This window comes from Caenibius sp. WL (assembly GCF_019803445.1).
GTDB lineage: Bacteria > Pseudomonadota > Alphaproteobacteria > Sphingomonadales > Sphingomonadaceae > Caenibius.
In genome coordinates, this window is the sequence record NZ_CP081844.1 from 1 (window position 1) to 222,293 (window position 222,293).

Here is a 222,293-nt window from a genome sequence, read left to right on the forward strand (position 1 = left end):
ATGGGTGACAATCTGACTGACGATCTCGAAGCGGTGAATCTGGCGGCGGACTGGGCTGATATCAGCCAGGGTCTGCGCAAGGATCTCGGCCAGCAACTCCACAGCCAGTGGATCAAGCCCATCCAGGTGGGCAACTTCTGCGAAGAGACGGGCACGCTCGATCTCTTCCTGCCAACGGAATTTTCGGCCAACTGGGTGGCGGATCGGTTTGCCGATCGCCTCTCGCTGGCCTGGAAGATCGCCCGGTCCGAAGTGAAGCATGTGCGCATCGCCGTGCATCCGGGCCGCAAGCAGCTGCCCGAATTGCGCCTGGGCGAAAGCGCCGGCCAATCTTTCGGCGCGTTCCCCGCCAACGATGGCGGCGAGATGGGCGGCATGGCGCTCTCGGCCGATACGCTCGGCTCGCAGGGCTTCACTTCCTCCATCGGGCTCGATCCCTCGCTGACGTTCGCGGCTTTCGTCACCGGCAAATCGAACATCCTCGCGTTCAACGCGGCGGAACGGATGGCCAAAGTGGAAACGCCGCAGTTCTCGCCGCTCTATCTCAAGGCGGCGACCGGGCAGGGCAAGACGCATCTGCTGCATGCCATCGGCCATGCCTATCTGGCGACGCATCCGCGCGCCCGCATTTTCTACTGCTCGGCCGAACGGTTCATGGTCGAATTCGTCCAGGCGCTCCGCCAGAACGAGATGATCGAGTTCAAGGCCCGCCTGCGCGCTTTCGATCTGCTGCTGGTGGACGATATCCAGTTCATCATCGGCAAGGCCGCCGCGCAGGAAGAACTGCTTTACACCATCGATGCGCTGCTGGCTGAAGGCAAGCGGCTGGTCTTCGCCGCCGACCGCGCGCCGCAGGCGCTGGACGGGGTGGAGCAGCGCCTGCTGTCGCGCCTGTCGATGGGTCTCGTCGCGGATATCCAGCCCGCCGACATCGAGCTGCGCCGTTCGATTCTCGAAAGCAAGCTGAGCCGGTTCGCCCCGCTCGAAGTGCCGGGCGACGTGATTGAATTCCTCGCCCGCACGATCAACCGCAACGTGCGCGAACTGGTGGGCGGCCTCAACAAGCTGATCGCCTATGCCCAGCTCACCGGCCAGGAAGTCTCGCTGCAACTGGCGGAAGAGCAGTTGACCGATATCCTTTCGGCCAACCGCAAGCGCATCACCATTGATGAGATTCAGCGCACGGTGTGCCAGTTCTACCGCGTCGACCGGGCGGAAATGTCGAGCAAGCGCCGCGCCCGCGCGGTGGTCCGGCCGCGCCAGGTGGCGATGTACCTCGCCAAAGTGCTGACCCCGCGTTCCTATCCCGAAATCGGGCGCAAGTTCGGCGGGCGCGACCATTCGACCGTAATCCACGCGGTGCGCCTGATCGAAGACCTGCGCCAGCGCGACGCTGATATGGATGGCGACGTGCGCAGCCTGCTGCGTCAGCTCGAAAGCTGAGACGGAGGGGGCGCCGGGCGGGGTGAGCATGCTTTTCCCCCGCCCGGCCACCACCTTTCCCCGTAATTCCCCGCTTATCCGGCGCTTATCGACAAGCTTGTCGACAGGCCTGCGTTCGCGCGCCTAGAGCATAGGCATGTCTCTTTCGCCCGACCGTCTCGAACGCTTTGCCCGCCACATCGTCCTGCCCGAAGTGGGCGGCGCGGGGCAGGCCGCGCTGGCCCGGGCACATGTCGCGCTGATCGGCGTGGGCGGGATCGGTTCGCCCGCGCTGCAATACCTTGCCGCTGCCGGGATCGGGCGGCTGACATTGATCGACGATGATCGGGTCGATGCCAGCAATCTCCAGCGCCAGACGATTTTCACACCCGCCGATATCGGCACGCCCAAGGCCGAGGCAGCGGCATCATGGGTCCGGCGGTTCGATGCCGCGCTGGATGTTATGCCGGTCATGCAGCGGATCGCCGCGGACAATGCCGCCGCGCTGATCGGCGGGGCCGATGTCGTGCTGGACGGGTGCGACAACTTCGCCACCCGGCTCGCCGTTTCCGATGCCTGCGTCGCGGTGGGCGTTCCGCTCGTCAGCGCGGCGGTGGGGCGCTTTCAGGGGCAGGTCGCGGCCTTTGCCGGCCATCTGCCGGGGCACAGCTGCTATCGCTGTTTCGTCGGCGATGCGTTCGATGCCGAAGACTGCGACACCTGCGCCGCCGATGGCATGCTGGGGGCGATGGCGGGCTGGACCGCCACTTTCGCCGCCATGCACACCATCCGCGTCGTCCTTCAGGGCATCAGCACCTTGGGCGATCCGCAATGGGGCACGCTCCATCTGCTCGACGGGATGGCTCCTGCCATGCGATCGATGCGGATCGTCGAGGACCCGGCGTGCCGCGCCTGCGCAGCCGCGTAGACTGTCTGTTCGCCGCGATTTCCGAGCCAGCAGGTGCGATCACCTGCTTCGCAATCCCTCCAGCATTTCCTCGACCCATTCCGGCACGATCGCGCTCGCCGGGCCAAGCCGCGATTCGTGGAACCAGCCCGAACCCTGGCTGCGTTCGAGATTGAGCTCCAGCGCTTCGGCCCCGCATTCGCGCGCCTGCTGGACGAACCCGGCGGCGGGATAGACCGCGCCCGAAGTGCCGATGGAAACGAACAGGTCCGCCTCGCGCAGCGCGGCGAAGATTTCATCCATGCGATAGGGCATTTCCCCGAACCACACGATATCGGGCCGCAAAGCGTGGGCATGGCAGATCGGACACGGCGGATCGTCGCGCAGCGTGCCGGTCCACGGCATCCGCGAATCGCACGCGGTGCACCACGCGGCCAGCCCTTCCCCATGCATGTGCAGCACCCGCCGCGCCCCTGCCCGCTCGTGCAGATCGTCGATGTTCTGGGTGACGATCAGCAGTTCGCCCGGCCATTGCGCATCCAGCCGGGCCAGCGCCGCATGCGCCGGGTTGGGCTGTGCAGCCAGGATTCCTTCACGCCGCATGTCGTAGAACGCCTGCACCAGATCGGGATCGCGGGCGAAAGCCTCGGGCGTGGCGACATCCTCCACCCGGTGATCTTCCCACAATCCGTCGGCGGCACGAAAAGTCTGCAAGCCGCTTTCGGCGCTGATTCCCGCCCCTGTCAGAATCACGATATTGCGGATTGGCTGCATATACCCTTTCCTTGCCGTCACCCCGAACTTGTTTCAGGGCCCATTTCGCGCCATGCGAGCCTGTCTGGGGCACCATGGAAGCCGAGACAAGTTCGGCATGACGAATCTGGATTGGAGAGCACGTGGCACGTATCGGCATTATCGGCAGCGCAGGGCGCATGGGGCAGGCGATCGCCCGGGTGGTCGAAACGTCCGGGCATGACCTTGCGGGCGGGATCGACCAGGGGGACGATCCGGCGGCGCTGGCCGCGAAGGCCGACGTGCTGGTGGACTTCTCCTCCCCCCGCGCGCTGGCGGCCAATCTCGCCGCCGCACAGGGGGCGGGCATTCCCATCGTCATCGGCACCACCGGTCTGGAAGCCGAACACCATGGCCTGATCGATGCGGCGGCGGCGCACATTGCCGTGCTCCAGACCGGCAACACCTCGCTGGGCGTCACGCTGCTGGCCCATCTGGTGCGCGAAGCGGCGGCGCGGCTGGGGGACGACTGGGATATCGAAATCGTCGAAATGCACCACCGTATGAAAGTCGATGCCCCTTCCGGCACCGCTCTCCTGCTCGGCGAAGCGGCGGCGGCGGGGCGCGGCATCGCGCTTGCCGGCAACACCGAAAGCGGCCGCCACGGGATGACCGGCGCCCGGGCGAAGGGTGCCATCGGCTTTGCCGCGCTGCGTGGCGGCACCGTGACGGGCGAACATGCGGTGATCCTGGCCGGTGACGAGGAGCGGCTGACTCTGTCCCACAGCGCGGAGAACCGCACCATCTTCGCGCGCGGTGCGGTCAGGGCGGCCGAATGGCTGCTGGGCAGGCCCACGGGCCGCTACACCATGCCCGAGGTGCTGGGCCTTTGAAGAAGGACACCATTTTCGAATTCTTCCGCATTCTGGCGGAACACAATCCCGCGCCCGAAACGGAGCTGGAATTCACCAACACCTATCAGTTGCTGGTGGCGGTCGTGCTGTCCGCGCAGGCCACCGATGTCGGGGTCAACAAGGCCACGCGCAAGCTGTTCGAAGAGGTCAAGACTCCGGCGCAGATGGTCGCGCTGGGCGAAGAAGGGCTGAAACAGCACATCAAGACCATCGGCCTGTTCAATTCCAAGGCCAAGAACGTGATCGCGCTGTCCGAAATCCTCGACCGCGATTTCGGCGGCGAGGTTCCGCAGGATCGCGACACGCTGACCACGCTGCCCGGCGTCGGCCGCAAGACCGCCAATGTGGTGATGAACTGCGCGTTCGGCGCGGAAACCTTCGCGGTCGATACCCATGTCTTCCGTGTCAGCAACCGCACCGGCCTCGCCAAGGGCAAGACGGTGGAGAAAGTCGAGGCCCTGCTCGAAAAGCGCGTGCCCCAGCCTTTCCGCCGCGATGCGCATCACTGGCTGATTCTGCTGGGCCGGTACACCTGCAAGGCAAGGGTCCCGGAATGCTGGCGCTGCCTGGTGGTGGAACAGTGCGAGTTTCGCCACAAGGTATTGGAACCAAAGCCCGCCGCGCGTATTACCAAGGCACGGGGACGCGCGGCCCCGGCCTGATTATCCGCGCACGAACAGGAGGATGCGATGAAAGCTGTAATCCTGCTGGGCGCCGGTGCGCTGGCGCTGTCGGCCTGTTCCGCGAAAATGGACGATCAGACGCGCCCTTCCAAGGCGCCCGCCGCCCGCGTGGTGGGCGAAGCGCGCAGTTGCCTGCCGATCAACCAGGTCTCGCAAAGCCGCGTCTACGATGACCGGACGATCGATTTCCGCGTCGGCAGCCGCACCTACCGCAACACGCTGCCGCAAAGCTGCCCTTCGCTCGGCTTCGAGAAGGCGTTCACTTACGAAACCTCGCTCTCCCAGCTCTGCAACACGGATATCATCTATGTCCTGCGGACGACGGCGGGCCGCCCCGAACGCGGCGGGGCCTGCGGCCTGGGCAGTTTCGTCCCGGTGGAACTGGAAAAGCGCTGACCCCCGCCCCTGTGGCGGCGCGGGCATGACCGGCTAGGACGCGGGCTGTTCGCCGCCCATCTTGGTGATAACCGTCGCCGCCACCAGATCGCCGACCACATTGACCGTGGTGCGGCACATATCGAGGAAGCGATCCACCCCGAGGATCAGGCCGATCCCTTCCGGCGGCACCCCCAGACTGCCGAGAATGAGCGCGATGACGGGCAATGTGCCCGCAGGCACCCCCGCCGTTCCCACCCCGGCCAGCACGCAGACGAGCATGACGAAGAACTGCTGCGACAGGTCCAGATCGACGCCGAAAAACTGGGCGAGGAACAGCACCGTCACCCCTTCGAACATCGCCGAGCCGTTCTGGTTCGCCGTGGCCCCGATCGTCAGCACGAACCGGGCGACATGCGGCGGCAGTTTCAGTTCGCTGTCGGCAACGCGCAGGGCGGTGGGCAGCGTGGCGTTGGAACTGGCGGTGGAAAAGGCCATCAGCATCGCCGCGCGGATTTCGCGGAAGAACGCGACCGGGTTCTTTTTCGCGAGGAACCGCAGCAGCAGCGAAAACACGCCGAACATCTGCAAGCCGAGCGCCAGCAGCACCACCCCGACATAGGCGGCCAGCTTGATCAGCAGATCCCAGCCGAACTGCGCGGCGAGGTTGAACATGAAACAGAAGATCGCGATGGGCGCCAGCTGGATGACCAGCCCGATCAGCCGCATCGACACTTCGAACACGCCTTCGATCGCATCCTTCAGCGTCGCGGTGCGTTGTGTCTGGACCAGCAGCAGGCCGATGCCGAAGAACAGCGCGAAGAACATCACCGCCAGAATGTCGTTGTTGCTCATCGCCGCGACGACATTGGACGGCACGAGGCTGAGCAGCGCATCCATGCCCATCGGCGCTTTCCCGGCCGAGCTTTCGATGATCCCCGCCGCCCCTTGCCGACCCTGCGCCAGCAGTTCGCGCGCCGCCACCGGATCGACGCCTTTGCCCGGCTGCAACAGATTGACGAGGAACAGGCTGAGCGCCACGGCGATCCCCGATACGATCACCGTATAGATCAGCGTGGTGATGCCGACCCGTTTCAACGCCCGGATTTCGCCCATTTCGGCGATGCCGATCACCAGCGCGGAAAACAGCAGCGGCAGCACCAGCATGAACAGCAGGCGCAGGAAAATCTGCCCGATGGGGCCGGTGACATAGGCGATCACGGTATCGACCCACACCGTATCCCGCGCGAAGCTGTACACCAGCAGGCCCAGCACCAGCCCGGCGATGAAGCCGATCAACAGGCGCCATTGTAATCTGCCATGGCTGGCCGGGGCATCGGCTACGGCTTCGGTCATGGCAACTCCCGGACGGTTCTTTTCTGACGGCACGCACGGCCGCAGCCGGAAACGCGCCGCCAACTTGCCAGTGTCAGCCCCGAATTCAACCCTTCAATGCGGCCAGCGCGATCCGCGCATAGATTCGGGCCAGCGTATCGAGATCGGCCACGGCCACCGCCTCGTCGCGCTTGTGCATCGTCGCGTTGCACAGGCCGAATTCGATCACCGGGCAGAAATCCTTGAGAAACCGGGCATCGGATGTCCCGCCGGTGGTCGATGCTTCGGGCACCACACCGGTTTCCGCCTCCACCGCTTCGGCCACCAGGGTCGAAAACGGGCCGGGCTCGGTCAGGAACGGTTCGCCCGAAATCACGCAGCGGGCCGTGCCGCCGTGGCGGGCGGCGATTTTCGCGATCCGGGCGGACAGGCTCGCCCCGCTGTGGAGATTGTTGAACCGGATCGAAATCCGCGCCTTGGCCAGCGGCGGAATGATATTGGTGGTGGGATTGCCGACTTCGAGATCGGTGATTTCGAGATTGGAAGGCTGGAACCAGTCCGTCCCCCGGTCGAGTTCCCAGGCTTCGAATTCGCCCAGCATGGCGACGAGCCGGGGCACCGGATTGTCCGCCAGATGCGGATAGGCGACATGCCCCTGCACCCCGGCCACTTCGAGCCAGGCGTTGAGCGATCCGCGCCGTCCGATCTTCATCATGTCGCCCAGCCGGTTGACGCTGGTCGGCTCTCCGACAAGGCACAGGTCGGGGATCGCATCCAGTTCGCGCATCCGGTCCATCAGCGCCAGAGTGCCGAAGCGCGCCGCGCCTTCCTCATCCCCCGTAATCACGAAACTGAGCGTGCCGGCGTCTTGCGGCACAGCGCGCACGGCCGCCACCATGGCGGCAATCGCCCCTTTCATATCCACCGCACCGCGCCCGTAGAGCAACTCTCCACGCCGTTCGGGGGCAAACGGGGCGCTCGTCCACCCGTCGCCCGGCGGAACCACGTCCAGATGGCCGGCAAAGGCAAAATGGCGGCTACTGGCCGGGCCCTGCCGGATGGCGAACAGGTTTTCGACCGGGCCATCGGGCGCTTCGCCGGTGATCCGGCGGTCTATCCGGAACCCCAATGGCGCCAGCATCGCTTCCAGCGTGTCGAACACCGACCCTACGGCGGGGGTCACACTGGGGCACGCCATCAGCGCTTCGGCGAGGTCTGCGGGGGTCATCTCGTTCATGTCAGTTCCCTCGCATATGGATAATGACACACATGCACAACCTTGTCCGTATGCGACGAGCCCGCAAGGCTGCGGGTGTGCCAGCCGGTTCAGGTCTGGGGAACGGGATCGCCTTCGTACTGGGCGATAAACCATTCCTCGTCCGCCGCCGCGGCGACCCATTGCTGCACCCAGTCGTGTTCCCATATCGCCTGCATATAGGCCTGGGCGAAGCCGGGCACCGGCACGCCATAAGTCAGGAACCGGCTAACGATGGGGGCATAGAAGATATCCGCCGCGCCGAACGTGCCGAACAGGAACGGCCCGCCGTGCCCATAGCGCGCCCGCGCTTCGGCCCAGAGGCCGAGGATACGCACGATATCCTCGCGCACTTCGGCATCGATCGTCGCGCCCTGCACCTGCTTGCGGATGTTCATCGGCAACCCCCGCCGCAGCGGCAGATAGGAACTGTGCATTTCCGCCACCATCGAACGAGCCATGCCGCGCGCGGCATCGTCCTTGGGCCAGAAGCGTTCGCGCCCCACCCGGTCGACCAGATATTCGAGAATGGCGAGACTGTCCCAGATCACCACGTCGCCGTCCCACAGGATCGGCACTTTGCCGGATGACGGCTGAATCTCGCCCCATTCGCGCTTGGCCTGTTCCCAGTCGTCGCCCGAAATGTTGACCTTGATCTCTTCGAAAGAGAGCCCGGATTGCTTGCACGCCAGCCAGCCGCGCAGGCTCCAGCTCGAATAGTTCTTGTTGCCGATAATCAGTTTCATGCAGGCCCAGACCTAACCGCTTGGCCGCGCGGTGTCGAGGACCTGCGCCGGAAAGCCGGGCATGGAAGCCCGGCATGGGCCGGGTCGCCGGTCATTCGGTGAAGACAGGAATCGGCTCTTTCAACAGAATCGCGATCAGCGGGATCACCCGCCGGGTCGCGGCGCGATACTGCGCATAATAAGGGCTGAGCGCGTCCATATAAGCCCACAGCGCCGCCAGTTCCTCCCCCTGGGGTTCGCGCCAGCCGGCGGTGTAGGCCTGCGTCGCCACCTGCACCGCCAGTTCGCCATTGGCCGTGAGATTCCGATACCAGGAAGGGTGCACGTCCGCCCCGCCGAACGAGGCCGCCACCAGCAATTCGCCGCCATAGCTGCCGTACATCAGCGGAGTGACGAAGGCTTGCCCGCTTGTGCGGCCGATGGTGCGCAGCAAGAGCATGGGATTGAAACGCCGCCCATCGCGCAGCGGCTCCCCCGCCAGCAAATGCCCCTCGCGGCCGCCGGAGCGGAGATAGGCCTGTTTGTGCCCTGCCAGCGGATGGCTGGCCGCCGCCGCATCCCCCTTCGCCATGCCTTATCCTCCATCTGCGCCCGTCGTGCCCAAGCGTGGCACACTATCACGGCGGCAGGCAACGGTTCCTGCGGCGCGCCATGAAAACAGGGCGGTTGTATGGTGGGCTTATAGGAAAGGGGCCTGGTACAATTTCCGCTCAGGCTAGCGGATAAAGTGCTGGCAAACCGCCGCCGCGATCAGATTTCCGAATCGGCCAGCACGGCGGCGCGCAGTTCGTCGATCCCCATCTTCTTTTCAGAGGAGGTCACGTGGATCACGGGAAACGCGGCCGGGTGCTTGCGCGCTTCCTGCGCGGTGGCTTCCACCACTTTGGCCAGTTCGCTCGCCTTGATCTTGTCCGCCTTGGTCAGGACGATGCGATAGCCGACGGCCGCTTCATCCAGCATCCGCATCATCTCGCGGTCCACGTCCTTGATCCCGTGACGCGAATCGACCAGCAGCAGCGTCCGCTTGAGCGGAACCCGCCCGCGCAGGAATTCGCGCACCAGAGCGCGCCATTTCTCCACCACTTTGGGCGGCGCCTTGGCAAAGCCGTAGCCAGGCATATCGACGAGGCGGAACACCGTCGGTTCGCCCACTTCGAAGAAGTTGAGTTCCTGCGTGCGGCCCGGCGTCACCGAAGTGCGCGCAATCGCCCGCCGCCCCGTCAAAGCGTTGAGCAGCGAGCTTTTGCCGACATTGGACCGCCCGCAAAAGGCGATTTCCGGATGCTCCGGATCGGGCAGGAAATGCAGCGCCGGGGCCGATTTCAGGAATTCGACCCGCCCTGAAAACAGACGGCCCGCGCGGTCCGCCAGTTCCTGTTCCCGTTCATCCATCGCGTATGCCGCGGGCAGCAGGCCGCAGCCTACTTGCCCGCCTCCTTGCTTGCGGCCTTCTCGGCCTTTTCACGCGCGGTCTTCGCCGCCATGTCGGCCTTGTCCCTGGCCGCCTGTTCCTTGAGCTGCGGATGGCGGCTGTAGAGATAGGTCTGCTGCGCAATGGTCAGCACGTTGGACGTGATCCAGTACAACAGCAGCCCGGCCGCGAACGGGGCCATGACGAACATCATCACCCACGGCATCAGCGCGAACATCTGCTGCTGGATCGGGTCCATCGCCGCCGGGTTGAGCCTGAACTGCAGCCACATCGTGACACCGAGCAACAGCGCCAGCGGGCCGATGGCGAGGAAGCCGGGCACGTCATAAGGCAGCGCGCCGAACAGGTTCAGGATATGCAGCGGATCGGGGGCCGAAAGGTCCTTGATCCACAGCACGAAGGGCTGATGGCGCATTTCGATCGTCAGGATCAGCACTTTGTAGAGCGCGAAGAAGATCGGAATCTGGATCAGGATCGGCAGGCAGCCCGCCAGCGGATTGACGCCCTCTTTCTTGTAGAGCGCCATGATTTCCTGCTGCTGCTTGGCCTTGTCGTCCTTGTAGCGTTCCTGCAGCGCTTTCATCTTGGGCTGGATCGCGCGCATGCCCGCCATGCTGGAGAACTGCTTCTGCGCGATCGGGAACATGATCCCGCGAATGATCACAGTCAGCAGGATGATCGCCACGCCGAAATTGCCGACAAGACCGAACAGCTTGTCGAGCAGGAGGAAGATCGGCCGTTCGAACCAGCGGAACCAGCCCCAGTCGATCGCGAGGCCGAAATTGGAAATGCCCTCAGCCTCGTACCTGTCGAGAACCGCGCTTTCCTTTGCCCCGGCGAAAAGACGGGTGGTGCGGGTGATCTGCTTGCCCGCGGGCACGGTGTCCGGTTGATAGATCAGGTCGGCGCGGTACAGGCCGTTGCCGAGCGAGCGGAAATCGCTGTCGGGCTTGCCGCGCGCATCGGGCACCAGCGCGGACAGCCAGTAGATATCGGTGAACCCGATCCAGTCGGCCCGTCCGCTGGGCGAAATCGTGCCCGTCTTGGCCACGTCCTTGTAGTTGTTGCCAAAGTCCACCGACCCGTCGAACGCGCCGATCGGGCCGGAGTGGACGTTCCACGTATCGGCGCTGGCGGTGCGGTCGGTGCGGTTGATCAGCGCGAACGGCTTGGCGATGATCGGCCCCGCGCCGGTGTTGGCCACAGTCTGCGTGGCGGTAATCAGATAGTCGTCGTCAATGGCGAAGCGGATCGCGAAGGTCTGCCCCTGCCCGTTGGCCCAGCGCAGCGTGACCGGGGTCTTGGGCGTCAGCACGGTGCCGTCGGCCTGCCACAGCGTGTCGGCGTTGGGCATCTGGCCCGCTGCGCCCGGCGCCCAGCCGAACTGGGCGAAATGCTGCGCCGGCGTCCGCAGCGGGGAGAACATGCGGACCGGGCCGCTGTCCTTGTCCACCGTCTGCCGGAAATCGTTGAGCGTCAGATCGTCGATCAGCGCGCCATGGAGATTGATCGAACCGGTCAGGCTGGGGGCCTGAATCTTGACACGGGCGGGAGATTTGAGATCGGCGGCCAGTTCGCGCTGTTCCACCGCGATATCCCCGGCATCCTGCAACCCGCCTTCGCGTGTGCGCTTGGCCACGGTCGGGTCTGCCCCCTTGGCGGGCGCGGCGGCCTGTTCGGCAACCGGCTTGTTCCGCTCCGGGTAAACCCAGTTCATCGCATATTCCCAACCGAGCAACAGCAGCATGGAAAGCGCCACGGCCACGACGATGTTACGCTGGTTGCTCACGTGTGATCCCTGTATCCGTATTCAAAAATGCGCCCGCAGGCGGCCGTTTTCCTGGCTCAGGGCACCGGATCGTATCCGTGCCCGCCCCAAGGGTGGCAGCGCAATAGACGCTTAAGCGCAAGCCATCCACCCTTGATTGCACCGTATTTCGTCAGAGCCTGAATGGCATAGGCGCTGCACGACGGGGCATAGCGGCAGGTGGGCGGCAAAATGCGCGACGGGCCAAGCTGCCAGGCCCGCGCGATCAGGATGAAAAGGTGCTTCATCGCCGGCTGTCCCTAGCGCTTGGCAGGCTTGCCGCGCGGGCGGCGGGGCGGATCGCCCTTGCCTGCGGTCGCGCGCGCCAGCGCCGCGCCCAGTTCATCGCGCAGCAGCGCGAAATCGCGCTCCACCCCGCCATCGCGCCCGATCAGGACATGATCGTGATCGGGCAGGCCCTGAGCGGGCAGCATTTCGCGGATCAAGGCGCGAAACCGGCGCTTCATCCGGTTGCGCACCACGGCATTGCCGATCTTCTTCGTCACCGTGATGCCGAAGCGCTTGCCGAGGCCGCCGTTGGGCCGGGCCAGCAGGACGAAACCGGGCCGCGCGACGCGCAGCCCCTTGTTGGCGGCAAGGAAGTCCGCCCGGCGGGTCAGAACGGCGAGATCGGGCTGCATCGAGCGGCGATAGCGCAAAACGGCGCGGCAGGCGATGGGCGGACACCCAGCCCGAAACGCCGCCAGCCCGCTCCTCCGCCCGGCCGCGGCATGAAACCGCATAGCCGGGTGGAGAAGCGGGCTGGAACCTGCGCGGACCGGGCGAGGCCCGATCCGGCCTGGGCCAGAATCAGGCGCTCAGCTTGGCGCGGCCGCGGGCGCGGCGCGCACGCAGGACCTTGCGGCCACCGACAGTCGCCTTGCGCGCACGGAAACCGTGGCGGCGCTTGCGCACGAGATTGCTGGGCTGGAAAGTGCGCTTCATGATGAAACCCTCGATATATTCCAAATGGCGCCGCTGATGCGGCACGAACAAAAACGGCCACCCGCAAGTGGCGGCCTCTTCATGGAGCGGGCGGTTAGTTGAGCCCGGCCTCCAAGTCAAGATAGGCCAGCACCGCATTGCCGCCAAAGATCGACGGACGCGACGGGGCGGCCGGTGCCCCCTGCCCCAGCCAGTGGCGCATTTCCGCAGAGCCGAACCAGCGCGCGCTGCCGAAAGGCACGGCATTGGTCATGGCATAGAATTTGCGGGCCGTGACCGCATCCATGCCCATTTCCTGATAATAAACCAGATACTTGCGGCTTTCAGGCGCGTTCTCGGCGTAGTCGTTCGCCTGCAATCCGTCTTCATCCACCCAGGAATGAACGGCGAATTCCGCGCCTTCATCCACCAGCCGCTCCGCCCCGGCCAGAAACAGTTCCACCGCGCCCGAACGGACCGAGCCACCGCGCGGGACGTGAGTCACGAGGCCCGCTGCGCGAATCATCCGGCCAAGCCGCAGATTCGCCCGATCCTCGTATGTGCCGGGGCATTCGACCAGTTCGAGCCGCGCAATCAGCGGATAGTCCCGCATCATCGCGGCGAACTGGGCGGGGGTGTACTCATCCGTCGCCGCAACCAGTGCCGCGCTGCGCCCGTCGATCACCCGGAACGGGCCGTAGCGGGCGATACCCGCCGGAATCGGCGCCGGTGCGGAATGGACAAACGGTTGCGCGGCGAACGCCAGATCGCTCACGCCCTCCCCGCCAGCGGCGCTTTGCGCCTGCGACGACAAAGGCGCCGCGCCGATGGCGGCCAGAACCAGCAGGAAGGAAAGCGAACGGCGCATGCCCGCCATCGTGCCCCGCCGCCCCCTATCACTTTCTCAAAAGGTAAGGTTTACGCATCGTTCACCATCATCACCGTTCCGCTCGACAGCGCGGCGCGGGGCGCTATCCTCAACCGCCTGGGGATGTGGGGGAAAATCAGGCAGTGGTGGCACTTATCTCGACCGTGGCCTATCTCGGGCTCGAAGCGCGCGCCGTGGAAGTGCAGTGCCAGCTTGCCGCGGGTCTGCCGCGATTCGCCATTGTCGGCCTGCCCGACAAGGCGGTGGGCGAAAGCCGGGAACGGGTGCAGGCCGCATTGGCCGCCATGGGTCTGTCGCTGCCGCCCAAGCGGATCACGATCAACCTTTCCCCCGCCGATCTGCCCAAGGAAGGATCGCATTACGATCTGCCGATCGCGCTGGCGCTGCTTGCGGCGATGGGCGTGACCGATGCCGAACAGCTTACCGACTGGATCGCGGTGGGCGAACTGGCGCTGGACGGGCGGATCGTCCCTTCCCCCGGCGTGCTGCTGGCTGCGCTCCACGCCAGCGAGCATGACAAGGGCCTGATCTGCCCCTCCGCGCAGGGGGCCGAAGCCCGCTGGGCCAACGGCATCCCCGTCTGCGCCGCGCCCGATCTGGTCAGCCTGCTCAATCATCTCAAAGGCACGCAGCGCCTGCCCGAACCGGAGCCCGGCATGGCGGAGACCGCGCCGCTAGGCCCCGACCTGCGCCAGGTCAAAGGGCAGGAAAGCGCCAAGCGGGCGCTGGAAATCGCGGCGGCGGGCGGGCACAACCTGCTGATGATCGGGCCGCCGGGTGCGGGCAAGAGCCTGATGGCCGCCTGCCTGCCAGGCATTCTGCCCGCGCTGAGCCCGGCCGAAGCGCTCGAAGTGTCGATGATCGCCTCTGTCGCCGGAACGCTGGAAGGCGGGCGAATCAGCCGCAGCCGCCCGTTCCGCGCACCGCATCATTCGGCTTCCATGGCCGCGCTGACCGGCGGCGGGCTGCGCGTGCGCCCGGGCGAAGTGTCCATGGCGCATCTCGGCGTGCTGTTTCTGGACGAACTGCCCGAATTCCAGCGCGCCGTGCTCGATTCGCTGCGCCAGCCGCTCGAAAGCGGCAAAGTCGATGTCGCGCGCGCCAATGCCCACGTATCCTATCCCGCGCGGGTGCAACTGGTGGCCGCGATGAACCCATGCCGCTGCGGCCATCTGGGCGATCCGGCCTTGGCCTGCAGCCGCGCGCCGCGCTGCGCCGCCGATTACCAGTCCAAAGTGTCCGGTCCGCTGCTCGACCGGATCGATCTCCATGTCGAAGTCGATCCGGTAAGCGCGATGGACCTCGCTCTGCCCGCCCCGCGCGAAGGCTCCGCCGAAATCGCCGCGCGGGTGGCCGCGGCCCGCGCGATCCAGACCGCACGCCTTGAAGGCAGCACGATGCGCACCAATGCCGAACTCGACGGAGATATGCTGAGCGAGCACGCAACGCCCGATGCCGATGGGCAGACGCTGCTGATGCAGGCGGCCGAAGCCATGCGGCTGTCGGCGCGTGGCTATACCCGCATGCTGCGCGTGGCGCGGACCATTGCCGATCTTGCCGGGGCCGGGCAGATCGGCCGCATCCATGTGGCCGAAGCGTTGAGCTACCGGCGGCAACCGCCCCGCGCCTGACTCTGCGCGGCCAACAGGCGCAGTTTTCAGCTCAGCAGGCCGCGTTCGCGCAGATCCGCCTCCAGCGCGGCGGCGCCGGTAAAGTGATGCACCTGCCAGCCCAGCACACTGGCCGCATCGATATTGGCGCGGTTGTCGTCGATGAACAGCATGGCCCTCGCGGGATAGCCGAAGCGATGTTCGGCCAGGCGGTAGATCGCCGGATCGGGCTTGGCGATCCGTTCCACCCCTGAGACAACAATATCGCGGAATTGGTCGAACAGCGGCTGACGCGCGCGATATTCGGCCCAGAACGGCGCTGCGAAATTGGTGATCGCGAACAACGGCACGCCCCGCCCGGCAAGCCGTTCGAGCAAAGCGGGCGTGCCCGGCACCATCCCCGGTATCGTTTCGCCGAAGCGCGTGGCGTATGCACGAATCGCCGCCGCGTGATCGGGAAATTCGGCGATCCGCTGCGCCACCATGTCGGCCAGATCGCGGCCCGCGTCATGTTGTGCGTGCCAGTTCTCACTCACCACATGGGCATGGACCCAATCGGCTTCACATTCATCGGCATAGAGCTTGCGCAGCAGCAGGCGCATATCCCATTCGATCAGAACCTTGCCGATATCGAAGACGACGGCTGCGACGCGCCCGCGCACGGCTGTCATCCGGCACGGCGGTGCATCGGCGCAGCCTCAGCCCTGCTGCCAGGCGATGAATCTGTTGCCCGCGACATGATTGCGCCCCGCCGCCATATCCGGCAGAATTTCCAGCACGCATTTGCCGTTCATCCCGCCCATTGACACACCGGCCTTGAGCACGGTGACAGTGCCCGGCGCAAGATCGAGATCGAGCGCGACGGCGGAACCTTTCCCGCCCTTGGCGAGCTGCGCGGTCACGTGATGGCGGCCCGGTGCGAGATCGGCGAACAGCACCCGGCCCGATTTGAACTGCCCAGCGTGGGTATCGTCGATCGTGATATCCATGCCCTGCATGCTGGCGACGAAGCCGTGCCGGGCGATATAGAGGCGCGCCTTGTCAGCCGGGGCCTGCATCGCCAGCCCATCGGCCGCCGCCGCGCTGTCCAGCACGGTTTCCTTCCTGTTTCCCGAAAGGAAGAAGACAATCAACGCAACGACCGCGAGAAGACCCAGCAGCGCAACCGGCCACGGCGCATGGCGGCCGATCGTCAGGCCGATCCACAGGCAGACCAGGAAAATGACGGCGTAAAGGACGATCTTGAGCGGCGAAGTATTGGAATTTCCCATCATTTCCCCCTTTGCCGGGAATCCGGCCCAATCGATTGAGCGCAAGCAACGCCCGAAAAGAAGATTGTTCCAGCAATTGAGAATTTAATGTCGCGAAGCAAGATCTATGCGGCGAATGCCTGCGCCGGACGCACGAAAAACGGCCAGTGGAAACCACTGGCCGCTTGTCCTACCGCAATCGGCGGAGGGCTGGTTAGCCCTGACGCGCCTTGAAGCGGCGGTTGGTCTTGTTGATCACATAAGTGCGGCCACGACGACGGATCACGCGATTGTCACGGTGGCGGCCCTTGAGCGACTTGAGGCTGTTGCGAATCTTCATGTCTAGTCTCGTCTGGCGGGCGTCGAACGATTCCACGGCCGCGGAAATTGAAGCCGCGCCGTTAAGGGCCACGGGCGCGGAAGTCAACCTTGCGCGCGGATTTCGGTGAGCTTTCTTTCCCACGCCATCGCATGGCCGATGATCGTATCGAGATCGGCGTAGCGCGGCTGCCAGGGCAGCGTTTCCCTGATCAGCCCGTTGTCGGAAATCAGCGAATCGGGGTCCCCCGCCCGGCGGGGGCCCATGATCCGGGTGATCGTCCGGTTGGTGACGCGATCCACCGCGTCGAGCACTTCGAGCACGGAGAACCCCCGGCCATAGCCGCAATTCATCGTCAGGCTGCGATCCGGCGCGACGATCAGCGCCTCCAGCGCCAGCACATGCGCGGCGGCGAGATCGGAAACGTGGATATAATCACGCACGCCGGTACCATCGGGCGTGCCGTAATCGGTGCCGAAGACCGACACGGTCTCCCGCTTGCCCAGCGCCGTTTCGACCGCGACCTTGATCAGGTGAGTCGCCCCATCGGTGGACTGCCCGCTGCGCGCCTGCGGATCGGCGCCCGCGACGTTGAAATAGCGCAAGGCACAGTAATTGAGCGGATGGGCCCGGGCCGTGTCCGCCAGCATGATCTCCGTCATCAGCTTGGACATGCCATAGGGATTGATCGGCCGTTGCGGGCAATCCTCGCGCACCGGGGAAACCTCGGGCACGCCGTATGTCGCGGCGGTCGAGCTGAAGATCATGTGGCGCACGCCGCCCTGCACCGCCGCTTCGATCAGAGCGCGGCTCTTGGCGGTGTTGTTGTTGTAGTATTTGAGCGGATTTTCGACCGATTCCGGCACGATGATCGACCCGGCGAAATGCATGATCGCCCCGATCCCCTGTTCGGCGAAAATCCGCGCCAGCTGCGCGCCATCCGCGATATCGCCCTGATAGAACGGCACACCATCGGGAATCGCGAACCGAAAACCGGTGCTGAGATTGTCGATCACCGCAACCGGCCAGCCGCCATCGAGAAGGGCGAGCACCGCATGGCTGCCGATATAACCGGCACCGCCGGTGACGAGGACGGGAAGTTTCTGATTCATCATGCGCCTGTAAGCAATGGAACGATTTTTGTGCCTTCTAGGCCGATAGCACAATGAAATGATTAACGGGGCGCACACGATTAGCGGTGGGGTCGCCTCGTTCATCCCACGGCAAACCGCCAAGGCCTAGCCCCGAAGCGGAAGGACGCAGCCCTTCCAAGGACGCATGCCATGTCAATTTTCCCTCCGCCCGCTTTCCCGTCGCATCGCCTGACGCGCGCAGCCATCGCCTGTGGCGCGGCGGCCGCCGTTCTCGTCTCTATGGCGGGCCCTGCCCTCGCCCAGTATAGCCCCGGCACCATAGGGCCGGTGTGGCATGGCGGGGCAATGCCCGGCCGCGATCTGTCCCGAAACCGGGCGAAGGATGCCGATCCCGGCGGCAAAGTCGATGCCGCCCGCTTCGTCGCTCCCGGCCTGCCCGCTGGAACGCTGGGCCATGGGCCGATCACGGTCAGGCCGGTGCTCGGTGCATTGGACGATCCGCAAGCGCTGGCGCCCTATGAAGCGGCGGTGGTCGACCGTCTGATCGGCGCCGGCTACGATACCGCCGTGCCCGACGACAAAGGCGGCCAGGTGATCGAACTGCGTCTGATCCGCCGCGAAGTGCGCCCGAAGGAACCGCCGCGCAAGCCGGTGAGCGGCGCCATGGCGGTGGGGGTGAGCAATCGCGGCACGATGACCGGCATGGCGGTGAATGTCGATCTCAGCAAACCCAGGGGCGCGCTGGTTTCCACCCGGCTCGAAGCGCGCATCCGCGACCGCGCGAACGATACGCTGCTGTGGGAAGGGCGCGCCGAAATGGCCACCCGCGACGGCGATTCGCGCTGGGATCAGCAAGCCATCGCCGCCAGACTGGCCGAAGCCCTGTTCGACGGCTTTCCCACCCGCAACGACGGGGCATGACTTTGACTTGATTATGGCGCCGGTCCGTTCCAGTTTCGTGGCGAACACGCGCTGCAAAGGGGATCGCGCATGAAGACTGCGACCAGGGCCGCCATTCTGCTGCTGGCCACGGCTGCGCTGGGCGGATGCGTGGCGCCGGTGGGCCCGGTGGAAGTGACCCGCTTCCACGATGCAACGCTGCTCGAACGCGCCGGGCGCGGCACGATCGCGGTGGAGGCGGCACCCGGCATGGATGCCGGATCGCTCGAACTGCGCAGCTATCAGGCGGCGGTTATCCGGCAATTGACCATGCTCGGCTATCATGAAGCCCGGGCCGGCACTTCCGCGGCGCAGGTGGCGCTGGTGCGGCTCGAACGCCGCGCTTTCCGCCCCGGCCGGGGCAAGGGGCAGGTCAGCGTCGGTGTCGGCGGCGGCACGGGCAGCTATGGCTCGGGTGTCGGCATGGGCATCGGGCTCGACCTTTCGGGTCCGCCGCCCGAACAGGTGACGACCGAACTCGGCGTGCAGATCCGCGACCGCGCCAGCAGCAAGACGGTCTGGGAAGGCCGGGCCAGCTTCACAGTGCGCGCCTCTTCCCCGCTGGCCAACACCGAACTGGGCGCGGCCAAGATGACGGAAGCGCTGTTCGCCGGATTTCCCGGCAATTCGGGTGAGACGATCGAAGTCAAATGAGCGATATCCAGATCACCGCCGCATGCGACAGCGGCAATATCGAAGTGCTTTCCATCAATGGCGCCACGGCGGATCTCGCGATCCGCAAGGACAACCAGTCCGATTTCTTCCAGTGGTTCCATTTCCGCGTATCCGGCGCGGAAGGGCGGGAGCTGACGCTGCGGCTCACCGGGCTGGCCGCGTCCGCCTATCCCGCGGGCTGGCCCGATTATCGCGCCTGCGTTTCGGAAGACCGCGACAGTTGGGGCCGCGCCGAAACGAGCTGGAACGAAAGCGAACAGGGCGGGACTTTGACCATCCGTTATCGCCCGCAAGGCAGCATTGCCTGGTTCGCCTATTTCGCGCCTTATCCGATGGACCGGCATCACGATCTGGTGGCGCAGAGCGCGGCCTGCCCGGGAGTGAGCCATCGCACGCTCGGCTGGAGCATCGACGGCCAGCCGATCGATTGCCTCGAAATGGGCGAAGGCCCGGTGCAGGTGTGGCTCTATGCCCGCCAGCATCCCGGCGAAACCATGGCCGAATGGTGGATGGAAGGCGCGCTCGAATGCCTGACCGACGCCGCCGATCCGGTCGCACGGGCCCTGCTGCGGAAATGCCGCCTGCATCTGGTGCCCAACTGCAATCCCGATGGCTCCGCGCGCGGCCATCTGCGCACCAATGCCAAAGGCGTCAATCTCAACCGCGAATGGCACGCGCCGAGCGCCGACCTTTCCCCCGAAGTGCTGGCGATCCGCGACGCGATGGACGAAACCGGGGTCGATTTCGCGATCGACGTGCATGGCGACGAAGCGATCCCGGCGGTGTTCCTCGCCGGGTTCGAAGGCATCCCGTCATGGAACACGGCGCAGGGCGAAAGTTATTATCGGTATCAGGCGATTCTGGCGCGGCGCACGCCCGATTTCCAGACCAGGCTGGGCTATCCCAAGGCAGCGGCGGGCAAGGCCAATCTCACCATGTCGACCAACCAGCTGGCCGAACGCTTCGGCGCCTGCGCGATGACGCTGGAAATGCCGTTCAAGGACAACCGCGACCTGCCCGATCCGGCGCAGGGCTGGAGCCCGGAACGCAGCAAGCTGCTGGGCCGCGAATGTCTGGCCGCGCTGGCCGAATGGCTGGAGGAAGGCTGACCCACAGGGGCCAGAGACCGGTCAATCGCGTTGCAGGCTTTCGGGGCCGAACGGTTGCGGCAACAGGGCGGACAGGCGCGTGGCCACGGCATCGCTCTCGTTGGCGCACCACACCAGCGGATCGCTCGCCCCCAGCGCGGCAAGTTCGTGCAGGATCTGCCGGCACCGCCCGCAGGGCATGACGGGGGGCGTGTCGGCAGCCGCACCCGCAACGAACACCGCCACCGCTTCCAGCCCGCCGCGCCGCCCATCGGCCATGGCCTTGGCCACCGCCACCGTTTCGGCGCACAGCGTCAGCCCGTAGCTGGCGTTTTCGACATTGGCCCCGCTCACCACCGTGCCATCGGCAAAAGCCAGCGCGGCCCCGATCTTCAGCCCCGAATAAGGGGCATAGGCAAAGTCCGCCGCCCGCCGCGCCGCCACGATCAGCGCATCCCGATCGGAATCATCGCTCATCCGCCCGATCCTTTCCTGCCCGCGCGGGTCACGGCTGCACCACCACCCAGCGCACTTCGCCGTCGCCCGCTTCGGTGCGCAGCATCGTATTGGCGGTCCACAATGTCCATGGCCGCCCGGCATAATCGGGATGGAAATAGGTCCGGGTGAGCCAGAGATTGCGTTTCAGCCGCGCGGCGAGGCGATAGGTGCTTTCGAACCGGGGGGACACTTTCAGCAGCGCCGCCTTGCCCACGTGCCCTTCCACCTGATTGAGGAAGGTCATCAGTTCGCTTTCGACCATCGCCTCGCTCACCCGGCGGGGGCATTTCTCCGCCGTCCGTTCCAGCGCGATGGCCGGCGGCAGCAGCGCCGGATCGCGCGCCACCACGGTGACGAAATTGCCCGATTGCGGATCGGCGGTGATGCACGGATCGTAATCGTGCACCGCCCCCACCTGCAGCCCGGCGGCGCGCGCGGCGGCGAACATGCGGACGAAATCGGGATTGCGCGCGTCGCCGCCCTCGCTCGCTTCGATATAGGCGAAATCGGCGCCGATCGCGCGCAGGGCGCGGAAGTCGACGGCGGTATCCCCCACTTCGACCAGCACCCCCTGTTTGGGGAACGATTCGCGCGACGGGGTCCAGTGGATCAGTTGCCACCAGCCGAAACCGCCCGCGATCAGCGCGATCAGCAACAGGGCGGCGGGCCAGCGCAAGCGCGCGGCAAGACTGCGTTTTCTGCTCATGATGCCCCTGCCCCCTGCCTCAGCCCTTGATATGCAGCACGCAGATCAGAGTGAAGAGCCGCCGCGCGGTGGAAAAATCGGTTTCCACTTTGCCTTCCAGCCGTTCCAGCAACAACCGTGCCGCATCGTTGTGGATCGCGCGCCGGGCCATGTCGATGGTTTCGATTTCCTGCGCGGTGGCCTTGCGGATCGCCTGGAAATAGCTGTCGCAGATGGCGAAATATTCGCGCACCGGGCGGCGGAAGCGGGCGAGGCCCAGCCCCAGCGTTTCCATCGCCATATCCTCCTGATTGCGGATTTCCATCAGGAGCCGCCCATCGGCCACCGACAGGCGCACCCGCCATGGCCCATCGTGCCCGGCTTCGGCCAGGCGCAACGGCATGAAGCGGTTTTCCTCGATCAGATCGAAAATCGCGATGCGCCGTTCCTGCTCGATATCGGCGCTGCGCCAGATGATGGTCGCATCGTCGAGTTCGATGTGGGAGATTCGGTGGTCGGCCATAGCGCAGCGCGCTCTTTCGCAGATGCGGGCAAGGGGGGGCAAGAGAAGATCGTCCATCCCCGATATCCACAAGCCCCGGCCCCCTCGCGCACCTTGCCTTTCCCCCGTGAGGAGGGGCATGGGTCGCACATGCCCCAGGAAGACCTTCTCACCCGCCCCGGCGACGCGCCCGCCATCCGCACGCTGCCCGCCAATATCGAAGCGGAAGCCGCTTTCCTCGGCGCGGTGCTGATCGACAACCGGGTGATCGAGGACCTCCAGACGCCGCTACGGGCCGACCATTTCTACGAACCGGTGCATCGCCGCATCTACGAACGCATCCTCACTTTGGTGGACCGGCAGGCGCGCGTGACCCCGGTCACGCTCAAGCCCTATTTCGAAAGCGACGAAGCGCTGCGCGAACTGGGCGGGATCACCTACCTCGCCCGGTTGACCGCCGATGGCCAGGGTTTGCTGACCGTGCGCGAACTGGCCGAACAGATTTACGATCTGGCGCTGCTGCGCGAACTGGTCAGCGTCGGCCGCGATCTGGTGGACGGCGCGCTCGACACCTCGCAGGAAGTCGCGCCGATGGAGCAGATCCAGAAAGCGGAAGCCGCGCTCTATTCGGTGGCGGAAGGGGCTTCCAGCGGGAACGAAGCGCAAAGCTTCGGCGCGGCGACGTACAAGGCGCTGGGGATGATCGAAACCGCGATCAATTCCGGCGGCCACGTTTCCGGCACCACCACCGGCCTGACCAGCGTCAACGAAAAAGTCGGCGGGCTGCACAATTCCGACCTTATCATCCTCGCCGGGCGGCCGGGCATGGGCAAGACCTCGCTGGCCACCAATATCGCCTTCAACGCCGCCGACCGCCTGCTGCGCGACCGGCAGGACGGTATCCCCGATGCCGAATCGATCGGCGCCGCAACCGCGTTCTTCAGCCTGGAAATGAGCGCCGACCAGCTTGCCACGCGTATCCTGGCGGAACAGGCCGGGATCAGCGGCGAAGCGCTGCGCATGGGCAAGATCAGCCGCGACGATTTCCAGCAGCTTTCCTACGCCAGCCAGCGGCTGGCCGAACTGCCGCTCTATATCGACGATACGCCCGCGCTCACGATCGCCGCGATGCGCGCCCGCGCCCGGCGGTTGAAACGGCGGCACAATATCGGCCTGATCATCGTCGACTATCTCCAGCTTCTGCAAGGCAGCGGGCGGGCGACGGACAACCGCGTGAACGAAATTTCCGAAATCAGCCGCGGGCTCAAGACGCTGGCCAAGGAACTGGAAGTGCCGGTAATCGCGCTGTCGCAGCTTTCGCGTGCGGTCGAACAGCGTGACGACAAGCGTCCGCAGCTATCCGACCTGCGCGAATCGGGCTCGATCGAACAGGACGCCGATATGGTGTGGTTCGTGTTCCGCGAGGATTACTACGTCGCGGCCAAGGAACCCAAAGTCCCGCAGAACGACGACGATGCCCGCGCGCACGAAGCCCATGCCTCGTGGGCGGCGGAAATGGAGCGGGTGCACGGCCTGGCCGAACTGATCGTGGCCAAGCAGCGCCACGGTTCGACCGGCAAAGTCCGTCTGCGCTTCGAATCGAAAATCACCCGCTTCAGCGATCTGGCCGACGACGCGCTGGCTTCGCACTCCTATGAGTGATCGCTTTCCTCCTCATCCCCGGTTTCGATGCCGTCTTCGAACTCTTCCTCCCGCACATAGACGGCCCCCAGGCCGAGATTGAGGCGGCGGGTGATCGAATAGTCGACCACCGTCACCAGGAACCAGCTCAGGCCCCAGCGGATGCGGTTGAACAGGCTGCGCCGCGAACGGTCGACCGCCACGGTGATCCTCTGCGACGCGCCCAGTTGTTGCCCGACAAAGGCCCGCATCCGTTGGGCCAGCGCGGCATCCTCGATCCGGAACATCAGTTCGAGATTGAGGTAGAGGCTGCGGACATCGAAATTGCCGCTGCCGATATAGACCACGTCATCGACCACGATCAGCTTGCTGTGCAGCATGGCGGGCAGGAATTCCCAGATCTTGACCCCGTTGCGCAGCAGCCGTTTGTAAAGCAGGCGCGAAGCGCCGACCGTGGCCCCGTTGTCCGACCGGCTCGGCAGCAACAGGCGCGCCCTGCCCCCGCGGCCGATCCGCGCGATCTTGCGCAGCATCAGCGGGGCGGGCGTGAAATAGGCCATCACCATGTCCAGCCGGCGCGCCTGCGACAGGTCCCTGCTGACGCAGCGGGCCCAGTTGCTGAGGAATTTCGTCGGCCCGCCGACGAGAATCCGCATCGGCCCCTCGCCCGTGTCCCAGTCGCGCACCAGCTTGCGGATCGCCAGCAATTGCGCATCGCTGTCCGCCGTCCAGCGCGACAGGTGATCGAACCAGGTTTCCAGCCGGGCGACGCTGGGCCCGGTCAGGGCCATGCCCAGATCGCACCATACCGTGGGGGCAGGAGGGGCGAAATAATCGTCGGCCACGTTGAACCCGCCGATCATCGCCGTCTGGCTGTCGGCGATCACCATTTTCTGATGGTTGCGGATCAGATAGCGGCGCGACAGGCGCGGGCTGAAGAACAGGCAGGTCCCGCCCGCCTGCTCCAGCGGCGCGAAGAAGGCGGCGCTGGCGCTGCAACCGAAGCGGTCGACGATCAGCGTCACCGCCACCCCGCGTTCGGCGGCGACCACCAGCGCATCGCGCACCAGCCGCCCGCTCCGGTCTTCCGCGAAGATATAGAAACACAGCTTGAGCGTGCACCGCGCGCCGCCGATCATCGCCAGCAAGGCGTCCAGCCGGTCCGGCCCGCCGGGGTAGAAAGTCAGGTCATGACCGTGAACGGCAACGGAAAAAGGCGGGGGATCGTAATAGGGACCATCCATGGTCGAACCGTCTGCGCCTCCTCCACCGATGCGGGAACCCCGTATCTCCCCTGCGATGCAGGCCCGTTGCCGCCGCATCGCCGATGCACCGGCTGCTCTAGCGGGGTCCACCCACGCTGAAAACCTTGACTTTGCGCCGGGTTCCCGATAGGGGACCCTCTTTCCCGCAAGGTCCAACTTTTCCTGGAGTGCCCATGGCGCGCGTTACCGTCGAAGATTGCGTCGACAAGATTCCCAATCGTTTCGATCTCGTTCTGCTGTCCGCCCAGCGCGCCCGGGAGATTTCCGGCGGTGCGGAACTGACGGTCGACCGCGACCGCGACAAGAACCCGGTCGTGGCTCTGCGCGAAATCGCCGAACAGACGGTTCGCCCCAAGAATCTTCAGGAAGCGCTGACCCAGTCGCTGCAACGCGTCCTGCCCGACGATGAAGACGAAGCCGATGAAATCGGTTCGCTGAGCCAGTCGGCCGAAGCGCTGCGGATCACCGCCTCGGCACCGGTCCGCAACACCTCCATCGGCGGCGATTACGAAGGCTGACATCACGGCCTGATCCTTCCCCACCCGGCGCCGAATCGCCGGGGCGCCGAAATCGCGCGATTTCGGCCGGTGGGGAGCGATAGTCTCCCATAGTATCGGAGAGCGTCGGCAAGCGGCGCTTCTCAACGGCCTGTCATCCGGGCCGCCCGCCATGCCCCTCAGCGGCAGGCCCTTCCCATTTCTGCGGATAGAGATCGGCCACCGCCTTGCGCGGCGTGCTCCATGCACGTCCGGCGGCGCGATCCCTCTCGATCCGGTTCTTCCCGCATGGTACGGCCACCGCTCGTTCGGCCCCCGCACCCATCCGCTCCTGAACCTGTCGGCATAGGCGCGGTGCCTGCTGTCGTTTAAGCCCCAAAGAAAACACCGGGGCGGCAACGGGGCTGGATCGCGCCTTCCGTTGCCGCCCCGGTGCTTACCGGTTCAACGTTTTGCTGGTTCAGACGCCTTGCGGAGCCGTCCCGCCGCCGAAGCGCTTGCCGCCCGCCTTGGGAATGGCCGAACCGTGGACCGGGCGAATGCTCGTCGGGCCCTTGGGCTCTTCCGGCCGGTCGATTTTGCCGGTCTTCATCAGCTCGTCGATTTCCTCGCCGTTCAGCGTTTCGTATTCGAGCAGGGCCTGCGCCAGAAGGTGCAGCTTGTCTTCCTGCGTCTTGAGGATTTCCGTCGCACGGGCATGCGCGTTTTCGACCAGCCCGCGGATTTCGGAATCGATCAGCTTGTTCGTCTCGCTCGAAGACATCAGCCGCTGCGCGCCGCCCATGCCGAGATAGCCTTCCTGCTGCTCCTCATATTGCAGCGGACCGAGCTTGTCCGACATACCCCACTTGGTGACCATGTTGCGCGCCAGGCTGGTGGCATACTGGATATCCGACGAAGCGCCCGAGGACACCTTGTCATGGCCGAAGATGATTTCTTCCGCCACCCGGCCACCCATGCTGACCGCCAGATTCGCGTGCATCTTGTCACGATGATAAGAGTAATTGTCCCGTTCCGGCAGGCGCATGACCATGCCCAGCGCGCGGCCGCGCGGAATGATCGTCGCCTTGTGGATCGGGTCCGATGCCGCCTCGTTGATAGAGACGAGCGCATGGCCCGCCTCGTGATAGGCGGTCATCTTCTTCTCGTCCTCGGTCATCACCATGGAGCGGCGTTCGGCCCCCATCATGACCTTGTCCTTGGCGTCTTCGAATTCCTGCATCGCCACCAGGCGCTTGTTGCGCCGGGCCGCCAGCAGCGCCGCCTCGTTGACGAGATTGGCCAGATCCGCGCCCGAGAAGCCCGGCGTGCCGCGCGCGATGGTGCGCGGATTGACGTCGGGGGCGAGCGGAACCTTCTTCATGTGGACGGACAGGATCTGTTCGCGCCCTTCGATATCGGGGATCGGCACGACCACCTGGCGATCGAACCGGCCCGGGCGCAGCAGAGCGGGATCGAGCACATCGGGGCGGTTGGTCGCCGCAATGATGATAATCCCCTCGTTCGCTTCGAACCCGTCCATTTCGACCAGAAGCTGGTTCAGCGTCTGTTCGCGTTCGTCGTTCGAATTGCCGAGACCGTGGCCACGATGGCGGCCGACCGCGTCGATTTCGTCGATGAAGACGATGCACGGCGCGTTCTTCTTCGCCTGCTCGAACATGTCGCGCACGCGGCTGGCGCCGACGCCGACAAACATTTCGACGAAGTCAGAGCCGGAAATGGTGAAGAACGGCACGCCCGCTTCGCCCGCGATGGCGCGGGCGAGCAGCGTCTTGCCGGTGCCGGGCGAACCGACCAGCAGCGCGCCCTTGGGAATCTGGCCGCCCAGCTTGGAGAAACGGTGCGGATCGCGCAGGAACTCGACGATTTCCTGCAATTCTTCCCGTGCTTCATCGATCCCGGCGACATCGGCGAATGTCACCCGGCCATGGCGTTCGGTCAGCAGCTTGGCCTTGGATTTGCCGAAGCCCATCGCGCCCGAACCGCCGCCCTTCTGCACATGGCGCAGAGCGAAGAAAGCGACGCCCAGAATCAACAGGAACGGCAGCGACTGGATCAGGATATAGAGCAGGACATTGGGTTCTTCCGCGGCCTTGCCTTCGAACTGGACATCGTTCTGTTCGAGCAGTTGCGGCAGAGTGGTATCACCCGGCACCGGCACCGTGGAGAACGGTTGATCGTTCTTCAGCACGCCGGTGATCCGGTCCTTGCCGATTTCGACGCGCGCCACGCTGCCTTCAGCGACCTTGTCGCGGAATTGCGAATAGGGGATCGGCGCGCCGCCGGGCTGAGTCCCGGCACTGAACATCGACACCATCAGCAAGAGGGCGAGGAAAATCCCCCCCCACACCATCAGGCTTTTCGCCCAGGGGTTCGGGTTGCCGTTCGGTTCTTGCTTGTCGCTCATCCACGCAGTCCTGATTTCGAATGCCCCCAATGTAGGGGGCCCGGCATGAATGACAAGTTGAGCGATAGGCCGTTTTCCGCCTCTGCCCCGTGGACAGCACGGGGATCGGGCCATATCACCCGCACCACGCTATCGCGATGCACGCAGGCGAACGGGAGAAGGACGTGGACAGGCTCGACAAGCTGGAAGCGATCGAAGCAATCAAGGCATTGAAAGCACGGTATTTCCGCACGATGGATACGAAGGACTGGGCCGGGCTCGAAGCCGTCTTCGCGCCCGATCTGATCGCCGATTTCCGGCTGGCGACGGGCCAGTTCGACGAAACCCAGCTCACACATGGCGCGGCGCCCTATGTCGCGAAAATGGCGCCGATGCTGCAGGACGTGTCGACCGTCCACCATGGCCATATGGCGGAAATCGCAATCCTCGCGCCCGATTCGGCCACCGGTATCTGGGCGATGGAAGACAAGCTGTGGCCGCAGGCCGGTTCGCAACTGCCGTTTCGCATGCTCCACGGCTATGGCCATTATCACGAACGCTATGTCCGCCTCGACGGTGAATGGCGCATTGCGGAAATCAAGCTGACCCGGCTGCGGGTCGACGTGCAATAGGGTTCCGGCAACACGGTTTTGGGAGATACGACAATGTTCAAATGCATGGCCCTGCTGCGCAAGCGCGCGGATATCAGCCGCGAACAGTTCATCGATTATTATCAGAACAACCATTCGGTGCTGATTCGCAGCCTGCTGCCGGGAATTATCGATTACCGCAGCAATTTCCTCGACATGGAAGGCGCATTCCTGTTCCCGGATGCGGCCCCCATCGATTTCGACGTGATCACCGAAATCTGGCTGGAAGACCGCGCCACCTATGACCGGTTCATCGCCGCGTCGGCCGATCCGGAGATCGCCCGCCAGATCGCGGAGGACGAGGAACACCTGTTCGAACGCGGCGCCTCGCGTATGGTCGTGGTCGAAGAACGCCAATGGACCGGGCCCGCCGCCTGATCCGCCGGGCGAGGGAAAACCGCCGGGGAGAAACGCCATGATCAAATGCATCGCGCTGCTCAGGAAACGCGCCGACCTCTCGCGGGAGGATTTCATCGCCTATTACGAAACCAGGCATGCGCCGCTGGTGCTCTCGCTTCTACCGGGCATTGTCGAATACCGGCGCAGCTTCGTGCAGCCGGGCGGCGCATTCCCCGCGGCCGACGGCAGCCCGATCGATTTCGATGTCATCACCGAAATCTGGCTGCCCGATCATGAGGCGCACCAGCGTTTCCTCGCCCGCGCGACGGACTCCGAAATCGCCAGACGCCTTGCCGAAGACGAAGCGATGATGTGCGATGGCGCGGCCACGCGCATGGTCGTGGTCGAAGAACACACCAGCCCGATGGGAGCAATACTATGAATGACGCCCTCCAAGCCCTGCTCGACGAGCGGGAAATCACCCGCGGGCTGTCCCGCTTCGCCCGGATTCTCGACACCAAGAGCTGGGACGAACTGGGCGATGTCTTCGCCGACGATCTCAGCTTCGATTACGGCACCGGCGTGGAACAGCGCGGCATGGCCGAACTGCGCACCAACATGACCCGCTTCCTCGACAAATGCGGCGGCACGCAGCACCTGATCGGCAGCATCCTGGTCGATGTCGACGGCGACCGCGCCACCAGCCGCGCCTATGTCCAGGCCCGCCACCAGCGGACCGGCGATCACGCGGGCCCGGTGTTCGATTCCAACGGCGAATACATCGACCAGTGGGAACGGCGCGCAGCAGGCTGGCGGATCGTCCGCCGCGATGCCCGCTGGGCCAGCCAGACCGGCGATCCCGCGATCATCGGGGCGGGCACCAGCGAACTGGGATAACCGCCACGCGCCACTGGGGTCGTGCCGTCAATAATAATGGCTAACCCTATCAAAGAGCGCATAATTTCGAGGTAGCGGGAACCGCAAAATAGGATAGAAGCCCAGAAACTTCGCCATTCTGGGATATCCTCTATCGCAGGATACCCCCAATCCTACCCCCAAACGCTCTTGATGGCGATTGATTATGGCGGATGGAGCCGCCTGTCGTGGGCACGTACGCTGCGTGCTGGGTGGCGCGATAACCGCCTCAAGCATCCCGCCACAACGGGACCACATACGCTCCAATGTCTCAAGAGCTGGAGCCTTCGGCAACGCCGGAGCGGCAACGAGGGTTGGGCAACCTTTTCCCAAAATGAGCGTTTCGGCCTCGGCATCAAGCCTAAGGATCGATTCTCTATGAACAGGAAGTACCTTGCCACAACAGGCCTGATCGGTGCCCTTCTGGCCACAACTGCGTGTGCAGTCATTCCTCGCCCTGGCCCTGTTGGCAACCACGCGGTTCCTGAACCCGTCAAACGGGTCGATGTTAATAAGTACATGGGACGCTGGTACGAGCAATTCCGTTACGAAGCATCGTTCCAGAAAGACATGGACGCGGTCACTGCCGACTACTCCCTGAACGATGACGGCACCGTGAAGGTGGTAAACCGGGGGCAAAAGCCAAACGGTAAATTCAAGCAATCGACGGGCAAGGCGAAGATCGTTGATCCCACGACCAACGCGAAGCTCAAAGTATCGTTTTTCGGCCCGTTTTATGGCGACTATTGGGTCTTGGATCACGGAGAGAACTACGAATGGTCCCTCGTCGGTGAACCATCCGGTCGGTATCTGTGGGCGCTCACTCGCACAGCCCGGCCAGCGCCGGAGATGATGGCAATGCTTGAAAACAGGGCGAAGGAATTGGGATACGACTGGTCCCTGGTTCGCGTGACCAAGCAGCCGAACTGATCAGCTAACGTCGTCCCGCGTAGATACTCGCGATGCGTGGCGGCCCTCTTGAGTGCTGCCGGGCAGTTGGGACCTATCCTATGTCACGGTTAAGGCAGGGATGGCGGTGGAGGAGGTATGGAACGGATCAGAACTGAGCACGCCAACTACGGCTACTTTTTTGATACGCTCCAGATGCCTGGGCCCTGCGTCGCAATGAACAGAAAAACGAAGCAGTAAAGCGCGATTGTCTCGCCGCCGTTGGTGATTGGATATATCCCCTTGGTCGCGTGCGTCAGCCAGTAGCCAACAGCCGCCATACCACTGGCGATGAAGGCAGCAGGCCGTGTGGCAAAACCGATCATAATCAGTGTCCCAGCCACCAGCTCGATGATGCCGGCGGAAGTGAGCAAGGGGTTCAACTTCATCGGAAATGGTGCCGGAAAATTGAAGAATTTCTGAACACCGTGCGAGAGAAACAGCAGGCCGCTGACGATGCGCAGCAATGCGTAGGCGGGACCGTTCAAGCCAATCAAGAACTTCATACCATCTCCGTCGCATGATGGACGATTAAGCCGAGAACAATTCACAGGGAGCGCCGTCGGTAGCGAAGGCAGACATCACAGGCGCTGCCGCCAAAGATCCCGGACGACACGCAAATCGTGAAGACCTGTCTACTGTGCCGCTCGGCAAGCCGTCAACGTTTCTCGACGAACACGGTGCAGCGGCATGGGAAGGGTTCAAGCGAGAACTGCCCTGAAGGGGCGGAGTTAGGGGGCCTTAAAATACCGCCACAACACCCCATCTCTGGCATGGTCGTGACGGTATCTCCCCCTCATGAAACCGTCACGGCCACGGTTCGGCGAGCGGAACAAGCACTTCATCGACGATCGGGCGGATCAGCACGATGAGCCGACCCGATATCAAGGGTCAACTGTGGTATGTTCCCTGTGAACGGGGAGCAAGGAAACAGCCATGGTTACCTACTCCCTTGTGTTCCTGCGTGATGGCATTGGCAAGGCACAGCGGGTCGAGTGTGAAGCACCCGATGTTTCCGCCGCTCTCAACCCTCCGATCTACACCACCCCCGGACGCGTTGCCGAGCTATGGGACGGTGACAGGAAGATCGCGTACCTGAAAAGCTGGGAGGAAGGCCTACGGGAGATTGATGGCTCGTGAAAACCCCGCCGGAGCGGGGTTAGTTAAGCTGCATCGGCTTTGTTCGTTTCGTAAGGTACGCCAAGTTGGATCGACATGGTGCTCCGCGACACCTCAAAGTGTCGCGCTAATTCAGCGACGGTCGAAAGACCGTTATCCGTAGCTTCGCGGATCAAATGCCACGGCATGAGTATGTCAGCCGCCATGCGGTTGGCCTGCGTCTCTATCGTACCGCTCAACTTCGAACGGTACAGTCCGTCATCGGTGATCCCGTCACCGATGAGCGATTTATGTAATGCGAAGTGCGCGATCTCGTGGGCAGTTGTGAACCGACGGCGAACCTTAGGATGGTTCCCGTTGACGAAAATCGCGTATCCGCTCGGTCCGCCAAGCTTGTCGTCCTTACGGATCAGACCGGAAATATCGTCATCCCAATCCTTGACGTGATAGACCTTCAATCCAAGGGCCGCGGCGATATCGAGAGTTTGGACGGGTGCGCGTTGTTGGTGCGCACGAATGATGCGTTCAGCTTCAAGAATTCCGCTCATCTCCGTCCTCCTTTCGTTCCACCTCTATAACACTGGCTAGATCGAATGTCGCTGGCTGATTGACACCGCTCAACCCTTCATCGCCATCCTTCTTCGCATTGATCGCAGCCATGGCATTAGTCGCCACCTCGTCGGCTTTCGATATCGCCGCCGACTTGATGGACTGATATCCGATGAAGCCAGCCAGGCCGAGCCCAATGCTGGCCACCGCAATAATCAAGCTCAAAATATCGAGTTGGATGGCTATAATATCAAGACCATCCGGCAGCGCTTGACCCTTGGCAACTGGCTCGACCTTCACAGCCCTTAGGCTGGCCCACGCTTCAGCTAACTTGACTACCATCGTTATCGCACCGAGCACCCCGAGCGCCCGCCAGAACCACTTCCACTTTAACTCCATGCGATCCCCCAACGCATAAAATCCCCCTGTCCCATCGCCACAGTCTTTACTCACACACCCTCATTGCTGGCGGGTGTTGCAGTTTTACCAGGTGGATTTCGGTAGCGTACTACGCTGCCGTATGTTCCTTCTACGGGCTTACCGTTTACCATTTCCGGTTTGAATTTTGCCCTCCTCATTATCAGGGTGCACGTTACGCTAGCAAACTTCGGATCGCCGATAATCTTGATGACTTCGCACGATTTGGGCAGTCCATCGACGCCCACCTTTACAGAAAATGATACCACAGCAGCGTCAGTGTGCTCAGGTGCTTCCTGCGCGGGATTGGTGGGGCTGGACTCTTCCTGCGTATGAGCCTGTGATGCAGTGGAAAGCGTCACAGCGAGTGCGAATATTGTCCAACGCATATGCCTAAACGTTTTTCGTTGTGGTGCAGATCGACATCCTTGAGTTGCTCCTATCCCGCATGAAGTAGCGCAATTCCGCCAAAATTCGCACTTCCTCTCACAAGGTAAAACGGCATACTCGCTTTCAGTTCTTTCACTTTACCCAAGTGGACATCGAAGAAACTGTTGGCTCAATCAGCAGCGTGAGCTCCCATGAAATACGGATCGAGCATCATGCCTTCGGGTGGCGTGAACCAAGTGCGAATGTAAGCCACTTTGCCGGCCTCATCGATCGTGTAGACCTCGATCCCTTCGATCACGATCTTCTCGCCATTGATCATGCCCGTACTGCGAACATGGCAGGCGGCCTGATCGGAGCAAATCTGCATAAGCACGGGTTCGATGTGCCAGATTTGCCCATCCTTGAACGAGTTGTCCCAGCTTAGCTTGACGGCTTCAAGCCCGATCTTTGTCGGTCCGCCGACGGGATCTTCAAACACGATATCGGGCGCGAAGTTGGCCTCCCACCGCGAACGGTCCTTCGCATTCCATGCATCGAAGTGCGTATGCATGGCCTGTTCGATTTGCTGGCGTGTGGGCATTGCTCTCTCCTTTAACTCCGCTCCTCTTGGGGAGCTGGTCCAGGGACTTCTTAAGGTGCCGAAGCCGATGCGGGAACTACGCCTGCCGCCGCGGGTGTAGCTGGCGTCACCGGGACCTCAAGCACCTGCGGTTGCACGGCAACGGGCCGAAAAGCGATGTCTTCGTCGAGAAAACCTTTCACACCCGCCCCGCTTGCAATCATCGCACTGGTGCCAGTGGTGAAGAAGCCTGCAATCGGGATCAGCGCGATAGATGCGACAACTCCTCCGGTGCCGGTCACGCCCTTGTCATCGAACGTCCCTGTCAGTCGAATATGACGATCACCAAGCCGCAGAGACACGATACGCGCTCCGATATATCCCGACTTGCCCCACATGCCCTTGTTACGGACTTCGGTGATTTCTCCGATAGCCGGAGTACCCGCCGGGATAACCGTGACCCCGTTCATGGTCACATTCGATGCGACTTCCATCTGGAAACGCTGCCCGACCCTAAGCTTCTTCTTTTTAGTCGTGAGCTCTTCCCGCATGATAAGAGGGATCTCGGCGCCCGCCCTGAGAATATTGGGCTGGGCAACCGGCTCGAGGACCGCAACAGTTTGGCTTGCCGGCGCAGCAGCAACTACTGCTTGCATGGAAGCATCTCCAACCTGGCCCCAAGCAGGTACAGTCATCACGATCGCAGCCGAACATGCGGCCCAGTATACAACTTTCATGAACATCCCCCCGGATACGGCTGTCCCCCTGACGGCCATCGCTAACGTGCTCCCATGCCCAAACCGGAGTCAACGCGGTAATTGATCTCCGCCAGGGGTTTTCGGTTGGCAAGAGGGGGGCGGACGGAAGCGACCGGCAGAAATTTGCGGGTCCTACCGGAGCGTTTTGAAAGGGGTAAGCGCTCAGGGACCGCTTTTTCGAACCCAGACACCGCTCGCACCCTCAGTTTCTGTTTGAAGTTTCAGTTAGTTATCTGGATTTCCAGACACGTCTGTGCCTACGCGGAAAATTCGACACTATCGCTCTAGGTGTAACGGTTATTTGTGTCGCTATCAGACTGCTCATTCCATGCTCTGGAAACGTGACCCGCCAACTCAAGCCAGAATGCCGCGTCGGCTGTTCTATTTCTTTCGGGCGCGATCAATCGGATAGATTGCTTCGATTAGGTGTGAAAGAATGCGGCCATGAGGGAGAAGATCAAACAGAATTGGATGCGTTTGTGGGCATGGACGGTTCCACACCTAGCCAAGGCTATTTATGGCGTTCGGTCCTTTGGGCGCAAGCGTGCCGCGCGGATTGAAATCGCCATCTGGCTTATTTCAGCAGTGGTTGCCGCAACGTCATGCAGGTATCTTCAGTCGTGGTTATCGCCCCATATCAGCGCTCCTGTTGTCGCCAGCCTGCAAACGCTGACCGTAACCATCGGCAGCGCGATTATCGGGGCGACTGCCATTGCTTCCTCGTTTGTGCTGTTTGCCATTCAGGTGAATGTCGAGCGTTTGCCCTACGGGCTATTCCAGCGATTTAGCTCTGACTGGAAGTTAATGACGGCTTTCGCGCTCTCGTTTTTTGTAGCGATCGGTGGGGCGTCCTTGTCACTGATATCCAAAGCCAATTGGGTGGCGGCGATCGTCATGCTCGAAGTGGGGGCGGTCGTCGCCGTGCTTCGCTTGCTTCTTTTTGCCTACCGCCGCTCGCTACATCTTGTGAATCCGTTTCAGCAATTGGGCCTGATGTATCGACGCGCCGACCGGCAGTTGGAAAGCATAGACCGTCACATTCGCTGGACGACTGCGCATCTGACCCAGTCGGTAGGGCAGGAGCTAGATGTCAACCGGCGCGTAATTCTGGATGCAAGCCCGAACTGGGACCGTGTTTTGAGGGACACGATCGAACAAGCCGTCGCGTTTGCTCGCAGGGCTGGCGAACAGGGTGATCTGGAGATATCCGCCGCCGCTTTGAAAACCGTGGTAAGCTTGAACCAGCGCTACATCTATATCAAAGGCCGGACATTCTTCGCCAATAATCTGTTGATCGATAATCCCCTCGTCACGGATGCTATTATCAATTCAACCTTGGAAGCGCTACGCCGTCTCAAGAATATCCGCTGGCTCGATATCCGTGATAGGCATCTGGCCGACGGAGCCTCTAAGCAGGCCCAGCAGGTACTCGCTGCGGCTGGCCGTGGCAGGAGCCCAGCCCTTCTCGCCATCGCGCTTGCGCTTCTCGCAATACTCCACAGCGATCATATTGAAGGTGTTTGCCGCTTCCGTCCGCGCTCGGGCCTTATCGCGCTGTTTCTCCCGCGAGGGATCCTTGCCCGCCGCGATCAGTTCGCGGGCTTCGTCCCCGACGCCTGCGGGCTTCGCTCAGACTAACGTCTGGGTATGCCCCCATGGCCAACAACTTCTCACGGCCATCGATCCGGTACTTGAGCCGCCACAGCTTACCCCCGGCAGGTGTGACCAGGAGGAACATCCCAGCACCGTCCGTCATCTTGACGGCCTTGGCTCCCGGCTTTGCTTTCCTGATGGCCACATCTGTAAGCGCCATGTGCTTTCCCAACCCTCCGGGACCTGTACCCCCGAGATACCCCAACAAAGGGGGTATCGCATTGGCCATTTGCAGAAAGCCCCCAAGAACTACCCCCACAGAGTGGCGGCTTTCAGCGGAAGAAGGCGAACGCTAGCGGCCTAACGAGAGGTAAAATACCTAGGATTCTTGGGGTTTGTCCAGACGAATACGAACGTCAGCGGTCTGGAAATTGGAGCGGGTAGCGGGAATCGAACCCGCCTAACTAGCTTGGAAGGCTAGGGCTTTACCACTAAGCTATACCCGCTCAGCCGCGGCCCGCTTGCCATCATTCGACCGGCTTCGTCAACCGCCATTCACACAATGGGGCGCTGTCCGTCATACGATCTTCGCTTCGGGCAAGCGGCAGGCGGCGATCACATCCGGGCGTCGTCCTCGCCACAGGCGATGCGCCAGCCGAGCGCGGCGATCTGCGCCGCTTTCGCGCCGTGCAGTGCGGCGGCCTCGCTCGACGCGTTACCTTCCAGCGCGCGCTTGTAAACGCCCTGCCGGATGCCGGCGTTGCGGAACAACGCGAAAGCCAGCGCATAGCGCCAGTGCGCAGGATCGATCGGCCCCGCCCCCGTCTGTTCCTGATAGCGCGCGAGATAGGCCTGTTCCGACGGGATGCCGAGCGCGGGCAGATCGGAATCCGAGAGCCCCCGGAACCCTTCGGCATTCACCCGCCAGGCCATGACATGCTGGGCTAGGTCGGCGAGCGGATGGCCGAGCGTGGAGAGTTCCCAATCGAGCACCGCGATCACTTCGGGCCGTTCGGGATGGAAGATCAGATTGTCGTTGCGATAATCGCCATGGACCACGCGGCTTTCTTCCAGCCCCGGATCGTTGGCCGGCAGCCATTCGATCAGCCGGTCCATCGCTTCGATGGTCTGCGTTTCGGTCGCCCGGTACTGTCTGGTCCAGCGGCCGACCTGCCGCGCGAAGTAATTGCCGGGCTTGCCGAAATCGGCCAGCCCCACGGCCACCGGATCGACCGCGTGGAGCCGCGCCAGCACGGTGATCATCGCGTCATAAATCGCCGCACGCTCCGCCGGTTGCATATCGGGCAGGCGCGCATCCCAGAAATTGCGGCCCGAAGCATGCTCCATCACGAAGAACGGCGTGCCGACCACTTCCGGGTCCTCGCACAGCGCCAGCGGGCGGGCAACGGGCACACCCGTGCCAGCCAGCGCCGCCGTGACCTTGTATTCCCGCTCCACCGCATGGGCGGACGGCAACAGCACGCCGGGCGGCTTCTTGCGCAGGACCATGCGCGGCTGGCCATCGACGAGGATCGCATAAGTCGGGTTCGATTGCCCGCCCGCGAACTTCTTCGCCGAGATTGCGCCGGTCAGTTCCGGGAACCGTTCGCGCAGCCACGGATCGAGCCGCGCGAGGTCCAGCCGGAAACGGTCGGAAGTATCGTCCGCCATCGGTCCGCTCACCCGTGCTTGACGAGTTCGAGCCGGCCGATCTGGTGGCGGTGCACTTCGTCCGGCCCGTCGGCAAAACGGATCTTGCGGGCATGGGCGTAGTATTCGGCGAGGAAGAAATCCTGGCTCAGCCCAGCCGCGCCATGCGCCTGGATCGCCCAGTCGATCACCTGGCAGGCCATGTTGGGCGCAGCCACCTTGATCATGCCGATTTCGGCCTTGGCCGCCTTGTTGCCCACCGTGTCCATCTTGTGCGCGGCGTGCAGCGTTAGCAGGCGCGCCTGATCGATCAGGATGCGCGAATTGGCGATCCGTTCGATAATGACGCCCTGTTCCGCCAGCGGCTTGCCAAATGCCACCCGGCTTTTGACCCGCTTGCACATCGCCTCCAGCGCGCGTTCGGCCATGCCGATCTGGCGCATGCAGTGGTGGATGCGGCCCGGCCCGAGGCGGGCCTGCGCGATTTCGAACCCGCGCCCTTCGCCCAGCAGCATGTTCGATGCCGGAACACGGACGTTGTCGAAAATCATTTCCATGTGCCCGTGCGGCGCATCGTCATAGCCGAACAGCGTCATCGGGCGGACGACGGTGATCCCCGGCGTATCGCGCGGGATCAGGATCATCGATTGCTGCTTGTGCTTTTCAGCGGTGGGATCGGTCTTGCCCATGAAGATCAGGATCTGGCAATCGCGTTCCCCGATCCCGGAAATCCACCACTTGCGCCCGTTGATGACATATTCATCGCCATCGCGCACGATCGAGCTTTCGATATTGGTGGCGTCCGACGAGGCCACGCCCGGCTCCGTCATCACGAAGGACGAACGCATCCTGCCGTCCAGCATCGGTTCGAGCCAGCGCTGCTTGTGCTCCTCCGTCCCGAAGCGTTCCAGCGTTTCCATGTTGCCGGTGTCGGGCGCCTGGCAGTTGAACACCTGCGGTGAGAAATGGACGCGGCCCATTTCCTCGCACAGCGGAGCGTATTCGAGATTGGTCAGCCCCGCGCCGTGCCGGGATTCGGGGAGGAACAGGTTCCACAGCCCTTCCGCCTTGGCCTTGGCCTTCAACTCGTCGATCAGCGGCACGGGGGCCCAGCGGTCCCCTTCGGCCTTCTGCTGATAATAGAGCTTTTCGTTGGGGTAGATATGTTCCGCCATGAACGCGCGCAGGCGCGCCAGCAGGTCGGCGGTCTTCGCGTTGTGTTCGAAACCGATGGTCATGCGTAGAACCCCTTGCCTTCGCGCACGCGCTCGACGAGCAGCGGCGCGGGCGTCCAGTATTCGTCGCCATGCTGGCTGCGGAATTCCTCGATCCGAGCAAGAACCTTGTCGAGCCCGATCTGGTCGGCCCAGAACATCGGCCCGCCGGTATAGGCCGGGAAACCGAGGCCGTTGATCATCGCCACATCGATATCCTGCGGACGGGCAGCCACGCCTTCGCCGAGGATTTTCGCGCCTTCGTTGACCATGGCATAGACGAGGCGTTCGATCGTTTCCTGCTCGCCGATTTCGCGCAGGGCCAGGCCGTGCTTTTCGGCATGGGCGGCGATCATGGCGTCGGTGGCCGGGTTATGGCTTGCCTTGCGGTTTTCGTCATAGGTGTACCAGCCCGAGCCGGTCTTCTGGCCAAGGTTGCCCTGCGCCACCATCTGTTCGACGAAATCGGCGCGCAGTTCGCGCGGGGAGGCGCTGGCCGCCCGCGATTTGCGCGCGGCGGCCTGCACGTCGAGGCCCGCCAGATCGCCCAGCGCGAACGGCCCCATCGGGAACCCGAAGCCCTGCACCGCCTTGTCCACCACTGCGGGGGCGGCGCCTTCTTCCACCAGGAAGAAGCCTTCGCGCGACCGCTTGGACAGCATGCGGTTGACGATGAACCCGTCGCACACGCCTGACAGGACGGAGAGCTTGCCGATCCGCTTGCCGAAATCCATGATCGTGGCGACCACGGCCGGATCGGTGCGTTCCGCCCGGACATTTTCGAGCAGGCGCATGACATTGGCCGGGTTGAAGAAGTGCATCCCGCACACGTCTTCCGCGCGGCCCGAGGCATCGGCCAGTTTCTCGATATTGAGGAACGAGGTGTTGCTGGCCAGAATCGTGCCCGGTTTGGTGACCTTGCCCAGTTGGGCGAACACCGCTTCCTTGGTGGCGAGGTCTTCGGTCACCGCTTCGATCACCAGATCGACCGCGCCGAGATCGGCCGGATCGGTGCTGCGGGTGATAAGCGCCAGTTGCCGGTCCATCTGTTCCTGGCTCATCCGGCCCTTCTTGACCGTGGAGCCCCACATCTTCTCGATGGCGCCCACGGCCTTGGCCACGTGTTCGTCATCGAGGCCCACGGCGACCACCGGAATCCCGGCGGCGGCAACCGCCATCACGATGCCCCGACCCATCACGCCCAGCCCGATCACACCGACTGCGTTCACGTCGCGCGCAGTGACGTCGGCGGGCAGGCCCGGCACGCGGGCAACTTCGCGTTCGGCAACGAACACATGGCGCAGCGCCTTGGACTGCGGCCCGGCGATGGCTTCCTTGCACAGCGCATATTCGCGCTCCAGCGCTTCGGGGAAAGGATAGTCATAGCCGAGGCGAATGGCATCGAGCGCGAGCAGCGGCGCGGTCTGGCCGCGCATGGTGCGGGCGAGATTCTTGCGCGCCTCTTCGAACAACGCCGGATCGTCTTCCGGCATCGGCAGATTGCCCGCACTGCGCGGCCCCACGCCCGCAGCGACGAGTTCGGCGGCATAGGCATGCGCGGCTTCCGCCAGATCGCCTCCGGCGATCCGGTCGATCAGGCCGGATTCGAGCGCTTTCTTCGCATTGATCTGCTTGCCCGTAGTAACGAGATCGATCGTCGTGGCCAACCCCGCCAGGCGCGGTGTGCGCTGCGTGCCGCCAGCGCCCGGCAGCAGGCCGAGCTTCACTTCGGGGAAACCGAACCGCGTGGCCGGATCGGCAATGCGATAATGGCACGCCAGCGCCACTTCGAAGCCGCCGCCCAGCACGGTGCCGTGCACCGCCGCGACCACCGGCTTTTCGCAGGCGTCGAGCATGGCGATGGCTTCGGTCAGATTCGGGCCGACCATCGGCTTGCCGAATTCCTTGATATCCGCGCCCGCGATGAACGTGCGGCCCGCGCAGCGCACGATCAGGACCTTGAGTTCCGCATCGGCGTTGAACGCCTGCAACGCATCGACCAGCCCCTGCCGCACCCCGGCGGAGGTGGCATTGACGGGGGGATTGTCGACCAGCGCTTCGGCAATCGGGCCCCGTGTGCTGAATGTCACCATAGCGTTCATTGCGTGTCTCCTTCGGCGGTCATGGTCAGGATCACTTTGCCCTGCGCGCGCCGTTCCATTACGTGATTGATGGCTTCAACCGCCCGGTCGAGCGGGAAAATGGTATCCACCTCAGGCTTGATCTTGCCCGCCGCCAGCCAGTCGAGCAGCTGCGCGATATTGCCTGCGTGATGCACCGGATCGGCGCGCAGCGAATTGCCCCACAGCACGCCCACCGCCGATGCGCTCTTGAGCAGCAGCAGGTTGGCGGGAATTTGCGGAATCTGCCCGGCGGCGAAACCGACCACCAGCAGCCGCCCATACCAGGCGAGCGACTTGATCGCGGGCACGGTCAGATCGCCGCCGACCGGATCGTACACCACGTCCACGCCTTTGCCGCCGGTCAGTTCTTTGATCCGTTCGCGGAAATCCTCGGTCGTATAGTTGATCGTTTCGGCCGCGCCGTATTCGCGTGCCAGCGCCAGCTTCTCGTCGGTCGATGCCGCCGCGATCACCCGCGCGCCCATCAGCGCGCCCAGTTCCACCGCCGCCAGGCCGACCCCGCCCGCCGCGCCCAGCACCAGCAGGGTTTCACCGGGCTTGAGCGCCGCCCGGTCTTTCAGCGCGTGATAGGACGTGCCGTAAGTGATGAGCATGCCCGAGGCCACCACCAGGTCCGCTTCCGCCGGCACCGGGAACGCCTGCGGGGCGGGCACCACCGCCTGCTGCGCAAAGCCGCCGGTGCCGCTGAAGGCCACGATCCGGTCGCCCACGGCAAAACCGCTGACGCCTTCGCCCACCGCGCGCACGATCCCGCCCAGTTCGCTGCCCGGCACGAACGGCACGGGCGGCTTGGTCTGGTATTTTCCCTGCACCATCAGGCCATCGGGGAAATTCACCCCGGCGGCCCGCACATCGATCAGCAGCGCGCCCGGCGCCACGGCGGGCGCTGCGAAAGCGCCGATTTCCAGTGCGTCGACGGGGGCGAATTCCCGGCAGATTACAGCTTTCATTGACATTCCCAACGTTCGTATCAAACACTTGTTTGGACAAAGGGCGATTCGTGTCAACCACCGATTTTGCCGCCAGGGAGCGCCGATGACTGCTAGCAAGGCCACAATGGCCGGGAAAACAACGGAAAATCGCGCCGGGTATGCCAGCCCACGATGGCGCATCTTCCTTGCCGCAGAAGAGCTGGTGGCCGAACGCGGCTTCGAAGCGGTCTCCTCGCGCGACATCACGGCGCGCGCCGGGGTGAACCTCGGTGCGATCAATTACCACTACCGGTCCAAGCACGAACTGCTGATGGAAGTGTTCCGCACCCGCGCGGGCGAACTGAATCAGGAACGGCAGGCGATGCTGCGCGCGGCGCTGGCCGAAAAGCCGCCCAGCGCGCGCGGCATCCTGCGCGCCCTGATCGAACCGCCCACGCTGTGGAGCAGCGACGAGCGGCGCACCGCGCTCACTTATCTCAACCGCGCCCGGCGCGAAGGCCCCGCCGAAGTGCGCGAAATCATCCGCACCGACGTGCGCCATCTGCGCCGCTTCGCCGAAGCGCTGGCCGATGTCCTGCCCGACCTTGCCCGCGAGGATATCCTCTGGCGGCTGCATTTCGCCCTCGGCGTGCTGCACCACAACAGCGCCGCCGATTACGAACGGCTCGCCCTACTGTCCGACGGCAACTGCACCCCCGACGACCGCGATGCGCTGCTCGCCCGGCTGGTGGCGTTTATTTCCGCCGGTTTCGGGGTTTGACGGCCGTTACCTTCGGGTACGCGCGCTATTCTCCGGTTGTTGGCAGCGGTTCGAAGCCCAGGGATACGGCAAGATCACGCCAATCGGGGTTGCAGGTCTCTATCAGAGTCAGCTTCCAGGCGCGGTTCCATTTCTTGATCCGCTTTTCCCGCGTGATTGCCTGCTCCATTGTCGCATGCTGTTCGAACCAGACCAGCCGCTTCACTCCGTAATCACGGGTAAACCCCGCGGTCGAGGCTTCGCGATGTTGATGGACGCGCTGGATGAGATTGGACGTTACGCCAGTGTAGAGCGTGCCGTTGCGCCGTGACGCAAGAATATAGACGGTAGGGCCAAACTTCGGTGCCATGGCTATCTTTTCGTCATTCCCGCGCAGGCGGGAATCCAGCCGCAACGTTGAACTGGATTCCCGCCTGCGCGGGAATGACGAAGGGAAGCGATATCTCCGTCACAATGTGGCGAGGAAATCCAGCAATGCCCTGGTGGTCGCTTCGGGCTGTTCCATCTGGACGAAGTGGCCCGCCCCCTCGATCAGCACCGTGCCGCGCAGATCGGGCACGCGCTGTTTCTGGGTTTCGAGCGCATCGGGCGCGATCATCTGGAGGACGATATCCTGCGCCCCCGCGATGAACAGCGCGGGCACTTCGATATTGGCATCGGCCCAGGGTTCGCCCAGTTCCCAGTTGCGGTCCGCCATGCGGTAGGAATTGAGCCCGCCGATAAAGGCCAGATCGGGTTCGCTGCGCGAAAACTCGTCGGCATAATACTGCATGTCGGCTTCGCTCATCCACGGCCAGGGCAGCGCGGGCGCGGGGGCGAGAACATCGAGATAGCCGGTCCCTTCTGAGGGGTGGTTGACGTAATCCTTGTAATCGCCCTGCCCGCTCAGCGCCCAGAACAGCCGCTTGAGCACTTCGCCCGGCTGCGCGCCCAGTTCCTTTTCCGCCGGGCCGATCGCCTGAAAATAGTGGAGGTGGAGGAAATGCTTTTCCGCCGCCATGGCGAAAGCTTCGCTGGGGCGCATGCCCCCGCCCCATTCCATGCCGCGCTGCTGCTGCGTGGCCTTGCTGCCGTGCCCGGCCCGGCCCGCCAGGTCGAAATCGTAAGGGCAGGCCATGATGACCACGCCCGCCACCCGGTCCGGATGGCGCACCGCGAGATTGCAAACCTGCTGCGCCCCGAAATCGTGGCCGACGAACACCGCCTTGTCCGCGCCCAGCGCGTCGAGCAGGCCGAGCATATCGTCCATCACCTTGTCGGCATCGTATTCCAGCGGGTCCGCCGGCCGGTCGCTGCGGCCATAGCCGCGCTGATCCACCGCCACCGCGCGAAAACCGGCCTTGGCCACCGGTTCCATCTGGTTGCGCCAGCTATACCACAGGCCGGGGAAGCCATGGCAGAACACCACCGGCATACCTTCGCCCATCATCGCGACATGCAGGTTGATGCCGTTGGTTTCCACCATCCGGTGTTCGATAGTCATGCCCTTCTCTCCTTCCAATCCGTATCGATCCGCCGCAGGTTGGCGAGGAGATGGGCTTCCCCCGCCACGCTGTCCTGCGCGGTCAGCAATTCGACTTCCACCAGCCCGGCATAGCCGCGATCCGCAATCGCGCCGAAAATCGCCAGCCAGTCGAGCGTGCCCGCCCCCGGTTCCACCCGGCCCGGTACATCGGCGATCTGGATTCCGCCGATCACATCCCAATGCGCGGCGAGCGCATCCGCCACGTCTTCGCCCATCATCGCGAGATGGCCGGTATCGGCGAGCAAGCGCACTGCGGGGCTGCCCACCGCCTCCACGATGGCGACGCCGGTGGGCAGGCTGTCGACCAGCAGGCCGGGAATCCAGTCGGGCGCGACCGGTTCGATCAGCAGCGTCAGCCCCGCGTCTTCCACCAGCGGCGCCATGGCGCGCAGATTGGCGATCATCGCATCGAGCTGGCTGGCTTTCGAGCGTGCGGGATCGCTTCCCGTCACGCATACGGCGGCCCCGCCCCCGGCCCGCGCCGCCGCCGCGATGCTGGTTTCGACACTGGCGCGGATCAGCGCCTGCGCCGTAGCGTCACGCCTGCTCCACAAGGGTTGATCCCAGTGGGCGAGATCGTTGTTGAACGTCCCCATGGCAAGCCCGAGTTCCGCCATCCGCGCGCCCAGTGCCGCCTGCTCCTCCTCCGGCCGGAGCTTGAAGAACACGTCGAACACCCCGGCAAAGCCCTGCTCCGCCAGAAAATCGAGCTGATCCCTGGCCGCGGGCGAGCGGGCACTGTGCGCGAACAAGGGGCCATCGGGGCTGCGCAGCCCCAAATGCCCGGCCAGCCGCAGGCGATGATTGATCGGTTCCGCCATGTTCCCCCCAATGCCCTAGCGCGCCACGATGCTTTTGGTGATCCGGGCGAAGGAAACCTCCTTGCCGTCCACCCGTGCGACGACATCGGTCCACGCCATCGTCCGCCCGCGGCGCAGCACGCGCCCTTCCAGCACATAGTCCGCATCGCCCGGCATCGGCCGGACATGCTGGATGAAGATGTCGCTCGTCACCGGCAGTTCGCCTTCGGCCAGTTCCGTCACCAGCGCGACGAACGAGGGCAGTTCCACCAGGCTGTTCATCACCGAACCGTTGAGCGTGCCCCACGGGGTGAGCATTTCCGCGCGCGGGCGGAAGCGCATCACCGCATGGCTGCGCCGCACCGCTTCCAGCACCGGGTTGCACCACTTGCTGTATCCGCTGGTCAGAGCGGTATCGAGAAAGGCCCGCTGGCTTTCGGAAAGCTGGAAATCGCTGTCGGCCATCATGCCGTCTCCTGCCCCGGCCGGGGGGCGAATGCTTCCGCTTCCACTTCCATCAGCAGATCGGGCAGCAGCAATTCGGCCACGATCACGGCGGTGGAAGCGGGCGGGTTCTCGGCGAACAGCGCGTTCTTGACCGCCGCATAACCGCCATAGGCCGCCTTGTCGGTCAGATAGCAGCGCACGAGGACGATATCGGCCAGATCGGCCCCGGCGGCCTGCAATGCGGCCTCGATATTGGCGAAGCATTGCCGCGCCTGTTCCTGCGCATCGCCAATGCCGGCGACCTGCCCGTCCTTCAGCGCGACTTGCCCCGAAACCACGATCCTGTCGCCACAGCGCACCGCCTGGCTCATGCCGGGAAAGGCCATACCCGGCGGATTGCACCGCGCGATTGCCGCGCCTTTGCTGTGGCCTGCGCCCATTTACGATCCTCACCCATTGTATCGCCCGGCCGATTCCGCCCAGCGCTTTTACCGGCGCGCTTGTCCCGCGCTTTGCGTGGCGGCGCAACCGGATTCACGTGCTGCACAGTGTGTGGGCAAACCTGCACGGGTAGGCATACCCCGCCCCTGTCAGCCGGGCGCGGCATCCGCCAGAGGCAGCGGCTGCATGGGTGCCTCTTCCCGCATTCGCCACGCCCCGGGGGCATGGCCCGTCCACTGCCGGAACGCCCGGCTGAACGTGGTCGAATCGCTGAAACCCACGCGCTGCGCCACATCGCCGATGGCCAGCCCGCCATCGCCCAGCAGCGCCCGGGCCAGATCGACCCGGCAAGCGTTCTTGAGCGCGCCAAGCGTGAACCCTTCTTCCGCCAGCCGCCGCTTGAGCGTGGCCGGGCTGAGATGGAACTGGCGCGCGATGGCTTGCCCGGTGGGCAACGGTTCCCCGCGGGCCAGCGCGGAATGGAGCACCACCCGGACCTTTTCCGATAGCAGCGCCTCTTTCGAGATGATCTCCTCCAGATCGAAGGGGAAGCGTTCGAGCAGCCGTTCAAGCTCCGCCGGGGTGCGGATCACCGGCAGTTCGAGATAATGCGCGGGAAAGCGCAGGAAATTCTCCGCCGCGTTGTGGATCACCGGATGCAGCATCAGCACGGAGGCGCATGCACGGCTGACGAGTTGGGGATAGCGGAAGCCGACGGAAAGGATGCGGATATCCTCCCCGATCAGCCAGCCGAACAACCGGTGGTGGGTGGAAAGGCCGGTGAGATCGGAAACGTAGGCGCTGACATTGCGCCGGGTGCGGAACGTGGCCATGTGGAATTCGGCGACATCCCCCTTTTCCGCCAGTTCCAGCCGGCCCATGCGCGGGATCAGCATGGTCTGGAACGCGGTGGCGCGGGCGATCACGTCGCGCAGGGTGCGGCAGCTGATGAGGCACTGGCAGAACAGGTCGAATTCCTGCTTGGTCAGCGGCTCGCGCCCTTCCTGCCGCGCGGCATAGCCATCGAGCGCCCAGGCGGCTTCGGCATAGAGCGCGGAAAATTCCAGCCGCGACAGTTGCCCGGTCCAGCGCGGATCGAGCAAGGCCCGCGCCGGATGCGAGAGGCCCGCGCGCCGCACCAGCGCTTCCGCATCGCCGCCCGCCGCCACGACATAACCCAGCAGTTCACGCGCCACCGGGATGGAGGCCTGGCGCGGCGCAGGGATGGACAGGTGCTTCACCGTGTGATCTCGATTGCCATGGTCTTTGAGCTATCCTGCCATTCAAAGCGACCCCGCGCCAAGGAAAATTGGCGGCAGTACACGTTTGCGGACGGTTGATGCACAACCGCCCGCCGCTTTCACACATGGAGAGGGATTGATGAGCGCGAACGAAGACCTGTTACGGCGGATCGACCGGCTGGAATCGCTGGACGCGATCCGGCAGCTTGCCGCGAAATACTCGCTCGCGCTCGACATGCGCGATTCCGATGCCTGGGTGAACCTGTTCCCCGAGGATGTTCGCGTGGGCGGCGGCAAGAGCGGGCGCAAGGACCTGCGCGACTGGTTCGAGGAAACCCACTCGATGCAGTTCGACGGCACTTCGCACCACATCGGCGGACATATCATCGATTTCGACGACCCCGACCATGCGCAGGGCATCGTCTATTCGAAGAACGAGCATGAAACCGGCCCCGAATGGGTCATCATGCAGATGATGTACTTCGACAAATACGAACGGATCGACGGCCGCTGGTACTTCCGCCGCCGCCTGCCGCTCTACTGGTACGCGACCGATCTCAACAAGCCGCCGATCGGCGACCGCAAGATGCGCTGGCCGGGCGCGCAGCCCTATCACGGCAGTTTCCACGACCTGTTTCCGAGCTGGAAGGAATACTGGGAACGCGACAAGGCGGGGACCGGCAACGACAGCCCGGTGGCGGAGCCCGCTCCGCTCGAAAAGTTCATCGAGACGATGCGCCGCGGCCATCCGTTGCCCAAGCCGCGCGTCCGCACCTGAACCGTTACGAGGGGCAGGCGTCTGGCGGCGCCTGTCCCTGCCACCCAGCCCCGCCCGAACCTGCCGGAACCCCTTTGCATGAGCGATATCTTTTCCCCCGTCACGCTGGGCGATCTCCAGCTTGCCAACCGCATCATCATGGCCCCGATGACGCGCGACCGCGCCGGGCCGGGCGACGTGCCCACGCCGATCATGGCGGAATATTACCGCCAGCGCGCCGGCGCGGGTCTGATCGTCACCGAAGGCACCCAACCTTCACGCGCGGGCAAAGGCTATTGGCGCACCCCCGGCATCCATAGCGAGGAGCAGGTCGAAGGCTGGCGCGCGGTGGCCGATGCCGTCCACGGCGAAGGCGGCAAGATCGTGCTGCAGATCATGCATGTCGGCCGCGCCGCCGTGCAGGCCAACAAGGATGCCGATGCTGAGACCGTGGCGCCTTCGGCCATCCCCTGCCCAGATCCGATTCCCGGCCCGACCGGCGTTCCCGAAGCCACCGCCATGCCGCGCGCGCTGGAAACCGATGAAATTCCCGGCGTGATCGCCGAATATGTGCAAGCCGCCGAAAACGCGCGCCGCGCCGGGATCGACGGGGTCGAACTGCATTGCGCCAGCGGTTACCTTCCGATGCAGTTCCTGTCCTCCAACAGCAACCAGCGCACCGACCGGTATGGCGGCTCGGCTGAAAACCGCGTTCGCTTCGCGGTCGAAACGCTGAAAGCCATGGCCGATGCCATCGGTCCGGGCCGGGTCGGCTTCCGCATCTGCCCCGGCATCGGACTCAACGGCATGGCCGATGCCGACCCGGCGGAAACCTATGCCGCGCTGCTCAAGGCGGTCGATGGGCTGGGCCTGGCCTATGTCCACCTGATCCATATCCCGAACGAAGGGTTCGATTCGCTCGAACTGGTCCGCGCCAACTGGTCCGGGCCGGTGATCGAGAACAACGGGCTCACGCTGGACAAAGCGAAGGCGGTGCTGGCCGAAGGCAAGGCCGATGCGGTGTCGTTCGGTTACCTGTTCGTCGGCAATCCCGATCTGGTCGACCGCTTCCGCGACGGCGCGCCGCTCGCAAAGGCGGATCGCAAGGGGTTCTACACCGGCGAAGGCGACGACAATCGCGGTTACACCGATTATCCGAATTACAAGTAATATTCATTCAAATCAAAGAGGTGCTTGAAATGAGCAAGATTCTCGAAGGGCGCGCGGCGCTCGTCACCGGCGGCGGACAAGGCGTTGGCCAGGGCATCGCCCGGGCTCTCGCGGCGGCTGGCGCCAATGTCGTGATCGCCCAGCGCAGCGCGGAACAGGGCGAGGAAGAAGCCGCCTACCTGCGCGATACGCACGGGGTGGATGCCACGTTCATCCAGACCGACGTGACCAAACGCGAACAGGTCGATGCACTGGTGAACGCCACCATCGAACGCTTCGGCAAGCTGGAAGTGTTGGTCAACAACGCGGGCAGCAGCGTCGCCAAGCGGCTGGAAAACCATACCGACAAGGATATGGACCTCTATTTCAAGCTGAACTTCTACTCCGCGTTCTGGGCGATGCAGGCCGCATTCCCGACGATGAAAGCGCAGAAGTTCGGCCGTATCATCAATCTCGGTTCGCTGAACGGCGTCAATGCGCACATGTTCACCGTGGCCTACAATTCCAGCAAGGAAGCGGTCCGCGCGCTGACCCGCACCGCCGCGGTCGAATGGGGCGTGCATGGCATCACCTGCAACACCATCTGTCCTTCGGCTACCAGCCCGCTGGCGGAGGAATACTTCGCGGCCAACCCGGTGATGGCGGAAAACATCCTCAAGAACGTGCCCGTGGGCCGCTTCGGCAATGCCGAGCGCGACATCGGCCCGGTGGCCGTGTTCCTCGCCAGCGAAGGCAGCGGATACTACACCGGCAACACGCTGTTCGTTGACGGCGGCGGCCATATCAACGGCGTGCCGTGGCGTCCCGAAGTGGAAGATTGAGGAGCGAGCCCATGAAACGTCTCGAAGGATTGCGCGCAGCCGTCACCGGCGGCGCCCAGGGCATCGGCGCCGCCATCGCCCGCCGCCTGGCGGAAGAAGGCGCACGGGTGGCCGTGCTCGACATCAACGCGGAAGGGGCGGCCACCGTGCTGCCCGCGCCGCACATCGCCCTCGCCTGCGATGTCACCGACAGCGCCTCGGTCGACAGGGCCTTTGCCGAAATCCAGGCCGCGTTCGGCGGGCTGGATGTGCTGGTGAACAACGCCGGGGTCGGCTCCGCCCCGGGCGACGGGATGGACAAATACTATGCCGCGCAGGCCGAACAGGCCGAAGGCAAGCAGGTGTTCGCCGACCAGACGATCCATTGCGAGGATGCAGGCTGGCTGCGCGTGCTCGACATCACGCTGAACGGCGCATTCCGGTGCAGCCGCGCGGCGGTGCGCCTGATGGCGGAAGGCGGCAACGGCGGTTCGATCGTCAACATCGCATCCACCGCCGCCGAAAAGGGCAACGGGCCGGTGCCCTATTGCACCGCCAAGGCGGGCATTCTCGGCATGACCCGCGCCATGGCGCGCGAACTCGCTCCGCGCGGCATCCGCGTCAACGCGGTGCACCCGGGCGCGACCGAAACCCCGATCTACATCGGCCTGCCCGAAGAAGTGAAGCAGGCCGTCGCCGACGACAGCCTCCTGCGCCGCCTGGCGCAGCCGGAAGAAGTGGCGGGCGCGGTGGCTTTCCTCGCCGGTTCGGACGGCAGCTTCGCCACCGGCAGCACGCTTACGGTCAACGGCGGCGCATCGCTCACCTGAGCGGCGCCCCGCTTCCTTTCTGGAGAGGACACCAATGGATCTGAATGGAAAAGTCGCCATCGTCACCGGCGGCGCGCGCGGGATCGCCAAGGGCATCGCCACGGCTTTCGTCAAGGCCGGGGCCAGTGTGCTGATCGTCGACCGCGAAGAGGAACTGGGCAAGGAAACCGCCGCCGAACTGGGCCAGTATGGCAAAGTCGCCTTCATGGCGATGGACCTGTCGCAGCATGACCGGCTCCACCTGATCGTGGAAAAAGCCGTGGCCGAATTCGGCAAGCTCGATACGCTGGTCAACGCGGCGCAGGCGTCAGCACAGAAAATGTTCGCCCAGCAGACCCGCGAGGAAGCGAATGTCGCTTTCGACACCGGGTTCTGGCCGACTTATCACCTGATGCAGGCAGCCTATCCGCATCTCAAGGAAACCAAAGGCTCGATCATCAATTTCGGTAGCGGTTCCGGCCTTTCAGGCATGGTCACGCAGGCCAGCTATGCCGCCGCCAAGGAAGCGATCCGCGCGCTGTCCAAAGTCGCCACCAACGAATGGGGCAAGGACGGTATCCGCGTGAACGTGATCTGCCCCTATGCGATGACCCCGGGCGTCGAAGCCTGGTCGAAGGCCGCGCCGGAGCAATATGCCGCCAGTCTGGCGCAGGTTCCGCTGAAGCGGATCGGCGATCCCGAAGCCGATATCGGCGCCGCCGCCGTGTTCCTGGCGAGCGATGCCGCCAGCTACATCACCGGGCAGACGCTGATGGTCGACGGCGGGCAGACCCGCGCCAGCTAAGAGGCATCCACTTATCCAGCCGTCACCCTGAACTCGTTTCAGGGTCCATCTCTCCGGATCGGAAAACCGTGTGTGGGGAGAAATGGATGCTGAACCAAGTTCAGCATGACGAAGGTGGATGAAAGGGGGCGAGCAGGTTCAATCCTGTGCACGCCCCCTCGTCGGTCAGCCCACCACCCCGGCAGCGGCCAGCACGGCCAATTGCAGGATATCGGGCGCGATGGAGGTCATCGGAACGATCTGCACCGGCTTTTCCATGCCGATCAGCATCGGGCCGATGGTGGCGTTGCCGCCCAGTTCGCGCAGCAGCTTGGCCGAAACGTTGGCCGATTGCAGGCCCGGCATGATCAGCACATTGGCCCGCTGCGACAGGCGGCTGAACGGATAGTTCGCCATGACGCGCGGGTTGAGCGCGGCATCGGGGGCCATTTCGCCTTCGTATTCGAAGCCCGGATTTTCGGCATCGAGAATCGCCACCGCATCGCGGATCGGCTCCAGCCATTTGCCCGAAGGATTGCCGAAAGTGGAGAAGCTGAGAAAGGCCACACGCGGTTCGTGGCCCAGCCGGCGGGCCACAGCGGCGGTTTCCTTGGCGATATGCGCCAGTTCCTCTGCCGTCGGGCGTTCGTTGATCGTCGTATCGGCGAGGAATACGGTGTAGTCCTTGCCGATCATCAGATGGATGCCGAACGGCACCTGGCCCGGCTTGTGATCGAGCACCAGCTGCACTTCGCGCATGGTCTGGGCGAAGGGGCGCGTCAGCCCCGTGATCAGCGCATCCGCATGGCCCAGCGCGACCAGCAGAGCGCCGAAGACGTTGCGATCCTGATTGACCGTGCGACGCACGTCACGCTCGCGATAGCCCCGGCGCTGTAGCCGTTTGTAGAGATAATCGACCATTTCCGGCACGTGGATCGAATGGGCGGAATTCTCGATCTCGTAGCTCTGCGGATCGTCCACGCCCAGTTCGGCCAGTTTGTCGAGCACGGCCTGCGTGCGGCCGACCAGCACCGGCGTGCCATAGCCGAAATCACGGAACTGGATCGCCGCGCGCAGGACGATTTCCTCCTCCGCTTCGGCGAAGACCACCCGCTTCGGATTGCGTTTCAGTTCCTCGAACACCTGGGTCAGCACGCTCGTCGTCGGGTTGAGCCGTTCCTTGAGGGTCTGGCGATAGGCGTCGAAATCCTCGATTGGGCTCTGCGCCACGCCCGAATCCATCGCCGCCTTGGCCACGGCGGAAGAAACCCGTTCGATCAGACGCGGATCGAACGGCGCGGGAATGATGTATTCCACGCCAAACTGGTGGTTCCGGCCATAAGCGGCGGCCACTTCTTCCGGCACGCGTTCGCGCGCCAGCGCGGCAATCGCTTCGGCGGCGGCGATCTTCATTTCCTCGTTGATCGCGGTCGCCTGCACATCCAGCGCACCGCGGAAAATGAACGGGAAACCCAGCACGTTGTTCACCTGGTTCGGATAGTCCGAACGGCCGGTGGCGACGATAGCATCGGGGCGCACTTCCCGCGCTTCGGGCGGGGTGATTTCCGGATCGGGATTGGCCATGGCGAAAATGATCGGCCTGGGGGCCATGGTCTTGACCATCTCCTGCGTCACCGCGCCTTTCGCGGAGAGGCCGAGGAAGATATCGGCGCCTTTCAGCGCTTCGGCCAGCGTGCGGACATCGGTTTCGATCGCGTGGGCCGATTTGAACTGGTCGACATTCTCACGCCCGCGATAGATCACGCCCTTGGTGTCGCAGACGGTGACGTTCTCGTGGCGCACGCCCATCGACTTGATCAGCGCGGTGCAGGCGAGCGCCGAAGCGCCCGCGCCGTTGACCACGACTTTCACATCCTCGAACTTGCGGCCCGTCAGGTAGCAGGCGTTGATCAGGCCGGCGGCGGCAATGATGGCGGTGCCGTGTTGATCGTCATGCATGACGGGGATGTTCATCCGATCACGCAGGGCCTGCTCGATAATGAAGCATTCGGGCGCCTTGATATCTTCAAGGTTGATGCCACCGAAGCTCGGCTCCATCATCGCGATCGCTTCGATCAGCGCCTGCGGATCGGTGGAATCCAGCTCGATATCGATGGAATCGACATCGGCGAAACGCTTGAACAGGACTGCCTTGCCTTCCATCACCGGCTTCGACGCCAGCGCGCCCAGATTGCCGAGGCCGAGAATAGCCGTACCGTTGGAAATCACCGCCACGAGATTGCTGCGCGCGGTGTACTTGGCGGCCAGTGCCGGATCGCGGGCGATCGCTTCCACCGGTGCGGCGACGCCCGGCGAATAGGCCAGGCTCAGATCGCGCTGGGTGGCCATCGGCTTCGACGCCACGATCTCGATCTTACCGGGGCGGATGGTTTCGTGGTAGAAAAGCGCCTCGCGCTCAGAAAAACTCACTTTGTTCCCGTCACCGGACAAGGGCAGTCTCCTTTTCGTTACAGTCGCGATAACCGGTGAAGAGCAAAAGCGATAGGGGAAAGCTGCGTTCGGGCGCTTCCCGAATCGCATCGTGGCCCGCTACCGCATAATCATGGCCGCAACCGCTTCCCCGATGATGGCGCAATACCTCGTTCTGAAGGAACGGGCGGGCGATTGCCTGCTGTTCTACCGGATGGGCGACTTCTTCGAACTGTTCTTCGACGATGCCAAACTGGCTGCGCAAATCCTCGATATCGCGCTGACCAGCCGGGGCGAACACGATGGCAAGCCGATCCCGATGTGCGGGGTGCCGGTGCATGCGGCGGAAAACTACCTTGCCCGGCTGATAAAGGGCGGATGCCGCGTGGCCATCGCCGAACAGATCGAAACGCCCGAGGAAGCGAAGAAACGCGGCGGATCGAAAGCGCTGGTGGCGCGCGATATCGTGCGCTTCGTCACCGCCGGGACGCTGACGGAAGAAGCGCTGCTCGAACCGCGCCGGGCCAATGTCCTCGCCGCAACGTGCGAAGTGCGCGGAATGATCGGAATCGCCGCCTGCGACATCTCCACCGGGCGGATGGAACTGGAAGAATGCCCGCCCGAACGCAGGGGCGCCGCGCTCGCCCGGCTGGGCGCGAGCGAACTGGTCGGCCCGGATGGCTGGGAACAGGCGCCCGACGGGATCATTCCCCGCCCCCGCAGCCATTTTGCCAGCGACGAAGGCGATGCCCGGCTGAAAGCGATCCACGGCGTTGCCACGCTGGATGGGTTCGGCCAGTTTTCGCGGGCGATGCTGGCGGCGGCGGGCGGGCTGATCGCCTATCTCGATCATGTCGGCTGCGGCAAGCTGCCGCTGCTGCTGCCCCCCGTGGTGCGCGCGGGCGACGCGCGGCTGGCGATGGACGAAGCGACGCGCGGCAGCCTCGAAATCCTCGAAGCGCAGCAGGGTGGGCGCAAGGGCAGCCTGATCGCGGCGGTGGACCGCTGCGTGACCGGCGCGGGCGCGCGCCTGCTGGCGGACGATCTTGCCTCCCCGCTCACCGATGCCCGTGCGATCGAGGAACGGCTGGGCATGGTCCAGTGGCTGCATGACGATCCGCTGCTGCGCGGCGATCTGCGCGCCGTATTGCGCGCGCTGCCCGATGTCGGCCGGGCGCTGGGCCGTGTGGTCGCCGGGCGCGGCAGCCCCCGCGATCTGGGCCAGATCCGCGATGGCCTTGCCGAAGCCAGGCGTATCCGCGATCATCTCGACGGGCGCGAAGGCCTGCCCGCGCTGGCGGCCGCGCTACTGCCTGCTCTGGGCGGCCATGGGGCCCTGGTCGATCTCTATGCGCAGGCGCTGGTCCCCGCCCCGCCGACGGAACGCAATCAGGGCGGTTTCATCGCCGAAGGATACGATGCCTCGCTCGACGAGCTGCGCCGCGCCTCAGGCAATTCGCGCCGGGCGATTGCCGCGCTGGAAGCCAAATATCGCGACGAAACCGGCATTGCCGCGCTGAAAATCAAGCATAACGGCGTGCTCGGCTACTTCATCGAAGTGCCCGCCAAGCATGCCGATGCGCTGATGGCGCCCGACAGCGGCTTCACCCACCGGCAGACCATGGCGGGGGCGGTGCGGTTCAATTCGCTGGTGCTGCATGAGGAAGCGACCCGGATCGCCGAAGCGGGCGGCCGTGCGCTGGCGCTGGAGGAAGCGCATTTCGAACAGTTGATCGCCCGTGCAGTGGAGGATCGCCACGCCATCGCCGCCACCGCCGAAGCTCTCGCCCGGATCGATGTCGCCGCCGGACTGGCCGAACGCGCGGCGGAGGGCGGCTGGTGCCGCCCGGATATCGTGGAAGAGCGCAGCCTTGCCATCGAAGGCGGCCGCCATCCGGTGGTGGAAGATGCCTTGACGATCAGCGGCGAGCGCTTCGTCGCCAACGATTGCGTGCTCGCCCCGCAGGATCGGCTGTGGCTGATCGGCGGCCCGAACATGGGCGGTAAATCGACGTTCCTGCGCCAGAACGCATTGATCGTGCTGCTGGCGCAGGCTGGCAGCTACGTCCCCGCCACCCGCGCCACTATCGGTCTGGTCGACCGGCTGTTCAGCCGGGTCGGCGCGTCGGACAACCTCGCACGCGGGCGTTCCACCTTCATGGTCGAAATGGTCGAAACGGCGGCCATTCTGGCGCAGGCGACCGAACGCAGCTTCGTCATCCTCGATGAAGTGGGGCGTGGCACCTCCACGTATGACGGGCTGGCGCTCGCCTGGGCGGTGGTGGAAGCGGTGCACGAAACGACGCGCTGCCGCTGTCTCTTCGCCACGCATTACCACGAACTCGCGCGGCTGGCCGAAAGCTGCGACGCGCTTTCGCTCCACCATGTCCGTGCGCGCGAATGGAAAGGCGATCTGGTGCTGCTGCACGAGTTGGCAGAAGGCCCGGCAGACCGCTCCTACGGCCTCGCCGTGGCGCGGCTGGCGGGCATCCCCGCCCCGGTGATCGCCCGCGCCAAGACCGTGCTCGACCGGCTGGAAAAGGGGCGCGCGGAAACCGGCGGGCTGGCTGCGGGACTGGGCGAATTGCCGCTGTTCGCCGCTGCCGCGCAGGCACAAGCCGAACAGAGCGACACTTTGCGGGAAAAGCTGCAGGATCTCGATATCGACGCGCTATCCCCGCGCGAGGCGCTCGACCTGCTGTATGATCTCAAGCGCGAGGCCGGGGCCGGCGATATCTGACCCCGGCACCCACGCCTCCGCCGTTCCTCACATCGTGGGGACGGGTTCGCTCCCCGAATAATCATAGAAGCCGCGCCCGCTCTTGCGGCCGAGCCAGCCCGCTTCGACATATTTGCGCAGGATCGGCGCCGGGCGATACTTCGGATCGCCAGTGCTGTCCTGCAGGACCTTGACGATTTCGAGGCAGGTATCGAGCCCGATGAAATCGGCCAGTTCCAGCGGCCCCATCGGATGGCTGAGGCCGAGCTTGCACCCCTTGTCGATATCGGCGACGCCCGCCGTGCCGGTGCCCAGCACAAATGCCGCTTCGTTCAGCATCGGCACGAGAATGCGGTTGACGATGAAGCCGGGTTCATCCTGCGACTGGACCACCGTCTTGCCGATGGCCTGCGCGAATGCCCGCACTTTGTCGAGCGTTGCGGGCGCGGTGGCGAGGCCGGGAATGATTTCCACCAGTTGCATCACCGGCACCGGGTTGAAGAAGTGCACCCCGATGAACCGCGCCGGGTCCGGGCTGGCGGCGGCCATGCGGGTGATCGGGATCGAGCTGGTGTTGCTGGCGAGAATCGCCCCTTCGCCCAGCACTTCACCCACGGCGGCGAAAATCTTGCGCTTGATATCCTCCCGCTCGGTCGCCGCTTCGATAATCATGTCGGCAGCGGCCATCGGCGCATAGTCCGCGCTGGGGGTGATCCGCGCCAGCGCCGCGTCGGCATCGGCGGCGGTGATCTTTTCCTTGTCCACCTGGCGGGCAAGCTGCTTGGCGATGTTCGCCTTCGCCTTTTCGGCAATGGCGATATCGACATCGCACAGCACCACATCCAGCCCGGCCTGGGCGCATGTCTGGGCAATGCCCGTGCCCATCAGCCCCGCACCGATCACCCCGATTGTCTTCATCCGTCTCATCCCTCGCAAACGCAGTCCTATGCGTGCCTAGCGGGCATGGCAGGGGTTGGCTAGAGGATGATGGCGTGCGCCCGGGAGCGCCCCGAGCCGGTCAGCGGTTCGCGCCCGGCACCCACAGCACATCGCCCGTGGCCGCGGCGTTGATCGCGCGCGAAAGGACGAAGAGATAGTCCGACAGGCGATTGACGTAGGCCAGCGCCGCCGGATTGACCGGCTCCTGCGCCGCCAGTGCCGTCATGCAGCGTTCCGCCCGCCGCGCCACGGCGCGGGCGAGATGGATACGCGCCGCCGCTTCGCTGCCGCCGGGCAGAATGAAACTGCGCAGCGGTTCCAGATCCGCGTTTGCCGCGTCGATCGCCTGTTCGAGCCAGGCCACCTGTCCCGGCACGATGCGCAGCACCATTTCCGATGGGGTGAAGTCCTCCCCCGGCGTGGCGATATCGGCACCCAGATCGAACAGATCGTTCTGGATGCGGGTCAGCGTCGCGGCGTGGCCATCTGCGCCCAGCGCGCAGACGGCAAGGCCGATGGCGCTGTTCGCTTCATCCACGGTGCCGATCGCTTCCATCCGCGCGGCATGCTTCGCCACGCGCGAACCGTCGACCAGACCGGTCGTGCCCGCATCACCCGTGCGGGTGTAGATCTTGTTGAGCTTGACCACGGAAATCAGCGCGCGATGGCGAGGATCAGCGCCACAACGACAATCGCCAGCGCCTGATACTTCACGCGGGCGAACATCATCTGGTTTTGCCGCAACTGCATCGGCGAAGCTTCCGTGCTGTTCGGATCGCGGTCGACCTCTTCCCGGGCGCTTTGCAGGAAAGCCACGACACCGCGCACCAGCGACACCACGACCATGATCAGCAGGACGATCAGCAGCGGAATGAGGATATAGTTCATGACACAGAACTTACGCTTTCGCTGAGCGAAATACCAGCGGGGAAGTCATGCCCGCGCAAGGCCTCCGCCAGGGCAAGGCCATCCTCCCCCGCCCGCCGTCTGTCCGCCAGCGAGGGCGAGCCGCGCCGCTTGGCCAGCTTGCGGCCGTCTTCCTCCACCAGCAGCGGGTGATGGTGCCAGCGCGGCACCGGCAGATCGAGCAGGGCCTGCAACAGGCGGTGGATATGCGTGGCGGCGAACAGGTCCATGCCCCGCGTCACCAGCGCGATCCCGTCCGCCGCGTCGTCCAGCGTTGCCGCCAGATGATAGCTGGCGGGCGCTTCCTTGCGCAGGATCACCACATCGCCGAACAGATCGGGCCGGGCCATCTGCATACCTGCGCGCGCATCATCCCATGTCAGAGGCCCAGCCAGCGCCATCGCCCGGGCCATATCCAGCCGCCAGGCGATGTCCTCCGTAGCGGAATCGGGCGGATTGCGGCGGCAGGTGCCGGGATAGACCGGCCCATCCGGCCCCATCGCCGTGGCCGCAGCGGCGATTTCCGCCCGGGTACAGCGGCAGGGATAGAGCAGGCCCATGGCCCTGAGCCGATCGCCCGCCGCGGCATAGGCGACCAGGCGGTGCGACTGGGTGATGTCTTCATCCCAATCCAGCCCCAGCCAGCGCAAATCGGCGCGGAAGGCATCGGCCAGTTCGGGGCGGGAGCGGACCCCGTCGATATCTTCGATCCGCAGCAGGAACGCACCGCCGCCCGCCCGCGCCAGATCGTGCGCGACAATCGCCGCATAAGCATGGCCGAGATGGAGCGGCCCGTTGGGGCTGGGAGCAAAACGCGTGCGGATCATCCGCTTATCCGGTAAAATAGTCTGTGGATTGGCGGTGTGTCACAGACTTGACGCCTTTTGCTGCAAATGCTCCCTTCGACGGCATCGGGGAGGACATCCTATGTTCAAGGCCGAACTGATCGAGCGGGTTGCCCACTTCCGCAGCGCGGATGACGATCCCCTGCGCGATCCGGCCCATTGCCCCGCGCTCGTGCTCAATGCCGACTATACGCCGCTGTCCTACTACCCCCTCAGCCTGTGGCCGTGGCAGACGGCGGTGAAAGCGGTGTTTCTCGAACGCGTGGACATTGTCGCCAATTATGAGCGCGAGGTCCATTCCCCCTCCCTCGACATGAAGATCCCGTCGGTGATCGCGCTGCGGCAATTTGTCAAACCCAGCGAATTTCCCGCTTTTACCCGTTTCAATGTCTTCCTGCGCGACAAGTTTTCCTGCCAGTATTGCGGCACGCCCAAGCATCTGACTTTCGACCATGTGATCCCGCGCCGCCTGGGCGGGCGCACGACATGGGAAAACGTCGCCACGGCCTGTGCCCCCTGCAATCTGCGCAAGGGCGGACGGACGCCCGAACAGGCCAACATGCCGCTGCTGACTCTGCCGATCCGCCCGACAAGCTGGCACTTGCAGGAGCGCGGCCGCGCGTTTCCGCCCAATTATCTGCACGAAACCTGGCGCGACTGGTTGTACTGGGATGTCGAACTGGAAGCCTGACCCCGGCACCTATCCGGCATGCCACGGTTCAGCCGTCGATGATCTTGCTCGCCGGGTGGTGCTTGTCGAGATGTTTCCGGACGATCCGCAGATTGCGCGAATTGGAGCGAAACAGGAAGTCGAACACATCGCCCGCCACCGGAATGGCGCCCAGCGCGGTATCCACCGCGACATTGCCCGCCATGCGCCATAGCTGCCATTTCGACATGCCGAGATTGCGCGCTTCCCACACGATATAGGCGCCCATCGCCGCGGCAATGACATCGCCCGCCACCGGAACCAGCCCGATAATCGCGTCCAGTCCCACCGGGCGGTTGAGACCGGGCACGACGAAGCTGCGCTCCATCACTTTTTCCATCGCTTCCAGCCGCTGGCGAACGGCATCGGGATGGCTGCCGAGCGGAAGCCCGGCACCCGCCATGCGCGTGGGACGAACAGCACTGACAGCTTCGGGTTGCCGCATCGCGATCTCCTTCGCGCTTATCTGGGAACGAGCGCCAGCGCCGACAAGGGATGGACTCCCCAGATATTCGGTTCGAACCCTTCCACGTTCCCACGCACCAGCGACCAGCGCAAAGGCACGCCGAACGGAATATAGACGTTGGCCGCCATCAATTCGGCTTCCGCTTCGGCCAGCAGCGCCGAAACGCTGCCGACATCGGGCGCGGAAAGCGATTCCGCCACGCGTGCATCGGCCTCGGGCGAACACAGCCCCGTTTTCAGCCTGCAATTGAACTGGTTGAGATACCAGCTTGCCCCGGCATAGCGCGCTTCTTCATCGATCAGCACCAGATCGGCCTTGGCGGGCGCCCGCACCCGCCATGCAGTGATCCCGGCGGCGGCAAGATCGGCGCGCAGGCTTTCGAACACCGTATCCGCCCCCGGCCCCTCGGGAATGGCGATCGACAGCCGCGCCGGCTGATCGCCATTTTCGGCCCGCCACGCCCGCACTCTCCGCGCCGCTTCGGCCTGCCGCTGGTCCATGGACATAGTGGTCCAGCGTTCGCCGACAATACCCAGATCGCGCGGCGTGCCCGGCGCGACCATCCGCGTGGTCGCCTGCCAGCCGCTGACATTGAACGGAGCGATCAGCTTGTCACGGTCGATCGCCATGGCCAGCGCTTCCCGCCGCGACGGTTCGGCGAGAAACCCTTCGTCCGAAACGACCCGCAGGCCGAACAACCCGGCCACCCGGTCCATCCGCACCGTGCCGCGCGACAGCGGGCCGGTATCGACCAGGGGCAGATATTCGATCCGCCCGCCCAGCACCACGTCGACATCGCCATCGTTGAACAGGGCGATGGCCTTGCGGGCGGGAAAGGCCCGCACTTCAAGTTCGCGCACATTGTCCAGCCACCCTTCGATGGCGGGCAATCCGCGCCGTTCCGGCGGAACCGGGATAAGCCGGGCGATATCGCCCTTGCGTTCGACCCGCAGAAGCCCGCTGCCCTTGCCCCCTCGAATCAGGCCGAGTTCGGGCTGGGCCAGCAATTGCAGCAGATCGGGCATCGGGGAAGACAGGCGGATTTCGACCACTCTCCCAGCCATCGCGCGCACTTCGGAAATGCCCGCAAGATCGAGGCCCAGCGCGGTCCCGCGCAGTTCGCGCAGGGCCCGGCGCAAGGCATCGCGCACGCTTTCCCCGGTCAGTTCGGCGCCATCGGGCCACGTTCCTTCGCGCATGCGGAAAATGTAGCTTTTGCCGTCGTCGGTCACGATCCAGCGGTCGGCCAGCGCGGGCGCGACCTGCCCTGCCCCATCGAATCCGACCAGCCCGCCCGCCGTCGCGCTGCGCAGTTCCTGCGCCGCATCGGGCAACGGCAGAGCCTTGGCATACATGTCTTCCGGCGTGCCGATCAGCACCATGTCCAGCGTGCCGTCATCGCCGACCCAGCCGCACGCCGAAACGGTCAATGCCAGCCCGAAAACCAAGGAAAAATGGATGCGACGCAAGGCCATGCCTACGGTCTAGCAGCAAGCCGCAGCCCGGTCAGCGGCAAAGCGCGCTGCCGATCAAATTTTGCGAAGCGCGCCCGGGGATGTGCTGAAGACGCTCCGCGAATGCGCGCGGATATAGGCGGGTTCCGGATCGTCGCCCCGCCCCGCCACCGGCTGGCGCACCAGCTTGGGGTCCACTTCCTCGGCGAAAGCGATGCCGAAACGGTCGTCCTGCACCCAGGCCACCGTTCCCGGAACCCAGCCGACATTGCGCAATTCCACTTTGACCAGCGCCCCCCGGCGAACACGCACCGGCCCTTCGGCCATCATGCCCCCGGCGGAGAGATTGCGGACTTTGATCCGGTGTTGCTGCGCTTCGCCTTCAAGCTGCAGAAGAGCGAGAAGGAAAAGGCTGTCGCGAGGCGTTTGGCGGGTGTCGACGTTGCTCATCGGTCCTGTCAACGATCAAGGGTTGCATAGTCCGCCACTGACGCGGGCCGGTGAGCGGATACGACTAGATAACAGCAAACGAACATTCGACCGAGCGGTTTTGCGAAAGCGTCCCGAAATCGTTCAATCGTCGCGCGAAACCTTTTCCCGGCGCTCGTGCGCTTCCTGCGCTTCCACAGTCATCGTCGCGATCGGGCGCGCGGCCAAACGGCGGATGCCGATGGGGTCGCCGGTCACTTCGCAATAGCCGTATTCGCCCTCGTCAATCCGGCGCAGCGCCGAATCGATCTTGGCGATCAGCTTGCGCTGCCGGTCGCGCGTGCGCAGTTCGATGCCCCAGTCGGTTTCGCTCGACGCGCGATCGTTGAGATCGGGTTCGCGCAGCGGCCCATCCTGAAGCGATTGCAATGTACCGGCCGAGGCCGAGAGAATCAGCTTCTTCCATTCCAGCAGCAGGCGCTGGAAATAATCCTGCTGCGCTTCGGACATGTATTCTTCATCTTCGCCGGGGGTGTAATCCCCACCGATTGCACGCCGCGCCTTGGCCAGAATATCGATATCGTCACTCAGAACCGTCGCCATAGGACCTCCGCCCGTCATCAATGCTCATTTCCGACCTGCATGCCCCGGGTGTTCCCGGTGGCGCGACCTTTCGGTCGAGGGCGCCTATAAGGATGCGCCAAATCCTGCACAAGCACCATTCACCCACCCGCTTTATCCCACGCGGATTAAGCGCAGCCGAACGAGGCACCCTTTTCCCGCTCATGCGCCAAGCCTTTTTATGCTTAACGGTTTGTTGACCATCGCAAGGCATATTTCCCGGCGGCGAAAAGGAAAATTCGCCGCATTCGGGGGATTGATCGATGACAATGGCACACCACGCTTTCACCGCCGCGTCCGCGGGGACGATACGGCCCGACCTGCTGATCGCGGCGAGCCTCGCCATGGCGGAAAGCGGCGACGCGGCAGGATATTTCGATCTGGGCATGACTTTTTCGAGCGGCAGCCACGGCACGCCAGTCGATCTGATCGAAGCGCACAAATGGTTCAACATCGCCGCCGCGCGCGGGCATGAAGAAGCAGCCTGGTGCCGCGCCGATCTGGCCGAGGAGATGAGCCCGCGCGAAATCGCCGAAGCCCAGCGCCGCGCCCGTCATTGGCTGGCCACGCAACGCCGCGCAGCCTGAGCCCGATCTTGCCCGGCAGCGGCCTATCCCTTGCGAAACGGGGTATGCTGGCCGAGGTAAAGCTGGTCCTGCGCGATTCCTTCGCGTTCCCGCTCCAGGAAATCGGCCACCGCCTGGCGGAACCCGGCATTGGCGATCCAATGAGCGGACCATGTCCGCACCGGTTCGTAACCCCGGGCCAGCTTGTGCCCGCCCTGCGCGCCCGCTTCCACCCGGCCGAGACCCAGCCTGATCGCCGCGTCGATGGCCTGATAATAACACAGTTCGAAATGCAGGAACGGCTTGTCGCGCGTGCAGCCCCAATAGCGGCCGTATAGCGCATCCGGGCCGATGAAATTGAGCGCGCCAGCAATCGGTTCCGCGCCATCATAAGCCAGAACCAGCAGAATCCGGTCGGCCATGCGTTCCCCCAGCAGCGTGAACGCTTCCCGCGTCAGATAGGGCGTGCCCCATTTGCGCGCGCCGGTATCCTGATAGAATTCCCAGAACGCATCCCAATGCCGCGGTTCGATGGCATCGCCCTGCAACTGGCGGATCGTCACCCCTGCCTGGGCGGCGGCACGTTCCTTGCGCAGCGCCTTACGCTTACGCGAGGCGAGATCGTCGAGGAAATCGTCGAACCCGGCATAGCCGCGATTGGTCCAGTGAAACTGGATATCGCTGCGCGGCAACCACCCCGCCTGTTCGAACAGCGGCAGTTGCGCCGGTTCGATGAAGGTGGCGTGGGCGGAGGAGAAGCCCTGTTGCAGGCAGAGCGATTCCGCCGCGCGCAGCAGCGGCCGGGCGAGACTGCCGTCCGACAGCAGCAGGCGCGGGCCCGTGGCCGGGGTGAACGGCGCGGCGATCTGCAATTTGGGATAATAGTCGTGCCCGGTGCGATGCCAGGCATCGGCCCAGCTATGATCGAACACATATTCGCCCTGGCTGTGCCCCTTGAGATAGGCGGGCATCGCCGCCAGCAGGCGCCCGTCCAGGCTTTCGATCCCGATGGGCACCGGGGTCCAGCCCGTGCCCGGCCCGACGCTGCCCGAATCTTCCAGCGCGGTCAGGAAAGCATGGCTGATGAACGGATTGCCCGGCCCCGCCAGCGCATCCCAGCTGGCGGCGTCGATCGCCCCGACCGCCGCGAACACCCGAGCCGCCAGAGGATCGCTCTCGCTCACCCCAGACCGCCCCCTTCCGCGATCGGCGCATCGGCGTATTGTGCGGCGCGCGCGGCCAGTTCCGGGCTGCGCACCGTCCAGGTCAGCACCGGCAACCCGCGCTTGCGCTGCGCTTCGGGGAAGCTGCTGGGCAGATCGCGAATGTCATAGGCGAGGAAATCGGGCCGCGCATGCCACAGCGCCAGATAACGGCGGCCTCGCCCGCTCAGTGTGCGGGCGTTTTCCTCCGTCACCACCAGCCCGCGCACGGTGTGCGGCGAATATCTGGCGAACCAGCGCGAAACGCGCGGATCGAAGCTCATCACCGCATGCTGCCCGGTATAGCCTTCCAACGCACGCCGCACGGCAAGGCACAGGGCGAACACCCGCTTGTCCCGGCGCGATTTTACTTCGATCAGGATCGGCACCTGTCCGCGCACCTGCCGTAGCACCGCCGCGAGCGATGGGATCGTGTCTTCGCCGCCTTTGAGCCGGATCGCACCCAGTTGCGCGGCGGATCGTTCACTCACGGCGCCGCTGGCATCGGTCAACCGGTCCAGTTCCCAATCGTGGAACACCACCGCCTGCCCATCGCCGCTGCGCTGGACATCGCATTCTACCCCCAGCCCCCGGGCAATCGCCCCGGCAAAGGCGGTAGGCGAATTTTCGGGTACGCGATCGCCATGCAGGCCGCGATGGGCATAGCCCTGCTGTGTCAACCAGCGGACTTTTTCGGCAGACGGTGCCGGCGCCCGCCAGCGATCAATCGCCGCGAACAGCAACGATCGCGTCCACCTCGACCGCCGCGCCCAGCGGGAGAACCGGCACCCCCACCGCGCTGCGGGCGTGTTTCCCCGCATCGCCGAACACCTGCGCCATCAGTTCCGAGGCGCCGTTGGCGATTTTCGGCTGATCGGTGAAATCGCCGGTGGAGCTGACGAACGCGCCCAGTTTCACCACCCGTTCCACCCGGTCGAGCGAACCGAGCGCCGCCTTGAGCTGCGCCAGGATCATCAGACCGCAGGCCCGCGCGGCGGCCGCGCCCTGTTCGAGCGCGACATCCTCGCCCAGACGGCCGGTGACGAGTTGCCCGTCGATGAAAGGCAATTGCCCCGAAACGTGTGCCATGCCGCCATGGACAACCACGGGGACATAGGCCGCCACCGGCGCGGCGGGTTCGGGCAGGACGATGCCGAGTTCGGCGAGTTTGCTTTCGATGCTCATAGCGCCGGTCCATGCAATTTTTCGCGCAGCCATGGCAAGGCCTCATCCCACCGGTCGATCCGGGCATGGGCATGGCCCTGCTGGAAAGCGCAGGGCAGGTGCGGCGCCACCAGCGGTTCTCCGATCAGATGCAGGCGCGCCACATCCGGCACGATTTCCGCCGCCGATTCGATATGCTGGGCCAGATCGTCGATGAATACGGTGCGATTCGGGCGGTATTCCTCGATGATCGCGCGCAGTGCCGGGCCTTTCGGTCCCTGATTGGTGAACACGCGGATATCGAGACCCAACGTGGCCAACTGGCGCACACGCGCTTCGCGGCGGTGATCGGAAAGATTGGTCAAAATCACCACGTCAGCATCGGCCGCCAAGGCCTCCAGCGCTTCCAGAGCGCCGGGAATCGGTGTCTGGCGATGCATTTCGGTGTCGAAGAATCCGTCGAGCAGTTCCCACATCCGCGCGATTTCCACCTGGCCGCCATCGCGATAGCGCATGGCATGGTGGAAATCGCGGCCATCGAGATGGAACGCGATCTCGTGCGCTTCTTCCAGCCAGTCGCGGAAATGCACCATCATATGCAGCAGCACTTCATCGCAGTCGGAAATCAGCAGGGGGCGGCTCATCGTGACAACTCCATCGCGGCCCGGACAAGGCGTTCGGGCGGGATCTCCAGCGCATCGGCGGCGGCGACCAGATCGGGTTCGTGCGCGGCGAGATAATCCATCACCGCACCGAGCACCGCCGAATCGGTCAGCCCGGCGCGCAGGCCATCGGGCGTCAGCCCGGTCAGCGCAAGCAGGCGCATGGCGCGGTCCTCGTCCGCCAGTATCCAGCCGAGCGCGGCCAGCGCCAACGCCTGGGGATCGGCCTGAACACCCGAATGCGGGGGTTGATCACGGTAAATAATTTGTCACCGCCTTTCTCGGCTTCTAAGATCGGGGCGGATGTACCCGGTTCAAGACCGGATGAGAACCGATGAGCACAGGGGCTGAAGAATGAAGCGGATTCTGGTGGTCGAGGACAACGATCTCAACCGGAAGCTGTTTTGCGATGTCCTCGTCGCCAACGGCTTTTCGGTGGAACCGGTGGCCGATGGCGAAAACGCGCTGGGTCGCGCGGCGGATTTCGTGCCCAATCTCATCATCATGGACATCCAGTTGCCCAATATCTCCGGGCTCGATCTCATTTCCGATATCAAGCGCGATGCCAAGCTGCGCAACACCCCGGTTCTGGCCGTCACCGCCTATGCCGGGAAAGGGGATGAAGAACGCATCCGCGAAGCGGGCGCGGAAGGATATCTGGCCAAACCGGTCTCCATCGGGCCGTTCATGGCCGCGGTGCGCACCCTGCTGGAAGGGCGCCTGCAGGACGCCACCGCTTGACAATCGCCGCCCGCGCCCCTTTTGCGCCGCAATTGTCTGATTTCTAGCCAAGCCATCGTGCCGCCCTTTATCGTTCGTCGAAACCCGGCTGCGCCAGCGGGTACGATGCATCAGGAGTTTCCATATGGACCGTGCCCAAGTTGACGAACGTATCCGCGGCTTGATCGCCCCCTTCAACAAGAAGGGCGTAACTATCGCCGATGCCACCACTTTCGCGGGCGATCTCGAATTCGACAGCCTGACGGTGATGGATTTCGTCGCCGCGATCGAGGATGAATTCGACATCATCATCAGCATGAACCAGCAGGCCGAAATCGAGAATTACGGCCAGTTGGTCAATGCCGTGTGCAAGCTCAAGGGCGATTGAGAGCATGACCGACGCCGTCAGCAAGACCGACCTGTTCAGCAAGTTCGACCCGCTGATCCAGCAGCGTGAGGCGCTGCTCGCCAGCGGGCTCGAAGATCCGTTCAATCTGGTGATGGAGAAAGTGCTCTCCCCCACGCGGGCGATCTGCAACGGGCGCGATACGATCCTGCTCGGCACCTACAACTATATGGGCATGACGTTCGACCCCGACGTGATCCGCGCGGGCAAGGATGCGCTGGAGAATTTCGGCGCCGGCACCACCGGCAGCCGGGTGCTCAACGGCACCTATCAGGGCCACCGCGAGGTGGAGGAGGCGCTGAAGGATTTCTACGCCATGGATCATGCCATGGTGTTCTCCACCGGCTATCAGGCCAATCTCGGGATCATTTCCACCATCGCGGGCAAGGACGATTACATCGTCCTCGATATCGACAGCCACGCTTCGATCTGGGATGGCTGCGCGCTGGGCAATGCGCAGGTCGTGCCGTTCAAGCACAACGATATCGATGCGATGGAAAAGCGCCTGCGCCGCATTCCCGAAGGCGCGGGCAAGCTGGTCGTGCTCGAAGGGGTCTATTCGATGCTGGGCGATATCGCCCCGCTGAAGGAGATGATCGCCGTCGCCAAGAAGTACGATGCCATGGTGCTGGTCGACGAAGCGCACTCGATGGGCTTCATCGGGCCCAACGGGCGCGGCGTGGCCGAAGAACAGGGCGTGCTCGATCAGGTCGATTTCGTGATCGGCACCTTTTCGAAAAGCGTCGGCACGGTCGGCGGGTTCTGCGTCTCGAACCACCCGAAATTCGAAATCATGCGGCTGGTTTGCCGCCCTTACGTCTTCACCGCCAGCCTGCCGCCGAGCGTGGTCGCCACCGCCGCCACCTCGATCCGCAGCCTCATGCACGCCGGGAACAAGCGCGCCCACCTGTGGGAAAATTCGCGCACGCTGCACGCCGGGCTGAAAGCGCTGGGCTTCGAAATCGGCACCGAAGCGCCGCAAAGCGCGATCATCGCCGTTATCATGCCCGATCTCGAACGCGGCGCGGCGATGTGGGAAGCGCTGCTGCACGAAGGGCTCTACGTCAATCTGGCCCGCCCCCCGGCAACCCCCGCCAACATGACTCTGCTGCGCTGTTCGCTCTGTGCCGAACATTCGGCCGATCAGGTGCAGGCGATTCTCGGCATGTTCGAACGCGCGGGCAAAGCGGTGGGGATTATCTGATTCCGCGATAATGTCTCTCAGGCGGCCGCCGTTCCGGCCTGCCGCCTGAGGTCATGCCTCGATAATGGGATCGAGCGCCCGGGGCTTTCGCGCTGCGATGCACGCTTTAGGCTATGCGGCCGATAGGAGTGCATCCCGCGGCGACAGGCCCGCCCGCTGACGCAGATCGTTGGGCGTTGCGGGCGTGAAGCCGCGGCGAATGAGAAGATCGACGTAGTGATCGACCATCTGCGCATTGCCGCCCGGGAAAATGGCGGCATGGTCCCCCATTCCGACACGCATCGAAATGCCCCGGTCCAGCGTCGCTTCCTGGAAATACTCGTAGGTTTTCATGTCGGGCAGACCGGCGATGAACAGGTTGACTTCGGAATCCACATCCATGTGCCGCCATTGCCAGAGAAAGGCGTCCAGCCCTTCGATCGACGGCGTGGGGCCCCACATCAGATCACAGAAGAAATTGATCGAAACCAACACCGGCTTCGGGATCAGGCCTTCCCGCGCATAGGCACCCAGCAATCGCAAATCCGCCATGTTGAACACCCCGAAGAAGGGCGTGTACCCCCTGTCGAGCACTTCTTGGACGCATGACGGCAAACGGAACGGCAGGTCCGGCCGCAACGACTGGCTATCATCGATAGTAACCAGCCGGTTGCGATGCACATCGTAACCCGATTTCAGATGTTCGAACCGGAACGCGTCGATATTGACGATCTCAAGCCCGCCATGTTCCGGGGGCTGTTCGTCGAGAGCCCAGATATGCGGCAGGTCTGCCCGATCCGAAGGGCTGACCACGCCATACGGCATATTGGTCGGCTCCATGATGATGTTGCTCTGGCGGGCCGCGAGATCGAGCGCCCGGCGGTAAATGTTCGCCCCATTCCGGTCATCCTCCAGCGCTTGCCGGCCATCGTTCAGGCGCGAATGGAAATGCGCGATCGTGCCGCCCGATTTCCCGCACCGGATGGCGTCCTGCGCGATTTCCTCGGCGGTGTAGGGAACAGCCCCGTTTGTGGTCTTTTTCTGGAATTCGTTCATTCCGATCCGGACCATGACTTTGCCGTTATCTCCCAATGTCATGCTGTTCCTCCCGATTTCGCTCTTCCGATCGCCACACGCAGATGTGCCGCGCACGGCCACCATCACCCGCGTTCGGCACAGGTCCCCCTTGTATGGTGATTCCGATTTTCGCCCTTCATCCGATCGGATGAGCAGTTTGATTTCCCTCGCCGGGCGAGACGAGATCAGGTGCCGTCACGCGGCACGGCGCGCGCCGCAGGCGGATCGTTCCTCCATCCAAACTGCCTTGCGTATGCCCGAAGTGCCGCAGCCCGGGGCATTCCCCTGTTCAGCGTGCCCCGAACGCGGCGGCGAGCATGGCGGGTTCATCCTCGCAGACTTCGGCGAGAATCCACGCATCGAGAATGAAATTTTCCGATTCCGGCAACGCGGTGATCGCCGGGGCCTCGCCCTTCAGCCAGAGGCTGATGACCGCATCGTAGGGAAGCGAGGAATAGCCGACCGATTCCCCGTTCACCACGCCCACGGTCACCGTGCCGACCGTCGGCTCATCGGCAAGGGCAAGGCCATAGGCAGCCAGCGCGGCATCAAACGGGTCCGGGGCCACGCCGTCGGGCTTGCGGATCAGGAGAAGCTGGCGGCGCGCGCCCTTGGGGGCAATGTCCACCGCCGGGCCGCTAATGACCCGTTCGTCAATCGAGCCGGAACGCATGTCCTCCGGTGTCATGAAGGCATGCTCATCCTCGTCGAAGATGGCGCGGATCGCCGGATCGAAATTGACCGCGACGTGATCGAAATCGGGGGCCATCCTACATTGCATGAAAACGTCGAACCATATCCCCGGCGACGCTTCGATCACGTGATTGCGCAAGTATTTGCTGAACTTGAAATATTTCATGCCCAGGCGGGAATGCACGTTCTCGTAGTAGTCCTTGAACTGCTCACGGGAAAAATCGGACCGCTTCGGAATCAGAGATACGCCAATCATATGCCCATGCACCCTCGTTTCGATCGCAGACGGGTTGGCCCCGTTCGCCGATCTGCCGATGCCAGTTGATCGTCCGGCGCGGCGAAAGTCAATGCGGCGCACATCACCGGTCATCGCGCCACCCGTGGCGTTCGGCCCGCACATACAGACGCCGCAATCGCCGGGAACTTTCCGCTGCCTGAGGCATCGTTTCTCCATCAGGCAAGGAGGCCCCCATGGCGATTATCAAGACCGGCAGCGCGAAATACGAAGGATTGGGCAAGGACGGCGTGGGCCACGTGTCCACGGGGTCGGGCGCGCTCAGCGATCAGCCCTACGGATTCCAGACCCGGTTCGAGGATAAGCAGGGCACCAATCCCGAGGAACTGATCGCCGCGGCCCACGCAAGCTGCTTCACCATGGCGCTGTCTTTCGCGCTCAACCGCGCCGGGCACAGCGAAGGCACCCTGGAAACCGAGGCCAAAGTCACGCTCGACAAGGAGGGTGACGGGTTCACCATCACCCGCTCGGCGCTGACCCTCACCGCCCGCGTGCCGGGCATGGAACGCGCGCGGTTCGAGGCCATCGCCGCCGATGCCAAGGCCAATTGCCCGGTCTCCAAGCTGCTCAACGCCGAAATCTCGCTGGATATCGCCGATTTTCAGGGGTGAACGAAACCCGCCCCGGCTACGCCTGCACGCAATCCCGCCAGTAGCGGTGTAGCGCTGCGACACCGTCACCGGTCAGCAAGGGCAGGGCTTGGAGCAGGTGGTCTATCGGCCAGTCCCACCACGCCATTTCCAGCAATTGGGCAATCGCCGGTTCGTCGAAGCGCTTGCGCACCGGCTTGCCCGGATTGCCCACGACCACGGCATAGGGTTCGACATCGCGCGCCACCACCGCGCGCGTGCCGATCACCGCGCCATGGCCGATGGTGACGCCCGGCATCACCACGGCTTCGCTGCCGATCCACACATCGTGCCCGATCACGGTATCGCCCGCCGGGCGATAGCCGTTGGCCGCACCGGCGAATTCCGGCGCATCGGGATAGAAGAAGAACGGAAAGGTGCTGATCCAGTCGGCCCTGTGCCCCTGATTGCCCGCCATGATGAAACTGGCCCCGGAACCGATCGAGCAGAAACTGCCGACGATCAGCTTGTCGGCGTCCTCGCCGGGCAAGAGAAAGCGGGCGCAATCGTCGAAGCTGTGCCCATGGTAGTAGCCGGAATAGTAACTGTACCGGCCCACCGCGATATTGGGATGCGTCACCTGCCGGTCGAGCGGAATGCCCCGGAACGGGCTATCGAAGAAATTGTCCATGAAATCGCCTTTGCGAAGGCGGCGGGCGAAACGGGGCCCCTGCCGCCGGATATACGAATACCATCGCCGAACGGGCCATTGGCCGGTTCGGGCACGGTTCCTCACGTCAACGGCGCGGGAACCCGATGCAGGTGATACACGGGGCGGACTTCATAAGGACCATCCGTGCCCGAAGCCGCCGTGCGGGGCAAGCGGCAATGCGCCGGGGGCGTGGACGCGGAGCCCCAAATGCCCGCATGGACCGGCCATTGTCAGGCATGAAGCCGCTCTCTACAACCGCGCACCATGACCAATGTGTTCCGGCTTGTGGGCGGCATTTTCACGCTGGTGGGGGCGGCCATGCTGGCGATCTCGCTGTTCCTGCTGGCGCAGCGCAACGAGGCCAGCCGCGACGATCTGCGCGCAGCAGGGGTGGTGCATGCTCTGATGCCGGGCCGCGACGAAGATGGCGGAGTGACCTACACCGCCATCGTCCGCTTCGCCGACCGGCAGGGGCAGATGCACGAATTTGCCGATGGCATCGCATCGCGCCCGCCGCGCTTTTCGCGGGGGGAACGGGTGCCGGTGCTCTACGATCCGCAAACGCCGGAGCGGGCGGTGATCGACGATCTCTGGGGCCGGTTGGGCGCGCTGCTCATCATCGGGCCGCTGGGGCTGCTGTTCGCGATTCTCGGCGCCATGCTGCTGATCGTCGATCTGCGTGCCGGGCGGCGCAAGGCCCGGCTGCTGCGCGGCGGCCAGCCGATCCAGGCACGCTTCCTCCACGTGTTCCGCGACACCCGGATCGCGCGGAACGGCGACCACCCCTATCGCGTGGTGGCGCAAGGCCAGGATCCCCGGACCGGCGCCCTGCGGCGGTTCGAAAGCGAACCCGTGTGGGTCGATCCCACCGACCGCCTGCAGGGGCGCATGATCACCGTGCTGACCGATCCGCGGGACCCGGACACGCACCATATGGACCTTTCGCCCTTCGTCGACCGGGCCGCGCTCGGCTGAACGGACCTGGTGGGCGCCCGGGGGGCGACTTGCCCCGGTGGCGCCCTGCGGCTATGTTGCAGAGAGCAAGGACGGCCTTCCCTGTCATCGGCGGGAAAAAATGTCCGGGACGGCCCGGCAGCTTACTCGAAAGGAGGCTGTTGTGGCCTGGGCTTATCTTGTTGCGGCCGGTATTCTCGAAATCATCTGGGCCTATGCGATGAAGCAATCATACGGTTTCACCCGGCTCGTGCCGACATCCATCACCATCGTGACCATGATCGCCAGCTTCGCGCTGCTGGCGCTGGCGATGAAAAGTCTGCCGCTGGGCACGGCCTACACCATCTGGACCGGGATCGGCGCCGTCGGGGCGTTCGCCATCGGCGTGATCGTCCTCGGCGAACAGGCCAGCGCGATGCGCATGGGCGCGGCGGCGCTGATCGTCAGCGGGCTGGTGCTCATGAAACTGTCCTCGCCAGGTTGAGCGCATCGCGGGCGGCCACATCCGTCCACTAACGAGGCAACGTCCTCACCTGCACGGTGCAGGGTTCAAGTCCGGGACGGCCCGGCTCTCTTGGAAAAGGAGCATCCATGCCGTCCCCCCCGCCCCTCGCCGCCCTGCCCCTCGACAGCGGGGCAGCGTTCGCGCTCGGCGACTATTTGCCGATCCTGATTTTCCTCGGCATCGCACTGGCGCTGTCAGCGCTGTTCACGCTTTTCCCGATGGCGGTTTCCCGCATCACCGGCACGCACCGGCCCAACACCGAAAAACTGTCCGAATACGAATCCGGCTTTCCCGCGTTCACCACACCGCGCAGCCCGTTCAACGTGCGCTTCTACCTCGTCGCGATCCTGTTCCTGATCTTCGACCTTGAGGTTGCTTTCCTGTTTCCGTGGGCGGTGGTGGTTTTCGATCTTGGCTGGGAAGCCTGGATCGCGATGATGATCTTTCTCGGCATCCTGACCATCGGCTTTCTCTACGAATGGAAAAAGGGCGCGCTCGACTGGGAATAGGCGAGGAGGCGGTGCCGAACCGGCGCCATTATCAGGGGATCGCCCCGTGCAGGACAAAAAAAGGAAGGCCGTAGCGAACTACGGCCTTCCGCGGGGGGAGAAGTCATGCGTCAGCGGCTGGGAGGGGGGAGAAGCCGCATCAGCAAGGCCATGTCTAGCAGACCCCGCTGAATTGCATATGAACCTGCCGTTTAGGTTGGCTACAGGTTCCCTCTTCCCGTGTGGAAAGCCGATTTTCCGCCAGGTGGCGGCCTGTCCCGCCCGCCCGCGCGTTCGCCGCAAATACGGCTCGTGGTTCATTCTCCGCACAGATTCCGCCGCTCACGAAGGGCACTCCACCCCCTGACTTCGGAGAACCGCCATGAAACTTGTGAGCTTCGCCATCGCGCTTTCGCTTGCCCTGGGTGGCACGGCCGCCGCAGCCCATGATCGGTACGACCGGTACGATCGCCATCGCCACGAACAACGCTATGAGCGGCATCGCTACGAACCACGCTACGAACACCGCGAACGCTATCGCCATCACCAACCGCGCAGGACCTGGCGGCATGCGAACAGCCGCTGGGAACGGCACGTCTATGCCTGCCAGCGGCGCTACCGCCATTACAACCCGCGCACCGACCGCTATCTCACCCGCCATGGCCAGTGGAAGCGCTGCCGCCTGTGACCGGTGCGGCCGGGCTTTGCAGCCCGGCCCCGTGCCCCGCGATCAGTTCCCTGGATGGACTTCGGTCGCGTGGGCGCATTTTTCGGTGGTTTCCTGCCCTTCGCCCGACAGGAGCGTGATGGCGAGGAAGCCCGCGATGATCGCCGCGACGAAAGCGATCGTCACCAGCCCGAGGTACTTGTCGATGAAGCGCTTGATCGGGGTGCCGAACAGGCGGAACAACACACCCACGATCATGAAGCTGATCGAGCGCGAGACGAGGCTGGCCAGCGCGAATGTCAGCAGGTTCATGCCGATGAACCCGGCGGTGATCGTCAGCAGCTTGAACGGGATCGGCGTCGCCCCCTTGGCGACGAAGATCCAGAAACCGGTTTCGCGCAAGTAGCAGGCGGCGACCGGGAAGCTCTCGGTCAACCCGAGCAGAGCGAGCAACTGTTCGCCGACCACATCGTAAAGCCCCCAGCCGATAGCATAGCCGAGGAACCCGCCCGCCACCGAGGCGAGCGTGGCGATCGCGGCGAAGCGCACCGCTCTGCGCGGTTCGGCAAGACACATCAGGCCGAGCAGCGGGTGCGGCGGGATGGGGAAGAAGCTCGCTTCCACGAAGCAGAACAGCGCCAGCCACCATTCGGCATGGGGATGCGCCGCCTTGGCCATGGTCCAGTCGTACAATCGCCGCAGCATCGAAATCTCCAGAAAACCGCCAGAACCGGCCCGGGAACGGTATCGTGATCGGAGGCGGCCGGTGATCTGCCGCGGCTCCCGCATCCCGGACGGGCTGCGCGAAAGCCCGTGTAAATCACCCCTGCCCCGCCCGCAAGCGTTAGGAAATAACCTATTTGGTTATTTTCACTTGACATCGTGACGCTATACGGTTAGAGAAACGGAACATCGCGATAATACGAATCGGCGCTGCCGCCTTCCCCACAGTTCTACATCGTCACCCTGCACTTGATTTGTGCGAGCACGCCTTCGGCTCCAGGGTCCATGTCTCCACTCATACCGTCGCGCCGTAGGCGTGATGGATGCTGAAACAAGGTCAGCATGACGAAGTGAGCGCTGCGGTCGATAAAGCCGACCATAACCGCCAAAGGCGGGGTGGTAGCCAGGCGCGCCCAATAGGCCGCGCCAGTGCCTGAAGCCCTATTCAACCAACTCTCGCTCCGAAGAGGAATCATCATGCCACAGCTATCCGCGCTCGCCGAAGACCGCGAGCGGCTATGGGCGCAGCTTTCCGACGCCGATTTCCTCTCTGCCGATGAAAAGCGCGAACTGCTCGGCATCACCCCCGCAGCGGAACCTTCCAAAGGAGCCCCCTCATGAACAGCGAAGACATGCTGGCGCGGCTGGTCGCGCAGGCCAATGGCGAAGGGGGCGATCTCGTCACCCTGCGCGCGATTGTCGAGGAAGCGAGCGAGATCGGCGCCAACCGCACGCTCGCCCGGCTAGGCCTCGCCGATCCGGGAGCGGAAGACGATATCGGCGAGTTGCGCCAGCTTTTGCAGGCATGGCGCGATGCCAAGGCCAGCGTCTGGCGCGCGGCGATCGGCTGGGCGGTGCGCGGCCTGTTCGCGCTGCTGCTGATCGGCATCGCCTACCCCCGCGATGCGCTGGGAAACCATGCAGCCATCACTCACGCTTGCGGCGCAGACCATGCTCCAGCTTGCACAAGCCCATGCGGGCCAGCCGCTCTGGGTCCGCCAGATCGGGCGGTTCGCCCCATCCGACCCCCTTCTCCTCACCACTCTTGCCTGAGGCCCATCATGACCGATCCGATCCAGTTCGCATCCGCCACACCGCGCTATCGCCTGCCTCTGCTGTTCGCCGGGCAGGCGCAGAAGGAATTCACGGTCAACGAAGCCCATGCGCTAACCGATGCCCTGCTGCATCTCGCCGTGGAAGGAGAAGCGGCCAGCCCGCCGCCCGCCCCGGAAGAAGGCGATTGCTGGCTGGTGCATGCCGCCCCCACAGGCGATTGGGCGGGCCATGCCGGGCGCATCGCCTGCCGCCAGAGCGGAACATGGCTGTTCATCGCGCCGCGCGACGGAATGCGCGCATTCAACCGCGCGACCGGGCAAGACTGGCGCTTCGCCGGGGATTGGCAGGCGGCCAATGCGGTTACGGCACCGGCGGGCGGTGCGACGGTCGATGCCGAAGCCCGCGCCGCAATCGGCGCTTTGCTCGAAGCTCTGACCACGGCGGGCATTCTCCCGCCGGGCCCGGGCTGATCGCCCATCAGGAACGAGCGGCCAGCATGTCCATCAATTGCCGGATGGGAGCCACGTCATACCCGCCGCACGCCGCGGCGGTGGCGATATCGTCGACATTGCGTCCACGGCTTGCCTCCGCCAGCGACCACAGCAGCGTCGACCGCGTGCCCGAACGGCAATAGGCGAGCACCGGCCCCTGATTGCGCGCCAGTGCTTCGGCCATGGCTTTGACCTGGCCTTCGCTGAAGCCGGCATGCGTGACGGGGATATAGAGATAGTCCATCCCGGCAGCGCGCGCGGCGGCTTCGATGTCGGCCCCCGGGGTCTGATCGGGCGATTCGCCCTCCGGCCGGTTGTTGATCACCAGCGTCACCCCCAGTTCGCGGGCCTGGGCGATATCGCTCACCGCGATCTGCGGGCTGGCGAAGATACCCTCTTCCAGTTTGCGGAAATCGCTCATGATGCGGTGCCTTCCTCTGCCGCGGCGAGCCGCATCCTGCGGTTGCGGCCAATCATGTTGAGCAGTTCGACCGCGACCGAGAAGCCCATCGCCGCATAGACGTAGCCCTTGGGCACATGGAAGCCGAACCCGTCGGCGATCAGCACCAGCCCGATCATGACCAGGAAGGCTAGGGCCAGCATCACCAGCGTGGGATTCTTCTCGATGAACCGCGCCAGCGGATCGGCGGCCACGAGCATGATCGACACGGTGATGATCACCGCCGTCACCATGATCGGCACGTGATCGGTCATGCCCACGGCCGTCAGGATCGAATCGATCGAGAAAACCAGGTCGAGCGCGATGATCTGCGCGATGGCAGCGGAAAATGTCATCTGCACCGCCCCCTTTTTGGGATCGAGCAGATTACCGCTGGCAGGGGCAGGATCGATGTTGTGGTGAATTTCCTTGGTCGCTTTCCACAGCAGGAACAGGCCGCCCACCAACAGGATCAGATCCCGCCCGGAAAAGGCCGTTTCGAATGTGGGCATGCCATGGCCATCGCGCGCGCCCTCGATCCCCAGATCGAACAGTGGGGTCTGCAAGGTGACGATCCAGCCGATCACCATCAGCAAAGCGATTCGCATGATCAGCGCCAGGCTGAGGCCGATCTTGCGCGCGCGCGCCTGCTGCTCCGGCGGCAGTTTGTTCGACAGGATGGCGATAAACACCAGATTGTCGATGCCGAGTACGACTTCGAGCGCGATGAGAGTAATCAACGCCGCCCAGGCTGCCGGATCGGACAAAAGTGCGAGTATTTCCATAACGCGCCTCTCTGCCGAACCTGCGAATGCGAGGCAAGCGGGCCCGTGTTGCGGATGGCGATTCACGCATTTTTTTTCGAAAAGGGGCTTGATGTGGCGCGCAAACAACACAAGCGGCTTTGAAATCATTCGCACAGCCACCGATTCTGCGTTATGAACCCAAGCATAGTTGGGGAGTTTGCCGCAAATTTTGCGACTGCTGCCAGATTCGGGGCGATTCGTCCGCGTTACCGAATTGAGATTTTGGGCGAAACGAAGGTACGTTCAGCTTTATGGGTTTTGATAGAGGGCGTCGCGGTCGGGGACGCGACAAGCGTGACGGTTTTGGTGAAGAAGGCTTCGACCCCTTCATGGGCGGTGATCGCTTCGGTGGCGGCGACCGCTTCGGCGGTGGAGGTGACCGTTTCGGCGGCGGTGGCGGCCCTCGTGGCGGCGGCGATCGCTTCGGCGGTGGCGGTGACCGTTTCGGCGGCGGTGGCGACCGTTTCGGCGGCGGCGGCCCTCGTGGCGGTGGCGCCCCGCGCGGCATGCCCGCCCAGGTGGTCGGCACGGGCCGCGGTGCTGTAAAGTTCTTCAACGCCAACAAAGGCTTCGGCTTCATCCAGCGTGAAGACGGCGGAGAAGACGTGTTCGTGCACATCAGCGCCGTGGAACGCGCCGGGCTGGAAGGCCTGGCAGAAGGCCAGACGCTCGAATTCAACCTCGTCGATCGCGGCGGGAAGATTTCGGCCGCCGATCTTCAGGTCGTCGGCGATGTCATCCCCGTGCAGCAGCGCGCCGAAACGCCGCAGCGCCAGCTGACCGGCGAACGCGCAACGGGAACGGTCAAGTTCTTCAATGCGATGAAGGGCTTCGGTTTCATCACGCGCGATGACGGGCAGCCCGATGCCTTCGTTCACATCAGTGCGGTGGAACGGTCCGGCATGCGTGAACTCAACGAAGGGGATCGGCTCGAATTCGATCTCGAAGTTGATCGACGCGGCAAGCATTCGGCCGTGAACCTCGTTCTGCTGAACAGCTAAGCGCGAGGGCCACGGTCGGAATATTTGACCGGCGGCCCACAGCGTCATAAACCAACCTGTGTGGCGGCCCTTTCGGGGGCCGCCTTTCTCTTTTTACTGGTGCGGCCCTTTCCGATGCCGCTGCAATTCGAGGAGCCCGATCGATGGCGATCGAACCGCTGATGCCTGTCTACCCCCGGTGCGATGTGCGGCCGGTGCGTGGCGAACATTGCCACCTGATCAGCGAAGATGGCCGCCGATTCCTCGATTTCGCGGCCGGGATCGCCGTCAACATCCTCGGTCATTCCCATCCGGGCCTGATCGGCGCGATCCAGCAGCAGGCGGCCACGCTGATGCATGTGTCGAACCTGTACGGCAGCCCGCAGGGCGAACAGCTCGCCCGGCGGCTGGTCGATCTCACTTTCGCCGATACGGTGTTCTTCACCAATTCGGGCGCCGAAGCGGTCGAATGCGCGATCAAGACGGCGCGCGCCTATCACCAGCATGTGGGCAACGATCACAAGTATGAACTGATCACGTTCAACAACGCTTTCCACGGGCGGACACTGGGCACGATCAGCGCATCGAACCAGGACAAGATGCACAAGGGCTTTCTGCCCCTCCTGCCCGGCTTCAAATACGTCGAATTCGACGATCTGGAAGCGGCCAAGGCCGCCATCGGACCGAACACCGCCGGATTCCTGCTCGAACCGATTCAGGGCGAAGGCGGTATTCGCGTCGCTTCGGACGCATTCATGCACGGGTTGCGCGCTCTGGCCGACGAACATGATCTGATGCTCGTTCTCGACGAAGTGCAGACGGGCGTTGCCCGCACCGGCGCGTTCTATGCCTACGAACATTACGGCATCCAGCCCGATATCCTCGCCACCGCCAAAGGTCTCGGCGGCGGCTTCCCGCTCGGTGCCTGCCTGGCCACCGAAAAGGCGGCGCGCGGCATGGTCTTCGGCACCCACGGTTCGACTTATGGCGGCAACCCGCTGGCCATGGCGGCGGGCAACGCCGTGCTCGATGCCGTCGCCAACGAGGATTTCATCACCGAGGTGCAAGAAAAGGGCGAACGGATCAGGGGCCGGCTCGAACAGTTCATCGGCAACTATCCGGATCTGTTTGAACTGGTGCGGGGCAAGGGCCTGATGCTGGGCCTGAAAATGAAAGTCGAAACCCGCCCCTTCGTCACCCATCTGCGTGACAATCACGGGCTGCTGACCGTTTCGGCGGGCGACAACACACTTCGCCTGGTGCCGCCGCTGGTGATCGGCGACGCAGAAATCGACGAGTTCTTCGAACGCCTCTCCGCAGGCGCATCCAGCTATACCGTGCCGGAGACTGTCTGATGGCCCGCCACTTCCTCGATCTCAACGATGCGGGCGGCGATGCGCTCGCCGCGATGATCAATGACGCCATCGACCGCAAGGCGGCGCGCGCAGGCCGCCCCAAAGGCGCGGCGGATGACGATGCGCCGCTTGCCGGGCGCGTTCTGGCGATGATCTTCGAGAAGAATTCCACCCGCACCCGGGTCAGCTTCGACATGGCCATGCGCCAGCTCGGCGGCAGCGCGATCGTGATGGAATCGGGCAGCATGCAGCTTGGCCGCGGGGAATCGATCGCCGATACCGCCCGCGTGCTTTCGCGCATGGCCGATGCGATCATGATCCGCACCGACGATCACGCCAAGATCGAGGAAATGGCCCGCCATGCCACCGTGCCGGTGATCAACGGACTGACCGACCGTTCGCATCCCTGCCAGATCGTGGCCGATCTGCTGACCATCGTCGAACGCCGCAAGCCCCTGCCCGGGCTGGAAGTCGCCTGGCTGGGCGACGGCAACAACGTGCTGCATTCCATTCTCGAAGCGGCCGGGCTGATGAAGTTCAATGTCCGCGTGGGCACGCCCGCAGGCTACGAACCCGATCCCGAATTCATCGCTTTCGCCCGTGAAAACGGGGCCCAGGTCACGCTGACCAACGATCCCGCCACCGCCGCCGATGGCGCGGATGTGGTGGTCACGGATACCTGGGTTTCGATGGGGCAGGACCACGCCGATCAGAAGATCGCAGCGATGATGCCGTTTCAGGTGAACGACGCGCTGATGACACGGGCCAAACCGGATGCCATTTTCCTGCACTGCCTGCCTGCCCATATCGGTGAGGAAGTGACCGAAAGCGTGTTCGAAAGCCCGGCATCGGTGGTGTTCGATGAAGCCGAAAACCGCATTCACGGGCAGAAATCCGTGCTTTTGTGGTGCTTCGAAGCGATCTGAACCCGCCCTCGCCCTTTCTTTAACGGACTTGCGACCCCATATCCCGCGCGATGACGGATACACACGAAACCTACGCCGACCGATTGCTGACTTTCACACTGCCCCAGCGCCACGTCCGCGGCCGCATGGTGCGGTTGGACAGCGTGTTGAGCACGATCCTGTCGGCGCACGACTATCCCACGCCGATCCGCGATCTTCTGGCCGAGGCGCTGGTGCTTGCCGCGTTGAGCGGCGGTCTGCTTAAGGACGACGGCAGCCAGGTCACGATCCAGGCGCAGACCGACAGCGGTATCGTCGAACTGCTGGCCTGCGATTATCGCGGGGGCGAATTGCGCGGCTATGTCCAGTTCGATCCGGAACGGGTCGCGCAACTGGGTGCCGACGTTTCACTGGAAACGCTGTTCGGCAAAGGCTTCCTCGCGGTGACATTCGATCTCGCCACCAACGATCAGCGCTATCAGGGGATCGTCCCGCTCGAAGGCAATTCGATCACCGCGGCATTCGAAAACTATTTCGGCCAGTCCGAACAGGTGCCGACTCTGATTCGCGTCAGTGTCGATACCTCCACTGATCAGCCGGTGGCCTCGGGCATTCTTCTCCAGCACCTTGCCGATGGCGAGGAAGGGCGGGAACGGCTGCATGTGCGCATGGACCACCCCGAATGGGAGCATGTGGCCATTATCGGCGACACCATCCGCCCGGAAGAACTCATCGACGGCACCCTGTCGCTGGAAGCTCTGCTCTGGCGGCTGTTTCACGAAGAAGAGGAAATCCGCGTCACGCCGGGCCCATACCTCAGCCGGGGTTGCCGCTGCACCACGGTGCATTTCGAGAACGTGCTGGCGCGGTTCCCTTCGGAAGAGCGGGCCGCAATGCGCAACGACGACGGGATCATTATGGTCGATTGCGCGTTTTGTTCGCGCCTCTTCCCTATTCAGGATTAAGTCAGTTCGTCGCTTGTATGGTGCAACTTAACGCGCCATATGGAAGCGAATGGCCGATTTGGTCGGAGTTATGCCTATGCAGAAATCTGCGAAAATCCGTGGGGGTTTGCTGTCGCTGGCAGGCGTATCGATGCTTTGCGGCCCCGCAACCCCCGTTATCGCCCAGGGCAAGGCGCTGGAAGCATTAAGCAGTCTAGCCCCGGGAAGTTGGGAAATCCGCAATCGGTCCGACAACACCCGGCATCGCATTTGCGTGCGTGACGGGCGCGAATTCATCCAGTTGCGCCATCGGCATCCGGGCTGCCGCCGCTTCGTGATCGAAGACACGGACAATCGCGTGATCGTGCAGTACACCTGCCAGGGGCATGGTTATGGGCGGACTCAGATCCGCAAGGAAACCGCGCAGATCGCCCAGATCGAAAGCCAGGGCGTGGTCGATGGGCAACCGTTCCAGTTTTCCGCCGAGGCGCGCCGGATCGGTGCGTGCTGATCGGGATCGCCCTTGAAAGCGGGCCACGCGGGCAGTAGCGCGCTTTCCATGATCAAAACCGATACCACTTCGAAATCGGCGGTTGTGCTGCTGTCCGGCGGGCTGGACTCGATGGTGTCCGCCGCGCTGGCACAGGAACAGGGCTACAGCGTCAACGCCCTGACCATCGACTACAATCAACGCCATCGCCGCGAACTGGACGCGGCGCGGGATGTCGCGCACATGCTGGGCGTCACGCGCCATGTCATCCTGCCGCTCGATCTCAGCCTGTTCGGCGGATCGGCGCTGACCGACCGTGCGATCGACGTGCCCAAGGGTGAATCGGGGGCGGCAATTCCGGTCACATATGTCCCGGCTCGCAATCTCGTTTTCCTGTCACTGACGCTCGCCTGGGCAGAAACACTCGATGCCCATGACATTTTCATCGGGGTCAATTCGCTGGACTATTCCGGCTATCCCGATTGCCGCCCGGAATTTATCGCCAGTTTCACGGAAACCGCCCGCCTCGCCACCAAGGCCGGGGCGGAAGGCTCCCCCTTCACCATTCACACGCCGTTGCAGTACCTCGGCAAGGCGGAAATCGCCCAGGAAGCCGCACGGCTCGGCCTCGATCCCGGCCGAAGCTGGTCATGCTACGATCCGCAATCTGACGGTAGGGCCTGCGGCGTGTGTGACAGTTGCCGCCTGCGCCGCGATGGTTTCGCCCAGGCAGGGCTGGAAGACCCCACCCCTTACGCGGCCTGATCAGCCGCGCTGCAAGACACCGCACGCGATGCGCCCGCCGCTGTTGCCCGCCGGATCGGTCTTGTAGTCGTCCGGACCGGCATGGAGTACGATGGCCGTGCCATCGGCATCGAACACGTCGGACAGGATTTGTTCACGCGCGCCGTCCAGCGCCACCGTCAGCGATCCCGTTCCATCGGCAGCAATCTCGATGTTCGGCAGATCGCCCAGATGGCTCCCCATCGGATTGTCCGTGCCATGCTGCTTGCTACCCGGATTGAGGTGGCCGCCGGCCGTCGTGAATGCCGGCGCCTCACAACGTCCGACCGCATGCAAATGGATTCCGTGCGGCCCCGGCGTCACCCCGGCCAGCGCGATGACAAGCGACATTTTATTGCCCGCGCCAGTCAGTTCCGCAGTGCCAGCCGCCTGTCCATTGGCAAACACCAGCTTCGCGGATGCCAGCCTGTCGGCCTGGGCATCATCTCCCACCGATGCACAGGCCGCCAGCGCCATCGGTATGGTCAACATGAGCGCTTTGCGGATCATCTGTGTACTCCTCTTCGTTGTTGAACCCGATTATCTAACGCTGGCAAGGCCAGCTTGTGCCATTTTAGCCCGCCAATTTTTCAGGAGCGGCCCTCTTAAAACCAAGGCGGACAATAATTCGCGGGGCAGGTCAAGCCTTGTGCCCGCTGCACGAGGGCTGGACGCCCCCGTGGAACGGAGTAGATTCCGCCGAAGTGAGATGCGGAGGCCCGGATGTGCGATCAACATACCCATGACAATCTCGATGCCATGCTCGCCCGGCGCGGGCTGACGCGGCGGCAGTTCGCCGCCATGGGGGCCACCACCGCACTGGTAGCCTGCGCCCCTGCCGGAAAGGCCGCCGCCAGCGATCTCGACGAACGCGATGTCGCGATCACCACGGCGGACGGCACCGCCGACGGATTCTTTGTCGCACCCGCCAAGGGCCCATCACCCGGCGTCATCATGTGGCCTGACGTCGCCGGACTGCGCGATGCGTACAAAGTCATGGCCCGGCGGCTGGCCGGGGCCGGCTATGCCGTTCTCGTTCCCAACCCTTATTATCGCAGCGCCAAGGCACCGATCCTCAACAGCCTGTCCGAATGGTTCGAACCGGAAAAGCAGGCCCGGCTCAAGCCGATGATGGCGCTGGTCGACGGCGCAGCGACTGCCCGCGACGCCACGGCATTCGCCACCTGGCTGGATCAGCAGAGTGAAACGGACAGCAAGCGCGGCATAGGAGTGTGCGGCTATTGCATGGGCGGATCGCACGCCGTGCGCAGCGCCGCGGCAGTGCCGGAACGGATCAAGGCCGCCTGTTCCTTCCACGGCGCGCAACTCGTCACCGGCAAACCGGACAGCCCCAATCTGCTGATGGCCGGTACGAAGGCCCATTTCCTTTTTGCCATCGGCCGGGATGACGATGCCAAGATGCCTGAGGAAAAGGCAGTATTGCGTGCCGCCGCTGCCACAGACAGGCCGGTGGAAGCCGAAGTCTATCCGGCGGACCATGGATGGTGCACGCTGGACGCACCCAGTTATGACAAGCCGCAGGCCGAAAAGGCGTGGGGCCGGATGCTGGCGACGTTCGAAGCGGCGCTCTGATCCGGCCTCGCTTGCTCAGGCGTATTCTTCGGTAAAGACCAGTTGCCGCATGGCATCGCCATAGCGATGTCCGGCAATCGTGTCTTCGTTGATCAGCGCATCCGCGCGATCGAGCAGCGCCTGTTCCACCGCGATCTTGCCGGCGGCGAAATTGTCTTCCAGATGACGGAGACTGCGCGTGCCCGGAATGACGTGGACATGCCCCCCACGCGACAGGGCCCACGCCAGCGCCAGTTGTGCCGCCGTCATCCCCGCCTCCGCCGCCAGAGCGACCAGGGCATCGATCAAGGCGCGGTTCGCAGGCCAGTTTTCCGGCATGAAGCGCGGCATTGTGCGGCGCATGTCGCGCGCCGGCAAAGTGGCCGGATCGTCCAACTCGCCACACAATCCGCCTCTGCCCACTGGCGAGAACGCAACGAAAGCGATGCCCAGTTCACGCGTCGTCTCCAGCACTGCCAGTTCGACGTTGCGCGTCCACAGCGAATATTCGGTCTGGACGGCAGACATGGGATGCACGGCATGCGCCTCCCGGATTTGCGCCGCGCTCCATTCCGATACGCCATAGGCACCGATCTTGCCCACTTCGATCGCCCGCACCAGCGCGCCGACCGAATCCGCCACGGGCACGGTCGGATCGAAGCGGTGCAGATAGAGCAGATCGATATGATCGGTTTCAAGCCGTTCGAGGCTGGCATCGATCGAGGCCGTGATCGATTGCGGGCTGCAATCGACACCGCGCACCTCGTCCTGAATCACGATCCCGGTTTTCGACGCGAGGAAATACTCCTGCCGTTTTCCTTTCAGCGCTTCTGCAATCAGCTTTTCGCTTTGCCCGAGACCGTAGATATTGGCGGTATCGAGATGATCGTACCCCAGTTCCAGCGCCCGATGGAGAATGGCAATGGCTTCGGCATGCGTGGGCGGTTCGCCATAGGCCCAGCACAGGTTCATGCAGCCCAGCCCGACCGGATCGACCGGCCTCCCAGCGAGTGTGCGCTTCGTCATCTCGTTCCCATCGTTTCTGAATTGATCGTCGGCTGAGGCATATCAGCCCTGCTTTCGACTGCAACCGTGCATCCACGGCCCTATCCCGGACCGCATGGCGATTTTTCGCAATTGCGGTGGCGACTTCGGCAGACAGGCAGGCTAGAGCCCGCCCGGTTCATATCGCGAAACGGAATGCAGCAGGGAGATCCGGACGATGGCACAAGCCTATGTGATGACTTTGTCGTGCAAGGACCGGGTGGGCCTGGTTGCCGCAGTCACCACGCGGCTGGCCGAAATCGGCGGGAATATTCGCGAAGCACAGCAGTTCAACGCGCGCGACACCGGCATGTTCTTCATGCGGATCGTGTTCGATTGCCCGGGGCGCCCGCTGGACGATATCGCGCAGGAATTCGCGCCGGTGACAGAACGGTACGGCATGGAATGGACGCTGCGCGACACCACCACCCCGCGCAAAGTGCTGTTGATGGTCAGCAAGTTCGATCACTGTCTGGCCGACCTGCTCTATCGCAACCGGATCGGTGAAATGCCGATGGATATCGTGGGCATCGTCTCCAACCATCCGCGCGAAGCGCTCAACGTGCCGCTGGTGCGGGATATTCCCTTCCATCACCTGCCGATCACCAAGGACACCAAAGCCGAACAGGAAGCCCGGATCAGGGCCATCGTGGAGGAAACCGGCGCCGAACTGGTGGTGCTGGCCCGATATATGCAGATTCTTTCCGATGAAATGGCCGGCTATCTCACCGGGCGCTGCATCAATATCCACCACAGTTTCCTTCCCGGCTTCAAAGGCGCGAAACCCTATCATCAGGCGCATGCGCGCGGGGTGAAAATGATCGGGGCGACCGCGCACTACGTTACCGCCGATCTCGATGAAGGACCGATTATCCATCAGGACGTGGAAGCGATCAGCCATGCCGACACACCCGAAGATCTGGTCCGCAAGGGCCGCGATATCGAGCGCCGGGTGCTGGCCGCTGCCGTGCTTTATCACCTCGAAGATCGGGTCCTGATGGACGGGCACAAGACCATCGTCTTCAAGACCTGACGCCTTGAAGCGCTGACCAGGCGGCTACGCGCGGATAGTGCCGCGCCTCTTGGCCCGGAAGCGAAACCGGCCTAGCGCATAATCATGCCCGAGGCCCATCCCGCAGCCCAACCCGATCTCGACGTCCTGATCGTCGGCGCCGGTATCTCCGGCATCTCGATGGCGGCGCATCTTCACATGCGCTGCCCGGGCCTGCGTTATGCGCTTGTCGAACGGCGCGAACGGCTGGGCGGAACATGGGACCTGTTCCGCTACCCCGGCGTGCGTTCGGATAGCGACATGTACACGCTCGGCTTCGGCTTCGAACCGTGGACCGATGCCGATGCCATCGCGGATGGCGACAGCATTCTGGCCTATCTCGATCGCGTGGTCGGCAAATATGGCATCGCTCCGCACATGCGGCTGGCCACGCGCGTTCTGGCCGCCGATTTCAGCACAGCGCAGGGCCTGTGGCACGTCACGACAGAAGATCGCGATGGCCCGCGCGAGCTGACGGCGCGCTTCCTCTATCTCGCTTCGGGCTACTACGATTACGACAGCCCGCACGATCCCCCCTTCCCCGGGCGCGAAAATTTCGCCGGGCAGATCGTGCATCCGCAATTCTGGCCCGAGGATTGCGATTATACCGGCAAGCAGGTGGTGGTGATCGGCTCGGGCGCGACCGCCGTCACGCTCGTGCCCGCGATGGCGCAGCGTGCCGCGCATGTCACCATGCTCCAGCGCACGCCCACATGGATGAGCGCGCAACCCCGGCGGGACCGCATGGCGCGGATCGCTCAGGCGCTGCTCCCTGCGTCTCTTGCCCACCGGCTGATCCGCGCCAGGAATGTTCGCTTTCAGGACTGGGTGTTCAGGACCGCGCGCAAATCCCCCGCCCGCATCGCCGCCTTCCTGACGCGGGCCACGCGCAAGGCGCTGGGCCACCGCTATACCGAAACCGATTGGCAACCGCCCTATGGCCCGTGGGAACAGCGCCTGTGCCTGGTTCCCGATGGCGACCTGTTCGCCGCCATTCGTTCGGGTCGGGCCGATGTGGTGACCGATCGCATAGCCCGGTTCGACGCAAGCGGGATTATGCTGGAATCGGGCCGCCACCTCGATGCGGATATCATCGTCACCGCCACCGGCCTGCGGCTTGCCATGGCCGGGCAGATCAAGGTCACGCTGGACGGCGTGCGGGTAAACTGGCGCAAGCATTTCTACTATCGCTCGTGCATGTTCTCCAATGTGCCCAATCTGGCGGTTGCTTTCGGCTACCTCAATGCGGGCTGGACGTTGCGCGCCGATCTGACGGCCGCCTATGTCTGCGATGTGCTGAATGCGATGCAGGGCAAGGGGGCGGCCATCGTGCGCCCCGACCTGCCCGCCAATCATGGGCTGGAGGAGGATAACGTCTACCAGTTCTCCTCCGGCTATATTCAGCGCGCGCTGCCGCTGATGCCGAAAAGCGCCACGGCGCTGCCATGGCGGCTCAATCAGGATTACCTGGAGGACCTGCGCGATTATCGCCGCCGCCCGGTGGACGATGGCGTGCTACGGTTCGAAACCGTGGTGGCGGATAGGCAGAAAATCGCCTAACGCTGGCAGATATGAAAGAGACCCAGCGTATCTGGACGGCAGCGGCCGTCATCATCGGTGACGAAATTCTTTCGGGCCGCACGCATGACAAGAACATCGCCCAGATCGCCACCTGGCTGCAGGTGCAGGGCATCCGGCTGACCGAAGTGCGCGTGGTGGCGGACGATATGACCGCAATCGCCGAAGCGGTGAACGCGCTGCGGGTGAAGCACGATTATCTTTTCACCACCGGCGGTATCGGCCCTACGCACGATGACATAACCGTGGACGCCATTGCCGCGGCACTGGGCATCGAAGTGGTGATCCACCCCGAAGCCCGCGCCATGCTGGAAGACTATTACACCACGCGCGGCGGGCTGAATGAGGGCCGCCTGCGCATGGCCCGCGCGCCGGCAGGAGCCGATCTCATCCCCAATCACTATTCGGGCGCGCCGGGGATCAAGCTCGGCAATATCTACATGATGGCGGGTGTACCCCATATCACGGCGGGCATGCTCGACGGCCTCACCGGCACGCTGGAAGGCGGCGCACCGCTGCTGTCCGAAGTGATCGGATCGTGGGTGCCCGAAAGCGAAGTGGCCGTGCTGCTGCGTGACGTGGAACAAGCCCACGAAGGATGCCAGATCGGCAGCTATCCCTTCTTCCGCGAAGGGAAAAGCGGGGCAAATTTCGTGATCCGTTCGACCGATCCGGATGCGCTGAAAAGCTGCGTCGACACGCTGTGCGAAGGATTGGGCGAGCTGGGCTGGGATTTCACCCCCGGCGGGATCTGATCCCTCGGTTCTGCACTGCTTTACCCTTTTCCTGCTCTCCGGACACAAAAACGGGGGCGAACCGGTGGTTCGCCCCCGCGTTGTGTTGGCTTACGAAAGTCTTAGAACTTCGCGCCGATGGCGACCACGCCCTGGTGGCGCTCAACGCCCTGTTCGTAGTTCGAGTAGCGGTACTCGATCTTGCCGAACAGGTTCTGGCCGAAGTTGTGCTGGTAGCCCGCACCCAGACGGAAACCGTCAAGGTTCACGGCGTCATAGGTTTCGCCGGCGTAGGTCGCCTTAACGCGAGCATTGGTGTAACCGCCCAGAGCATAAAGCTTGGCGGCTTCGCTCAGGTTGGTGCCAAAACGCAGCGTGGCCGAAATGTCACGACCCGACTTGATGCAATCACGCTCACCGTCGATACGCACGCATTCCTTGGTGCTGCTATCCGACAGGCCAGCTTCCAAGGCAGCGAACAGGTTGTTGCCCAGCGGCACTTCGTAACCGGCGGAAACGCCGTAGAGAACGCCTTCGTCGTTGCCGAGGACCGAGGTGTCCACCGCGTCAAGACCGGTTTCGACCTGCACATAAGCCTGTGCGTGAGCGGCGGCGGGCAGAACAGCAGCAGCGGCTGCAAGAGCAGCAAGAGTGATCTTCTTCATAATTTCCTCAAATGTCTTCAAGTATTGCGAACATTTTATGGCCTTGTATTTTTGAGTGGCCATGGGCGGCCTGCTACGCCAGAGGCTCGGCGGGGTCAAAGCCTCGTAGCCCCTTCCGGCCAAGACAGATTCTTTTCGTTGCCATTCTGCAACACAGTGATGCACAGATGCATTGCAACGGAAATGGAAGTGCGGTTTTCAGCATAAAACGGAGCTTTGCCTCTCCAGCCGCTTTCCGGTAACTCCCCGCCATGGTTTCGTTCCGCAAAGGCAATAAAGGTCTGGTTGCCGCAAGCCTGTCTCTGGCTGCCTGCACCACGCCGCACCAGCTTCCGCTGGAGGATTTCGAGGCCACGCTCGATTCGCATGTCAGCGCAACGGAAGCGCTGACCGAATGGTGCAAGGCGCATAACATGGGCAATCCGCCTATCATCCGGGCCGTCCAGCTTCACGATGCGGTTTCGCAGCTTCCCCCCGATCTGCACGGCCTGCTCGCGGTCCCGACAGACAGCCCTCTGGGCTATCGCCATGTCCGGCTGGTTTGCGGCGATGTCGTCCTGTCGGAAGCGCACAACTGGTATGTGCCCGCGCGCCTGACCGAAAGCATGAACGCCACGCTCGAACAGACGGAAACGCCGTTCGGCAAAGCCGTCGCCGCACTGCATTTCACCCGGCGCAAGCTTGGGGGAGAGCGCGGCTCGGGGCCGGGTTGCCCGGCGGGGACAATCCTGACCCAGCGCGCGCTGCTCACTCGGCAGGATGGGCAGCCGATCAGCCTGGTGGTGGAATGCTACACCGCCGCCAATCTTACTCCCGGCTGGTAGCCCAAGCCGCTCTGCGCCAACGCCACCCTACAAACAAAAGGGGCCGGAGGTTTCCCTCCGGCCCCTTTTGTTTGGACTATCGCCCGGCGCTTATGCGCCAGCGACGTCCGCCGTATCGATCTTCAGGCCCGGGCCCATCGACGAGCTGAGCGAGACCTTGCGGACATACTTGCCCTTGGCGCCCGACGGCTTGGCCTTGACCACCGCATCGACCAGCGCGTTGAAATTCGCCTTGATCGCGTCGTCGCTGAACGACATCTTGCCGATCCCGGCATGGATGATGCCCAGCTTTTCCACGCGGAATTCGATCTGGCCGCTCTTGGCGTCCTTCACGGCCTGTTCCACGTTCGGCGTTACGGTGCCGAGCTTCGGGTTCGGCATCAGGCCCTTGGGACCCAGCACCTTACCGAGACGGCCAACCACGCCCATCATGTCCGGGGTGGCGATAACGCGGTCGTAGTTGAGATTGCCGGCCTGCATGTCTTCCATCAAGTCTTCCGCGCCGACCTTATCGGCACCGGCAGCAAGAGCCTTGTCGGCATTGTCGCCACGGGCGAACACGGCCACGCGCACATCCTTGCCCGTGCCCGACGGCAGCGAGACCATGCCACGCACCATCTGGTCGGCGTGACGCGGATCGACGCCGAGGTTCATCGCGACTTCGATGGTTTCGTCGAACTTCACCGTGGCGAGTTCGCGCAGCGTCTTGAGCGCGTTGTCGAACGTGTGCAGCGCCTGATTGTCACCGAGCTTTTCGGCGAGCATCTTCTGCTTCTTGGTCAGCTTGGCCATAATCTCAGCCCTCCACCACTTGCAGGCCCATCGAACGGGCCGAGCCTTCGATGATCTTCGTCGCCTGTTCGATATCGTTGGCGTTGAGATCCTTCATCTTCACTTCGGCGATCTCGGCGAGCTTGGAGCGCGCGATCGTTCCGGCCGAAACCTTGCCCGGTTCCTTCGAACCCGACTTGAGATTGGCGGCCTTCTTGATGAGGAAGGTAGCGGGCGGCGTCTTGGTGACGAACGTGAAGCTGCGATCCGCATAGACCGTGATGATGGTCGGGATCGGCATCGCCTTTTCAAGTTCCTGCGTGGCGGCATTGAACGCCTTGCAGAATTCCATGATGTTCACGCCGCGCTGACCCAGCGCGGGGCCGATCGGCGGCGACGGCGTGGCAGAGCCGGCAGGCACCTGCAGCTTGATATAACCTTCGATTTTCTTGGCCATGGGGCCACTCCTTTCACACTGTCGGATCACGCGCCGGGCAAGCCCGGCACCCCATCCTCATGTTTAGCGGTCTGACGGACGGACCGGCTGGCCGGCCCTGATCCTTCCGCATGAATCCCTTGCGGGAAGCGCGCGCCCTAGTCGAAAGGGCGCACAAAAGCAATGTCGCGATGCACAATCCGGCCCGCCGGCCGGAATGCGGCGTTACTTGACCAGTTCGACCTGTTCGAAATCGAGTTCGACCGGCGTGGCGCGGCCGAAGATCGAGACCGAAACCTTGACTTTCGACTTGTCGAAATCGAGCTCTTCCACCACGCCGTTGAAGCTGGCGAAGGGGCCATCAAGCACTTTGACCGAATCGCCGATTTCGTAATCGACGCTGACCTGGCGCTTGGGCTGCGCGGCGGCTTCTTCCGCCGCCCCGAAGTAGCGCGCGGCCTCTTTCTCGGAAATCGCCTGCGGCTTGCCGCTGGCGCCGAGGAAGCCGGTCACTTTGGGGGTGTTCTTGACGAGGTGATAGACATCGTCGTTCAGCTTGAGCTTGGCCAGAACGTAGCCGGGCATGAACTTGCGTTCGATCTGGACCTTCTTGCCCCGCTTCACTTCGGTCACGGTTTCGGTCGGCACTTCGACCTGTTCGACGCCTTCGGACAGGCCCAGACGTTCCGCCTCGGCCAGAATCGAATCGCGCACCTTGTTCTCAAAGCCCGAGTAGGCGTGGATGATGTACCAGCGTGCGGCCATAGTCCTGTAGTCCGTATCCCGTGTTGTAGATGTGTCAGGCGAGCGAAAGCAGCCAGCGCACGACCGCGCTGAACAGAGAATCGATACCCAGGAAGAACAGCGACAAGACCAGCATCAGGATACCCACGAAAATCGAGGTCCGGATGGTTTCTTCCCGCGTAGGCCACACCACCTTGGAGGCTTCGGTTTTGACCTGACGAAAAAATTCAAGGGGACTGGTCTTGGCCATGTGACGTTACGACTCTTGCCATTCAAACACTGACACCTTCCGCCTAGGGGCCATCGCCACCCCGGAACAGGTCCGGGAGGGGCAGATTGGCTCCGATGTCGGAATGCAGCGGGCATTTAGCCATGCATGACGCGTTATGCAAGGCTGACAGGCACAGACATGGTCATTCGGCCCCGCCAGACCGGTTGGATTTGGATGGATTGCAGCGCTCCGCCCGCCGCACGGCCCGAACGGTCAATGATAACCGAGCAGGCGCTCCCAAAATGTCGGCTGGTGCATGGGCTGGATCGGGCCATGCTTCTGATAGCGCAGGCTGGGATCGGAATGGGGGCGCGGCAGCGTCCACTGGTCGGGGCGACTGCTACGGAAAGTCAGGCTGCTCATTGGCCATACTCCTCGATGTAGATGCGTCCTACCGCACAAAACGCACAACTCGTCCCGAGGTTCCCGATTCGTCCGGAGTTTGCTCGCGGAATTTTTGCGCTTTCCCTGCGCCGCCGATCACCGTTAGGGGAAGGGCCGCAAGCGCTGTCAGGAGTTCGCTGCGGGCTTTCGCGAGATCATCCCACCGCCACCCGGCCCGCCGGCTTGAAGGCCGCGGCGAACTGTCCGTTCCCTGACGGGGTCAGAATACCGAAAAGCGACAACGTCCCATAGTCCAGCACGCGCCAGCCATGGGTTGTAGATCATGCCCTGCGTTTCCGGGAGAACCTCGGAGCCCGGCAAAGGCTGATTTTAGGGGAATTTGGCAGGAGTGGCAGGATTCGAACCCGCGGCCCTCGGTTTTGGAGACCGATGCTCTACCAACTGAGCTACACTCCTGTGGGTGGACGGGCCTGTAGTGCGAAGCGGAAGGCTTGGCAAGGCACGTTGCGCGAAAGCCGGAGGCGATCGGCGAAAACAGCGCATTTCCTGTTCCCGGCCCGTCTGCTAGGCTGATGAGGTGCATGCACCGGTGTCATCGATTATCCCGCCCGACCTGCTGCTGAAAGCGTATCGCAGCGGCATATTCCCGATGGCCGATTCCCGCGACGATCCCGAAATCTTCTGGATCGAACCCAAACGGCGGGCGATCCTGCCGCTTGATGGCTTTCATTGCTCACGCTCGCTGGCAAAAGCGCTCAGGAGCGAGCGGTTCACCGTCACCTGCAATGCCGCGTTCGACGATGTAATCGCCGCCTGCGCGGCTCCCCGGCCCGACCATCCGGATAGCTGGATCAGCGAACGGATCGCCGCCAGTTATCGCACTTTGCATGCCGCCGGCCATGCCCATTCGATCGAATGCTGGCAGGGCGGCAAGCTGGTCGGCGGCCTCTATGGCGTGGGCTTCGACCGGGTGTTCTGCGGAGAAAGCATGTTCAGCCGCGTCACCAACGCATCGAAAATCGCACTGGCATGGTTGGTGGCTGCGTTGCGCCATGCCGGGGTGGAACTGCTGGATTGCCAGTTCATCACCGGCCATCTCGCTTCGCTCGGCGCGATCGAGATCAGCCAGAACGCCTATCTCGACCGGCTGATGCAGGCCCAGGATCAGCGCGGCGCAGGCTGGCTGTCGTTGCCCGAAGGGTTCGCGGCGTTGCTGGCTGCCGCCGGGGCTGCTGTTTCGCCGGCAGGTGACGCCGGAACCGGGGGAGCGGCGGGCGCGACAGGAGATTTGGGCGCGGGTGTGGACGGCGTAGCACCGGAGGGTGCGTTATCGCCCGCTTCCTCACCGGGGAAGTTCATCGCGCAATCCTTGACCCACACATCGTAGATCGGATGTTCGACCACGTTCAGGGAAGGCGAGTTCTTGAACAGCCAGCCTGAAAAGATGCGCTGCCAGCGCAGCGGTTCATCGACCGTGGCCCGCTGCTGCACCATCACCTGAACGAAAGCCCCCGTTTCCGGCGGCTTTTCCCATGGTGCGGTGCGTTCGCATGCCTCCAGCTTGACGACGATATTGCCGATCCGCTGCGCTTCACCGGGTTTGAGCTTGAGATCCTGCGTCAGATTGTTGCGCTTGTTCAGCACACCGATCGTCGCCACCCGTTCGGCCATCGGCGTGCCGATTTCGGCCGCCGCAGGCTGCTGCGGCCTGGCGCCGAGTTGCCCGGCCAGTTCCTTGGGCAATTCTGTTTCAGGCTTGGCCGATTGCTCCGCAGGCTCCTGCGAACAGGCCGCCAGAAACATGGCTCCCACAGCCAGGGGCAGCATCACGGCCCGCATGGACGGCCTGAACCGCCGCATGGTCAGGAATCCGGCGCCCAGGCTTCGTAATCGCCCGTGGCGGCAGCACGCCTGCCTCCGCGCTCCAGAGCGCCCTGCGGACGATAGGCCTGCGCTGTCCCCGTGGCGTTGGGCGTGTATTCCACTTCCCAGATCTTCGGCGGCGGCAAACGGCTTTCGGGCACGTCGTCGAACGCGCCGTGCAGCCAGCCATGCCATTCTGAAGGCACGCGGCTGGCGTCGTTGGCGCCGTCATAGATCACCCAGCGGCGTTCCTGCCCCCGGGCGTTCGGCTTTTTCGAGCGATAGTAGCGATTGCCCTGCGAATCGGTGCCGACCTGCACGCCTGTCATCGCACTGTTGACCAGCGTGCCGATGGTGGCGCCGTCCCACCAGGTGAAGATCTTCGAGAGGATTCCCATGCTGCGCGCGTTAGCTTGTGTTCAGCCTCGCGGCAAGCACCTCACCACTTTACCTGTGCCCCGGGGCCGATCCCCAGCGCCGCCGCCCGGCCGCCGTTCAATTCCAGAACCGCTTTCACCATCCCGGCGGAACTGCGCGGTTCCAGCGAATAAGGCTCCGCATTGGCGTTGATGTTCAGCACCCGCCCGTCGGTGCCGATAAAAATGATATCCAGCGGGATTACGGTATTTTTCATCCAAAAGCTGGCATCGCGCGGCGGATCGAACGGAAACAGCATGCCTTCATCCGCCCCCATCGCGGTGCGGAACATCAGCCCCTTGGCCTGCTCCGCCCCCGTGCGCGCCAGTTCGACCCGGAAATGATGCGCCTTGCCGCCATGGCTGACAGTCAGCGGCACCACCTGCAGGCCCGATTCGGTGTGAATATCGGCCGCAGGGGTCGAGGTCGATCCGACCGGCGGCGCGGCCTGCGCGCTTTCCCCCGCGCCGGGCGAGCAAGCGGCCAGCAAAAGCAGTGCAACGGGCCAGATACGCATGCTATTCCTCCTGTGCCTCTTCCACCCAGCGTTCCGCCGCGTCGACACTTTCCGCATAGACCATCGCCGCGGCACAGCCCCGCTCATGGCCCGCCCGCACCATCGCCGCAATCTGCTTTTCGCGTCGGGCCGGATCAGGCGGTTCGGCACCGAACGGGCCGAAGCGGCGCTTGCGGGCGAGCGTGAACGCCGCGTGCCGCTGTTCGGCCACGCCCGGCAACACGCTGCCGTGCAGGTTTTCCGCAATGCCTGCCATGCCCAGCACCTCGCGCACGCGGCGCGGGCCATAGCCCCGCCGCAGCAGCCCGGCACTGCGCATGCGGGCGAAACTTTCATCATCGATATAGCCGCGCGCGGCGAAGCGGGCGACCAGTGCGGACAGATTGGGGGAGCCTTCGCCGGCCCATCCGCGTTCGCGCAGCTTGCGCGCCAGATAGTGTTCCAGCTTGCGCGCACTGGTGTCAAACCGCGCCACATAAGCCAGTGCCAGTTCCTCCAGACGCGCGTCATCCAGAGGACGAACCGCCTTCCCCGCGCCACGAGATGATGGGGATTCCTTAACCATTGGCCTTATTCGTGCCACAGTCCCGTAAGAATGGAAGAGCCCCGTAGCACGCCCATTTCATCGCGAGAGGGCCTGCCGCACACAATTTTGAGCGAAACTCGGCATAAATAATCGAGTTAGACCAACAGGTTGAGCAGAAATATGACCGATAGCGCCCTTCAACCGACGCCCAATCGCTGCGTTCTGCCGCGTCGTTTTTCGGATTTCGCCACATTCGGCGAAGCGCTCGACTATGCCGCGCAGGGCAGCCGCGGGCTGAATTTTCACGATCCGCGCGGCAATCTCGCCCGGGTTTATCCTTTTGCCGAACTGCGCGAGGATGCGCTGGGCATGGCCCATCGCCTGATCGCACGCGGGATCAGGCCGGGGGACCGGATCGCGCTGATCGCGGAAACCGGAGTCGATTTCGCCGCACTGTTCTGCGGCACGATCTATGCCGGGGCATGGCCGGTGCCCTTGCCCCTGCCGACCAGCTTCGGCGGCAAGGACAATTATATCGACCAACTGGCGGTGCAGCTGGCCAGTTCCGATCCCGAAATGCTGCTGTTCCCGGCGGAAATCGCGGAAATGGCGGGCGCCGCCGCCGCGCGCCAGGGCTGTGCCGGGGTCACTTACGAAGATTTCCGCGCGGGTGAGGCGGCCGAAGGCACCCTGCCCGAACAGAAGCCCGACGATATCTGCTATCTCCAGTATTCCAGCGGATCGACGCGCTTCCCCCATGGCGTCGCGGTGACGCATCAGGCGCTGCTCGACAATCTGGCCGGGCACGGCATCGGGATGAAGCTGGAACCGGACGATCGCTGCGTCTCCTGGCTTCCCTGGTATCATGACATGGGTCTGGTCGGCTGCCTGCTGTCGCCCATCGCCAACCAGGTTTCGACCGATTACCTCAAGACCGAGGATTTCGCCCGCCGCCCGCTGGCCTGGCTGGACATGATCAGCCGCAATCCCGGCACCACGCTCTCCTATTCGCCGACGTTTGGCTATGACATCTGCGCCCGCCGCATTTCGAGCCAGAGCCACGTGTCCGAACGCTTCGACCTGTCGCGCTGGCGCATCGCGGGCAACGGCGCGGACATGATCCGCCCCGACGTGATGCAGGGCTTTGTCAACGCCTTCGCCGAAGCCGGGTTCAAGGCATCTGCTTTCCTGCCCAGCTACGGCCTGGCCGAAGCGACGCTGGCCGTCACCATCATGCCGCCGGGCGAAGGCATCCGCGTGGAACTGGTGGAAGAAGAACGCCTTTCGGGCACTCCGCGCGATCTGTCGCGCCCGGCCCGCTACCGTGCAATCGTCAATTGCGGCAAGCCGGTGAAGGATATGCGGGTCGAAATCCGGGGCGAAAACGGCCAGCCCAAGGCCGAACGCCAGATCGGCAAAGTCTGGTGCAAAGGCTCCAGCGTGATGCATTCCTATTTCCGCGACCCCGCCGCGACCGAGGAATGCCTGGTCGATGGCTGGCTCGACACCGGTGACATGGGCTATATGGCTGATGGCTATCTGTTCATCGTTGGCCGGGCCAAGGACATGATTATCATCAACGGCAAGAACCACTGGCCTCAGGATATCGAATGGGCGGTGGAACAACTTCCCGGCTTCAATCACGGCGATATCGCCGCTTTCTCGGTCGAGACGGAAAACGGGGAGGAAGCGCCCGCCGTGCTCGTCCATTGTCGCGTGTCCGACCCGGACAAGCGGGTGGAACTGCGCGAACAGATCCGCGACAAGGTCCGTTCGATCACCGGCATGAACTGCGTGGTCGAACTGGTTCCGCCGCGCACTTTGCCGCGCACCAGTTCCGGCAAGCTGAGCCGGGCCAAGGCCAAGAAGCTCTACCTTTCGGGCGAGATCGAACCTTACAAGCTGCTCGAAGCGGCCTGAGACCTGTGCATCATCGCCAACCGCCCGGCCTCATCCGCCGGGCGGTTTGCCTTTGCGCCGAACCGCCGTATTCCCCCGCGCAAAAAGCGCTTTCCGCCGTGCGGCGAGCCTGCCATTCTCCGCCCGTTACATATCCAGCAGGAAGGATTACCCTTACATGCGCGTCACCGTGCCCCACGAACTGACCCGGGAAGAAGTCCGCAAGCGGCTGCACGAACGTGCGCAAGATCTGGCGGGGAACGTGCCCGGCGGCATGGCAGAGGTGACCACCAACTGGGTGAGCGACGATCAGGTGGATCTCACTATCGCGGCGATGGGCCAGAACCTGACGGGCAATATCGTGATCGAAGACGGGCAGGTGGTGATCGACCTTGCCCTGCCGCTGGCGCTCACCTTCGTCGAGCCGATGATCGCCGGGACAGTGAAGGAACAGGGCCAGAAATTGCTGGCCTGATCCGCCATGCGGCGCCTGCCATAATGGCGGGCGCCCGGCCCTTCAGAGTTTGCGATCCCATTCCATGAAGCTGTGCGGAATGCGCAGGCTAGCCGACGCGATTCGCGTTTCGCGCACGAACAGCAGCAAGGCATACATCATCAGCGCGATGGCAAGCGTGAACGCCACCGCCGTCGCCCGATTGAGATTGAGCGAGGTGAAGCCATCGAGGAACAGCATGGCGATCACCACCCCGATCGTCAGCCCGCTGATCAGCATGGTGAGGATAGCGCGGCCGATGATCGCGATACGCCGGTCGAGCATGCGCATTTCGCGAACCACCGCATCGTGATCGCTGCCTTCGGTCTGCCCGTGCCGCTCTATGAGAAAGCGGGAACGATCGACGATCCGGCTCAGCCGGGTCGACAGGATATTCATGACATTGCCGATCGCCACGAGGACGAAAACCGGCGCAAGAGCGAGCTGTATGGTGTGGGCGATCACCCCGCCAGCTTAACACCAGTTTGGCGGGCCTGCGCAAGCGGGCAACGCGTTCCGCGCATTTCCGATAGCCGCATCAGTAAAACCAGCGCTGACGCCAGGCATATTTCCCGGGCACCGCGTTGCCCTGCGCATCCATCGCCGGACGGAAACGGAAACGCTCGCTCGCCAGGCGGCAGGTGATCGTATCGGCCGCCGGGTCGGGGCTCGGCTGGCTCACCCGGCAATCGGTCACGCGCCCTTCGGCATCCACCGAAAGGAGGATGATGACGCTGTGCCCGACCCGCTGCGCGCGGGTGGCCTTGGGATAGTCGCGCGCCGAATTGATATCCCCGGCGATCTTTTCCAGCTTGCGCACCGGCATGCCGCCGCCGCCCGCACCGCCGCGCCCGCTGCCCGGGCCACTGCCCGCACCGCCCGCGCCCGGCCCGGTGCCCGCCTCCGTCGCGCCCGCGCTGTTATCGGGCCCGGTTGCGGCACGGGGCGGCGCAGGTGTTTGTGCAATGGGCAGTTTGGTTTTGGGGGCCGCCACCTCGCGCGGGGCGGCCTTGCGCCCGGCATCACCCGCAGCCCCTTCATCCGGGGCGGGGTCGGGCTGCTGCTCCGGCTGGGCCGGAGCTGGTTCAGGCGGTGGAGGAACGGCAACATCGAACACCGACAGCGCCCGATTGATAGTGGCGGTGGTGAAACCGGGCGCAAAGGCCCGCATCAGGCCATAAAGCGCCGCCAGATGCAGCAGGACGATAGCGAAGGCGAAACCGAGGCGCGCGGCGCGCGGCGGCCTGAGATCGAGATCGTCTGCTTGCACCCGGCCACTGTCCTACAGCGATGGTGCGGGTGCAAGCCTGATGGGTGCGAGGTTGACCGGCGGCGTTACTGCCGCCCGGAAAATTCCACCGGGCGGGTTTCCGTCCAGTCGAGCACCAGCACGCGGCGGGCGATCTTCCACGCGCCGTCGATCAGGCGCAGATCGTCCTGATAGCGGATCGCCCAGACCAACGCGGTATGCGGGTGGCCATCGCCTGCGGGCGGCTGGATATGGCTGGCGGTGCAATAGGTTTCGCCCTTGGCTGTCGTTTCCGACAGCAGTTCCACCGTCTGGTTATGGACGAGGTGTTCCGTCGCCAGGAACATATCGCGCAGCATGCCGGGAATTTTGAGGATCGCCTCCGTGCCTTCGATGATAACGCCGACGGAATCGATCACCGCATCGGCGGCCATCACCTGCCCCAGCAGTGCAGGCTCGTTCGCGTCCACCGCCCGCGCGTAGAGCGAGGCGTTACGGCGATAGGCCAGTTCAACATAATCCTGCGCGGTCAGACCGATGCTCATACCGCAATTCTCCCATTTTTCGTGATAAGTGCCCCGCTCAGCGTGAGCGGTATTGGGCGACGATTTCCTCGACCGCCGCAGTGATATCGTTGCGGCGATAGCCGAGCAGCGCGGTTTCCGCCGGATCGGGCTCGTAGCGGACATGATTGCCCCGGCCGGTGTAGAGGCCGACATCGGGCAGGAACGGATGTTCCTTGTCCAGCGCAGGCACCGGGGCCGGATTGCCCGCCGCCTTGAAGAACAGGCCGAAATATTCCGCGAAGCCGAGGTTTTCATCCCCGACGAGATAGGCTTTGCCATTCTCCCCCCGCTCCAGCGCGCCGGCGATCGCCTCGGACAGCGAACGGCAGGAGATGAAATTGATCCCGCCTGCCGGGCCATAAGGCTCCAGCCCTTCGATCTTCCCTTCGGCATAGCGGACATAGCCTTCGAACATCGGCAGGCTCATGCCCGGCACGGTGCCGACCACGAACGGGGCATCGAGACTGCAGACGTGGAAATCGGGGCCCGCCAGCGCGATGATCCCGTCCACAGCCAGCTTGCGCGAACGGATGTAATCGTTGGTTTCCAGCAGTTCCGGCGCGATATGTGGGTAGAAGCTGCCGATATGGACGAAGCGCTTCACCCCGGCTTCCTTGCACAGGGCGGCAAAGGCCGGGACGCATTCGGCATTGGAATGCAGCACGTGCTGCGCAAAATTCTGGCCCTTGGGCAGGTGGCGGATATCGTTGCCCGCGGCGAAAACCACGGCATCGAACGGCGCCACCTGCTCGCGGGTGAAAGTGCCCGCCATGAAATCGCCCTGAAGGAAGGGGAGCCCGGCCAGATCGGTCGTCGCCTGCGGCGGACGCCGCCCGGCAATCGTGACGTCATGGCCCAGCGATTGCAGATGGAGCGCCGCATGGCCCCCGATCATGCCGGTTCCGCCCACCACCAGGATTTTCACAGCGCTTCTCCCGCCTCAGAAATTGAAGCCGTTGCCGCTGACCACCGGCACATTGGTCCACAGCCCCTTGGGATCGCGATACCAGCCACCGGCCGCCAGCGCGCCGCCATCGAGATTGATCGTGGTGCCGGTGATCCAGCCCGCCAGATCGGACGCCAGGAACAGCGCCGCACCCGCCGCATCTTCCGGCTTGCCGAAGCGGCCCAGCGGAATCCAGCGGCCAATATGATCCTTGTGCTCTTCGGCGACCAGCGAATGCACGGGCACCTGCGGGGTTTCGGTGGTTTCGGGCGCAATCGCGTTGACGCGGATGTTCTGCGGCCCGAGTTCGAGCGCAAGGCTGCGGGTGAAGCCGGTGATGCCATGCTTGAATGTGGAATAGACCGTGGTGTTCGGAATGCCGCGAAACGCCTCGATCGAGGAGATCGAGATCACGCTGCCGCCCGAACGCAGCAGCGGGATCGCCGCCCGCGTGGCGAGGAACACCGTTTTCATGTTGGTGGCGTAAAGCGCGTCCAGTTCTTCGTCGGTGACGTACTGGAAGGGCTTGGCGATGCCGAGGAAATCACCGACATTGTTGACCAGCACATCGAGCCCGCCGAAGCGATCCTGGACCTGTTCCATCAGCGCATCGATTTGCGCGCGTTCGCGCACATCGGTCTGCGAAACCAGCGCGGTCACGCCCGCCCCTTCCAGCGCGGCGCGCACGTCGGCCACGCGTTCGGCATCCAGTTCGGCGATCACCACATTGGCGCCCGCCTTGCCGAACGCTTCGGCAATGCTGCGCCCGATACCAGCCCCGCCACCCGTGACGAGAACAGTCTTACCCGTGAAATCCAGCATACAATCTCCCAATTTTCGGTGACCCTAAGGGCTTGTCCGCCGGGGGGCAACGGTGAAGTCCCCCCGGTGCGCGTCTTTGCGATCAGCCTTGCCAGACCAGCCGTGGCTTGCGCGCGGCCAGCGTTTCGTCGAGCCGCCTGCGCGGCGCGAGCGTGGGGGTCTGCGCCAGCGCGGAATCGCCCGCCCGCGCCCGTTCGGCAATATTACGCAGCGCCCCGATGAACTGATCGAGCGTGGCCTTGCTTTCGCATTCGGTCGGTTCGACCAGCATCGCGCCATGGACGACGAGGGGGAAATACATCGTCATCGGATGGAACCCTTCGTCGATCAGCGCCTTGGCGACATCGATCGTCGAGAGGCCATCGGCAAAGCCCTTGTCGCTGAACAGGGCCTCGTGCATGCACGGGCCGGAAGCGCCGAACGGGGCATCGAGCACGTCATCCAGGCTGCGCAGCATGTAATTGGCCGAAAGCACCGCGTCTTCCGCCACCTGCTTCAACCCATCCGCCCCGTGGCTGAGGATATAGGCCAGCGCACGGGTAAACATGCCCATCTGGCCGTGGAACGCGCTCATCCGGCCGAATGCCTGCTCACCCCCAGCCTCGGCCGCGCCTTCTTCCTCGACCAGATGATAGCCATCGGCCGTCTGCACCACGAACGGCAGCGGCGCAAACGGGGCCAGAGCTTCGGACAGGACCACCGGCCCGCTGCCCGGCCCGCCCCCGCCATGCGGGGTGGAAAACGTCTTGTGCAGATTGATGTGCATCGCATCGACGCCGAGATCGCCGGGGCGGACCTTGCCGACGATGGCATTGAAATTCGCCCCGTCGCAATAGACGAACGCGCCCGCGGCATGAACCGCATCGGAAATCGCTTTCATATCGCGTTCGAACAGGCCGCAGGTGTTGGGATTGGTGATCATCACCGCCGCTACATCGGGGCCCAGCCGCGCTTTCAACGCTTCGAAATCGACGCGCCCATCGGGCGTGCCGGGGATGCTTTCGACGCGATAATTGGCGAAAGCCGCCGTTGCCGGATTGGTGCCATGCGCGCTTTCGGGCACGAGGATCACTTCGCGCGCATCGCCGCGCGCTTCCAAAGCGGCGCGGATGCACAAGATGCCGCACAGTTCGCCATGCGCGCCCGCCTTGGGGCTCATCGCCACGCCCGCCATATTGGTGAGGCGCAGCAGCCATTCGCCCAGTTCCGCCATCACGCCCAGCGCGCCCTGCACCGTGGTGATGGGCTGCAACGGATGGAGATCGGCAAAGCCGGGCAGCCGCGCCACTTTTTCGTTGAGGCGCGGATTGTGTTTCATCGTGCATGAGCCGAGCGGGAAAATGCCGAGATCGATGGCATAGTTCTGGCGGCTGAGCCGCGTATAATGGCGCACCGTTTCCGGTTCGGAGAGACCGGGCAGCGCCAGCGCATCGTCCCGCTCCAGCCCGCCGAGACGGTTGGTGGCCGCCATGTCGGGCACGGGCAGATCGACGCCGCAGGTCTCCGCCGTACCCAGTTCGAACAGCAGTGGTTCTTCCAGCAGCAGCCCGCGATTGCCGGTGACGGTGCCCGTTACATCCTGCACCATGTCGTTCGCGCCCAGCGAAGGACGCCAGCCCGAGGGATTGATGCTCATGCCAAGGCCTCCTCAAGCCCGGCGGCAAGGGCTTCGATGTCTTCCTCGCTCACCGTTTCGGTGACAGCGACGAGCAGTCCGCCCGCCAGTTCGGAATGATCGGGATAGAGCCGCCCGAGCGACACGCCCGCCAACACGTCCTTCGCTGCCAGCGCGCGCACCACGGCCCGCGCATCGCCTGCGATCTCCAGCGCGAATTCGTTGAAGAACGCGGTGTTGACCAGTTTCACCCCCGGCACTTTCGCCAGCCTGTCCGCCGTGCGGCAGGCCAGACGATGATTTTCCGCCGCCAGCGCGCGCAGCCCCTTTTCGCCCAGCAAAGTCATGTGGATCGAAAACGCCAGCGCGCAGAGGCCGGAATTGGTGCAGATGTTGGACGTCGCCTTTTCGCGGCGGATATGCTGTTCGCGCGTGGACAGTGTGAGCACGAACCCACGCCGCCCGGCGGCATCCAGCGTTTCGCCGACCAGCCGCCCGGGCATCTGCCGCACGTATTTGTCCCGCGTGGCGAACAGGCCGAGATAGGGCCCGCCGAATTGCAGCCCAACGCCGAGCGACTGCCCTTCGCCGACCACGATATCCGCGCCCATCGCGCCCGGACTGCGGATCGCGCCAAGAGCCACCGGCTCCGTCACCACCGCGACCAGCAGTGCGCCCGCCGCGTGCACGGCATCGGCCAGCGCGGACAGATCGCCGATCCGGCCCAGAATATCGGGATACTGGACGACGACACAGCTCATATCCGCATCGATCCGGCCAATCAGCGCCGCCGTGTCGGGCTCCGCCGCGAGTTCCGGCACGGTGTACGCGATCGCATCGCCGGTGAAGCGCGCCATTGTCTGCACGGTCGAAACGTAGTGCGGGTGGAGCCCGGAGGAGAGAAGCGCCTTCTTCCGCTTCGTGATCCGCGCGGCCATCGCAATCGCTTCCCAGCACGCGGTGGAACCGTCGTACATCGAAGCATTGGCGACATCGCAGCCGAACAGACGCGCGACCTGCGTCTGGAATTCGAACAGCATCTGCAACGTGCCCTGCGCGATTTCCGGCTGATAGGGCGTGTAGGCTGTCAAATATTCGCCGCGCTGGATCAGATGGTCGACACTGGCGGGGATATGGTGGCGATAGGCCCCCGCGCCGAGGAAGAAAGGCACGCTCCCCGCGTTGACATTGCGCGCGGCCAGCCGCGTCATATGCCGTTCGACCGCCAGTTCGTCCGCATGGCCCGGCAGGCCTTCGACCGGCCCGGCAAGGCGCGCCGTTTCCGGCACATCGACGAACAGCACATCAACCGACGGCGCGCCGATCCGCGCGAGCATATCCGCCCGGTCAGCCTCGGTCAGAGGGAGGTAACGCATCCTGTTTCCTTACATCTCGATCGCGCCAGCGCTCAAAGGCCAGCGTTCAAAGGCCAGCGTTCAAAGGCTTTCGACGAACGCCTTGTAGGCGGCTTCGTCCATCAGCCCATCAAGCTCGCCCTTGTCGGCGATGGTCAGCTTGAAGAACCAGCCCTGGCCTTCGGCATCGGAGTTCACCAGCGCCGGGTCTTCTTCCAGATTCTGGTTGCCGGAAACGACCGTGCCGCCGATCGGGGCATAGACGTCGGACGCGGCCTTGACCGATTCCACCACAGCGGCTTCCTGCCCCTTGGTCAGCACCGCGCCTTCATCGGGCACTTCGACGAAAACGATATCGCCGAGCTGGCTCTGGGCATAATCGGTGATGCCCACGGTCGCCGTGTCGCCATCGACTTCGATCCATTCATGTTCATCGGTGAAATAACGCGGCATGGGTTCAGGCTCCCTGTCGGTGGTACTTGTGGGGGACAAAAGGCATCGCGGTCACGCTGGCGGCCAGCTTGCGCCCGCGCACTTCGATTTCGAGCGTGGCGCCCGGCGCGGCATGGGCGGCATCGACCATGGCCATGGCAATCGGGCGTTCGAGCGTGGGCGAAAACCCGCCCGAGGTCACCACCCCGATTGGCGCGCCATCGGCCAGCACGGGTGCCCCTTCGCGCGCGGGCAGGCGGCCGTCGAGCAGCAGACCGATACGCTTGCGCGCCGGGCCCGCCGCCAATTCGGCAAGAATCCTTTCAGCGCCGGGGAAACCGCCTTCCGCCCGGCGGCGCTTGTTGATCGCGAACATCAGCCCGGCTTCGACCGGCCCGGTTTCGGGCGTCAGGTCATGGCCATAGAGTGGCAGCCCCGCTTCCAGCCGCAGCGAATCGCGCGCGCCCAGCCCCACGGGCATCACCGCTTCATCAGCGCAGAGCGCATCGGCCAAAGCCGCGATATCTTCGGCGCGGACGGAAATCTCGAACCCGTCCTCCCCGGTGTAGCCGGAGCGCGAAATGCCCAGCGGGCGCCCCTGCCACAGGTAGGGCGCGGCCTGCATGAACGTCAGCCCATCGACGGCGGGAGCATCGGCCATCGCCGGTTCCAGCCCAAGCCGCACCAGCACGGCCGCCGCTTCGGGCCCCTGCAGGGCCAGTAATCCGTGTTCATCGAGATGGTTGAGCGTGATGTCGTCCGGCAGCGCGTCACGCAAGTGGGCGATATCGTCCCACTTCATCGCACCGTTGACGACCAGGTAATAGGTGCCACCGCGATTGGTGACCATCAGATCATCCAAAATGCCGCCCTGCTCGTCCAGCAGCAGCGAATAGCGCATCCGCCCCGGCGCGAGGCCCGCGATATCGCCCGGCAGCACCGCTTCCAGCGCGGCCACCGCGCCCTCGCCCGAAATTTCGAGCTGGCCCATGTGGCTGACATCGAACAGGCCCGCCTTGCTCCGGGTCCAGAGATGTTCCTCGATAATCCCGCGGAACTGCACCGGCATCCAGTATCCGGCAAAATCGACCATCCGCCCGCCGTGCGCGCGATGCCAGGCATCCAGCGGCAGCGGCTCGGTCGGCAGATCGATCGCGTCGTCCGCTTCGTCGAGCTGGGTTTGCAAATCGCTCATCACACTACTCCCGACACGTGGCGCCAACGCGCTGCTCTAGCGCGTTTTCCTCGCCACACCCCCTCTGTCGGGAAACCTGAGAGCTTGACCGGCGGCCATGGCCGCAAGCTTACCCCTTCGGTGGGGCGGTATCCCGCCCGCTTTCCAGAGTGCCCACACGCAACGCGGTCCTTTTGCCTGAGAGTTTCCGGGGCGGTTGCTCCTTCGGCGTCCCGAACGGCAGGCGGCAGGCCCGCATCCGGAATCTCTCCCACGCTGCGCCCGGAGCCTTGCGACTCCGGAAAGACAGCCCGTGCTTTCCCAATGTGCCCGCACAGAGTCAATCGGCCAAAACCCGGATATCGACATCTTGCGGTCATCCCCTTCCGCTTATGACGCGGCGAGGATATCAGCCCACTGGACAGCGCCGGCGCGACCGCCGATATTAGTTACAGCATACAATAAATCACCCCTGCTTCATTTGGAGAGACCCGCACATGCCCCAAGCCGCAACGCTCGCTTACACGCAGCCCGCCTATTCGGCCGCTGTGGAGAAGACGCTGGGCCGCAAACCGCAATTGTTCATCAACGGCGAATGGGTCGATTCGAGCCATGGCGCGCTGCTCGATGTGGAAGACCCTTCGACCGGCAAGGTCATCAGCCAGATCGTCGACGCGTCGGAAAAGGATGTCGATCGCGCGGTCGCCGCCGCCCGCATCGCGTTTGACGATGGCCGCTGGTCCTCGCTGCCCGCCCTGCAGCGCGAAAAGACCATGATCCGCCTTGCCGAACTGATCGAAGCCAATGCCGACGAACTGGCCGAACTGGAAGCGATCGACAACGGCAAGCCCAAAAGCATCGCGGGCGCGGTGGACGTGCCGGGCGCGGCCAACCAGATCCGCTTCATGGCGGGCTGGGCGGGCAAGCTCGCCGGGGAAACGCCCACCCCCTACGGCCTGCCGCAGGGCGCGACGTTCGCTTACACCCTGCGCGAGCCGGTGGGTGTCTGCGCGCAGATCGTGCCGTGGAATTTCCCGCTGCTGATGGCCTGCCAGAAGATCGCCCCGGCGCTGGCCGCCGGATGCACGCTGATTCTCAAGCCCGCCGAACAGACATCGCTCACCGCGCTGCGCCTCGCCGATCTGGTGGCCGAAGCCGGATTCCCCGCCGGGGTCATCAATATCATCACCGGCCTTGGCGAAACCGCGGGCGACCGGATGGTGCGCCATCCCGATGTGGACAAGGTCGCTTTCACCGGTTCCACCGATGTCGGCAAGCTGATCGGCCGCAACGCCACCGACACGATGAAGCGCATCACGCTGGAACTGGGCGGCAAATCGCCCGTGATCGTAATGCCCGATGTCGATATCACCCAGGCATCGCAGGGCGCGGCCAGCGCGATCTTCTTCAATTCGGGCCAGGTCTGCGTCGCCGGTTCGCGCCTCTATGCGCACCGTTCGATCTACGACCGGCTGCTCGAAGGGCTGGCCGAAGCGACTCCGCGCTGGGTCCCTCGCCCCGCGCTCGATCCTGCCGCACAGATGGGCCCGCTGGTTTCCAGCGAACAGTATGACCGCGTGATGGGCTATATCGAAGCGGGCAAGCGCGACGGCGCCAGCGTGGTGATCGGCGGCGACAGCCCGTCGAACGACGGCTACTATGTCAATCCCACCGTGCTGGCCGACGTGAACCCGCAGATGAGTGTCGTACGCGAGGAAATCTTCGGCCCGGTCGTCGTCGCTCAACGGTTCGACGATCTCGACGAAGTGGCGAAGGCCGCCAACGACACCTGCTACGGCCTTGGCGCGGGCGTGTGGACACGGGACATTTCCGTGATGCACAAGCTGGTCAGCAAGATCAAATCGGGCACCGTGTGGGGCAACTGCCACACCGTGGTCGATCCCGCTCTGCCCTTCGGTGGCTACAAGCAGTCCGGCATCGGCCGCGAACAGGGCCGCCAGGGGATCGAACCCTATCTCGAAACCAAGACGGTGTTCATCCAGCTCTGATAGCGCCGAGCTTTCAACCACCGGATACGGAAGGGGCTGCCCACGGGCGGCCCCTTTTTGTTTGGGCCGGGTGCGAATGGGGTATCTGCCTTGAAGGTGCACCTTCTCATCGTCACCCTGAATTTGTTTCAAGGTCCATTTCTCCAGATCAGGCTTCGGTTCGTGGGGTGAAATGCAGGCGCTTTCTCCCCACAAAAAGCGCGGATAATTCGCCCCGCCCTCTTGGGCAGGGCAGTCCGCACAGCTACCAGCGGGCCGTGGACGCGCAGATTCTCATAGGTCAGGATTCGGCGGGGCAGGATATCTCGATCGATCTCGAGGAACTGCTCGCCACGCGCCTGCTCGTGCAGGGCAACAGCGGTTCGGGCAAATCCCACCTTTTGCGCCGCCTGCTGGAAGAAAGCGCCGGGCGCGTCCAGCAGGTCATCGTCGATCCCGAAGGCGATTTCGTGTCGCTGGCCGAACTGTTCGGCCATGTCGTGGTCGATGGCGAGGCCTATTCCAGCGCGGAAATCGCCACGCTGGCCGCGCGCACGCGCGAACATCGCGCTTCCGTGGTGCTGGCGCTGGACGGGCTGGATGTCGAACAGCAGATCCGCTGCGCCGCCACGTTCCTCGGCGCGCTGTTCGATGCCCCGCGCGAACACTGGTATCCCGCGCTGGTGGTGGTGGACGAAGCGCAGATGTTCGCCCCTGCCGTGGCGGGCGAAATCAGCGAAGACACCCGCCGGATGACGCTGTCGGCGATGACCAACCTGATGTGCCGGGGGCGCAAGCGCGGCCTTGCCGGGATCGTCGCCACCCAGCGGCTGGCCAAGCTGGCCAAGAACGTCGCCGCCGAAGCCTCGAACTTTCTGATGGGGCGGACTTTCCTCGACATCGACATGCTGCGCGCCGCCGATCTGCTGGGTATGGAGCGGCGGCAGGCTGAACTGATCCGCGATCTGCAACGCGGCTCGTTCCTCGGGCTCGGCCCGGCCATCTGCCGCAGGCCGATTGCGGTCAGGATCGGCCCGGTCCGCTCCGGGGCCAAAGTCGCTTCGGCCACGCTGGTGCCTTTGCCATCCGCTCCGCCGGAAGAAATGCAGGCCCTGCTTCATGCCGAACTCGCCGCGGCAGCAGCGGAACGCCCGGCGATGCCTGATCCGATCGTGCCCACGCCGCGCGGCCCTGCGCTAAGCGAACTGGCCGAACGGATCGCGGATTTCGATGGGGAACCGGAAAGCGCCGCCGGAGAGGGAGGTGCCACCGACACTGGTGGGCCGGGGATCGACGATGTGCTGCGCGAAATGGCGGCGGAACGCGATTGCATGTTCCACCCCACCAGCACGCTTTACCAGAATTTCCTCTCCCGCTGCCGGGCACTGCGTATTCACTCGCGCGGGCTGGACATGATGCGGTTCCGCCGTGCGCTGGCCATTGCGCTGGTCGATCTCGACCATCTCGACCCCGATACCAAGGCCCGTATTCAGCAATTGGGCGCCGGGTTGGATGACGACCTTCTGGCCCCCTTCCTCGCCATTGCCCGCTCCGCCGCCGAAGGGCTGAGCGGCCCGGATGACGAGGAACTCGGCCGGGTCTATGGCACCAATTCACCCGGCCGCATCCGCCGCCTGCTCGAACATCTCGAAAAGAAGGGCCTGCTCGTAGTACGGGAGGATTTCGGCGGCGGGCGCACACTGATAGTGCCCGGCATTTCCGCCTCGGTCGACGGCTGACCGCTTTCGGCGCTGTCCGCGCCATTGCCCGCCATTGCCGACCGGCCAGACACGCAAAGGCGCGGCAGGGAAAAGTCTTGGGGGGCCCTGCCACGCCCAAAGCATTCTCCGACACCGACGGGAAAAGTTTAGCGCATCACCACCCTCCAGCGGTGGAAAACCGCCGATATGGAGACGCTTTTCCCCCTTTCTCGATACCTCGCGAAAAATGATCCATAACGGATTGAACCTCATTTGACCGCGGCAGGCATGCTCCCCCACCCAAAGGGCCAAGGCACTGCTTGGGGGTTTTATGCCGGGGCTGATCGAAGCTGCGACGGGAATATTGGCGTCATCGGAACGGCGCGTGGCAACGGCCGCGCAGAACATTTCGAACGCGGCAACGCCCGGTTACAAACGGCAGGTCGCTTTCACCCACCTGCTTGACCGTGCGGCAGGCCCGGATGCGCACGAGACTCGGGCAACGCAACTTTCGTTCCTGTCCGATTTCGCGCAAGGCAAGCTGCGCGATACAGGCCGCCCGCTCGACCTTGCCTTGTTCGGCCCCGGCTTTCTCCGCCTGCGCGATGGAGAAAGCTACGTCTATGCGCGCGGTGGATCGTTCGCCATCGGCGCGGATGGCGCAGTGATCGACAGCATGGGCCGCGTGCTGCAGGAGGCGGGCGGCGGCGATCTCATGCTTGAAGGGCCTGCCCCGCAATCGCGGGCGATGGCAGCGTGATCGAAAATGGCCTGCCGGTGGCGACGATCGGCCTGTTCGAACCCATTTCACCCTCCACACTGGCCGCGCTTGGCGGCGGGCTGTTCCGCGCGCCTGAGGCCGCGATGCAGGCCGCTGCCACCAGCGTGATCCATCAGGGCCGGCTCGAAAGCGCCAACGTGGTGATGAGCGACGAAATGATCGCGATGATGGCCGCCTCCCGCCAGGCGGAAGGCGGCGCGCGGCTGGTGCAGTTCTACGACCAGCTGATCGGGCAGGCGATCACCACTTTCAGCAGGAGCGGCAAATGAACGGGGCATTCGAAATCGGCGCCGTAGCGCTGCGGGCAGACCAGAAGGCGCTGGAACTGCTGGCGAACAACATCGCCAATGTGAACACGCCCGCGTTCAAGCGGTCGGATGCCCGCTTTGCCGCGATCCTTGCCAATCAGGTACAACCAGATGGCACGCTGGCCACCGCCGTTGCGGCTGATGCCGCCGCTCTTAATGGCGGGGTCCGCCTCGCCCCCCATGCCATGCTGTTCGCGCAGGGCGAATTGCGCCCCACTGGCAACACGATGGACCTGGCCATCGACGGGCAGGGCTTTATCGAATTGATGGGGCCTGCCGGGCAGACGCTACTGTGGCGCGGCGGCACTCTGCGGGTGGATGAAGATGGGGCGCTGGCCACGCGGGAAGGCCTGCCCCTGCGCACTGGGATCACTGTCCCGGCGGATGCCACCAGCCTTACCATCACCGCTGAAGGCGTGGTCAAGGCCGGAACCTCCGGCGGGGAAGTGATCGAACTGGGGCAGATCGCGCTGGTCCGGGCAGAACATGAAGGCGCGCTCGAACAGATGGACGGCGGCCTGCTCCGCCCCACCGATGATGCGCAGCTGCGCGATGCCGTTCCGGGTGAGGATGGCGCGGGCCTGTTCGTGCAAGGATCGCTCGAAGGCTCCAATGTCACGCTGACGGACGAAATGGTCCAACTGCTGATGATCCAGCGCGCTTTCGCCGCCAATGCGCAAGCCTTGCAGACGGCCGACCAGCTCGCCGCCATCACCAACAATCTCAAGAAGTAATGCCGGCATGCGCTCTCTTTCCGCTGCCGCCGCACTGATCGCCTGCGTCCTCCCCGCCGGCCTCACCGCGCGGGAAGGCGCGCCGCACACCGCACCCAACATGGACGCCCACAGCATGCATCTGGCGGAGCGCACGATCCGGGTGCGCGATCTGGCACGCTTGTCGCCCGATGAAGAGTGGCGGTTCGGGGCGCTCCCCGTGGCGTGGATGCCGGATGGGCGTAGCACGCTCGACCTGAACGCCGAACGCCGCGCGGCCCTGCTTCGCCGCCGGGTGCCGGGCTATCCCTTCCCTTTGCTTGTCGAGGGGCCAGCACGATTTGTCGCGCAGCCTGCTGCAACCATGGGCGGCCCCGCACGCGCCTGTTTCGCACTTCGGCACAATCTGGCGGCGGGCGGCTATGTGACAGAGGACACGGTCACTGTCGTACCGTGCCAGCCCACTGTTCCTGTCTCGCTATCGCTCCGCTTCGATCCTGCGGTGGGAGCCACGCGTGCCGATGCCCCGCTTGATGCGGGGGTCTATCTCGGCCCGCTTGCTTTGCGCCACGGTGGCATTGTCGAACAAAGCAGCAGTCTGACACTGGCGATCACCGCCGGGCCGGTGCGGATAGAGCGCCATGTGGCGGCGATGCAACCCGCACGCAGCGGCCATGCGCTGTTCGTGCGCACAGCCGATGGGGCCATTCTCGCCGCCCCGCTTGCCACGGGTGCGGACCGATAAGCCGCCCGTGCCGCCTCGTGCTGGCGATGATCGCCGCCTGCGCCACACCCGTTCAGGCGGAACAGCTTTTCACCGGCACCACCTGGTCCGCTGTCGCGGCGGACGACAAGGCCCGCACGGTGGGCGACACGGTGACGGTGCTGATCCACGAAGCCGCCAGCGCCTCCAGCAAGTTGCACAACAACTCCTCGAAGAAGACCGATTTCGGCGGCAGTTTCGCCGCGGGCGGGATCGATGAATCCGCCGGTCTCAAATTCGGCGGCACGTATGGCGGCAAAGGCGAAGTCGTCCGCACCGAACAGTTCCTCGCCCGGATGACGGCCCAGGTCACCGGCCTTGCCCCCAATGGCGATTTTCTGATCGAAGGAACGCAGAAAATGCGCGTCAACGGCGAGAATACGACGATCGGCGTACGCGGGCGGATCAGGCCGCGCGACATTTCGGCCGATAATGTCGTGCTGTCCTCGCGCATTGCCGATGCCCAGATCAACTACGATGGCAAGGGCTTCGTCAGCCGCAGCGCGAAGCCGGGCATCGTCAACCGTATTCTCAGCTTCCTGGGTATCGGCTGATGCGCCTGCGCCCTCTTCCCCGCGCCGTGGCCGCCGCGTTCTGCGCGCTGCTGGCTTTCACTCTAGCGCGATCAGATCGTGCATGCCGCCCATGGTGAAGAAAATCGCCGCCGCGGCATACGCGAAGACTGTGCCGGCCAGCGGCATTTCCGCCTGCGTGGCCGGATCGGCAAGCACCGCGAGCCCAAAACCCGCCTGAATGTCGACCGCACGCCCCGCCCACAGGATCGCCGCGAAAGCCAGTTGCAAACACAGCGCAAAAGCCATGCCGAGAAACAGTTCCCCCGCCGCGAGCAAAACCGGCGAGGAGCCCGATCGGACGACCGCCACCGTCGCCTCCGGGCGCGCGGAAACCAGCCACAGCGAAAGCGACAGCGCGAGCAGAACGCGGATCGCCACCGGCACACGCAGCAGCGTGAACGGCCCGCCATAGGCGAAGGCGGGTGCGATTCGCAGCGCGGCCAGCAGCGCCGCGATCAATCGCGCGGTGAGATCGTCCACCGGCAATGCCTATCCGCCGAGCGTAGGGATAGTGAGGTAGAGCGAGCGGGCAAACCCCGTCAGCCGCGCGATCATCCACGGGCCGAGCGCGATCAGCAACACCATCGCGGTGATGATCTTGGGCACGTAGGAAAGCGTGATTTCCTGAATCTGCGTCGCCACCTGAAAGACCGAGACGAGCAGGCCCACGGCCAGCGTCGCCACCAGCACCGGCCCCGCGACGATGGCCGCGTTCCACAGCATCGCATCCAGCAGATTGAGCGCGCGATCCGGCCCCATGTGTGACAGCCCCCGGGCGAGAGCCTACCGCGCCCCATGGCCCGGCATCCCCGCAACGCGCCAAGGCTAGACGCGCCGCGCGAGGCCGATCAAGCCAGCGGGCCGGACAACAATCTCCATTCTGGAGCAAGTCCTGCGGTCAGGCAGGCGGCCCTTTGAGAGTGAGCGGCAAGCCCGCCACCACCAGCACGACGCCGTCCACGCTGGCGGCCAGTTGCTGGTTCAGCCGCCCCGCCGCATCGCGGAACCGCCGGGCCAGCGCATTGTCCGGCACGATGCCGAAGCCGACTTCGTTGGCAACCAGCGCAATCGGGCACGGGCAAGCCCGCACCGCGCCTTGCAAAGCCGCGCTGGCCGCATCCACATCGCGCCCGGCCAGCATCAGATTGGTGAGCCACAGCGTCAGGCAGTCGACCAGCACCGCCGCCGCGCCCGGTGCCGCCTGCCCGATCGTTTCGGGCAGATTGAACGGCGCATCCCACGTCCGCCAGCGGGCATCCCGGTCCGCCCGGTGGCGGGCGATACGTTCCTCCATTTCGGCGTCGAACGCCTGCGCGGTGGCGATAAAGGCAAGCTGCCCGTCATGCCGTTCCGCCCAGACCTGCGCATGGCGGCTCTTGCCCGAACGCGCTCCGCCGAGGACCAGCAGAGCGCTCATGCCGCGTGCTCCCGCGCCAGGGCGAGCAGGCCATCGATATCGCAATACCGTTCCAGTTCCGCCGCGATATCGTCCAGCGCGGTATCGACCGCATAGGCATGATCGCCCCCCGCCGAATGCGCGCCGATCCAATCCAGCAGCGCCGCCCGCAAGGGGCCGCCGCCCAGCAATCCATGACAATAGGTGCCCATCACGCGGCCATCGACGCTTATCGCGCCATCGGGCCGCCCCCCATCCAGCGTGGCGAAAGGCCGCGCAGCGTCCGGCCCCTGCGTCCGCCCCATATGCATTTCGTAACCTTGCAAGGGCTTGCCCAGCGCCGTGCCCGTGGCGGGCCGCAGCACCTTGTCCCCGGCCAGTTCGGTGGCGACATCCAGCAGGCCCAACCCCGGCACCGCGCCCGGTGCGCCTTCGATCCCCAGCGGATCGGCAATCGTATGCCCCAGCATCTGATAGCCCCCGCAAATGCCCAGCACCGCACCGCCACGGCGATAATGGGCAAGGATATCGATATCCCATCCTTGATCGCGCAGGGCCCGCATATCGGCAATCGTCGCCTTGGAACCGGGCAGGATCACCAGCGCCGCCCCGGCCGGGATCGGCTGGCCGGGGGGCACCATCACCAGTTCCACATCGGGTTCCGTCTTTAGGGGATCGAGATCGTCGAAATTGGCGATGCGCGGCAGGATCGGGCAGGCGATCAGCTTGCGCGCGCCAGCCTTGCCCAGACCGCGCTCCAGCACCACGGCATCCTCGCTCGGCAAACGAGCCGTCGCAGAGAGCCACGGCACCAGCCCATAGCCGCGCCAGCCGGACCGCTGCTCGATCGCGGCGTAGCCATCGGTGAACAGCGCCGGATCGCCGCGAAACTTGTTGATGATGAACCCGCGGATCATCGCCGCGTCCTCCGGTTCCAGCACCGCACGGGTGCCGACCACCGCCGCGATCACCCCGCCCCGGTCGATATCGCCGACCAGCACCACCGGCACCCCCGCCTCGCGCGCAAAGCCCATGTTGGCGATGTCGCCCGCGCGCAGATTGATTTCAGCGGGCGATCCCGCCCCTTCGACCACCACCAGATCGCACTGCGCCTCCAGCCGGCGGTAGCTGGCCATGACTTCGGGCAGCAGGCCGCGCCGCGCCTCGCGGAAATTGGCGGAACCGAGCGTGCCGCGCACTTTGCCATGGACGATCAGTTGCGAAGTCCGGTCCGCCTGCGGTTTCAACAGCACGGGGTTCATATCGCTGTGGAGCGGTGCGCGCGCAGCCAGCGCCTGCAAGGCCTGCGCCCTGCCGATTTCCCCGCCATCCCCGGTCACGGCGGCGTTGTTCGACATATTCTGCGGCTTGAACGGCAGGACGTGCAGCCCGCGATTGCTGAGCGCACGGCAAACCCCCGCGACCAGCACCGATTTGCCCACGTCGGAGCCGGTTCCCTGCAACATCAGACCAGCCACGCACATCCTCCGGCAATCATCCACAGCATCAGGCAGGCCCGCGCATAGATCCACAAACCCGCGCGCACGGCCCCGGCATCGGGCGCCGCGCCATCGCCGATCCACGACTTGTCATGCGCCACGCCATCATAGCTGACCGGGCCAGCCAATCGCACGCGCAAGGCGCCCGCCATCGCCGCTTCGGGCCATCCGCCATTGGGGGAGGCATGGCAAGCGTGATCGCGCGCCATGATCCGCCAGCCCCCGCCCCCCGCGCAGCACAGCAGCACCCCGGCAATCCGCGCGGGAAGCCAGTTGGCACAATCGTCCGTGCGAGCGGCGGCCCAGCCGAATGCGCGCAGCGGCGGTTCCGGATGGCCGATCAGGCTATCCGCCGTGTTCACCGCCTTGTAGGCCCACAGGCCCGGCAATCCGCCCACCAGCAGCCAGAACAGCGGTGCGGCCACGCCATCGCAGAAACTTTCCGCCAGGCTTTCCAGCGCCGCGCGGGCAATACCCGCGTCGTCCAGCGTGGCGGTATCGCGCCCGACGATCATCCCCACCGCCCGGCGCGCGGCTGGCAGATTGCCCACCGCCAGCGGCGCGGCCACCGCACGGACATGGCAATAGAGGCTGTGCTGCGCGAGGCCGGGAAAGGCGCACAATGCCACCACGATCCACCCGGCTGGCCCGAGCGCGGCATGGGCCAGCCACTGGATCGCCCAGCCCGCCCCGCCACCTGCAAGGACGAGCAACAGCAGAGTCGCCACGCCTGCCATGCGGCGGCGGCATTCGGAATACGTGGGCAGGTTCCAGCGGCGTTCGCACCCGGCGACGATCCGGGCGAATGCCCCCACCGGATGCCCGATCCGGCGATAGAGCCAGGCCGGCCAGCCCCATACCGCATCCAGCATGAGCGCGGCCAGAGCGACCGGTTCAGCCATGCCTGAGCGCCCGATCGATCCGCTCCAGCTCTTCCGGCCCGGCTGGCAAGCCGAACCGCAGCCAGCGCGGATGATCGTCGAACGGGCGGGTCAGCACTTGCTGCCGCGCGAGCAGGGTGAATATCCCATGCGCATCGTCATGTTCGATCAGGCGGAACAGCGGGCAATCACCCGCCGCCGCCAGACCATGATTGCGTAGCAAAGCGTCGAGCGCCCCCGCGCGGCACGCGAGCGCTTCACGCGCTGCGGCGATCCACGCGCCGTCGCCATAAGCCGCCCGCCCGATAGCGATGGCGGCGGCAGACAGCGGCCAATCGCCCAGCAGGCGGCGCAAGCGAACGATCACGCTGCGCGGGCCGATCAGGAAACCCAGCCGCACCCCGGCCAGCCCGAAGAACTTGCCGAACGAGCGCATCACGATCAGACAGCGGTCATCCGCCACGTGCGGGGCCATGCTGATCTGCGGCGCCCCGTCGGCGAAAGCTTCATCCACCACCAGCCAGCCGCCAGCCTCCCCCTGCCACACAAGCCATCGGCGCAAGGTTTCAGGCGATAGCACCCGGCCGTCCGGATTGTTCGGATTGGCCAGCACCAGCATGGTCGCCTGCGGCAATGGCCCCTTGGGCGCGGGTATGGCGCGGCTCCCGGGGAATATCTCGGCATGCGTGCGATAACTGGGGGTGAGATGGCGCGCGGGCAAATCGAACAGCGCACCCAGCAGGCGCAGGCCCAGTTCGCTGCCCGGCACGGCGCAGACATTGGCTGGGTCCACCCCGAAATGGAGAGCAGCAGCCTGTTCCAGCGCGCGCAAATCCTCCGGATCGGGCAAGCTGCCCCAATCGGGCGCAATCATCACCGCGCCCGGCCAGGCAATCGGATTGATCCCGGTGGAAAGGTCCAGCCATGGATGCGGGCCATCGCCGAACTGCGCCCGCGCCGCCGCCAGCCGCCCACCATGCCAGGTGAACGTGCCGCTCATAACCCAGCCACCGCCACCAGCGCGAGCAGCAGTGCGCTTTCGCACCATTCGATCCCCGCACCGTGGCCATCGCCCGAAATGCCGCCGATCCGCGCGGCGATCCACCAGCGCCACGCAGGGATTGCCAGAACGGCCACGGCAAGGCCGGGCGCGAACCACGCGGCCACGATGCCGGGCACCGCCCAGGCCGCCACATGGCCCCAGCCGATTCCTGCGCGAAAACGGGTGCCCAACCCTTCGTGCAACGGGGGCAGAGTCAGCGTCCAGACCAGCGGGCCGATCCGCGCGATCATGCACAGCGCAGGCAAAGTCCACAGCGGCACCGCGTCCAGCGCAAGGCGCAGCAGCACCAACTTGGCCAGCAGTTGCATGGCGATTGCCGTCACTCCGAAGCTGCCGATATGCGGATCGGCCAGCACGGCGGAAAGGCGTTCCCGCCCCTTGTGTGCCGCGCCCGCCGCATCGGCCATATCGCCCACCCCATCGAGATGGAGCGCGCCGGTAATGGTAACCCAGGCACCGAGGCCGAGCAGCGCCCCCAGCCATGGATCGATCCACAGCCCCAACCACACAGCCAGCGCCACCGCCGCGCCGACCACCATCCCAGCCAGCGGGAACCAGCGAATGCAGGCAGCGAAATCCGCCTCGTCAGCGCGCACGGCGGGCAGCGGCAACCGGGTCATGAACTGCAATGCCAGCACCGCCCGTCTCATGCCGCAAGCCCGGTGATTTGCGCGCCGACCGGTTCACCCGGCCAGACACGGAGCGAGAGAACCGCGCCATACGGCAGGTCCAGCGTCCAGCATTGCGTGGCGGAAAAGCCGAACAGGGAAGCGAGCGCCGCGCGCATTGCCCCCGCATGGGCGATAACCAGCGTATCGCCTTCCATCCGCACCAGCGCCCGCCCCACGCGGGCGACCAGCGCGCTCCATCGCTCCCCACCCGGCGGGGGGGTGGCGTCGGGATCGGCCCAGAACCGCGCGAGCGCATCGGGCGGCAAATCCGCCGGGGCGCACCCTTCCCATGCGCCGAACGCCAGTTCGCGCCAATCGGGATCGATCCGCAGGGGCACGCCCCGCTGCGCCGCCAGCGCTTCCGCCGGGCGGCGGGCGCGGATGAGATCGGAACAGACCACGCGCGTGAATGCCAGTGCCGTACCTTGCGCCACGCATCGCGCATCGCCTTCGCGCGTGGAAGGGACATCGCTGCTGCCGATCAGCCGCCCTTCCCCCTCCACCGCGCCGTGGCGCATCAGATGCACGGTGAAAGGCGTCATACCGCCCCGGTCACCGCCGCTTCGGCAAAAGTCGCCATGCCGTTGTGCGCGGCGAGCGCGGAGCGGACGATCTGCGCCGCGACTGCGGCGCCCGTCCCTTCGCCCAGCCGCATGTCGAGTTGCAGCAGCGGCACAAGCCCGAGCTTTTCGAGCAGGCGTTGGTGCCCCGCTTCCGCCGAACCGTGCCCGGCGAGGCAATGATCGGTGATCGCGGGCACGGCGGCGGCGAGCGGTGCGAGCGCGGCGCAGCAGATGAAGCCATCGAGCAGGACGGGCATCCGCATCATGCGCGCGGCCAGAATCGCGCCTGCCATCGCCGCGATTTCCCGCCCGCCCAGCCACCGTAGCGTTTCGAACGGGCCGGTGCACCGCGCACCGTGCAGCGCCAACGCCGCCGTCACCGCCGCGCATTTGCGGGCAATGCCCTCGTCCCCCACGCCCGAACCGCGCCCGACCCAGCGTTCCGCCGCGCCGCCGAAGCTCGCCGCGCAGAGGGCAGAAGCCGGAGTGGTGTTGCCGATGCCCATTTCGCCGACGAACGCCAGATGCGCCCCCCGTTCGATCACCGCCGCCCCGGTGTTGAGCGCGGCAAGGCATTCCTCCTCGCTCATCGCCGCTTCGCGGGTGATATCGCCAGTGAAGCGATCGAGATCGAGCGGAACCACGCGCAATTGCGCGCCGCAGGCCCCGGCCAGCGCGTTGATCGCCGCCCCGCCTGCCTGAAAGTTGGCAACCATTTGCGCGGTCACTTCGGGGGGAAAAGCACTGACGCCCTGCCGCGCGACCCCGTGATTGCCCGCGAACACCGCCGCCACGATCCGTTCCGCCTGCGGGCGCGGCGTGCCCTGCCATCCGGCCATGAACAGCGCGATTTCCTCCAGTCGGCCGAGCGACCCGGCAGGCTTGGTCAATTCCGCCTGCCGCTCCGCCGCCGCCGCCCGGGCCGCCGCATCAGCCGACGGCAGATCGGCCAGCGCCGCGTCGAACGCGGCCACGCTATCGAACCGGATCATACGGCGACGAACCCTTCGGGCGGAGTGCGGGTGATGAAATGCCCCTTCACCCCTTCGGGCCAATCGGCATAGCGCACCTGCCCTTCCACGCTCGCCGCATGGTGTGCCGCGTAGGCGAGGATCGCCTGCGCCGCCGCCGCATCGGGGGTGAAATCGCCCAATACGTAGCCGATCTTGCCCGGCGCGCGGATATGGACCGTGCAATGGCGTGAACACGCGAAGAGACAGGGCATTTCCTGCACCGCGATATGGGCATAGGCCGGATCGGCTGCCTGCGCGGCGCGCAAGGCATCGGCAAGCAGGGCCCCGCCGCGTTGTCCCGTGCCGTCTTCCCGCTGATCCGGCGCGAGGCGGCAGGTGTTGCACACCACCACCGATGGCCCGGCTGCGACAGCTTGCAAAGTCATCGCCGCGCTCTCCAACAGGGTGGGGGCGGGATGAGCGGCATTCGGGCGGTATCAAGCATAGGCGAATCCCCGGTTTCGAACACGAAACCCCGTTTGCCCGGCGATGTGCGGTATCAGGTTCGCAAACGACACCGCACACGACCCGGCGATCCGGGGCACAAGTGTCGTTGCGCGAGGGAATCCCCGTCCGGCCGGCTCACCCTGTCCGGTCGAAGAACGACCGCGTCAGGCAGGTCTCCTGGCTCGCGGGTCTGCGCCGTTCCGGCCGCCTTCTCAGGATCGTGGCGATCCCAATGGCTGAGGGCCGGTGGCTATCCGCTTACAGTTGCAGGGGCAGCCCGGGCCTTGCACCCGAATTCCCTTTCAATCCCCTCGCGGGGAACCTGTCGCGCGGTGGCTGATAGAACCGATGCCGGAAGGTGGCAAGGCCCGCGCTGGAGCCCGCCCCTCTTCCGCAGCGGCCTATGCCGCGCCCGCGCGGATCAGGCGGCCGGGCAGTTCCCCGGTGGGCTGCCCATCGCGATAGACCGGCGTGCCGTTGACCACTGTCGCCGTATAGCCATCCGCCCGCTGGACAAGACGCGGCATGCCGCCGGGCAGATCGTGCGTGATTTCCGGAGCGTGGAGATGCAGCCCGTCGAAATCGATCACATTGATATCGGCGCGCAGGCCCGGCGCAATCAGGCCCCGGTCGGCTAGGCCCATCAACGCCGCCGTATCGTGCGACAGCCAGCGGACGACATCGGGCAGCGCCATGCGCCCTTCCGCCCGATCGCGCGCCCAGTACATCAGCATATAGGTGGAATAGCTGCCATCGCAGATCGTGCCGCAATGCGCCCCGCCATCGCCCAGCCCCGGCACGATATCGCGATGACGCATGATTTCGCCCACCGCGTCGAGCTTGCCATCGGTGAAATTGGCCATGGCGAGATAGAGCGTCGCATCCTTGCCCAGCAGGATATCGTAAGCGAGGTCTTCCGGCGTGCGCCCTTCGCGCGCGGCGCGCGCGGCGATGCTGTTTTCGGGCGGCTGTTCGTAATCGGGCGGATTACCCAGTTCGAACATCGTGCCGAACTGGCGCACCACCCGCCCGAGCATGGACGCCGTCTCGGGATCGGGCGCTTCCGCCAGAATCGCCGCTTTCACTTCGGGCTTGCGCAGTTCCGCCAGCCGCTGCGCCAGCGGCAGATGGGCAAGCGCGGTGTAAGTCGGCGTCGAATAGAACGGGTTGAGCGTCAGCTGGTGGCCCAGCATCATCCCCACGCCGCGCGGCAGGACCTGCCCACGCACGGTCAGCCCCCTGTCGTTCGCCGCCTGCAACTGCGCCAGATGCCGCCGCCAGGCGAGCGGCCCTTCGTTGGGCGTGCCGATAGTGAACGTCACCGGGCGCCGGGAACGGTCGGCCAGATTGACCACGTTATCCAGTGTCGCATCGGGTAGATGCATGTCTTCCACGATCTGGAACACGCCTTTGCCCCGCGCGCGCATTTCATCGGCGAAGCCGAACAGTTCCGCCTCCCCCGCCTCCAGCGTGGGGATCGGCTTGCCATCACTCGACCGGTGGAACAGCGTGCGCGAAGTACCGATGCCGATGGCGCCATGCTCCAGCGCTTCGCCATAGAGCGCGCGCATCTGCGCGATATCCTCTGCCGTCGCCGGTTCGCGGTTCGCCCCGCGCTCACCCATGACATAGACACGCAGCGCGGCATGGGGGACATAGCACGCCACATCCATGTCGAAGCTGCGGCTGGCAAGGAAATCGAGATATTCGGGATAGGTTTCCCATGTCCACGGCAGGCCGGTGGCCAGCACAGGGAACGGGATATCCTCCACCCCTTCCATCAGGCGGATGAGCGTGTCCCGCTCATCCGGGCGGCAGGGGGCGAACCCGACCCCGCAATTGCCGATGATCGCCGTGGTGATGCCGTGGAAGGACGAGGGTTTCAGCCGCTGTTCCCACGTCACATGGCCATCGTAGTGCGTGTGCACATCGACGAAACCAGGGGTGACGATCTTGCCGCTGGCGTCGATCTCCTCCGCGCCCGCTTCGAGCCCCTGCCCCACAGCGGCAATCCGGCCATCGCGCACGCCCACATCGCCGACGAAGGGTTCGCCGCCCGACCCGTCGACGATCGTGCCGCCGCGGATCACCAGATCATAGGCGCTCATGCCGCGGCCCCCACGGCACCTGTGTCGAGCACGCGGCCCATTGTCGCCTCGCCGCGCAGAGTGGAACGGCGGGCAATCCGCAGCACATCCAGCGGGTGCCCGGCGGCGGCGTGCATCATGCGATAATTGTCCCACAGCACGATATCGTTGGTCGCCCAGTCGTGCTCGTAAATGAATTGCGGCTGGACCACGGCGTCGATCAACTCGTTGATCAGCGCATCGCTGTCTGCCTCATCCATGCCGACGATGCCCTGGATATTGAGCGGGCAGACATTCATCACCACTTGCCCCGTGTGCGGATGGCGGGCGACGATGGGCCGGGCCAGCGGCGGATAATCGGGGAACTTGGCGGAGGAGGTGCCGACGCGGGTGCCGCCCGGATTGCGGAAGCGCATCCGGCCGAGGTCGGCGCAGAATTCGAACCGCGCCTCCAGCCCGCCGATCCGCTGTTTGAGATCGTCGCTCAGATGCTCATAGGCTTTCGTCGTGTCGAGCCATGCGGTCATCCCGCCCTGTTCCGCCCGGTGGACCATATTGAGCAGCGCCCCGGCATTCGGCACCGGCTGGAACGCCAGATCGGTGTGCCACGGGATGCGGCCATAAGTCGGCACACCGTCATAGGCATAGACCGGCCCCTTGGGCCCGTCGCGATTGGTCAGTTCGATCAGTTCGGGATAGTCCGGCATGCGGATCTGTTCGATGGGATGCGGTTCCAGTTCACCAAAGCAGCGGCTGAGATCGAGCAGCGCCTCCGCGCTGGTGCCGATCCCGCGAAAGACGAGAACGCCTGCTTCATACCACCAGTCGCGCAATTGCGCCGCCGTGGCGGCATCGATGGGCTGTCCGGGATCGAGCCCGATCACTTCCATGCCGATGGTCGGCAAAGGCTGTGTGTGTAATGCCAAGGTGCATCTCCCGCTTTGCGCTGTTTATGCCCATGGTATGCCACAAGCCGCCAGCGGGCCATTCATCCATATGGGGGAAGGCGGCAGAAAATTCGCGGCGGGCGGAAACGCGCGCAATCCACTTGGCTATCAATGCGGCTGGAGCGAGAATTCCTGGCGGGTGCGGCGGTTGAAAACGCGGTCCACCTGTTGCCCGTCCCAATGCATTTCGTAGTGATCGGCCTGCCGGGGCAAGCCCACCGCATCGGGCCAGAACGCGCCGATGCACAGCCCGCCGGGGCAACGGACGGAACGGTAATGCACGCCATCCGCCCCCGCACCGCGCAGATCGGCGGCCAGCGCCTGCGGCACGCGCCAGTCGTCGGGATCGTGGCAATCGTCCCGCCCGCGCAGATCGGCGAACACCCGATCCACCGCGCCGACCAGCATGCGAAACTGTGAATGCCAGCCGGGGCGCTCCCCCGTGCTGCGCATCAGCCGCGCCTGATGATAGGCCACTTCGCGCAGAGCCACTTCCTCGCTGTCACCCGCGCTGTACACGCCGTATTGCCCGGCGGTGAAGCGGCCGGGCCGATCCGGGCTGACATGGACGAACGGGGCCATGACCAGGCTTGCCCCCGGGCCGTTCACCCGCCGTTCGGGCCGCACCAGATCGAGCCGGCCCATGTTTTCCATCAGGCGCGGGTTGGTCTTGCTTTCGACGGAGGCCAAAGCCTCCCAATCACGCGGGTCGGCAATATCCTCGAACAGGTCGATCGGCGGGTGGATCGAGCGGATCAGGCGAAATGCCCGGTCCCACTGCACATGGATCAGCGGCATCGCGCCGATAACCCCCGTCACCAGCCGCCACGCTCCGCATCGAGATAGGCGCGCACGCGTTCCAGCGCGAAAATCGATCCGTCCAGCATCACATCCAGCGCCCGCTGACCGCCGAACATCGCATTGGGCTTCTTGACCCAGGCATAGGCCTGATCGGGATCGCGGAAGAGATAGCGCAGCGCCTTGTGCGTGCCGAGGAGAAGCGAAAGGCGGGTGGCCAGATCGCGGTCGATCCGGCCGATTTCGCCCTTTTTCCAGCGGGCATAGGTGCGCAGCGAAAGGCCGCCGAGAATCTGCCCCGCTTCCTCGTCGGTCAATTCCCAGCGGGCGAACAGATTGATGACCGCGCGCGCCGCCGCCTGCGCTTCCTGCGCGGTGATGCCGGGGATATGCGGTGCGGCCTCGGTCCGGGGAATTTCCTGCAACATGCGCTTACTCCTGTTGGCAGGATATAAGCCATTTAATGCCAAATGGCAATATCAGACACAAAATACGCCAAGCGGCCGGGATAACCCAGCCGCTCAGACTTTGCCGAACAGTCCCACCACCGCCCAGACCAGCAGCGCCGCGCCCGCCAGCACGACCAGCGCCAGCAAAGGCGAAGTGAACCGCAGGATCGGCGCAGTGCCGGTCCATCGGCGGGAACCGCTGACCATCGCGCCCACCAGGTTTTCCCCGCGCACCACGCGGTAGAACAGGATCGCCAGCACATGCAGGCCGATCAGGGCCAGCAGCAGATTGAACACCAGTTCGTGCGTTTCCGCCGCCCAGCGCCCGGTATCGAACGACACCAGATAGGCGAACGGCCCGGATTCCAGCCCATCCACGTCCACCGAGAAGAAGCCCAGCAGAACCTGCAACAGCAGCAGGCCGAGCATGGCCACCACGCTCCACCCGCCAAGCGGGTTATGCCCGGCATGCCCTGGCGATCCGCGCCGGAACATATGGCCGCCGACATAGGCGCCGACCGCGCCCGGCCCACGCAGAAAATGGGAAAACCGCGCCGTGGTGCTGCCGAGGAAGCCCCAGACGATGCGGAACAGGACCAGCGTCAAAATCGTATAGCCGGTCAGCCGGTGCCACGAGATCAGGTGGTTTTCCGCCGTCCACCACGCGCAGACGATCAGAGCGACGAGCGCCCAGTGGAACAGGCGCACCGGCAGGTCCCACAGGCGGATACGGGCGGTCGGAAACATCGCAGCCATCACTTCTCGCGGAAGGGGGTATGGCAATCCTTGCAGGTCTTGCCCAAAGCCTCGCTGGCCCTGGTCAGTTCCGCCAGATCGCCTTTGCCCGCCACGCTGTCCAGTTCGGCGGCAGCGGCCACCGCCGCGTCACGATGCTTGGCGAATTCGGCCTGATTGGTCCAGATGGCGGCTTTCGCCTTGGTCTTGGCGCCCGATTCCGGCCCACTGCCCGCCGGGAAATAATCCTTGATCAGCGCGGTGCGGGTGGCCAGTTCGTGCGCTGCAGGGCGCACCTTTTCCAGATCGGGATTGCCCGTCTTGATTTCGTCGGTCACGATCTTGAACGCGCCGCCGATGGCTTTGAAATTGGCTTTGCGTTCAGTCACCGTTGCGTTTTCCGTCCCGGATTCCGAGCAGGCCGCCAATCCGCCCGCCACCAGCGCCAGCACAATCGCGATCCGCATCCCGGATTTCACCCTCGAACCCGCCATTTTCGTCCCTTCCATGGTTGTCGTTCCTGCCCCCGTATCTGCAGTGATCGCCCGAACGGCGCCTGAACGCCATCTTTTTTCCTCTTACCGGAAAACGGCATCGCCATCGAGGCAAAGCGTGAGGAACCGATCGCCCTGTCAAAGGGTTATCCCTCGCAAGCGGAGGAGTATGCGAGGGATGCAAAGCTGGCACAAGAGCGCCCCCCTTTCCTCAAATCCCATCGCCCCGTCAGAGGAGTCCTCTCCTGACGGGCTGGACCGGGCCGGCACGGGCATCAGCTCCCCATGCCGGCCCGGCTCTTTCGGCATGCGAAGCGGAAGAAAGCGCCAGGCATGACCGGAGACCGCGCATTCCGGCATATCAAGGCCAATATCGTGCTCTATGGCGCGCTGTTCGCCAATCTGGGCATTGCCGCGGCCAAGTTCGTAGCCGCCGCAATCAGCGGATCGTCCTCGATGATTTCGGAAGGCGTGCACTCGCTGGTCGACAGCGGCAACCAGATCCTGCTGCTCCATGGGCAGAACCGGGCCAAGCGTCCGCCCGACGATGCCCATCCCTTCGGCTATGGGCGCGAACTCTATTTCTGGGCGTTCGTCGTCGCCATCCTCATTTTCGCCGTGGGCGCGGGGGTGTCGATCTACGAAGGCTGGCTGCATATTGCCACGCCCGAGCCGCTGCGCGATCCCACGATCAACTATGTGGTGCTGGCCATCGCGCTGCTGCTGGAAGGCACATCATGGACGATCGCGGTGCGCGAATTCAACGCCCGGCGGCAGGGCGCCCCATGGTGGCGGGCGATCCTGCGGTCCAAGGACCCGGCCAGCTTCATCGTGCTGTTCGAAGACAGCGCGGCATTGCTGGGTCTGGTCATCGCGGGTGTCGGCATCTGGGCCAGCCACCATTTCGGCGATCCGCGCATCGATGGGATGGCCTCCATCGGCATCGGCATCACACTGGGCTGCGTTGCCGTGCTGCTCGCTCGCGAGGCCAAGGAGTTGCTGATCGGGGAAGCCGCCGATCCGGCCCTGATCGCGGCGATCTGGGCTGTGATGGAACGGCAACCGGCAGTGATCTGCGTCAATCATGTCCGTACCATCCACACCGCGCCCGATGCCGTGTTCGCCGCGATCAGCGCGGATTTCGACGATGCCCTGCCAATGGGCGCGGCGGAAACGCTGATCGAAACGATCGAAAGCGAACTGCATGCCGCCGTGCCCGAATTGAGTTCGATCTATATCCGCCCTGAAAAGCGTGCCGCCGCCGTGATCCAGCAGCGGCCTTTATAACTAGCCCTCGAATATCCCGCCCGGCTCGCATATGGGTTGCGGCATGGACGAAACTCTCCGCAACGCCGCGCTCGATTATCATCGCTTCCCCCAGCCCGGCAAACTCCGCATCGAACCGACCAAGCGTATGGTCAACCAGCGCGATCTGGCGCTGGCCTATTCGCCGGGGGTGGCCGCACCGTGCAGCGAAATCGCAGCCGATCCGGACAAGGCGCTGGATTACACCGCGCGGGGCAATCTCGTCGCCGTGATTTCGAACGGCACTGCGGTGCTCGGCCTCGGCGCCATCGGCGCGCTGGCATCCAAGCCGGTGATGGAAGGCAAGGCAGTGCTGTTCAAGAAGTTCGCCGATATCGACGTGTTCGATCTCGAAGTGGACACCACTGACCCCGAAAAGTTCATCGAAGCTGTGGCCTTGCTCGAACCCACATTCGGCGGGATCAATCTGGAAGATATCAAGGCCCCCGAATGCTTCGCCATCGAGGCGGCGCTGCGCGAACGGATGAATATCCCCGTTTTCCATGACGATCAGCACGGCACCGCCATCGTCGTGGCCGCCGCCGTGCGCAATGCGCTGGTGCTGCAAGGCAAGACGCTGGCTGAAGCGAAGCTCGTCACTTCCGGCGCGGGCGCGGCGGCGCTGGCCTGCGTCGATCTGCTGGTGTCCATGGGGCTGCCGGCCGAAAACGTCACGCTGACCGACAAGGACGGGGTGATCCATGCCGGGCGCGACGGGATGCTGCCCAACATGGCGCGCTATGCCCGCACCACCAACGCGCGCACCCTGCCCGAAGTGCTGCCGGGCGCGAACGTGTTCCTCGGCCTCTCGGCCCCCGGCGTGCTCAAGCCCGAATGGCTGCCCTTGCTGGCGGACAAGCCGCTGATTTTCGCGCTGGCCAATCCGGAACCGGAAATCCGGCCCGATGTCGCCCGCGCCGCGCGGCCCGATGCCATCGTCGCCACCGGCCGTTCGGATTTCCCCAATCAGGTCAACAACGTGCTGTGCTTCCCCTATATCTTCCGGGGTGCGCTGGATGCCGGGGCGACCGCGATCAACGAAGCGATGAAAGTGGCGGCGGCGGAAGCCATCGCCTCGCTCGCCCGGCTCCCCGCGCACGAAAGCGTGGCGCAGGCCTATGGCGGGCGCAAGCTGGGCTTCGGGCCGGATTACATCATCCCCACCCCATTCGATCCGCGCCTGATTGCGGAAATTGCGCCCGCCGTGGCCAAGGCGGCGATGGACAGCGGGGTGGCCCGCCGCCCGCTCGATCTTGAGGCCTATCGCCGGTCACTGGCGGAGCAGAACACCCGGTCGGCGCAACTGATGATGCCGGTGTTCGAAGCCGCGCGCGGCACCCGCACCCGCATCGCCTATGGCGAAGGGGAAGACGAACGCGTGCTGCGCGCGATCCAGGATGCGCTGGACGATGGCATCGTCAGCCCGGTGATCGTCGCCCGGCGGCGTATCCTGAATCAGCGCCTGCCCGAACTGGGGCTGCGCTTCGAACTGGATCGCGATGTCGAAGTGATCGATCCGGAAACCGATCATGCCATCATCGCGCCGCTGGTCGAAGCCTATCGCGCGGTGGCCGCGCGCAAAGGCGTGCCCGATGCCGAAATCACCCGCCACGTCTATCGCCGCCCCACGGTGACTGCGGCCATGCTGCTGCGCACCGGCCATGTGCAGGCCGCGCTGGTGGGCGGCAATTCGGAATACTGGGGCCAGATGGAACATGTGCTGCGGATCATCGACCGCGCCCCCGGGGCCCAGCGGGTCTATGCGCTGTCGGGCCTGATTCTCGATGCGGGGGCGCTGTTCATCACCGACACCCACATGGTCCCCGATCCGACCCCGGAACAGATCGCCGAAATGACCATGCTGGCCAGCAACGAACTGCGCCATTTCGGCCTGCCGCCGCGCGTGGCGCTGCTTTCGCACTCCAATTTCGGCGCTTCGCACAGCCCCAGCGCGCGCAAGATGCGCGCGGCGCTGGCGATTTTGCGGAACAAGGCGCCCGATCTGGCGGTGGACGGCGAAATGCACGCCGATGCCGCCCTGTCGCAGCCCCTGCGGGAAAAGCTGGTGCCCGACACCCGCTTTGCCGGGCCGGCCAATCTGCTGGTGATGCCCAATCTCGATTCCGCCAACATCACGCTGACGGCGCTGGGCGCATCGTCCAAATCGCCCACGGTCGGGCCGATGCTGATGGGCCTTTCCCAGCCGATCCACGTCATGCCGCCGGGCATGACCTCGCGCGCGATCCTCAATCTGACGACCATCGCGGCGGCCGAAGCCAACTACCGCTGAACGCGGCCCCCGGCCGATCCCCGAGGGGACCGGCCGGCGCTGTTCCGCTTACGAAGTGAAGAACTGCTGCGTGCCGTGCGCTTCGATCGCCTCGGCAAGGCGGCTCAGCGCGTGGACGTAGGCAGCGCTGCGCACCGAAATCCCGCGATCGTTGGCCAGGAGCCAGATCGCGCGGCCTTCGTTTTCCATGCTGGCTTTCAGTCGGTCGTGGATTTCACCCACTGTCCAGTAATAGCCTTGGCGGTTCTGCACCCATTCGAAATAGGATACCGTCACACCGCCCGCATTGGCCAGAATGTCGGGCAGGACGATGATACCCTTCTTCGCCAGGATAGCATCCGCTTCGGGCGTGATCGGGCCATTGGCCAGTTCGACCACGACTTTGCCCTTGACGGTATCGGCATTGCCTTCGTGGATCAGGTTTTCGAGCGCGGCAGGCACCAGAACATCGCAATCGACACCCACGATATCGTCAGGCGACAGCACGCTCGCCCCCGGCAGACTGTCCGCCAGGCTGGCAAGGCCCGCGCCCTGCTTGGCCGCGATCAGATCGTCATAGCTGACACCGCCGGGCGCGTGGATGCCGCTGCGCGAATCGGTGACGGCGACAATCTTGTAACCCACGCCATGCAACAGATTGGCCATGTGGCTGCCCGCGTTGCCGAACCCCTGGATGGCCACGCGCGCGCCCGGGCCGACGCCCAGTTCGGTTTCGAGATGGCGCAGCAGGTAGAACCCGCCGCGCGCCGTGGCGTCATCGCGCCCCAGCGAACCGCCCAGCGCGATCGGCTTGCCCGTGATCACCGCCGGCGACACGCGCCCGACGATCGAGGCGTATTCATCGGCCATCCAGCCCATGATCATGGCGTTGGTGTAAACGTCCGGGGCCGGAATATCCCGATCGGGGCCGATGATCCCGGCGAAAGCCTGCATATAGGCGCGCGAAAGGCGTTCCAGTTCCGATTTCGACAGCTTGCGCGGATCGACCTGCACCGCGCCCTTGCCGCCGCCATAGGGCAGATTCATCACCGCGCACTTGAAAGTCATCCAGAACGCCAGCGTTTCCACTTCATCTATGGATGCTTCGGGGTGGAAACGGATGCCACCCTTGGTGGGCCCGCGCGTGTCGTCATAGCGGCAGCGCCAGGCCATGAAGGATTTGCGCGATCCGTCATCCATGCGGATCAGCAGCCGGGTCTTGGTGGTTTCGCGCGGATACTTGAGCTTCTCCAGCACATCGGGGTCCAGCTTGAGATGCTGTGCCGCATCGTCCAGGCGGACCAGCGCCTGATCGAGCATGGATGTTGTCATGGGTTCTCCTTCGCGTACTGACAACCTGGCAGCCGATCACAGACACGCGCATGCGCGGCACCCGCGATCATGCCGCACCGATGGGAAAGGCATGTTTGGGGGTGCCGCTAGCAGGCTGCTTCCATTTCAGCCAGAATCTTTAGAAAAGCATCGTAATTTTGGCACATTGCCGGATTCGGGCCATCACCCCACGGCCTGCCGGGCCCAGCGGATGATCGCCCCGGTGGGCATCGCACCCGATTGGCGCGCCACTTCGCGGCCCTTGGCGATCACGATCAGCGTCGGGATCGACTGGATGCCATAACGCGCGGCGATTGCCTGCTCCGCCTCGGTATCGAGCTTGCCCAGCCGCAACGCTGGCTCCAGATCGCCGGCCGCCGCCGCGAAAGCGGGCGCCATCTGGCGGCATGGCCCGCACCAGCTGGCCCAGAAATCGACCAGCAGGGGAATATCGCTGCGCGTGGCATGGGCATCGAAATTGGCCGCCACCAGCGTCACAGGCTCGCCCGTGAACAGCGCTTTGCCGCATCGCCCGCATTTGCCGCCCGCGCCCAGCCTGGCGGCAGGCACGCGGTTGGGCGTGGTGCAGGCCGGGCAAATCACGATCTTGCTGTCGGGCGATACCATGTCACAACCTCCTGCTATGGCACGCGGGTGCTGCGCCATAAACGGCCAACGCGCAAGCGCACCGATGGTATCCGGCCCACTGCCCGGAGGCTCTTGCTTGCGCGGCCCCATCGGCATTACCCCTGTGGCAGAGGATGCATGAGGCAGGATGATCAAGGGAGGAATCCTTCAATGCTGCTCGGAATTCTCAAGACCGGCGCCCCGCCCGCCGCACTCGGCGCCTTTGGCGGCTATCCCGCGATGTTCCGCGATCTTCTGGGCGCCGATACTTTCACGTACCGCACGTTCGATGCCGAAGCGGGCGAATTACCGGACCGCCTCGATATCTGCCCGGCCTATATCGTCACCGGTTCGGCCTGCGGGGCTTACGATCCCCTGCCCTGGATCGCCGATCTCAAACGCTTCCTGAACGCGGCCAGGGCCGAGGCCACGCTGGTAGGTATCTGTTTCGGCCACCAGATCATGGCCGAGGCGTTCGGCGGCACCGTGGTCCCTTCGCCCAAGGGCTGGGGCGTGGGGGCGCACAGCTACGAAGTCTGCCAGCCCCCTACATGGATCACCGGGGCCGAGCGCTTTACTTTGCCCGCATCGCATCAGGATCAGGTGGTCGCGCTGCCGCCCGATGCCATGATCGCGGCGGGGAGCAGTTTCGCCCCATATGGCGCGCTGACCTATACCGGCAGCCGGGCGATCTCGCTCCAGCTCCATCCCGAATTCACGCCCGCTTATGCCGCCGCGCTGGCCGATCTGCGGCGTGGCCGCGGATTGACCGATGCCGAAGCCGATCTCGCCATCGCCAGCTTGCGCCAGCCGATGGACAACGCGCTGGCGGCGCAATGGATCACGCGCTTCCTGCAAGGCGCGGGCTGATCGCCGATCAGGCCGGGGCTTGCCGGGCGGCGGCTTCCCCGGCCGCATCCTCCCGGTCGGCCGCCGCGCGATAGCGCTGGGCCAGCACCGCGCAGACCATCAACTGGATCTGGTGAAAGATCACCACCGGTAACAGGATCGCCCCCACCTGCGATTGGGCGAACAGCACGCCCGCCATCGGCACGCCGGTCGCCAGGCTTTTCTTCGAACCGCAGAATTGCAGAACGATCGCATCCCCGCGCGGCATCTTCAGCATCCGCGCAAGCGCATAGCTGAGGCACAGGACCACCCCCAGCAACACGGCCGAGATCCCCAGCACCATCGCCAGATCCACAGGTGCAACCCGCCGCCACAGCCCTTCGACCACGGCGGCGCCGAACGCGGTATAGACGACGAGGAGGATCGAGCCCTTATCGACGAAAGCGAGCAGTTTCTTCTGCCGCGCCACCCATTCGCCGATCCACGGCCGCAGGAAGTGGCCCATAAGGAACGGCAGCAGCAACTGGAACGCAATCGTCAGCACCATATGCGTGGAAACGCCGCCGCTTTTCCCCGTGATCAGCAAGGCCACCAGCAACGGAGTGATGAAAATCCCGGCAAGATTGGAAAAGGACGCACTGCACACCGCCGCCGCGACATTGCCCCGCGCCACCGCCGTGAATCCGATGGACGATTGCACCGTGGAAGGCAGCAGCGTGAGGAACAGCAGGCCTGTCGCCAGTTCGGGTTCCAGCACCGGAATCGCATGGATGCCAAGGCCCAGCAGCGGGAACACGGCGAATGTCATCGCGAAAACCGCCAGATGCAAGCGCCAGTTGCGCAGGCCATCCAGCACCGCCTGGCGCGAAAGCCGCGCCCCGTGAAGGAAGAACAGCGCCACGATCCCGGCATCGGCCACGCCCCCGGCGATCGGCGCCCACACCCCCCGCGCGGGCAGCACGGTGGCCAGCGCCATCGTTCCCAGCAGCATCAGCAGATAGGGATCGATCTGCAAGCGGGCGAGCAAGGCTTTCACGCTATCGTATCTCCGAATGGCGGCGGATGGACACGCGCCCTATCGCCAATTGTTCGTTTGGGAAAGCATCGGGCGCATGGCCCGGCCCGCCGTCCGCCCCGGTGGGCAGGCGCACTGTGGACAGGGGCCGGAATTTTTCCCATGGGCCATGGAAAGGCGAAACGGCGGAGAATTGCGGTATGTACATGGGTCTGGTTCAGGGCATGGCGGATATCGTCAAAGCGGACCACCTGCCCGGCCGCCTGGCGCTGATCCTGCGCTTCCCGCCGCACCTGACCGAAGGGCTGGTGCTGGGCGCCAGCGTCGCGGTGGAAGGGGTGTGCCTGTCGGTCACTTCGATTGACGGCGATCTGATCGGCTTCGATGCGACCACCGGCACGCTCGACACCACCAATCTCGGCACCTTGGCGCATAACCGGGTGAATATCGAGCGTTCGGCCAGAATGGGGGATGAGATCGGCGGCCACATTACCGCCGGCCATGTTTCGGGCACGGCGGAAATCATCGGCTTCGAAAAGGATGCCGACAATCACATGTGGCTGAAAATCCGCGTTCCCGCGCCGTGGCACCGCTATGTGTTCAAACGCGGCTTCCTCGCCGTCAACGGATGCAGCCTGACCGTCGCCGATGCGCAGAACGACGTGTTCACGATCAACCTCATTCCCGAAACGCTGCGGCAGACGACCTTCGGCCTCTATGCGGTGGGAGATCGGGTCAATATCGAAGTCGATCACCAGACCATGGTGATGGTCGATACGATCGAACGCAGTGTGACTTCGGTGTTCGAACGGCTGATTGCGGATCGCTTCGCCAATCCGGCCTGACGATGCCTCCCCGGCGCACAAACTACGCCGGGAACGCAAAAAGGGTTCAGGCAGCCCCGCCAGCGGCAACAGCCTTGGAACGGGCCGCGCCCTTGGCTTGGCCTGACTTGGGTGAGCCAGACTTGGCTTGGTCGGACTTGGGTTGGCGCGCACTCTTCAGCGAAGACATTTCGCCCGCTTTCGAACGCCCGCGCCCGCCACGGCCCAGACCGATGGCCTTGGCCAGATCGCGGCGGCGGTCGGCGTAATTGGGCGCGACCAGCGGATGGTCGGCCGCCAGTCCCCAGCGCTGACGATATTCTTCCGTCGTCAGCCCATGATCGGCGGTGAGATGGCGCTTGAGCATTTTCATCTTCCGGCCGCATTCGAGGCAGGCGACATGATCGGGGCGCACCGATGCCCGGATCGGGACCGCCGGCTCGCGAACCACCGGCGCCGGGGCCGCTGCCTGACCGAGCCCGGCCAGCGACTGATAGACTTTCGCAATCAGGACGGGAATCTGATCGACGCTCACGCTGTTATGGCTGACATGGGCCGCCACCACATCCGAGGTCAAAGCGATCAACGTTTCGCGATCCTGGTTTTCTTCCGCCAATTTCTTTTCCTTCCATTCGCAGCAGCCCTGTCCGCATTCGCGCGCCCCATTTTACGGAGCGAAAGGCCGATCTGTTTTCCGAAGTATAGAATGGCTGAATTCCGATTTTGTGCCCGGCGGAAGACTGGGACAGGTCCAAAAAATCCCAAACAGTTGTTTAATGGGGCAGTTTATCCTGAAAATCAGTACTCTATCGGCAAAGCGAATTGTTGCATGCCCTCATGATATTGGTCACATGGCAAGCAACAAACCGCCTGCAGCGGAGGAAGCGCAAAACGATCCGCCGAACTTGTCAGGATATTTTCTCCACCCGGCACGTTCTGACACCGCAACAGGAAAGAAATGGCCATGATCTCTACCGTTACGCGTTTCTGCATTCCCCTGATTCTCGCCGCGGCGGCCACCGCCTGCGCCCCGGTCCCTGCGGCCGCGCCGGATGGTGCGGTGCACGAGGGGATGGCCACTGTCAGCGGATCGGTGCTCTATCGCGAACGGATGCTGCCCCCGCCCGGCGCCAGCATCACAATCGCGCTGCTGGACGTGTCGTATGCCGATGCGCCGTCCACCACCATCACCAGCCAGACCCGGAAGCTTGACGGCAAAGGTCCGCCTTACACCTACCGGCTCGAAGCCCCGCGCGCGAAGCTGCAATCGCGCATGCGCTACGCCGTGCAGGCCATGATCCACGACGCCGATGGCGGGCTGTTGTGGGTCAACGACGCCGCCAATTCGGTCGATCCCACCCTGGCCGAGCAGGAATTGCCGCCGATCGTGCTGGTCAAGACCGGCAGATGATACCCTCACCGCGCGGGTGGGCCAGCGTTGGGCATGACGTTCCCGCGCGGTTCCGCTATTCTAGCGCGCGCATAGCGGCTGCGAAGCAGCCTGACCCTGTGGGCTGAGCGGGAGGAGGCGCGTATGGGGATCGTCGAGATCATCGGCCTTGCAGGCAGCATCAGCCTGCTATCGGGCTGGCGGATCTATCTGTGCACGTTCGCCGTGGGCTTGGCGATGCGGACAGGGTGGCTCTCGCTGCCAAACCATATCAGCGGGCTCGACGTGCTGGCCAACCCGTGGGTGCTCGGCATTTCCGCTATCGGGCTGATCGCCGAATTTTTCGCCGACAAGCTGCCATGGCTCGATTCCATCTGGGACACCGTGCACACGCTGATCCGCCCGGTCGGCGGGGCGCTGCTGGCGATGGCCATCGTCGACGCGCAAGACCCGGCGTGGCAGGTGGTTAGCCTGCTGCTGGGCGGCGGGGCGGCGCTGCTGTCGCACAGCGCCAAGGCGGGCACGCGCGCGGCGGTCAACACCAGCCCCGAACCGTTCAGCAATATCGCGCTGTCGACCGGGGAAGATGTCGCCACCGGCGGCCTGCTGGCGCTGGCGCTGACCAATCCGGCGACCGCCATCGTGATCGCGGGTGTGCTGCTGCTGGTCGTCGTGGCCACGCTGCTGCTGCTGCACCGGCTGGTGAAACGGCTGCTGCGCCCCCCGCCCCCACGCTCCGGCTGAACCGGCGCGAGGGCGCAGAGCCTTGACTCAACGCAGCGTGATATCGACCTTTTCGATCTTGCCGCCCGCGAACGGATAACCGAGCGCCGCATCAGCGGGATAGTGGCCCGCCGCCGATCCGGTATCGATGCCGACATCGAAGGTTTCGCTGATCGAGAAGAACCCCGGCGGGCTGGAGGGCAGACGTTCCTCCCCGGCGGGCTGGCCATCGACAAGCAGGCGCAGAGTGCCGCCCTTGCCATAACCGCCGCCATCGTAATCGAACGCCACCTGCAAGGTATGCCGCCCCGGCGCCAGGGGCTTCGCACCGGCAAGATCGGCCGTTTTCAGTTCGAACAGGCGATAGGTGAACCGGGGCTTGCCCTGATCGTCGAGATAGAGCGACCACCCCGCCGCCGTGCCACCGATCGTCGCCACCACGCCTTTCGCCCCGCCCGCAGGGATATCGACAGTGGCGGTCAGATCCCATGACCGGTTCATCATTTTGGGCGCGCCGACTTCGGGCACGCCGACCGTGCCGGGATAGTACGTGAAGGCCGTCCGCTTGCCGGTGAAGCTGGGCAAGGCGGGATCGCCCATCGTCGGCCCTTTGAGCGGCAACACCTGATTGGCCGCCGCTTCCTTGGTGAACAGCGCTTTCAGTTCTTCCAGCCTGGCCGGGTACTTCGCGGCCAGATCGGTCGACTGGGAATAGTCCTTGCGCAGATCGTAGAGTTCCCATGTGTCGTTTTCGAACGGCTTTTCCGCCGTCACCATCCCCGTCGCCCAAGGCAGACGGTTATGGAACGCGGACGCCATCCAGCCATCATGATAGATCGCGCGGTTGCCGAACACTTCGAAATATTGCGTCGTGTGCCGCTCAGGCGCCTTCGCATCCCCGAAGCTGTACACCAGGCTGGTGCCGTTCATCGGCATCTGCTTGATTCCGTCCACTTCCGCCGGGGCGGCAAGGCCCGCCGCTTCGAGAATGGTGGGGGCAATGTCGTTCACATGGCCGAACTGGCTGCGCAGTCCGCCCTTGTCGGTGATCCGTTTCGGCCAGGTGACGACCATCGGATTGCGCGTGCCGCCCAGATGCGAGGCGATCGTCTTGGTCCACTGGAACGGCGAATTGAGCGCCCAGGCCCAGGCCGTGTTGTAATGCGCATAAGTATCCGCGTTGCCGATATCGTCCAGCCGGGCCAGCACTTTGGCGCGATCTTCAGGCACGCCCTGCAGCTTGCCCATGTAATTGATGCTGCCGTCCAGCCCGCCTTCGGGCGAACCGCCGTTATCGCCCACGATGTAGATGAACAGCGTGTTGTCGTACTGGCTGCTGTCTTTCAGGCTCTGCACCAGACGGCCGATTTCATGGTCCGTATGGGCGAGGAACGCGGCATAGGTTTCCATCAGCCGCGCCGCGATCTTCTTGTCATCGGCGCTGAGGCTGTCCCACGCAGGCATTCCCGCGGGGCGCGGGGTCAATTTGGTATCGGCGGGCACCACGCCCAGCTTCTTCTGGCGTTCGAGAATCTTGACCCGCAGAGCATCCCACCCGCCGTCGAACTGGCCGCGATAGCGTTCGATCCATTCACGCGGCACCTGCAGCGGGGCATGGGTCGCTCCCGGTGCGAAATAGAGGAAGAACGGCTTGTCCGGCGTCAGCGCATGTTGCTGATGCATCCATTCGACGGCCCGCGTGGCAAGATCGGCGGTCAGATGATAATCCTTGCCCGCCGGGCGCAGGATCGGGGTGGTGCCTTCCACCAGCGTCGGTTCGAACTGGTCGATTTCCCCACCCATGAAGCCGTAGAATTTCTCGAAGCCCTGCCCGGTCGGCCAGCGGTCGAACGGGCCGGACTGGGAGATTTCCCAATCGGGCGTCTGGTGCCATTTGCCGAAAGCCGCGGTGTTGTAGCCCGCATCGCGCAGCAGTTTCGCAATCGTGGCCGCATCGCGCGCATGCACCCCGCGATAGCCGGGGCGGCTGTCGGCGGTGTTCATCACCGCACCGATCCCCACCGCATGGGCGTTGCGACCCGACAGCAGCGCCGCGCGGGTGGGCGAACAGATCGCCGTGGTATGGAACCGGTTGTAGCGCAGCCCATCCTTCGCCAGCGTATCCAGTGTGGGCGTCGCCGAAGGCCCGCCGAACGTGGCCGCCGCGCCGAAACCGACATCGTCCAGCAGCACCAGCACGACATTGGGGGCGCCCTTGGGGGCCTGCACCTGCAACGGCGGCGCCATCGGCACCACGGCGGCCCCGGCCTGCGCGACATCCTGCGCCGAGGCCGCGCCTGCGTGAATCATCGCCACGGCGGCCATGCCAATCGCACCTGCCCGCCATGACCGCATTTTCCGCCCGCGCCGCACACTTCCATTCATGTCCATTTCCTCTCCCGTGCCCCGCTGCCGGGGCGATAGCCTGGTTGATGCCGATCAGCCCGCGCGATGCGGATCGATCAGCAGCTTGCATTGATCGGTGGGCTTGCGCAGCGCTTCGAACGCGGCGGGCAGTTCGCCGAAGCCGATGATCTGCGTCAGCATCGGGCTGGCATCCGCCCGGCCCTTAGCCAGCGCGTCGATCACCCCGGCGAAATCCCGCTCGGTGTAGCACTGCGAAAACTGCAGGTTCACCTCTTTCATGATCCCCGTTATCGGGCTGATCTGGTCCTCGCCGAAGCAGACCCCGGCCACGATCACACGCCCGCGCACACCGGCCAGTTCCATGGCCTGCTGCAAGAGGCCGGGATTGCCCACGCATTCGAACACCACCTGCGGGCGGTGCCCGGCAATAGCGGCGAACCCTTCAGCCACCGGGCCTGCCTTGGGATCGAGCGCATGTGTCGCCCCGACATCGAGCGCGCGCTGCCGCCGGGTGGGCGAAGGTTCGCTGACCACCACATGCCGCGCGCCCGCCAGCCGCGCGAACAGCGCAGCGCCCACACCGATCGGCCCCGCACCGATCACCAGCACCGAAGCGCCGGTCAGATCGCCCGCCAGACCAACGGCATGATGTGACACGGCCAGCGGTTCGACCATCGCCCCATCCGCAAAGGATACGCCCGCGGGCAACGCCTGCAGCATCACCCCGCGCGCTTTCACATATTGGGCATAGGCGCCCGGATTGGTGAGCGTGGTGCCGGTGAACAGGCCGGTGCTGCACAGGCCCGGCAGGCCATCGGTGCAGGCTTCGCAAGTGCGGCACGCCTGAATGGGCAGCGCGGTGACCCGGTCGCCCACTTTCCAGCCTGAGGAGACATCGCGGCCCACCTCCACGATGGTGCCCGCGAATTCATGGCCGAGGATCGTCCCCCTGGGCACGAACCCATATTCGGTGACATGGAGATCGGACCCGCAAATTCCGCAATGGGCCACTTCGATCACCACCTCATCGGGCGCGGGGCGCGGATCGTCGACCGTGGTGACGATCAGGGGCTGCCCGGTCTCTTCGAAAATGGCTGCGCGCATGGTTCAATCCTTTCCTCTTATAAGCGGAGCCGGCTCTGCCCCGATGCGACACATGCTGCGGGACCGCTGTCGCCGTCGATGATTTTCACAGATGCCCGCGCATCGCCAGAAAAAGGATGGACAATGTTCCATGATCTCCCCGCTCGTTGGCATCCCCTTGCAGCCAGCGAATCGGCCGGGGGCGCTTCTCTCTCTGGTCGGGAGGTTATGGTTCGGGGTCCCATGCCTCATCCTCCATCAGGACTATGCGCAATGTCGCAATAATTGATAAGAAGGCTGACAAAATGGCTGGGATATTCCCGATATCCAGCCGAAAAATAACAAAAGGCCGCACCGCCGGGCAAAGAGTGAGTTATAAATATCTCACCCCACCCGCGATGGAAGCAGAAAGGTGGAGAAGGATGGGGCAGACTTTCTGCATTAACGCAGATGACCGTGCGCGCTTGCTCGAACTGGCGCGAACGGCCCACACGCAAACGCTGGCGCAGCGGTGCCATATCGTGCTTGCCTCCGCCACGGCGGGCCGATCCGCCAGCATGATCGCCAGGGAGTTCGGCACCACGCCCGCCACTGTCAGGCGCTGGCAACACCGTTTCCTCACCGGCGGGCCGGACGGGTTGACCGACACCTGCCGCCCGGGCGCACCCCGGCAGATCGGCGCGGAGCAGCGCAGCGCGATTCTGGCGCTTCATGCCGGGGGGCTGAATTCCCGCGCCATCGCCGCCGAAACCGGGGCCAGCCAGAGTTCGGTTTCCCGGATCATCCGCGAAGCCTGCGGCACCGATGCGCGGCCGCCCCGCTCGCCGATACCCGTGGAGAAAGTGGTCGAACGACTGACTGTCACTCTGTTCGAAAGCCTGGCGGACGAAACCCCGCTCAGCCGCTTTCTCGATGCCGTCGAAGCGGCCACCGGGGCCGATTACAGCATCATGATGATTTTCACCAAGGACAAGAGGCAGCCATCGCTGATCCTGTCCAAAGGTCAGCCGCTCGAAGGCTCGGCGGACTATATCGCCCGCCATTACGATCAGGAACTGCTCGACGGTCTGCCCGAAGGCACGGTGACGACGGTCAGCGACAGGCTGACCCGCGATGAACTGCGCCGCACCGCGCTGTATCGCGAATATCTTGTCCAGTATGGCGTGGGATACATTCTCGGGATCGATATCGGCTCCGTCCGGGGGATTTCGGGCAAGTTCCGACTGGCCCGGCTCGAAACGGGCGCCGATTTCGGCGCGCGCGAACGGGCGATCTGTCAGGGCCTCGTCCCCTACCTGCGCGCCGCGTTGCAGCTTTTCGTCCAGCGGATCGACATGGAAGCGGAGAAGGAAGCGCTTGCGCTTACCGTCTCCGGCATGTCGGTAGGCAGCATCCTCGTCGATTCCGATGGCCTCATCCTCGAAGCCAATCCCCCTGCGCAGGCCCTTCTCAAGCAGCGGGACGGACTGTTCGCCACCAGCGCGGGAAAGCTTGCCCTGCACAGCGCCGGCCAGTCCCGCGAATTGCACGACCTGATCCGCCGCAATGCCGCCGCCGCGATCGATCCAGCCGCGCCGGGCGCGCCCCGCGCGATGCCGGTCAACCGGCCGTCCGGCAGGGACAGCATCGGCCTGCTGGTCCGCCCGGCGCGCGGCAGCAGCCACAATCCGCTGGCCATCCGCCCCACCGCGCTGGTCCATCTGGTCGATCCGGCCCAACCGCGCATGACCATGATAAACGCCCTGATGGAACTGTTCGGCCTGACCCCGGCGGAAGCGCGAGTGGCGCTTTCGCTGGCCAATGGGCATTCCATCGGGGAAACAGCGCGCAATGCGGCGACCAGCCGCAACACCGTGCGTTCGCAAGTCCGCTCGATCTTTTCCAAAATGGGAATCAACCGCCAGTCGCAATTGATCCGGACCGCGCTGATCAGCGTGGCGCTGTTTTCGCTGCCCGGCGATGGCCAGCCGGCAGCATCAGCGGCAACCGCGATGCGGGAGTGATACGGGATGGCGGCGGGGGCGGCGCATCGGCACCGCCCCCGCCGATCCTACATCGCCAGCGGGGCCATTGCGCTGATATCGATTTCGATCAGGTTCGGTCCGGCCATGGCCATCGCTTCGGCAAAGGCTTCCTCAAACGCCTGCGCCGTTGCCACACGCCGTGACGGCAAGCCCATCGCCTGCCCGAGCGCGGCGAAATCGGGCGTGTGCAATTCCACCCCGACATGCGGCGTGCCATAGGCCGTCTGAAGGAATTTGAGGCTGCCATAGCCTTGATTGTTGAACACCAGCAGCGTGAGCGGGGCCTTGTTTTCCACCGCCGTGGCCAGTTCTCCAAGATTGAGCATCACCCCGCCATCGCCATGGATCGCGATAGTGCGGCGGTCCGAACCGATCGCCGCGCCCAGCGCCAGCGGCAGCGCCGGCCCGATGGCCAGGCTGGTGGCATAAGTGAACTGGCGCGGCTGGCGAACCGGCAGGCGCAGATTGCCCCAGGTGGTCCCCGCCATGGTCGCATCGCACACCACGTTGCGATCCGCGGGGGCCAGCCGGTCGATCGCATCGCAGATCTGCTGATGATCGGCCCCGATCCGGCGCAGCGTATCCTCCGCCAGTTCTTCCCGCACCCGCGCCGCCAGCGCCAGATACTGGCTGTCCACGGTCCCATCACCGATGCGCCGGGCCAGTCCGGCCGCCGCCAGCTTGGCATCGCCGGTGATGCCGATTTCCGCCGGGTAATTGCGGCCGAGCATGGTGACATCGGCATCGATGTGGATCAGGCGCGGCGGCATCGGGATCGACCAGAACCAAGTGGCGACCGCCTGGAACCGTGTGCCGATGGCCAGAACCAGATCGCTCTGCCCGATCAGTTCGCGAAATGCGGGATAGTGCGTCTGGCTGCCGACGAACAGCGGATCGTCCGTCGCCACCACCCCGCGCCCGTTGAGCGAGCTGACCACGGGCGCGCCCAGTTTGGCGGCCAGTTCGCGCACTTCGGCCACTGCATCGGCGGTCACGCAGCCACCACCCAGCCACAGCAGTGGCCGCCGGGCGCCTGCGATCAAGGCCTCCGCCTTGTCCAGCAATGCGTCATCGGGCGCCAGCCGTTCGGGCAGGACACCGGGCACCTGCGCCGCCGGGGCCGGGGCGGAGAGGAGATCGGTGGGGATTTCCACCGCACCCGGCTGAGGCCGCCCGGTGAGGATATCGGCCGCGACCGACAGGATCGTATCGGTGATCCGTTCGGGATGCATCACGCATTCGGCCCGGCGCGTGACGCTGCGCAGCATGGCCAGTTGCCCGTCCGCATCATGGATGAAACCGCGCCCGCGCCCCAGATGCACGCGGTCGACCTGAGTGGTAAGCAGCAGCACCGGCGAAGAGGCGAAGCCCGCTTCGTAGAGCCCGTTCACCGCATTGGCGGTGCCCGGCCCGGTGCTGGTGATCGCAACACCCAGCCGGCCGGTGGCCCGGGCATAGCCATCAGCCGCATGCACCGCGCCCCCTTCATGGCGCGAGGCGACCATGCGGATGCCGCCATGCCGCGCCAGCGCGTCATAAAGCGCCAGATTGTGCTGGCTGGGGATACCGAACACCACATCCACGCCCAGCGCTTCCAGCGCCACGCACACGGCATCGCCGCCATTTCGTATCGTCATCGCAAATTCCTTGTTGAATGGTCAGTGGGCGGCCCGGATCACCCGCCCCGGCAATTGCCCGGTGGGCACGCCATCGCGCTGGATCGGGACACCGCCGACCAGTGTGGCCACGAACCCGTCCGCCCCTTGCGCCAGGCGCCGGCCGCCTGCGGGCAGATCGTGCAGCACCGATGGCTGATGCAGCGCCAGCCGATCGAGATCGATCACGTTGACATCCGCCTTGAGACCGGGCGCCAGCACCCCGCGATCGTGCAGACCGGCGGCATAGGCCGGTGTGCGGGACAGGGCGTCGATCACCCAGGGCAACGGCAGGCGGCCATGGTCCCGGTCGCGCACCCAATGGGTAAGCATGAACGTGGGAAAGCTGGCATCGCAGATCATGCCATAATGCGCCCCGCCATCGCCCAGGCCCAGCACGGTGTTGTCGTTCAGCATCATTTCGCGAATGGGATCGAGCGTGCCCTGCCCATAATTGCCGACCGCGACATAAAGCATCGCCCGCCCATCGTCCTCCAGCAGCAGATCGTATGCCAGTTCGTGCGGGGACACGCCTTGCGCCGCCGCCCGCGCGGCGATGCTGTCCTGCGCGCGCGGTTCATAATCGGGCCGGGGCCCCATTACGAACATGCGGGCGAAATCGGTGCTCATCGCCTGAAGCGGCGTCATCCCCCCGGTCGATTCCTCGGCCAGGATCGCGGCGCGCAACTGCGGATCGCGCAGGGCGGCGATGCGCCCCGGCAGATCGCGCGGCAGCGCCTTGTAGCTGGGCCGATCCATGAACGGATTGGCGGAAAGATCGTGGCCGATGAGAATACCGATCGGGCGCGGGAACACTTGCGCACGGATGGTCTGCCCTTCGGCATTGGCGGTATCGACAATCGCCAGCGCATCGCGCCAATCGTCCGGATTGGTCGCCCCCTGCCCCAGCGTGAACATCGTCATACAGCCGGTGGTGCCCACCACCCGGCGCACCACCGCCAGTTCTTCGGTCCAGGTGCTGTGCGGGGTGTCGAGCACGATCTGGAACACGCCCTTGGGCCCCATCGCTTCCACCAGCAGGCGCAGTTCGTTTTCCGCCACGTCGAAGCTGGGGATCATCGCCCCATCATGCGTGCGGTGGATGAACTGGCGGGACGTGGCAAAGCCCAGTGCACCCGCGCGCATCGCTTCGCGCACCAGGTCCTGCATCCGTGCCAGATCTTCCGCCGTGGCCGGTTCGCGCGCCGCGCCGCGCGGCCCCATCACAAACACGCGCAATGCCGAATGCGGAATATAAGCGGCGACATCGATATCCCGCCGCCGCCGTTCCAGCGCATCGAGATAGTCGGGGAAGCTTTCCCAGTCCCATGTCAGCCCATCGGCCATCACGACTTCGGGAATGTCTTCCACCCCCTCCATCACGCCGATCAGCCGCTCCCGGTCCTCGGCCCGGCAGGGGGCAAAGCCGACTCCGCAATTGCCCAGCACCGCCGTCGTCACCCCATGTTGCGACGACGGGATCAGCTGGTCGGACCAGATCGCCTGTCCATCGTAATGGGTGTGCAGATCGACGAAGCCGGGCGTGACGATACACCCGTGCGCATCGATCACTTCCGCATCGGGCGCGGTGATGGCGCCGATGGCGGCGATCCGTCCGCCCTGCAGCAGGATATCGGCCGCGAAGGGTTCCGCCCCCGTCCCGTCGCAGATCAGTCCGCCACGAATGACAATCCCGGCATCAGCCATGCTTTCTCCCATGTTTTCTTGGGATACAATGTGCAGCGGGCGGGCGTTGCCGTCATCATCCATTTGCATGAAAGCGCAGGAGCCTGCCCGCATCGGGCGGGCACAGCGCCCTGTCCCGGCGGAATATCGCAGCTGATACTCGCGCGCGAACCGGCGCACGGCGCGAGAAGGCACTTGCACGGCCCCCTTTCTTTAGTACTGTATGGTCTCGTACAAGGAATGACCGGCGCCAGTGCCGAAAAGGGGGCGATGACCATGAAACGAAATCCTGTCCGCAACGCGGCGGTGTGGCTGACGCTGGCCGCATCCGCAGGTGCGATGGCCATCGGCGCGGCCCCTGCCGTGGCGCAGAACGCCCCGGCGCAGCCGCCGGTGGAATACCAGCGCCATGCCCCCAAGGGCGCCCCCAATGTCGTGCTGGTGATGCTGGACGATGTCGGTTTCGGCGCGGCTTCCACATTCGGCGGCCCGGCACTGACGCCGACGCTGGACCAGCTGGCGCGCGAAGGGCTGCGCTATAACCGGTTCCATACCACGGCGATCTGTTCACCCACCCGCGCTTCGCTGCTGACCGGACGCAACCCGCACGCCACGGGGATCGGTTCGGTGATGAACTCGGCGGATGCGCGGCCCGGCTATTCCGGGTTCCATGCCAAGGACACGGCAACCATCGCCGAAATCCTGCGCCAGAACGGATACAGCACCGGCGCATTCGGCAAATGGCACCAGACACCGGATTGGGAAGTTTCGCAAAGCGGCCCGTTCGACCGCTGGCCAACCGGGGAAGGATTCGAGAAATTCTACGGTTTCCAGGGTGGGGAGACCGACCAGTTCGAACCCACGCTTTATGACGGGACCACCCCGATCATGCGCCCGGCGGGCGACGATTATCATCTGACCGACGATCTGGTGAACCAGTCGATCAAATGGGTGCGGGCGCAAAAGTCGGTCACGCCCGACAAGCCTTTCTTCCTCTATCTCGCCACGGGCGGGATTCATGCGCCGATCCAGGTGCCCAAGGCCTATATCGACCGCTATCGCGGCCAGTTCTCGCAGGGCTGGGACAAGATGCGCGAGGAGATCTTCGCCCGGCAGAAGCGGCTTGGCGTGATCCCGCGCGATACGAAGCTGACGCCCCGCCCCGACGGCCTGCCCGCGTGGGACAGCCTGACACCGGAACAGAAGACCTTCGCCTCGCGCCAGATGGAAGCCTATGTCGCTTTTCTCGCCCATACGGACGATCAGATCGGCCGGCTGGTCAAGGATTTGAAAGACAGCGGCCAGTTCGACAACACGCTGTTCGTCTATATCGTCGGCGATAACGGGGCGAGCGCGGAAGGCGGCCTGGGCGGCAGCCTCAACTATATGGGCGCGATTCAGGGCCTGCCCGAACCCGAACAGGTCAAACTCGCCGGGATGGACCGGATCGGCGGCGCGGATGCCTATGCCCATGTCAATTCGGCCTGGGCCTGGGCGACCAACGCCCCCTTCCAGTGGACCAAGACGATCGCTTCGCATCTGGGCGGCACGCGCAATCCGATGGTCGTCACCTGGCCCAAGCGGATCGCCGACAAGGGCGGGCTGCGCAGCCAGTTCGGCCACGTGAACGACATCGCCCCCACCATTCTCGAAGCCGCCGGGATCGCGGTGCCGAAAGTGGTGAACGGCATCGCCCAGAAGCCGATGAACGGCACCAGCCTGATGTACAGCTTCGGCGATCCGAAAGCGCCCGAACGGCACACCACGCAATATTTCGAAGTTTTCGGCAACCGCGCGATCTATCACGATGGCTGGATGGCTTCGGCGTTCCACGACCGGTTGCCGTGGAACGTGATTTCGAGCGGCAACAAACCCTTCGATCAGGACAAGTGGGAACTCTATGACCTGCGCAAGGATTTCTCGCAGGCGACCGATCTGGCCGCGACCTATCCGGCGAAGCTCGAAGAACTCAAAGCGCTGTTCCTCAAGGAAGCGGAAGCCAACAATGTGCTGCCGCTGAAAGGCCAGCAACTCGACAACGGCGGCCTGCCCGATCTGGCCCGGGGCGTGACCCGCGCGACCTATCACGAAGGCGCGATCAGCGTGCCGGAAAAGGCCGTGCCGCACATGATGAACCGTTCGTGGTCGCTGCTGTCGGATATCGGCGTGAAGGATGGCACCCGCGGCGTGATCGCCACGATCGGCGGCACGGCGGCGGGCTGGTCGCTCTATCTCGATGCCGAACGACGGCCCAGATTCACCTATCGCCTGTTCGAAGTGAAGACGGTCGATCTCAAGGGCGCGCCGCTGGCGCCCGGCGCCAACACGCTGCGCGTCGATTTCGATTATGATGGTAAAGGCTATGCCAAAGGAGGCAAGCTGACGCTGTCGGTCAACGGCCAGCCGGTGGCGAGCGACACCCTACCCGCATCGCCGCCGTCGATGTTCTCGATCAACGAGACGTTCGATGTCGGCACCGATACCGGATCGGCAGCGGGCAAATACCCCGTCGATGCGCCGCTCGGCTATGCTTTCGAACAGGGCAAGATCGACCAGGTGACGATCGAACTGCGCTGATCGCGGCGCACACAGTCTGACCGCCCCACCACGGGGCGGTCAGCTGCCATCCTGCCTCTCAGGCTAGCCCTTCGGCCTTGAGCGCGGCCTGCACCGCCGGGCGGGCGGCCACACGCGCGCGGAACGCCTCCAGCGCCGCAAAGCCCGACAGGTCGATACCGACCATGCCGGCCCAGTTGGAGATCACGAAAGCATAGATATCGGCCACGCTGTAGGCGTCGTTCGCCAGCCACTCGCTGGCGGTGAGCGCCTCGTTCATATCCACGAAATGCCCGGTCAGCTTGGCACTGACAGCCTGCTTGAACGCATCCGGCGCGCCCGGGTTGAACAGCACGGAAAAGCCCTTGTGCAGTTCGGTGGCCAGATGGTTCAACCATTCAAGCACGCGATAGCGCGGCAAATCGAGAGCCTGCGGGATCAGTGCGCCGCCGCCCGCCTTGTCCGCCACATATTGCAGCAGCACCGCGCCTTCGGTCAGCACCTGGCCATCGTCCAGTTCGAGCGCGGGCAGCGCCCCGCGCGGATTGACGGCACGATAATCGCCGCCATCCTCCAACTGCTTGGTCATGATATCGACCCGGGCCATAGCGAACGGCTGGCCGGTTTCGCGCAGGGCAATATGCACCGCGAGAGAGCATGAGCCGGGGGTCCAGTAAAGTTTCATCGGATCGGTCCTGTTTGTTATTGGGGTGTGCACAGCAGGCACGAACGCCGCACATGCCGCAAGGGGGATGTTCACCGCATCCTTACAAAAGCGACAACACAGCGGGATATTGCACCTGTGCTGGCCGCTATCTCTCATTACAGGCCAGCAAAAGGGGCGCTGCCCTGCGGCAACGCCCCCGACGGTTCTTCCAGCGAAGCGTGTTACTCGGCTGCTTCGGCCTGAACCAGCTGCGCCGATTGCGCGCCTTCGCTCCACACATCGGATTCGGCATTGGTGTCGACTTCCTCAACCCCTTTCATCCCGATATGCGCGCGGGCATCGGCCTTCGACATGCCGAGGATCGGTTCCATCTTGCGCAGGAACCACGGATCGGATTCGCGGCCCACGCGCATACCGTTGGTGATATGCCGCGACATCGCGGGCCAGGTCGATGGATAATGGATGATCGTGCGCATCAGCGTGGGCAATGCCATCACCGCCAGCAGCGTGCTGAGTTCACCTGCCAGTTCCGGATCGTCGAAATAGGCGAAATAGCCTTCGATGCGCATGAACAGCGGTGTCGTTTCGCCAAGGAAATCGAAGCCCGCGCCGCCCAGAAGGTGATCGAAATCATGCGTCTGGCCGGTGCGCAGATCCCAGTAATCGAGCATGCTCTGCGGACGCCAGCCGGGATTCATTTCAATCCGCGGATCGAGCACGATCTCGAAATTGTTCGCGGTGAGGTAGTGGTAATATTCCCCGCCCGCCGTGTTCGGCCCATAAACCTTCAGATCTTCGCGGGTATAGGTCGAGATGAACCCTTCCTCGAAGTAATCGCCCAGTTCGGTCTTGGTCTTGCACTGATCGGCCAGCATCTCGTTGATCCGCTTTTCATCGCGGATTTCGTAGAGCGCCTGAAACAGCTTCGGCAGGCCGTACGTGATCGGCATGTCGCGGCCATTCCGCCGCAGCGATTCCTGCATCACATATTCGCGGATATCCGGGTGATTGAGGAATTTGGATGAGCTGACAAGGCGGGACGATTCGGTGGGAATCTCCTGCAACCCGCGCATGAAATAGGGAATATAGTCGTCCATTGGGTCCTCTCCATTTTCGTTGTGTTCGTGATCGGGGCTTCTGTTCTGATTGTCGGCGAAGCGCCCTGAACGGGGCCGGGTTCGCCCGGCCCCGTGAGTAGTGTCTTATTCCGCCGCCTGCGCGTACTGGAACTCCGGCGCGGGCGCGAGGAACTGCCCCGGCCGCGTGCCGGTGGCGCCGTTGCGGTCGAACGTGGGGGTGCCGTTCACCAGCGTCAGGCGCATCGGCGCCGGATCGCGGGTGTAGCGCCAGGTGATCCCGCCCATGCCATCGGGCGCATCGAAAATCTTGCGCTCCTCGCGCCGTTCGATCTCGTCCATATGGAACACGGTGATATCCGCCGGATTGCCCACGGCCAGAACGCCGCGGCCCTGCAGGTTGAAATGCTCGGCCAGCTTGCCCGTCTGCACGTGCACGGCTTCCTCGATCGTGATCTTGCCCTGCCGGACATAGTACGTGAAGTAGAGCATGTTTTCGCCCGGGCCGCAGAACATCTGCGCATGGGCCCCGGCATCCGACACGTTGCCGACCGACTTGGGATCGCGGATCAGTTCCAGGATCACTTCCTCGTTCATCGGGAACGGCGCCATGTGGACGGTGGATTTCACGCCGTTGCGCAGAATCCAGTCGGCCATCGCGTCCGAGCGATGCTCGATCCCGGTCATCTTCATGTAATCGACCAGCGTGAGATTCATCGGGCCCACGCCGTTGTCCGAATTGCGCAGCAACAGGCGGTCGGGATTGTTCATCGGGGCATGGGCCCAGGCCTTGGTGTCCCAGCTTTCGCGGGCACGCGCGCGCCAGTCCGGATCAGCGAGCAGGCGTTCCTTCTCTTCCCAACTGTCGGCGGTGACAACTTCGTGCCACACGAAATCGCCCGACTGGGCGAAGATCAGCGACTTGGTAAGCGAGAGCGTGTTGGTGGGCGAGACATGGGTGTAAGCCGTCCAGAAGTCGCGGCCTTCGGCCTTGAGCTTCTCGTGCTGCTGCTTGAGATCGTCCAGAATCGTCTTCTGGAATTCCAGCGTCGGCAATCCGCCCCACTGGATGCGGACATCGAGGCCCTGGGACAGCCGGTCGAAACGTTCCAGCGCCGCCGGGCAGGTCAGCCGGATGAAGGTGTCCATCACGATCTGGCACACCGTGCCTGGATGACGGGCGAGCACTTCGAGCAGCGCGCGGTATTCCTTGTCCTCGGCCGCGAACGTCGGCACCGGGCGTTCGTCGCCGTCATAGTCGAGCTGGTTCGTCGACAGGCCCATCGCACCCGCCTTGCACGCATCGTCGAGCAGTTCGCACATCCGCGCGATTTCCTCGTCCGTCGCGGCGCGCGTCCATCCGTCCATGCCCATCACCGCCAGGCGAATGGCAATATGGCCGACAAATGCCGCATAGTTCAGCGGCAACTTGACCTTGGAAGTCATCGACGCCTTGTATTCGGACCACTTGCGCCAGTCCCACGGCAGTTCGTTGACGAAAGCTTCCTTGTCGATATCCTCGAAGAAGGCGAAAATGCCGACGATTTCATCGCGCACGTTCATGTCGTCGGAAATCGGGGCCGGCGAAAAACCGCAATTGCCCATGACAATCGTCGTCGCGCCGTAGCCCGGCAGGGGATTGAGATCGTCCTGCCACCACATCGTGGCGTCGAAATGGGTGTGCGGCTCGATAAAGCCGGGGGTGACATAGCACCCAGCGGCATCGACCACTTCCTCGCCCGGCCGCGCGGCGAGATCGGCCCCGATCTCCACCACCCGATCGCCCGACACGCGCACATCCGCCGCATAGGCGGGGGCCAGCGTGCCATCCACGACCGTCCCGCCCTTGATCAAAATTTCAGCCATCTTCTCTCCTCCGTATTGTCTTGTCCGATTGGAGCTCTCGAATTTGTAGATACCATACATTAATTCGCTTTGTCACGGCTAAAGCGCATCTCCGCGCGCATGAAAAAAGGCGCGGTGAAACACCGCGCCCTTGTCAGGTGCTGCCTGCTCGCATCCCGCTTGCATCGGCCGGGGGCTGCCTCTCCGCCCCGGACGCAAACGACGATTGAAACGAAGTTTCTATATTACAATCTCTTAACCAGCAACAATTGTGCATTCACCTTGTAAAACACCGGTATTGAATACCGTTCCGGGGTGGATTGACGCGGCCGGAACCAATCCACGATAAGCCACCGCACACCATTGGGAGGAACAGGCATGAGCAGGCTGGATGGCCGGGTGGCCCTGGTCGCAGGGGCGAGCCGGGGTATGGGGCAAGGCTGCGCCATCGAACTCGGCGCGGCGGGGGCTTTCGTCTATCTGCTGGGCCGCACCACGGGCAGCCCCGGCGATGGCCGCACCGATACGCTGGCCCATACGCTGGAAACCATCCAAGCCTTGGGCGGAGCAGGAAAAGCCATCGCCTGCGATTGCGCCGACCCGCAGCAACTGGCTGCTGCGATTGCGGAGATCGAGCGGGAGTGGGGGCGGCTGGATGTGATCGTCAACAGCGTCTTTTCCACTCCGACTTTCCCCGGCATGATCGGCAAACGGATTTGGGAAGTTCCGGACGACCTGTGGCACAGCGTGGTGGAAGTGCCCGGGCGGGCCGCCTATTTCACCATCGCGCATGCTGCACGACTGATGATGCGATCGGCCAGCGCCGCCGTGCCGGGGCTGATCGTCAACATTTCCGGGCGCGGGGCCCTGCGTTACCGCTACAACACGGCCTATGGCATCGGCAAAGCGGCCATTGCCCGCCTGAGTCACGACACCGCACTCGAACTGGAACCGCATCACGTGGCGGTGATGGCGGTTTGGCCCAACGGATATGCCGCCGATCCGAGCAAGCCGGAAACGCCGCGCTATACCGGGCGGGCCGTGGTGGCGCTGGCGGCCGATCCGCACGTGATGGCTCGCAGCGGCACCCATATGTGGTCAGCCGAAGCAGGCGCGACATACGGCTTCACCGACGAATTCGGCCACAGCCACGAAGTCAGCACGCTGACCGACCAGTACAGCCTCGAACACGAAGCCTGAGCATGACCTCCTGAAAGGGGTGAGGAGTGGCGGCTGGCGGCGGCGAAGCAGCCATCGCAATCAATCCCCGCGCGCATCGTTCCGAACGCCTTCCTGCTCCCGGTCGGCGTAGAGCTTCTGCAACGGTGTCAGGCGATCGCCGAGTTCTTCGCGCAGGTGCACGGCCAGGCGATAGGCAAGTTCCCGAATAGCATCGTCCGTCAACCCCAACCGGCTTTTCGCATCATCGGCCATGTGTTTACCCCCAATGGCAATGGCACATAGTAATATGCAAAAAATGCATATGCAATCTCTGCATGTACTTCAATGGGAATGTCGAAATCGGCTTTCTCAAAAACCCACGCGGTTCTCGTCCAGACGCTTATCGACGCGCGGCGGGAAAAAGGCATATTGCAAGCCGATCTCGCCCGGCGCCTGGGCAAAGATCAAAGCTTTATCAGCCGGATAGAAGGGGGGCAGCGGCGGGTGGATATGGTCGAATTCCTCGAATACGCCGAAGCATTGGGAATCGAGCCGCGGCAGTTGTTCACCGCTTTCATGGATGCGCTGCAACGCTGAAGCAGCGCCGCATGCGAGGTCGCACTCGCAAGCAAAAAGAAACCCGGCCACCCTTCGAAGGCTGACCGGGTCGATATGTTCCTGTCTATCGTTCTGTTTTCAAACAGGTGCCTATTCGGCGGCCTGCCGCAGCTTCTTGCCTCTTTCCGCCGCCAACGCGGCTTCGACATCGTGGCCGATCAGGCGGTCGTAATTGCGATGCATGCGCGAAACGTTCTGTTCGCGGCGCCCGAAGATGAGCGTTGGCACCGCGCCCCCTTCCATCATGACCTGCGAATTGGACTGGGCTTTCATATCCTCATCCATCGCGACCTGGATCAGCATGTCGGCGACATAGTCATCCCGCTGGCGTTCTTCCTCGGTCGGCGTGTGGCCCCAGCCATAAACGCGGAAGATGTAATCGCATTCGCCGGGCTCATTGCCCGGATCGCTGCGCTGGAAGAAACCGATCATTTCGCCCACACCGACCACGGTGTTGGGGAAAATCGCGTTGGTGGTCGAGAAATTGCAATATTCCGGCCACTGGTCTTCCGGCAGGTCCTTCAATTCCTTGATCGAAGGCTGAGTGGTGATCAGCGTGTGATGCAGCCCGCAATCGAGATGGAGAAATTGCGGCAGCGTCATCGGGCCGACCGTGTTGGGATGGAGGAACGGCACGTGATAGCCTTCCACACCGCCATCGACCGCGTGCTTCCAGTTGATCCGCGCCTTGGTGCGGAATTCCTTGATGAACCGCAGGTTCTCATAATGATAACCGGCGATCACATCCTTCATCGGACCCATGAATTCGTCGAAATCGAGTTCGCCATCGGGCTGCGGATGGATGAGGATCAGCCCCACTTCCTCATGCACCGGCAGAGCGATCAGGCCGCGATCTTCCAGCAATCCGTCGAAAGCGTCACGGCTCGGCACCCCGATCAGATCGCCATGTGAATTGAACGTCCAGGCATGATAGGGGCACGTGAAGGTATGGCCATGGCCGCAACCTTCGGCCAGTTGCACCCCGCGATGGCGGCAGGCATTGAGGAACGCGCGCGCCTTGCCATCCTTGCCGCGAGTCAGCAGGATCGGCTTGCCCGCCAGTTCGGTGGCGTAATAGTCACCGTTCTTGGGAATGTCCGCGGTGTAGGCGATCACTTGCGGGCGGTTGTGGAAGAACTCTTCCTTTTCCTTCAGGAAACGTTCCTTGTCGGTGAAGCGACCGATATCCGCTTCCCAAGCCGGCTCGTCCCCGTATTCGGTTTCGTTCCGGTCGATCATTTCCAGCAATTGCTTCGCGATCGCGATGCGCTGCGCACGTTCCATGGCATCCTCTCCTCAGGGCGGCACGATTCTTATGGCGCCTGCCTCTGCGTGCCATCTATCTCGCCATCCCGCGGCGCGGTCAATAGTTTAGGCCCTAAATAAATTCGAAAAGCGCAAAAATCCGGGCCTTTCAGCGGGATCGACAAACAGCGAGGAGGACCCTTTCCCGGGTGCTGGCAAGGCAGAACCGCGATACAGGCACATATTTAGGCACGAATCAGGCTACAGGGTCGTGCGGCGGGAGCCCGGCTAGTCGACAATGGCGCACTTGCCATAAAGGTGCTTCCGCATGCCATAACCCAAAGTCCAGCGAATCTCTCCGATGCCCGGAATATTGCGGACTTTCTCATGAATGAAACGGGCCAGATCGCCGGAATCGCCCGCAAGCGTGATGGCCAGCACATCCGCCCGCCCCAGCATGGTCGAAACGAACGTGATTTCCGGTATCGCCTTCAAAGCGGCAACCACGTCCTGCGTCGCCTCCCGCGAGGCGAGATCGATCCACAGAAACGCGGGGAAGCGATCGTGCAGCGCCGCATTGGTGATCACCGCCATGCGCACCGCACCCGCATCGTGCAAGCGTTTGACCCGCGTCCGCACCGCGCCTTCCGAAACATCCAGTTCGCGCGCAATCTGCCGCATGCTGGTGCGCGCATCCTCGCCCAGGCGGGCGATGATCCGGCGATCGAGATCGTCAAGGTGGATCGGCTTCATGTGAACGGCACCCACTGGTATTCGTGCTTGGAAATGCGGGTGGCAATGCCGGGGGCCATCGCCATGATCCCCTCGATCCGCCCGATCCTGTCCTCCAGCACGGCGGTCAGTTCGCCAAGGCTGCGCGCCAGAACCTGGATTTCGAGATCGTATTCACCCGCGACGAGGATCACGATCTGCACCTCCTCGATCAGCGCGATATCGTCAGCCACATCTTCGGGCGGGCGGCCTTTGACCTTGATCCCGACGGCCGCGAGGAAATCGTACCCGTCCGCCGCGAGATCAAGCATGAGCACGACCTTGGCGAGCTTTTCCTCATCCAGCCGCCGCAGATGGCGCGCGACGCTACGTTCCGAAACGCCAATCCGGCGCGCCAGTTCGAGATTCGACATCAGGCCATCAGCGCGCAAAAGCGCGATAATCTGTTCATCGATTGGCGTGAGTTTCGCCTCGCTCATCGCATGCTCTCTCCCTTCGTGCCATCCGTCATGCGCATAGATGCGGGAAAAGCGGATGGGGAGTCATGATTCATCATCTCACTCCGCGCCGTTCTACGCAATCCGGACAAGCGAATGCTTACCGGTGGCCCATCCAACAGATACGCGCCACCTACCACGCTTTAAAATGCGCATTACAGACAGGAATGCACGATATTTGTCCGTATAGCGCATTTCTACTTGCCATATATCGCACGATACAGCATTTTCCCCCGCAGCGAGTCGGGCATAAGGCCCGCGGAATGGAGAGGATGCCAAGGTAACCGGGCAAGCGGCCAATCAGCGCCGGTTCCCCGCAGGCCTTGCATCCATGGTGATAGCGGCGCGCAACTGCCGCGCGGAAGGGATAGCACACGATGACTGCACCCGTTGAAAGCCTGCGCTCAAATCTTGCCGGCAGCGGCCCGCCGCTGTTCTTTCCCGATCCGGAAGTGCCCGCGGTCTTCAATTTCGATCAGGGCCTCGCCGCCCCCGAAACTTTCCCCCGCGAAGATCTCACCCGCCTCGCCAAGCTGGTGCTGCAACGCGACGGGGCCGAGGTGCTGGACTATTTCGATCCTGACACCGGCTATGAAGAACTCGTCTTCGGCTACAAGGGCCTGCGCGAACAGATCGCCCGGCGGATCGCGGAAAAGCAAGGCGTCGATCTCGGCCCGCGCGGCGTCATCCTGACATCGGGCTCGGTCCAGGGCATTTCGCTCGCCGTTGCCGGATACATCAACAAGGGCGATGTGGTGGTCGTCGAAGCCGCGTCCTTCCCTTATGCGCTGCGCTTCATGGAAATGGCGGGGGCGGATATCCGCACCGTGCCGGTGGACGACAACGGTATGGATGTCGATGCGCTGGCCGAAATCCTGCGAGCGGAAGGCGGGCGAGTGAAGATGGTCTATACCATCCCCACATTCCAGACGCCGACCGCCACCGAAATGTCGCTCCCCCGGCGCAAGCAGTTGCTGGCGCTGGCGAAGGAGCACAGCTTCCTCATCATGGAAGACAACGTCTATGGCGACCTGCGCTTTGCCGGTGAAGATCTGCCGACTTTGCTGAGTCTGGACGATACCGGGCTGGTGATCCAGTGCGGCAGCTTCTCGAAAATCGTCGCCCCGGCGCTCCGGCTCGGCTGGATCGCCGGGCAGCCCAAGGCGATAGAGGCCCTGGCCGCGGTCCGGCAGGATCTCGGTGTCGGGCAATGGCTGGCGCGGGTGATGGCGGAATATCTCGCCGAAGGGCTGCTCGATCCGCATATCGCCAAAGCCAATCTGGTCTATAAGTCGAAGGCCGAAACCGCTTCGCGCACGCTGCGGGAACGGTGCGGCGATTTCGTCCGCTTCACCGATCCGCAAGGCTCGTTCTACCTCTGGGTGGAGATCGACGAGCGGATCGACTGGGACAAGGCCGCCAAGCTGGCGGAGCGGGAAGGGATTTTCTTCCGGCCAGGCGAACGGTTCATGAATGACACCGGCGGGCGCCAGTTCCTCCGTCTCGCCTACAGCCATGTGAGCGAGGACGTGATCGCACGCGGGCTGGAAACGCTGGGCGACATCCTGCGCCAATGCGCGCGGGTCCCGGCATGAGCGCACCACGCACGCTGGCAAGCGGGTTCGCCTTTCCCGAAGGGCCGCGCTGGCATCAGGGGCAATTGTGGTTTTCGGACCAGCACGATGGCGCGGTGATCGTGCTCGATCCCGATGGCACGGTGGTGGAACGCATCGCCGTGCCCGGCGGCCCATCGGGCATGGGCTGGATGCCGGACGGGACGCTGCTCGTCACTTCGATGCACGAGCGGCGCCTCTATCGCCGCGATGCGGAAGGCCAGCTGGCGGTGCAGGCCGACCTTTCTCCGTTTCACCCCGGCCACAGCAACGACATGGTGGTGGACGCCGCAGGCCGCGCCTATGCGGGCAATATCGGTTATGACTTCAACGGCGGCGAGGAACCACGCCCGACCTGTATCGCCGCCATCGCACCGGACGGCACGGCGACGATTGCGGCCGACGCGCTCGATTGCCCCAACGGCACCGTCATCACGCCCGATGGCAAGACGCTGATCGTCGCGGAATCGATGGGCAACCGTCTAACCGCGTTCGACATCGCCGGCGACGGCACCCTGTCCAACCGGCGCGTCTTCGCCCAGCTTGGCGATCATATCCCCGATGGCATCTGCCTCGATGCCGAAGGGGCGATCTGGGCCGCATCCCCTTATGCCGGGCAGGTGATCCGCGTGCGCGAAGGCGGGGCGATCGTGGACAGCGTGACAATCGCCGGGGCCAAGCCTTATGCCTGCATGCTGGGCGGCGCGGACGGCTGCGATCTCTACATCTGCTGCGCCAGCGATCACAATCCGCAGGTGACAGTGAAAGACCGCACCGGCCGCATCGACGTGGCCCGCGTGGCCGTGCCGGGGGCAGGCAGGCCATGAGCAGCCAACCCATACCCCTTGCGGCCGACACGATCCCTTCGCCCGCGGAACTCGTCGCCCGCGCGCGCGCGCTGATCCCCATGCTGGCCGAACGGGGCGAACGGCAGGATGCGGCCTGCCGCATCCTCGACGAAACGATGGCGGACCTGCACGATGCCGGCCTGTTCCGCATTCTCCAGCCGCGCCAATGGGGCGGCTACGAACTGGGGCCGGAAACCTTCTACGCGGTGCAGATGGCGCTGGCCGAAGGGGATGTCTCGACCGCATGGGTCTATGGCATCCTCTCGGTCCACAGCTTCCATCTCGCGCTGTTCGATCCACGCGCGGCGGCAGACGTGTGGGGCGCAAACGAGCGGGCGCTGGTCGCCTCGCCTTATGCCCCCGGGTCTGCGGTGCCCGATGGCGATGGCTACCGCCTGACCGGGCATTGGCGCTTCTCCAGCGGGTGCGAACACAGCGACTGGATCTTCCTTGGCGGGGTGATCGACCGGGGCGCGCCGATCACCAATTTCCACGAAGCGGATTACCGCACCTTCCTGCTGCCGCGCGGCGATTTCGAAATCGTCCGCACCTGGCGCACCACCGGGCTGAAAGGCACGGGAAGCCACGATATCGTGGTCGATGGCGCATTCGTGCCCGAATATCGCACGCACCGCATGTCCGATGCGGCGGCGGGCACCAATCCGGGGCTGGGGCCGGACAATCCGCTCTACCGCTATCCTTATTGGCAGGTGTTCCTACGCTCCGTCTCCACCTCTGCCATCGGCGGGTTGCAGGGTATGGTCGACGCCTTCATCCGCTACGGCTCCGCCCGCACGGGCAGCTCCGGCGTGCCCACCGCCGCCGATCCCGATGCCGCGCTGGCACTGGCCGAAGCGGTGGCCGCGATTGCCGAGATGAAAGGCACGCTGGAACGCAATTTTGCGCGCATGGCCGAGGGGGTGGCAGGCGGCGAACCACTTTCGGAGCATGAGCGGCGGTTGTTCAAGTTCCAGGCCGCCATGGTGCCGCAACGCTGCCTCGATCTCGCATCGCGGCTGTTCACGGCGAGCGGGGGGACTGGCGTGTTCGCCAGTCAGCCGTTCGGCCGGTTTTACAACGATTTGATGGTGATGGGGAACCACTTCGCCAACCAGTATCGCCCTGTCGGGCGCAAATGGGGCGAAGCGATGATGGGCCTGCCCAATCACGATCCGGTACTGTGATGCGGGCTGTGCCTTGGGCCTGCCCCACCCCTGCAAGCCCGGTGCAACGATAGAACGAGGGAACTGAGACATGGAAAAGGCGGTCTATGCCCTGTGGCATGATGGCGCACAGAGCCGCGAAGCGTTCAACGCCGTGCTGCGCGGCCCGGTGGCGGAGCGGCTTGTGGCCGAAGGCGTGCGCGGGCTGCGGCTCAACCTGATCGACGATCATGTGGCCCCCGCCGCCGGGCTGGTGCAGGCTCGGACCAGGCCGCAGATGCAGGCGGTGGTGCAGGTCTGGCTCGACTGCGCGCATGACGAATTCCGGGCCGGTATCGATGCCGTTCTCGAAAGCGCCTCGGCCCGCATGGCGGCGTGGCTGGTCACCGAATCCCAGCCCATCGTCAACACTCTGCACCCGCCGCAACAGGGCCAGCGGACGGAGGGGTTTTCTGAACTCGTCTTCCTTACCCGCCCGGCGCATCTGACGTATGAAGGCTGGCGAAAAATCTGGCATGAAAGCCATACCCGCGTCGCCATCGATACGCAGAGCACGTTCGAATACATCCAGAATACCATCGTGCGCCCGCTGACCTACGCCGCCGCACCCTATGATGCGATGATCGAGGAATGTTTCCCCGCCGCCGCGATGGACCAGCCGGAAGCGTTTTACGATGCGGTGGGCGATGCCGCGCGGCACAAGCGCCATCACGATGCGATGATGGAAAGCTGCCATCGCTTCATCGATTACCGGCGGATCGATGTGATACCCACCAGCCAGTACGATATCAAACCCCTGTTCTGACCGGCACAGACCCAGCGGCACAGGCCCAGGCGGAGAAAAGCACCATGGCACAGACAGCAGATTACAGCCTCGGCCCGCATACGTTCCCGCGCGGCTGGTTCATGATCGCCCGCGCGGACGAACTGGCGGCCAAACCGTTGCCGTTGCGCTATTTCGCGCGCGATTTCGTGCTCTATCGCGGGGAAAGCGGGCGCCCCTATCTGGTCGATGCCTATTGCCCCCACGCAGGTGCGCATCTGGCGAAGAACAGCACGTCCTATATCGTGCGCGACGGGGAACAGGTGGAAGGCGAAGCGATCCGTTGCCCGTTCCACGGCTGGCGCTTCGGCCCCGATGGTCAGTGCGACGATATCCCCTATGGCCCCTGCGTGATTCCGAAGGCCGCGCGGATCAAGACCTGGCCGGTGGAAGAGTGTGGCGGGATTATCTGGATGTGGTTCGACGAGGAAGGGGGCGAACCCGATATGGCCCTGCCCCCCTTTGCCGAATGGGATATGGGCGATCAGGGCTGGGTCCGCTGGCAGCTCGACGATTTCGGGCAACTGGCCACGCATCCCACGGAAATCGTCGATAACATGGCCGATATCGGCCACATGTCCCCGATTCACGGCAGCCGCAACCTGATCTATTTCGACAACGAATTCGCCGGAACCAAAGTCAGCCAAAGCTTCTGGGCCGGGCACCGCACGCTGGTGGACAACGATCCCGACGCCGTGCTCAGCAGCGAGGCGTTCTATACCGGCCCGGCCATCCTGCAGGCGCGGCTGGGCGGGCAGCATCCCTCTGTCATGGTGATTGCGCATACCCCGGTGGAAGACGGGGTGATCCGCATGCACCACGGGCTGATGGTGAAAATCTCGGACAAACAGCCCACCGCCGAAGAACTGGCCATGGCCCGCGCCTATCAGGAGGCAAGCCGCGATGCGCTGGCGCAGGATGTCGAAATCTGGATGAACAAGCGCCCGGCGATCAGCATCATGCAGGTGTCATGCGATGGCCCGTTCGGCAAAGTGCGGGTGTGGTATCAGCAGTTCTACAATCCGCGCGCCAAGGCCGGGGTCTATCAGGCCCGTGTCGATGGGCGCGAAATCCGTATCGGCGAATCCCGGCCCGCAGGCGCGCTGGAGATCGCCGAAATGGTGTGAAGCGGGGTAGGAACCTCTACCCCTCCTCCCCCTCCGGCACCTGCCGCAGCATGAAGTGGCCATAGGCCGACGCGATCGGCTTGGTCGGATCGTCCTGCCATGCGCGCGCCTCGAATGCCACGATCCGCCGCCCCTGGCGGACGATGGAAACGCTGGCGTAGGTATCGACCGGGCGGCCGGAACGCAGGTAGTTGATCGTCAAGCCGATCGGTTTGGGCTGTGCCACCACTTCCAGCTGCCGCCGCATCTTGTGCATGGCGGCGGTTTCGAGGAACGCGCCGATCAGCCCGCCATGAATCGCGGGGAGATAGGCATTGCCGATAATCCGCTTCGAAAAGCGCATGATCGCGATCCCCGGTTCCAGCGCGTCGATACCAAGGCAGCGGGCAAAAGGGCTGACCGCGAAGGGGCTGGTCGGATCGTCCGGCGTTTCGAGCGAAACAAGGTCCTGAAAGTCCGAAAGATCGGCCTTCGCGGCATCCATCGTGGTGGAATTGATCATGAAACAACCGGTGGCGGTGGCGACGGGATTGTTTTCGTCATCCTCGTACGCCGTCGCCCGGACGAAAGCGATGGAGCGGGTGATGCTGTAGCACATCGCATGGGCTTTCAGTTCCATCCCCGGCGTTGAGGCACGCTGGTAATCGATCCTGAGGTCGAGCGTCGCAATGGGCGTGCGCCCATCGAGCGCCAGTTGCACCGCCATGCCGCAGGTTTCGTCGAGCAGCGTCGTCACCACCCCGCCGTGCAGCACTCCGGTATCGGCATAGCCGACGAATTCAGGGCGATAAGGCAGCGTCGCCCAGGCTTCACCAGGCGCTTTGCGCACGACCTGCATTCCGGCCAAACGCCCGAAGTAGGAATGCCCGCCATCGGTCCGCTTCATGACCTCGTCGAATTCCGGGGTCGGTGCGCTGCCTGCGGTCATCGCCATGCTGTGTTCCTGCTTTCTCAACTGCTTGCCGGATCGCCCTGCACCGCAGGTCGATCCGGCGGCGAAGGTTAAAAACTCAGACTCAAGTCCAACATCAGCCACCCCAAGCCGTCAAGCGGAATGTGGCGGAAGCAACAAGCATGCTTGCGTACCCAAATCGCTCTGAACTTGTTCAGCATGGACGGAACGGGGATAGTAAAATCGCCGCTCTATGGGAACGGTGCGCCGATGAAGCGCCGCGCCACCCGCGTCAGGCGAAAGTGCGCCGGATCACTTCGCCCGCTTTCTCCACTGCCTGGTCGGCTTCGGCGATCGTGCCGAACATGCTGGCGAAGCCATGGAAAACGCCGGGATATTCGATGTATTCAGCGGCGATGCCCGCATCCTGCAACTGGCGTGCATAGAGCCTGCCGCCATCGCGCAAGGGATCGCATTCGGCGGTCATGATCGTGGCCGCGGGCAAGCCGGACAGATCGGCGGCGCGCGACGGCGAAGCCCAGGGATGCGCCCGGTCCGCCGGATCCGGGAGATAGGCATTGAGGCACAGTTCGGAAAAGTCGCGATCGAGGAAATAGCCTTCGTCGTATTCGCGGGCGGAAGGGAAATCCGTAACCATGTCGGTGCCGGGATAGATCAGCAACTGGTGGGCGATAGCCGGCCCGCCTTCATCGCGAATGCGCGCGGCGGTGACGGTGGCAAGAGTGCCGCCCGCGCTGTCGCCCGCCAGCATCATCCGCGCGGTATCCAGCCCGTATTGCGCGCCGTTTTCCGCCACCCAGCGCGCGGCGGTGAGCGCATCGTCCACCGCCGCCGGGAAGACGTGTTCGGGCGCCAGGCGATAATCGACCGAGACCACCGCGCATGCGCCCAGCCGGGCGAGGCGGCTGCAGAGCCGTTCGTGGCTGTCGATCCCGCAGGCGATATAGCCGCCACCGTGGTAGAACGCGACGACCGGCTCCGCCGCGCCCGCTTCTTCCCGCCGGTAGATTCGCGCGGGGACGCCTCCGGCATCGACATCCTGCATCGTCACCCGGTCCGCCGGATCGGCAGGCTGCACCATCTGCGCGCTGTAAGCGCGGAACTCCTGCGCCGTGAGCCCCTGCATCGACGGCATGTTGGCGTTCATGAATGCAAGGATACCGGCGGAGGTTTCGTTAAGCGGCATGGGGCATGTCCTGTCTGAAAGGGATGATGCGCGATCAGCCCGTTTTCCAATCTTATCGTCATCCCCGCCGCACGGCGGGGATGACGCAAAGCATTTGCGTAACCGGGCGAGCGAGAAAACCCCTAGGCCACTTTGGCCTTGGCTTCCTTTTCGCGGAAATGGGGAATGATCGTTTCGCCCAGATGGCGAAGCGTTTCCATGATCGCTTCGTGCGGGACGGTGCCCATCTGCATCAGCATCAGGCATTCGTCGGCCCCTGCCGCTTCCAGCCGTTCGAGATAGGCGATGGCATCCTGCGGCGTGCCATAGGCATGATCGACGTTGTACATATCGGTCGCGGCCGAAGTCACCGGAATCTTCGCTTCGTGAAGATAAGCCACTAGTGCTTCTTCTTCCTGCTTCACTTCGGCAACGTGGCGGTCTGCGTCCAGATCATCCACGTGGATATCGGGCTTGCCGCCGCCGCCATACCAGTGGTGGATCGCCTGAGCGAAGAAGCGCTGTCCGCGCAGACCAATACGCCGCGCCTTTTCCCGGTCGTCGCCAACGATGATCGGGCAACCGACCGCGAGGTATTCGTTAGGGAAGTAGCCCACCTGATCGGCCGGATTACGGTTGGCGAACGCTTCGCGATAAATCCGGTTGAGTTCCGCCGTTTCTTCCGGCGAGCTGAAACCCAGCACCATACCGCCCAGCCCGCGCGAACCGGCGACCTTGAGCGATTCCGCCCGCGTCGCCGCCATGAACATCGGCGGGTGCGGGTCCTGATAGGGCTTGGGATGGATCGGGCGGCGTGGGATCTTGATGTATTTCCCGTCATGCTCGATCTCGTCCTCCACCATGATCTTGGGGATGAGATACATGCTCTCGTCGATCATCGGCTGCAGTTCGTCGAGGCGGTAGCCGAACGTGCCCGCTTCCTGTTCCGTTCCGCCCTTGCCGATACCGAAATTGACGCGCCCGCGCGAAAGGATGTCCAGCGTGGCCACGCGTTCGGCGACTTTCACCGGGTGATTCATCATCGGCGGCAAGCAGACGACGCCATGGCCGATGCGGATGCGGCTGGTCTTGCCCGCCACGAAAGCCAGGAAGCTTTCCGGCGCGGACATGTGGGCATATTGGGTCAGCGCGTGGTGTTCCACTGCCCAAACCCCATCCAGCCCCATTTCCTCGGCATAAACGGCTTGTTCGACCGCTTCGAAGAAGGTGCGTTGTTCGGATTCGCGCGAGGTATCCACCATCTGCGCTTCAAAGCAGATCGAAAACTTCATACGGACCACTCCCAGTGATGTTTATAGCGTTTTTATATCATGCTATAAATACGAGTCAATCGAGAGGCCAGGGCCGACAAACTGGCGAAAAAACGTGAGGGACAAGCGCATGAAGACCCGGCCTCATTCCGGCGCGGAAAGGCGAAAGCAGGCGATTCTGACCGCTGCGCGGGCGATGCTGAACCGCGAACCGCTGTCCATGCGCCGTCTGGCGGAAGCCGCCGGCGTCAGCCAGGCGACGCCTTACAACCTGTTCGGCAGCAAGCGGCAGATCTTCGTCGAACTCTACGCGCTGCAACGCGGGGAACTAGGCGCACGGCTGGCGGCGAGCGAACAGCCCCACGCTTTCGCGCGGATGCTCCACGCCATCCACCTGTTCGGGCAGGAACTGGAGGCCGAGCCGGCATTTTTCCGCGCGATGATGGCGATGATCTATGCCAGCCCCGACGATACCCCCCCGGCGGAGGCAATCGAACCCGGCGCGGCCTTCTGGCTCGATCTGGTTCGCAACATCCAGACGGAAGGACTGATCGCCTCCGCCATCAATCCCGACGCTTTCACTGCCCATTTCGTCTATCTGTTGAGCGGGGCGACGATCGACTGGATCAACCACCGCGTCAGCGTGCGCCAATGGGAAACCATGGTCGGATACGGCCTGACACTGGCCACTCTCGCCGTGGCGTCGCCCCCATTCCGCGCCGAACTTAGCGAACGGATGCAACGCTACGAAAGCGAACTGACCGCTTTTCGCCTGGCCTAGCCCTCGCGCCCACGGATCAGACGGGCGGTTCGCCCACGCGGAATTCGAGCAGCTCCAGCACCAGCGGATCGCCCGGTCTTTCCAGATAGGCATAGGCCGTTTCGGGCGAGATGCGATCGAACCACACCGTTTCGAACCCGACCGAATGCAGTTTGTCCTGCCAGGGTTCGAGATGATCGATCCGGAAGCGCAAGTGGTGCATCCCTTCGCGCCCCTGCTCGATGAAATCGCGATGCGGCGTATCGCCCGCGACCCACTGGATCAGTTCGATTTCCAGATCGCCCAGCCGCCCGAAAGCGTATTTGAGATCATAATCCGTGCGTGGCCCGCCACGATAGGATGCCGCCTGTTCGCCGAAATCGACTTTCTTCATCGGCCCGAACAGCGGATCGTACAGGGCGATTGCCGCATCCATATCGCGCACGACGAAGCCGATCTGATCCGCCCGCGGCAGGCCAAGCTGCGCCGCCAGTTGCTGCCCTTCGGCTGCCAGTTCCGCCATCACATCCTCTCCTAATATTATGCCTGTTCTGCCCGCCGTCTCAACTTTCGAACGGGCGGATGAATTCCCTGGCGAACTTTTCCATCACCCGCTTCTTGTCGTCGAGCGAGGAGTGCAGACCCAGCGAGAAGTAGAACGGATAGCTGATACCCGCCGTCATCCCCTGTTCGTGAAGCCGCTTGAACGTGTCGAGATCGGGCGGCGTGCTGAGGCCGATCAGCGTTTCGAACGGCAGGTGCGCCCGCCCCGCTTCCTCGCGCAGACGTTTGAACTCCGCCAGGATGCCGGGAACTTCGTCAGGCGTGTTGCCCGCGCCGATCCAGCCATCGCCACGCGTTGCCGCGCGTTTCAAGGCCGGGGCGGAAGCACCACCAAGGAAGATCGGCACCTGCTGCGTCGGCTCGGGCGCAATCTGCACTTTCGGGAAATCGTAGAATTCCCCGTGGTGCTCCACCATGCCGCCATCCCAGAATTTGCGCAGCACGTCGATCATCTCATCGGTGCGGCGGGCGCGGGTGCGGAAATCGACGCCGTAGATATCGAATTCGTCCTTCATCCACCCTAGACCCGCGCCGAGAATGAAGCGGTTGTCGCTCATCAGCGCCAGCGTGCCGGTGGCCTTGGCCAGTTCGAACACGTTGCGCAGCGGCAGGACATAGATCGAAGTGGAGAACTTGATCCGCCTGGTCACCGCCGCCATTGCCGCGATCGTCACCCAGCAATCGGGATAGGGCCAGTCCGGGCTCATCATCGCCTTGCCATCGGGGGAATAGGGATACGGGGCGTGGACCTGTTCGGGGTAGATCGCGTGATCCGAATTCATCACCCCTTCGAAGCCCAGTTCCTCGGCAAACTGGGCCAGTGGAATCAGTTGATCGACTTCGATCCAGTTCACCATCTGCCAGAATTTCATAACGGCGTGCCTCTCCGCATCCTTGCTCTTGTCGTCCGCAGCTTAGAGCGAAATCACGCCCTGTCACTCGCCAATCGCAGCGCGCTTGCCGGGGTTCCGCGATGATCCTTTGACAGCATGAAAGGGGCAGGTAACACTCCGCCCAGACCAGCCAGCCACGCAAGCTGCGGCACACACATAACGAACGGCGAAAGCATATGCGCCGTCCGACGGGAGGATGAGGAACAGTGGCAGAAGCCATTTCGATTGACGATCTGCTCGAACCCCGGCTGAGCGACATTCAGGCGAACCTGCTGGCATTCGGCGATGCCAATCCGCTGGCACTGACCGAACAGGCGGTGCTCGATGCCGCCCGCGCCCGCACCGGGCTGCGCGATTTCGGATCGGACGATTTCCGCGAACGGCTGAACCTGCTGCTGGACGAATGGAACGGCGATCCGGCGATGACTCATCTCTGGCGGATGACGCTGTTCGGCTACGCCACGCGCTATGCCGCCAACCGGCTGCTGATCCACGACACTTTGCAGCGCCACCCCGAAATCCATGACGAAGTGATCGACCGGCCGATCGTCATCGCCGGGTTGCCGCGTTCGGGCACCACCCATCTGGTCAATCTGATCGCGGCGGACACCCGCCTGCAATCACTGCCGCTGTGGGAAAGCTACGAACCCGTGCCGCTGCCAAGCGAAGCCATGCTGCCCGGCGGTATCGATCCGCGCTATCAACGCTGTGCCGATGCCTGGGCGCAATCGCAGCGCTCGTCTCCGCTGATCGCGGCGATGCATCCGATGAACCCCGATCATATCCACGAAGAACTGGAACTGATGGGGCCGGATTTCGCCTCTTACAATTTCGAATGGATCGGGCGGGTGCCGCGCTGGCGCGATCACTACTACGCCACCGATCAGACCCCGCATTACGCGTATATGAAAACGGTGCTCAAGCTGCTGCAATGGCAACGCGGGCGGCGGAGCGGCGGGCAGCACGGGCGGCAGCGCTGGGTGCTCAAATGCCCGCAGCATCTCGAACAGCTGCCGGTGCTGAAAGCGACGTTCCCCGATGCGACCGTGGCGATCACCCACCGCGATCCGGTGGCGGTGATCCAGTCCGCCGTCACCATGCAGGCCTACTCCTCGCGCATGCAGCGCACCGAAGTCGATGCCCCGTGGCTGATCGCCTACTGGGCCGACCGGGTGGAACATCTGCTGCGCGGCTGCATGGCCGACCGCGGCGTGTGGCCCGAAGCGCAGAGCATCGACGTGCCGTTCCACGAATTCATGGCCGACGATATCGCCATGGTCGCCCGGATCATGGATAAGGCGCAGATGCCACTGACCGACCGGGCGCGCGGCGAAATCGCGGCCCATATGGAGGCGCACCCACGCGGCAAGGAAGGCCGCCTGATCTACAATCTCAAGCGCGATTTCGGTGTCGATCCCGATACCCTGCGTGCCCGTTTCCAGTTCTATTTCGACGCCTTCCCGGTGAAGGCGGAGCGCGCCTGAACGGCGCCCAACACAGCGAGAAACCGAATATGAGAGAGCCGATCTACAAAAGCCGCCGCGTGGGGCCCGCCGCCGCCGAGTTCGACCAGAACTGCGGGCGGGTGAACGATTTCATCGTAATGTCGGAAGGCAATTCCAACGTCTATCTGATCGAAACGCCCGAAGGCGGCATTCTGCTCAACACCGGCATGGGTTTCGAAGCGCCCGTCCACCGGCACAATCTGGCGAAGTTTTCCGACGTGCCGTTCCGCTATGTCATCACCACGCAGGGGCACGTCGATCATCTGGGCGGCGTGCAGTATTTCCGCGATCTCCATCCCGGCCTCACCTACATCGCGCAGGCCGGGAATGCGGAGCACCAGGCGTATGATGCGCGGTTGCAGACGTTCCGCTCCGCCCGTTCCGCCTTCCGCTTCCAGGACGAATTCAAGGAAGTGTTCAAGCGCTACGCACAGGCGGGCTACACCCAGATAAACCCTCAGGATCAGCCGACGCCCGATGTGACGTTCGAAGATCGCCACGAATTCTCACTGGGCGGTCTCGATGTCGTGCTGATCGCGGTGCCGGGGGCGGAAACGAACGATTCCCTCGTGGTCTGGCTGCCGCAGCACAGGATCGTCTTCACCGGCAATCTGTTCGGCTGTCCCTTCGGCCACTTCCCCAATCTCGTCACCATTCGCGGGGACCGCTATCGCGATGCGCTGACCTGCGCCGCCGCCGCGCAAGTGGTGATGGACCTGAAGCCCGAACTGCTGGTCTATGGCCATCACGAACCGGTCGTCGGCGCGGAGGTGATCGAGGCCGAACTCACCGCCTATCGCGATGCGATCCACCATGTGCACGATGGAGTCGTCAACGGCATGAACACAGGCAAGGATCTGGCGACATTGCAGAACGAAATCAGCCTCCCCGCCGCCTGCGAAGTGGGGCAGGGCTATGGCAAGCTGATCTGGAGCATCCGGGCGATCTGGGAAAATTATGCCGGATGGTTCAAGCATGAATCGACGACCGAACTCTACGCCGTGCCCCAACGCGAAGTGCATGCCGATCTCATCGAACTGGCAGGCGGGGCAGATGCACTGATTGCCCGCGCGCAGGCAAAATCGGATGCGGGGGAATACGAGAAGGCGCTGCACCTGCTCGATATCGTGCTGAATGCCGAACCGCAGAACGCCGCTGCCCGCGCGCTGACGATCACGGTGCATGAAACCTTGCTGGAATCCGCGAAAACGGAGCATGTGACCGGCAATTTCTGGCTGGTCGGCTGGTTGCAGAACCGGATCAAGCACCTGAAGTCCGGCACCGCAGGCTGAGCGATCCCGTCAGTTTCGGCGGCGCATCACACGTCGTCGAAACTGTACGGGCTGGGCGCGCGGCGGTATTCGTCGGACAGGATATCGCGGCCCACCGGGGGCACGGCGCGCGCGGCGCAATCGGCGCGGTTGCACAGGCGGCAGGTTACACCGATGGGCGTGGCCGCCGCTTCCCGCGGGTCCACGCCCTGCGCATAGACAAGCTGCGGCGCATGTTCCGCCGCGCAGGCCAGCGCGATAGCGCGGGTGACCGCGGCCTGCCCATAGCTACCCCCGCCCGCCCTGACCGCGCGGGCGATGGAGAAAAACCGTTGTCCATCGGGCAGTTCGAGGAACTGGGTGACGATTTCACCCGGTGTCCCGAACACCGAATGGACGCTCCACAGCGGGCAGCCGCCACCGTGCGCGGCGAACGGGAAGCCCGCGCCATCCAGCCGCTTGGAGACATTGCCCGCCTGATCCACGCGGATGAAGAAGAACGGAATGCGCGCCATGCCCGGCTTGTTGAGCGTGGTGAGGCGATGCGCGACCTGCTCGAAACTCGTGCCGAACAAACGGCTTAGCGTCTCGATGTCATAACCGCGCGCCTCAACCGCCCGTGCAAAGCGCTCGTAAGGCATAAGCAACGCCGCCGCACCGTAGGAAGCCAACGCACGCCTGACGAGATTGGCGGCGGTCGGGCTGGAAAATCCCTCCTCCTTCATGATCGCGCCGATATCGCGCCCCATCATGATGTAGGCGATATGGGTCGCGATCTGGAAATTGCGGCTGGCGCTGTCCAGCGTGTCGTTGATCAGCAATTGCTGGTTGTGCCGGTCGAACCGGCGCAGCGCATGCGCCATCACCTCGGGCGGAAGGAAGCGCACGCGAATGCCCTGCACCGCCCCCAGCCATTCCGCCGGGCCGCCTTTCTGTGCGATCTCCGCCGCCAGCGCTTCCGCTCTGGTATCGAGCGTGGGGAAATAATTGCGCCGCGCGGCGGCAAAGCGGCGCGCTTCCGTCACCGGATCGTGCGCCAATGCGCCGCCGGGCACCTCCCGCTGTTCGGCGAGCGCCTGCTGCTCCCGCGTATAGGCGCCATGGAGCCGCAGCAGCGCCTCGCTCACTCCCGGGAAGCTGGTGGCGAGATCGGCCACTTCCAGCGCGGGCAGATCGATATCGGCGAAGATCGGATCGCGCAGCACATCGCCGATCCGCCTGGCGTAATCGGCCTGATCCTCCCCGGCGAAATCCGCCAGATCGAGCGCATAGCTTTTCGCCAGCCGCAGCAGGAGATCCGCCGTCAGAGGCCGCTGGTTGCGTTCAAGCAGCGCGACGTAGCTGGGCGAAATGGCGAGATCCTGCGCCATCGCCTGCTGGGTCAGCCCCAGTTCGCGGCGCAACCGGCGCAGGCGCGGGCCAAGATAGAGCGGTCTGGATTCGGCCATGCAGGCATTTTGTCATGATAGGACAACTTTACAAAGAAAATATGTAAAGCCTTACAACCCGACTTTACGCCACCTTTTCCGCCACCCCCTTTCCCGTCATCCCACGCTTGTGACCTGCCCAACGGCAGAGGGCTGGACCCCAAGCAAGGAATATGACGTGATGACATACCAGCAGACCATCGCCGAAGCGGGCAACCAGATCGGCCGCTTCCCCACCACCTGGAGCGGGATTGAAGCGGAGGCCGTGGCCCGCATGCGCTTGCAAAACCGCTTCCGCACGGGGCTCGACATCGCCCGCTACACCGCGCGGATCATGCGCGAGGATATGGCGGCCTACGATGCGGACCCGGCTGCCTACACCCAGTCGCTCGGCTGCTGGCATGGCTTCATCGGCCAGCAGAAGATGATTTCCATCAAGAAGCATTTCGGCAGCACCAAGGGCCGTTATCTCTACCTCTCCGGCTGGATGGTCGCCGCGCTCCGCAGCGAATTCGGCCCGCTGCCCGATCAATCGATGCACGAAAAGACCCGCGTTCCGGCGCTGATCGCGGAACTCTACACGTTCCTGCGCCAGGCCGACGCCCGCGAGCTGGGCCTGCTGTTCCGCGCGCTGGATCAGGCGCGCGAAGCGGGGGACGAAGTCAGGGCGCACCAGATCCAGGCCGAGATCGACCATCATCAGACGCATATCGTCCCGATCATCGCGGATATCGACGCGGGCTTTGGCAATGCCGAGGCGACCTATCTGCTCGCCAGGAAGATGATCGAAGCGGGCGCCTGCTGCATCCAGATCGAAAATCAGGTTTCGGATGAAAAGCAGTGCGGCCATCAGGATGGCAAAGTGACCGTCCCGCACGAGGACTTCCTCGCCAAAATCCGCGCGGTCCGTTACGCCTTCATGGAACTGGGGGTCGAGGACGGGGTGATCGTCGCCCGCACGGATTCGCTCGGCGCGGGGCTGACCAAGCAGATCGCCTATACCCGCGAAGCGGGCGATATCGGGGACCGCTACAACGCCTTCCTCGATTGCGAAGAGATCTCGCCCGATGCCGTGGGCCACGGTGAGGTTCTCCTCACCCGCAACGGCAAGCTGATGCGTCCGAAACGGCTACCCTCGAATCTCTACCAGTTCCGCAGCGGCACGGGAGAGGATCGCTGCGTGCTCGACTGCATCACCAGCCTCCAGCACGGGGCGGACCTCTTGTGGATCGAAACCGAAAAGCCCCATATCGAACAGATCGCGGGCATGGTCGATCGCATCCGCGAAGTCGTGCCCCATGCCAAGCTGGTCTATAACAATTCGCCCAGCTTCAACTGGACGCTGAATTTCCGCCAGCAAGCGTATGACCGTTGGCAAGCGGAAGGGCGGGACGTGTCGGCTTACGATCGGGCCCGGCTGATGAGCGCGGATTACGACGGGACCGAGTTGGCCGAGGAAGCGGACGAACGCATCCGCACCTTCCAGCGCGACGCCGCCGCCCGGGCAGGGATTTTCCATCACCTGATCACGCTGCCGACCTATCACACGGCCGCGCTCAGCACCGACAACCTCGCCCGCGAATATTTCGGCGATCAGGGCATGCTGGGCTACGTCCGCAATGTCCAGCGCGCCGAAATCCGCCAGGGGATCGCCTGCGTGAAGCACCAGAATATGGCCGGTTCCGACATCGGCGACGATCACAAGGAATACTTTGCCGGCGAGGCCGCGCTGAAGGCCGGCGGCAAGGACAACACGATGAACCAGTTCGCGGCATAAAGCCGCTGGGGGAACCAGTTCGCGACATAAAGCCGCAGGCTGGCCCACCTTTTGAAAGGAGAAGTGCCATGAGTGAACCGCTCCGTTCCCGCGCCGTCCTGTCGACTGCGGATTTCGATCTGCTGCGCGAGGCCGTGCTCCATTATCTCAAGATCGTCGAAAACGATCCCAAGTCGGTGAAGTTCGCCCAGCTCTACCACCGGCTCGGCAGCGCCGCGCATAAATAGACGGCATGCCGGAGCGGCAGGTCTGTAACCCCTCCCGCTCCGGCAGCCCTCTCAAACCTTCACATCCTAGAAGTCGTAGCGTGCGGAAACGCCGAACGTGCGCGGCGCACCGATAGTCTTGACAGTGTAGCCCAGCCCCGCCCCGGCCACGCTCACCCCGCTGGTATAGTACTTTTCCTTGCCGATATTACGCACCCAGCCGGCCAGACTGAGGCGAGTTCCCATGACATCGTTCCATTCCAGCCGGGCATTGAACACGGTGTAGCCGGGATTGACGCCTTCAGGCCGGATGTTGTCGTCCGAGATCTGCACTTTGGACTGCGAATAGACATCGCCCGACAGAGCCAGTTCGCCCCCATCGCCCCCCAGCGGATAGCGGAAAGTGGCGCTGGCGCCGCCGCTGTTCTTCGGCACGTTGGCAAAGGGATAGTCCGAACGGTCCTGCACCGCGCCGCCGACGATCGGCACATCCCAGTTCTTATACTTGGCATCAGCTAGGCTGTAGTAGCCGCGCAGGGTGATGGCCGGGATCGGGTTCCAGGTCGCATCGATTTCCACCCCTTTGACCTTGGCCTTTGCCGCATTGACGACATTGGTGATCAGGATCGTGTTGGGAGCGACGCCGACGGTCTGCGTCTGTGTGCGCTGGATATCCTTGTAGTCCTGGATGAAGCCCGCGATGTTGGTGCGCAGCTTGCCCACCGCGCCCAGATCCCAGTCCGCTTTCAGCCCCAGTTCGTAATCGGTCACGATTTCGGGCTGATAGGGGATATATTGCGAAGGCAGGTTGGCGCGCTGGTTGATCCCACCCGAACGATAGCCCTTGCGGGTGACGAAATAGACGAGGCGCGAAGGGTCGATCTGCCAGTCGATGCCCAGCGTATAGGTCGGTTCCTTGTGGCGGTATTTGCCGGTCCGTTCGCACGGGCTGATCGGCACGCCGCCGAGATCGGCCGAAAGCAGCGCGCAATTGCCGCTGTTATAGGCGATCCGGGTCATTTCACGCTGATCCCAGGTGTAGCGCACGCCCGCGGTGAGCGAGAGCCCTTCCACCCCCGGCACGTGGAACGTTCCCTGCGCGAAGAGCGACTGGCTCTTGTTCTTCACATGGGCCACCCCTTGTGCATCCTGCAGGAAGACCGGGCGGTAGTCGAGCAGGGTGTCCTGGATTTCCTGTCCGCTTTCCTTGAACACATAGGCGCCGCCGATGAAATCCAGCGCACCGAACTTACCGACCAGTTGCAGTTCGTCGCTGTATTGCCGCCCGCGCAGCGCGACGCGGCCTTCGTACATCTTCTGCTCGGTCCCGTCGAAATCGAACGGCACGTCGGACTTCACGAACCGATAGCCGAAGATGTTCTTGATCGAAACATCGTCGCTCAGCTCGAACACCGTGGTGTTCTCCACGCCGAAGGTCTTCACCCGCGCGGTCTTGCGGCCGAATGCCGTGCGCACGGTGCGGAACCCTTCGTTCTGGCTGGCCGCGAATTCGGCCAGCGCCGGCACGCCCAGCGTATAGTTGGCCAGATTGGGGCGGGCGTTGAACAGCTTCAGCGCCGAGCCGTTTTCCGTCGCCTTGAAATTGTTGACGAACAGGGTGTTGGTGATCCGGTCGCCAAGATTGGCCTTCACCCCCAGCCGCAGCGACCAGTTGTCGGCATCGTCGAAGCCGATCCCGCTGTTCACTTCCCTGGTATAGCCGTTGTGGGTGTAGCGGCGGCCGGACAGGCGGATCTGCAGGTCATCCGAAACCGGCACGTTGAGCGCGCCCTCGAACGACCACAGGCCGTAATTGCCCGCCTCGACCACGCCATAGCCCTCGAACTGGTCGGTCGGGGCCTTGGGCACGATCAGCACCGCACCGCCGGTCGAATTGCGCCCGAACAGCGTGCCTTGTGGCCCTTTCAGCACCTGGACGGAGGCCAGATCGTACATCGCCCCGTTCACGCCATGCGCACGCGCCTGCACCACATCGGCGAAATAGACCGCCACCGAGGGGTCTTGCGCGAAGAGCGGTTCGAACTGCGACTGCGCGCGGACCACGAAACGCGGGATGTTCGCGCCGAATGCGGTCGGCATGATCTGGATCGCGGGGACCTTGGTCGTCAGGTCGGACAGCGTGACGATCGACTGCCGGGCCAGATCTTCGCCCGATATCGCCGTCACCGCGACGGGAACTTGCTGCAGCCGCTCCTCGCGCCGCCGTGCGGTCACGATGATATCGTCGGCCGATGTCATGATGCGTTGCGTTTCCGCCGGGGCGGGCGCGGCATCCTGGGCGAACACCGGGTCCGCCAGGGCCAGTGCCAGAATGCTGCCGCCCGCGGCCAGAACCAGCCGCCGTGGCGTGATTGTCATCGATGTCATGTGGCCCTCTCCTTTGTTCGCGTTTCGCTTTTGATTTTCAACGCTTCATCACGTGTCAGTGCGCGGGCGGGACCTGCGCCCCCCGCCGCCCTTTCAAAAAGTCGAAATCCGCCCCCTTGTCCGCCTGCTCGACATGCGCGGTGTAAAGGTCGGCGTAACCGCCCGTGTAGACGGGCGCCCAGCTGCGCGGGGCAGCCCGCTTGCGCCGCTCAAGTTCGGCATCGGGCACATCGAGGAGAAGCCGCCGGGCGGACACGTCGAGTTCGATGATGTCGCCATCCTCGATCAGGCCAATCGGCCCGCCCGCCGCCGCTTCGGGTGCGGCGTGGAGAATGACGGAGCCCCCCGATGTCCCGCTCATCCGCGCATCGGACAGGCGCAGCATGTCTGTCACGCCCTGCTCCAGCAACTTGCGCGGAATCGGCAAGCTGCCCGCTTCGGGCATGCCCGGATAGCCACGCGGCCCGGCCCCGCGCAGGATCAGCACGCTGTCCGCCGTCACCGGCAGCGCAGGATCGTCGATCCGCGCCTTGAGATCGGCCACCCCGTCGAACACCACTGCCGGACCGCGATGGCGCTGCAGTGCCGGATCGATCGTCGCCAGCTTGATTACCGCCCCATCGGGGGCAATGTTGCCGCGCAAGACCGCCACCCCTCCTTCCGGCTTCAAAGGTTTGGCAAGCGGGCGAATGACATCGTCGTTCCAGTTGCGCACGCCAGACAAAGTGTCCGCCAGTGTTCCGGTAATTGTCGCTGCGTTGCCATCGATATGCCGCCCCAGTTCCCGCAAGATCGCCGCCACGCCGCCTGCGTAATAGAAATCCTCCATCAGATAGGCGCCGCCCGGCATGATGTTCGCCAACAGGGGAATATCGCGGTTGAGCCGGTCGATATCGTCCAGCGTCAGGGAGATTTCCAACCGCCCGGCAATCGCCAGCAAATGGATGACGACATTGGTCGATCCGCCCAGCGCCGCATTCACGCGTAACGCGTTCTCGAAGCTCGCCCGGGTGACGATGGACGACAACGGCCGTTCCGCCTCCACCAGACCGACAATTGCGCGCCCGGTTTCCCGCGCCAGCATCTGCCTGCGCGAATCCACGGCGGGGATCGCTCCGTTATCCGGCAAGGCCAGCCCCATCACTTCCATCGCCGCCGCCATGGAAGAGGCCGTACCCATGGTCATGCAGGTGCCTGCGGAGCGCGAAATACCCGCTTCGGCCGAAAGCATCTCGTCAAGGCCCATACGGCCCGCCCGGACATCGTCCGCCATCGTCCACAGGCTGGTGCCCGAACCGATATTGCGCCCCTGAAACTTGCCGTTGAGCATCGGCCCGCCCGAAACGACTGCCGTGGGCAAATCCACGCTGGCCGCGCCCATGACCATTGCCGGGGTCGTCTTGTCGCAACCGCACAGCAGCACCACGCCATCCACCGGGCTGGCACGGAGCGATTCCTCCACCTCCATGCTGGCAAGATTGCGGTAGAGCATGGTCGTCGGCCGCATGACCGTTTCGCCCAAGGACATGACCGGAAATTCGAACGGCACCCCGCCGGCTTCGAGCACGCCATATTTCACATGCTGGGCCAGATCGCGCAAATGCGCGTTGCATGGCGTCAGTTCCGACCAGCTGTTGCAGATGCCGATAACCGGGCGCCCGTCAAACACGTCGCCCGGGAGCCCCTGATTGCGCAACCAAGCCCGATGAATCAAGCCCGTCGTACTTTCGAGGCCAAACCATTCAGCCGATCTTCTGCGGATCGTCACCACAGAATCCCTTTATGAAATCTGGCCATTCTCCCACTTACCCCCTTATTTATATAGGGTTTTCATTTATTCCGTTTGCACGAGAATGTATTTTAGCACTCTATTTGTCAACCAGGATTACAATTCGTATAACTGGTCCATCAGGGCGGGATTAAAATCGTGCAGCCCGGCACACGCGGACAGAACGAAGGGAGCGACACCAGGATGCCCATTGCATTGATCACCGGGGGTGGGACCGGGATTGGCCGTGCTGCCGGCGTGGCACTGGCCGGGATCGGCTATACCGTGGTGCTTGCAGGCCGCCGGCCGGAACCGTTGGAGAGTGCCGCGGCGGATATCTCGGGGGCCGTGGCCAGAACCGCAGATGTAAGCGATTTGTCTTCGGTAGACGCGCTGTTTTCCTTCATTGCGCAACGGTTTGGACGGCTCGACCTGCTGTTCAACAACGCCGGGACAGGCATGATGCCAAGCCCGATCGAGGATATTCCGCTGGCAGACTGGCAAAGCGTGATCGACGTGAATGTCACCGGCGCCTTCCTCTGCACCCAGCACGCCTTCGCCCTGATGAAGCGGCAGGACAGACCCGGCGGGCGGATCATCAACAACGGCTCGATCTCCGCCCATGTCCCTCGCCCCCTGTCTACTGCCTACACGGTCAGCAAACATGCGATAACCGGGTTGACGAAGTCTACATCGCTTGAAGGGCGACGGTACAATATCGCCTGCGGCCAGATCGATATCGGCAATGCCGCCACGGATCTGACGCAGGCCATGCATACCGGCGTCCTTCAGGCCGATGGGCGGGTGGCCCAGGAGCCGACCATGGCGGTCGAACTGGTCGGCCAGTGCGTGGCGCAGATGGCGAGCCTGCCGCTGGACGCCAATGTCCAGTTCATGACCGTGATGGCCACCGCCATGCCCTTTATCGGGCGCGGCTAAGGTATGGGCCACCGGACAGAGCCGCCCTTCCCTCTCATGCATGCAATTGCCATTGCCGGCTATGGCGGACCGGATCGCCTGCAACTGACGCAGCGGCCAAGGCCCTCCCCGGGGCCGGGAGAGGTGCTGATTGCCGTGCACGCCGCCGGGGTCAACCGGCCCGACATTCTCCAGCGGCAAGGCCAGTATCCGCCGCCGCCGGGCGCATCCGACATTCCCGGGTTGGAAGTCGCCGGGGTGGTCGCGGCCACCGGCCCCGGCGTGCCATGGCCTGTTCCGGGCGACCGCGTCGCTGCGCTGGTCACAGGTGGCGGCTATGCCACGCACTGCATCGCAGAAGCCGCGCTGTGCCTGCCTATGCCCGCCAGCATGGACATGACGCGGGCTGCCGCCATACCCGAAAACTGGTTCACCGTATGGGCGCATCTGGTGCTTTTCGCCGGGCTGCGCGCGGGGGAAAGCGTGCTGATCCACGGCGGAAGCAGCGGGATCGGTCTCGCCGCCATCCAGCTTGCGCAAGCACGCGGCGCACGAATCTTCACCACCGCCGGCACATCCGACAAGGTCGCTCGGCTGAACCGCATGCCTTCCGTCACCGCAATCCCCTATCGCGAACAGGATTTCGTCGAAGTCGTGCAGGACGCGACCGGCGGGCGCGGTGTCGATGTCATCCTCGACATGGTCGGCGGCCGTTATCTCGCCCGCAATATCGCTGCGGCGGCTCCCGACTGCCGTATCGCGCTGATCGCCGCGATCGACGGGCTGGTTGCCGACGGCATCCGCATCGACCGCATCATGACCCACCGCATCACGATCAGCGGCAACACGCTGCGCGACAAGCCCATCGCCTACAAGGGCGCCATCGCCGCCGCCCTGCGGGAAATGGCCTGGCCCCTGTTCGAGCAGGGAGCGGCAGGGCCGATCATCGATCGCACATACCCGCTGGCGCAGGCGGCAGAAGCCCACAAGCGCATGGAAACCTCCGCCCATTTCGGGAAACTCGTTTTGACAATTGACAACCCGGTTGACGATTGACTGACAAAGGGATAGCTTCACCGGCAGATAAGGAACGGCACACCCGTCCGCGAGCAGGAGAGCGATCTATGCCCACCCTCGAAAAAAGCGCGCTGCAATTCGGCGCCTTCATGGCCCCCTATCACGCCAATTTGAGCAAGAGCTTCCATCTGTCGCTGCATCGCGACCTTGAACTGTGTGAGTATCTTGATCGGCTGGGTTTCGATGAGGTGTGGATGGGCGAACACCATTCCGCCGGGGTGGAAGTGGTCGCCTCTCCTGAGATATTCATCGCCGCAGCGGCCGAGCGGACCAAACACATCCGCTTCGGAACCGGCGTGATCTCGTTGCCTTATCACAATCCGCTGATGACGGCGGATCGCATTATCCAGCTCGACCACCAGACAAGGGGGCGGGTGATGTTCGGCTTCGGCCCCGGCGCCCTCCCCTCGGATGTCCACATGATCGGGCGAGCGCAGACCGAACTGCGCGAGAACATCATGCAAGGCTTCGATGCCCTGCTGCCGCTGCTGCGCGGTGAAACGGTTTCGATGAAGACGGATCACTGGACCTTGCAGGACGCCCGGTGCCATGTCCTGCCCTACACCCGGCCTATGCCGAAAATCTTCATGTCATCCGCGGTATCGCCCGGCGGCCCCCGTATCGCGGGCACGTACGGGCTGGGCCTGCTTTCGGCTACCACCTCATCTGATGCCGCCTTCAACGCGCTGCAAGCGGCATACGACATATGGAACGAGGCCGCCGCGCAGCATGGGCAGACGATCAACCGGGCCGACTGGCGCGTGGTAGGCAACTTCCACATCGCCGAAACGCGCGAGCAGGCGCGCCAGAACGTCCGCCATGGGCTGGGCCAGTGGCTGGAATATTTTCAGCGGGTGGCGACATTCCCGGTGGCCAAGCCCGGCGCCCACCAGGCGACGCTGGACGAACAGATCGACGCGATGATTGCCCAGCACACAGTTATCGGCACGCCGGACGATCTTATCGCGCGTATCGACCGCTTGTGGGAACAATCCAACGGCGGGTTCGGCGTCCTGCTCGACTGCGCGCACAACTGGGCGGATTTCCCGGCCACCAAGCGCCATTACGAACTGATGGCGGAATATGTCATCCCGCATATCCAGCGCCGCAACCAGTCACGGCGCGATAGCTGGGATTGGGCCGAAGCCAACCATGCGGTGGGCATGGAGGAACGGGATAAAGGCGTGGCCAAGGAATACCAGCTTTGGGAAAAACAGCGCCAAGCAGGGCTTCAGAAGACCTGAATCCTGCGATAACCGGCTCCTCCGCAGTGTCCAGACCCCTTTGCGGACATGCGAAGAACGAATAGCGCGCCCATCGCATGGCGCGCTATTTTCTTGCACTCAGGCCCCTCTACACAGGCAGGGCTAGGATTTCTCTTCCAGCGAATAGACGGTAGAAGGGGCGGCAAAGGGATCTTTCGCCTGCGTGCCCTTGCGGGCCCGCTTGGGGTCGGCCACCGGCACGTTGGTCAGAGCCTCCATCACTTCGGCCCAGATTTCCATCTTTTCCCTGCCGACCGCTTCGGCCACTTCATAGAACAGGCGATGCTGGCAATCGTCGAGCACCGCTTCGAAGCGGCGCCCCGCAGGGGTGAGCTTGACCGATTTCGCCCGGCGATGCAGCGGATCGGTTTCCACCTGCACCAGCTTGGCCTTGAGCAGCCCCTGGATGGATTTGTGCAGGGCCTGCTTGGATGTGCCGTTGCGGTTGGCGAGTTCGCTGAGGCTGCGTGCCACGCCGCGGCTCAAGGTATCCAGCACACGGTGATGGTTGCGCCATAATCCGCGCCGCACCAGCAGGGCATCGGACTCCTTCGTGACATTCATCAGCCCGAAAAAGAGCAGCAACACGTAACGTTCGATATCATCCTTGGAAACGGGCGGAATGGTGGACAAAGTCTCTTCCTAATGTCGCTGAACAGTTGGGATTATACGGGACATTTTTCTATTGGCCAGCAATGGCCGCAAGGCCATCCACCGCCGTGCAGCCCCGCGCGCCGACGATAACCGGATTCAGTTCCAGCTCGGCCAGAAAAGGATGCCTTTCAAAGAAGTCCGCCAGTGCGAGGATCATGCTGACCAGAGCCTCGCGATCGGCCTGCGGCTGCCCACGATAGCCCTCCAGCAAGGGGGCGCACCGCAGCTCAGCCAGCATGCCTTCGACCATTCCTCGGTCCACCGGCAGCACCCGCAGGGAAACGTCCCGGAACAGTTCGGTATAGACCCCACCCAACCCCACGGTAAGCACAGCCCCGAATGTCGCATCCCGGGTCAGCCCGATCAGGAATTCCGGACCCTGCGCCATGGCCTGCACGACCATGCCCTCTATCGCGGCATCCGATCTTTGCCGCTGCGCATTGTCCATGATGCGCGCCCACGCCGCACGGAGCGCTGTGGTATCGCCAATCCCCAGTTCCACCCCGCCGATATCGCTCTTGTGGGCGATCTCGTTGCTCAACAGCTTGAGGGCGACGGGATAGCCGATCGCATCGGCGGCCCGCAGCGCCTCCGCCTCGTCCACGGCCACGCTTTCGCTGACAACCGAAATCCCGGCATCGGCCAGAAGCCGCTTCACTTCCGCTTCGTTGAGCGTGCGCCGCCCGCCCCGCACCAGATCGGCTATCCAGCCGGGCATGGGCGTGGGCGGCACGGCACGCGGCCGCCACAGCGGTGCGGCCCACGCCTGGCGCCAGTCGAGAAAGGTGGCGAGGCTGGCGGCAGTCCGCAGGCTATCGGTGAAAACCTCCACCCCGGCAGCGCGCAAGGCAGGGGCAGACTGCGCATGCGACGGGTCGAGTGCGACAATCAGCTTGTCCGTTTTTCGGCGCATGTCCATCAGGATCGGCGCCGCGGCATCGAGCAGTGACCCCATGATGTAGATCACGATGCAATCGACCTCTTCGACCGTGGCCAACACTTCCATCACCGCGCGCAGCTGGCTCATGTCGTTGATCACGTTGCCCGTCAGATCGATCGGGTTGCTGACCATGCCGTAACTCGGGATGATCGCGCTCAAGGCGGCCTGTGCCGTGGAAGAGAGAGACGGCACAGGCACACCCGCATCGGCGAACATGTCGGCCAGAAAGGCGCAACCAGCCCCCGATAACGAAACGATGCAGACGCCGGGCCGGGTAACCTTCGCACCTGTCGCCCACAGCCGCGCCATATCCATCACTTCCGCTGGATCGCGGCAGGCGGCGATAGCCAGTTGGCCGAACACCGCATCATGCACGGCGGCATTGCCCGCCATCGCGCCGGTGTGCGACAGAGTCGCTTCGCGGGCCTTGTCCGACCGGCCAACCTTGGCCAGGAACATCGGCTTGCCCGCTTCGCGCAGCCTGACCGCAACGTCGAGGAATGCGGGACCATCGCGCAACTGTTCGCAATAGCCGAGCACCGCGCCGGTGCCTGGATCGGCCAGGAAATGCTCGCAATAGCGGCTGAACTCGACACTCGTCTCGTTACCAGTCGAGACGAAATAGGACATGCCCAACCCGAAATCGCGGGCATCGGCGGCCATCATGCTGACGCTGTTGCCGCTCTGCCCGATCAGTGCCAGCGGCCCCTTGGGCAGATCTTCCGCCAGCGTGGTCAGGAAAGATGCGCAAATCCCTTCGCGAATGTTGGCCACGCCCATCGTGTTGGGCCCGGCCACATGCATCGTGCTTTGCGCCAAGAAAGCGCGCAGCTCCGCCTCTAGCCGCGCGCCACCGTCAGTCGGGTCTTCACCGAAACCCGCGGCAAACACTACCGCAGCGGGCACGCCCAGCGTGTCGAGCGCGTAAAGGCTGGCAATGGCAACAGGCGCGACCACGGCAACGATCGCGAGGTCCGGCGTCCACGGCAGGGACGCGATATCGGGATAGCAAGGAATCCCCTCGATCGCGTCATACTTGGGATTGACCAGCAGGATACGCTCGCGCGGGAAATCATGCGCCAACAACCCCGCCAGCGGAATGCCGCCGATCCGCCCCAGTTCCGGCGTCGCGCCAATGATCGCCACACTTTGCGGATCGAGTAGGGAGCGGAGCATGGCCATGCCTTCACCCGGTTCAGGCCGTACTTGCGTCGTGCCGCTCATTTCCGTCCTCCTCGAAGGCTCAATGCGCTGGCGATGATCGATAGCTGAATCTCGCTCGATCCGGCGAAGATCGAATAGGCCAGATCGTTGAAATGATTGGGGACAATCGCCACCCTTTGTTCTTCGGCCAGGGCCTGCACCGGTTGATGGTGAAGCGGTCGGGCGGCAGGCCAGCGCAGCGCATCCCTGCCCAGCCCATCGGCCGCGAGAGCACCGATCTGCTGGCGCACTTCGGCCATGCGCAGTTTCAGGGCCGATGCCGCGACATGCCCCGATGCAGCACTGTCAGTCTGCGCCATCGCGAGCAGTTCGCCCATTTCCAGCGCATCGAGCGCCGCCGCCACGCTGGCGAGCCGGTCATCCAGCGTATCGTCGCCGTCTTCCAAGGTGCCTACGGCCCGGGCGAAATAGGCCCGCAACGGGCCTGAAACAGTGCTGCCTCCCCGTTCGAAATCAAGCAGGTACTTCGCACATTCCCAACCACCGTTTTCCGCACCGAGAAGATTGACCTGCGGCACGCGAACGTTGTCGAAGAACACCTCGTTGAATTCCAGTTCACCCGCCAGCGTCCGGATCGGGCGGATCTCTATCCCCGGCGTGGCCATGTCGATCAGGAGGAAGCTGATCCCTTCCTGCCGCCGCCCTTCCTGCGAGGTGCGCACCAGCGCGAACATATGGCTGGCGTGCTGGGCCTGCGTGGTCCAGATTTTCGAACCGTTGATGACGTAATCCGCGCCATCCGCCACCGCACGCGTGCGCAAGGCCGCCAGATCGGAGCCTGCGCCGGGTTCGGAATAACCCTGGCACCACAGGTCATCGCCCGAAAGAATGCCCGGCAGATAACGCGCAATTTGCTCAGGCGTGCCATAATGCAGCAAGACCGGAGCCAGCATCCGCAGCCCCTGAAGCTGGAGCGAAGGCGCCCCGCCGCGTGCGCAGGCATGTTCGAAAAGGTAGGCCTGCACCGGTGTCCAGCCCGTGCCACCCGCTTCGCGCGGGAGATAAGGCGCGATCCAGCCTTGCTCGTAAAGTTTGCGGTGCCATGGTCCGGCAACATCGGGTTCCGGGAAAACCCCTACCGCCAGCCGCGCGCCCCGACGCAGATCACTGTCCATTGCCTCCGCCACGAACGCAGCGACATCACGCCGGAACGCCTCATCCTCCGGCGCGAGGGTGAGCGACATGCCATCGGCATCATCCTGCCCCGGTTCGGGTGCGCAGGCGAGGGCACGCCCCGCTTCGTCCGTATCCCGTATGATCGCGGCCAGACGCCGCTTGTGCCAGGCCAGCCCGTGCCCCTCATGCGCAAAAGCGAACACCGCCTTGAACGGGCGGGACAGACCGCACTCCTCGGTAAAGCCGATGGCGCCGTGCAATTGCACCGCTTCGCGCGCGACGTGATCGCCGATTTCGGCCACACGCACGAAAGCGCTCGACAGCGCGCGATCCCGGCGGCGCGGCGCGGCGGCGCATTCCGCCTGCGCATAGGCGGCGGCGGCGCGCGCTTCCGTTGCTAGCACGCTCATCCGCGCCACCCGGTGCTGGATGAGCTGAAACCCGCTCAACGGCTGGCCGAACTGTTCGCGCGTGCGGACATGATCGCAGGTCATTCGCACCAGTTCGCCAATGGCGGCAGCAGCCTCCCAGGTCCGCACCATCTGATGGAGCGCCGCAGCGCCATCCAGCGCCGCAACCGCTTCCGCTCCCTCTGCCAGACAGGAGGTAGGCGGCAGAACCACCCCCGCACACACGAAATCAGCGGCGAGCGAACCATCGACCACCGACACCGGTTGCACTGACAGGCCCGGCGTATCCGCAGGCATCCACAAAGCCACACGCGTGCCCGCAACATCGATGGCATCGATCAGGAAAGCATCGGCCCAGCCACCGCCCGGAACAAGCGTGAGCTTGCCCGACAGGCGATAGCCCGCCTCCGTCCGCTTCATAGTGAAATCCGGCTGCCACTCCGCCACGACCGGCGCAACGCGCAAGGCACCCGCGGCAATCCCGCGTAACAGTTCGGCACGATCGGACCGGGCCCCCTGTGCGAGCACGGAGGCAGCAAAGGCCACCGTCCCGGCATAAGGCGTCCGCAAGCCCGCTTCGCCGAGGAGACGCGCGGCAAGCGCGATTTCATCGCGACCGCCGCCACTGCCCCCGAGATCTTCGGCAATACCCAACCCTGTGACACCGAGATCGGCCAGACAGCGCCATTGCGCCGCTGCATCTCCTGCCGGCAGCGCAGCCAATGCCCGGCGCAGCCCCTCTTCGAACGCGGATTGTTCAGGGGTCGGCGCCAGCTTCATACCCGGGTTCCCACGGAATTCCAGTGCAGGGCACCCACCTGCCGAGTTCCATTCCGGATCATCGATGCCGTGCCCGCACGCATGTTCAATCGAACAGGTCCGGTTCTTCCGCCGTGATCCATTCCCAATAGGGCTGGAAACAGCAATAGGCGGTGCACTCGTCACCGATTTGCGAGCGGGTGTGCCGCGCCACTTCGGGCAACATCGGCCGGATGGTCCCCGCCGATTGCGCCAGCAATTGGGTCTGGCAGGCGTTTTCCATCGAAAGATAGCGCCAGATCGCCGCTTCGACCGATTCTCCCACCGTCAACAGCCCGTGGTTCATCAGGATCGCGGCGGGCTTGTCCCCCAACGCGGCAGCGATCCGATCCCCTTCGGAGGTGTCGTAGACCACCCCGGTAAAATCGTCGAACAGCACGTGGTTTTCGTAGAACGCCGCAGCATCCTGGCTGATCGGTTCGAGCAACGTGCCGAGGCTGGAAAAGGCCTTGCCGTACAGCGAATGCGAATGCGCCGCTGCGATCACATCGGGCCGGGCCAGATGCAGGCGACTGTGAATGGCGAAAGCCGCGCGGTTGAGCCATGGCCGCACTTGCCGGGGCGGCTGCACGATATCCCCGCGATGATTGACGAGCATCAGGTCCGACACCCGAATCTTGGTGAAATGCACACCGAAGGGATTGACCCAGAAATGATCCGGCCATTCGGGATCGCGGGCGGTGATATGCCCCGCCCCGCCCATGTCGAACCGGAAGCGGCCGAATATGCGATAAGCCGCGGCGAGCCGCTGCTTGCGCGAAAGGCGCTCTTCCTCGATCGTCGGCTGCTGGGGAGTGACGAAACCTTCCTGCTGTTCAGGCAGAATGCTGGCGACCTTCGCCGGCACGGGGCCGGTGCGCGATACGGCAGAAACTGTTTCCATGGCCATTCTCCTCTTCCCGGCAAGCGGCTCGTTAGGGGGCGAGTTTGAAATGCTCCCGCAAGGCCGCGACAGCCTTCGCCAGAACGGCGGCGAAGGCTTCATGCGTGTTCGCCCCATTGTGCGGGCTGAGCACGACATTGGGCAGTGCCCGCAAGGCTTCCGGTACGCGCGGTTCATCCGCAAACACGTCCAGCCCCGCCGCACCCAGCCGCCCGTCTGACAGGCAGGCGATAAGGGCTGCTTCATCCACCAGACTGCCGCGGGCGATGTTCACCAGCACGCCCTGGGGCCCCAGAGCCTCCAGCACCTCGCGATTGATCGCGTGGTGGGTTTCGGCAACGGCCGGGGCCGCCACTACGAGGCAATCGGCCCGCGCCGCCAGTTCCCGTAAATCGGACACGAATGGATAAGGCAGATCGGCCTGCGATGACCGCGAAGTGTAAAGCACGGGCATACCGAAAGCTTCCGCCCGCCGCGCCACCGCGCGCCCGATATTACCCATGCCGAACAGGCCTAGCGTGCGCCCGCTCACCCGCCGGCTGGTGACGTTCACCCATTCACCCTGCCGGATATGGGCATCGGCGGACACGATCCCGCGCCCTGCGGCCAGCAACAGGCCGAAAGCGAGTTCGGCGACATCTTCGGTATTGGCGGCGGGGCAATTGCGCACGACGATGCCCCGCTCCGCCGCCGCAGCGGCGTCGACGACATCGGTCCCCGCCCCTTTGACGACAATGATCTCCAGCGCGGGCAAACGCGCGATCACTTCGCGGGTGATCGGCATTCCGCCGGTATAGGCCAGCATCCCCCGAATATCGGCAAGAGCAACCCCGGCTGCGTCCATGTCTTCGACCGACCAAAGGGGAGCCAGCCGCGCGGCACCATCCAGCGCCGCCTGCGCATCCTCGTGCTGCCACCAACCGGCCGTTGCAATGTCAATCATCAACCCGGTAGTCATTTATACAAACCTCTCCACCCGATTGTAGATCACAGTTGGCAATGGGAAACAAGCGGAGTCATTCTTGATTTGCGTTATAGGCCTGCTATTCCCGGCAATGTGCTGCCAAAAGAACAGACGAAGCAGCCACTATCATGATCGGGCGAGAGGGGCACAGCGACATGAAGACAATGTCAACTGAGATGACCGATCATCAACAAAGCAAAGGCGGGCTGCGCGCCTGGTTTGCCGTGGGCGTGCTCAGCGCGCTCTACGCCTGCTCGTTTATCGACCGGCAGATTCTTGCTCTGATGGTTGAACCCATCAAGCGCGATCTGCAATTGAGCGATACGCAGATGAGCATCCTGATCGGACCTGCCTTCGCATTCTTTTTCGCCATACTGGGCCTGCCCATGGGCGCGATTGCAGATCGCTTTTCACGCAAGGCGCTGATTTCCATCGGTGTCGCCGCGTGGTCGCTGTTCACCGCCAGTTGCGGCCTTGCCGGCAATTTCGCCCAGTTGCTGCTCGCCCGGATGGGGGTCGGCGTGGGCGAGGCCACGCTGGGCCCCGGCGCCTATTCGATGATCACCGATTACTTCCGCCCCCACCAGCTCGCACGGGCCATGTCCGTCTTCGGCATCGGGGTGGTGGTCGGCTCCGGCCTGGCTTCGTTGATCGGCGGCTATGTGATCGAAGCCTCGATGACCACCCAGGCCACCCATCTGCCGCTGATCGGCGATGTCCGGCCATGGCAGATGGTCTTCATCGTCGTCGGCCTGCCCGGCCTGCTGCTGTCGTTGCTGATGCTGCTGGTGCGCGAACCGGCGCGGCGCAAGCCCCTAGCGGCAGCGCAAACGGGCAACGTAAACGGGCTCGGCCGCCAGCTTCGCCGCCAGTTTCGCGCCTATGCCGCGATCATGGGCGGATTCGGCCTGCTGTCGCTGTTCGGCTTCGGCGCGGGTTCGTGGCTACCGACCTATCTCATCCGCGTCCATCATATGCCGATCCACATCATCGGCCTGATCATCGGGCTCTCCACTATCATCTTCGGCACGATCGGCACGCTGACCGCGGGCACACTCAACGATCGCCTGGTCAAACGCGGCCGGCCCGATGCCCCTTTCATCGTCGGCCCGGCCATCGCCGTGTGCTTCCTGATCGCCGGCCTCATCATGGGGCTGGCCCCCACACGCGGGATCGCGCTGGCCGGCGTGCTGCTGTTCAGCGTGTTCGGCGCGACGTGGAGCGGGGTCACCGCCGCTGCCCTGCAACTCATGACTCCGCCGGATCTGCGCGGGCGGGTGTCGGCGGTGTACATGATCGTCAACAACGCAGTGGGGCTCGGGCTCGGGCCATTGCTCGTGGCGCTCGCGACCGACCACATCTTTGCCGATACGCTCGCGGTCGGCCACGCGATCGCCCTGACCGGGGCCATCGCCATTCCGCTGGGGATCGCCCTGATCCGTTCGGGCCGCACGCATTATCTGCGCGCGGTGGCGGAACAGGCGGAATAGATCAGGCTGCGGCAATCTCCGCATCGCCTGCCAGCGTGCGGATGGGGACACCCAAGCGTTCCAGCAGGGGCAAGCTGCAGATGATTTCGCCCGACAGTGCATCGGCCGGGCGCCAGCACAATTGCAGCGCGGCTTCGGCCATCGCTTCGACCGGTTCGATATGGTCGCGTTCGTCCCAGTTGCCGACGGCGAGAGCGCCTTCGCTGGCCACCGCGCCCACCGGGGCCAGCGCATTGACCGCGATTCCGCTGCCCGCCAGTTCGATGGCCCAGCCCGCCGTCAACCGGTTCATCGCCGCCTTGGACGTGCCGTACACGGTGACACCCCCTTCGCGGTTGTATTGGGTGAAGCGGTCCGCCCGGTCATAAGGCGCAGGGCCCGGAAGGCCGGACGACATGCTGCCGATGTTGAGAATCCAGCCCTGCCCCCGTTCGCGCATATGCGGCAACGCCTGCTGCGACAGTTCGTGTGGGGCCATCACGTTCATCTGAAAGGCCAGATGCATATGGCGCGGGCTCGCCTCCCAGATGGGCATGAACCGCGCCCAGGCCGCGTTGTTGACCAGAATATCGAGACGGCCGAACTGCGCGATCGTTTCAGGGACGATCCGCGCACGGCTTTCGGGATCGGCCAGATCGGCCTGGATCATGTGGCATTGCCCGCCCGCTGCGCGGATCAGTTCCGCCGTTTCCCGCAGCGATCCCGCCAGCTTGCCGCCCGGTTCGGCGGTGCGGGCAACAATCGCCACCGCCGCGCCTTCCGCCGCAAACCGCCGCGCGATCGCCGCCCCGATACCTCGGCTGGCTCCGGTGATCATCGCCACTTTGCCCGCCAGCACTTTTGCCGGATTTGCCGCCATACCCATCGCTCTCCGCCTCTCGTTATATGTGATTCGAAAATTCTAAGACTTGAGTCTAAAAATATGCGCTGGAAATGCAACAGGCCGCCAAGCTGGGCAGCGAACAGGTGCCCGGCTCTATCCTGCACCCCAAAATACCTACTATATGAATGGGATTAAAAAAGCGAAAATGCGTGAAATGTTCACCACGGCAGGGAACCATCCGTAAGACAGAGGCGATATACGGCGAAACGAGGGAAATATGCTCTGGCTTGCAGGGGCCAAAGGTAAACTTTGCTTGACCACTATATTCCCACTTTATAGATAGGGTTTTGTCAGCAGGGCGTGATTCCACCCGCTGATGGCAAACACCGGGATCCGCGGCTTTTGATCGGGATGCAGCTTGCTCCGCGTTACCAACCGCTAAAGCGCGCGATGCTGAGGCGACACCGCCAAGCATCGTGTTCCCCTCAACCGATGAGGTGATACGATGCGCATGACCATGACAGAACAGGGCTGAGCGAAGCCTGACGGGGCCGCTGCCAGACCGGCAGCCGCATCCGCCATGCCTTCCCTGCGGAGCCGTACCGACGGACCGCGCCTGCCCGCTTTCAACACACACCACCGGCGGCCGGGGCGGTTCGCCTGCCGGAGCCTGCTTCACGGCGCATATCCGCGCGCCGCATCCCCCGTGTCGGCCTCGTGTTCGATGGCTGCCGGGCATGCGGCGCCGCGTCCTGAACAGGTTCCGGCAGGCCCCGAACGCCCGCCCCACGCCGCCACGCTTTCTCCTCCACAAGAGGTTCAGGGTTCCAACAATATCATGAAAAATAACACTATTTATCCCATTTCGGCTCCCCGCGCGAAACTGCGACGCTGGCCCTTGCTGACCGGCGCGGCCATGCTGCTGGGCATCCCGGCTGCTGCCCATGCAGCCGCTACCAACAGCGCGGAGGCCACGCAAATCGCCGACACCGCCGAGAACACCGCCTCCGATGCATGGAGCGCCGATGCCATCATCGTCACCGCTTCGCGCCGCCGCGAGGAAAACGTTCAGGATGTGCCGATCGCGATCACCACGCTGAGCGCGGACGCGATTGAGCGACGCGGCGATTATACGCTGCAACAGGTTCAGCAGCAGGTTCCCTCGCTACAGGTGTTCAGCTTCAACCCGCGCAACACCAACATCAACATTCGCGGTCTCGGCTCCAATGTCGCGCTGACCAACGACGGACTGGAGAACGGCGTCGGTATCTATATCGACAACGTCTATTTCGGGCGCGTCGGCCAATCGCAGTTCGATCTCGTCGATCTCAGCCAGATCGAAATCCTGCGCGGCCCGCAGGGCACGCTGTTCGGCAAGAACACCACCGCCGGGGCGGTCAACATCACGTCGCGCCTGCCCAGCTTCGAACCCGAATTTTCCGGCGAGGCAACGATCGGCGACTATGGCTATCATCAGGTGCGCGGCTCGATCTCGGCGCCGCTGATCGCTGACAAGCTGGCTTTCCGCCTCAGCGTGGCCGACACCCACCGCGACGGGTTCCTCTACAACAAGGCGCAGGACGCCAAGGCCCAGGACTATGACAACTTCACCGTTCGCGGGCAGTTGCTGGCCAAGCCGACCGACCGCCTGACTCTCCGCCTGATCGGCGATTTCTCCCGCCAGAAGCAGAACCATGTGCTGAACGTGCTGGCCGGGACATTCGACAGGTACGACGACGGCACGCCGATCCCGGAAAGCTTCGCCATCCGCACCGCGCGGGCTGGATATACGCCCGCGTCACGCGATCCCTTTGCCCGCATCGGCGATGCCGACAGCCATTACCAATCGAACATGAAAGGCTATGGCCTTTCGGGCGAAATCAACTGGGATCTGGGCAAAGTCGCGCTGACCTCCATCACCGCCTATCGCTGGTGGGACTGGGACCCGGCGAACGATGGCGACAGCACGGCGCTGCCGGTCATCACCAAAGCGCAGCAGGTCAACCGCCAGCGCCAGTTCAGCCAGGAAATCCGCCTCGCTTCCAACGGCAAGAACACCATCGACTGGGTCGTGGGCGGTTACTACTTCTGGCAGATCATCCGAGGCTACGGCGCCACCGCCTATGGCGCGGCGGCACCCAACTGGTTCCTGCCGACAACCCCGGCCGCCATCGCCAATGCCGCGCTGAACGGGTTCGAGGCGCAGTCCACGTCCACCCCCGAAACGAAAAGCTATGCCGCGTTCGGGCAGGCGAGCTGGAACATCTCCCCCCGGCTGAGCCTGACGGCGGGCCTGCGCTTCACGCATGAGAAGAAGCAAGGCGCCTACACCCAGTATCATGCCGGGGGTGTGGACCTGGCCACGCTGCCGCCCGATCTTGCCGCGGCGGCGGCGGCGATCCGCGCGGGCTATGCCCCGGTAACCAGCTTCTCCACCCGGTTCAGCGACAACAGCCTCTCGGGTCTTGTCTCGCTCGGCTACAAGATCACGCCCGATGTGCTGCTCTACGCGACCTATTCGCGCGGCAACAAATCGGGCGGGCTGAATCTGGCGCAATTGCCCGCCGGGGTCAGCCCCACTGTCGCCCCGGAACGGGTGGACAGCTATGAAATCGGCCTCAAAAGCCAGTTGTTCGACCGGCAGGTGACGTTCAATCTGGCGGGCTACTGGACCGAAATTACGGACTACCAGACCGCGATCACCGAACAGCTGCCCAACACGGTCCGCTTCATCCAGTATATCGCCAATATCCCCAAAGTGCGTTCGCGTGGGGTGGATGCGGACCTGACCTGGGCGCCCACGCGACTGATCAACTTCACCGCTTCGGCATCCTACACCGATGCGAAATACCTTTCCTACACCAACGCCCCGCAAGCGCCGGAGCGGTTGAACCAAAGCGCGGTACAGGATCTTTCGGGTGAGCAACTGCCCGGTGTGCCGAAGTTCACTTATGCGCTGGGGGCCGACCTCGCCCAGCCGCTGGGCGAATGGCAGGGCCGCTCGATCGAGTTGTACGGCCATGCCGATTACTCGCACCGTTCGTCCTTCAACACCTCATCCAGCAATTCGCGCTACGCCGATGTGCCCGGCTACGGGCTGGTCAACGCGCGGATCGGCATTCGTGACGCCGACGCCCGCTGGGATGTGTCCGTTTGGGTCAAGAACCTGACGAACAAGGATTATTTCCAGACGCTCAGCCCCACCGCGCAAGGTTCGATCACCGCGCTGATCGGCGAACCGCGCACCATCGGCGCAACCCTGCGCACCCGGCTTTGACCTATCCCACTGAAAGGAGAACTGCCATGACTGCCCTTACCCATGATTTCGTCAATGCCAGCGAAGCCGACAGCCCGCTGGATATCGTGCCCGCAGCCGGGCGGATCGGCGCGGAAATCCGCGGCATCCAGCTGTCGGGGGATCTCGACGAGATAACGGTGGCCGCGATCCGCGCCGCGCTGGTCCGCCACAAGGTGATCTTCTTCCGCGATCAGACCAGCCTCGACGATGCCGCGCAGGAGGCCTTCGCCGAACGGATCGGCCAGCCGGTCGCCCACCCGACTGTGCCGGTGGCGGAAGGCTCGCGCTTCCTGCTTGAACTGGATTCGCGCGAGGGATACGCTGCGTCGAGTTGGCACACCGATGTAACCTTCGTCCCTGCCTATCCCGAAGCTTCAATCCTGCGCGCCATCACCGTGCCGCAGGCAGGCGGCGATACGCTGTGGGCCAACGGGGTGACCGCCTACGAAGAACTGCCCGATGGCCTGAAAACGCTGGTCGATGGGCTGTGGGCCGTCCACACCAACGATTACGATTATGCCGGTGCTTTCGCCAACGCCCCGGCGGAGCGGGTGCAGCAGCACAAATCGGTCTTTGCCTCCACCGTTTACGAAACCGAACATCCGGTGGTGCGGGTTCACCCGGAATCGGGCGAGCGGGCCCTGCTGGTCGGCCATTTCGTGAAGAAGTTCGTCGGGTTGAACGCGGCGGATTCGCAGCGCCTGCTCGCAATCCTTCAGGACCACATCACCAAACCGGAAAACACCGTACGCTGGCGCTGGCGCGCCCATGACGTGGCGATCTGGGACAATCGTTCGACCCAGCATCGTGCGATTGCCGATTTCGGCCTCCAGCGCCGGACCCTGCGCCGCGCGACCGTGGCGGGCGATGTGCCCATCGCCATCGACGGACGCCGCAGCCGCGCCATCACCCCGGCCACGGAACCTGCCCTGCAGGCGGCTGAGTAACGTCCCCGCCTGCAAGCGGCCGCGAGCCACCCGGCGGGGTTCGCGGCCGCTCTTTTTCCGCCTTTTCCTTTCTGGAGTTTCCACGCGATGCGCCATTTGCTTCTTTCCCTTGCCGCTGCCACCGCCCTTTCCGGCGCCCTCTCCGGCGCAGTGCAGGCCAAGGAAGCCGAAAGGCCCAATTTCCTCGTCATCGTGGCCGATGATCTCGGCTATTCCGATATCGGCGCGTTCGGCGGCGAAATCGCCACGCCAAATCTGGATGCGCTGGCCGCCAACGGGGTGCGCTTCACCAGCTTCCACACCGCACCGACCTGTTCGCCCACCCGCGCCACGCTGATGGCGGGGACGGACAACCACCGCGCGGGGCTGGGCACGATGGCCGAAGCGCTTGCCCCCAACCAGCGCGGCAAGCCGGGGCATGAAGGTTATCTGTCCACGAAAGTCGCGGCGCTGCCCGAACTGTTGCAGGCTGGCGGTTATCGCACGCTGATGGCCGGCAAGTGGCACCTTGGCCTGACGCCGGAGCAGGACCCGCATGCGCGCGGCTTCCAGCACACTTTCGCGCTGCTGCAAGGCGGGCACAACCATTTCGGCCTCGGTCTGACGCAAGACCCCGCGGCGGATGCCCGGGCTTTCGGCGCGACTTACACCGAAGACGGGCACACGCTGGCCAGGTTGCCTGACGATTTCTATTCTTCCGACACGTTCGCCACCAAGCTGATCGAACAGTTGAGAGGGACCAAGGCCGGCAAGGACGGGGCCAAGCCGTTCTTCGCCTATCTCGCTTTCACCGCACCGCACTGGCCGTTGCAGGCCCGGCCGGAAGATATCGCCAAATATCGCGGCCGCTACGATGCGGGCTTCGACGTGCTGCGGCGCGAACGGCTCCAACGGCAGGTCGAACTCGGCCTGCTCGATCCGGCGGTGATCCCGCACGAACCCGATCTGCCCAAGGGCCATTGGGACCAGCTTTCCGCCGAGGACAAGCGCACCGCCGCGCGCGATATGGAAATCTATGCCGCGATGGTCGACCGGCTGGACCAGAACGTTGGCCGGGTGATCCAGACTCTCAAGGAAACGGGCGAATACGACAACACCGTGATCCTGTTCCTGGCGGACAACGGCGCGGAAGGCGTCGATTTCACCAGCCCCAAAGTGGCGGGCTTCAAAAGCCTTGCCGATGCGGCGGACAACTCTTTCGCCAATCGCGGCAAGGCCACATCCTTCGTCGCCTATGGCCCCGGCTGGGCACAGGCGGCAACCGCGCCGTCGTGGCGCTACAAGGCCTATGCCAGCGAAGGCGGCACCCGCGCGGTCTCGTTCCTCACCGGCAAGGGGCTGGGCCAGCGCAAACCCGTGGCGGGCGCGTTCCTTTCCGTGGCCGACGTGCTGCCCACGTTCCTCGATCTCGCCCGCCTGCCGCAGCCCAAGGGCCGGTTTCAGGGCAGGGATGTGGAGCCGATCCGGGGCAAGAGCTGGGTGCCCTATCTCACCGGCAAGGCGGATCATGTCTATGGGCCGAACGATGCCTATGGCGTCGAACTGTTCGGTTCGCGCGCGCTGCGGCAGGGCGACTGGAAAATCACCGACATCGGCGATGGCCAGTGGAAGCTGTTCAACATCGCCCGCGATCCGGGCGAAACCCGGGACTTGAGCACGGCGGACCCGGCCCTGTTCCAGCGGCTGCAACAGGCATGGGACCGCTACGCCGCGGAAGTCGGCGTGATCCTGCCCGATTTCAAGGCTTATCAACCATGAGCGTTCGACGGACCGTCACCCGCGTCCTCGCGGCAGGCGCGCTGCTCGCGCTGGCCGCCTGCGGCGCCGGCGCTCCACAGGGGGCCGATGGCAAAGTGGTCCTGCGCGTGGGGGATCAACTGGGCGTGATCAAGGCCACGCTCGACAGCGCCGGAGAAGGCCAGCCCGGTGATTACACCATCCAGTGGTCGAATTTCACCGCCGGGCCGCCGATCATCGCCGCGCAGACGGGCGGTTCGCTCGACGTAGGATGGATGGCGGAAACGCCGCTGGTCTTCGCGCAGGCGGCGGGCAGCCCGGTCAAGGTCGTGGGCGTGTCCCGCCCTTCCGATAAACCGGGCGAGCGGCAGGGGTTCGCCTACGCGCTGGTGGTGCTGCCGGATTCGCCGCTCCGCTCGGTTGCCGATCTCAAGGGCAAGGCCGTGGCGGTGCGCAGCGGCACGGTGCTGCAATACATGCTGGCGCGGCAACTGGCGCAGGCGGGCCTGGGGCTGAACGATGTGAAGACGCTGGAAGTCACCAGCCTCGGCACCAGCCTGCTCGACAAGGGCGCAGCCAATGCGCAGACGGTGAACGAACCGTTCCTCACCCAGATGCTCGAAACCAGGAAAGTCCGTGTGCTCGCCCCCGGCGGGCCGCCGGTGACGCCGGGCTTCGGCTATGTCGTCGCATCGGACAAGGCGCTGGCCGATCCCAAACGGGCGAAAGCCATCGGCGATCTCGTCGTCCGGCTGGCGCGGGCCAACTTGTGGCAGAATGCGCATGCGGCGCAAGCCGCACCCGCGCTGGCCAAGATCTACCGCACCGACCCCAGGATCGCGCAGCGGATTATCGAGCGAACGCCATCCGTGTTCGCCCCCATCGACGGGACGGTGATCGCCGCGCACCAGCAGGAAGCGGACCTGTTCCACAAGGAGGGTCTGATCCGCAATCGGCTGGATGCAGGCGCGATTTTCGACACCCGGTTCAACCCGCTGATCCAGCGCGTGGAGGATAACCGATGAATGCCGCCACCCCGATTCCCGTCCCCACGCCCGAGGCTGTGCCGCTGGTGCAGCCGGTCGTGCGGCGGGGCAAAGGATACTCCGCCCGTTTCGCGCTCGGCAGGCGGGCGCTGGGGCCGCTGGCGATCGTCGCGATCTGGGCGATGGCGACCACGGCGGGCTGGGTCGATCCCTCGATCCTGCCTTCGCCCCCGGCGCTCGCCGAAGGGTTCCGGCAACTATGGGCCGATCAGAACCTCCTCGGCCAACTCGGCGTTTCTCTCGGCCGGGCTCTGGCGGGCGGTGCGGCGGGCATCGTCGTGGGCCTTGCTCTCGGCATCGCGGCGGGGCTCTCGCGGCTGGGGGAAGAACTGTTCGACGCCGCGCTGCAAATGCTGCGCACCATTCCCTTCCTCGCGCTGGTGCCGCTGTTCATCGTGTGGTTCGGGATCGGGGAGACGCCCAAGCTGCTGCTGATCGCCTTGGCAACGCTGTTTCCGATGTATCTCAACGCTTATGCGGGGGTGCGCAATGTCGACCGCAAAGTGATCGAGGCGATGCGCAGTTTCGGCCTTTCCGGCCCGCGTCTGGTGCGCGAAGTGGTGTTGCCGCTGGCGCTGCCGCAGATATTCACCGGCTTGCGCATAGCGCTCGGCGTGTCGGTGCTGGTGCTGATCGCGGCGGAACAGATCAATGCCTCTGCCGGTCTCGGCTACCTGCTCAACGCCGCGCAGCTCTACCAGCAGGTCGACGTGATCCTGATCTGCATCGCGATCTATGCCGTGCTCGGCCTCAGCGCCGATCTCATCGTCCGCACGCTCGAACGGCTGTTCATGCCGTGGCGCGCCCATCTCGCCGTTCGTTGAGTTTCTGGAAGGTTAAACCATGTCCACCGTCCTGTCCTATAAACCGCTTGCCCGCCCGGCGCGCCCAGCCTTTGCCGACAGCTTCGCCGCGCATCCCGAAGCGGTGCGGATAGAGGAAGTCTCGCGGATCTTTGCGGACGCCGCGGTGCTCGACCGGCTCAACCTCTCGGTGCGCGGCGGCGAATTCGTCGCGCTGCTGGGCGCATCGGGCAGCGGGAAAACCACGCTGCTGCGCATTCTCGCCGGGCTCGACGCGCCCGACACCGGGCAGGCCTGGGTGCCCGAAGCGCGCACCGTGGTGTTTCAGGAACCGCGCCTGGTGCAGGCGATGAAAGTCTGGAAGAACGTGGTCATCGGCCTTAGCGGCGCGGCGGCATCGCGCACGCGGGCGGAGCGGGCGCTGGCCGAAGTCGGCCTGGCCCACCGCGCCGATGCCTGGCCCGCCACACTGTCGGGCGGGGAAGCGCAGCGGGCCGCGCTCGCCCGCGCGCTGGTGCGCGAACCGAAGCTGTTGCTGCTGGACGAACCCTTCGCCGCGCTCGACGCTCTCACCCGGATGAAAATGCAACGGCTGATCCACGATCTCGCCCGCGCGCATGGCCCCGCAACGCTGCTTGTCACGCATGACGTGGAAGAAGCGATCCTGCTGGCCGATCGCGTGCTGGTGCTGAAGGAAGGACGGATCGGGTTCGACGCGCGGGTGCCCCTGCCCCATCCGCGCAAGGCGGGCGGCCCAGCGTTCGAAGCGCTGCGCGAACGGCTGCTATCCGAACTGGGGGTTCCGCCCGGCACCGGGGGCTGACCAGCGCGGCTCCGTCAGCGCAGGCTGCGCACGAAAGCGCGCAGTTCGTCGGCGAACAGTGCGGGCTGTTCCATCGCCGCGAAGTGCCCGCCGCGCGGCATGTCCACCCAACGCACGACATTGTAGCTTTTCTCCACCGTGGAGCGGGGGAAGCGCGCCATCTCGCCAGGGAAATTCGCCACCGCCACCGGCTTTTCCACCCGCGCGCCAGCGGGCACCGGTTCGTCGAACACGCCGCGATAAAGCCACGCCGCCGTGCCGAACGTGCCCGTCACCAGATAGACCATGATGTTGTCGAGCACATGATCGCGCGAATAGACGGCCCAGAGATCGCCATCCGGCAATTGCGACCAGCCCTGGAATTTTTCCAGAATCCAGGCCGCCACGCCCAGCGGATTGTCCGCCATCGCAAATGCGAGCGATTGCGGCTTGGTCGACTGGATCGCCATGTAGCCGCCTTCTCTTTGCCAGATGCCACCAAGATTGGCGGCGGCGGCGATTTCCTCCTCGGTTTCGGGCTGCGCGTCGGGGCGGGTCCAGCCGAACGTGAAATTCAGGTGGATCGCCTCGCATCCTTCCGCTTCGTAGCCGAGCCAGCCGGAAACGGACGAGCCCCAGTCCCCGCCCTGCGCGATATAGCGGAGATAGCCGAGCTGCCGCATCGCCTGGTCGAACGCGCGGGCAATCGTGCGCGGGCCGATCGGCCTGGCTGGTTTGGAGGAAAAGCCGTAGCCGATCAGCGACGGGATCACGAGCGTCAGCGCATCGGCCGCATCGCCGCCGTGCGCGGCCGGATCGGTCAGAGGATCGACGATATCGAGGAATTCGACGAACGAGCCCGGCCAGCCGTGGGTGATCAGCACCGGTTTGGGATCGGGCCCCTTGCCCACGACATGGAGGCAATGGACGGTATAGGCCACCCCATCGACTTCCACATCGACGAGAAAATGCGGAAACCGGTTCATCGCCGCTTCCCGCGCACGCCAATCGTAGGACCCGCGCCAATGGGCAACGAGATCGCGCATCGCCGCCGTGCTCGCGCCATAGGCCCACGCTTCACCCTCCGCCGGATCGGGCCATTCCGCCTCGTCCAAGCGGCGGGCGATCCAGTCTAGCCGGGATTGCGGAATATCGATCGTGAACGGACGGATTGCCATGCCTGTGCCTCTCCCCTTTGGGCCGGATTTCGCGCTTCTATGCGATCCCGTTTGACGCAGTTCTAGAGCGCGCTCTAACTTTTGCAACGCGGTTGAGGCGCCCCGGGGGTGGCGCACTAATCGCGTGACAGGGCCGCAATTCTGGTCCCCTATGCGCGGCAATGGGAACGACGCCGGGAATCGCAACCGGCGGACAGGATGAAGAAGGCGAAAGCGGAACGATGAAACGGATCGTGATTATCGGCGCCGGGCCCGGCGGCATTTGTGCGGGGATCAAGCTCAAGGAAGCCGGGCATGACGCGTTCACCATTGTCGAACAGACCGATGGCGTGGGCGGCACCTGGCGGCGCAACACTTATCCCGGCTGCCGCTGCGATGTGCCCTCGGTGCTTTATTCCTTCTCGTTCGCGCAGAAACCAGATTGGGAATCGCGCTACGCCACCCAGCCCGAAATCCTCTCCTATCTGGAGGAACTGGCCGACACGCACGGGCTCGCTCCGCATCTGCGGCTGAACACCCGCATCATCGGGGCCGATTGGGACGATGCGGGAAACCTGTGGCGCGTCACGCTGGACAATGGCCAAACGCTGGAAGCCGAAGTGCTGATCAGCGCGGTCGGTCTGTTCAACGAACCGAACATTCCCGCGCTTCCGGGGCTGGAACGCTTTTCCGGCCCGGTGATGCATTCGGCCCAGTGGCGGCATGACCTGCCGCTGGAAGGGCGCCGGATCGCGGTGATCGGCAGCGCGGCGAGCGCGGTGCAACTGGTGCCCGAAATCGCCCCCATTGCGGGCGAACTGACCGTGTTCCAGCGCACGCCCAATCACGTGCGCGGGCGCGAGGCCGATTACACGCCGGAAGAACAGGCCGCGATGGCCGATCCCGCCCGCCTCCAGGCCGAACGGGCGCAAGTCTATGGCTGGGTCGATGCGATGTGCAAGATGAAGGACACCGCGCTGCTCGAACAGGCGGAGCGGGACTGCGCCGAAAACGCCGCGCTGGTCGCCGATGCCGAAACGCGCCGCCGCCTCGCCCCCGATTTCGCATTCGGCGGCAAGCGCCCGTTGGTCTCCAGCGATTGGTATCCCGCGTTCAACCGCGCCAATGTCCGCCTGGTTGCCGAAGCCATCGCCGCCGTCGAACCCGATGCCGTCGTCACCGCCGATGGCGTCAGGCATATGGCCGATTTGTTGATTCTGGCCACTGGTTTTCAGACCACGCGGTTCCTTTCGGCCATTCCGGTTACCGGACGCGGCGGCCGCGCATTGCGCGAAGTGTGGGCGGAAGGGGCGCGGGCCTACCTCGGGATCACCGTTTCGGGCTTTCCCAATCTCTTCATGCTCTATGGCCCCAACACCAACAACGGCTCGATCCTGCACAATATCGAATGCCAGGTCGGGTATGCCCTGCGTCATATCCGCCGGATGGAGGAAGAGCGGCTGGCGTGGATCGATGTCCGGCCTGAAAAGCTTGATTCCTATAATGAAAAATTGCAGCGCGATATCGCCGCGATTCCGGCGTGGAACGCCGGTGTGCAGGGGTATTACCGCGCGCAGAGCGGCCTCAACGTCACCCAGTGGCCGCATGGGATGGACGAATATCGCACGCTCACCACCACGCCAGACGATGCCGCTTTCGAAAGCCGTGCGATGACTCTCACCCCACCTGAAAGGGTCCCGAAAGGGGGGCGTAGTTCCGCTGCAACACCTGCGCGGCGACCGCACGCGTCCTGCCAAAAGACCGGGACACGCCGCCCGGCGTTATGATAGGGAGCCGCCCACCCGAACCCGCCGATTCCAAGCACGAAAACGTGCCGGCGGTTTCGATGGTTCACGGAGGATTCTTTACCATGATACGTGCACACACTCTGCTTTCCGGCACGATACTCGCATCGATGATGATCGCAGCCCCGGCGCTGGCGCAGGAAGCCCCCGCCCCGGCGCCCGTTGCCCCCAGCGGCGGGATCGAGGAAATCGTCGTCACCGCGCAGAAGCGCGAGGAAAACCTCCAGCGCACGCCGATCGCGATCACCGCGCTGACCGCGCAGGCGCTGCAAACCGCCGGCATCAAGGACATCACCGGCGTGGTCCAGGCCACCCCCAGCCTGTATTTCGCGCCCTATCCCAGTTCGTCCACCACGCTGGTGCTCTATATGCGCGGGCAGGGCGTGGGCGATCCGAACATCATCACTTCCGATGGCGGCGTCGGCCTCTATGTCGACGGGATCTACCAGTCGCGCCCGCAGGCATCGACGTTCGACCTTGCCGACGTGGAACGCGTCGAAGTGCTGCGCGGCCCGCAGGGCACGCTTTATGGCCGCAACACCACCGGCGGCGCGGTCAACATCATCACCAAGAAGCCGACCGGCGAACTGGGCGTCACCGGCCAGCTTTCGCTGGGCAACTACGGCTATCGCCGCGCGCTGGCCAATCTCAACCTGCCCGCTTTCGGCCCGTTCTCCGTCAAGCTGACCGGGCTTTACAGCAACCGCGACGGCTGGGCGAAGAACGCCAAGGATACGGCCGGCGTGCCCGATGCGCACGATTTCCACTCTGACCGCAAGTACGCCTTCCGCGGCGCCGTGCGGTTCGAGCCGACCGACGATATCACGATCGACTATTCGGGCGACTACGCCAACCAGCGGACCACGCCGGTCCGCTATGTCACCGAAAGCGATTTCGCGCCCATGCTGTTCCCCGGCTACACAGCCGATGCCAAGCGCTCCTATCGCCCGGTCTACCTGCCTTACAGCCACGTGAAGTCGGACGGGCACACGCTGATCGGCGAATTCCGGGTTTCGGACAGCCTGACGCTGCGTTCGCTCAGCGCCTATCGCCATATCAACTACAGCACATATCAGGACTATACCGAGGCGTTCCTCGCCCCATTCTATGCCGTGGATAAGATCAAGTCGAAGACCTACACGCAGGAATTCCAGGCGGTCGGCAATGTTGGCGACCAGATCAAATATGTACTGGGCCTCTATTACTTCCACGAAAAGTCGAACCATTTCGAAACCGTGGATATTGGGCTGGGCATCGATCCGGAGACAGAACTTCCCCAAGCGATGCTGGTCGACCGCTACACCACGGCCAAGTCCACGTCCAAGGCCGCTTTCGGTCAGGTCACCTGGACCCCGGATTTCGCCGACGGCAAGCTCGACCTGACGGTCGGCGCGCGCTACACCTCCGACAAGCGTACGGCACAGCGCGTTCGCAGCGTGACCATGTTCGCCGGCGAGGTTTCGCCACTGGTTTACCGCGGTCTCTACGGGCCTGGTTCTTATTCCGGTCCGTACTCGGTGTACGGCGCGACCGACGTCAAGAGCAAGAAGTTCAACCCGTCCTTCACGCTGGGCTATCGCCCGACGGACAACACCTCGCTCTATGCCAAGGTCGTCACCGGCTACAAGGCGGGCGGTTCGAACGAAGCGTCGCCGACCTTCACCCGCACCTACAATCCGGAATCGGTGACCAGCTACGAAATCGGCTTCAAATCCGATCTGCTGGACCGCCGCCTGCGCGTGAACTTGGCTGGCTATATCGCCAAGTACAAGGATCTTCAGCTCAACATTTCGGCCGACAGGTTTGACGCTTCGCTCGCCGATACTTTCAACGCGGGCAAGGCCACGGTGAAAGGCATTGAAGCCGATATCACCGCCGTCCCGTTCGCAGGGCTGACGCTGCAGGCCAACTATTCCTACACCACTTCGAAAATCCGTGGGGTGAAGGCGCCGGAAGGTTCGATCTTCGACCCGCTCATCAGCGGTAATCACAATATCCAGGTGGGTGACGATATCTCGGGCTACTTCGTCCTCCCGTTCACGCCCAAGCACAGCGTGCGCCTGTCGGCGGATATGAACTTCGGCGAAGTCGGCCCCGGCGAACTGTCGGCCAACGTGGCCTACACCTGGAAAGACAAGGTCTATACCACGGCGGGCGATGGCCCCTCCGTGCCGATGGGCCGCGATGCGCCGATCAACAAGAGCTACGGTATCGTCGATGCGCGGCTTTCCTATTCGATCGATCGCGGCAACGGCCAGAACGTGACCATCGGCCTGTGGGGCAAGAACGTCTTCGACAAGCGCTATCCCGGTTTCGTGATCGGTTCGGGCTCGATCCTCGCGGGATATCCGACTCAGGCGATTTCCTACGGCGATCCGGCCACTTATGGCATCGACGTGGGCTTCTCGTTCTGATCGGCTTTGGGGGCGGGCCGCAGCCTGCCCCCAGCCTTTTTTCCACTTACCCTTCCCGCAGCGCAATCCGCTTCACGCAGCGGTCTTCGCTCAGTTCCACCACCATATCCGCGCGGCCCGACATGTCCGCCAGCATATGGCGCGTCAGCCGTTCGTAATGCTGGACGAACCGCGCCAGCGCCGCATCCGCCATCACGCCCGGCGCATCATCCCCCACACGCATGCGCAGTGCGTCCTCCTGCTGCTTGCGCCAGTCATAGACCGTGGCGAAATCGGGCGCGGCCAGAAACACCAGGACATCGATCCGCGCGAACAGGCGCTGATAATCGCCGGCCAGCGCCCGGTTGACGTAGCCGCGCCACAGGCCCTGCGCGTCTTCCCGCCGTTCGAGTGCGTTGACCGGTTCGGCCAGCGCGGCCGGCGCCTGTGGCAATGCGCCCACGCACCATCCTTCGAGCACCAGCACCTGCGTGCCTGCGGGCGCGTGGGGCCAGCCGGCGCGGGGCATGCGGTCGTCCCGCGCCTTGTCGAACCGGGGCAGCGCCGCCGTCTCCCCCCGTTCCAGCGCGGCGATCACCGCCAGCCCCAGCGCGATATCGTGTGTGCCCGGCACCCCGCGCGTGCGCAGCAGGGGATGCACCGTGCGCGCCAGCGCCTCCCGCTCCGCAAGAGTGCGATAGAGATCGTCGAGCGACAGCACCGCGACCGTCACCCCGGCCTCAGCCAGGCGGCGGGAAAGCGCGGCGGCCAGCGTCGATTTGCCGCTGCCCTGCGCCCCGCACAGGCCCAGCACCAGCGGGCGGCGCGCCTGCCCGGCGAGCGCGTGGCGGACCACGGAGTCGAGCCGGTCCACCAGCATGGTCATCGCCGCTTCCGCCCGGCGTGACGGGTTGACGCAGAACGGCCTGAAAGTGCGCGCGCCATGGCCGCGCCGCGCCGATCATCGGATATAGCCACAGCCCCATAACGCCATGGGATTACAATGTGTTGCGGCGCAGGCGATACCCCCGTACGGATTGCAGCCGCCATGCATGGGTGTGACTTTCCACGCCGGTACAATGATACCGGGACATCAGCCGAATGCCGACCACGCCAAGGATCGAACCATGGCCGGGCAACAGGCAGGGGCCGGATCGCATACCGCATCATCGCGCAGGACAAGCCATATTTCGCGCCTGTAGGAAAGCGTCTTTCCCGCTGGCAGGCGGATCAGATATCCCTCGGCCCCGGCAATTCGCATCGTGGCCCCGGTTCAACGAACCGATCGAAAGGCCGCGTTCCAGGACTGCCCATCTTTTCCATTTTCTCGAATGTTTCAGTGCAAATTATCTCACTGAGCAGAAGGTGCGGCAAGCCCTATATAGAGGGCAACCATGGGCCCACCGGGGCCCTCCAAGGAGACCGACAATGATCGAACTTCGTCCTTTCGCCAGCCTTGGCGCGGCCAATCATGGCTGGCTCGATGCCCATCATCATTTCTCGTTCGCCGGCTATCACGATCCGGACCGCATCCACTGGGGCAACCTGCGGGTGTGGAACGACGATGCCATCGCACCGCAGACCGGCTTTCCCCCGCATCCCCACCGGGACATGGAAATCATCACTTATGTCCGCGAAGGCGCGATCACGCACCAGGACAGTCTGGGCAACAAAGGCCGCACCGAAGCGGGCGATGTGCAGGTGATGAGCGCGGGCACCGGCATCCGCCATTCGGAATACAATCTGGAGGATGTGACCACGAAGATCTTCCAGATCTGGATCATTCCCACCCGCGACGGCGAAGCGCCGAGCTGGGGCGCGAAACCCTTCCCCAAGGGGGACCGGTCCGGCCAGTTCGTGACGCTCGCATCGGGCTACGGCAATGACGGCGACGCGCTGCCGATCAGGACCGATGCACGGGTCGTGGGCGCGACGCTCAAGGCCGGAGAGACCGCCGAATACCCGCTGGGCAAGGATCGCAAGGGCTATCTCGTGCCCGCCACCGGCGCGGTGGAGATAGAGGGCGTGCGCGTCAACGCGCGCGACGGCGCGGCGATCAGCGATCTCGATGTTTTGCGGGTCACTGCAACCGAGGATAGCGAAATCGTCCTCGTCGACGTGGTCTGACGGGAAAGGGCCGGTGCAACGAATGGCACCGGCCCTTCTCCTGCTTTACGGCGTTCCTGCCTTGCGGCCGGAAATCCCGCCGGTCAGCCCAAGCTCTGTCCGCTCTGCGCCGCCGTACGCGGATAGACGAGATCGAACAGCACCGCGGCAATGATCAGCAGCACGATGGCTTCCACCACCTGCGCCCACAGCAGCGTCCAGGTCGTCCCGGCGATGCCGACGAAGAACTGCATGTTGGGCAGCACCACGAACAGCCCGCCCCACAGGCCCCACCAGACCGCACGGCCGATGCCCCGCTGCGGATAGAGCCGCAGATACAGCCACAGGAACATGGTGATCTGCACCAGATAGGTCAGGAACAGGAAGGGGAAGAGCGCGCTCATCTCCTCGGCCGGGCGCTGGGGGTAGCCTTCGTACAGGTTAGGCACGGCCATCGCGTGGAACGCCACGTCGCCGGCAAAGATCAGCACCGCGAGAATGATGCTGGTGACGAGAAACCGAAGGTTTAATCGTGTATGCATAATGAAATCCCCTCTCCTTCGCGCGCCCTGCGGGCGGCGATGAATTAGTGTACACCGTGATATTTATTTCGATCAATCGGCAAGTGCGAACGCAAGGCGGCGGGCCACAGGCCCGGTTGGGTGAAATGGCCACCAATCGCGCCCGGTGGCGGATCGGGGCCGCCCTGCGCCGCGCACCGGCTGGCCTTGACCGGGCAAATGCCATAGGCTGCGCCCACTGCCCGGCGAACGGGCCAACGAGAGACAGCGCATGGGAGAGCAAGGCCGCCGCCATTCCGCACCGGCCGTCACGCTGCAACAGCATGATGAGCTGATCGGGCGGATCTACGATGCGGTCGGCGCCGAACACGGCGCCGGCTGGCGTGACGTGCTGGACCGGCTGGGCCGGTACACCCGTTCGCGCACGGCGGTGCTTGAATTCGGCGTCGCCCGGAAACCGGCGGAATCCCGTTTCATGGCAGCGGGCGCGCAGACCGACGGGGGCGCCATCCACGAATGGGAAAACCGCGATACCGATGAAGTGATCAGCTACGCCCTGGCCCCCGGCCAGATCATGATCCGCAACAATTACAAGAGCCTGGGCCTGCCGAACCGGTTTCAGAACCTGTTGGAGCGCTATTCCGTCTCGCGCAGCATCACCTGCGCGCTGGAGGCGGAACAGGGGCAGCAGGTCCTGTTCCATGCCGCCCGCTCCAGCACCCAGCCGCCCTACACGCGCGACGATCAGGCCCGCATCCGCACCGTTGCCCGCCACCTGTCCCGCGCGCTGCGCCTGCATATCGGCATGGTCGGGGCAAACCAGTTTTCCGGGCTGGCGACCGATCTGATCGCCGATTTCGGAGTCGGGCTGGTGCTGGTCGGCGGGGCCACCGGGTTCCGCCCGCTCAACGCCCATGCGGAACGCATTCTAGGCAGCGGCGTGATCCGCTTTACCGGGCAGACGGTCGCGGCCGACGACTGGAACGGCGCGCAGAAGCTGCAAGCCTTGCTGCATCAGGCCCTGCAGATGCCGGTGGCCGATCCCGCCTGCCATGTGGGCGCGGCGCGGCTGGTGTCCGCATCGGGCGCGCCTGTCTGCCATGTGGGGGTCAAATCGCTGACGATCGAAACCGCGCCGTTCCGCCTGCAACGGCGCTATGCCATGCTCTATTGCGACGATGGCCGGAGCGCCGACCGCGATCTCCGGCCCGCCTTGCGCGCGCTGTACGATTTCACCCCGGCCGAAGCGCGAATCGCGCAGCAGGTGCTGCGCGGGGTGGAACTGTCAGCTCTGCCCGACAGGCTCGGCATCCGCCATACCACGCTGCGGTTCCATCTGGAATCGATCTACGACAAGCTGAACGTGCGCACCAAGGGCGGCATGATCGCCGCACTGGCGCGCGGCCTGCCGTTTCTGGGCGATCTGCCCGCCGATCTCCCCGCGCAGGGGCCGGTCACAGATACCATTCGTTGACATCCTGCCCCAGGCTGACCGCGCCGAGGCTGCGCCCAGCCAGCCGGTATTGCGCCGCCGCGTGCTGGCGCGCGGCGATCAGATCGTTCAGAATCCGGGCGAAGGGATACTGGTCGAACAGCCCGGTGCCCCCGGCGTTTTCGAACAGCGCCCGCGCCGCCACCAGGCAGCGGTCGGTCACCGCCGCCGCCTGATACTTGTACAGCAGCCGTTCTTCGAACGGAGGCGGCACCCCCTGCCGGGCCCAGACTTCGAGCGCGGCGAAATTGCGCCGGGCGACGCAGCGCAGTTCGTCCACCGTGACCACGGCCTGCCCCAGCGCCAGCAAGGCATCGGGGTCCTTGACCGTCGCCCCCGCAACCACGCTGGTCCGCGTCCGCGCATAGGCTGAAAAAGCATCGATCATGCCCTGCAACGCACCGATGGCCGAACCGGTGATCGCGCGGATGAACACCTGATGGAACGGCAGGCGATAAAGCCAGCCGGTGTTCACCCGGTTGCCGGGGCTGTCGCAGCGGAAACCGTCCGAACTGCGGTGAACGCGGTGTTCGGGAATGACCACGTCATCGACCAGGATATCCTGGCTGCCCGTGCCCCGGAGGCCCGACACGTGCCAGCTATCGACGATTTGATACTGATCGCGCGGCAGCAGGCAGGTGAGGAATTCGCCGTCCAGCATCCCGCCCAGAAACACCCAGTCGGCATGATCGCAGCCTGAGGCGAATTTCCATTGCCCGCTGAAGCGATAGCCGCCCGGCACCGGTGTGGCGATACCGCCGGGCTGGAAAGTGGAGGCGATCATCGCCGCGTCGTTATCCCCCCAGACATCGATCTGCGCCTGTTCGTCGAACAGCCCCATCTGGAAATTGTGGCAGCCGAGCACGCCATAGACCCAGCCGGTCGACATATCCGCCCGGCCCAGTTCGAACTGCACATCGGCAAACACCTGCGGCGGCAGCTCATCGCCGCCCCACCGCCGCGGCTGGAGCACGCGGAACAGCCCCGCTTCGCGGATCGCGGCGATCACTTCGGGCGCGACCCGGCGCGTTTCGGCATGGCGGGCGGCGTGCTCCGCGATCATCGGGCCAAGCGCGCGGGCCCGTTCGACCAGCGCCGCGGCGTCCGCTTCCGTCGCGGCATCGCTCGCACGATGGTGCATCTGCTGCATCGGGTTATCCTTTCATGGCGGCAGCGCCGCGTTCGTTGCGAAGCATCGCGGCCAGCATCCGCCGCGCCTGATAAGCCCCCTTGTCGGCCAGCAGGCCGTATTCCACCCGTTCCTGCGGAGGCAGCGCATCGTGCAGCGCCTGGATCTTCTCCATCGCGACGATATCCTCCATCAGCAGATTGCGCAAATCGTCATGGCGGCCGGGATTGAAGAACGGGAATGTCTGGGTCACGGCGGTGAATTGCAGCGTACGGGTATCGTCTTGCGGCGTGATCCCCACCACCAGCTGATTCACCTGCCGCGCGGTGGCCGACTGCACGACCGGTTCCACTTCCACCCGGATACCGCACAGGCTGGGCGGCAAAGCTTCCGCCGTGATCGTGCGATGCGCGCGGTCCCCTTCGAAGCCGAACGTGCGCATGGTCAGCGGGCTTTGCAGTTCGTCGGCGATCCGCCGCGCAACCACGATCCGCCCGCCATCGACCTGCATTTCCAGCGGCTCGCCCGCCACATCGCCGGAATCGATCTGCCCGGTGTGGAGGAAGGTGATATGGCTGGCGTCGAGGAAATTTTCGAACGACAGTAGATAATTGGCATTGATCGCCAAGGTAACGCTGGTTTCGCTGTGCCAGTCCGGCTGCCCCAGCCCGAACCCGGCGAGATCGGGGATCAGCGCGGGATCGGCCAGCGCCGGATCGCCCATCCAGATCCACACCCACTGCCAGCGTTCGACCACCGGATAGCTGGCCACCCCCAGCCCTTGCGGCATCGCCCCTCCCGAGGGGATCAGCATGCACCGGCCATCGGCGGCGAAGCGCAGGCCGTGATAGCCGCATTCCACCGCATCGCCGACGATCTTTCCGGCCGACAGCGGATAGCCCCGGTGCGGGCAGCGGTCGAACAGGGCGGCGGGGCGGCCGTCTTCCCGCCGATAGAGCAGCACCGGCTTGCCCAGCAGCCAGCGGTGCAGCGGTTCGTGCCCCAGTTCGGCGGCGGTGGCCGCGACGTACCAGGCGTTGCGCGGATAAGGCGCCGTGCCCGGCACCAGTTCGGCGAGCGGTGAAACCGGCGCGTTCATCGCGCGATCCCCCACGCGCCGCCACCGCCCGCGCCGCCAGATGTCCGCTCCATTGCCTTGCTCCTCTCCGCCCCGTATCATCGGGGGCCTGCGGTGCAGCATAGGCAGCAGGCGCGCGGCGGCCCCCTCAAGTTTGAGGGGGCGTGCGCCACGATCGCTTTCTATCATCCCGCCCGCAACCGGGCCGGAAACGGTGGAAACGCGAGAGGGACCGCCCGCCTCGCCTTTCCGCTCCGCCCGACAGACGGCAACGATACAGAACAGACACGACACAGGGGGACATCATCATGGCCGGACCATCGATTCACAGATTTGCAGGCAGCGCATTCGGGCTGGCCACGCTCGGCGCCGCAGCCGCGCCCGCATTCGCGCAGGAAACGCCCATTCCGCCGGAAAACACCGCGCCGGACACGGGCATTGCCGACATCATCGTCACCGCCAGCCGCATGGGCGAAACCCGCTTGCAGGATACGCCGCTGGCCGTGTCCGCCATCGGCGGCGACACGCTGGCGACGCGCGGCATCACCGATGTGCAGGATCTCAAGGCCTACGTCCCCAGCCTGCAGGTGTCGGACCTCAGCGGGTTCACACAGCTCTATATCCGGGGCGTCGGCTCGAACATCGTCTTCGTCGGGTCCGACCCCAGCACCACGATCCATGTCGACGGCGTCTATATGGCCCGCCCGCTGAGCTATTTTAACGACTTCCTCGATGTCGAACGGATCGAAGTGCTGCGCGGGCCGCAGGGCACGCTGTATGGTCGCAATTCCGTGGGCGGCACGATCAATGTCATTTCGCGCAAGCCCACCGCCGAATTCACCGGCGAAGTGCAGGCGCAGTATGGCACTTACGATACCTATGGGCTCAAGGCCTGGATGTCGGGCCCGCTGGGCCAATCGGGCATCCGCGCCAGCCTGGCCGCCGATATTTCAGGCCACGATGCCTATCGCAAGAACGTGTCCACCGGCAACGACGTGGAAGACGGGCGTTCGCGCGGGGTGCGCGGGCAAGTGCTGGTGCCGGTGGGCGCCGGCGAACTGATCGTGCGCGGCGACTGGTCGCGGCAGAGCGGCGCGCTGGGCCAGTATCCCAAGCTGCTCCGCCCCACGGGGGTGCCGCTCGATGACTCGGTGCTGGGCGATTACAAGAAAGTGTCGATGGATCTCGACAACCGCACCGTGACCAAGAATTATGGCGGATCGGCCGATCTGTCGCTGCCGCTGGCCGACAATGTCACGCTGCATTCGCTCACCGCCTATCGCGAATTTCGCGGGCGGATCGTGTCCGATGCGGATTCCAGCTCCCTCCCGCTGCTGCGCACCACCATCGGCGGCATCCGCCAACACCAGTTCAGCCAGGAACTGACTATCGACGCGCGCTTCGGCCCGGTGCATTTCGTCGGCGGCGGCTATTACTTCCGCGAACGCAACAACGAACCGCTGACGCTGAACATCATCCTGTTCGGCATCTCGCGCATCCAGCGCCCGGTCGTGACGGCGGAATCCTATGCTTTCTTCGGCCAGGCCGATATCGAACTGACCGATACGCTCTCCATCGTCGCCGGGCTGCGCTGGACCAAGGAAAGCAAGCGCTTCCAGTTGGACGATTACTACACGTTCTCGGACGCTGCCGATCCCGATGTGGCGGCGCGGGCGCCCCAACTGGTGGGCGTGCCGGGCTTTTCGGACCGGTATCAGGTCGATGTCCGGCGCAAGGCCGATGCGCTCACGCCCAAGATCGGCATCAATTTCCGCCCGCGCGAAGGCGTGCTGCTCTATGCCTCGGCCACGCGCGGCTTCAAGAGCGGCGGGTTCGACATCGGCACGACCAACGCCGTGGATGCCGCCGCCGGATATGGCCCGGAATATCTCTGGTCCTACGAAGTGGGCGCCAAGACCGATCTCCTTGGCGGCAAGCTGCGCGCCAATCTCAACGCCTTCCTGTACGATTACACCGATTTGCAGGTGCAGAACTATGTCCAGACCGGGCTGACGTTCGGCGCGGTCACGCAGAATGCCGCCACCGCGCGGGTCAAAGGCGTGGAACTGGAACTGATGGCCAAGCCGGTGCGCGGGCTCGATCTGTTCGCCAACATCTCCTATCTCGATGCGCGCTATCGCAAGTATCCCAGCGCGTTCGTCACCCAGTTCGGCAATTTCGATGCCGGGGGCAAACGCATGAACAACGCCCCCAAATGGTCGGCGACATTCGGCGGCGCCTATACGTTCGATCTTGGCCAGAGCGGTTCGATCACCGCCGGGGTCGATGCCCACGTGCAATCGCGCGTCTATTTCACCACGGCGAACGACGGGGTGCAGGGGGTGACGGGCTATCCCGAACAGCAGCGCAGCTATGGCCTCGTCAACGCGCATCTGGCGTGGGTCAGCGAATCCGAATTGTGGAAAGTGGTGGTGTCCGGCTCCAACATCCTCGACAAGGAATACATCCTCGGCACGGCCAATTACACGGCGGCGATCGCCGGGCGGCCGGGGCGGCCACGGGTGGTCACGGCCACGCTTTCGCGCCGGTTCTGAACTACTCGGTATCGGGATGGCGGTACGGGGCGCGCCGCCATCCCGATTTCGGTTACTGCTGGCCCATGCGGCCCAGCGCCGCGCGGTACGACGGCAGGCCCGCCACAATGATCGTCACGATGATCGGCAGCAGCAGCGCGCCCGACAGCGCGATGGAATAGCGGATCGCGTTTTCATCCCCGAAACCGAAATCGGTGATCGCCGCGATAAAGCTCGCACCCACGCCGAGACCGATCAGATTGACGCACAGCAGCGTCAACGCCATCACCTGTCCGCGCAGGCGGCTGGGCGTCACATCCTGGATCGCGGCGATCATCACCCCTTGCGCGCCCTGCCCGATCAGCGTGCCGATGCCCATGCAAAGCAGCGCCAGTTCGGCGGTAGGCATCAGCGGGCCGACAATCAGCGGCACGGCCTTGAGAATCGTGGTCGCCAGCACGATGCGCATATTGGCATCGGCCCGGCCCTTGCGCATCAGCACGCCCGACAGCCAGCCGCCGCCGATGGTGCCGACAGTGCCGCACACCAGCATCACCAGCCCATAGTAGAGCCCGGCCTGCGCAATCGGCATCTGGTATGTCCGCACCAGGAAGGTCGGATACCACAGCGTCACCCCGATGGAGAGCATGCCGATCAGCGAAACCGCCCCGATCAGCATGCCGTAAATGCGCCAGTGGGCGAGGAGATAGGCAATCGTCTGGCGGATGGAAAGGGTATCGCTCTGCGCGGCGCTGGTGGTTTCGCGGCGCATCGGTTCGCGGATGGTCAGCAGCAGCAGCGCCACGATCACGCCCGGCACGCCCACGCTGATGAACACCAGTTGCCACGGTTCGAGCGCGCCGAGCCACGGCAGCACCGCCCCGCCCATCTTGGTGAAATGGGTCAGCAACGCCCCGCCCAGCACCAGCGCCAAGCCCCCGCCGATAGGATAGCCGATGGCATAGAAACTGATCGCCAGCGCGCGGCGACGGGCTTCGAAATAATCGGCGATCAGCGAATAGGCGGTGGGGCTGAGCGTCGCCTCGCCGATCCCCACCCCGATGCGCGCGGCGAACAACTGGCCGAAACTGCGCGCCATGCCGCACAGCATGGTCATCGCCGACCAGAACAGCACGCCGACCACGATGATCCGGCTGCGGCGGTTGCTGCGGTCGACCAGCCGCCCCAGCGGGATCGCGGCGACGCTGTAGAGCAGCGCGAAAGCAAAACCCTGCAGCAGGCTGATTTCGAAATCGCTGAGACCGAGGTCCTGCTTGATCGGGATCACCAACAGCGTCAGCACCCGCGCGTCGATAGCGCTGAAGCAATAGGCGATGAACAACACGCCGACGACATACCAGCGATAGGCGGAACTGCTGTCCCGCCCCGCCGTGTGCTCGCTCGCCGCGCTCTCGTCTGGTGCGTCCGGGCGCTCCCCGATTGCCGTGCTGGCCATGCGCCCGCGCCCTACCAGGCCGAGACCGGATTGCTCCGGTCGAGGATACTGGCCATGCGCTCGCGCAGCTTGTCGTCGTTTTCCGGGCTTTCCGGCAGGAGCCAGAACCGCCCGGCGCGAATGCCGTCGAGCGCGAACGCGGCCACCTCGTCCGGTTCGGTCAGCGCCATCTTGAGCCCGGTGGTCCGCACCAGATCTTCCATCGTCTCGTACGCGGGCTTGTTGTCGTCATTCGCGCCATAATCCTCGGGCCGGTTGCGCTTGGAAGCGAGGATCGAGGTGTTGACCACATGCGGCCCCGGGAACAGCACCGCCGCGCGCAGCGTGCCCCCTTCGCGCAGCAATTGCTGGTGGAGCACTTCGCTCATGCTCGTCACCGCCGCTTTGGATGCGGCGTAGATCGGCGTGTTGGGCAGCGAACGCAGCCCGCCGTTGCCGGACGAGGTGTTGACGATCACCCCTTCTTCCCCGGCGGCCAGCATGCGCGGCACGAACGCCTGGATGCCATAGACGACGCCGAACACGTTGACATCGAACCCCCAGTGCCAATCGTTGGCGGGCAGGGCCCAGAACGGCCGCTGCGCTTCGCCCAGCCCGACCCCGGCGTTGTTGAACAGCAGATGGGCGGCGCCGAACCGATCATACACCGCGTCGGCCAAGGCATTGACGGATTCGGCCTTGGTCACATCCACGCGGATGCCGATGACCTGCGCCCCCGTTTCGCCCGCGATTTCCGCCGCGGTCGTATCGAGGCGGCCCTGGTCGATATCGGCCAGCACCACCCGTGCCCCCGCGGCAGCGAGCCGGGCGCCCAGCGCCCGGCCCACCCCGCTTGCGCCGCCGGTGATGACAGCCACGCGATCGCGAAAGTCGCGCATCAGGCGGCCTTCGCCCCGGCCAGGGCGACATCGATCCCCGGATTGAGCGGCGCATCGTTGCGCCCGACCCAGAACGGCGCGATGTAATCGCCCGGCACCGTGCGCAGGATCTGCCCGCTGGTGTTGGTCGCCCCTTCGACATAATCCATGCTGACGATCCGGCGGATCGGCACATCGACTAGCGGATCGTAGGCCGATTCATGGAACCGGATCTGGCCGTCGAACGCGCGCGAAAGGTCGTAATTGCGCTTCCAGTTGAGCCGGGTCAGATAGACATCGCCATCGAATTCACCCGGCGTGGTGATCGAAGGCAGCCCCTTGTAGCAGTAGAAATATTCCTCGAACGGTTCGGGCGTGCCGTTATCCGCGCCCAGCGTGCCTTCGACTTCGAAATAGGTGATGCCGTGGCGGGTGCAGGTGGCGCGCACATGATCGCCGTTCTTCTCGAACGTGGTTTCGGCCACTTTCTTGGGTTCGCCGAACCGTTCGCGCCCGCTGGTGACGACGCTTTCGCCCTCCATCGCCATGTGGAAGACATAGCCGCCCGGCGTGCCTTCGTAATCGCACATCACGCCCAGCGTCAGCGCGCCGATTTCCATCGTGGTTTCCGGCGTGACATGCATGGCGACATGCGCGAACTGGAGGAAGATTTCCGGCCGCGCCGCCGCGACGAGCGGCCGGGGCAGCATGGCCTTGATGATTTCCGGATCGGTTTCATAAACCGCGCGCACCGTGCGCACCGTGTTGTTCAACCCCGATGTCTGCGGGGCCGCCACCGGCCCCTGAACAAAACGCAGCCTTGCCATTTGCATCTCTCCTTCAGGCAAAATCTTCCCGCCGCGCGAAGCACGATGCCCCGCGCGCATGTCGTCAAACCGGCCCTGTTTTCAGACCGCGACCATCTGCCGCGGCGTGTCCCCATCGACGTAGAACTGTTCGAAATAGCGGCGGAAGCGCAGGATGGGCCCGTCCCCGTCGCACAGCAACGGCCGCCGCCGGTGAATCTTGTGATTCCAGATCGGAATATCGCCTTCGACCCCGCTCTGCCCGCAGGTGTTGGCGATCGCCGCCATCACCGCCTGATGTTCGGGCGAACCTTCGGGCATGTCGGGATAGGTAAAGCAGAAGCGCAGTTCCACCTGATCGGCTTCCACCGGCGTCGCCAGCACCATCAGCGACAGAGTGACCACGCCTTTGAGCTGGGTGAATTTCTGCCCCGCCCCGTTCTGGATCGTCTGCACGCTGGACGGGATGATCTTCTCCGTCCCGTCCGGCAGTTTCACCGTGCGCTGGCCCTGCGCTTCGCTGCGGCGGATATGGCCGTCATAGCTGCTGCTGCCTTCGGGCACGGCTTCCATCTTGTGAACATATTCGAAATGAGCGAAATCGACGCCGTTTTCCGCGATTTCCTGCGGATTGCTGGCGAAGGCCCATTCGCGCCGCACCGGCTTGGCCCAGCCCGGTTCGGTAAAGGGGGCATGCTCGATCACGTCGAACATCGGCTCCACCCCTTCGGGATGATACCAGGCCCAGACCACGCCGTTCTTTTCCGAAACCGGATAGGGCCGCGCCACGGGTTCGCGCTTGGTGATCGGCGGAATCGCCCGGGCATAGGGGATATCCACGCAGAAACCATCGGGCCGGAACGCCCAGCTATGGAACGGGCAGCGCAGCCTGTCGCCTTCCACCGTGCCGCCATGGCCCATGTGCGCCCCCAGATGCGGGCAATAGGCATCGAGCATGCCTGCTTCGCCCGTTTCGGTGCGGAACAGCACCTGATCGCGTCCGAAATAATGCACCGGCCTGACATCGCCCACGGCCAGTTCGTCGCTGTAGGCGACAAAGAACCAGCCGAACGGAATGGACATCGGGAAGCGTTCCAGCATCGCCTTTCTCTCTTCTCTCCTCTGCGGGCCAGTTTATCGCCTGGTCCCGAAAATCTGCGGCGTGGGGGAAGCATATACGCTAACCACCGCTACGGAAGCGCACCCGCAAGGACGCTGCGTGCGTCCTCGTGCACAATCGATTGCTACTGCCGGCCGCGCAGATGCGCCTCCAGCGCGGTCATCGCCGGCTCCATCCACGGGCGCAGCTTGCGGTGTTCGAAGCTCATCGCCAGATGATCGATGAAGGCGCGCGTGGCCGCGGGCATCATGCCGGGCGAAAACACCGCCCACACTTCCTTGTCGTAGAACGCCCATTCGCGGTCGAGCGCGAGCAGCCGCCCTTCGACCAGATCCTCGCGGATCACGCTGATCGGAATCTGCGCGATCCCCAGCCCGTGGCGGGCGGCCGTGGCCAGCGCGATGCCGCTGTTGCTTTTCCATGCCCCGGTCAGCTTGGCGCGGCTGGTGGCGGTCTCATCATCATGAAACAGGAAATGGCCGCCCAGATCGGTCAGGCATAGGTGCGACGCAAGATCGGCCGGGCTGTCCGGCCAGCCGTGCCGCGCGACATAATCGGGCGAGGCGCACAGGCAATAGGACAGATAGCCGAACAGGCGCGCCTTGAGATTGGAATCGTTCAACCGGCCATAGCGGATGATGACATCGAACTGTTCCTGCGCCAGTTCCGCCTCGCGCAGGTAGGCGACGACTTCCATCGAGATTTCCGGGTGCTTCGCGCCGAAATCGGCGGCGATGGCGGACATGAACACCACCCCGAAAACATCGCTGAGCCCCACGCGCAGGCGGCCGACGGGCCGTTCCTGAAACTGGGCGAGCTGCCGTTCGACATCGAGCAGCGAGGACCGCATTTCCTGGCAGCGCTGGTGGAACAGATCGCCCGCCGCCGTCAGCGAAAGCCGCCGAGTGGTGCGTTGCAGCAGCTGCGCACCCACCCGCGCTTCCAGTTCGCTGACCATCTTGCTGACGTAGGATTTGGAAACGCCCAGGGATTCGGCGCCGCCGGTGAAACTACCGGTTTCGACCACCGCGAGAAATTCCTCGATCCCACGCCACGTGACCAATCGCACCTTCCCTTGCAAAGCCGTCGCATGCGCGGCGTTGCGGGGGAGGCTATACGTCTGCTGCCCGAATTGAAACCCCGTTGGCCGCAAATCCTTCCCCGGGGGGCGGGCCAACGGTTTCTTCCCGCCTTCAGGCCGCACGTTTGGCGAACTCTCCCTTGCGCGGGCCGATCCGGGCGGCCAGCGCCCACAGCGCATCTTCATCCAGATCGTCGAACACCTGCAACGCATTGCCCGCGAACATCTTCTGGATATCGGTTTCGGGCAGCCCGGCAAGGCTCGCCCGCATCTTGTCCATCGTGGCGGGCCAGGTGCCTTCCGGGTGCGGATAGTCCGTGCCCCACAAAATGCGGTCGATCCCGATCTTGTAATAGGATTCGGTCGTTTCCTCATCCGGCAGGGCGGAACAGCCGATCCAGATGTTGCGGGCGAAATATTCGCTCGGCTTCATCGTCAGATTCGAATTGTAATCGCCCAGCTTGCCCGAGGTGTGCTTGACCGAAGCCCGGATATCCATGAGTTCGAGCACCCACGGGAACCAGAATTCGCCGCCCGCCTCGGTGAAGCAGACCTTGAGCCGGGGATAGAGTTCGAACACCCCGCCGAAAATCATCGACCACATCGGCCGGGTGAGCCAGAACGCGTATTCCGAAAGGTAAGTGCCGATCCAGCCGGGCTGGGTCGTGTCATAGGCCGGGGCCCCGCCCGAGTGGAAATGGACCGAGAGGTTCAGTTCCTGCAGCAGTTCCCACATCGGATAGTATTTGGTGTGGTTGTACATGGCATACCCGTCGGTGATGATCGGCATGAACACGCCTTTCAGCCCGGCCGCATGCGCCCAGCGGATTTCCTTGAGGTTCTGCTCCACATCGTAAAGCGCGGGGATCACCGCCAGGCCGATGCGGCGCAGCGGATCGTCCTTGCAGAATTCGGCCAGCCAGCGGTTGTGCGCGCGGGCGCCCGCCCATTGCAGTTCGGGTTCGATGCCGAACGGGCGCAGGCCCACGTCCGCGCTGAACGGGGGGGCGTTGCGTTCGGTGATGCCATCGGGGAACAGCACTTCGGCCGCCACACCGTCGCCGTCCAGCACTTGGTTGCGGATCGCCGGGTCCCATGCCCCCGCCAGCCCTTCGCCCACGCGGGCGCGCCACTTGGTGTTGAAATCGTCGAGCAGGAAGCGCTTTTCATGCTCTTCCCGGGCGACGATCTCGCGCTGCACGCGTTCGTCGAACTCCGCGTGGTACTTGCTTTCCAGATAGTCGCGGTAGCGTTCAGGCGGCAGACCTGCATGACCGTCGGACGAGATGACGAGATAGCGGTCCATGGAATTCACTCCTGCTTTTGTCGTTCGGGGCGGCAGCCGGGCTTCGTGCGAGGCGGCCCATGCCCCTTGATTGCGTGGGTCCAGAATACCGCGCCGCCACCGTTTCCCACAAGGCAACCAGCGCGCACATACTATCGCTCACAGGAAACGATCGCCGCTTCGGTCCGCTTCCCCGACAGCCCGGGATGGAACGCGCTCATTGCCAGCAAGCCGCACATTACTGCGCCGAATGCGAGAAAGGGGAGCGCGGGCTGCCATTCGTAGAGCCCGACCGCCAGAGTCGGCACCGCCACGATGGATGCCCCGGCAATCGCCGAAACCGCGCCCGCCACGCCGCCCTGCCCGCTTTCGCCCACAGCCAGCGATGCGCCCGCCGTGTACCCGGGCCGGGCAAGGCCATAACCGAAGCTGAGCAGCGCGAAGGAACCGGCCAGCATGGTGAAGCCTGGCAGCACAATAATCAGCACATTGCCGAGAAAGGCGAGCAAACTGCCCCACAGCAGCAGCGCGCGCGGCATCATCCCGCACAGCCCGACCAGGCCCCATTGCGCGATCAGCCCCGCCACCGCCCCGGCGACCATGACAATGCCGATGGCGCTCTGCGCTTCGGCGGGCGGCAGGCCCATCCGGTCGATCACGAGAAAGCCGAGCGTATAAGTGTTGCCCGCCTGCGCGCAGCTCATCGCCAAGCCGTAGATCAGATAGGGGCGCACCGCCCGGTTGGACCAGATCGCCCAGCCCCCGCTGCTGCCGACCGTCGCCACCGCCTCGCCCCGGCTGCGGTCGGACGGCAGGCCGATGGCGACGGCGATGAAAATCGCCACCCCTGCCAGCGCGAACACGAACATCGGCCCCGACAGTCCGAGATAAGGCAGGATCAGGAACGGGGCGACGGCCGGGCCGAGAATGGTGCCGAGGCTGAGCGCCCCGCCCAGCCCGGCAATCGCGCGCACGCGCTGCTGGCCTTCGGTCCGTTCGGCGACATAGGCCTGCGCCGCGGCGGCCGAAGCCGAACCGAACATGCCATAAGTGGAGCGGACGAGGAGGAAGCCGACGAACGTGGCGAAAGCGGCTGTCAGCCCCTGCAAGCCCGCCAGCACCACCGCCCCACAGCCGAGCATGGAAACGATGAACCCGCCGACGCCGATCAGGATATGCTGCTTGCGTCCCTTGCGGTCCGAACGCGCCGCCCACAGGGGCGAAGTGATCGCCCACATCAGCGCGGAGAGCGAGAAGATGCTGGCGATCAGATAGTCCGAAATGCCCAACACGCGCCCGGCGGCGGGCATCACGGAAATCAGCCCCATGTTGCCGGTCCCCGTCGCCAGAGTGGTGGCGAACAGGGCGGCGAAAGCAAAGCCCGGCAAAGCGCGCGGGGCGGAAACAGCATTCATGACATCACATCCGCCGCCGGCGCGGCCATCCCGGTCGCACCGATATCAGAACTTGAGCTTCACATCGGCCCCGAAGCTGCGCGGATCGCCCCATTGCCGC

General features: G+C 64.3%; 229 protein-coding genes, 2 tRNA genes, 2 pseudogenes and 2 riboswitches (1 of these 235 running past the window's edge). Of the genes and pseudogenes, 94 read left to right on the top strand and 139 right to left on the bottom strand.

What is annotated here, in order from left to right:
• Window positions 1-1,443 (top strand): chromosomal replication initiator protein DnaA, encoded by a 1,443-nt coding sequence (gene dnaA / locus K5X80_RS00005; RefSeq protein ID WP_222558834.1) that lies wholly within the window; start codon window positions 1-3, stop codon window positions 1,441-1,443.
• 136 nt (window positions 1,444-1,579) lie between these two features.
• On the top strand, window positions 1,580-2,350 hold the full coding sequence (locus K5X80_RS00010) for a HesA/MoeB/ThiF family protein (RefSeq protein WP_222558835.1): 771 nt from the start codon (window positions 1,580-1,582) through the stop codon (window positions 2,348-2,350).
• 39 nt (window positions 2,351-2,389) lie between these two features.
• Here the strand turns inward: K5X80_RS00010 and K5X80_RS00015 are convergent, their stop codons facing one another.
• On the bottom strand, window positions 2,390-3,103 hold the full coding sequence (locus tag K5X80_RS00015) for an NAD-dependent deacylase (RefSeq protein ID WP_222558836.1): 714 nt from the start codon (window positions 3,101-3,103) through the stop codon (window positions 2,390-2,392).
• 122 nt (window positions 3,104-3,225) lie between these two features.
• Here K5X80_RS00015 and dapB point away from each other — a divergent pair, with 122 nt between their 5' ends.
• Genes dapB through K5X80_RS00030 form a run of 3 tightly spaced genes read left to right on the top strand, consistent with a single transcriptional unit; the run spans window position 3,226 to window position 5,054 of the window.
• The gene (dapB, locus tag K5X80_RS00020) at window positions 3,226-3,954 is read left to right on the top strand and encodes a 4-hydroxy-tetrahydrodipicolinate reductase (RefSeq protein WP_222558837.1); all 729 of its coding nucleotides are present in this window, start codon (window positions 3,226-3,228) and stop codon (window positions 3,952-3,954) included.
• Window positions 3,951-4,637, top strand: a complete 687-nt coding sequence (nth, locus tag K5X80_RS00025; RefSeq protein ID WP_261390577.1) for an endonuclease III — start codon at window positions 3,951-3,953, stop codon at window positions 4,635-4,637. The genes dapB and nth overlap by 4 nt, the downstream gene beginning before the upstream one ends.
• 27 nt (window positions 4,638-4,664) lie before the next feature.
• On the top strand, window positions 4,665-5,054 hold the full coding sequence (locus tag K5X80_RS00030) for a hypothetical protein (protein ID WP_222558839.1): 390 nt from the start codon (window positions 4,665-4,667) through the stop codon (window positions 5,052-5,054).
• 33 nt (window positions 5,055-5,087) lie between these two features.
• On the opposite strand, the gene K5X80_RS00035 is transcribed toward K5X80_RS00030, so the two are convergent.
• The 10 genes from K5X80_RS00035 to K5X80_RS00080 all read right to left on the bottom strand — a co-directional run bounded on the left by K5X80_RS00035 (window position 5,088) and on the right by K5X80_RS00080 (window position 13,409).
• Complete coding sequence (locus K5X80_RS00035) at window positions 5,088-6,389, bottom strand: dicarboxylate/amino acid:cation symporter (protein ID WP_222558840.1); 1,302 nt, start codon at window positions 6,387-6,389, stop codon at window positions 5,088-5,090.
• 85 nt (window positions 6,390-6,474) lie between these two features.
• Window positions 6,475-7,605 carry a succinyl-diaminopimelate desuccinylase gene (gene dapE, locus K5X80_RS00040; protein ID WP_222558841.1) on the bottom strand — a complete coding sequence of 377 codons (1,131 nt, stop codon included), beginning with the start codon at window positions 7,603-7,605 and terminating at the stop codon, window positions 6,475-6,477.
• 89 nt (window positions 7,606-7,694) lie between these two features.
• Window positions 7,695-8,369: a glutathione S-transferase family protein gene (locus tag K5X80_RS00045; protein WP_222558842.1), complete on the bottom strand. Its 675-nt coding sequence runs from the start codon at window positions 8,367-8,369 to the stop codon at window positions 7,695-7,697.
• A gap of 91 nt (window positions 8,370-8,460) precedes the next feature.
• On the bottom strand, window positions 8,461-8,940 hold the full coding sequence (locus K5X80_RS00050) for a nitroreductase/quinone reductase family protein (RefSeq protein ID WP_222558843.1): 480 nt from the start codon (window positions 8,938-8,940) through the stop codon (window positions 8,461-8,463).
• Window positions 8,941-9,119: 179 nt separating this feature from the next.
• Window positions 9,120-9,761, bottom strand: a complete 642-nt coding sequence (gene yihA, locus K5X80_RS00055) for a ribosome biogenesis GTP-binding protein YihA/YsxC (protein ID WP_222558844.1) — start codon at window positions 9,759-9,761, stop codon at window positions 9,120-9,122.
• Between the two features lie 29 nt (window positions 9,762-9,790).
• Complete coding sequence (yidC, locus tag K5X80_RS00060; protein ID WP_222558845.1) at window positions 9,791-11,590, bottom strand: membrane protein insertase YidC; 1,800 nt, start codon at window positions 11,588-11,590, stop codon at window positions 9,791-9,793.
• Between the two features lie 56 nt (window positions 11,591-11,646).
• Window positions 11,647-11,856, bottom strand: coding sequence for a membrane protein insertion efficiency factor YidD (gene yidD / locus K5X80_RS00065; protein WP_222558846.1), 210 nt, complete (start codon window positions 11,854-11,856; stop codon window positions 11,647-11,649).
• A gap of 12 nt (window positions 11,857-11,868) precedes the next feature.
• Window positions 11,869-12,249, bottom strand: a complete 381-nt coding sequence (gene rnpA / locus K5X80_RS00070; RefSeq protein WP_222558847.1) for a ribonuclease P protein component — start codon at window positions 12,247-12,249, stop codon at window positions 11,869-11,871.
• Window positions 12,250-12,418: 169 nt separating this feature from the next.
• Entirely contained in the window at window positions 12,419-12,553 is a 135-nt protein-coding gene (gene rpmH, locus K5X80_RS00075; protein ID WP_222558848.1) for a 50S ribosomal protein L34, read from the bottom strand.
• Window positions 12,554-12,647: 94 nt separating this feature from the next.
• Window positions 12,648-13,409 carry a hypothetical protein gene (locus K5X80_RS00080; RefSeq protein ID WP_222558849.1) on the bottom strand — a complete coding sequence of 254 codons (762 nt, stop codon included), beginning with the start codon at window positions 13,407-13,409 and terminating at the stop codon, window positions 12,648-12,650.
• Window positions 13,410-13,543: 134 nt separating this feature from the next.
• On the opposite strand from K5X80_RS00080, the gene K5X80_RS00085 reads away from it, so the two are divergent.
• Entirely contained in the window at window positions 13,544-15,052 is a 1,509-nt protein-coding gene (locus tag K5X80_RS00085) for a YifB family Mg chelatase-like AAA ATPase (protein ID WP_222558850.1), read from the top strand.
• Window positions 15,053-15,078: 26 nt separating this feature from the next.
• Here K5X80_RS00085 and K5X80_RS00090 read toward each other — a convergent pair whose 3' ends face one another.
• The 4 genes from K5X80_RS00090 to galE form a co-directional block, all read right to left on the bottom strand.
• Window positions 15,079-15,702 carry an HAD family hydrolase gene (locus K5X80_RS00090; protein ID WP_222558851.1) on the bottom strand — a complete coding sequence of 208 codons (624 nt, stop codon included), beginning with the start codon at window positions 15,700-15,702 and terminating at the stop codon, window positions 15,079-15,081.
• Window positions 15,703-15,729: 27 nt separating this feature from the next.
• Entirely contained in the window at window positions 15,730-16,302 is a 573-nt protein-coding gene (locus K5X80_RS00095) for a hypothetical protein (protein ID WP_222558852.1), read from the bottom strand.
• Between the two features lie 193 nt (window positions 16,303-16,495).
• Window positions 16,496-16,621 carry a type B 50S ribosomal protein L36 gene (gene ykgO / locus K5X80_RS00100; RefSeq protein WP_004210176.1) on the bottom strand — a complete coding sequence of 42 codons (126 nt, stop codon included), beginning with the start codon at window positions 16,619-16,621 and terminating at the stop codon, window positions 16,496-16,498.
• An 83-nt stretch (window positions 16,622-16,704) separates the two neighbouring features.
• A complete protein-coding gene (gene galE / locus K5X80_RS00105) occupies window positions 16,705-17,712 on the bottom strand; it encodes a UDP-glucose 4-epimerase GalE (RefSeq protein WP_222558853.1) in 1,008 nt (335 codons plus the stop codon).
• A gap of 171 nt (window positions 17,713-17,883) precedes the next feature.
• Between galE and K5X80_RS00110 the strand changes: the two genes are divergently transcribed.
• From K5X80_RS00110 to K5X80_RS00120, 3 genes are all read left to right on the top strand, one after another.
• Window positions 17,884-18,615, top strand: a complete 732-nt coding sequence (locus K5X80_RS00110) for a DUF4136 domain-containing protein (RefSeq protein ID WP_222558854.1) — start codon at window positions 17,884-17,886, stop codon at window positions 18,613-18,615.
• 69 nt (window positions 18,616-18,684) lie between these two features.
• Window positions 18,685-19,287: a DUF4136 domain-containing protein gene (locus tag K5X80_RS00115; RefSeq protein WP_222558855.1), complete on the top strand. Its 603-nt coding sequence runs from the start codon at window positions 18,685-18,687 to the stop codon at window positions 19,285-19,287.
• Entirely contained in the window at window positions 19,284-20,417 is a 1,134-nt protein-coding gene (locus K5X80_RS00120) for a M14 family metallopeptidase (RefSeq protein WP_222558856.1), read from the top strand. The genes K5X80_RS00115 and K5X80_RS00120 overlap by 4 nt, the downstream gene beginning before the upstream one ends.
• Window positions 20,418-20,438: 21 nt before the next feature.
• Here K5X80_RS00120 and K5X80_RS00125 read toward each other — a convergent pair whose 3' ends face one another.
• Genes K5X80_RS00125 through K5X80_RS00135 form a run of 3 tightly spaced genes read right to left on the bottom strand, consistent with a single transcriptional unit; the run spans window position 20,439 to window position 22,102 of the window.
• Complete coding sequence (locus K5X80_RS00125; protein WP_222558857.1) at window positions 20,439-20,873, bottom strand: cytidine deaminase; 435 nt, start codon at window positions 20,871-20,873, stop codon at window positions 20,439-20,441.
• A gap of 28 nt (window positions 20,874-20,901) precedes the next feature.
• Entirely contained in the window at window positions 20,902-21,600 is a 699-nt protein-coding gene (locus tag K5X80_RS00130) for a glycoside hydrolase family 25 protein (protein WP_222558858.1), read from the bottom strand.
• A gap of 19 nt (window positions 21,601-21,619) precedes the next feature.
• Window positions 21,620-22,102, bottom strand: a complete 483-nt coding sequence (locus tag K5X80_RS00135; protein WP_222558859.1) for a UPF0262 family protein — start codon at window positions 22,100-22,102, stop codon at window positions 21,620-21,622.
• Between the two features lie 129 nt (window positions 22,103-22,231).
• On the opposite strand from K5X80_RS00135, the gene K5X80_RS00140 reads away from it, so the two are divergent.
• The gene (locus K5X80_RS00140; protein ID WP_222558860.1) at window positions 22,232-23,743 is read left to right on the top strand and encodes a replicative DNA helicase; all 1,512 of its coding nucleotides are present in this window, start codon (window positions 22,232-22,234) and stop codon (window positions 23,741-23,743) included.
• Here the strand turns inward: K5X80_RS00140 and K5X80_RS00145 are convergent.
• On the bottom strand, window positions 23,734-24,966 hold the full coding sequence (locus K5X80_RS00145) for a phospholipase D-like domain-containing protein (RefSeq protein ID WP_222558861.1): 1,233 nt from the start codon (window positions 24,964-24,966) through the stop codon (window positions 23,734-23,736). The two genes, K5X80_RS00140 and K5X80_RS00145, sit on opposite strands and share 10 nt — an antisense overlap.
• A 194-nt stretch (window positions 24,967-25,160) precedes the next feature.
• Here K5X80_RS00145 and rpoZ point away from each other — a divergent pair, with 194 nt between their 5' ends.
• A complete protein-coding gene (rpoZ, locus tag K5X80_RS00150; protein WP_222558862.1) occupies window positions 25,161-25,505 on the top strand; it encodes a DNA-directed RNA polymerase subunit omega in 345 nt (114 codons plus the stop codon).
• 133 nt (window positions 25,506-25,638) lie between these two features.
• On the opposite strand, the gene K5X80_RS00155 is transcribed toward rpoZ, so the two are convergent.
• Together K5X80_RS00155 and ftsH are read right to left on the bottom strand one after the other, a co-directional pair.
• Entirely contained in the window at window positions 25,639-25,785 is a 147-nt protein-coding gene (locus K5X80_RS00155; protein ID WP_222558863.1) for a hypothetical protein, read from the bottom strand.
• A 159-nt stretch (window positions 25,786-25,944) separates the two neighbouring features.
• Window positions 25,945-27,891, bottom strand: a complete 1,947-nt coding sequence (ftsH, locus tag K5X80_RS00160) for an ATP-dependent zinc metalloprotease FtsH (RefSeq protein ID WP_261390578.1) — start codon at window positions 27,889-27,891, stop codon at window positions 25,945-25,947.
• A 164-nt stretch (window positions 27,892-28,055) separates the two neighbouring features.
• Between ftsH and K5X80_RS00165 the strand changes: the two genes are divergently transcribed.
• The 5 genes from K5X80_RS00165 (at window position 28,056) to K5X80_RS00185 (ending at window position 30,704) form a co-directional block, all read left to right on the top strand.
• Window positions 28,056-28,502, top strand: a complete 447-nt coding sequence (locus K5X80_RS00165) for a nuclear transport factor 2 family protein (RefSeq protein WP_222558864.1) — start codon at window positions 28,056-28,058, stop codon at window positions 28,500-28,502.
• A gap of 33 nt (window positions 28,503-28,535) precedes the next feature.
• Window positions 28,536-28,898: an EthD domain-containing protein gene (locus tag K5X80_RS00170; RefSeq protein WP_222558865.1), complete on the top strand. Its 363-nt coding sequence runs from the start codon at window positions 28,536-28,538 to the stop codon at window positions 28,896-28,898.
• Between the two features lie 37 nt (window positions 28,899-28,935).
• On the top strand, window positions 28,936-29,301 hold the full coding sequence (locus K5X80_RS00175; RefSeq protein ID WP_222558866.1) for an EthD domain-containing protein: 366 nt from the start codon (window positions 28,936-28,938) through the stop codon (window positions 29,299-29,301).
• The gene (locus tag K5X80_RS00180) at window positions 29,298-29,756 is read left to right on the top strand and encodes a nuclear transport factor 2 family protein (RefSeq protein ID WP_222558867.1); all 459 of its coding nucleotides are present in this window, start codon (window positions 29,298-29,300) and stop codon (window positions 29,754-29,756) included. The genes K5X80_RS00175 and K5X80_RS00180 overlap by 4 nt, the downstream gene beginning before the upstream one ends.
• Before the next feature lie 171 nt (window positions 29,757-29,927).
• Entirely contained in the window at window positions 29,928-30,704 is a 777-nt protein-coding gene (locus tag K5X80_RS00185) for a lipocalin family protein (protein WP_261390726.1), read from the top strand.
• A 152-nt stretch (window positions 30,705-30,856) separates the two neighbouring features.
• Here K5X80_RS00185 and K5X80_RS00190 read toward each other — a convergent pair whose 3' ends face one another.
• A complete protein-coding gene (locus tag K5X80_RS00190; RefSeq protein WP_222558301.1) occupies window positions 30,857-31,228 on the bottom strand; it encodes a DoxX family protein in 372 nt (123 codons plus the stop codon).
• Window positions 31,229-31,658: 430 nt separating this feature from the next.
• On the opposite strand from K5X80_RS00190, the gene K5X80_RS00195 reads away from it, so the two are divergent.
• The gene (locus K5X80_RS00195) at window positions 31,659-31,862 is read left to right on the top strand and encodes a hypothetical protein (protein WP_222558869.1); all 204 of its coding nucleotides are present in this window, start codon (window positions 31,659-31,661) and stop codon (window positions 31,860-31,862) included.
• 23 nt (window positions 31,863-31,885) lie between these two features.
• Here K5X80_RS00195 and K5X80_RS00200 read toward each other — a convergent pair whose 3' ends face one another.
• The 5 genes from K5X80_RS00200 to K5X80_RS00220 form a co-directional block, all read right to left on the bottom strand.
• Window positions 31,886-32,389: an ImmA/IrrE family metallo-endopeptidase gene (locus K5X80_RS00200; RefSeq protein WP_222558870.1), complete on the bottom strand. Its 504-nt coding sequence runs from the start codon at window positions 32,387-32,389 to the stop codon at window positions 31,886-31,888.
• Entirely contained in the window at window positions 32,373-32,843 is a 471-nt protein-coding gene (locus K5X80_RS00205; protein ID WP_222558871.1) for a hypothetical protein, read from the bottom strand. Before K5X80_RS00205 ends, K5X80_RS00200 begins: the two co-directional genes overlap by 17 nt.
• Window positions 32,840-33,196, bottom strand: coding sequence for an energy transducer TonB (locus tag K5X80_RS00210; protein WP_222558872.1), 357 nt, complete (start codon window positions 33,194-33,196; stop codon window positions 32,840-32,842). Before K5X80_RS00210 ends, K5X80_RS00205 begins: the two co-directional genes overlap by 4 nt.
• A gap of 170 nt (window positions 33,197-33,366) precedes the next feature.
• The gene (locus K5X80_RS00215; RefSeq protein WP_222558873.1) at window positions 33,367-33,777 is read right to left on the bottom strand and encodes a nuclear transport factor 2 family protein; all 411 of its coding nucleotides are present in this window, start codon (window positions 33,775-33,777) and stop codon (window positions 33,367-33,369) included.
• A 50-nt stretch (window positions 33,778-33,827) separates the two neighbouring features.
• Window positions 33,828-34,493 (bottom strand): hypothetical protein, encoded by a 666-nt coding sequence (locus tag K5X80_RS00220; protein ID WP_222558874.1) that lies wholly within the window; start codon window positions 34,491-34,493, stop codon window positions 33,828-33,830.
• Window positions 34,494-34,958: 465 nt separating this feature from the next.
• Between K5X80_RS00220 and K5X80_RS00225 the strand changes: the two genes are divergently transcribed.
• The gene (locus K5X80_RS00225; RefSeq protein ID WP_222558875.1) at window positions 34,959-36,152 is read left to right on the top strand and encodes a hypothetical protein; all 1,194 of its coding nucleotides are present in this window, start codon (window positions 34,959-34,961) and stop codon (window positions 36,150-36,152) included.
• On the opposite strand, the gene K5X80_RS17240 is transcribed toward K5X80_RS00225, so the two are convergent.
• The 6 genes from K5X80_RS17240 to K5X80_RS00255 form a co-directional block, all read right to left on the bottom strand.
• Entirely contained in the window at window positions 36,061-36,396 is a 336-nt protein-coding gene (locus tag K5X80_RS17240; protein ID WP_349306069.1) for an Arm DNA-binding domain-containing protein, read from the bottom strand. The two genes, K5X80_RS00225 and K5X80_RS17240, sit on opposite strands and share 92 nt — an antisense overlap.
• A 143-nt stretch (window positions 36,397-36,539) precedes the next feature.
• Window positions 36,540-36,613: transfer RNA gene (locus K5X80_RS00235), tRNA-Gly, on the bottom strand.
• A 109-nt stretch (window positions 36,614-36,722) separates the two neighbouring features.
• Window positions 36,723-37,778 (bottom strand): phosphotransferase family protein, encoded by a 1,056-nt coding sequence (locus tag K5X80_RS00240; RefSeq protein WP_222558877.1) that lies wholly within the window; start codon window positions 37,776-37,778, stop codon window positions 36,723-36,725.
• Window positions 37,779-37,786: 8 nt separating this feature from the next.
• On the bottom strand, window positions 37,787-38,989 hold the full coding sequence (locus K5X80_RS00245; RefSeq protein ID WP_502778666.1) for an acyl-CoA dehydrogenase family protein: 1,203 nt from the start codon (window positions 38,987-38,989) through the stop codon (window positions 37,787-37,789).
• Window positions 38,990-38,991: 2 nt separating this feature from the next.
• On the bottom strand, window positions 38,992-41,073 hold the full coding sequence (locus K5X80_RS00250; RefSeq protein ID WP_222558879.1) for a 3-hydroxyacyl-CoA dehydrogenase NAD-binding domain-containing protein: 2,082 nt from the start codon (window positions 41,071-41,073) through the stop codon (window positions 38,992-38,994).
• Window positions 41,070-42,065 carry an NADPH:quinone oxidoreductase family protein gene (locus K5X80_RS00255; protein ID WP_222558880.1) on the bottom strand — a complete coding sequence of 332 codons (996 nt, stop codon included), beginning with the start codon at window positions 42,063-42,065 and terminating at the stop codon, window positions 41,070-41,072. Before K5X80_RS00255 ends, K5X80_RS00250 begins: the two co-directional genes overlap by 4 nt.
• 85 nt (window positions 42,066-42,150) lie before the next feature.
• Between K5X80_RS00255 and K5X80_RS00260 the strand changes: the two genes are divergently transcribed.
• Complete coding sequence (locus tag K5X80_RS00260; RefSeq protein ID WP_222558881.1) at window positions 42,151-42,807, top strand: TetR/AcrR family transcriptional regulator; 657 nt, start codon at window positions 42,151-42,153, stop codon at window positions 42,805-42,807.
• 25 nt (window positions 42,808-42,832) lie between these two features.
• On the opposite strand, the gene K5X80_RS00265 is transcribed toward K5X80_RS00260, so the two are convergent.
• From K5X80_RS00265 to K5X80_RS00290, 6 genes are all read right to left on the bottom strand, one after another.
• Complete coding sequence (locus K5X80_RS00265) at window positions 42,833-43,156, bottom strand: GIY-YIG nuclease family protein (RefSeq protein WP_222558882.1); 324 nt, start codon at window positions 43,154-43,156, stop codon at window positions 42,833-42,835.
• 99 nt (window positions 43,157-43,255) lie between these two features.
• Window positions 43,256-44,290, bottom strand: coding sequence for an alpha/beta fold hydrolase (locus K5X80_RS00270; RefSeq protein ID WP_222558883.1), 1,035 nt, complete (start codon window positions 44,288-44,290; stop codon window positions 43,256-43,258).
• Window positions 44,287-45,153, bottom strand: coding sequence for a sugar phosphate isomerase/epimerase family protein (locus tag K5X80_RS00275; RefSeq protein ID WP_222558884.1), 867 nt, complete (start codon window positions 45,151-45,153; stop codon window positions 44,287-44,289). The genes K5X80_RS00270 and K5X80_RS00275 overlap by 4 nt, the downstream gene beginning before the upstream one ends.
• Window positions 45,154-45,168: 15 nt before the next feature.
• Entirely contained in the window at window positions 45,169-45,600 is a 432-nt protein-coding gene (locus K5X80_RS00280; protein ID WP_222558885.1) for a PaaI family thioesterase, read from the bottom strand.
• Window positions 45,597-46,019 (bottom strand): RidA family protein, encoded by a 423-nt coding sequence (locus K5X80_RS00285; protein ID WP_222558886.1) that lies wholly within the window; start codon window positions 46,017-46,019, stop codon window positions 45,597-45,599. The genes K5X80_RS00280 and K5X80_RS00285 overlap by 4 nt, the downstream gene beginning before the upstream one ends.
• Before the next feature lie 150 nt (window positions 46,020-46,169).
• On the bottom strand, window positions 46,170-47,261 hold the full coding sequence (locus tag K5X80_RS00290) for a helix-turn-helix transcriptional regulator (RefSeq protein WP_222558887.1): 1,092 nt from the start codon (window positions 47,259-47,261) through the stop codon (window positions 46,170-46,172).
• Window positions 47,262-47,400: 139 nt separating this feature from the next.
• Here K5X80_RS00290 and K5X80_RS00295 point away from each other — a divergent pair, with 139 nt between their 5' ends.
• The 5 genes from K5X80_RS00295 (at window position 47,401) to K5X80_RS00315 (ending at window position 51,602) form a co-directional block, all read left to right on the top strand.
• A complete protein-coding gene (locus K5X80_RS00295) occupies window positions 47,401-48,039 on the top strand; it encodes a nuclear transport factor 2 family protein (RefSeq protein ID WP_222558888.1) in 639 nt (212 codons plus the stop codon).
• A gap of 78 nt (window positions 48,040-48,117) precedes the next feature.
• Window positions 48,118-49,188 carry an alkene reductase gene (locus tag K5X80_RS00300; RefSeq protein ID WP_222558889.1) on the top strand — a complete coding sequence of 357 codons (1,071 nt, stop codon included), beginning with the start codon at window positions 48,118-48,120 and terminating at the stop codon, window positions 49,186-49,188.
• Window positions 49,189-49,217: 29 nt separating this feature from the next.
• The gene (locus K5X80_RS00305) at window positions 49,218-50,009 is read left to right on the top strand and encodes an SDR family NAD(P)-dependent oxidoreductase (RefSeq protein ID WP_222558890.1); all 792 of its coding nucleotides are present in this window, start codon (window positions 49,218-49,220) and stop codon (window positions 50,007-50,009) included.
• An 11-nt stretch (window positions 50,010-50,020) separates the two neighbouring features.
• The gene (locus K5X80_RS00310) at window positions 50,021-50,818 is read left to right on the top strand and encodes an SDR family NAD(P)-dependent oxidoreductase (RefSeq protein ID WP_222558891.1); all 798 of its coding nucleotides are present in this window, start codon (window positions 50,021-50,023) and stop codon (window positions 50,816-50,818) included.
• Window positions 50,819-50,852: 34 nt separating this feature from the next.
• Complete coding sequence (locus tag K5X80_RS00315) at window positions 50,853-51,602, top strand: SDR family NAD(P)-dependent oxidoreductase (RefSeq protein WP_222558892.1); 750 nt, start codon at window positions 50,853-50,855, stop codon at window positions 51,600-51,602.
• 165 nt (window positions 51,603-51,767) lie between these two features.
• Here the strand turns inward: K5X80_RS00315 and K5X80_RS00320 are convergent, their stop codons facing one another.
• Window positions 51,768-54,011 carry an NADP-dependent malic enzyme gene (locus K5X80_RS00320; RefSeq protein ID WP_502778447.1) on the bottom strand — a complete coding sequence of 748 codons (2,244 nt, stop codon included), beginning with the start codon at window positions 54,009-54,011 and terminating at the stop codon, window positions 51,768-51,770.
• 133 nt (window positions 54,012-54,144) lie between these two features.
• On the opposite strand from K5X80_RS00320, the gene mutS reads away from it, so the two are divergent.
• The gene (gene mutS / locus K5X80_RS00325) at window positions 54,145-56,751 is read left to right on the top strand and encodes a DNA mismatch repair protein MutS (RefSeq protein WP_261390579.1); all 2,607 of its coding nucleotides are present in this window, start codon (window positions 54,145-54,147) and stop codon (window positions 56,749-56,751) included.
• Window positions 56,752-56,778: 27 nt separating this feature from the next.
• On the opposite strand, the gene K5X80_RS00330 is transcribed toward mutS, so the two are convergent.
• The 4 genes from K5X80_RS00330 to gluQRS form a co-directional block, all read right to left on the bottom strand.
• Window positions 56,779-57,648, bottom strand: a complete 870-nt coding sequence (locus tag K5X80_RS00330) for a 3-hydroxyacyl-CoA dehydrogenase family protein (RefSeq protein ID WP_283249195.1) — start codon at window positions 57,646-57,648, stop codon at window positions 56,779-56,781.
• A 100-nt stretch (window positions 57,649-57,748) separates the two neighbouring features.
• Window positions 57,749-58,318 carry a cob(I)yrinic acid a,c-diamide adenosyltransferase gene (locus tag K5X80_RS00335; protein ID WP_222558895.1) on the bottom strand — a complete coding sequence of 190 codons (570 nt, stop codon included), beginning with the start codon at window positions 58,316-58,318 and terminating at the stop codon, window positions 57,749-57,751.
• Between the two features lie 5 nt (window positions 58,319-58,323).
• The gene (locus K5X80_RS00340; protein WP_222558896.1) at window positions 58,324-58,557 is read right to left on the bottom strand and encodes an HIG1 domain-containing protein; all 234 of its coding nucleotides are present in this window, start codon (window positions 58,555-58,557) and stop codon (window positions 58,324-58,326) included.
• On the bottom strand, window positions 58,554-59,402 hold the full coding sequence (gluQRS, locus tag K5X80_RS00345; RefSeq protein ID WP_222558897.1) for a tRNA glutamyl-Q(34) synthetase GluQRS: 849 nt from the start codon (window positions 59,400-59,402) through the stop codon (window positions 58,554-58,556). The genes K5X80_RS00340 and gluQRS overlap by 4 nt, the downstream gene beginning before the upstream one ends.
• A gap of 100 nt (window positions 59,403-59,502) precedes the next feature.
• Here gluQRS and K5X80_RS00350 point away from each other — a divergent pair, with 100 nt between their 5' ends.
• Window positions 59,503-60,111 carry an HNH endonuclease gene (locus tag K5X80_RS00350; RefSeq protein ID WP_222558898.1) on the top strand — a complete coding sequence of 203 codons (609 nt, stop codon included), beginning with the start codon at window positions 59,503-59,505 and terminating at the stop codon, window positions 60,109-60,111.
• Window positions 60,112-60,139: 28 nt separating this feature from the next.
• On the opposite strand, the gene K5X80_RS00355 is transcribed toward K5X80_RS00350, so the two are convergent.
• The 4 genes from K5X80_RS00355 to dksA form a co-directional block, all read right to left on the bottom strand.
• Complete coding sequence (locus tag K5X80_RS00355; RefSeq protein ID WP_283249331.1) at window positions 60,140-60,532, bottom strand: DUF4112 domain-containing protein; 393 nt, start codon at window positions 60,530-60,532, stop codon at window positions 60,140-60,142.
• Between the two features lie 59 nt (window positions 60,533-60,591).
• The gene (locus K5X80_RS00360; RefSeq protein WP_222558900.1) at window positions 60,592-62,070 is read right to left on the bottom strand and encodes an ABC transporter substrate-binding protein; all 1,479 of its coding nucleotides are present in this window, start codon (window positions 62,068-62,070) and stop codon (window positions 60,592-60,594) included.
• Between the two features lie 54 nt (window positions 62,071-62,124).
• Window positions 62,125-62,499, bottom strand: coding sequence for a PilZ domain-containing protein (locus tag K5X80_RS00365; RefSeq protein ID WP_222558901.1), 375 nt, complete (start codon window positions 62,497-62,499; stop codon window positions 62,125-62,127).
• A 123-nt stretch (window positions 62,500-62,622) separates the two neighbouring features.
• The gene (gene dksA, locus K5X80_RS00370; RefSeq protein ID WP_222558902.1) at window positions 62,623-63,081 is read right to left on the bottom strand and encodes an RNA polymerase-binding protein DksA; all 459 of its coding nucleotides are present in this window, start codon (window positions 63,079-63,081) and stop codon (window positions 62,623-62,625) included.
• A gap of 287 nt (window positions 63,082-63,368) precedes the next feature.
• Here dksA and K5X80_RS00375 point away from each other — a divergent pair, with 287 nt between their 5' ends.
• On the top strand, window positions 63,369-63,686 hold the full coding sequence (locus tag K5X80_RS00375; protein ID WP_502778667.1) for an SEL1-like repeat protein: 318 nt from the start codon (window positions 63,369-63,371) through the stop codon (window positions 63,684-63,686).
• A 23-nt stretch (window positions 63,687-63,709) separates the two neighbouring features.
• On the opposite strand, the gene K5X80_RS00380 is transcribed toward K5X80_RS00375, so the two are convergent.
• The 5 genes from K5X80_RS00380 to K5X80_RS00400 are packed head-to-tail and all read right to left on the bottom strand — an operon-like array spanning window position 63,710 to window position 66,905.
• Window positions 63,710-64,849, bottom strand: coding sequence for a GNAT family N-acetyltransferase (locus K5X80_RS00380; RefSeq protein WP_222558903.1), 1,140 nt, complete (start codon window positions 64,847-64,849; stop codon window positions 63,710-63,712).
• The gene (locus K5X80_RS00385) at window positions 64,846-65,610 is read right to left on the bottom strand and encodes a glycerophosphodiester phosphodiesterase family protein (protein ID WP_283249196.1); all 765 of its coding nucleotides are present in this window, start codon (window positions 65,608-65,610) and stop codon (window positions 64,846-64,848) included. Before K5X80_RS00385 ends, K5X80_RS00380 begins: the two co-directional genes overlap by 4 nt.
• Window positions 65,591-66,052 carry a RidA family protein gene (locus tag K5X80_RS00390; RefSeq protein WP_222558905.1) on the bottom strand — a complete coding sequence of 154 codons (462 nt, stop codon included), beginning with the start codon at window positions 66,050-66,052 and terminating at the stop codon, window positions 65,591-65,593. The genes K5X80_RS00385 and K5X80_RS00390 overlap by 20 nt, the downstream gene beginning before the upstream one ends.
• On the bottom strand, window positions 66,049-66,675 hold the full coding sequence (locus tag K5X80_RS00395; protein ID WP_222558906.1) for an HAD family hydrolase: 627 nt from the start codon (window positions 66,673-66,675) through the stop codon (window positions 66,049-66,051). The genes K5X80_RS00390 and K5X80_RS00395 overlap by 4 nt, the downstream gene beginning before the upstream one ends.
• Window positions 66,672-66,905 carry a DUF3572 family protein gene (locus tag K5X80_RS00400; protein WP_222558907.1) on the bottom strand — a complete coding sequence of 78 codons (234 nt, stop codon included), beginning with the start codon at window positions 66,903-66,905 and terminating at the stop codon, window positions 66,672-66,674. The genes K5X80_RS00395 and K5X80_RS00400 overlap by 4 nt, the downstream gene beginning before the upstream one ends.
• A 142-nt stretch (window positions 66,906-67,047) precedes the next feature.
• Here K5X80_RS00400 and K5X80_RS00405 point away from each other — a divergent pair, with 142 nt between their 5' ends.
• From K5X80_RS00405 to spt, 3 genes are all read left to right on the top strand, one after another.
• Window positions 67,048-67,434 carry a response regulator gene (locus K5X80_RS00405; protein ID WP_222558908.1) on the top strand — a complete coding sequence of 129 codons (387 nt, stop codon included), beginning with the start codon at window positions 67,048-67,050 and terminating at the stop codon, window positions 67,432-67,434.
• Between the two features lie 124 nt (window positions 67,435-67,558).
• Window positions 67,559-67,801 (top strand): acyl carrier protein, encoded by a 243-nt coding sequence (locus tag K5X80_RS00410; RefSeq protein ID WP_222558909.1) that lies wholly within the window; start codon window positions 67,559-67,561, stop codon window positions 67,799-67,801.
• Between the two features lie 4 nt (window positions 67,802-67,805).
• Window positions 67,806-69,023 carry a serine palmitoyltransferase gene (gene spt / locus K5X80_RS00415; protein WP_222558910.1) on the top strand — a complete coding sequence of 406 codons (1,218 nt, stop codon included), beginning with the start codon at window positions 67,806-67,808 and terminating at the stop codon, window positions 69,021-69,023.
• Window positions 69,024-69,134: 111 nt separating this feature from the next.
• Here spt and K5X80_RS00420 read toward each other — a convergent pair whose 3' ends face one another.
• Window positions 69,135-70,100 (bottom strand): 3-keto-5-aminohexanoate cleavage protein, encoded by a 966-nt coding sequence (locus K5X80_RS00420; RefSeq protein WP_222558911.1) that lies wholly within the window; start codon window positions 70,098-70,100, stop codon window positions 69,135-69,137.
• A 268-nt stretch (window positions 70,101-70,368) separates the two neighbouring features.
• Complete coding sequence (locus K5X80_RS00425; RefSeq protein ID WP_222558912.1) at window positions 70,369-71,028, bottom strand: hypothetical protein; 660 nt, start codon at window positions 71,026-71,028, stop codon at window positions 70,369-70,371.
• A 215-nt stretch (window positions 71,029-71,243) separates the two neighbouring features.
• On the opposite strand from K5X80_RS00425, the gene K5X80_RS00430 reads away from it, so the two are divergent.
• A complete protein-coding gene (locus tag K5X80_RS00430; protein WP_222558913.1) occupies window positions 71,244-71,678 on the top strand; it encodes an OsmC family protein in 435 nt (144 codons plus the stop codon).
• Window positions 71,679-71,694: 16 nt separating this feature from the next.
• Here the strand turns inward: K5X80_RS00430 and catB are convergent, their stop codons facing one another.
• Entirely contained in the window at window positions 71,695-72,327 is a 633-nt protein-coding gene (gene catB / locus K5X80_RS00435; protein ID WP_222558914.1) for a type B chloramphenicol O-acetyltransferase, read from the bottom strand.
• Window positions 72,328-72,612: 285 nt separating this feature from the next.
• Here catB and K5X80_RS00440 point away from each other — a divergent pair, with 285 nt between their 5' ends.
• The 4 genes from K5X80_RS00440 to K5X80_RS00455 all read left to right on the top strand — a co-directional run bounded on the left by K5X80_RS00440 (window position 72,613) and on the right by K5X80_RS00455 (window position 74,983).
• Window positions 72,613-73,323 (top strand): DUF3592 domain-containing protein, encoded by a 711-nt coding sequence (locus tag K5X80_RS00440; protein WP_222558915.1) that lies wholly within the window; start codon window positions 72,613-72,615, stop codon window positions 73,321-73,323.
• 142 nt (window positions 73,324-73,465) lie between these two features.
• On the top strand, window positions 73,466-73,786 hold the full coding sequence (locus K5X80_RS00445) for a DMT family transporter (protein ID WP_222558916.1): 321 nt from the start codon (window positions 73,466-73,468) through the stop codon (window positions 73,784-73,786).
• A gap of 107 nt (window positions 73,787-73,893) precedes the next feature.
• A complete protein-coding gene (gene ndhC / locus K5X80_RS00450; RefSeq protein WP_222558917.1) occupies window positions 73,894-74,316 on the top strand; it encodes an NADH-quinone oxidoreductase subunit A in 423 nt (140 codons plus the stop codon).
• Between the two features lie 361 nt (window positions 74,317-74,677).
• Window positions 74,678-74,983, top strand: coding sequence for a BA14K family protein (locus tag K5X80_RS00455; protein WP_222558918.1), 306 nt, complete (start codon window positions 74,678-74,680; stop codon window positions 74,981-74,983).
• A gap of 42 nt (window positions 74,984-75,025) precedes the next feature.
• On the opposite strand, the gene K5X80_RS00460 is transcribed toward K5X80_RS00455, so the two are convergent.
• Window positions 75,026-75,667 (bottom strand): YqaA family protein, encoded by a 642-nt coding sequence (locus K5X80_RS00460; RefSeq protein WP_222558919.1) that lies wholly within the window; start codon window positions 75,665-75,667, stop codon window positions 75,026-75,028.
• 495 nt (window positions 75,668-76,162) lie between these two features.
• On the opposite strand from K5X80_RS00460, the gene K5X80_RS00465 reads away from it, so the two are divergent.
• The 3 genes and pseudogenes from K5X80_RS00465 to K5X80_RS17155 all read left to right on the top strand — a co-directional run bounded on the left by K5X80_RS00465 (window position 76,163) and on the right by K5X80_RS17155 (window position 77,211).
• Window positions 76,163-76,306 carry a hypothetical protein gene (locus K5X80_RS00465; protein ID WP_222558920.1) on the top strand — a complete coding sequence of 48 codons (144 nt, stop codon included), beginning with the start codon at window positions 76,163-76,165 and terminating at the stop codon, window positions 76,304-76,306.
• Window positions 76,303-76,578: pseudogene (locus tag K5X80_RS17150) on the top strand (DUF6127 family protein); the annotation flags it as partial. The gene K5X80_RS00465 and the pseudogene K5X80_RS17150, both read left to right, overlap by 4 nt.
• A gap of 33 nt (window positions 76,579-76,611) precedes the next feature.
• Window positions 76,612-77,211, top strand: a complete 600-nt coding sequence (locus tag K5X80_RS17155) for a DUF2793 domain-containing protein (protein ID WP_349306077.1) — start codon at window positions 76,612-76,614, stop codon at window positions 77,209-77,211.
• Window positions 77,212-77,218: 7 nt separating this feature from the next.
• Here K5X80_RS17155 and K5X80_RS00475 read toward each other — a convergent pair whose 3' ends face one another.
• Together K5X80_RS00475 and K5X80_RS00480 are read right to left on the bottom strand one after the other, a co-directional pair.
• Window positions 77,219-77,653: a protein tyrosine phosphatase family protein gene (locus K5X80_RS00475; RefSeq protein WP_222558922.1), complete on the bottom strand. Its 435-nt coding sequence runs from the start codon at window positions 77,651-77,653 to the stop codon at window positions 77,219-77,221.
• The gene (locus tag K5X80_RS00480; RefSeq protein ID WP_222558923.1) at window positions 77,650-78,456 is read right to left on the bottom strand and encodes a TerC family protein; all 807 of its coding nucleotides are present in this window, start codon (window positions 78,454-78,456) and stop codon (window positions 77,650-77,652) included. The genes K5X80_RS00475 and K5X80_RS00480 overlap by 4 nt, the downstream gene beginning before the upstream one ends.
• A 272-nt stretch (window positions 78,457-78,728) precedes the next feature.
• Between K5X80_RS00480 and K5X80_RS17160 the strand changes: the two genes are divergently transcribed.
• The 6 genes from K5X80_RS17160 to queC all read left to right on the top strand — a co-directional run bounded on the left by K5X80_RS17160 (window position 78,729) and on the right by queC (window position 83,916).
• Entirely contained in the window at window positions 78,729-79,478 is a 750-nt protein-coding gene (locus tag K5X80_RS17160; RefSeq protein ID WP_283249197.1) for a cold-shock protein, read from the top strand.
• 143 nt (window positions 79,479-79,621) lie between these two features.
• Complete coding sequence (locus K5X80_RS00495) at window positions 79,622-80,812, top strand: aspartate aminotransferase family protein (RefSeq protein ID WP_222558924.1); 1,191 nt, start codon at window positions 79,622-79,624, stop codon at window positions 80,810-80,812.
• Complete coding sequence (gene argF, locus K5X80_RS00500) at window positions 80,812-81,738, top strand: ornithine carbamoyltransferase (RefSeq protein WP_222558925.1); 927 nt, start codon at window positions 80,812-80,814, stop codon at window positions 81,736-81,738. The genes K5X80_RS00495 and argF overlap by 1 nt, the downstream gene beginning before the upstream one ends.
• A 50-nt stretch (window positions 81,739-81,788) precedes the next feature.
• On the top strand, window positions 81,789-82,682 hold the full coding sequence (gene hslO / locus K5X80_RS00505) for an Hsp33 family molecular chaperone HslO (RefSeq protein ID WP_222558926.1): 894 nt from the start codon (window positions 81,789-81,791) through the stop codon (window positions 82,680-82,682).
• A gap of 76 nt (window positions 82,683-82,758) precedes the next feature.
• On the top strand, window positions 82,759-83,172 hold the full coding sequence (locus K5X80_RS00510) for a DUF3617 domain-containing protein (protein ID WP_222558927.1): 414 nt from the start codon (window positions 82,759-82,761) through the stop codon (window positions 83,170-83,172).
• Window positions 83,173-83,220: 48 nt separating this feature from the next.
• Window positions 83,221-83,916: a 7-cyano-7-deazaguanine synthase QueC gene (gene queC / locus K5X80_RS00515; RefSeq protein ID WP_222558928.1), complete on the top strand. Its 696-nt coding sequence runs from the start codon at window positions 83,221-83,223 to the stop codon at window positions 83,914-83,916.
• On the opposite strand, the gene K5X80_RS00520 is transcribed toward queC, so the two are convergent.
• Window positions 83,917-84,444 carry a superoxide dismutase family protein gene (locus K5X80_RS00520; RefSeq protein ID WP_222558929.1) on the bottom strand — a complete coding sequence of 176 codons (528 nt, stop codon included), beginning with the start codon at window positions 84,442-84,444 and terminating at the stop codon, window positions 83,917-83,919.
• 213 nt (window positions 84,445-84,657) lie between these two features.
• Here K5X80_RS00520 and K5X80_RS00525 point away from each other — a divergent pair, with 213 nt between their 5' ends.
• The gene (locus tag K5X80_RS00525; RefSeq protein WP_222558930.1) at window positions 84,658-85,527 is read left to right on the top strand and encodes a dienelactone hydrolase family protein; all 870 of its coding nucleotides are present in this window, start codon (window positions 84,658-84,660) and stop codon (window positions 85,525-85,527) included.
• Between the two features lie 15 nt (window positions 85,528-85,542).
• Here the strand turns inward: K5X80_RS00525 and K5X80_RS00530 are convergent, their stop codons facing one another.
• A complete protein-coding gene (locus K5X80_RS00530) occupies window positions 85,543-86,532 on the bottom strand; it encodes an aldo/keto reductase (RefSeq protein WP_222558931.1) in 990 nt (329 codons plus the stop codon).
• 196 nt (window positions 86,533-86,728) lie between these two features.
• Here K5X80_RS00530 and purU point away from each other — a divergent pair, with 196 nt between their 5' ends.
• From purU to K5X80_RS00545, 3 genes are all read left to right on the top strand, one after another.
• Window positions 86,729-87,583: a formyltetrahydrofolate deformylase gene (gene purU / locus K5X80_RS00535; RefSeq protein ID WP_222558932.1), complete on the top strand. Its 855-nt coding sequence runs from the start codon at window positions 86,729-86,731 to the stop codon at window positions 87,581-87,583.
• An 84-nt stretch (window positions 87,584-87,667) separates the two neighbouring features.
• A complete protein-coding gene (locus K5X80_RS00540) occupies window positions 87,668-89,161 on the top strand; it encodes a flavin-containing monooxygenase (protein ID WP_222558933.1) in 1,494 nt (497 codons plus the stop codon).
• Between the two features lie 11 nt (window positions 89,162-89,172).
• Entirely contained in the window at window positions 89,173-89,934 is a 762-nt protein-coding gene (locus K5X80_RS00545; RefSeq protein ID WP_222558934.1) for a competence/damage-inducible protein A, read from the top strand.
• Between the two features lie 101 nt (window positions 89,935-90,035).
• Here the strand turns inward: K5X80_RS00545 and K5X80_RS00550 are convergent, their stop codons facing one another.
• Window positions 90,036-90,578 (bottom strand): porin family protein, encoded by a 543-nt coding sequence (locus K5X80_RS00550; protein WP_222558935.1) that lies wholly within the window; start codon window positions 90,576-90,578, stop codon window positions 90,036-90,038.
• A gap of 251 nt (window positions 90,579-90,829) precedes the next feature.
• Here K5X80_RS00550 and K5X80_RS00555 point away from each other — a divergent pair, with 251 nt between their 5' ends.
• Window positions 90,830-91,402: a hypothetical protein gene (locus K5X80_RS00555; protein WP_222558936.1), complete on the top strand. Its 573-nt coding sequence runs from the start codon at window positions 90,830-90,832 to the stop codon at window positions 91,400-91,402.
• 90 nt (window positions 91,403-91,492) lie between these two features.
• Here K5X80_RS00555 and rplA read toward each other — a convergent pair whose 3' ends face one another.
• The 6 genes from rplA to K5X80_RS00585 all read right to left on the bottom strand — a co-directional run bounded on the left by rplA (window position 91,493) and on the right by K5X80_RS00585 (window position 94,425).
• Window positions 91,493-92,194 (bottom strand): 50S ribosomal protein L1, encoded by a 702-nt coding sequence (rplA, locus tag K5X80_RS00560; RefSeq protein WP_222558937.1) that lies wholly within the window; start codon window positions 92,192-92,194, stop codon window positions 91,493-91,495.
• 4 nt (window positions 92,195-92,198) lie between these two features.
• Entirely contained in the window at window positions 92,199-92,630 is a 432-nt protein-coding gene (gene rplK, locus K5X80_RS00565) for a 50S ribosomal protein L11 (RefSeq protein ID WP_222558938.1), read from the bottom strand.
• Between the two features lie 204 nt (window positions 92,631-92,834).
• Window positions 92,835-93,374: a transcription termination/antitermination protein NusG gene (gene nusG, locus K5X80_RS00570; RefSeq protein WP_222558939.1), complete on the bottom strand. Its 540-nt coding sequence runs from the start codon at window positions 93,372-93,374 to the stop codon at window positions 92,835-92,837.
• A 34-nt stretch (window positions 93,375-93,408) separates the two neighbouring features.
• Window positions 93,409-93,603, bottom strand: coding sequence for a preprotein translocase subunit SecE (gene secE, locus K5X80_RS00575; protein WP_222558940.1), 195 nt, complete (start codon window positions 93,601-93,603; stop codon window positions 93,409-93,411).
• 234 nt (window positions 93,604-93,837) lie between these two features.
• A complete protein-coding gene (locus K5X80_RS00580) occupies window positions 93,838-93,987 on the bottom strand; it encodes a hypothetical protein (protein ID WP_222558941.1) in 150 nt (49 codons plus the stop codon).
• 362 nt (window positions 93,988-94,349) lie between these two features.
• Window positions 94,350-94,425, bottom strand: a tRNA-Trp gene (locus K5X80_RS00585).
• Window positions 94,426-94,567: 142 nt separating this feature from the next.
• On the opposite strand from K5X80_RS00585, the gene aat reads away from it, so the two are divergent.
• Window positions 94,568-95,356: a leucyl/phenylalanyl-tRNA--protein transferase gene (aat, locus tag K5X80_RS17025; protein WP_283249333.1), complete on the top strand. Its 789-nt coding sequence runs from the start codon at window positions 94,568-94,570 to the stop codon at window positions 95,354-95,356.
• A 35-nt stretch (window positions 95,357-95,391) separates the two neighbouring features.
• Here the strand turns inward: aat and K5X80_RS17245 are convergent.
• The 4 genes and pseudogenes from K5X80_RS17245 to K5X80_RS00605 all read right to left on the bottom strand — a co-directional run.
• Window positions 95,392-95,829, bottom strand: a pseudogene (locus K5X80_RS17245) (DUF2155 domain-containing protein); the annotation flags it as partial.
• Between the two features lie 2 nt (window positions 95,830-95,831).
• Complete coding sequence (locus K5X80_RS00595; protein ID WP_222558942.1) at window positions 95,832-96,230, bottom strand: NADH:ubiquinone oxidoreductase subunit NDUFA12; 399 nt, start codon at window positions 96,228-96,230, stop codon at window positions 95,832-95,834.
• A 41-nt stretch (window positions 96,231-96,271) separates the two neighbouring features.
• Window positions 96,272-96,766 carry a DUF192 domain-containing protein gene (locus K5X80_RS00600; RefSeq protein ID WP_222558943.1) on the bottom strand — a complete coding sequence of 165 codons (495 nt, stop codon included), beginning with the start codon at window positions 96,764-96,766 and terminating at the stop codon, window positions 96,272-96,274.
• A 1-nt stretch (window position 96,767) separates the two neighbouring features.
• On the bottom strand, window positions 96,768-97,331 hold the full coding sequence (locus K5X80_RS00605) for a regulatory protein RecX (protein ID WP_222558944.1): 564 nt from the start codon (window positions 97,329-97,331) through the stop codon (window positions 96,768-96,770).
• 141 nt (window positions 97,332-97,472) lie between these two features.
• On the opposite strand from K5X80_RS00605, the gene K5X80_RS00610 reads away from it, so the two are divergent.
• Together K5X80_RS00610 and K5X80_RS00615 are read left to right on the top strand one after the other, a co-directional pair.
• Complete coding sequence (locus K5X80_RS00610; RefSeq protein WP_222558945.1) at window positions 97,473-99,212, top strand: fatty acyl-AMP ligase; 1,740 nt, start codon at window positions 97,473-97,475, stop codon at window positions 99,210-99,212.
• 157 nt (window positions 99,213-99,369) lie between these two features.
• Complete coding sequence (locus K5X80_RS00615; RefSeq protein WP_222558946.1) at window positions 99,370-99,666, top strand: polyhydroxyalkanoic acid system family protein; 297 nt, start codon at window positions 99,370-99,372, stop codon at window positions 99,664-99,666.
• 42 nt (window positions 99,667-99,708) lie between these two features.
• On the opposite strand, the gene K5X80_RS00620 is transcribed toward K5X80_RS00615, so the two are convergent.
• The 9 genes from K5X80_RS00620 to gcvT all read right to left on the bottom strand — a co-directional run bounded on the left by K5X80_RS00620 (window position 99,709) and on the right by gcvT (window position 107,864).
• Complete coding sequence (locus K5X80_RS00620; protein WP_222558947.1) at window positions 99,709-100,149, bottom strand: DUF2721 domain-containing protein; 441 nt, start codon at window positions 100,147-100,149, stop codon at window positions 99,709-99,711.
• Window positions 100,150-100,222: 73 nt separating this feature from the next.
• On the bottom strand, window positions 100,223-100,954 hold the full coding sequence (locus K5X80_RS00625) for a TonB family protein (RefSeq protein WP_222558948.1): 732 nt from the start codon (window positions 100,952-100,954) through the stop codon (window positions 100,223-100,225).
• Between the two features lie 65 nt (window positions 100,955-101,019).
• Window positions 101,020-101,478 (bottom strand): nuclear transport factor 2 family protein, encoded by a 459-nt coding sequence (locus K5X80_RS00630; protein WP_222558949.1) that lies wholly within the window; start codon window positions 101,476-101,478, stop codon window positions 101,020-101,022.
• A gap of 37 nt (window positions 101,479-101,515) precedes the next feature.
• The gene (locus K5X80_RS00635) at window positions 101,516-102,424 is read right to left on the bottom strand and encodes an NAD-dependent epimerase/dehydratase family protein (RefSeq protein ID WP_222558950.1); all 909 of its coding nucleotides are present in this window, start codon (window positions 102,422-102,424) and stop codon (window positions 101,516-101,518) included.
• Window positions 102,425-102,439: 15 nt separating this feature from the next.
• Window positions 102,440-103,267 carry an SDR family NAD(P)-dependent oxidoreductase gene (locus K5X80_RS00640; protein WP_222558951.1) on the bottom strand — a complete coding sequence of 276 codons (828 nt, stop codon included), beginning with the start codon at window positions 103,265-103,267 and terminating at the stop codon, window positions 102,440-102,442.
• 82 nt (window positions 103,268-103,349) lie between these two features.
• Window positions 103,350-104,903, bottom strand: coding sequence for an aminomethyl-transferring glycine dehydrogenase subunit GcvPB (gene gcvPB, locus K5X80_RS00645; RefSeq protein ID WP_222558952.1), 1,554 nt, complete (start codon window positions 104,901-104,903; stop codon window positions 103,350-103,352).
• Window positions 104,900-106,258, bottom strand: coding sequence for an aminomethyl-transferring glycine dehydrogenase subunit GcvPA (gcvPA, locus tag K5X80_RS00650; protein ID WP_222558953.1), 1,359 nt, complete (start codon window positions 106,256-106,258; stop codon window positions 104,900-104,902). Before gcvPA ends, gcvPB begins: the two co-directional genes overlap by 4 nt.
• Window positions 106,259-106,318: 60 nt before the next feature.
• Entirely contained in the window at window positions 106,319-106,690 is a 372-nt protein-coding gene (gene gcvH, locus K5X80_RS00655; protein WP_222558954.1) for a glycine cleavage system protein GcvH, read from the bottom strand.
• 4 nt (window positions 106,691-106,694) lie between these two features.
• Window positions 106,695-107,864, bottom strand: a complete 1,170-nt coding sequence (gene gcvT / locus K5X80_RS00660; protein WP_222558955.1) for a glycine cleavage system aminomethyltransferase GcvT — start codon at window positions 107,862-107,864, stop codon at window positions 106,695-106,697.
• A gap of 155 nt (window positions 107,865-108,019) precedes the next feature.
• Window positions 108,020-108,127: riboswitch (glycine riboswitch) on the bottom strand.
• A gap of 213 nt (window positions 108,128-108,340) precedes the next feature.
• On the opposite strand from gcvT, the gene K5X80_RS00665 reads away from it, so the two are divergent.
• The 7 genes from K5X80_RS00665 to K5X80_RS00695 all read left to right on the top strand — a co-directional run bounded on the left by K5X80_RS00665 (window position 108,341) and on the right by K5X80_RS00695 (window position 114,650).
• Window positions 108,341-109,852: an aldehyde dehydrogenase family protein gene (locus tag K5X80_RS00665; protein ID WP_222558956.1), complete on the top strand. Its 1,512-nt coding sequence runs from the start codon at window positions 108,341-108,343 to the stop codon at window positions 109,850-109,852.
• 257 nt (window positions 109,853-110,109) lie between these two features.
• Window positions 110,110-111,570 carry a helicase HerA domain-containing protein gene (locus tag K5X80_RS00670; protein ID WP_222558957.1) on the top strand — a complete coding sequence of 487 codons (1,461 nt, stop codon included), beginning with the start codon at window positions 110,110-110,112 and terminating at the stop codon, window positions 111,568-111,570.
• A 292-nt stretch (window positions 111,571-111,862) separates the two neighbouring features.
• Window positions 111,863-112,291 carry a flagellar hook-basal body complex protein gene (locus K5X80_RS00675; RefSeq protein WP_222558958.1) on the top strand — a complete coding sequence of 143 codons (429 nt, stop codon included), beginning with the start codon at window positions 111,863-111,865 and terminating at the stop codon, window positions 112,289-112,291.
• On the top strand, window positions 112,288-112,581 hold the full coding sequence (locus K5X80_RS00680) for a flagellar basal body rod C-terminal domain-containing protein (protein WP_222558959.1): 294 nt from the start codon (window positions 112,288-112,290) through the stop codon (window positions 112,579-112,581). The genes K5X80_RS00675 and K5X80_RS00680 overlap by 4 nt, the downstream gene beginning before the upstream one ends.
• Window positions 112,578-113,354: a flagellar hook-basal body protein gene (locus tag K5X80_RS00685; protein WP_222558960.1), complete on the top strand. Its 777-nt coding sequence runs from the start codon at window positions 112,578-112,580 to the stop codon at window positions 113,352-113,354. The genes K5X80_RS00680 and K5X80_RS00685 overlap by 4 nt, the downstream gene beginning before the upstream one ends.
• Before the next feature lie 7 nt (window positions 113,355-113,361).
• A complete protein-coding gene (locus K5X80_RS00690) occupies window positions 113,362-114,078 on the top strand; it encodes a hypothetical protein (RefSeq protein ID WP_222558961.1) in 717 nt (238 codons plus the stop codon).
• A gap of 26 nt (window positions 114,079-114,104) precedes the next feature.
• Window positions 114,105-114,650, top strand: coding sequence for a flagellar basal body L-ring protein FlgH (locus K5X80_RS00695; RefSeq protein ID WP_261390676.1), 546 nt, complete (start codon window positions 114,105-114,107; stop codon window positions 114,648-114,650).
• Between the two features lie 57 nt (window positions 114,651-114,707).
• Here K5X80_RS00695 and K5X80_RS00700 read toward each other — a convergent pair whose 3' ends face one another.
• The 16 genes from K5X80_RS00700 to K5X80_RS00775 form a co-directional block, all read right to left on the bottom strand.
• Window positions 114,708-115,151: a flagellar biosynthetic protein FliR gene (locus tag K5X80_RS00700; RefSeq protein WP_222558963.1), complete on the bottom strand. Its 444-nt coding sequence runs from the start codon at window positions 115,149-115,151 to the stop codon at window positions 114,708-114,710.
• A gap of 9 nt (window positions 115,152-115,160) precedes the next feature.
• A complete protein-coding gene (gene fliQ, locus K5X80_RS00705) occupies window positions 115,161-115,430 on the bottom strand; it encodes a flagellar biosynthesis protein FliQ (protein WP_222558964.1) in 270 nt (89 codons plus the stop codon).
• Between the two features lie 139 nt (window positions 115,431-115,569).
• Window positions 115,570-116,088 (bottom strand): bifunctional adenosylcobinamide kinase/adenosylcobinamide-phosphate guanylyltransferase, encoded by a 519-nt coding sequence (gene cobU / locus K5X80_RS00710; RefSeq protein WP_222558965.1) that lies wholly within the window; start codon window positions 116,086-116,088, stop codon window positions 115,570-115,572.
• Window positions 116,085-117,545: a cobyric acid synthase gene (locus tag K5X80_RS00715; RefSeq protein WP_283249198.1), complete on the bottom strand. Its 1,461-nt coding sequence runs from the start codon at window positions 117,543-117,545 to the stop codon at window positions 116,085-116,087. The genes cobU and K5X80_RS00715 overlap by 4 nt, the downstream gene beginning before the upstream one ends.
• A complete protein-coding gene (gene cbiB / locus K5X80_RS00720) occupies window positions 117,533-118,468 on the bottom strand; it encodes an adenosylcobinamide-phosphate synthase CbiB (RefSeq protein WP_222558966.1) in 936 nt (311 codons plus the stop codon). The genes K5X80_RS00715 and cbiB overlap by 13 nt, the downstream gene beginning before the upstream one ends.
• Entirely contained in the window at window positions 118,461-119,447 is a 987-nt protein-coding gene (locus K5X80_RS00725) for a threonine-phosphate decarboxylase (protein ID WP_222558967.1), read from the bottom strand. The genes cbiB and K5X80_RS00725 overlap by 8 nt, the downstream gene beginning before the upstream one ends.
• Window positions 119,444-120,160, bottom strand: a complete 717-nt coding sequence (locus K5X80_RS00730; RefSeq protein WP_222558968.1) for an adenosylcobinamide-GDP ribazoletransferase — start codon at window positions 120,158-120,160, stop codon at window positions 119,444-119,446. Before K5X80_RS00730 ends, K5X80_RS00725 begins: the two co-directional genes overlap by 4 nt.
• The gene (locus K5X80_RS00735; protein ID WP_222558969.1) at window positions 120,157-120,723 is read right to left on the bottom strand and encodes a histidine phosphatase family protein; all 567 of its coding nucleotides are present in this window, start codon (window positions 120,721-120,723) and stop codon (window positions 120,157-120,159) included. The genes K5X80_RS00730 and K5X80_RS00735 overlap by 4 nt, the downstream gene beginning before the upstream one ends.
• Window positions 120,720-121,736: a nicotinate-nucleotide--dimethylbenzimidazole phosphoribosyltransferase gene (gene cobT / locus K5X80_RS00740; protein WP_222558970.1), complete on the bottom strand. Its 1,017-nt coding sequence runs from the start codon at window positions 121,734-121,736 to the stop codon at window positions 120,720-120,722. Before cobT ends, K5X80_RS00735 begins: the two co-directional genes overlap by 4 nt.
• Window positions 121,733-122,143, bottom strand: a complete 411-nt coding sequence (locus K5X80_RS00745) for a DUF1636 family protein (RefSeq protein ID WP_222558971.1) — start codon at window positions 122,141-122,143, stop codon at window positions 121,733-121,735. Before K5X80_RS00745 ends, cobT begins: the two co-directional genes overlap by 4 nt.
• Window positions 122,144-122,354: 211 nt before the next feature.
• Window positions 122,355-122,545: riboswitch (cobalamin riboswitch) on the bottom strand.
• Window positions 122,546-122,605: 60 nt separating this feature from the next.
• Complete coding sequence (locus tag K5X80_RS00750) at window positions 122,606-124,312, bottom strand: N-acyl-D-amino-acid deacylase family protein (RefSeq protein ID WP_222558972.1); 1,707 nt, start codon at window positions 124,310-124,312, stop codon at window positions 122,606-122,608.
• Window positions 124,309-125,217, bottom strand: a complete 909-nt coding sequence (locus tag K5X80_RS00755) for a TauD/TfdA dioxygenase family protein (protein WP_222558973.1) — start codon at window positions 125,215-125,217, stop codon at window positions 124,309-124,311. The genes K5X80_RS00750 and K5X80_RS00755 overlap by 4 nt, the downstream gene beginning before the upstream one ends.
• A 129-nt stretch (window positions 125,218-125,346) precedes the next feature.
• Window positions 125,347-126,057, bottom strand: a complete 711-nt coding sequence (locus tag K5X80_RS00760) for an RES family NAD+ phosphorylase (RefSeq protein ID WP_283249199.1) — start codon at window positions 126,055-126,057, stop codon at window positions 125,347-125,349.
• Window positions 126,054-126,464 (bottom strand): MbcA/ParS/Xre antitoxin family protein, encoded by a 411-nt coding sequence (locus tag K5X80_RS00765; protein ID WP_222558974.1) that lies wholly within the window; start codon window positions 126,462-126,464, stop codon window positions 126,054-126,056. The genes K5X80_RS00760 and K5X80_RS00765 overlap by 4 nt, the downstream gene beginning before the upstream one ends.
• A gap of 93 nt (window positions 126,465-126,557) precedes the next feature.
• Window positions 126,558-127,241: a cytochrome b/b6 domain-containing protein gene (locus K5X80_RS00770; protein WP_222558975.1), complete on the bottom strand. Its 684-nt coding sequence runs from the start codon at window positions 127,239-127,241 to the stop codon at window positions 126,558-126,560.
• Window positions 127,241-127,729, bottom strand: coding sequence for a c-type cytochrome (locus K5X80_RS00775; RefSeq protein WP_222558976.1), 489 nt, complete (start codon window positions 127,727-127,729; stop codon window positions 127,241-127,243). The genes K5X80_RS00770 and K5X80_RS00775 overlap by 1 nt, the downstream gene beginning before the upstream one ends.
• Window positions 127,730-128,047: 318 nt before the next feature.
• On the opposite strand from K5X80_RS00775, the gene K5X80_RS00780 reads away from it, so the two are divergent.
• Together K5X80_RS00780 and K5X80_RS00785 are read left to right on the top strand one after the other, a co-directional pair.
• On the top strand, window positions 128,048-129,001 hold the full coding sequence (locus tag K5X80_RS00780; protein WP_222558977.1) for a cation diffusion facilitator family transporter: 954 nt from the start codon (window positions 128,048-128,050) through the stop codon (window positions 128,999-129,001).
• Between the two features lie 43 nt (window positions 129,002-129,044).
• Window positions 129,045-131,309, top strand: coding sequence for an NADP-dependent malic enzyme (locus tag K5X80_RS00785; RefSeq protein ID WP_222558978.1), 2,265 nt, complete (start codon window positions 129,045-129,047; stop codon window positions 131,307-131,309).
• 48 nt (window positions 131,310-131,357) lie between these two features.
• On the opposite strand, the gene K5X80_RS00790 is transcribed toward K5X80_RS00785, so the two are convergent.
• Together K5X80_RS00790 and trxC are read right to left on the bottom strand one after the other, a co-directional pair.
• Window positions 131,358-132,620, bottom strand: coding sequence for a Glu/Leu/Phe/Val family dehydrogenase (locus tag K5X80_RS00790; protein WP_222558979.1), 1,263 nt, complete (start codon window positions 132,618-132,620; stop codon window positions 131,358-131,360).
• A gap of 183 nt (window positions 132,621-132,803) precedes the next feature.
• Window positions 132,804-133,247 carry a thioredoxin TrxC gene (gene trxC / locus K5X80_RS00795; protein ID WP_222558980.1) on the bottom strand — a complete coding sequence of 148 codons (444 nt, stop codon included), beginning with the start codon at window positions 133,245-133,247 and terminating at the stop codon, window positions 132,804-132,806.
• Between the two features lie 171 nt (window positions 133,248-133,418).
• Here trxC and K5X80_RS00800 point away from each other — a divergent pair, with 171 nt between their 5' ends.
• Window positions 133,419-134,117, top strand: coding sequence for a type 1 glutamine amidotransferase (locus K5X80_RS00800; RefSeq protein WP_222558981.1), 699 nt, complete (start codon window positions 133,419-133,421; stop codon window positions 134,115-134,117).
• 7 nt (window positions 134,118-134,124) lie between these two features.
• Here K5X80_RS00800 and K5X80_RS00805 read toward each other — a convergent pair whose 3' ends face one another.
• Window positions 134,125-135,132 (bottom strand): bile acid:sodium symporter family protein, encoded by a 1,008-nt coding sequence (locus K5X80_RS00805; protein ID WP_261390582.1) that lies wholly within the window; start codon window positions 135,130-135,132, stop codon window positions 134,125-134,127.
• 185 nt (window positions 135,133-135,317) lie between these two features.
• On the opposite strand from K5X80_RS00805, the gene K5X80_RS00810 reads away from it, so the two are divergent.
• On the top strand, window positions 135,318-135,956 hold the full coding sequence (locus K5X80_RS00810; RefSeq protein WP_261390583.1) for a riboflavin synthase subunit alpha: 639 nt from the start codon (window positions 135,318-135,320) through the stop codon (window positions 135,954-135,956).
• Window positions 135,957-136,002: 46 nt separating this feature from the next.
• Here K5X80_RS00810 and K5X80_RS00815 read toward each other — a convergent pair whose 3' ends face one another.
• A complete protein-coding gene (locus tag K5X80_RS00815) occupies window positions 136,003-136,551 on the bottom strand; it encodes a Ros/MucR family transcriptional regulator (RefSeq protein WP_222558983.1) in 549 nt (182 codons plus the stop codon).
• A 348-nt stretch (window positions 136,552-136,899) separates the two neighbouring features.
• Here K5X80_RS00815 and K5X80_RS00820 point away from each other — a divergent pair, with 348 nt between their 5' ends.
• Complete coding sequence (locus K5X80_RS00820; RefSeq protein ID WP_222558984.1) at window positions 136,900-137,346, top strand: YbaY family lipoprotein; 447 nt, start codon at window positions 136,900-136,902, stop codon at window positions 137,344-137,346.
• 123 nt (window positions 137,347-137,469) lie between these two features.
• The gene (locus K5X80_RS00825; protein WP_222558985.1) at window positions 137,470-138,069 is read left to right on the top strand and encodes a DUF4126 domain-containing protein; all 600 of its coding nucleotides are present in this window, start codon (window positions 137,470-137,472) and stop codon (window positions 138,067-138,069) included.
• A 27-nt stretch (window positions 138,070-138,096) separates the two neighbouring features.
• Here K5X80_RS00825 and K5X80_RS00830 read toward each other — a convergent pair whose 3' ends face one another.
• Window positions 138,097-140,433: an arylsulfatase gene (locus K5X80_RS00830; protein WP_222558986.1), complete on the bottom strand. Its 2,337-nt coding sequence runs from the start codon at window positions 140,431-140,433 to the stop codon at window positions 138,097-138,099.
• Window positions 140,434-140,487: 54 nt separating this feature from the next.
• On the bottom strand, window positions 140,488-141,519 hold the full coding sequence (locus tag K5X80_RS00835; RefSeq protein WP_222558987.1) for an alcohol dehydrogenase catalytic domain-containing protein: 1,032 nt from the start codon (window positions 141,517-141,519) through the stop codon (window positions 140,488-140,490).
• A 401-nt stretch (window positions 141,520-141,920) separates the two neighbouring features.
• Here K5X80_RS00835 and K5X80_RS00840 point away from each other — a divergent pair, with 401 nt between their 5' ends.
• Entirely contained in the window at window positions 141,921-143,501 is a 1,581-nt protein-coding gene (locus K5X80_RS00840; protein WP_222558988.1) for a helix-turn-helix domain-containing protein, read from the top strand.
• Window positions 143,502-143,548: 47 nt separating this feature from the next.
• Here K5X80_RS00840 and K5X80_RS00845 read toward each other — a convergent pair whose 3' ends face one another.
• Both K5X80_RS00845 and K5X80_RS00850 read right to left on the bottom strand, forming a co-directional pair.
• The gene (locus tag K5X80_RS00845) at window positions 143,549-145,159 is read right to left on the bottom strand and encodes a thiamine pyrophosphate-binding protein (protein WP_222558989.1); all 1,611 of its coding nucleotides are present in this window, start codon (window positions 145,157-145,159) and stop codon (window positions 143,549-143,551) included.
• Between the two features lie 21 nt (window positions 145,160-145,180).
• Window positions 145,181-146,884 carry an N-acyl-D-amino-acid deacylase family protein gene (locus tag K5X80_RS00850; RefSeq protein ID WP_222558990.1) on the bottom strand — a complete coding sequence of 568 codons (1,704 nt, stop codon included), beginning with the start codon at window positions 146,882-146,884 and terminating at the stop codon, window positions 145,181-145,183.
• A 255-nt stretch (window positions 146,885-147,139) separates the two neighbouring features.
• On the opposite strand from K5X80_RS00850, the gene K5X80_RS00855 reads away from it, so the two are divergent.
• Entirely contained in the window at window positions 147,140-149,440 is a 2,301-nt protein-coding gene (locus K5X80_RS00855) for an arylsulfatase (RefSeq protein WP_222558991.1), read from the top strand.
• 58 nt (window positions 149,441-149,498) lie between these two features.
• On the opposite strand, the gene gstA is transcribed toward K5X80_RS00855, so the two are convergent.
• The 3 genes from gstA to K5X80_RS00870 all read right to left on the bottom strand — a co-directional run bounded on the left by gstA (window position 149,499) and on the right by K5X80_RS00870 (window position 153,028).
• A complete protein-coding gene (gene gstA / locus K5X80_RS00860) occupies window positions 149,499-150,104 on the bottom strand; it encodes a glutathione transferase GstA (protein WP_222558992.1) in 606 nt (201 codons plus the stop codon).
• 203 nt (window positions 150,105-150,307) lie between these two features.
• The gene (locus K5X80_RS00865) at window positions 150,308-151,183 is read right to left on the bottom strand and encodes a hypothetical protein (RefSeq protein WP_222558993.1); all 876 of its coding nucleotides are present in this window, start codon (window positions 151,181-151,183) and stop codon (window positions 150,308-150,310) included.
• A 105-nt stretch (window positions 151,184-151,288) separates the two neighbouring features.
• On the bottom strand, window positions 151,289-153,028 hold the full coding sequence (locus K5X80_RS00870) for an N-acyl-D-amino-acid deacylase family protein (protein WP_222558994.1): 1,740 nt from the start codon (window positions 153,026-153,028) through the stop codon (window positions 151,289-151,291).
• Window positions 153,029-153,385: 357 nt separating this feature from the next.
• Between K5X80_RS00870 and K5X80_RS00875 the strand changes: the two genes are divergently transcribed.
• The gene (locus K5X80_RS00875) at window positions 153,386-154,207 is read left to right on the top strand and encodes an SDR family NAD(P)-dependent oxidoreductase (RefSeq protein WP_222558995.1); all 822 of its coding nucleotides are present in this window, start codon (window positions 153,386-153,388) and stop codon (window positions 154,205-154,207) included.
• Window positions 154,208-154,267: 60 nt separating this feature from the next.
• Here K5X80_RS00875 and K5X80_RS00880 read toward each other — a convergent pair whose 3' ends face one another.
• Window positions 154,268-154,441 carry a hypothetical protein gene (locus K5X80_RS00880; protein ID WP_222558996.1) on the bottom strand — a complete coding sequence of 58 codons (174 nt, stop codon included), beginning with the start codon at window positions 154,439-154,441 and terminating at the stop codon, window positions 154,268-154,270.
• Between the two features lie 78 nt (window positions 154,442-154,519).
• Between K5X80_RS00880 and K5X80_RS17270 the strand changes: the two genes are divergently transcribed.
• Complete coding sequence (locus tag K5X80_RS17270) at window positions 154,520-154,765, top strand: helix-turn-helix domain-containing protein (protein WP_261390584.1); 246 nt, start codon at window positions 154,520-154,522, stop codon at window positions 154,763-154,765.
• A 111-nt stretch (window positions 154,766-154,876) separates the two neighbouring features.
• On the opposite strand, the gene K5X80_RS00890 is transcribed toward K5X80_RS17270, so the two are convergent.
• The 3 genes from K5X80_RS00890 to K5X80_RS00900 all read right to left on the bottom strand — a co-directional run bounded on the left by K5X80_RS00890 (window position 154,877) and on the right by K5X80_RS00900 (window position 157,242).
• Complete coding sequence (locus K5X80_RS00890; RefSeq protein WP_222558998.1) at window positions 154,877-156,070, bottom strand: aromatic ring-hydroxylating oxygenase subunit alpha; 1,194 nt, start codon at window positions 156,068-156,070, stop codon at window positions 154,877-154,879.
• 249 nt (window positions 156,071-156,319) lie between these two features.
• Window positions 156,320-156,784 carry an Lrp/AsnC family transcriptional regulator gene (locus K5X80_RS00895; protein ID WP_222558999.1) on the bottom strand — a complete coding sequence of 155 codons (465 nt, stop codon included), beginning with the start codon at window positions 156,782-156,784 and terminating at the stop codon, window positions 156,320-156,322.
• Window positions 156,781-157,242, bottom strand: coding sequence for an Lrp/AsnC family transcriptional regulator (locus K5X80_RS00900; protein ID WP_222559000.1), 462 nt, complete (start codon window positions 157,240-157,242; stop codon window positions 156,781-156,783). Before K5X80_RS00900 ends, K5X80_RS00895 begins: the two co-directional genes overlap by 4 nt.
• Before the next feature lie 395 nt (window positions 157,243-157,637).
• Here K5X80_RS00900 and K5X80_RS00905 point away from each other — a divergent pair, with 395 nt between their 5' ends.
• From K5X80_RS00905 to K5X80_RS00925, 5 genes are all read left to right on the top strand, one after another.
• Window positions 157,638-158,855: an aminotransferase-like domain-containing protein gene (locus tag K5X80_RS00905; RefSeq protein ID WP_222559001.1), complete on the top strand. Its 1,218-nt coding sequence runs from the start codon at window positions 157,638-157,640 to the stop codon at window positions 158,853-158,855.
• Window positions 158,852-159,700 carry an SMP-30/gluconolactonase/LRE family protein gene (locus tag K5X80_RS00910; protein ID WP_222559002.1) on the top strand — a complete coding sequence of 283 codons (849 nt, stop codon included), beginning with the start codon at window positions 158,852-158,854 and terminating at the stop codon, window positions 159,698-159,700. Before K5X80_RS00905 ends, K5X80_RS00910 begins: the two co-directional genes overlap by 4 nt.
• Window positions 159,697-160,905 (top strand): acyl-CoA dehydrogenase family protein, encoded by a 1,209-nt coding sequence (locus K5X80_RS00915; RefSeq protein WP_222559003.1) that lies wholly within the window; start codon window positions 159,697-159,699, stop codon window positions 160,903-160,905. The genes K5X80_RS00910 and K5X80_RS00915 overlap by 4 nt, the downstream gene beginning before the upstream one ends.
• 70 nt (window positions 160,906-160,975) lie before the next feature.
• Entirely contained in the window at window positions 160,976-161,689 is a 714-nt protein-coding gene (locus K5X80_RS00920; RefSeq protein ID WP_222559004.1) for an EthD domain-containing protein, read from the top strand.
• Between the two features lie 44 nt (window positions 161,690-161,733).
• Entirely contained in the window at window positions 161,734-162,834 is a 1,101-nt protein-coding gene (locus tag K5X80_RS00925) for a Rieske 2Fe-2S domain-containing protein (protein WP_222559005.1), read from the top strand.
• Window positions 162,835-162,850: 16 nt separating this feature from the next.
• Here the strand turns inward: K5X80_RS00925 and K5X80_RS00930 are convergent, their stop codons facing one another.
• The 3 genes from K5X80_RS00930 to K5X80_RS00940 form a co-directional block, all read right to left on the bottom strand.
• Window positions 162,851-163,768, bottom strand: coding sequence for a PaaI family thioesterase (locus K5X80_RS00930; RefSeq protein WP_222559006.1), 918 nt, complete (start codon window positions 163,766-163,768; stop codon window positions 162,851-162,853).
• 250 nt (window positions 163,769-164,018) lie between these two features.
• A complete protein-coding gene (locus K5X80_RS00935; RefSeq protein ID WP_222559007.1) occupies window positions 164,019-164,933 on the bottom strand; it encodes an alpha/beta hydrolase in 915 nt (304 codons plus the stop codon).
• 122 nt (window positions 164,934-165,055) lie between these two features.
• Window positions 165,056-166,204: an LLM class flavin-dependent oxidoreductase gene (locus K5X80_RS00940; RefSeq protein ID WP_222559008.1), complete on the bottom strand. Its 1,149-nt coding sequence runs from the start codon at window positions 166,202-166,204 to the stop codon at window positions 165,056-165,058.
• 109 nt (window positions 166,205-166,313) lie between these two features.
• Here K5X80_RS00940 and K5X80_RS00945 point away from each other — a divergent pair, with 109 nt between their 5' ends.
• Entirely contained in the window at window positions 166,314-166,964 is a 651-nt protein-coding gene (locus K5X80_RS00945; protein WP_222559009.1) for a TetR/AcrR family transcriptional regulator, read from the top strand.
• Window positions 166,965-166,980: 16 nt separating this feature from the next.
• Here the strand turns inward: K5X80_RS00945 and K5X80_RS00950 are convergent, their stop codons facing one another.
• Window positions 166,981-167,466: a VOC family protein gene (locus K5X80_RS00950; protein WP_222559010.1), complete on the bottom strand. Its 486-nt coding sequence runs from the start codon at window positions 167,464-167,466 to the stop codon at window positions 166,981-166,983.
• A 40-nt stretch (window positions 167,467-167,506) separates the two neighbouring features.
• Window positions 167,507-168,379, bottom strand: coding sequence for a TIGR03619 family F420-dependent LLM class oxidoreductase (locus K5X80_RS00955; protein WP_222559011.1), 873 nt, complete (start codon window positions 168,377-168,379; stop codon window positions 167,507-167,509).
• A gap of 227 nt (window positions 168,380-168,606) precedes the next feature.
• Between K5X80_RS00955 and K5X80_RS00960 the strand changes: the two genes are divergently transcribed.
• Both K5X80_RS00960 and K5X80_RS00965 read left to right on the top strand, forming a co-directional pair.
• On the top strand, window positions 168,607-169,884 hold the full coding sequence (locus K5X80_RS00960) for a sulfotransferase family protein (protein WP_222559012.1): 1,278 nt from the start codon (window positions 168,607-168,609) through the stop codon (window positions 169,882-169,884).
• 29 nt (window positions 169,885-169,913) lie between these two features.
• Window positions 169,914-171,197: an alkyl sulfatase dimerization domain-containing protein gene (locus tag K5X80_RS00965; RefSeq protein WP_222559013.1), complete on the top strand. Its 1,284-nt coding sequence runs from the start codon at window positions 169,914-169,916 to the stop codon at window positions 171,195-171,197.
• Window positions 171,198-171,223: 26 nt separating this feature from the next.
• Here K5X80_RS00965 and K5X80_RS00970 read toward each other — a convergent pair whose 3' ends face one another.
• Window positions 171,224-172,624: a helix-turn-helix domain-containing protein gene (locus tag K5X80_RS00970; RefSeq protein ID WP_222559014.1), complete on the bottom strand. Its 1,401-nt coding sequence runs from the start codon at window positions 172,622-172,624 to the stop codon at window positions 171,224-171,226.
• A gap of 160 nt (window positions 172,625-172,784) precedes the next feature.
• On the opposite strand from K5X80_RS00970, the gene K5X80_RS00975 reads away from it, so the two are divergent.
• Both K5X80_RS00975 and K5X80_RS00980 read left to right on the top strand, forming a co-directional pair.
• A complete protein-coding gene (locus K5X80_RS00975; protein ID WP_222559015.1) occupies window positions 172,785-174,380 on the top strand; it encodes an isocitrate lyase in 1,596 nt (531 codons plus the stop codon).
• 68 nt (window positions 174,381-174,448) lie between these two features.
• On the top strand, window positions 174,449-174,607 hold the full coding sequence (locus K5X80_RS00980; protein WP_222559016.1) for a hypothetical protein: 159 nt from the start codon (window positions 174,449-174,451) through the stop codon (window positions 174,605-174,607).
• A gap of 66 nt (window positions 174,608-174,673) precedes the next feature.
• On the opposite strand, the gene K5X80_RS00985 is transcribed toward K5X80_RS00980, so the two are convergent.
• The gene (locus K5X80_RS00985) at window positions 174,674-176,974 is read right to left on the bottom strand and encodes a TonB-dependent receptor (RefSeq protein WP_222559017.1); all 2,301 of its coding nucleotides are present in this window, start codon (window positions 176,972-176,974) and stop codon (window positions 174,674-174,676) included.
• Window positions 176,975-177,029: 55 nt separating this feature from the next.
• Complete coding sequence (locus K5X80_RS00990; protein WP_283249202.1) at window positions 177,030-178,688, bottom strand: dihydroxy-acid dehydratase; 1,659 nt, start codon at window positions 178,686-178,688, stop codon at window positions 177,030-177,032.
• 258 nt (window positions 178,689-178,946) lie between these two features.
• Here K5X80_RS00990 and K5X80_RS00995 point away from each other — a divergent pair, with 258 nt between their 5' ends.
• The 3 genes from K5X80_RS00995 (at window position 178,947) to K5X80_RS01005 (ending at window position 181,981) form a co-directional block, all read left to right on the top strand.
• Window positions 178,947-179,681: an SDR family oxidoreductase gene (locus K5X80_RS00995; RefSeq protein WP_222559019.1), complete on the top strand. Its 735-nt coding sequence runs from the start codon at window positions 178,947-178,949 to the stop codon at window positions 179,679-179,681.
• A 36-nt stretch (window positions 179,682-179,717) separates the two neighbouring features.
• The gene (locus tag K5X80_RS01000; protein WP_222559020.1) at window positions 179,718-180,716 is read left to right on the top strand and encodes an NAD(P)H-quinone oxidoreductase; all 999 of its coding nucleotides are present in this window, start codon (window positions 179,718-179,720) and stop codon (window positions 180,714-180,716) included.
• Window positions 180,717-180,784: 68 nt separating this feature from the next.
• The gene (locus tag K5X80_RS01005) at window positions 180,785-181,981 is read left to right on the top strand and encodes an LLM class flavin-dependent oxidoreductase (protein WP_222559021.1); all 1,197 of its coding nucleotides are present in this window, start codon (window positions 180,785-180,787) and stop codon (window positions 181,979-181,981) included.
• A gap of 123 nt (window positions 181,982-182,104) precedes the next feature.
• On the opposite strand, the gene K5X80_RS01010 is transcribed toward K5X80_RS01005, so the two are convergent.
• From K5X80_RS01010 to K5X80_RS01030, 5 genes are all read right to left on the bottom strand, one after another.
• Entirely contained in the window at window positions 182,105-182,635 is a 531-nt protein-coding gene (locus K5X80_RS01010) for a MarR family winged helix-turn-helix transcriptional regulator (protein ID WP_222559022.1), read from the bottom strand.
• A 49-nt stretch (window positions 182,636-182,684) separates the two neighbouring features.
• The gene (locus K5X80_RS01015) at window positions 182,685-184,820 is read right to left on the bottom strand and encodes an acetate--CoA ligase family protein (protein WP_222559023.1); all 2,136 of its coding nucleotides are present in this window, start codon (window positions 184,818-184,820) and stop codon (window positions 182,685-182,687) included.
• Window positions 184,817-187,126: an acyl-CoA dehydrogenase family protein gene (locus K5X80_RS01020; RefSeq protein WP_222559024.1), complete on the bottom strand. Its 2,310-nt coding sequence runs from the start codon at window positions 187,124-187,126 to the stop codon at window positions 184,817-184,819. Before K5X80_RS01020 ends, K5X80_RS01015 begins: the two co-directional genes overlap by 4 nt.
• Window positions 187,127-187,211: 85 nt before the next feature.
• The gene (locus K5X80_RS01025; RefSeq protein ID WP_222559025.1) at window positions 187,212-188,048 is read right to left on the bottom strand and encodes a class II aldolase/adducin family protein; all 837 of its coding nucleotides are present in this window, start codon (window positions 188,046-188,048) and stop codon (window positions 187,212-187,214) included.
• Window positions 188,049-188,079: 31 nt separating this feature from the next.
• Window positions 188,080-188,991 carry an NAD(P)-dependent oxidoreductase gene (locus tag K5X80_RS01030; RefSeq protein ID WP_222559026.1) on the bottom strand — a complete coding sequence of 304 codons (912 nt, stop codon included), beginning with the start codon at window positions 188,989-188,991 and terminating at the stop codon, window positions 188,080-188,082.
• 197 nt (window positions 188,992-189,188) lie between these two features.
• Between K5X80_RS01030 and K5X80_RS01035 the strand changes: the two genes are divergently transcribed.
• Window positions 189,189-190,502, top strand: coding sequence for a spinster family MFS transporter (locus K5X80_RS01035; protein ID WP_222559027.1), 1,314 nt, complete (start codon window positions 189,189-189,191; stop codon window positions 190,500-190,502).
• 1 nt (window position 190,503) lies between these two features.
• Here the strand turns inward: K5X80_RS01035 and K5X80_RS01040 are convergent, their stop codons facing one another.
• Window positions 190,504-191,367, bottom strand: a complete 864-nt coding sequence (locus K5X80_RS01040; RefSeq protein WP_222559028.1) for an SDR family NAD(P)-dependent oxidoreductase — start codon at window positions 191,365-191,367, stop codon at window positions 190,504-190,506.
• A gap of 796 nt (window positions 191,368-192,163) precedes the next feature.
• Here K5X80_RS01040 and K5X80_RS01045 point away from each other — a divergent pair.
• From K5X80_RS01045 to K5X80_RS01070, 6 genes are all read left to right on the top strand, one after another.
• Window positions 192,164-194,602, top strand: a complete 2,439-nt coding sequence (locus K5X80_RS01045; RefSeq protein ID WP_222559029.1) for a TonB-dependent receptor — start codon at window positions 192,164-192,166, stop codon at window positions 194,600-194,602.
• Between the two features lie 26 nt (window positions 194,603-194,628).
• Complete coding sequence (locus K5X80_RS01050; protein ID WP_222559030.1) at window positions 194,629-195,570, top strand: TauD/TfdA dioxygenase family protein; 942 nt, start codon at window positions 194,629-194,631, stop codon at window positions 195,568-195,570.
• 87 nt (window positions 195,571-195,657) lie between these two features.
• Window positions 195,658-197,328: an arylsulfatase gene (locus tag K5X80_RS01055; RefSeq protein ID WP_222559031.1), complete on the top strand. Its 1,671-nt coding sequence runs from the start codon at window positions 195,658-195,660 to the stop codon at window positions 197,326-197,328.
• Window positions 197,325-198,332, top strand: a complete 1,008-nt coding sequence (locus K5X80_RS01060; RefSeq protein WP_222559032.1) for a PhnD/SsuA/transferrin family substrate-binding protein — start codon at window positions 197,325-197,327, stop codon at window positions 198,330-198,332. The genes K5X80_RS01055 and K5X80_RS01060 overlap by 4 nt, the downstream gene beginning before the upstream one ends.
• Window positions 198,329-199,177 (top strand): ABC transporter permease, encoded by an 849-nt coding sequence (locus K5X80_RS01065; RefSeq protein ID WP_222559033.1) that lies wholly within the window; start codon window positions 198,329-198,331, stop codon window positions 199,175-199,177. Before K5X80_RS01060 ends, K5X80_RS01065 begins: the two co-directional genes overlap by 4 nt.
• A gap of 19 nt (window positions 199,178-199,196) precedes the next feature.
• A complete protein-coding gene (locus K5X80_RS01070) occupies window positions 199,197-199,979 on the top strand; it encodes an ABC transporter ATP-binding protein (protein ID WP_222559034.1) in 783 nt (260 codons plus the stop codon).
• Window positions 199,980-199,993: 14 nt separating this feature from the next.
• Here the strand turns inward: K5X80_RS01070 and K5X80_RS01075 are convergent, their stop codons facing one another.
• Window positions 199,994-201,136 (bottom strand): epoxide hydrolase family protein, encoded by a 1,143-nt coding sequence (locus tag K5X80_RS01075; RefSeq protein WP_222559035.1) that lies wholly within the window; start codon window positions 201,134-201,136, stop codon window positions 199,994-199,996.
• A 161-nt stretch (window positions 201,137-201,297) separates the two neighbouring features.
• Between K5X80_RS01075 and K5X80_RS01080 the strand changes: the two genes are divergently transcribed.
• Complete coding sequence (locus tag K5X80_RS01080) at window positions 201,298-202,902, top strand: flavin-containing monooxygenase (protein WP_222559036.1); 1,605 nt, start codon at window positions 201,298-201,300, stop codon at window positions 202,900-202,902.
• A gap of 83 nt (window positions 202,903-202,985) precedes the next feature.
• Entirely contained in the window at window positions 202,986-205,334 is a 2,349-nt protein-coding gene (locus K5X80_RS01085; RefSeq protein ID WP_222559037.1) for a TonB-dependent receptor, read from the top strand.
• Window positions 205,335-205,380: 46 nt separating this feature from the next.
• Here K5X80_RS01085 and K5X80_RS01090 read toward each other — a convergent pair whose 3' ends face one another.
• Window positions 205,381-206,193, bottom strand: a complete 813-nt coding sequence (locus tag K5X80_RS01090; RefSeq protein WP_283249255.1) for an AAA family ATPase — start codon at window positions 206,191-206,193, stop codon at window positions 205,381-205,383.
• A 548-nt stretch (window positions 206,194-206,741) separates the two neighbouring features.
• Between K5X80_RS01090 and K5X80_RS01095 the strand changes: the two genes are divergently transcribed.
• The gene (locus K5X80_RS01095; RefSeq protein WP_222559039.1) at window positions 206,742-207,440 is read left to right on the top strand and encodes a pirin family protein; all 699 of its coding nucleotides are present in this window, start codon (window positions 206,742-206,744) and stop codon (window positions 207,438-207,440) included.
• A gap of 83 nt (window positions 207,441-207,523) precedes the next feature.
• Here the strand turns inward: K5X80_RS01095 and K5X80_RS01100 are convergent, their stop codons facing one another.
• Window positions 207,524-207,961 carry a hypothetical protein gene (locus K5X80_RS01100; protein ID WP_222559040.1) on the bottom strand — a complete coding sequence of 146 codons (438 nt, stop codon included), beginning with the start codon at window positions 207,959-207,961 and terminating at the stop codon, window positions 207,524-207,526.
• Window positions 207,962-208,211: 250 nt separating this feature from the next.
• On the opposite strand from K5X80_RS01100, the gene K5X80_RS01105 reads away from it, so the two are divergent.
• Window positions 208,212-209,414 carry a helix-turn-helix transcriptional regulator gene (locus K5X80_RS01105; RefSeq protein WP_222559041.1) on the top strand — a complete coding sequence of 401 codons (1,203 nt, stop codon included), beginning with the start codon at window positions 208,212-208,214 and terminating at the stop codon, window positions 209,412-209,414.
• Here K5X80_RS01105 and K5X80_RS01110 read toward each other — a convergent pair.
• Window positions 209,395-210,582: an acyl-CoA dehydrogenase family protein gene (locus K5X80_RS01110; protein WP_222559042.1), complete on the bottom strand. Its 1,188-nt coding sequence runs from the start codon at window positions 210,580-210,582 to the stop codon at window positions 209,395-209,397. The two genes, K5X80_RS01105 and K5X80_RS01110, sit on opposite strands and share 20 nt — an antisense overlap.
• Window positions 210,583-210,586: 4 nt before the next feature.
• Complete coding sequence (locus K5X80_RS01115) at window positions 210,587-211,660, bottom strand: Rieske 2Fe-2S domain-containing protein (protein ID WP_222559043.1); 1,074 nt, start codon at window positions 211,658-211,660, stop codon at window positions 210,587-210,589.
• 287 nt (window positions 211,661-211,947) lie between these two features.
• Here K5X80_RS01115 and K5X80_RS01120 point away from each other — a divergent pair, with 287 nt between their 5' ends.
• A complete protein-coding gene (locus K5X80_RS01120) occupies window positions 211,948-214,194 on the top strand; it encodes a TonB-dependent receptor (RefSeq protein WP_222559044.1) in 2,247 nt (748 codons plus the stop codon).
• A 52-nt stretch (window positions 214,195-214,246) separates the two neighbouring features.
• Here the strand turns inward: K5X80_RS01120 and K5X80_RS01125 are convergent, their stop codons facing one another.
• The 8 genes from K5X80_RS01125 to K5X80_RS01160 all read right to left on the bottom strand — a co-directional run.
• Complete coding sequence (locus K5X80_RS01125) at window positions 214,247-215,629, bottom strand: MFS transporter (protein ID WP_222559045.1); 1,383 nt, start codon at window positions 215,627-215,629, stop codon at window positions 214,247-214,249.
• An 11-nt stretch (window positions 215,630-215,640) separates the two neighbouring features.
• Window positions 215,641-216,507 (bottom strand): SDR family NAD(P)-dependent oxidoreductase, encoded by an 867-nt coding sequence (locus K5X80_RS01130; RefSeq protein WP_222559046.1) that lies wholly within the window; start codon window positions 216,505-216,507, stop codon window positions 215,641-215,643.
• Window positions 216,507-217,313, bottom strand: a complete 807-nt coding sequence (locus tag K5X80_RS01135) for an acetoacetate decarboxylase family protein (protein WP_222559047.1) — start codon at window positions 217,311-217,313, stop codon at window positions 216,507-216,509. The genes K5X80_RS01130 and K5X80_RS01135 overlap by 1 nt, the downstream gene beginning before the upstream one ends.
• 81 nt (window positions 217,314-217,394) lie before the next feature.
• A complete protein-coding gene (locus K5X80_RS01140) occupies window positions 217,395-218,393 on the bottom strand; it encodes an aromatic ring-hydroxylating oxygenase subunit alpha (protein ID WP_222559048.1) in 999 nt (332 codons plus the stop codon).
• Between the two features lie 143 nt (window positions 218,394-218,536).
• The gene (locus tag K5X80_RS01145) at window positions 218,537-219,481 is read right to left on the bottom strand and encodes a LysR family transcriptional regulator (protein WP_222559049.1); all 945 of its coding nucleotides are present in this window, start codon (window positions 219,479-219,481) and stop codon (window positions 218,537-218,539) included.
• Window positions 219,482-219,605: 124 nt separating this feature from the next.
• Window positions 219,606-220,799 (bottom strand): amidohydrolase family protein, encoded by a 1,194-nt coding sequence (locus K5X80_RS01150; protein ID WP_222559050.1) that lies wholly within the window; start codon window positions 220,797-220,799, stop codon window positions 219,606-219,608.
• Between the two features lie 131 nt (window positions 220,800-220,930).
• The gene (locus tag K5X80_RS01155) at window positions 220,931-222,193 is read right to left on the bottom strand and encodes an MFS transporter (RefSeq protein ID WP_222559051.1); all 1,263 of its coding nucleotides are present in this window, start codon (window positions 222,191-222,193) and stop codon (window positions 220,931-220,933) included.
• 45 nt (window positions 222,194-222,238) lie between these two features.
• On the bottom strand, window positions 222,239-222,293 hold the end of the coding sequence (locus K5X80_RS01160) for a TonB-dependent receptor (RefSeq protein WP_222559052.1). 2,282 nt of this gene lie beyond the right edge of the window; only the last 55 of its 2,337 coding nucleotides appear in the window; the start codon falls outside the window, past its right edge; it ends in the stop codon at window positions 222,239-222,241.

Excerpts from the sequence above, each read along its gene's own strand:
- K5X80_RS17240 (WP_349306069.1), bottom strand. The coding sequence starts at position 36,396 with ATGGCCAATGCGATACCCCCTTTGTTGGGGTATCTCGGGGGTACAGGT.
- K5X80_RS00985 (WP_222559017.1), bottom strand. The coding sequence starts at position 176,974 with ATGACATCGATGACAATCACGCCACGGCGGCTGGTTCTGGCCGCGGGC.
- K5X80_RS00475 (WP_222558922.1), bottom strand. The coding sequence starts at position 77,653 with ATGAGCGATTTCCGCAAACTGGAAGAGGGTATCTTCGCCAGCCCGCAG.
- K5X80_RS00875 (WP_222558995.1), top strand. The coding sequence starts at position 153,386 with ATGAGCAGGCTGGATGGCCGGGTGGCCCTGGTCGCAGGGGCGAGCCGG.
- K5X80_RS01095 (WP_222559039.1), top strand. The coding sequence starts at position 206,742 with ATGATCGAACTTCGTCCTTTCGCCAGCCTTGGCGCGGCCAATCATGGC.
- K5X80_RS00495 (WP_222558924.1), top strand. The coding sequence starts at position 79,622 with ATGGCGATCGAACCGCTGATGCCTGTCTACCCCCGGTGCGATGTGCGG.
- rplA (WP_222558937.1), bottom strand. The coding sequence starts at position 92,194 with ATGGCCAAGCTGACCAAGAAGCAGAAGATGCTCGCCGAAAAGCTCGGT.
- K5X80_RS00935 (WP_222559007.1), bottom strand. The coding sequence starts at position 164,933 with ATGCCGCTTAACGAAACCTCCGCCGGTATCCTTGCATTCATGAACGCC.
- K5X80_RS01130 (WP_222559046.1), bottom strand. The coding sequence starts at position 216,507 with ATGCGCGACTTTCGCGATCGCGTGGCTGTCATCACCGGCGGCGCAAGC.
- K5X80_RS00395 (WP_222558906.1), bottom strand. The coding sequence starts at position 66,675 with ATGAGCCGCCCCCTGCTGATTTCCGACTGCGATGAAGTGCTGCTGCAT.
- K5X80_RS00360 (WP_222558900.1), bottom strand. The coding sequence starts at position 62,070 with ATGGCCTTGCGTCGCATCCATTTTTCCTTGGTTTTCGGGCTGGCATTG.
- K5X80_RS00130 (WP_222558858.1), bottom strand. The coding sequence starts at position 21,600 with ATGAGCAGAAAACGCAGTCTTGCCGCGCGCTTGCGCTGGCCCGCCGCC.
- K5X80_RS00375 (WP_502778667.1), top strand. The coding sequence starts at position 63,369 with ATGGCACACCACGCTTTCACCGCCGCGTCCGCGGGGACGATACGGCCC.
- K5X80_RS00665 (WP_222558956.1), top strand. The coding sequence starts at position 108,341 with ATGCCCCAAGCCGCAACGCTCGCTTACACGCAGCCCGCCTATTCGGCC.
- K5X80_RS00940 (WP_222559008.1), bottom strand. The coding sequence starts at position 166,204 with ATGAAGTTTTCGATCTGCTTTGAAGCGCAGATGGTGGATACCTCGCGC.
- K5X80_RS01000 (WP_222559020.1), top strand. The coding sequence starts at position 179,718 with ATGCATGCAATTGCCATTGCCGGCTATGGCGGACCGGATCGCCTGCAA.
- purU (WP_222558932.1), top strand. The coding sequence starts at position 86,729 with ATGGCACAAGCCTATGTGATGACTTTGTCGTGCAAGGACCGGGTGGGC.
- K5X80_RS00610 (WP_222558945.1), top strand. The coding sequence starts at position 97,473 with ATGACCGATAGCGCCCTTCAACCGACGCCCAATCGCTGCGTTCTGCCG.
- K5X80_RS00675 (WP_222558958.1), top strand. The coding sequence starts at position 111,863 with ATGCCGGGGCTGATCGAAGCTGCGACGGGAATATTGGCGTCATCGGAA.
- K5X80_RS00855 (WP_222558991.1), top strand. The coding sequence starts at position 147,140 with ATGAAACGAAATCCTGTCCGCAACGCGGCGGTGTGGCTGACGCTGGCC.
- K5X80_RS00480 (WP_222558923.1), bottom strand. The coding sequence starts at position 78,456 with ATGGAAATACTCGCACTTTTGTCCGATCCGGCAGCCTGGGCGGCGTTG.
- K5X80_RS01075 (WP_222559035.1), bottom strand. The coding sequence starts at position 201,136 with ATGGCAATCCGTCCGTTCACGATCGATATTCCGCAATCCCGGCTAGAC.
- K5X80_RS00865 (WP_222558993.1), bottom strand. The coding sequence starts at position 151,183 with ATGGACGACTATATTCCCTATTTCATGCGCGGGTTGCAGGAGATTCCC.
- ftsH (WP_261390578.1), bottom strand. The coding sequence starts at position 27,891 with ATGAGCGACAAGCAAGAACCGAACGGCAACCCGAACCCCTGGGCGAAA.
- argF (WP_222558925.1), top strand. The coding sequence starts at position 80,812 with ATGGCCCGCCACTTCCTCGATCTCAACGATGCGGGCGGCGATGCGCTC.
- K5X80_RS00460 (WP_222558919.1), bottom strand. The coding sequence starts at position 75,667 with ATGCTGCGGCGATTGTACGACTGGACCATGGCCAAGGCGGCGCATCCC.
- K5X80_RS00555 (WP_222558936.1), top strand. The coding sequence starts at position 90,830 with ATGGTTTCGTTCCGCAAAGGCAATAAAGGTCTGGTTGCCGCAAGCCTG.
- K5X80_RS00920 (WP_222559004.1), top strand. The coding sequence starts at position 160,976 with ATGGAAAAGGCGGTCTATGCCCTGTGGCATGATGGCGCACAGAGCCGC.
- K5X80_RS00030 (WP_222558839.1), top strand. The coding sequence starts at position 4,665 with ATGAAAGCTGTAATCCTGCTGGGCGCCGGTGCGCTGGCGCTGTCGGCC.
- K5X80_RS01080 (WP_222559036.1), top strand. The coding sequence starts at position 201,298 with ATGGGAACGACGCCGGGAATCGCAACCGGCGGACAGGATGAAGAAGGC.
- K5X80_RS00095 (WP_222558852.1), bottom strand. The coding sequence starts at position 16,302 with ATGGGAAATTCCAATACTTCGCCGCTCAAGATCGTCCTTTACGCCGTC.
- ndhC (WP_222558917.1), top strand. The coding sequence starts at position 73,894 with ATGCCGTCCCCCCCGCCCCTCGCCGCCCTGCCCCTCGACAGCGGGGCA.
- K5X80_RS00410 (WP_222558909.1), top strand. The coding sequence starts at position 67,559 with ATGGACCGTGCCCAAGTTGACGAACGTATCCGCGGCTTGATCGCCCCC.
- K5X80_RS01140 (WP_222559048.1), bottom strand. The coding sequence starts at position 218,393 with ATGCTGGAACGCTTCCCGATGTCCATTCCGTTCGGCTGGTTCTTTGTC.
- K5X80_RS01005 (WP_222559021.1), top strand. The coding sequence starts at position 180,785 with ATGCCCACCCTCGAAAAAAGCGCGCTGCAATTCGGCGCCTTCATGGCC.
- fliQ (WP_222558964.1), bottom strand. The coding sequence starts at position 115,430 with ATGGGGCCGGATCGCGCGCTCAATCTGCTGGATGCGATGCTGTGGAAC.
- K5X80_RS01150 (WP_222559050.1), bottom strand. The coding sequence starts at position 220,799 with ATGGACCGCTATCTCGTCATCTCGTCCGACGGTCATGCAGGTCTGCCG.
- K5X80_RS00170 (WP_222558865.1), top strand. The coding sequence starts at position 28,536 with ATGTTCAAATGCATGGCCCTGCTGCGCAAGCGCGCGGATATCAGCCGC.
- K5X80_RS00510 (WP_222558927.1), top strand. The coding sequence starts at position 82,759 with ATGCAGAAATCTGCGAAAATCCGTGGGGGTTTGCTGTCGCTGGCAGGC.
- K5X80_RS00905 (WP_222559001.1), top strand. The coding sequence starts at position 157,638 with ATGACTGCACCCGTTGAAAGCCTGCGCTCAAATCTTGCCGGCAGCGGC.
- K5X80_RS00330 (WP_283249195.1), bottom strand. The coding sequence starts at position 57,648 with ATGAAGACAATCGGGGTGATCGGTGCGGGGCTGATGGGCACGGGCATT.
- K5X80_RS00730 (WP_222558968.1), bottom strand. The coding sequence starts at position 120,160 with ATGAGACGGGCGGTGCTGGCATTGCAGTTCATGACCCGGTTGCCGCTG.
- K5X80_RS01135 (WP_222559047.1), bottom strand. The coding sequence starts at position 217,313 with ATGGCAAGGCTGCGTTTTGTTCAGGGGCCGGTGGCGGCCCCGCAGACA.
- spt (WP_222558910.1), top strand. The coding sequence starts at position 67,806 with ATGACCGACGCCGTCAGCAAGACCGACCTGTTCAGCAAGTTCGACCCG.
- K5X80_RS00045 (WP_222558842.1), bottom strand. The coding sequence starts at position 8,369 with ATGAAACTGATTATCGGCAACAAGAACTATTCGAGCTGGAGCCTGCGC.
- K5X80_RS00220 (WP_222558874.1), bottom strand. The coding sequence starts at position 34,493 with ATGAAAGTTGTATACTGGGCCGCATGTTCGGCTGCGATCGTGATGACT.
- secE (WP_222558940.1), bottom strand. The coding sequence starts at position 93,603 with ATGGCCAAGACCAGTCCCCTTGAATTTTTTCGTCAGGTCAAAACCGAA.
- K5X80_RS00190 (WP_222558301.1), bottom strand. The coding sequence starts at position 31,228 with ATGAAGTTCTTGATTGGCTTGAACGGTCCCGCCTACGCATTGCTGCGC.
- K5X80_RS01015 (WP_222559023.1), bottom strand. The coding sequence starts at position 184,820 with ATGAGCGGCACGACGCAAGTACGGCCTGAACCGGGTGAAGGCATGGCC.
- K5X80_RS01055 (WP_222559031.1), top strand. The coding sequence starts at position 195,658 with ATGCGCCATTTGCTTCTTTCCCTTGCCGCTGCCACCGCCCTTTCCGGC.
- K5X80_RS01100 (WP_222559040.1), bottom strand. The coding sequence starts at position 207,961 with ATGCATACACGATTAAACCTTCGGTTTCTCGTCACCAGCATCATTCTC.
- K5X80_RS00440 (WP_222558915.1), top strand. The coding sequence starts at position 72,613 with ATGACCAATGTGTTCCGGCTTGTGGGCGGCATTTTCACGCTGGTGGGG.
- K5X80_RS00125 (WP_222558857.1), bottom strand. The coding sequence starts at position 20,873 with ATGAGCGATGATTCCGATCGGGATGCGCTGATCGTGGCGGCGCGGCGG.
- K5X80_RS00120 (WP_222558856.1), top strand. The coding sequence starts at position 19,284 with ATGAGCGATATCCAGATCACCGCCGCATGCGACAGCGGCAATATCGAA.
- K5X80_RS00275 (WP_222558884.1), bottom strand. The coding sequence starts at position 45,153 with ATGGCGGAACCGATCAATCATCGCCTGCGGCTGGCCGGGCATTTGGGG.
- K5X80_RS00115 (WP_222558855.1), top strand. The coding sequence starts at position 18,685 with ATGAAGACTGCGACCAGGGCCGCCATTCTGCTGCTGGCCACGGCTGCG.
- K5X80_RS17160 (WP_283249197.1), top strand. The coding sequence starts at position 78,729 with ATGGGTTTTGATAGAGGGCGTCGCGGTCGGGGACGCGACAAGCGTGAC.
- K5X80_RS00455 (WP_222558918.1), top strand. The coding sequence starts at position 74,678 with ATGAAACTTGTGAGCTTCGCCATCGCGCTTTCGCTTGCCCTGGGTGGC.
- K5X80_RS01030 (WP_222559026.1), bottom strand. The coding sequence starts at position 188,991 with ATGATTGACATTGCAACGGCCGGTTGGTGGCAGCACGAGGATGCGCAG.
- K5X80_RS01090 (WP_283249255.1), bottom strand. The coding sequence starts at position 206,193 with ATGCTGGTGGACCGGCTCGACTCCGTGGTCCGCCACGCGCTCGCCGGG.
- K5X80_RS00770 (WP_222558975.1), bottom strand. The coding sequence starts at position 127,241 with ATGGCTGCGATGTTTCCGACCGCCCGTATCCGCCTGTGGGACCTGCCG.
- K5X80_RS01120 (WP_222559044.1), top strand. The coding sequence starts at position 211,948 with ATGGCCGGACCATCGATTCACAGATTTGCAGGCAGCGCATTCGGGCTG.
- cbiB (WP_222558966.1), bottom strand. The coding sequence starts at position 118,468 with ATGGCTGAACCGGTCGCTCTGGCCGCGCTCATGCTGGATGCGGTATGG.
- K5X80_RS01115 (WP_222559043.1), bottom strand. The coding sequence starts at position 211,660 with ATGAACGCGCCGGTTTCACCGCTCGCCGAACTGGTGCCGGGCACGGCG.
- K5X80_RS00260 (WP_222558881.1), top strand. The coding sequence starts at position 42,151 with ATGACTGCTAGCAAGGCCACAATGGCCGGGAAAACAACGGAAAATCGC.
- K5X80_RS00050 (WP_222558843.1), bottom strand. The coding sequence starts at position 8,940 with ATGGCGAAGGGGGATGCGGCGGCGGCCAGCCATCCGCTGGCAGGGCAC.
- gcvT (WP_222558955.1), bottom strand. The coding sequence starts at position 107,864 with ATGAGCGATTTGCAAACCCAGCTCGACGAAGCGGACGACGCGATCGAT.
- K5X80_RS00295 (WP_222558888.1), top strand. The coding sequence starts at position 47,401 with ATGAGCGCGAACGAAGACCTGTTACGGCGGATCGACCGGCTGGAATCG.
- K5X80_RS00945 (WP_222559009.1), top strand. The coding sequence starts at position 166,314 with ATGAAGACCCGGCCTCATTCCGGCGCGGAAAGGCGAAAGCAGGCGATT.
- K5X80_RS00615 (WP_222558946.1), top strand. The coding sequence starts at position 99,370 with ATGCGCGTCACCGTGCCCCACGAACTGACCCGGGAAGAAGTCCGCAAG.
- rpoZ (WP_222558862.1), top strand. The coding sequence starts at position 25,161 with ATGGCGCGCGTTACCGTCGAAGATTGCGTCGACAAGATTCCCAATCGT.
- K5X80_RS00280 (WP_222558885.1), bottom strand. The coding sequence starts at position 45,600 with ATGATGGCCGACAGCGATTTCCAGCTTTCCGAAAGCCAGCGGGCCTTT.
- cobU (WP_222558965.1), bottom strand. The coding sequence starts at position 116,088 with ATGAGCGCTCTGCTGGTCCTCGGCGGAGCGCGTTCGGGCAAGAGCCGC.
- K5X80_RS00465 (WP_222558920.1), top strand. The coding sequence starts at position 76,163 with ATGCCACAGCTATCCGCGCTCGCCGAAGACCGCGAGCGGCTATGGGCG.
- K5X80_RS01125 (WP_222559045.1), bottom strand. The coding sequence starts at position 215,629 with ATGGCCAGCACGGCAATCGGGGAGCGCCCGGACGCACCAGACGAGAGC.
- K5X80_RS00195 (WP_222558869.1), top strand. The coding sequence starts at position 31,659 with ATGGTTACCTACTCCCTTGTGTTCCTGCGTGATGGCATTGGCAAGGCA.
- K5X80_RS00870 (WP_222558994.1), bottom strand. The coding sequence starts at position 153,028 with ATGGCTGAAATTTTGATCAAGGGCGGGACGGTCGTGGATGGCACGCTG.
- K5X80_RS00785 (WP_222558978.1), top strand. The coding sequence starts at position 129,045 with ATGGACGAAACTCTCCGCAACGCCGCGCTCGATTATCATCGCTTCCCC.
- K5X80_RS00265 (WP_222558882.1), bottom strand. The coding sequence starts at position 43,156 with ATGGCACCGAAGTTTGGCCCTACCGTCTATATTCTTGCGTCACGGCGC.
- K5X80_RS01025 (WP_222559025.1), bottom strand. The coding sequence starts at position 188,048 with ATGGAAACAGTTTCTGCCGTATCGCGCACCGGCCCCGTGCCGGCGAAG.
- K5X80_RS00735 (WP_222558969.1), bottom strand. The coding sequence starts at position 120,723 with ATGACGCCTTTCACCGTGCATCTGATGCGCCACGGCGCGGTGGAGGGG.
- K5X80_RS00135 (WP_222558859.1), bottom strand. The coding sequence starts at position 22,102 with ATGGCCGACCACCGAATCTCCCACATCGAACTCGACGATGCGACCATC.
- K5X80_RS17270 (WP_261390584.1), top strand. The coding sequence starts at position 154,520 with ATGTCGAAATCGGCTTTCTCAAAAACCCACGCGGTTCTCGTCCAGACG.
- K5X80_RS00210 (WP_222558872.1), bottom strand. The coding sequence starts at position 33,196 with ATGCGTTGGACAATATTCGCACTCGCTGTGACGCTTTCCACTGCATCA.
- K5X80_RS00340 (WP_222558896.1), bottom strand. The coding sequence starts at position 58,557 with ATGAACTATATCCTCATTCCGCTGCTGATCGTCCTGCTGATCATGGTC.
- K5X80_RS00890 (WP_222558998.1), bottom strand. The coding sequence starts at position 156,070 with ATGGAACGTGCGCAGCGCATCGCGATCGCGAAGCAATTGCTGGAAATG.
- K5X80_RS00225 (WP_222558875.1), top strand. The coding sequence starts at position 34,959 with ATGAGGGAGAAGATCAAACAGAATTGGATGCGTTTGTGGGCATGGACG.
- K5X80_RS00010 (WP_222558835.1), top strand. The coding sequence starts at position 1,580 with ATGTCTCTTTCGCCCGACCGTCTCGAACGCTTTGCCCGCCACATCGTC.
- K5X80_RS00695 (WP_261390676.1), top strand. The coding sequence starts at position 114,105 with ATGATCGCCGCCTGCGCCACACCCGTTCAGGCGGAACAGCTTTTCACC.
- K5X80_RS00850 (WP_222558990.1), bottom strand. The coding sequence starts at position 146,884 with ATGGCTGATGCCGGGATTGTCATTCGTGGCGGACTGATCTGCGACGGG.
- K5X80_RS00800 (WP_222558981.1), top strand. The coding sequence starts at position 133,419 with ATGCTGCTCGGAATTCTCAAGACCGGCGCCCCGCCCGCCGCACTCGGC.
- K5X80_RS00835 (WP_222558987.1), bottom strand. The coding sequence starts at position 141,519 with ATGCGCGCAGCCATTTTCGAAGAGACCGGGCAGCCCCTGATCGTCACC.
- rpmH (WP_222558848.1), bottom strand. The coding sequence starts at position 12,553 with ATGAAGCGCACTTTCCAGCCCAGCAATCTCGTGCGCAAGCGCCGCCAC.
- K5X80_RS00580 (WP_222558941.1), bottom strand. The coding sequence starts at position 93,987 with ATGAGCAGCCTGACTTTCCGTAGCAGTCGCCCCGACCAGTGGACGCTG.
- K5X80_RS00880 (WP_222558996.1), bottom strand. The coding sequence starts at position 154,441 with ATGGCCGATGATGCGAAAAGCCGGTTGGGGTTGACGGACGATGCTATT.
- K5X80_RS00200 (WP_222558870.1), bottom strand. The coding sequence starts at position 32,389 with ATGAGCGGAATTCTTGAAGCTGAACGCATCATTCGTGCGCACCAACAA.
- K5X80_RS00955 (WP_222559011.1), bottom strand. The coding sequence starts at position 168,379 with ATGAAATTCTGGCAGATGGTGAACTGGATCGAAGTCGATCAACTGATT.
- K5X80_RS00775 (WP_222558976.1), bottom strand. The coding sequence starts at position 127,729 with ATGGAAGGGACGAAAATGGCGGGTTCGAGGGTGAAATCCGGGATGCGG.
- K5X80_RS00745 (WP_222558971.1), bottom strand. The coding sequence starts at position 122,143 with ATGACTTTGCAAGCTGTCGCAGCCGGGCCATCGGTGGTGGTGTGCAAC.
- K5X80_RS00995 (WP_222559019.1), top strand. The coding sequence starts at position 178,947 with ATGCCCATTGCATTGATCACCGGGGGTGGGACCGGGATTGGCCGTGCT.
- K5X80_RS00310 (WP_222558891.1), top strand. The coding sequence starts at position 50,021 with ATGAAACGTCTCGAAGGATTGCGCGCAGCCGTCACCGGCGGCGCCCAG.
- K5X80_RS00900 (WP_222559000.1), bottom strand. The coding sequence starts at position 157,242 with ATGAGCGAGGCGAAACTCACGCCAATCGATGAACAGATTATCGCGCTT.
- K5X80_RS00430 (WP_222558913.1), top strand. The coding sequence starts at position 71,244 with ATGGCGATTATCAAGACCGGCAGCGCGAAATACGAAGGATTGGGCAAG.
- K5X80_RS00825 (WP_222558985.1), top strand. The coding sequence starts at position 137,470 with ATGGGGATCGTCGAGATCATCGGCCTTGCAGGCAGCATCAGCCTGCTA.
- gcvPB (WP_222558952.1), bottom strand. The coding sequence starts at position 104,903 with ATGAGCATCAATCCCTCGGGCTGGCGTCCTTCGCTGGGCGCGAACGAC.
- K5X80_RS00915 (WP_222559003.1), top strand. The coding sequence starts at position 159,697 with ATGAGCAGCCAACCCATACCCCTTGCGGCCGACACGATCCCTTCGCCC.
- K5X80_RS01020 (WP_222559024.1), bottom strand. The coding sequence starts at position 187,126 with ATGAAGCTGGCGCCGACCCCTGAACAATCCGCGTTCGAAGAGGGGCTG.
- queC (WP_222558928.1), top strand. The coding sequence starts at position 83,221 with ATGATCAAAACCGATACCACTTCGAAATCGGCGGTTGTGCTGCTGTCC.
- yihA (WP_222558844.1), bottom strand. The coding sequence starts at position 9,761 with ATGGATGAACGGGAACAGGAACTGGCGGACCGCGCGGGCCGTCTGTTT.
- K5X80_RS00185 (WP_261390726.1), top strand. The coding sequence starts at position 29,928 with ATGGCGATTGATTATGGCGGATGGAGCCGCCTGTCGTGGGCACGTACG.
- gstA (WP_222558992.1), bottom strand. The coding sequence starts at position 150,104 with ATGAAACTTTACTGGACCCCCGGCTCATGCTCTCTCGCGGTGCATATT.
- K5X80_RS00530 (WP_222558931.1), bottom strand. The coding sequence starts at position 86,532 with ATGACGAAGCGCACACTCGCTGGGAGGCCGGTCGATCCGGTCGGGCTG.
- K5X80_RS00420 (WP_222558911.1), bottom strand. The coding sequence starts at position 70,100 with ATGACATTGGGAGATAACGGCAAAGTCATGGTCCGGATCGGAATGAAC.
- K5X80_RS00015 (WP_222558836.1), bottom strand. The coding sequence starts at position 3,103 with ATGCAGCCAATCCGCAATATCGTGATTCTGACAGGGGCGGGAATCAGC.
- K5X80_RS01050 (WP_222559030.1), top strand. The coding sequence starts at position 194,629 with ATGACTGCCCTTACCCATGATTTCGTCAATGCCAGCGAAGCCGACAGC.
- K5X80_RS00930 (WP_222559006.1), bottom strand. The coding sequence starts at position 163,768 with ATGGCGATGACCGCAGGCAGCGCACCGACCCCGGAATTCGACGAGGTC.
- dksA (WP_222558902.1), bottom strand. The coding sequence starts at position 63,081 with ATGGCGACGGTTCTGAGTGACGATATCGATATTCTGGCCAAGGCGCGG.
- K5X80_RS00845 (WP_222558989.1), bottom strand. The coding sequence starts at position 145,159 with ATGACGATACGAAATGGCGGCGATGCCGTGTGCGTGGCGCTGGAAGCG.
- dnaA (WP_222558834.1), top strand. The coding sequence starts at position 1 with ATGGGTGACAATCTGACTGACGATCTCGAAGCGGTGAATCTGGCGGCG.
- K5X80_RS00820 (WP_222558984.1), top strand. The coding sequence starts at position 136,900 with ATGATCTCTACCGTTACGCGTTTCTGCATTCCCCTGATTCTCGCCGCG.
- K5X80_RS00145 (WP_222558861.1), bottom strand. The coding sequence starts at position 24,966 with ATGGATGGTCCCTATTACGATCCCCCGCCTTTTTCCGTTGCCGTTCAC.
- K5X80_RS00240 (WP_222558877.1), bottom strand. The coding sequence starts at position 37,778 with ATGGCGGACGATACTTCCGACCGTTTCCGGCTGGACCTCGCGCGGCTC.
- K5X80_RS00750 (WP_222558972.1), bottom strand. The coding sequence starts at position 124,312 with ATGAGCGCCTATGATCTGGTGATCCGCGGCGGCACGATCGTCGACGGG.
- gcvPA (WP_222558953.1), bottom strand. The coding sequence starts at position 106,258 with ATGCGTTACCTCCCTCTGACCGAGGCTGACCGGGCGGATATGCTCGCG.
- K5X80_RS00980 (WP_222559016.1), top strand. The coding sequence starts at position 174,449 with ATGAGTGAACCGCTCCGTTCCCGCGCCGTCCTGTCGACTGCGGATTTC.
- K5X80_RS00550 (WP_222558935.1), bottom strand. The coding sequence starts at position 90,578 with ATGAAGAAGATCACTCTTGCTGCTCTTGCAGCCGCTGCTGCTGTTCTG.
- K5X80_RS00405 (WP_222558908.1), top strand. The coding sequence starts at position 67,048 with ATGAAGCGGATTCTGGTGGTCGAGGACAACGATCTCAACCGGAAGCTG.
- catB (WP_222558914.1), bottom strand. The coding sequence starts at position 72,327 with ATGGACAATTTCTTCGATAGCCCGTTCCGGGGCATTCCGCTCGACCGG.
- K5X80_RS00270 (WP_222558883.1), bottom strand. The coding sequence starts at position 44,290 with ATGACTATCGAACACCGGATGGTGGAAACCAACGGCATCAACCTGCAT.
- hslO (WP_222558926.1), top strand. The coding sequence starts at position 81,789 with ATGACGGATACACACGAAACCTACGCCGACCGATTGCTGACTTTCACA.
- K5X80_RS00285 (WP_222558886.1), bottom strand. The coding sequence starts at position 46,019 with ATGGGCGCAGGCCACAGCAAAGGCGCGGCAATCGCGCGGTGCAATCCG.
- K5X80_RS01040 (WP_222559028.1), bottom strand. The coding sequence starts at position 191,367 with ATGGGTATGGCGGCAAATCCGGCAAAAGTGCTGGCGGGCAAAGTGGCG.
- K5X80_RS00390 (WP_222558905.1), bottom strand. The coding sequence starts at position 66,052 with ATGAGCATCGAAAGCAAACTCGCCGAACTCGGCATCGTCCTGCCCGAA.
- K5X80_RS00685 (WP_222558960.1), top strand. The coding sequence starts at position 112,578 with ATGAACGGGGCATTCGAAATCGGCGCCGTAGCGCTGCGGGCAGACCAG.
- K5X80_RS00765 (WP_222558974.1), bottom strand. The coding sequence starts at position 126,464 with ATGTTGCAGGAAATTCCCCGGACCGAGGCCGCACCGCATATCCCCGGC.
- K5X80_RS00305 (WP_222558890.1), top strand. The coding sequence starts at position 49,218 with ATGAGCAAGATTCTCGAAGGGCGCGCGGCGCTCGTCACCGGCGGCGGA.
- K5X80_RS00315 (WP_222558892.1), top strand. The coding sequence starts at position 50,853 with ATGGATCTGAATGGAAAAGTCGCCATCGTCACCGGCGGCGCGCGCGGG.
- mutS (WP_261390579.1), top strand. The coding sequence starts at position 54,145 with ATGGCCGCAACCGCTTCCCCGATGATGGCGCAATACCTCGTTCTGAAG.
- gluQRS (WP_222558897.1), bottom strand. The coding sequence starts at position 59,402 with ATGATCCGCACGCGTTTTGCTCCCAGCCCCAACGGGCCGCTCCATCTC.
- K5X80_RS00910 (WP_222559002.1), top strand. The coding sequence starts at position 158,852 with ATGAGCGCACCACGCACGCTGGCAAGCGGGTTCGCCTTTCCCGAAGGG.
- K5X80_RS00965 (WP_222559013.1), top strand. The coding sequence starts at position 169,914 with ATGAGAGAGCCGATCTACAAAAGCCGCCGCGTGGGGCCCGCCGCCGCC.
- K5X80_RS00525 (WP_222558930.1), top strand. The coding sequence starts at position 84,658 with ATGTGCGATCAACATACCCATGACAATCTCGATGCCATGCTCGCCCGG.
- K5X80_RS00140 (WP_222558860.1), top strand. The coding sequence starts at position 22,232 with ATGCCCCAGGAAGACCTTCTCACCCGCCCCGGCGACGCGCCCGCCATC.
- K5X80_RS00255 (WP_222558880.1), bottom strand. The coding sequence starts at position 42,065 with ATGAAAGCTGTAATCTGCCGGGAATTCGCCCCCGTCGACGCACTGGAA.
- K5X80_RS01035 (WP_222559027.1), top strand. The coding sequence starts at position 189,189 with ATGACCGATCATCAACAAAGCAAAGGCGGGCTGCGCGCCTGGTTTGCC.
- rplK (WP_222558938.1), bottom strand. The coding sequence starts at position 92,630 with ATGGCCAAGAAAATCGAAGGTTATATCAAGCTGCAGGTGCCTGCCGGC.
- K5X80_RS00830 (WP_222558986.1), bottom strand. The coding sequence starts at position 140,433 with ATGAATGGAAGTGTGCGGCGCGGGCGGAAAATGCGGTCATGGCGGGCA.
- K5X80_RS00690 (WP_222558961.1), top strand. The coding sequence starts at position 113,362 with ATGCGCTCTCTTTCCGCTGCCGCCGCACTGATCGCCTGCGTCCTCCCC.
- K5X80_RS00350 (WP_222558898.1), top strand. The coding sequence starts at position 59,503 with ATGTTCAAGGCCGAACTGATCGAGCGGGTTGCCCACTTCCGCAGCGCG.
- K5X80_RS00605 (WP_222558944.1), bottom strand. The coding sequence starts at position 97,331 with ATGGTTAAGGAATCCCCATCATCTCGTGGCGCGGGGAAGGCGGTTCGT.
- K5X80_RS00110 (WP_222558854.1), top strand. The coding sequence starts at position 17,884 with ATGTCAATTTTCCCTCCGCCCGCTTTCCCGTCGCATCGCCTGACGCGC.
- K5X80_RS00790 (WP_222558979.1), bottom strand. The coding sequence starts at position 132,620 with ATGACAACATCCATGCTCGATCAGGCGCTGGTCCGCCTGGACGATGCG.
- yidD (WP_222558846.1), bottom strand. The coding sequence starts at position 11,856 with ATGAAGCACCTTTTCATCCTGATCGCGCGGGCCTGGCAGCTTGGCCCG.
- K5X80_RS01110 (WP_222559042.1), bottom strand. The coding sequence starts at position 210,582 with ATGCAGCAGATGCACCATCGTGCGAGCGATGCCGCGACGGAAGCGGAC.
- K5X80_RS00540 (WP_222558933.1), top strand. The coding sequence starts at position 87,668 with ATGCCCGAGGCCCATCCCGCAGCCCAACCCGATCTCGACGTCCTGATC.
- K5X80_RS00600 (WP_222558943.1), bottom strand. The coding sequence starts at position 96,766 with ATGCGTATCTGGCCCGTTGCACTGCTTTTGCTGGCCGCTTGCTCGCCC.
- K5X80_RS00595 (WP_222558942.1), bottom strand. The coding sequence starts at position 96,230 with ATGGGAATCCTCTCGAAGATCTTCACCTGGTGGGACGGCGCCACCATC.
- gcvH (WP_222558954.1), bottom strand. The coding sequence starts at position 106,690 with ATGCCGCGTTATTTCACCGATGAACATGAATGGATCGAAGTCGATGGC.
- K5X80_RS00175 (WP_222558866.1), top strand. The coding sequence starts at position 28,936 with ATGATCAAATGCATCGCGCTGCTCAGGAAACGCGCCGACCTCTCGCGG.
- K5X80_RS00250 (WP_222558879.1), bottom strand. The coding sequence starts at position 41,073 with ATGAACGCTATGGTGACATTCAGCACACGGGGCCCGATTGCCGAAGCG.
- trxC (WP_222558980.1), bottom strand. The coding sequence starts at position 133,247 with ATGGTATCGCCCGACAGCAAGATCGTGATTTGCCCGGCCTGCACCACG.
- K5X80_RS00545 (WP_222558934.1), top strand. The coding sequence starts at position 89,173 with ATGAAAGAGACCCAGCGTATCTGGACGGCAGCGGCCGTCATCATCGGT.
- K5X80_RS00425 (WP_222558912.1), bottom strand. The coding sequence starts at position 71,028 with ATGATTGGCGTATCTCTGATTCCGAAGCGGTCCGATTTTTCCCGTGAG.
- K5X80_RS01045 (WP_222559029.1), top strand. The coding sequence starts at position 192,164 with ATGAAAAATAACACTATTTATCCCATTTCGGCTCCCCGCGCGAAACTG.
- ykgO (WP_004210176.1), bottom strand. The coding sequence starts at position 16,621 with ATGAAGATTCGCAACAGCCTCAAGTCGCTCAAGGGCCGCCACCGTGAC.
- K5X80_RS00180 (WP_222558867.1), top strand. The coding sequence starts at position 29,298 with ATGAATGACGCCCTCCAAGCCCTGCTCGACGAGCGGGAAATCACCCGC.
- K5X80_RS00035 (WP_222558840.1), bottom strand. The coding sequence starts at position 6,389 with ATGACCGAAGCCGTAGCCGATGCCCCGGCCAGCCATGGCAGATTACAA.
- K5X80_RS01070 (WP_222559034.1), top strand. The coding sequence starts at position 199,197 with ATGTCCACCGTCCTGTCCTATAAACCGCTTGCCCGCCCGGCGCGCCCA.
- K5X80_RS00780 (WP_222558977.1), top strand. The coding sequence starts at position 128,048 with ATGACCGGAGACCGCGCATTCCGGCATATCAAGGCCAATATCGTGCTC.
- K5X80_RS01155 (WP_222559051.1), bottom strand. The coding sequence starts at position 222,193 with ATGAATGCTGTTTCCGCCCCGCGCGCTTTGCCGGGCTTTGCTTTCGCC.
- nusG (WP_222558939.1), bottom strand. The coding sequence starts at position 93,374 with ATGGCCGCACGCTGGTACATCATCCACGCCTACTCGGGCTTTGAGAAC.
- K5X80_RS00090 (WP_222558851.1), bottom strand. The coding sequence starts at position 15,702 with ATGACAGCCGTGCGCGGGCGCGTCGCAGCCGTCGTCTTCGATATCGGC.
- K5X80_RS01065 (WP_222559033.1), top strand. The coding sequence starts at position 198,329 with ATGAATGCCGCCACCCCGATTCCCGTCCCCACGCCCGAGGCTGTGCCG.
- K5X80_RS00365 (WP_222558901.1), bottom strand. The coding sequence starts at position 62,499 with ATGAGCAACGTCGACACCCGCCAAACGCCTCGCGACAGCCTTTTCCTT.
- K5X80_RS00355 (WP_283249331.1), bottom strand. The coding sequence starts at position 60,532 with ATGGCGGGTGCCGGGCTTCCGCTCGGCAGCCATCCCGATGCCGTTCGC.
- rnpA (WP_222558847.1), bottom strand. The coding sequence starts at position 12,249 with ATGCAGCCCGATCTCGCCGTTCTGACCCGCCGGGCGGACTTCCTTGCC.
- K5X80_RS00975 (WP_222559015.1), top strand. The coding sequence starts at position 172,785 with ATGACATACCAGCAGACCATCGCCGAAGCGGGCAACCAGATCGGCCGC.
- cobT (WP_222558970.1), bottom strand. The coding sequence starts at position 121,736 with ATGATCCGGTTCGATAGCGTGGCCGCGTTCGACGCGGCGCTGGCCGAT.
- galE (WP_222558853.1), bottom strand. The coding sequence starts at position 17,712 with ATGAATCAGAAACTTCCCGTCCTCGTCACCGGCGGTGCCGGTTATATC.
- K5X80_RS00640 (WP_222558951.1), bottom strand. The coding sequence starts at position 103,267 with ATGCTGGATTTCACGGGTAAGACTGTTCTCGTCACGGGTGGCGGGGCT.
- K5X80_RS01085 (WP_222559037.1), top strand. The coding sequence starts at position 202,986 with ATGATACGTGCACACACTCTGCTTTCCGGCACGATACTCGCATCGATG.
- K5X80_RS00520 (WP_222558929.1), bottom strand. The coding sequence starts at position 84,444 with ATGATCCGCAAAGCGCTCATGTTGACCATACCGATGGCGCTGGCGGCC.
- K5X80_RS00080 (WP_222558849.1), bottom strand. The coding sequence starts at position 13,409 with ATGGCGGGCATGCGCCGTTCGCTTTCCTTCCTGCTGGTTCTGGCCGCC.
- dapE (WP_222558841.1), bottom strand. The coding sequence starts at position 7,605 with ATGAACGAGATGACCCCCGCAGACCTCGCCGAAGCGCTGATGGCGTGC.
- K5X80_RS00895 (WP_222558999.1), bottom strand. The coding sequence starts at position 156,784 with ATGAAGCCGATCCACCTTGACGATCTCGATCGCCGGATCATCGCCCGC.
- K5X80_RS00950 (WP_222559010.1), bottom strand. The coding sequence starts at position 167,466 with ATGGCGGAACTGGCAGCCGAAGGGCAGCAACTGGCGGCGCAGCTTGGC.
- K5X80_RS00300 (WP_222558889.1), top strand. The coding sequence starts at position 48,118 with ATGAGCGATATCTTTTCCCCCGTCACGCTGGGCGATCTCCAGCTTGCC.
- K5X80_RS00840 (WP_222558988.1), top strand. The coding sequence starts at position 141,921 with ATGGGGCAGACTTTCTGCATTAACGCAGATGACCGTGCGCGCTTGCTC.
- K5X80_RS00970 (WP_222559014.1), bottom strand. The coding sequence starts at position 172,624 with ATGGCCGAATCCAGACCGCTCTATCTTGGCCCGCGCCTGCGCCGGTTG.
- K5X80_RS00630 (WP_222558949.1), bottom strand. The coding sequence starts at position 101,478 with ATGAGCATCGGTCTGACCGCGCAGGATTATGTTGAACTGGCCTATCGC.
- K5X80_RS01060 (WP_222559032.1), top strand. The coding sequence starts at position 197,325 with ATGAGCGTTCGACGGACCGTCACCCGCGTCCTCGCGGCAGGCGCGCTG.
- K5X80_RS00925 (WP_222559005.1), top strand. The coding sequence starts at position 161,734 with ATGGCACAGACAGCAGATTACAGCCTCGGCCCGCATACGTTCCCGCGC.
- K5X80_RS00810 (WP_261390583.1), top strand. The coding sequence starts at position 135,318 with ATGGGTCTGGTTCAGGGCATGGCGGATATCGTCAAAGCGGACCACCTG.
- K5X80_RS00725 (WP_222558967.1), bottom strand. The coding sequence starts at position 119,447 with ATGAGCGGCACGTTCACCTGGCATGGTGGGCGGCTGGCGGCGGCGCGG.
- K5X80_RS00215 (WP_222558873.1), bottom strand. The coding sequence starts at position 33,777 with ATGCCCACACGCCAGCAAATCGAACAGGCCATGCATACGCACTTCGAT.
- K5X80_RS01105 (WP_222559041.1), top strand. The coding sequence starts at position 208,212 with ATGGGAGAGCAAGGCCGCCGCCATTCCGCACCGGCCGTCACGCTGCAA.